Origin of the sequence: Maribacter orientalis (genome assembly GCF_900109345.1) — a bacterium.
Classification (GTDB): Bacteria; Bacteroidota; Bacteroidia; order Flavobacteriales; family Flavobacteriaceae; genus Maribacter; species Maribacter orientalis.
In genome coordinates this window covers 402,642-574,194 of sequence record NZ_FNZN01000003.1, presented here as the reverse complement: position 1 = coordinate 574,194, position 171,553 = coordinate 402,642, and the positions used below count along the sequence as shown (strand labels likewise).

At 34.2% G+C, this 171,553-nt stretch carries 159 protein-coding genes and 3 tRNA genes; 84 read left to right on the top strand and 78 right to left on the bottom strand.

The window, feature by feature from the left end; translation table 11 throughout:
- Positions 1-1,021: 1,021 nt before the first annotated feature.
- The 4 genes from thrS (at position 1,022) to rplT (ending at position 4,297) form a co-directional block, all read left to right on the top strand.
- Positions 1,022-2,968, top strand: a complete 1,947-nt coding sequence (gene thrS / locus BMY56_RS09690) for a threonine--tRNA ligase (RefSeq protein WP_091623193.1) — start codon at positions 1,022-1,024, stop codon at positions 2,966-2,968.
- Between the two features lie 23 nt (positions 2,969-2,991).
- A complete protein-coding gene (gene infC, locus BMY56_RS09685) occupies positions 2,992-3,549 on the top strand; it encodes a translation initiation factor IF-3 (RefSeq protein WP_091623190.1) in 558 nt (185 codons plus the stop codon).
- Between the two features lie 109 nt (positions 3,550-3,658).
- A complete protein-coding gene (gene rpmI / locus BMY56_RS09680) occupies positions 3,659-3,856 on the top strand; it encodes a 50S ribosomal protein L35 (RefSeq protein ID WP_027064530.1) in 198 nt (65 codons plus the stop codon).
- Positions 3,857-3,952: 96 nt separating this feature from the next.
- A complete protein-coding gene (rplT, locus tag BMY56_RS09675) occupies positions 3,953-4,297 on the top strand; it encodes a 50S ribosomal protein L20 (protein WP_091623188.1) in 345 nt (114 codons plus the stop codon).
- A gap of 35 nt (positions 4,298-4,332) precedes the next feature.
- Here rplT and BMY56_RS09670 read toward each other — a convergent pair whose 3' ends face one another.
- Positions 4,333-4,611 carry an EF-hand domain-containing protein gene (locus tag BMY56_RS09670; protein WP_091623185.1) on the bottom strand — a complete coding sequence of 93 codons (279 nt, stop codon included), beginning with the start codon at positions 4,609-4,611 and terminating at the stop codon, positions 4,333-4,335.
- A 33-nt stretch (positions 4,612-4,644) separates the two neighbouring features.
- Positions 4,645-5,067, bottom strand: coding sequence for a secondary thiamine-phosphate synthase enzyme YjbQ (locus BMY56_RS09665; protein ID WP_091623182.1), 423 nt, complete (start codon positions 5,065-5,067; stop codon positions 4,645-4,647).
- A 91-nt stretch (positions 5,068-5,158) separates the two neighbouring features.
- Here BMY56_RS09665 and BMY56_RS09660 point away from each other — a divergent pair, with 91 nt between their 5' ends.
- On the top strand, positions 5,159-5,953 hold the full coding sequence (locus BMY56_RS09660; protein WP_091623180.1) for an HAD family hydrolase: 795 nt from the start codon (positions 5,159-5,161) through the stop codon (positions 5,951-5,953).
- 221 nt (positions 5,954-6,174) lie between these two features.
- Here the strand turns inward: BMY56_RS09660 and BMY56_RS09655 are convergent, their stop codons facing one another.
- From BMY56_RS09655 to tgt, 6 genes are all read right to left on the bottom strand, one after another.
- A complete protein-coding gene (locus BMY56_RS09655; RefSeq protein WP_091623177.1) occupies positions 6,175-7,437 on the bottom strand; it encodes an asparagine synthetase B in 1,263 nt (420 codons plus the stop codon).
- Between the two features lie 173 nt (positions 7,438-7,610).
- Positions 7,611-9,161 carry a replicative DNA helicase gene (gene dnaB / locus BMY56_RS09650; RefSeq protein ID WP_091623174.1) on the bottom strand — a complete coding sequence of 517 codons (1,551 nt, stop codon included), beginning with the start codon at positions 9,159-9,161 and terminating at the stop codon, positions 7,611-7,613.
- 165 nt (positions 9,162-9,326) lie between these two features.
- Complete coding sequence (locus BMY56_RS09645) at positions 9,327-10,280, bottom strand: acetyl-CoA carboxylase carboxyltransferase subunit alpha (protein ID WP_091623172.1); 954 nt, start codon at positions 10,278-10,280, stop codon at positions 9,327-9,329.
- A 50-nt stretch (positions 10,281-10,330) separates the two neighbouring features.
- Entirely contained in the window at positions 10,331-11,230 is a 900-nt protein-coding gene (locus BMY56_RS09640) for a DMT family transporter (protein ID WP_091623169.1), read from the bottom strand.
- The gene (locus BMY56_RS09635; protein WP_091623166.1) at positions 11,217-12,299 is read right to left on the bottom strand and encodes an LptF/LptG family permease; all 1,083 of its coding nucleotides are present in this window, start codon (positions 12,297-12,299) and stop codon (positions 11,217-11,219) included. The genes BMY56_RS09640 and BMY56_RS09635 overlap by 14 nt, the downstream gene beginning before the upstream one ends.
- On the bottom strand, positions 12,299-13,429 hold the full coding sequence (tgt, locus tag BMY56_RS09630; RefSeq protein ID WP_091623292.1) for a tRNA guanosine(34) transglycosylase Tgt: 1,131 nt from the start codon (positions 13,427-13,429) through the stop codon (positions 12,299-12,301). The genes BMY56_RS09635 and tgt overlap by 1 nt, the downstream gene beginning before the upstream one ends.
- Before the next feature lie 239 nt (positions 13,430-13,668).
- On the opposite strand from tgt, the gene BMY56_RS09625 reads away from it, so the two are divergent.
- Positions 13,669-14,256, top strand: coding sequence for a porin family protein (locus BMY56_RS09625; protein ID WP_091623164.1), 588 nt, complete (start codon positions 13,669-13,671; stop codon positions 14,254-14,256).
- A gap of 87 nt (positions 14,257-14,343) precedes the next feature.
- On the opposite strand, the gene BMY56_RS09620 is transcribed toward BMY56_RS09625, so the two are convergent.
- Positions 14,344-15,318 (bottom strand): FKBP-type peptidyl-prolyl cis-trans isomerase, encoded by a 975-nt coding sequence (locus BMY56_RS09620; protein ID WP_091623161.1) that lies wholly within the window; start codon positions 15,316-15,318, stop codon positions 14,344-14,346.
- A 77-nt stretch (positions 15,319-15,395) separates the two neighbouring features.
- On the opposite strand from BMY56_RS09620, the gene BMY56_RS09615 reads away from it, so the two are divergent.
- Both BMY56_RS09615 and BMY56_RS09610 read left to right on the top strand, forming a co-directional pair.
- On the top strand, positions 15,396-15,821 hold the full coding sequence (locus BMY56_RS09615) for an RNA-binding S4 domain-containing protein (RefSeq protein WP_091623159.1): 426 nt from the start codon (positions 15,396-15,398) through the stop codon (positions 15,819-15,821).
- Positions 15,822-15,869: 48 nt separating this feature from the next.
- Positions 15,870-16,367 (top strand): phosphoribosyltransferase family protein, encoded by a 498-nt coding sequence (locus BMY56_RS09610; RefSeq protein ID WP_091623156.1) that lies wholly within the window; start codon positions 15,870-15,872, stop codon positions 16,365-16,367.
- Here the strand turns inward: BMY56_RS09610 and BMY56_RS09605 are convergent.
- Complete coding sequence (locus tag BMY56_RS09605) at positions 16,359-16,883, bottom strand: shikimate kinase (RefSeq protein ID WP_317040612.1); 525 nt, start codon at positions 16,881-16,883, stop codon at positions 16,359-16,361. The genes BMY56_RS09610 and BMY56_RS09605 overlap by 9 nt on opposite strands.
- Before the next feature lie 131 nt (positions 16,884-17,014).
- On the opposite strand from BMY56_RS09605, the gene BMY56_RS09600 reads away from it, so the two are divergent.
- The 8 genes from BMY56_RS09600 (at position 17,015) to BMY56_RS09575 (ending at position 20,425) form a co-directional block, all read left to right on the top strand.
- Positions 17,015-17,087 (top strand) — tRNA-Lys (locus BMY56_RS09600).
- A 103-nt stretch (positions 17,088-17,190) separates the two neighbouring features.
- A tRNA-Lys gene (locus BMY56_RS09595) sits at positions 17,191-17,263 on the top strand.
- A gap of 395 nt (positions 17,264-17,658) precedes the next feature.
- A complete protein-coding gene (locus tag BMY56_RS09590; RefSeq protein ID WP_091623153.1) occupies positions 17,659-18,282 on the top strand; it encodes a histidine kinase dimerization/phospho-acceptor domain-containing protein in 624 nt (207 codons plus the stop codon).
- Between the two features lie 67 nt (positions 18,283-18,349).
- Entirely contained in the window at positions 18,350-18,859 is a 510-nt protein-coding gene (locus tag BMY56_RS09585; RefSeq protein WP_177170947.1) for a GNAT family N-acetyltransferase, read from the top strand.
- A gap of 66 nt (positions 18,860-18,925) precedes the next feature.
- Positions 18,926-19,060 (top strand): hypothetical protein, encoded by a 135-nt coding sequence (locus tag BMY56_RS18985; protein WP_262493781.1) that lies wholly within the window; start codon positions 18,926-18,928, stop codon positions 19,058-19,060.
- Between the two features lie 248 nt (positions 19,061-19,308).
- Positions 19,309-19,431 carry a hypothetical protein gene (locus BMY56_RS19055; RefSeq protein WP_317040611.1) on the top strand — a complete coding sequence of 41 codons (123 nt, stop codon included), beginning with the start codon at positions 19,309-19,311 and terminating at the stop codon, positions 19,429-19,431.
- A gap of 178 nt (positions 19,432-19,609) precedes the next feature.
- Entirely contained in the window at positions 19,610-19,870 is a 261-nt protein-coding gene (locus tag BMY56_RS19050) for a hypothetical protein (RefSeq protein WP_317040610.1), read from the top strand.
- 33 nt (positions 19,871-19,903) lie between these two features.
- Positions 19,904-20,425 carry a GNAT family N-acetyltransferase gene (locus tag BMY56_RS09575; RefSeq protein ID WP_091623147.1) on the top strand — a complete coding sequence of 174 codons (522 nt, stop codon included), beginning with the start codon at positions 19,904-19,906 and terminating at the stop codon, positions 20,423-20,425.
- Between the two features lie 197 nt (positions 20,426-20,622).
- Here BMY56_RS09575 and BMY56_RS09570 read toward each other — a convergent pair whose 3' ends face one another.
- From BMY56_RS09570 to BMY56_RS09555, 3 genes are all read right to left on the bottom strand, one after another.
- The gene (locus BMY56_RS09570) at positions 20,623-21,465 is read right to left on the bottom strand and encodes a universal stress protein (RefSeq protein ID WP_091623145.1); all 843 of its coding nucleotides are present in this window, start codon (positions 21,463-21,465) and stop codon (positions 20,623-20,625) included.
- Positions 21,466-22,282: 817 nt separating this feature from the next.
- Positions 22,283-24,526, bottom strand: a complete 2,244-nt coding sequence (locus BMY56_RS09560; RefSeq protein WP_245737194.1) for an FUSC family protein — start codon at positions 24,524-24,526, stop codon at positions 22,283-22,285.
- Positions 24,527-24,652: 126 nt separating this feature from the next.
- Positions 24,653-25,819 carry a glycosyltransferase gene (locus BMY56_RS09555; protein WP_091623138.1) on the bottom strand — a complete coding sequence of 389 codons (1,167 nt, stop codon included), beginning with the start codon at positions 25,817-25,819 and terminating at the stop codon, positions 24,653-24,655.
- Positions 25,820-26,213: 394 nt separating this feature from the next.
- On the opposite strand from BMY56_RS09555, the gene BMY56_RS09550 reads away from it, so the two are divergent.
- Genes BMY56_RS09550 through BMY56_RS09540 form a run of 3 tightly spaced genes read left to right on the top strand, consistent with a single transcriptional unit; the run spans position 26,214 to position 32,071 of the window.
- Positions 26,214-29,303 (top strand): hypothetical protein, encoded by a 3,090-nt coding sequence (locus BMY56_RS09550; protein ID WP_091623134.1) that lies wholly within the window; start codon positions 26,214-26,216, stop codon positions 29,301-29,303.
- Position 29,304: 1 nt separating this feature from the next.
- On the top strand, positions 29,305-30,552 hold the full coding sequence (locus tag BMY56_RS09545; protein ID WP_091623132.1) for a hypothetical protein: 1,248 nt from the start codon (positions 29,305-29,307) through the stop codon (positions 30,550-30,552).
- Between the two features lie 13 nt (positions 30,553-30,565).
- The gene (locus BMY56_RS09540; RefSeq protein WP_245737193.1) at positions 30,566-32,071 is read left to right on the top strand and encodes a cellulase family glycosylhydrolase; all 1,506 of its coding nucleotides are present in this window, start codon (positions 30,566-30,568) and stop codon (positions 32,069-32,071) included.
- 152 nt (positions 32,072-32,223) lie between these two features.
- Here the strand turns inward: BMY56_RS09540 and BMY56_RS09535 are convergent, their stop codons facing one another.
- From BMY56_RS09535 to BMY56_RS09515, 5 genes are all read right to left on the bottom strand, one after another.
- The gene (locus tag BMY56_RS09535; RefSeq protein ID WP_091623127.1) at positions 32,224-33,453 is read right to left on the bottom strand and encodes a glycosyltransferase; all 1,230 of its coding nucleotides are present in this window, start codon (positions 33,451-33,453) and stop codon (positions 32,224-32,226) included.
- A 34-nt stretch (positions 33,454-33,487) separates the two neighbouring features.
- A complete protein-coding gene (locus BMY56_RS09530; protein WP_091623121.1) occupies positions 33,488-34,771 on the bottom strand; it encodes an MATE family efflux transporter in 1,284 nt (427 codons plus the stop codon).
- A 37-nt stretch (positions 34,772-34,808) separates the two neighbouring features.
- The gene (locus BMY56_RS09525; RefSeq protein WP_091623118.1) at positions 34,809-35,948 is read right to left on the bottom strand and encodes a response regulator; all 1,140 of its coding nucleotides are present in this window, start codon (positions 35,946-35,948) and stop codon (positions 34,809-34,811) included.
- A 228-nt stretch (positions 35,949-36,176) separates the two neighbouring features.
- Positions 36,177-37,406 (bottom strand): glycosyltransferase, encoded by a 1,230-nt coding sequence (locus BMY56_RS09520; protein WP_091623115.1) that lies wholly within the window; start codon positions 37,404-37,406, stop codon positions 36,177-36,179.
- Between the two features lie 261 nt (positions 37,407-37,667).
- A complete protein-coding gene (locus BMY56_RS09515) occupies positions 37,668-38,915 on the bottom strand; it encodes an oligosaccharide flippase family protein (RefSeq protein ID WP_091623112.1) in 1,248 nt (415 codons plus the stop codon).
- Between the two features lie 221 nt (positions 38,916-39,136).
- Here BMY56_RS09515 and BMY56_RS09510 point away from each other — a divergent pair, with 221 nt between their 5' ends.
- On the top strand, positions 39,137-41,197 hold the full coding sequence (locus BMY56_RS09510) for a tetratricopeptide repeat protein (protein WP_091623110.1): 2,061 nt from the start codon (positions 39,137-39,139) through the stop codon (positions 41,195-41,197).
- A gap of 207 nt (positions 41,198-41,404) precedes the next feature.
- On the opposite strand, the gene BMY56_RS09505 is transcribed toward BMY56_RS09510, so the two are convergent.
- From BMY56_RS09505 to BMY56_RS09445, 13 genes are all read right to left on the bottom strand, one after another.
- Complete coding sequence (locus BMY56_RS09505) at positions 41,405-42,115, bottom strand: LytR/AlgR family response regulator transcription factor (protein ID WP_091623108.1); 711 nt, start codon at positions 42,113-42,115, stop codon at positions 41,405-41,407.
- The gene (locus tag BMY56_RS09500) at positions 42,116-42,436 is read right to left on the bottom strand and encodes a histidine kinase (protein ID WP_091623106.1); all 321 of its coding nucleotides are present in this window, start codon (positions 42,434-42,436) and stop codon (positions 42,116-42,118) included.
- The gene (locus tag BMY56_RS09495) at positions 42,436-43,497 is read right to left on the bottom strand and encodes a sensor histidine kinase (protein ID WP_091623103.1); all 1,062 of its coding nucleotides are present in this window, start codon (positions 43,495-43,497) and stop codon (positions 42,436-42,438) included. Before BMY56_RS09495 ends, BMY56_RS09500 begins: the two co-directional genes overlap by 1 nt.
- The gene (locus BMY56_RS09490) at positions 43,497-44,630 is read right to left on the bottom strand and encodes an FIST signal transduction protein (protein ID WP_091623101.1); all 1,134 of its coding nucleotides are present in this window, start codon (positions 44,628-44,630) and stop codon (positions 43,497-43,499) included. The genes BMY56_RS09495 and BMY56_RS09490 overlap by 1 nt, the downstream gene beginning before the upstream one ends.
- Before the next feature lie 10 nt (positions 44,631-44,640).
- Positions 44,641-47,004, bottom strand: a complete 2,364-nt coding sequence (locus tag BMY56_RS09485) for a PAS domain S-box protein (protein ID WP_091623097.1) — start codon at positions 47,002-47,004, stop codon at positions 44,641-44,643.
- Positions 46,997-47,539: a heme NO-binding domain-containing protein gene (locus BMY56_RS09480; protein WP_091623096.1), complete on the bottom strand. Its 543-nt coding sequence runs from the start codon at positions 47,537-47,539 to the stop codon at positions 46,997-46,999. Before BMY56_RS09480 ends, BMY56_RS09485 begins: the two co-directional genes overlap by 8 nt.
- 80 nt (positions 47,540-47,619) lie before the next feature.
- On the bottom strand, positions 47,620-48,021 hold the full coding sequence (locus tag BMY56_RS09475; RefSeq protein WP_091623094.1) for a response regulator: 402 nt from the start codon (positions 48,019-48,021) through the stop codon (positions 47,620-47,622).
- Positions 48,022-48,148: 127 nt separating this feature from the next.
- Entirely contained in the window at positions 48,149-49,399 is a 1,251-nt protein-coding gene (locus BMY56_RS09470) for an NAD(P)/FAD-dependent oxidoreductase (protein WP_091623092.1), read from the bottom strand.
- Between the two features lie 8 nt (positions 49,400-49,407).
- On the bottom strand, positions 49,408-50,598 hold the full coding sequence (locus tag BMY56_RS09465; RefSeq protein WP_091623090.1) for a glycoside hydrolase family 88 protein: 1,191 nt from the start codon (positions 50,596-50,598) through the stop codon (positions 49,408-49,410).
- 19 nt (positions 50,599-50,617) lie between these two features.
- On the bottom strand, positions 50,618-51,625 hold the full coding sequence (locus BMY56_RS09460) for a 4-hydroxyproline epimerase (protein ID WP_091623088.1): 1,008 nt from the start codon (positions 51,623-51,625) through the stop codon (positions 50,618-50,620).
- Between the two features lie 9 nt (positions 51,626-51,634).
- Complete coding sequence (locus BMY56_RS09455) at positions 51,635-53,371, bottom strand: DUF885 domain-containing protein (protein WP_091623087.1); 1,737 nt, start codon at positions 53,369-53,371, stop codon at positions 51,635-51,637.
- Positions 53,372-53,381: 10 nt separating this feature from the next.
- Entirely contained in the window at positions 53,382-54,956 is a 1,575-nt protein-coding gene (locus BMY56_RS09450) for an aldehyde dehydrogenase (NADP(+)) (RefSeq protein WP_091623085.1), read from the bottom strand.
- Positions 54,957-55,073: 117 nt separating this feature from the next.
- A complete protein-coding gene (locus BMY56_RS09445; protein WP_091623084.1) occupies positions 55,074-55,991 on the bottom strand; it encodes a dihydrodipicolinate synthase family protein in 918 nt (305 codons plus the stop codon).
- Between the two features lie 132 nt (positions 55,992-56,123).
- Between BMY56_RS09445 and BMY56_RS09440 the strand changes: the two genes are divergently transcribed.
- From BMY56_RS09440 to BMY56_RS09405, 8 genes are all read left to right on the top strand, one after another.
- The gene (locus tag BMY56_RS09440) at positions 56,124-56,969 is read left to right on the top strand and encodes an AraC family transcriptional regulator (protein ID WP_091623081.1); all 846 of its coding nucleotides are present in this window, start codon (positions 56,124-56,126) and stop codon (positions 56,967-56,969) included.
- A gap of 86 nt (positions 56,970-57,055) precedes the next feature.
- A tRNA-Leu gene (locus BMY56_RS09435) sits at positions 57,056-57,139 on the top strand.
- A 109-nt stretch (positions 57,140-57,248) separates the two neighbouring features.
- Positions 57,249-58,148: a MerR family transcriptional regulator gene (locus BMY56_RS09430; protein ID WP_091623283.1), complete on the top strand. Its 900-nt coding sequence runs from the start codon at positions 57,249-57,251 to the stop codon at positions 58,146-58,148.
- Positions 58,149-58,162: 14 nt separating this feature from the next.
- Positions 58,163-59,620 (top strand): phytoene desaturase family protein, encoded by a 1,458-nt coding sequence (locus BMY56_RS09425; protein ID WP_091623078.1) that lies wholly within the window; start codon positions 58,163-58,165, stop codon positions 59,618-59,620.
- An 8-nt stretch (positions 59,621-59,628) separates the two neighbouring features.
- The gene (locus BMY56_RS09420; RefSeq protein WP_091623074.1) at positions 59,629-60,468 is read left to right on the top strand and encodes a phytoene/squalene synthase family protein; all 840 of its coding nucleotides are present in this window, start codon (positions 59,629-59,631) and stop codon (positions 60,466-60,468) included.
- Positions 60,468-60,914, top strand: a complete 447-nt coding sequence (locus tag BMY56_RS09415; RefSeq protein WP_091623072.1) for a sterol desaturase family protein — start codon at positions 60,468-60,470, stop codon at positions 60,912-60,914. The genes BMY56_RS09420 and BMY56_RS09415 overlap by 1 nt, the downstream gene beginning before the upstream one ends.
- Before the next feature lie 2 nt (positions 60,915-60,916).
- On the top strand, positions 60,917-62,395 hold the full coding sequence (gene crtD / locus BMY56_RS09410) for a 1-hydroxycarotenoid 3,4-desaturase CrtD (RefSeq protein ID WP_177170946.1): 1,479 nt from the start codon (positions 60,917-60,919) through the stop codon (positions 62,393-62,395).
- Positions 62,388-63,029, top strand: coding sequence for a carotenoid biosynthesis protein (locus BMY56_RS09405; protein ID WP_091623067.1), 642 nt, complete (start codon positions 62,388-62,390; stop codon positions 63,027-63,029). The genes crtD and BMY56_RS09405 overlap by 8 nt, the downstream gene beginning before the upstream one ends.
- A gap of 74 nt (positions 63,030-63,103) precedes the next feature.
- On the opposite strand, the gene BMY56_RS09400 is transcribed toward BMY56_RS09405, so the two are convergent.
- The 6 genes from BMY56_RS09400 to BMY56_RS09375 all read right to left on the bottom strand — a co-directional run bounded on the left by BMY56_RS09400 (position 63,104) and on the right by BMY56_RS09375 (position 70,188).
- On the bottom strand, positions 63,104-63,733 hold the full coding sequence (locus BMY56_RS09400) for a DUF3291 domain-containing protein (protein ID WP_317040609.1): 630 nt from the start codon (positions 63,731-63,733) through the stop codon (positions 63,104-63,106).
- 72 nt (positions 63,734-63,805) lie between these two features.
- Positions 63,806-64,360: a TlpA family protein disulfide reductase gene (locus BMY56_RS09395; RefSeq protein ID WP_317040608.1), complete on the bottom strand. Its 555-nt coding sequence runs from the start codon at positions 64,358-64,360 to the stop codon at positions 63,806-63,808.
- Between the two features lie 78 nt (positions 64,361-64,438).
- The gene (locus tag BMY56_RS09390) at positions 64,439-66,712 is read right to left on the bottom strand and encodes an aconitate hydratase (protein ID WP_091623052.1); all 2,274 of its coding nucleotides are present in this window, start codon (positions 66,710-66,712) and stop codon (positions 64,439-64,441) included.
- A 186-nt stretch (positions 66,713-66,898) separates the two neighbouring features.
- A complete protein-coding gene (locus BMY56_RS09385) occupies positions 66,899-67,852 on the bottom strand; it encodes an AAA family ATPase (protein WP_091623051.1) in 954 nt (317 codons plus the stop codon).
- A 4-nt stretch (positions 67,853-67,856) separates the two neighbouring features.
- Positions 67,857-69,338 (bottom strand): peptidylprolyl isomerase, encoded by a 1,482-nt coding sequence (locus tag BMY56_RS09380; protein ID WP_091623049.1) that lies wholly within the window; start codon positions 69,336-69,338, stop codon positions 67,857-67,859.
- Complete coding sequence (locus tag BMY56_RS09375; protein ID WP_245737192.1) at positions 69,289-70,188, bottom strand: peptidyl-prolyl cis-trans isomerase; 900 nt, start codon at positions 70,186-70,188, stop codon at positions 69,289-69,291. The genes BMY56_RS09380 and BMY56_RS09375 overlap by 50 nt, the downstream gene beginning before the upstream one ends.
- 210 nt (positions 70,189-70,398) lie before the next feature.
- Between BMY56_RS09375 and BMY56_RS09370 the strand changes: the two genes are divergently transcribed.
- The 4 genes from BMY56_RS09370 to BMY56_RS09355 all read left to right on the top strand — a co-directional run bounded on the left by BMY56_RS09370 (position 70,399) and on the right by BMY56_RS09355 (position 73,971).
- Positions 70,399-70,638, top strand: a complete 240-nt coding sequence (locus BMY56_RS09370) for a hypothetical protein (RefSeq protein WP_091623048.1) — start codon at positions 70,399-70,401, stop codon at positions 70,636-70,638.
- Between the two features lie 15 nt (positions 70,639-70,653).
- Entirely contained in the window at positions 70,654-71,781 is a 1,128-nt protein-coding gene (locus tag BMY56_RS09365) for a serine hydrolase (RefSeq protein WP_091623046.1), read from the top strand.
- A 23-nt stretch (positions 71,782-71,804) separates the two neighbouring features.
- On the top strand, positions 71,805-72,548 hold the full coding sequence (rluF, locus tag BMY56_RS09360; RefSeq protein WP_091623044.1) for a 23S rRNA pseudouridine(2604) synthase RluF: 744 nt from the start codon (positions 71,805-71,807) through the stop codon (positions 72,546-72,548).
- A gap of 109 nt (positions 72,549-72,657) precedes the next feature.
- Positions 72,658-73,971, top strand: a complete 1,314-nt coding sequence (locus BMY56_RS09355) for a carboxypeptidase-like regulatory domain-containing protein (RefSeq protein WP_091623043.1) — start codon at positions 72,658-72,660, stop codon at positions 73,969-73,971.
- Between the two features lie 68 nt (positions 73,972-74,039).
- Here BMY56_RS09355 and BMY56_RS09350 read toward each other — a convergent pair whose 3' ends face one another.
- Both BMY56_RS09350 and BMY56_RS09345 read right to left on the bottom strand, forming a co-directional pair.
- Entirely contained in the window at positions 74,040-74,552 is a 513-nt protein-coding gene (locus BMY56_RS09350; protein WP_091623040.1) for a fasciclin domain-containing protein, read from the bottom strand.
- 412 nt (positions 74,553-74,964) lie between these two features.
- The gene (locus tag BMY56_RS09345; protein WP_177170945.1) at positions 74,965-77,175 is read right to left on the bottom strand and encodes a RecQ family ATP-dependent DNA helicase; all 2,211 of its coding nucleotides are present in this window, start codon (positions 77,173-77,175) and stop codon (positions 74,965-74,967) included.
- A 172-nt stretch (positions 77,176-77,347) separates the two neighbouring features.
- Here BMY56_RS09345 and BMY56_RS09340 point away from each other — a divergent pair, with 172 nt between their 5' ends.
- From BMY56_RS09340 to lptB, 4 genes are read left to right on the top strand one after another with little or no spacing between them, the layout of a single operon-like run.
- Complete coding sequence (locus tag BMY56_RS09340) at positions 77,348-78,325, top strand: KpsF/GutQ family sugar-phosphate isomerase (RefSeq protein WP_245737191.1); 978 nt, start codon at positions 77,348-77,350, stop codon at positions 78,323-78,325.
- A 32-nt stretch (positions 78,326-78,357) separates the two neighbouring features.
- The gene (tatC, locus tag BMY56_RS09335) at positions 78,358-79,176 is read left to right on the top strand and encodes a twin-arginine translocase subunit TatC (RefSeq protein WP_245737190.1); all 819 of its coding nucleotides are present in this window, start codon (positions 78,358-78,360) and stop codon (positions 79,174-79,176) included.
- A complete protein-coding gene (locus BMY56_RS09330; RefSeq protein WP_091623027.1) occupies positions 79,160-79,510 on the top strand; it encodes a carboxymuconolactone decarboxylase family protein in 351 nt (116 codons plus the stop codon). The genes tatC and BMY56_RS09330 overlap by 17 nt, the downstream gene beginning before the upstream one ends.
- Before the next feature lie 51 nt (positions 79,511-79,561).
- Entirely contained in the window at positions 79,562-80,302 is a 741-nt protein-coding gene (lptB, locus tag BMY56_RS09325) for an LPS export ABC transporter ATP-binding protein (RefSeq protein WP_091623026.1), read from the top strand.
- 15 nt (positions 80,303-80,317) lie between these two features.
- Here lptB and BMY56_RS09320 read toward each other — a convergent pair whose 3' ends face one another.
- The 9 genes from BMY56_RS09320 to BMY56_RS09280 are packed head-to-tail and all read right to left on the bottom strand — an operon-like array spanning position 80,318 to position 88,568.
- A complete protein-coding gene (locus tag BMY56_RS09320) occupies positions 80,318-80,710 on the bottom strand; it encodes a DUF4345 domain-containing protein (RefSeq protein ID WP_177170944.1) in 393 nt (130 codons plus the stop codon).
- Positions 80,688-81,971, bottom strand: a complete 1,284-nt coding sequence (locus BMY56_RS09315) for an MFS transporter (protein WP_091623024.1) — start codon at positions 81,969-81,971, stop codon at positions 80,688-80,690. Before BMY56_RS09315 ends, BMY56_RS09320 begins: the two co-directional genes overlap by 23 nt.
- Positions 81,968-82,447 (bottom strand): GyrI-like domain-containing protein, encoded by a 480-nt coding sequence (locus BMY56_RS09310; RefSeq protein WP_091623023.1) that lies wholly within the window; start codon positions 82,445-82,447, stop codon positions 81,968-81,970. Before BMY56_RS09310 ends, BMY56_RS09315 begins: the two co-directional genes overlap by 4 nt.
- 2 nt (positions 82,448-82,449) lie before the next feature.
- Positions 82,450-82,971, bottom strand: coding sequence for a GNAT family N-acetyltransferase (locus tag BMY56_RS09305; RefSeq protein WP_091623275.1), 522 nt, complete (start codon positions 82,969-82,971; stop codon positions 82,450-82,452).
- Positions 82,972-83,018: 47 nt separating this feature from the next.
- Complete coding sequence (locus BMY56_RS09300; RefSeq protein WP_091623020.1) at positions 83,019-85,199, bottom strand: B12-binding domain-containing radical SAM protein; 2,181 nt, start codon at positions 85,197-85,199, stop codon at positions 83,019-83,021.
- A 40-nt stretch (positions 85,200-85,239) separates the two neighbouring features.
- A complete protein-coding gene (locus BMY56_RS09295; protein WP_091623019.1) occupies positions 85,240-86,184 on the bottom strand; it encodes a tRNA dihydrouridine synthase in 945 nt (314 codons plus the stop codon).
- Between the two features lie 4 nt (positions 86,185-86,188).
- Positions 86,189-87,256, bottom strand: a complete 1,068-nt coding sequence (locus BMY56_RS09290; protein ID WP_091623017.1) for a flavin monoamine oxidase family protein — start codon at positions 87,254-87,256, stop codon at positions 86,189-86,191.
- A 29-nt stretch (positions 87,257-87,285) separates the two neighbouring features.
- On the bottom strand, positions 87,286-87,807 hold the full coding sequence (locus BMY56_RS09285; protein ID WP_091623015.1) for a DinB family protein: 522 nt from the start codon (positions 87,805-87,807) through the stop codon (positions 87,286-87,288).
- 23 nt (positions 87,808-87,830) lie between these two features.
- Complete coding sequence (locus tag BMY56_RS09280; protein WP_091623012.1) at positions 87,831-88,568, bottom strand: CDP-alcohol phosphatidyltransferase family protein; 738 nt, start codon at positions 88,566-88,568, stop codon at positions 87,831-87,833.
- A 246-nt stretch (positions 88,569-88,814) separates the two neighbouring features.
- On the opposite strand from BMY56_RS09280, the gene BMY56_RS09275 reads away from it, so the two are divergent.
- The 11 genes from BMY56_RS09275 to BMY56_RS09230 all read left to right on the top strand — a co-directional run bounded on the left by BMY56_RS09275 (position 88,815) and on the right by BMY56_RS09230 (position 102,304).
- Entirely contained in the window at positions 88,815-89,999 is a 1,185-nt protein-coding gene (locus BMY56_RS09275; protein WP_091623010.1) for a lipoprotein N-acyltransferase Lnb domain-containing protein, read from the top strand.
- Positions 90,000-90,016: 17 nt separating this feature from the next.
- The gene (locus BMY56_RS09270) at positions 90,017-91,888 is read left to right on the top strand and encodes an ABC-F family ATP-binding cassette domain-containing protein (protein WP_091623009.1); all 1,872 of its coding nucleotides are present in this window, start codon (positions 90,017-90,019) and stop codon (positions 91,886-91,888) included.
- A gap of 157 nt (positions 91,889-92,045) precedes the next feature.
- On the top strand, positions 92,046-92,300 hold the full coding sequence (locus BMY56_RS09265; RefSeq protein WP_091623006.1) for a hypothetical protein: 255 nt from the start codon (positions 92,046-92,048) through the stop codon (positions 92,298-92,300).
- 147 nt (positions 92,301-92,447) lie between these two features.
- A complete protein-coding gene (locus BMY56_RS18620; protein ID WP_091623003.1) occupies positions 92,448-92,939 on the top strand; it encodes a hypothetical protein in 492 nt (163 codons plus the stop codon).
- Between the two features lie 30 nt (positions 92,940-92,969).
- On the top strand, positions 92,970-93,119 hold the full coding sequence (locus tag BMY56_RS18750) for a hypothetical protein (RefSeq protein ID WP_218144557.1): 150 nt from the start codon (positions 92,970-92,972) through the stop codon (positions 93,117-93,119).
- 65 nt (positions 93,120-93,184) lie between these two features.
- The gene (locus tag BMY56_RS09255; protein WP_091623000.1) at positions 93,185-93,763 is read left to right on the top strand and encodes a cob(I)yrinic acid a,c-diamide adenosyltransferase; all 579 of its coding nucleotides are present in this window, start codon (positions 93,185-93,187) and stop codon (positions 93,761-93,763) included.
- Positions 93,764-93,897: 134 nt separating this feature from the next.
- Positions 93,898-94,122: a DUF2795 domain-containing protein gene (locus BMY56_RS09250; RefSeq protein WP_027064442.1), complete on the top strand. Its 225-nt coding sequence runs from the start codon at positions 93,898-93,900 to the stop codon at positions 94,120-94,122.
- Positions 94,123-94,337: 215 nt separating this feature from the next.
- Entirely contained in the window at positions 94,338-97,700 is a 3,363-nt protein-coding gene (gene secA / locus BMY56_RS09245) for a preprotein translocase subunit SecA (RefSeq protein WP_091622998.1), read from the top strand.
- Between the two features lie 161 nt (positions 97,701-97,861).
- Positions 97,862-99,256: a Gfo/Idh/MocA family oxidoreductase gene (locus tag BMY56_RS09240; RefSeq protein ID WP_177170942.1), complete on the top strand. Its 1,395-nt coding sequence runs from the start codon at positions 97,862-97,864 to the stop codon at positions 99,254-99,256.
- 117 nt (positions 99,257-99,373) lie between these two features.
- Positions 99,374-100,600, top strand: a complete 1,227-nt coding sequence (locus BMY56_RS09235; RefSeq protein ID WP_091623270.1) for a sensor histidine kinase — start codon at positions 99,374-99,376, stop codon at positions 100,598-100,600.
- Positions 100,601-100,714: 114 nt separating this feature from the next.
- Positions 100,715-102,304, top strand: a complete 1,590-nt coding sequence (locus BMY56_RS09230) for an amidohydrolase family protein (RefSeq protein ID WP_091622995.1) — start codon at positions 100,715-100,717, stop codon at positions 102,302-102,304.
- A 167-nt stretch (positions 102,305-102,471) separates the two neighbouring features.
- Here the strand turns inward: BMY56_RS09230 and BMY56_RS09225 are convergent, their stop codons facing one another.
- The 6 genes from BMY56_RS09225 to BMY56_RS09200 all read right to left on the bottom strand — a co-directional run bounded on the left by BMY56_RS09225 (position 102,472) and on the right by BMY56_RS09200 (position 109,862).
- Positions 102,472-102,729, bottom strand: a complete 258-nt coding sequence (locus BMY56_RS09225; protein WP_091622992.1) for a hypothetical protein — start codon at positions 102,727-102,729, stop codon at positions 102,472-102,474.
- 311 nt (positions 102,730-103,040) lie between these two features.
- Positions 103,041-104,393 carry a DEAD/DEAH box helicase gene (locus BMY56_RS09220; RefSeq protein WP_091622988.1) on the bottom strand — a complete coding sequence of 451 codons (1,353 nt, stop codon included), beginning with the start codon at positions 104,391-104,393 and terminating at the stop codon, positions 103,041-103,043.
- A 130-nt stretch (positions 104,394-104,523) separates the two neighbouring features.
- Positions 104,524-104,745 carry a PLDc N-terminal domain-containing protein gene (locus BMY56_RS19125; RefSeq protein WP_091622985.1) on the bottom strand — a complete coding sequence of 74 codons (222 nt, stop codon included), beginning with the start codon at positions 104,743-104,745 and terminating at the stop codon, positions 104,524-104,526.
- A gap of 163 nt (positions 104,746-104,908) precedes the next feature.
- Positions 104,909-106,564, bottom strand: coding sequence for an amidohydrolase (locus tag BMY56_RS09210; RefSeq protein WP_091622982.1), 1,656 nt, complete (start codon positions 106,562-106,564; stop codon positions 104,909-104,911).
- A 59-nt stretch (positions 106,565-106,623) separates the two neighbouring features.
- Positions 106,624-109,125: an ABC transporter permease gene (locus BMY56_RS09205; RefSeq protein WP_091622975.1), complete on the bottom strand. Its 2,502-nt coding sequence runs from the start codon at positions 109,123-109,125 to the stop codon at positions 106,624-106,626.
- 47 nt (positions 109,126-109,172) lie between these two features.
- Positions 109,173-109,862 (bottom strand): ABC transporter ATP-binding protein, encoded by a 690-nt coding sequence (locus tag BMY56_RS09200; protein ID WP_091622973.1) that lies wholly within the window; start codon positions 109,860-109,862, stop codon positions 109,173-109,175.
- Between the two features lie 62 nt (positions 109,863-109,924).
- Between BMY56_RS09200 and BMY56_RS09195 the strand changes: the two genes are divergently transcribed.
- The gene (locus BMY56_RS09195; RefSeq protein WP_091622971.1) at positions 109,925-110,665 is read left to right on the top strand and encodes an arylesterase; all 741 of its coding nucleotides are present in this window, start codon (positions 109,925-109,927) and stop codon (positions 110,663-110,665) included.
- Here BMY56_RS09195 and BMY56_RS09190 read toward each other — a convergent pair.
- From BMY56_RS09190 to BMY56_RS09180, 3 genes are all read right to left on the bottom strand, one after another.
- On the bottom strand, positions 110,662-110,901 hold the full coding sequence (locus tag BMY56_RS09190) for a hypothetical protein (RefSeq protein WP_143057804.1): 240 nt from the start codon (positions 110,899-110,901) through the stop codon (positions 110,662-110,664). The genes BMY56_RS09195 and BMY56_RS09190 overlap by 4 nt on opposite strands.
- A 324-nt stretch (positions 110,902-111,225) precedes the next feature.
- Positions 111,226-111,462, bottom strand: coding sequence for a hypothetical protein (locus BMY56_RS09185; RefSeq protein WP_091622967.1), 237 nt, complete (start codon positions 111,460-111,462; stop codon positions 111,226-111,228).
- A gap of 181 nt (positions 111,463-111,643) precedes the next feature.
- Positions 111,644-112,327 (bottom strand): peptidoglycan DD-metalloendopeptidase family protein, encoded by a 684-nt coding sequence (locus BMY56_RS09180; RefSeq protein WP_091622964.1) that lies wholly within the window; start codon positions 112,325-112,327, stop codon positions 111,644-111,646.
- Between the two features lie 101 nt (positions 112,328-112,428).
- Here BMY56_RS09180 and msrA point away from each other — a divergent pair, with 101 nt between their 5' ends.
- From msrA to BMY56_RS09165, 3 genes are all read left to right on the top strand, one after another.
- The gene (msrA, locus tag BMY56_RS09175) at positions 112,429-113,136 is read left to right on the top strand and encodes a peptide-methionine (S)-S-oxide reductase MsrA (protein WP_091622961.1); all 708 of its coding nucleotides are present in this window, start codon (positions 112,429-112,431) and stop codon (positions 113,134-113,136) included.
- A gap of 77 nt (positions 113,137-113,213) precedes the next feature.
- Positions 113,214-114,590 (top strand): 3-keto-disaccharide hydrolase, encoded by a 1,377-nt coding sequence (locus BMY56_RS09170; RefSeq protein ID WP_091622959.1) that lies wholly within the window; start codon positions 113,214-113,216, stop codon positions 114,588-114,590.
- Positions 114,591-114,593: 3 nt separating this feature from the next.
- The gene (locus BMY56_RS09165) at positions 114,594-115,922 is read left to right on the top strand and encodes a Gfo/Idh/MocA family oxidoreductase (RefSeq protein ID WP_091622956.1); all 1,329 of its coding nucleotides are present in this window, start codon (positions 114,594-114,596) and stop codon (positions 115,920-115,922) included.
- A gap of 624 nt (positions 115,923-116,546) precedes the next feature.
- Here the strand turns inward: BMY56_RS09165 and BMY56_RS09160 are convergent.
- Genes BMY56_RS09160 through BMY56_RS09150 form a run of 3 tightly spaced genes read right to left on the bottom strand, consistent with a single transcriptional unit; the run spans position 116,547 to position 119,062 of the window.
- Positions 116,547-117,977 carry a hypothetical protein gene (locus tag BMY56_RS09160; protein WP_143057803.1) on the bottom strand — a complete coding sequence of 477 codons (1,431 nt, stop codon included), beginning with the start codon at positions 117,975-117,977 and terminating at the stop codon, positions 116,547-116,549.
- Positions 117,949-118,533, bottom strand: coding sequence for a hypothetical protein (locus BMY56_RS09155; RefSeq protein WP_091622950.1), 585 nt, complete (start codon positions 118,531-118,533; stop codon positions 117,949-117,951). Before BMY56_RS09155 ends, BMY56_RS09160 begins: the two co-directional genes overlap by 29 nt.
- A complete protein-coding gene (locus tag BMY56_RS09150) occupies positions 118,517-119,062 on the bottom strand; it encodes an RNA polymerase sigma factor (protein ID WP_091622947.1) in 546 nt (181 codons plus the stop codon). The genes BMY56_RS09155 and BMY56_RS09150 overlap by 17 nt, the downstream gene beginning before the upstream one ends.
- A gap of 104 nt (positions 119,063-119,166) precedes the next feature.
- Between BMY56_RS09150 and BMY56_RS09145 the strand changes: the two genes are divergently transcribed.
- From BMY56_RS09145 to BMY56_RS09125, 5 genes are all read left to right on the top strand, one after another.
- Positions 119,167-120,075 carry an aldose epimerase family protein gene (locus BMY56_RS09145; protein ID WP_091622946.1) on the top strand — a complete coding sequence of 303 codons (909 nt, stop codon included), beginning with the start codon at positions 119,167-119,169 and terminating at the stop codon, positions 120,073-120,075.
- 29 nt (positions 120,076-120,104) lie between these two features.
- A complete protein-coding gene (locus BMY56_RS09140; RefSeq protein ID WP_091622944.1) occupies positions 120,105-120,677 on the top strand; it encodes a DUF2911 domain-containing protein in 573 nt (190 codons plus the stop codon).
- A gap of 39 nt (positions 120,678-120,716) precedes the next feature.
- Entirely contained in the window at positions 120,717-121,706 is a 990-nt protein-coding gene (meaB, locus tag BMY56_RS09135) for a methylmalonyl Co-A mutase-associated GTPase MeaB (RefSeq protein WP_091622941.1), read from the top strand.
- An 82-nt stretch (positions 121,707-121,788) separates the two neighbouring features.
- Positions 121,789-122,748 (top strand): glycosyltransferase family 2 protein, encoded by a 960-nt coding sequence (locus BMY56_RS09130; RefSeq protein ID WP_091622939.1) that lies wholly within the window; start codon positions 121,789-121,791, stop codon positions 122,746-122,748.
- Positions 122,732-123,613, top strand: coding sequence for a lysylphosphatidylglycerol synthase transmembrane domain-containing protein (locus BMY56_RS09125; protein WP_091622938.1), 882 nt, complete (start codon positions 122,732-122,734; stop codon positions 123,611-123,613). Before BMY56_RS09130 ends, BMY56_RS09125 begins: the two co-directional genes overlap by 17 nt.
- A gap of 8 nt (positions 123,614-123,621) precedes the next feature.
- Here the strand turns inward: BMY56_RS09125 and BMY56_RS09120 are convergent, their stop codons facing one another.
- From BMY56_RS09120 to BMY56_RS09105, 4 genes are read right to left on the bottom strand one after another with little or no spacing between them, the layout of a single operon-like run.
- The gene (locus BMY56_RS09120; RefSeq protein ID WP_091622936.1) at positions 123,622-125,280 is read right to left on the bottom strand and encodes an ArnT family glycosyltransferase; all 1,659 of its coding nucleotides are present in this window, start codon (positions 125,278-125,280) and stop codon (positions 123,622-123,624) included.
- Positions 125,277-125,846: a phosphatase PAP2 family protein gene (locus BMY56_RS09115; protein ID WP_091622935.1), complete on the bottom strand. Its 570-nt coding sequence runs from the start codon at positions 125,844-125,846 to the stop codon at positions 125,277-125,279. Before BMY56_RS09115 ends, BMY56_RS09120 begins: the two co-directional genes overlap by 4 nt.
- Before the next feature lie 5 nt (positions 125,847-125,851).
- Positions 125,852-126,079 (bottom strand): hypothetical protein, encoded by a 228-nt coding sequence (locus BMY56_RS09110; RefSeq protein ID WP_091622933.1) that lies wholly within the window; start codon positions 126,077-126,079, stop codon positions 125,852-125,854.
- A gap of 54 nt (positions 126,080-126,133) precedes the next feature.
- The gene (locus BMY56_RS09105) at positions 126,134-127,501 is read right to left on the bottom strand and encodes an MATE family efflux transporter (RefSeq protein WP_091622930.1); all 1,368 of its coding nucleotides are present in this window, start codon (positions 127,499-127,501) and stop codon (positions 126,134-126,136) included.
- 362 nt (positions 127,502-127,863) lie between these two features.
- On the opposite strand from BMY56_RS09105, the gene BMY56_RS09100 reads away from it, so the two are divergent.
- On the top strand, positions 127,864-128,268 hold the full coding sequence (locus BMY56_RS09100) for a response regulator (protein WP_091622929.1): 405 nt from the start codon (positions 127,864-127,866) through the stop codon (positions 128,266-128,268).
- Between the two features lie 2 nt (positions 128,269-128,270).
- Here the strand turns inward: BMY56_RS09100 and mazG are convergent, their stop codons facing one another.
- The gene (gene mazG, locus BMY56_RS09095; RefSeq protein WP_091622927.1) at positions 128,271-129,047 is read right to left on the bottom strand and encodes a nucleoside triphosphate pyrophosphohydrolase; all 777 of its coding nucleotides are present in this window, start codon (positions 129,045-129,047) and stop codon (positions 128,271-128,273) included.
- Between the two features lie 118 nt (positions 129,048-129,165).
- Between mazG and BMY56_RS09090 the strand changes: the two genes are divergently transcribed.
- Positions 129,166-129,999 (top strand): sugar phosphate isomerase/epimerase family protein, encoded by an 834-nt coding sequence (locus BMY56_RS09090; protein WP_091622925.1) that lies wholly within the window; start codon positions 129,166-129,168, stop codon positions 129,997-129,999.
- Between the two features lie 8 nt (positions 130,000-130,007).
- Entirely contained in the window at positions 130,008-130,916 is a 909-nt protein-coding gene (locus BMY56_RS09085; protein WP_091622923.1) for an SMP-30/gluconolactonase/LRE family protein, read from the top strand.
- Positions 130,917-130,941: 25 nt separating this feature from the next.
- Here BMY56_RS09085 and BMY56_RS09080 read toward each other — a convergent pair whose 3' ends face one another.
- The gene (locus BMY56_RS09080) at positions 130,942-131,406 is read right to left on the bottom strand and encodes a hypothetical protein (RefSeq protein ID WP_143057802.1); all 465 of its coding nucleotides are present in this window, start codon (positions 131,404-131,406) and stop codon (positions 130,942-130,944) included.
- Positions 131,407-131,676: 270 nt separating this feature from the next.
- Here BMY56_RS09080 and BMY56_RS09075 point away from each other — a divergent pair, with 270 nt between their 5' ends.
- The 4 genes from BMY56_RS09075 to BMY56_RS09060 are packed head-to-tail and all read left to right on the top strand — an operon-like array spanning position 131,677 to position 135,618.
- Positions 131,677-132,408, top strand: a complete 732-nt coding sequence (locus BMY56_RS09075; protein ID WP_091622918.1) for an MIP/aquaporin family protein — start codon at positions 131,677-131,679, stop codon at positions 132,406-132,408.
- 11 nt (positions 132,409-132,419) lie between these two features.
- On the top strand, positions 132,420-133,295 hold the full coding sequence (locus BMY56_RS09070) for an alpha/beta hydrolase (RefSeq protein ID WP_091622915.1): 876 nt from the start codon (positions 132,420-132,422) through the stop codon (positions 133,293-133,295).
- A 4-nt stretch (positions 133,296-133,299) separates the two neighbouring features.
- Positions 133,300-133,995 (top strand): SGNH/GDSL hydrolase family protein, encoded by a 696-nt coding sequence (locus BMY56_RS09065; protein WP_091622913.1) that lies wholly within the window; start codon positions 133,300-133,302, stop codon positions 133,993-133,995.
- Between the two features lie 9 nt (positions 133,996-134,004).
- A complete protein-coding gene (locus BMY56_RS09060; protein ID WP_091622910.1) occupies positions 134,005-135,618 on the top strand; it encodes a family 20 glycosylhydrolase in 1,614 nt (537 codons plus the stop codon).
- Positions 135,619-135,686: 68 nt separating this feature from the next.
- Here BMY56_RS09060 and BMY56_RS09055 read toward each other — a convergent pair whose 3' ends face one another.
- From BMY56_RS09055 to ruvX, 3 genes are read right to left on the bottom strand one after another with little or no spacing between them, the layout of a single operon-like run.
- Complete coding sequence (locus tag BMY56_RS09055) at positions 135,687-136,115, bottom strand: DUF5606 family protein (RefSeq protein ID WP_091622907.1); 429 nt, start codon at positions 136,113-136,115, stop codon at positions 135,687-135,689.
- A 60-nt stretch (positions 136,116-136,175) separates the two neighbouring features.
- Complete coding sequence (def, locus tag BMY56_RS09050) at positions 136,176-136,766, bottom strand: peptide deformylase (protein WP_091622905.1); 591 nt, start codon at positions 136,764-136,766, stop codon at positions 136,176-136,178.
- The gene (ruvX, locus tag BMY56_RS09045) at positions 136,767-137,177 is read right to left on the bottom strand and encodes a Holliday junction resolvase RuvX (RefSeq protein ID WP_091622903.1); all 411 of its coding nucleotides are present in this window, start codon (positions 137,175-137,177) and stop codon (positions 136,767-136,769) included.
- Positions 137,178-137,277: 100 nt separating this feature from the next.
- Here ruvX and BMY56_RS09040 point away from each other — a divergent pair, with 100 nt between their 5' ends.
- Complete coding sequence (locus BMY56_RS09040; protein ID WP_091623268.1) at positions 137,278-138,093, top strand: 2,3,4,5-tetrahydropyridine-2,6-dicarboxylate N-succinyltransferase; 816 nt, start codon at positions 137,278-137,280, stop codon at positions 138,091-138,093.
- A gap of 3 nt (positions 138,094-138,096) precedes the next feature.
- Here BMY56_RS09040 and BMY56_RS09035 read toward each other — a convergent pair whose 3' ends face one another.
- Entirely contained in the window at positions 138,097-139,131 is a 1,035-nt protein-coding gene (locus BMY56_RS09035; RefSeq protein WP_091622900.1) for a glycosyltransferase, read from the bottom strand.
- 143 nt (positions 139,132-139,274) lie between these two features.
- On the opposite strand from BMY56_RS09035, the gene glf reads away from it, so the two are divergent.
- Positions 139,275-140,387 (top strand): UDP-galactopyranose mutase, encoded by a 1,113-nt coding sequence (gene glf / locus BMY56_RS09030; RefSeq protein ID WP_091622897.1) that lies wholly within the window; start codon positions 139,275-139,277, stop codon positions 140,385-140,387.
- Between the two features lie 160 nt (positions 140,388-140,547).
- On the top strand, positions 140,548-141,342 hold the full coding sequence (locus tag BMY56_RS09025; protein WP_091622895.1) for a glycosyltransferase family 2 protein: 795 nt from the start codon (positions 140,548-140,550) through the stop codon (positions 141,340-141,342).
- Here BMY56_RS09025 and BMY56_RS09020 read toward each other — a convergent pair.
- Positions 141,324-142,142 (bottom strand): glycosyltransferase family 2 protein, encoded by an 819-nt coding sequence (locus tag BMY56_RS09020; RefSeq protein WP_091622892.1) that lies wholly within the window; start codon positions 142,140-142,142, stop codon positions 141,324-141,326. The two genes, BMY56_RS09025 and BMY56_RS09020, sit on opposite strands and share 19 nt — an antisense overlap.
- Before the next feature lie 99 nt (positions 142,143-142,241).
- Here BMY56_RS09020 and BMY56_RS09015 point away from each other — a divergent pair, with 99 nt between their 5' ends.
- The 6 genes from BMY56_RS09015 to BMY56_RS08990 are packed head-to-tail and all read left to right on the top strand — an operon-like array spanning position 142,242 to position 147,758.
- A complete protein-coding gene (locus BMY56_RS09015) occupies positions 142,242-143,072 on the top strand; it encodes a zinc-binding alcohol dehydrogenase (RefSeq protein WP_091622889.1) in 831 nt (276 codons plus the stop codon).
- 18 nt (positions 143,073-143,090) lie between these two features.
- The gene (locus tag BMY56_RS09010; RefSeq protein ID WP_091622886.1) at positions 143,091-143,651 is read left to right on the top strand and encodes an L-threonylcarbamoyladenylate synthase; all 561 of its coding nucleotides are present in this window, start codon (positions 143,091-143,093) and stop codon (positions 143,649-143,651) included.
- Positions 143,652-143,655: 4 nt separating this feature from the next.
- Positions 143,656-145,080 (top strand): CCA tRNA nucleotidyltransferase, encoded by a 1,425-nt coding sequence (locus BMY56_RS09005; protein WP_091622884.1) that lies wholly within the window; start codon positions 143,656-143,658, stop codon positions 145,078-145,080.
- 1 nt (position 145,081) lies between these two features.
- Positions 145,082-146,116, top strand: coding sequence for a COX15/CtaA family protein (locus BMY56_RS09000; RefSeq protein WP_091622881.1), 1,035 nt, complete (start codon positions 145,082-145,084; stop codon positions 146,114-146,116).
- 26 nt (positions 146,117-146,142) lie between these two features.
- Positions 146,143-146,640 carry an IS1096 element passenger TnpR family protein gene (locus tag BMY56_RS08995; protein ID WP_091622879.1) on the top strand — a complete coding sequence of 166 codons (498 nt, stop codon included), beginning with the start codon at positions 146,143-146,145 and terminating at the stop codon, positions 146,638-146,640.
- Between the two features lie 59 nt (positions 146,641-146,699).
- Positions 146,700-147,758, top strand: a complete 1,059-nt coding sequence (locus BMY56_RS08990; RefSeq protein ID WP_091622876.1) for a nucleoid-associated protein — start codon at positions 146,700-146,702, stop codon at positions 147,756-147,758.
- A gap of 86 nt (positions 147,759-147,844) precedes the next feature.
- On the opposite strand, the gene BMY56_RS08985 is transcribed toward BMY56_RS08990, so the two are convergent.
- A complete protein-coding gene (locus BMY56_RS08985; RefSeq protein WP_091622874.1) occupies positions 147,845-148,942 on the bottom strand; it encodes a hypothetical protein in 1,098 nt (365 codons plus the stop codon).
- 89 nt (positions 148,943-149,031) lie between these two features.
- On the opposite strand from BMY56_RS08985, the gene BMY56_RS08980 reads away from it, so the two are divergent.
- The 7 genes from BMY56_RS08980 (at position 149,032) to BMY56_RS08950 (ending at position 159,382) form a co-directional block, all read left to right on the top strand.
- Positions 149,032-149,934 (top strand): ABC transporter ATP-binding protein, encoded by a 903-nt coding sequence (locus tag BMY56_RS08980; protein WP_091622871.1) that lies wholly within the window; start codon positions 149,032-149,034, stop codon positions 149,932-149,934.
- A 12-nt stretch (positions 149,935-149,946) separates the two neighbouring features.
- The gene (locus tag BMY56_RS08975; protein ID WP_091622868.1) at positions 149,947-150,780 is read left to right on the top strand and encodes an ABC transporter permease; all 834 of its coding nucleotides are present in this window, start codon (positions 149,947-149,949) and stop codon (positions 150,778-150,780) included.
- Between the two features lie 94 nt (positions 150,781-150,874).
- The gene (locus BMY56_RS08970) at positions 150,875-152,644 is read left to right on the top strand and encodes a T9SS type B sorting domain-containing protein (protein WP_091622865.1); all 1,770 of its coding nucleotides are present in this window, start codon (positions 150,875-150,877) and stop codon (positions 152,642-152,644) included.
- A 4-nt stretch (positions 152,645-152,648) separates the two neighbouring features.
- Positions 152,649-154,088 carry a T9SS type B sorting domain-containing protein gene (locus tag BMY56_RS08965; protein WP_091622863.1) on the top strand — a complete coding sequence of 480 codons (1,440 nt, stop codon included), beginning with the start codon at positions 152,649-152,651 and terminating at the stop codon, positions 154,086-154,088.
- A 17-nt stretch (positions 154,089-154,105) separates the two neighbouring features.
- On the top strand, positions 154,106-155,572 hold the full coding sequence (locus BMY56_RS08960; protein WP_091622860.1) for a T9SS type B sorting domain-containing protein: 1,467 nt from the start codon (positions 154,106-154,108) through the stop codon (positions 155,570-155,572).
- A 162-nt stretch (positions 155,573-155,734) separates the two neighbouring features.
- Complete coding sequence (gene uvrB, locus BMY56_RS08955) at positions 155,735-157,723, top strand: excinuclease ABC subunit UvrB (RefSeq protein ID WP_091622857.1); 1,989 nt, start codon at positions 155,735-155,737, stop codon at positions 157,721-157,723.
- 135 nt (positions 157,724-157,858) lie between these two features.
- A complete protein-coding gene (locus BMY56_RS08950) occupies positions 157,859-159,382 on the top strand; it encodes a M20/M25/M40 family metallo-hydrolase (RefSeq protein WP_091622854.1) in 1,524 nt (507 codons plus the stop codon).
- Between the two features lie 67 nt (positions 159,383-159,449).
- Here the strand turns inward: BMY56_RS08950 and BMY56_RS08945 are convergent, their stop codons facing one another.
- Positions 159,450-159,875 carry an Hsp20/alpha crystallin family protein gene (locus BMY56_RS08945; protein WP_091622852.1) on the bottom strand — a complete coding sequence of 142 codons (426 nt, stop codon included), beginning with the start codon at positions 159,873-159,875 and terminating at the stop codon, positions 159,450-159,452.
- A 205-nt stretch (positions 159,876-160,080) separates the two neighbouring features.
- On the opposite strand from BMY56_RS08945, the gene BMY56_RS08940 reads away from it, so the two are divergent.
- A complete protein-coding gene (locus BMY56_RS08940; RefSeq protein ID WP_091622850.1) occupies positions 160,081-161,349 on the top strand; it encodes a DUF2254 domain-containing protein in 1,269 nt (422 codons plus the stop codon).
- On the opposite strand, the gene BMY56_RS08935 is transcribed toward BMY56_RS08940, so the two are convergent.
- Positions 161,346-161,747, bottom strand: coding sequence for a hypothetical protein (locus BMY56_RS08935; protein WP_091622847.1), 402 nt, complete (start codon positions 161,745-161,747; stop codon positions 161,346-161,348). The genes BMY56_RS08940 and BMY56_RS08935 overlap by 4 nt on opposite strands.
- 264 nt (positions 161,748-162,011) lie before the next feature.
- Here BMY56_RS08935 and BMY56_RS08930 point away from each other — a divergent pair, with 264 nt between their 5' ends.
- The gene (locus tag BMY56_RS08930; RefSeq protein ID WP_091622845.1) at positions 162,012-162,389 is read left to right on the top strand and encodes a DUF1456 family protein; all 378 of its coding nucleotides are present in this window, start codon (positions 162,012-162,014) and stop codon (positions 162,387-162,389) included.
- A gap of 46 nt (positions 162,390-162,435) precedes the next feature.
- Here the strand turns inward: BMY56_RS08930 and BMY56_RS08925 are convergent, their stop codons facing one another.
- The 3 genes from BMY56_RS08925 to BMY56_RS08915 form a co-directional block, all read right to left on the bottom strand.
- Positions 162,436-162,771 carry a hypothetical protein gene (locus BMY56_RS08925; protein WP_091622843.1) on the bottom strand — a complete coding sequence of 112 codons (336 nt, stop codon included), beginning with the start codon at positions 162,769-162,771 and terminating at the stop codon, positions 162,436-162,438.
- Between the two features lie 357 nt (positions 162,772-163,128).
- Entirely contained in the window at positions 163,129-164,322 is a 1,194-nt protein-coding gene (gene sucC / locus BMY56_RS08920) for an ADP-forming succinate--CoA ligase subunit beta (RefSeq protein WP_091622840.1), read from the bottom strand.
- Between the two features lie 150 nt (positions 164,323-164,472).
- A complete protein-coding gene (locus BMY56_RS08915; RefSeq protein ID WP_091622838.1) occupies positions 164,473-165,111 on the bottom strand; it encodes an LON peptidase substrate-binding domain-containing protein in 639 nt (212 codons plus the stop codon).
- 151 nt (positions 165,112-165,262) lie between these two features.
- Between BMY56_RS08915 and lysA the strand changes: the two genes are divergently transcribed.
- The 3 genes from lysA (at position 165,263) to BMY56_RS08900 (ending at position 169,855) form a co-directional block, all read left to right on the top strand.
- A complete protein-coding gene (gene lysA / locus BMY56_RS08910; protein WP_091622835.1) occupies positions 165,263-166,501 on the top strand; it encodes a diaminopimelate decarboxylase in 1,239 nt (412 codons plus the stop codon).
- Positions 166,502-166,561: 60 nt separating this feature from the next.
- Positions 166,562-167,098, top strand: a complete 537-nt coding sequence (locus tag BMY56_RS08905; protein WP_091622833.1) for a thioredoxin family protein — start codon at positions 166,562-166,564, stop codon at positions 167,096-167,098.
- A gap of 174 nt (positions 167,099-167,272) precedes the next feature.
- Positions 167,273-169,855 carry a M1 family metallopeptidase gene (locus BMY56_RS08900; protein ID WP_091622830.1) on the top strand — a complete coding sequence of 861 codons (2,583 nt, stop codon included), beginning with the start codon at positions 167,273-167,275 and terminating at the stop codon, positions 169,853-169,855.
- A 62-nt stretch (positions 169,856-169,917) separates the two neighbouring features.
- On the opposite strand, the gene guaB is transcribed toward BMY56_RS08900, so the two are convergent.
- The gene (gene guaB / locus BMY56_RS08895; protein ID WP_091622827.1) at positions 169,918-171,390 is read right to left on the bottom strand and encodes an IMP dehydrogenase; all 1,473 of its coding nucleotides are present in this window, start codon (positions 171,388-171,390) and stop codon (positions 169,918-169,920) included.
- Positions 171,391-171,553: the final 163 nt, after the last annotated feature.

The following is a 171,553-nucleotide window of genomic DNA, read 5'->3' as shown; positions in this document are numbered from 1 at the left end:
CCAACGAAGTCTTGATTTCTCCCGGCCCCGACTCTCGATTCAATTCCTTATATATGTAACCGAAAACTAATCCGGTCACACAGTAAATTCTATGTTTCCTTAATTCTTGTTCCTCTCGAACAGGTCCTCACCCATTCTCGATTCTTATCTCCACAATATTTCAATGAACTTCCAACAAAGGACCTATGTCCTGCGACCTTCGCCCCTTCGTTCCCCCTAGGTCTTTCCCTAAGCGGCTGCAAATATACAACTGTTTTTTAACCCGGCAACTACTTTGAGAAAAAAATAAATTCTTTTTTTATCGCCCGGTAAACCAACATCTATATGAACTTGCCCAAACCCACGATTCCAATAACATCTTCCTCGCTAGCGGGGTGCAAATGTACACCCATTTTCCAAATCCACAAACACTTTCAATAAAAAAAATACGATACTTACCGTACATCAGCATACAACCCTGATTTAACGCCGATTACACGGAAAAAATAATCAATAAAAATACAATGAATACTCATGTTGTTGATAATCAATAACATACATCCGGTAAAAACATTGAAACAACAATAAATAGCATGTTATCAGGTATTTACCAATACCACTAACCGTTTAAGAAAAGAAATTCCAGACTAAACCACAATACATAATTCCAAATACCATATCTCATTTCCACGCAACCATGTTCAACTAAAAAGGATCATAGCTCATATAATCCTTCGCATTCATAAGCATACCTAGAAAATCAATAACAAAAAAAACAACAAATACCATCAAATATTACTACACTATAGTAAAAGTAAATACCGAACAAAATCCACATTCATTTTCACAACTATTATATGTATAAAAACCCTAATTCAAAAATTCACTTACTATGACTATTCTTTTAGAATTCAAAAACCAAAATATATGAACTCAGTTCTGTTTATCAATTCATCAATACTATCACCAAAACATAACACTATACTATTGTGGACATGAATACAACGTAGTATCTTTGGCTCCCGATAAGATGTACAGTATTATGATCAAGATTACATTGCCTGATGGCTCGATTAAAGAATTTGAGAAAGGGACAACACCTATAATGGTTGCAAAAAGCATTAGTGAAGGTTTGGCCCGAAATGTTATATCAGCAAAATTCAACAAAACAACCGTTGAAACGGTCACCCCTTTAGAAACTGATGGAAGTTTAATTCTTTACACATGGAATGACAAGGAAGGAAAAACAGCCTTTTGGCATTCTACTTCGCATATTGTAGCTCAAGCCTTAGAGGAACTTTATCCTGGTGTAAAATTAACCATAGGTCCTGCAATTGATAATGGGTTCTATTATGATATTGAACTACTAGACGGTTCTATTTCTGATAAAGATTTTCCAGCTATAGAAAAGAGGGCTTTAGAAATAGCCAGAGGTAAACATGATTATAAGCTGAGAGATGTTTCTAAAGCAGATGCCCTAAAATTTTATAAAGATCAAGACAATGAATATAAGGTTGAGTTAATAGAAAACCTTGAAGATGGTACGATAACATTTTGCGACCATGATACATTTACAGATCTTTGTCGTGGTGGGCATATACCCAATACTGGTATTGTGAAGGCTATTAAAATTTTAAGTGTTGCCGGCGCCTACTGGCGGGGAAATGAAAACAACGCACAATTAACACGTGTTTACGGTATTTCATTTCCAAAGCAGAAAGAGTTAACTGAATACCTCGAACTTTTGGAAGAGGCAAAAAAACGTGACCATAGAAAGTTGGGAAAAGAATTAGAGCTTTTCACATTTTCTCAAAAGGTAGGCCAAGGCTTACCACTTTGGCTACCTAAAGGGGCAGCGCTAAGAGAACGTTTAGAACAATTTCTTAAAAAAGCACAAAAAAAAGCTGGTTATGAAATGGTGATAACACCTCATATTGGCCAGAAGGAACTATATGTTACCTCGGGACATTACGAAAAATATGGTGCAGACAGCTTTCAACCTATTCATACACCAAAAGAGGGTGAAGAGTTTTTATTGAAGCCCATGAACTGCCCACACCATTGCGAAATATATAACGCAAGACCTTTTAGCTATCGTGAATTACCCAAACGTTTTGCTGAGTTTGGTACTGTATATAGATATGAGCAAAGTGGTGAACTTCATGGACTGACTAGAGTACGAGGTTTTACTCAAGATGACGCACATATTTTTTGTACTCAGGATCAACTTGACGAAGAGTTTAAAAACGTAATTGACCTATCATTATATGTATTAAGTTCATTAGGTTTCGATAATTTCACAGCACAAGTTTCTGTTCGTGATTTAGAGAATCCTGATAAATATATTGGTAGTGTAGAGAATTGGGAAAAAGCTGAGCAAGCTATTATTAATGCTGCCGAGGAAAAAGGCTTAGATTATGTTATAGAAAGTGGCGAAGCGGCATTTTATGGCCCTAAGTTAGATTTCATGGTTAAGGATGCCCTTGGAAGACAGTGGCAACTAGGAACTATACAAGTAGATTATAATCTACCTGAGCGCTTTGACTTAACCTATAAAGGCAGTGATAATGAACTACATAGACCTGTAATGATACACCGTGCTCCTTTCGGAAGCATGGAGCGATTTATAGCCCTATTATTGGAACATACAGGAGGTAATTTCCCATTGTGGTTAACCCCAGAGCAAGCAATAATTCTTCCTGTTAGTGAGAAACATGAAAAATATGCTGAAAAAGTTTTAAAATCCCTAGAAAATAACGAAATTCGCGCCCTTATCGATAGTAGAAGCGAGACTATAGGTAAAAAAATACGTGAAGCAGAAATGAGCAAAATACCGTTCATGCTAATCGTAGGGGAAAGCGATGTAGTTGCTAACACCATTTCTGTGCGTAAACATGGAGGTGAAGATTTAGGAGCTATCAGCGTTACAATGTTTACAGACTTGGTTAACAAAGAAATAAATAGTACCTTAAAGTCGTTCAAAGAATAAAGTTTAACATAAAATATTAAGTCATAGCAATACGTAAAAGATTCAGACCACAACCTAGAAGGGAAAATAAGAATCCCCACAATATCAATGAAAAGATAACGGCCCCAAATGTTAGGTTGGTAGGTGACAATGTAGAAGTAGGTGTATATCCTTTTCCTCAGGCTCTTGAGAAAGCAGAAGAATTAGGTTTGGATTTGGTGGAGATTTCACCAAAGGCAGACCCTCCTGTCTGTAAAATAATGGAGTATAAAAAGTTTTTATACGAGCAGAAGAAAAGGGACAAGGCTATGAAAGCGAAAGCTTCCAAAGTCGTGGTTAAAGAAATTAGGTTCGGTCCACAAACGGATGACCATGATTACGAATTTAAAAAGAAACATGCTGAAAAATTTCTTCAAGAAGGAGCGAAATTAAAGGCATATGTGTTTTTTAAAGGACGATCAATAGTTTACAAAGATCAAGGAGAAATTTTATTATTAAAATTAGCTTCAGAATTGGAAGAACTGGGAAAAGTAGAACAAATGCCTAAGTTAGAAGGAAAACGGATGACAATGTTCATTGCGCCTAAAACTAAAGGAAAATAAAGATTCGGCTTCGCTAAGCGACCGGTTCTTTTTATAAAATACTAAACGCTGTTTACATTTGTAAGCAGCGTTTAGCATGCAAAGTGAGATAATTAAATAAATTAGGAAAATGCCTAAACAGAAAACAAAATCCAGTGCCAAAAAGCGTTTTAAGCTTACAGGTACAGGTAAAATTAAAAGAAAGCACGCTTTTAAGAGTCACATCTTGACTAAAAAGTCAAAAAAGCGTAAGCTTAAGTTAACACATGATGGTTTAGTTCATCAAGCAGATGTTAACAGTATTAAAGAGCAGTTACGTTTAAAGTAACCTACTCTTTAACAAGGTAAAATTATTAACCATGGAGTTAGGCCAAAAAAGTTCCTTAAAATAAATAGGACGCCTACTACAAAAAATTAGAGAAAAATGCCAAGATCAGTAAATGCAGTAGCTTCCAGAGCCAGAAGAAAAAAGGTGATGAAGCAAGCCAAAGGTTACTTTGGAAGACGTAAAAACGTTTGGACAGTAGCCAAGAATGCGGTTGAAAAAGCAATGTTATATGCTTACAGAGACCGTAGAAACAAGAAAAGAACTTTCCGTTCATTATGGATTACCCGTATTAATGCAGGTGCCAGACAACACGGAATGTCCTACTCTCAATTTATGGGAAAAGTAAAAGCTGAAAATATAGAACTTAATAGAAAAGTTCTTGCAGATTTAGCAATGAACCATCCAGATGCCTTTAAGGCGGTTGTAGATCAGGTAAAATAAATTAACAACAATCTCACTTTTTAAAAATCCGATTCTTAAGAATCGGATTTTTTAATTTTAGCAATAGCCAGTTTAAATTCTTCCCAATCAATTAATTCATCGGTGTTTTTATCATAGCCATCTATTAACTTAGAAGATACAATACCCCTTATAAAACCACTTATCTCCGCTTCTTTCAGGAGCTTTACAATTTCTCCTTTGGTTAGTTTCTGATCATTATCTTCGTCAAAGAAATTGAAAGCCAATTCTGGTGTAGCAAAATGATTGGTAATTAATATCAGTATTTTATTCAATATAGTTTCTTCAGTTGTCATTTGTATTTCGCATTTATTGAATTTAAGAAAAATTCAAATTCCCCACAACGTCAACACTAGATTTCTACCTGACGCATAATTTCTATGCTCACATAGATATATTCCCTGCCAGATTCCCATATTCAACTTACCATTAGTAACTGGTATTTGTACAGACGCTCCCATTAAAGAAGCCTTAATGTGCGCTGGCATATCGTCAGCACCTTCATAGTCATGTTTATAATAAGGTTGATTTTCAGGAACCATAATGTTTATGTGAGCCTCAAAATCATCGCGAACTGTAGGGTCAGCATTTTCATTAATGGTTAAACTAGCTGATGTATGCTTAATAAATACCTGAAAAAAGCCCTGTTGTATTTCCTTTAGTTGTGGAAATGCTTCTATTACACAATCCGTGATAATATGATAACCTCTACTATAGGGCTTTAAAGTCAGTTCTTTTTGAAACAATTTCATAACCTAAAATATATTAAATAAAGGTAAAACTTTAACAATCCTTACTTTACTTAATATCATTGAAATATCTTTACAGATAAATAAAAATTCTATGGATTTATCAAAGATAAAAATGGTTGTAACAGATATGGATGGAACACTTCTAAACTCCAACCATCAAGTGAGTGACCATTTCTTTGACCTTTTTAAAAGCTTGAAGACACAAGGTATTATTTTTGTTGCTGCAAGTGGCAGACAATACAATAGCATCATAGATAAATTAGATTCTATAAAAGATGATATTATAGTAATTGCAGAAAATGGTGGTTTTGCTATGAAACAAAATACTGAACTTCTAGCTACACCACTTGAACAACAACACGTAAACGATATTCTAAAAGCGTTAAATCAGATTCCAAATATTCATCCGGTACTTTGCGGAAAACATAAAGCTTATTTAACGGGTAAGTCTAATAAATTTATAAGCAAATTAGCTGAATACTATACAGAATTTGAAATTATAGATGATTTATCCTCTTTTGAATCTGAATTAATCAAAATTGCGATATATCATTTTGAAAGTTCAGAGCAACATATTTATCCATTTGTAAAACACTTTGAAAGTGATTTGAAGGTAAAGGTTTCAGGTGAGAATTGGCTGGATATTTCCAATAGAAATGCACACAAAGGATATGCCTTAGAGAAAGTTATGAAAACCTATAATTTGAAATCTGATGAAGTAATGGTATTTGGCGATTATAACAATGACCTTGAAATGCTTGCCCTATCAGATTATGGTTTTGCTATGGAAAACGCTCATCCTAATGTAAAAAAAGCAGCTAAATATAGTACGCTAAGTAACGATGAAAATGGTGTTGAGCATATTTTAAAATTACTCATCAAATAACTACATATTTAAGCAATAGGTATTTTTTTGATTAAGTCTTATGTTTAATACTTCATTTATACCTAGAACGCATTAATTTGATACTTAACTTTTTAAACTTAATAAATAATTGTTCTTATACTAGCCCTCAACGTTTATTACATTTTCTATATTAATTGAAAGTAACGATTTAAAAAAAAATTATTGGCTTATAAATTGAGCAATCAAACTTTTAATTACTACTAGGTTTTCTGTTTCTTTTTTCTCGCTGCCGGAAACAATACGTTATTTAAAATTAAACGATACCCTGGCGAATTAGGATGCAACTCAAGTTCAGTCTTAGGGTCCCCCACTCTATGTTGATAATCTTCTGGATCATGCCCGCCGTAAAAAGTAAAGAATCCTTTTCCCTTAATACCGTGAATATAACGTGCTTCTTCGTTGATTTTATTTTCACCTAATATCAAGACTGTCGGCTTAATTTCAGAGCGTGTAAACGCTGTTGTCTGCCCCATGAAGCCTTTTACCAATGAAGTATGGTTTTGACACAACATGGTAGGCACAGCGTCCCATTTTGCAGAAAAATCCATAAGGGAAAAATAATCTGATTCTTTGGCAACGTTTCCTCTTTTATTGGTCATATCAATAGAAGAAAACTCATATTTTAACGGACTTCTTTCTAAAACAAAATCAGTGAAAGCAAAAGTTTTTCCAAAATCTAAACTTGCTTGATAATTAGGGTCAGACGCATCACCATCAAACATAGGTTCTACAATATCTACACCATCAGCAGCCAAGGCAATATCAAAACTATCTGTTGCAGAACACATGGCAAACATAAAACCACCGCCAATAACATAGTTCCTGATTTTTAATGCTACTGCTCTCTTTTCTTCGGATACTTTATCAAAACCTAGCTTCTTTGCCAGCTTCTCTGCATTTTTCTTTCCTTCAATATACCAAGGTGTAGCTCTATATGCACCATAAAACTTACCATACTGACCCGTAAAATCTTCATGATGCAAGTGCAACCAATCATATAGCGCTAGTTTATCACCTAAAACTTCCTCATCATAAATAGTGGTATAAGGAATTTCAGCATAGGTTAATGCCATAGTTACGGCGTCGTCCCAAGGCTGTTTGTCTTTTGGAGAATACACAGCAATTCTTGGTGCTTTTTCCAATATTACAGCATCCTGATTTTTTGACGGACTACTTATATCATCTAAAATTGAATTTGCCTGAGCATCCGATAATATTTCAAAACTTACCCCTCTTATCTGGCATTCTTTTCGAATACTTTCTCCATCGGGAAGTAAAAATGAGCCCCCACGATAATTAAGAAGCCACTGTACTTTTTGCTGTTTAGCCAAAACCCAATAGGTCATTCCGTATGCTTTCAAATGATTCTTTTGCGTATCCGCATCCATCGGAATAAGAATAGAAGATGCAAAAATTTGAATTGAGCAAAAGAGAAATAAAAATGAAGTTATAATTTTAGACATATATTATATTCAAGTCATAGACTCAAAGATAAAGTAAAATCTTTGGCGCATAATTTAAGTAATCGTTAAAGCTATTGTAAAGTACAATAACGATAAACAGAAGAAATCGATAGTTTATAAACAAAAAAAGTCTCCCATAAAGGAGACTTTTTTACTTATATCGATTTTATAATTTAAAAAGGAACATCATTGTCCTCTTCAAAATCTGGACTGCTATTCATGCTACTACCAAAGGCGTCATCTGCACTCGGTAGATTTTTCGTTACAAACGGGTTTTCTTCATTTGCGTTCATTTTTGATTGGAATTCGAATGGAGAATCGAAATCGTCCAAGTTATCGAACTTACCTTGGTTACCGATAAACTTCAATCGTATATTCTCTAAACCACCATTTCTATGCTTCGCAACAATAAATTCTGCCTGACCTTGGGTCGGCGTATGTTCCTCATCATCCCACTCGTCGATTTTATAATATTCAGGTCTATATATAAATGAAACAATATCCGCATCTTGTTCAATCGCTCCAGACTCCCTCAAATCCGATAAAATGGGTCGTTTACTACCTCCACGGGTTTCAACGGCACGAGATAACTGTGATAAGGCAATAACTGGCACGCTTAATTCCTTGGCCAAAGCTTTTAAGTTCCTAGAAATAGTTGAGATTTCCTGTTCTCTATTCCCTCCTTTTTGACTACCCCCTGCTGTCATCAACTGCAAATAATCAATCATAATCATTTTAATACCATGTTGTGAGGCAAGTCTTCTTGCTTTTGCACGTAAATCGAAAATAGAAAGTGAAGGCGTATCATCAATAAACAGCGGTGCTTTCTCTAAAGATTTTACTTTAACGTTCAATTGCTCCCATTCATGTTTTTCTAGCTTACCCGTTCTTAATTTCTCAGAAGACAAACCGGTTTCTGATGAAATTAATCTTGTTATCAATTGAACCGATGACATCTCTAATGAGAAGAATGCCACAGGAATATTAGAATTTACAGCCATGTTTCTGGCCATGGATAAGGTTAAAGCTGTTTTACCCATACCAGGACGAGCTGCAACAATTATTAAATCACTAGGTTGCCAACCGGAGGTAAGTTTATCAACCTTGTCAAATCCCGAAGGAATACCACTCATACCCTCTTTACCGGCAATTTCTTCAATTCGTTTTTTGGCCTGAATCACCAAATCTTGAGCTGTCTCTGCAGAACGTTTTAGGTTTCCTTGAGTTACATCATATAATTTAGCTTCAGCGGCATCTAGCAAGTCAAATACATCGGTTGCATCATCATAGGCATCCTCAATAATTTCCCCTGAAATTTTGATTAAACTACGTTGAATATATTTTTGAAGAATAATACGTGCGTGAAACTCAATATGAGCAGATGACGCTACTTTTTGGGTAAGTTTTATTAGATAAAAATCACCCCCACAAACCTCTAATTTACCCGCTTTCTTTAATTGTGACGAAACGGTTAATAAATCTACTGGTTGCGACTCTTCGAAAAGAATAAAAATCGCTTCATATATGAACCTATGAGCATCCTTATAAAAAACATCTGGATGCAAAATATCGATGACTTCATCTACACCTTTCTTATCTATCATCATCGCACCCAATACAACCTCCTCTAAATCAATTGCTTGTGGGGGTATTTTACCTCTCTCAAGGTTTATAATAGTAGATTTATCAATCTTTCGACCGACAAAAGGTTTCGTGTTCTCCATAGTACGAAAGTATACAATTAACCTTTAGTTAACCACAAAAACATTGTTTACGATGTTCACAGTTGACTAAAATTTCTTGTTAATAAATTACAAATTTCTGTTGATAACATAAAAAAACCGAGGAATAAAATCCTCGGTATATTTTGAAATTGCCTAAAATGCAGATTAACCGTTGAATACACCCATTTGGGCATACTTATCCATGCGTTGATTTACTAGTTGTTTTGGTGATAACTTTTGCAAATCCTCAAAATGAGAGGTGATTTTATTTTTAACTATTTCGAAAGTCTTCTCACGGTTGGAATGAGCTCCACCTGCAGGCTCACGAACGATTTCATCGATAAGTTTTAGCTTCTTCATATCCGTAGCTGTTAACTTAAGCGCCTCAGCAGCTTTTTCCTTATACTCCCAACTTCTCCATAAAATAGACGAACAAGATTCAGGAGAAATCACAGAATACCATGTATTTTCTAACATTAGCACCTTATCACCTACACCTATACCCAATGCACCACCTGATGCACCTTCTCCAATGATCACTACAATAATCGGAACTTTAAGACGAGTCATTTCTAAGATATTACGAGCAATAGCTTCACCCTGTCCACGTTCTTCAGCCTCAATACCTGGGTATGCACCTGGTGTATCTATTAAACAAACCACTGGTACTTGGAATTTTTCAGCAGATTTCATTAATCGCAAAGCCTTTCTATACCCTTCTGGATTAGCCATACCAAAATTTCTATACTGTCTTGTCTTGGTGTTGTATCCCTTTTGTTGACCAATGAACATATAACTCTGGTCTCCAATTTTACCCAAACCACCAATCATGGCTTTATCATCCTTGACATTACGGTCTCCGTGTAATTCTAAGAATGTTTCTCCACATATAGCTTTTATATAATCTAAGGTATAAGGTCTATTCGGATGTCTAGAAAGCTGAACTCTTTGCCAAGCGGTAAGGTTTTTATAAATTTCCTTTCTAGTTTCGGTAAGTTTTTTCTCAATCTGCTTACAAGTCTCGGTAACGTCTACATCACTTTCCTCACCAATTACCATACACTTGTCCAATTGCTCTTCCAATTCTTTAATAGGAAGTTCAAAATCCAAATATTCCATATTTCAATAAAGTTTCATTAGTTGTCAAGTCAAAGATAAAACTTTAAAACCTAAATCTTAGGCACCCTATTTTTAATATTCTCTCTTTGTTTTAAAATACCGTTGGCAATGACCGTTGTGAGTATAATTAAGGCTCCTACATAAAACATAGGTTTCATTTTTTCTTCCGAGCCGAATATGAACCACGCTAATAGAATACCATATACCGGCTCTAAATTTGTCGTAAGCATAACGGTATATGGAGTTAAAACACGCATTATTTTTACCGAAGCAATAAATGCGTAGGCCGTACAAACTATTGCCAAAATTAGTAAATAAACCCAATCCATAGTAGGTAATGTAACTAATGACATATTCCAATCCCCTTTTAAGATTAAAATAATAGATAAAAAAATCACTCCTACACCTAATTCGTAAAAAGAAATAATTGATGGCTTATGGTTTTGAACTAATTTTCCATTAATCAAAGAAAATACAGCAGCTAAGAAAGCAGATATTAATGCTATTCCCATACCAAATACGTATTGGGTTTCTACTTTAAAAATTAGATACAGACCTGCAACGACCAATAAACCGAAAACAATTTCATAGCCTATTACTTTACGACCATACCAAAATGGTTCCATCAATGCGGTAAAAAATGCGCCCGTAGACATCATAGCCAAAGCCACAGAAACTGTAGATACCTTAATGGCCAAAAAAAACGTGACCCAATGTAATGCTACTACAATACCACCACCCAAAAGCCAGAAAAAGGTTTTTTTAGAAACCTTTAAACTGAATTTTGCAAAGTAAATATAAAGAGAAATGAATATTGTAGCTAAACCCATTCTTATCCAAACTAAGGGTAAAGAATCTATAGTTATCAACTTTCCTAAAATAGCTGTAAAGCCCCAAATAAATACTATAAAATGTAAGTGTAGTAAATTGAGTATTCTATCTTTTGGCATTTTGAAGTAGATAAAAAGCTAAACATCCAAAAACAACATTAGGGATAACTACAGCAAGCAAGGGAGAAAAGCCTGATTGCTCTGCCAAAACACCGAATACCTTATCAAAAAAGATAAATACAAAAGCAATTAAAATACCAAAAGCTAAGTTTGCTCCCATACCTCCTCTTCTTTTTACCGAAGAAACAGAAACTGCTATTATGGTTAAAATAAAGGCAGTTAATGGCAATGCCCAACGCTTATATTTTACTAAAATATAGTTGTTAATATTAGAAGCACCTTTTCTTTTTTGGTCTTTAATAAAAGTGTCCAATTCAAAAAGATTCTTAGTCTCTGCTACATAAGAAACAGGTGTTAAATCACCTATATCGAAGGCAAAAATAGTATCTAATCTTCTTTTACTTTCAATAATGGCAGTATCGCCAATTATTTTTCGCTTCTTATACGACGTCAATCTATAATTAGAATCCTTTTCAACCCAACGAATATTTGCTGCAGAGATTTTGAAGTCCAATTCATTATTCTCATTAAACCGTTCAAATGTGAAATTATGACCCAATTGTCTTGCCGGGTCAAAACTGCTTACATAAATGAAATCGGTTTCATTTAACTGATTGAAAATATTATTGGTGACCCTATCTTGTTTTCCCTTTTTTAAGTATTTGTACTTGAATTCATTGAAACCCACACTAGCATTGGGCACAATAAACATGGTCATAAAAAACATTAAAATAGCAATCAAAGTAGCCCCTATAACATAGGGTCTCAAAAATCGACCATAAGAAATACCTGAACTCAAAATAGCCACGATCTCGGTGTTATTGGCTAATTTGGAGGTGAAGAATATTACAGATAAAAATAGAAAAATAGGAAATAACAGATTGCCTATGTAAATCGTAAAATTCACGTAGTACATTACTATTTCATTAAACGGCGCCTCGTTGTCAATCATCTTTCCAATCTGCTCTGCCAAATTGACCATAATACCAATGGGAATGAATAGCAAAAGCATTAACGAAAATGTCGCTAGGTACCGTTTTAATATATATTTATCTATTATCGAAAGCATTATAGCCTTTTATCCATTTGTTTAACCATGATATCTTTCCATTGCCTAAAATCTCCTGCTATAATATGCTTTCGTGCTTCACGAACAAGCCACATGTAAAATCCTAAGTTATGAATTGTTGCTATTTGTTTGCCCAAATATTCATTAGCAGCAAACAAATGTCTTAGATAAGCTTTAGAATATTCACGGTCTACAAAAGTAGTTCCCATTTCATCTAACTGAGAAAAATCATCTTCCCACTTCTTGTTCTTAATATTTATAGTGCCATGAGCTGTAAACAACATTCCGTTTCTAGCATTTCTAGTAGGCATTACGCAATCGAACATATCGATTCCCAAAGCAATATTCTCTAAAATATTAATTGGTGTACCAACACCCATTAAATATCTTGGCTTGTCTTCTGGTAAAATTTCACAGACCACTTCGGTCATACCATACATTTCTTCTGCTGGCTCACCAACTGATAGTCCGCCAATGGCATTACCTTCTGCACCTGCATTTGCAATGTATTCTGCCGATTGTCTTCTTAAATCTTTATAGGTTGACCCTTGTACAATTGGAAAGAACGTTTGCTCATAATCGTACTCAAAAGGTGTCTTTTCTAAATGGTTTATACAACGATCCAACCACCTGTGTGTCATGTGCATCGACCTTTTGGCATAATTGTAATCACAAGGGTAAGGTGTACATTCATCAAAAGCCATAATGATATCAGCACCAATAATACGCTGAATCTCCATTACATTCTCTGGTGTAAATAAGTGCGTAGACCCATCGATATGAGATTTAAATTTTACCCCTTCCTCTTTTATCTTTCTATTTGCAGATAATGAATACACCTGGTAACCGCCACTATCGGTAAGAATATTTCTATCCCAACCCATAAATTTATGGAGTCCACCTGCTTTTCTTAATATTTCGGTTTTTGGCCGAAGAAAGAGATGGTAGGTGTTCCCTAGAATAATATCTGGATTAACTTCTTCTTTCAATTCTTTCTGATGCACGCCTTTAACAGATGCTACAGTGCCCACGGGCATAAAAATCGGGGTATCTATAACTCCATGATCGGTAACCACGGTTCCTGCTCTAGCTTTTGATTGTGCGTCGGTAGTGTGTAATGTAAACTTCAAATTTTCTAAATCTAGTTGCAAATATAATGAACTGCTTGTGGTAAAAACTTAATAAAAACCAAAGATGTTACTGAAATTATTAAACCTAATTCCCCCCTTACAATAACTCAATAAAATGAAGTTTAACCCAAAAACAAACCTAAACAATAAAGGTACAACCCCTACGTTTTGATGGTATAACAAGGAATAGAACCTTTGGTATTGTATTTGCTGAATGTTCTACTTTAAATAAAACAGATATGAAAAAAACAATTTTAATTGCGGCTTTAGCTATAATGGGCTGGTCCGCTAATGCTCAGAGTGACGCAGGTTTTGGAATTAAAGGAGGATTAAACTATGCAGGTAACGGTGATTTCTTTAATTCTGCAGAAAATGCATACAGTAGTCCAGATAAAAATGTAGGCTACCATATTGGAGTTTTCGGGAAAATTGGAGATAATATTTATTTACGGCCAGAATTGGTTTACACTGCAATAAAATCAGGATATAATGAAGGAGATTTAAAGGTTAGTAAATTGGACCTTCCTGTTTTGTTAGGGGTGAAAATTATAGGCCCTTTGAATATTTTTGCAGGTCCATCTTTTCAATACATTCTGAATACAAAATTTGACGACGTAACTATTGATAACATTGAAAATGATTTTACCGTTGGTTTAAATATTGGAGCAGGGGTGAATTTGGGTAAACTTGGAATAGATGTGCGGTACGAAAGAGGTTTTTCTGAAAATGAAGTTTCTTTAATTAATTCAAATATTGCTAATTTGAACGGTGACCGAGTTGATACAAGGCCTGATCAAATTATTGTAAGTTTATCCGTAAAGCTTTAGACTATGGAATTTACTTAAATTAAAAAAACCTCCTAAGAAATAATCTTAGGAGGTTTTTCTAATATTTTATGTTCTGGCCAGCAATAATTACTTTAGATCATTATCCAAATGATCAGGTATACCGTCACCATCTGTATCAGGAAATATTATAATTCCGTTTGCATCTTTTTTAATTACTCCATCTATTTTAATTTCATCAATGGTTAAAATTCCATCATTATCATCATCGCTATCATTAAAATTCGCCAAATAAACCCTCACTCCTTCTGATTCACTATCGGTATTATCATCATTTAGATTGCCATTTCCATTTAAATCTTCTTGAATTGATGGAATACCATCGCCATCAAAATCAGAATCTGGCTCATAATCAAAAGCATCAATTTTAAAAATCAATGGGGAATATGCCGAAATAGATGAATTTGATGAACCATCAAAATATCCTAGACCAGAAGGAATAAAAATTGCACCTATACCATAACCATCATAGCTTACGGTACCATCTGCATTATCCAAAGGACCTGAGCCTGTTTGAAAATTTTCTACCCCATTACCAAATCCTCTAACAACCGAAGAAAGATTAAAACGCACAGGTTGATAAGAAGAAGCATCGAATAATGTACCGTCCATTAAAGAACCTTCATACCTCAATATTGAAAAATCACCAATAGTAGGCTTACCTTCCTCAACTCCTTGCCTAACTACCAAAGTATATAATTTATGATCTATTACTTCACCGTCAGTTCTACCAAAGCTTGATGACTCAACAGAAATTGTTTCCGTAATTAAAAATGGGCTATCATAAATAGATTGCTTCGTGCTATTGGCACCAGCGATTGTATCGAATTTTATTTTAAAATCAAATCCTTCGACTGCAGCATCAAACTCTTCCTTATTATAAAAATGTGTTTGTAGAAATTCAACAATTTCTGCATCATCCTCAATGGCAACTTCACTTAATGTTCTTGGTGGTATTACTTCACCTGGAGAATCATCATCCTTTTTACAAGAACTTATGATTATTAGTCCGGCTATTAATAAATAGGCATTTTTCAATTTCATCAAAAATCTATTTTAAGCGCGCAAGATACAATTTTCCCCTATTTTTGCTTGGAAGTTAACAAAGAATTGTACCCGTAATGCGCATAGATAAATTCTTGTGGAGCACACGTTATTTTAAAACTAGAAACATTGCATCTACGGCATGTAAAAAAGGCCATGCCAAAATCAATGGACAAACTGCAAAGCCCAGTAGAGAGGTTTATCCTATGGATGAAGTTATTATTCGCAAAAACCAGATAGATTATACATTTACTGTTCTTGATATACCCGCTAATCGTGTTGGGGCCAAATTGGTAGATATTTATCGAAAGGATACGACCCCAAAAGAAGCATTTGAGCACAATGAGCTTTTGCAATATTCGAAAGACTACTATAGAAAAAAAGGTATCGGCAGACCTACAAAAAAAGATAGGCGCGATATAGATGACTATCTAGAAACTCCTTCTGAAAATAAAGACGCAGAAACAACATCATCAGATAAAAATATTAAAGAAGAGGAATAAGGTAAACTTTTGAAAACATAACTATCTTTATTCGTTTAAGAAAAATTCATGGAACATACCATACTTTCACACTTACAGATTCAGTATAAGATAGAACGCATAGCCTATCAAATCTACGAAGCGAATGTTAATGAAAACGAAATTATCATAGCAGGTATAGATGGTGGCGGATTGCAGTTTGCAAAAAAAATTGTTTCGAAGCTTAAAAAGATAACGGAAGCAAAAATTACACTATGTAAATTATCGATGGATAAAACCAATCCTTTAAAAAGTGGTGTTTCTACATCTATGGCAGAAGAAGAGTTTGTAAATAAATCGGTAGTAATCGTTGATGATGTGCTTAACTCAGGTACAACCTTAATATATGGTGTTCACCATTTTCTTAAAACCCCTTTAAAGCAGCTTAAAACTGCTGTACTGGTTAATCGTAACCATAAAAAGTATCCGGTTAAGGCTGATTATAAAGGTATTTCTTTGTCTACTTCTTTACAAGAACATGTAAACGTTCGTTTTGAAACTAAAAACGATAGAGTCTTTTTAGACTAATGCATTGATGATCATTTCTGCAATTTCAGTGGGTGTATTATTATTCCCTTTTACTATTTTATGTGCTTTATTGTAATAGAAGCTTCTTTCAAACAAATGTTTACCAATAAACTCTTGCATTTCATCACCTTTAACATGAGCAATTATAGGTCTGTGATTCTTTTCGAGCTTTAAACGTTCTGAAAGTTCATTTATACCTATGTTTAAATAAAATGAATTAGCAGTTTTTTCATTTACCAGCTCCATATTATCTCCAAAACAAGGAGTTCCTCCGCCTAACGAAAGGACAAAATTGGTTTCTGTCAAAAAAATTTGCGAAAGATATTCTCGTTCCTTTTTTCGAAAATAGAGCTCTCCCTTTTTCTCAAAAATCAAACCAACAGACATATTTTCTTGTTGTTCTATATAATCGTCTAAGTCTAAAAATTTAATATTTAAATGGTTAGCAATAATTTTACCAATAGTTGTTTTACCACTTCCCATGTAACCCAGTAATACAATTTTCACATCTTTCATTTGTACAAAATTGAACTAAAATTAAAGGAATTCAAAAAAAAAGAAATTTATCTTAAAAAGGGTTTGGATAATAAAGTAATCGACTTATATTTGCACCCGCATTGAGGGATATTACTTCTTAAAATGCTTTTGACCTGGTAGCTCAGTTGGTAGAGCATCTCCCTTTTAAGGAGAGGGTCCTGGGTTCGAGCCCCAGCCCGGTCACTTTTTATTAAAAGCCTCTTCGAAAAAACAAGAGGCTTTTTTATTTTAACTCGTGAGCTGATTTTTTTTTAAAATTACTAACGTAATAGTTCTTTACTTTTTTGACCTGGTAGCTCAGTTGGTAGAGCATCTCCCTTTTAAGGAGAGGGTCCTGGGTTCGAGCCCCAGCCCGGTCACTTTTTATTAAAAGCCTTCCATAACACAGGAAGGCTTTTGTGTTTCTTCTATTCTTCTAAAAACACCTCAACTTTACGAATAAAGAAAGGGCACTAAAGCAATACATTAACAATCATTTAAAAATTAATTCTATTAGAAGGTTTTCTATTCTTAACAATTATTACAGATCTTTATATAATAACTTTCAAATGTCTTTTGGATAACAACAACTGAAGAAATATTAAAAGAGCGTGTAAAAGAGTTTACCTGCCTCTATGAAATTACTTCTATTATAGTTAATTCAGATTATGACCAGTTACAGACCTCATTAGAGGCCATAGTATAATGCCTTAAAAGGGCATGGAAGTTCGAAAATACTGCAGAAGCTTATTTAAATGTAGGTGCATATGAAGTAATGACAGATGAATATGTCTCTGATATGGTTGCCTTAGTTTTAAATATTAAAGTTTTCAACAAAACCGAAGGTAAAATAATAATTGGGTATCCCTCTAAAAAATATTCAGAAAAAGATTTCCTAAATGAAGGGCAAACCCTATTGAATAATGTTGCCTTAGCTGTCGGAAACTTAATAGAGCGTAAGCAAATTCGAGATAGTGAAGCGAACACAAGAAGACAGATGGAACGAACCGACGGTTTACATAGTCTTGGGAAAATTACGGCTGGTATTGCACATGAATTAAATACCCTACTTGCCAATATTCTCGTTTTTGCAGAATTACTTACTGAAAAAATCACAGATAGTGATGTTGTTCGAGATTTAGATAAAATAATGGACAGTGCTATTTTTAGTCGTGAAATTGTAAATAAATTAATGTTCTTCGCTTGTGAAATGCCGCAAGAGATGAAGACCATAAAATTGATTCCAGTAGTTACTAACGTTCTAAAGCTTTTAGGGCCCTCTCTTAGAAGTGAAAAAATAAAATTAAATAAGACGTTCGATAATGAAAAAATTGAGCTTAGGACAGACACGGTCCCGATAGCTTTCTGCATGCAATTCGGTTTGTATTTGTTAAATTAGGTACTTAAACACGCAACGGCAAATACACAAAAAGTTTACCTGCAATCTAAATAAAACGCAAATTAAAGTGTACATAAACATAGAAACAGAAAGATTAATAATAAGACCAATAAATTTGAAGGATACTGAGTTTATTCTTGATTTGGTAAATTCTGAAGGTTGGTTGAAATTTATCGGTAACAGAAATATATCTGATAAAAATGATGCTAAGAAATACATTCAAAAGATACTTGATAATAAGAATTTTTCTTATAATGTTTTTGAATTAAAAGAATCTCGAAAGGCAATTGGTATAGTGACATTTCTTAAACGAGAAGATGAAAAGTACCCTGACATTGGATTTGCGTTACTTCCTGAATTTGAAAAAAAAGGATATACGATTGAGGCATGCAAACCATATCTTGAAAAAATTAAAAATTTAAACAAGTATGAAAACATTATTGCAATTACCATATCTGATAATCAAAAGTCAATTAACCTATTACTCAAACTTGGACTTAAGTATACAGGTAAGTACGAAAAAGGGGAAGATATTTTATCTTACTATAGTTTAAAAAATGAAAAAGCCAACAGTTAAACTTGTGTAAAACTAGGCAAACGAAGAAAAGCTACTGAAAAAGAAATTAACCGATTAAATAGGAGAATGAAAGCGACAAATGGACTTAAAGGAAATTCGAATTTATGGAAAACAATGGAATTTGTTCGTGAAATAAAATTTACAAAAGCCGAGAAAATAAACCTCGGAGAAATGACCAAGAACTTTATAAAAAGCAAGTAATCAATACTACCCATAAACAATACAAGCTTTTGAGTTAAACCTAAGGTTTGTGTATTTTTAAAATGGGGCAACCGCTTTAGCTATCGGTATGGAGATTTACTTTAAAGCATGACAAAAAAAGACCTACCCCAATAACCAAAAGGCGTGTTTGGGCGGGAAAAAATACAACTATGTATGTGGTATTAAGAAATATAAATTTGCTCCTACATTATTCATAGCTCACCCTTCAAAGCCAATTCAAGAAAAATATGAGTAAAAAGAAAATCCATATCATAAACGGACATCCTAATAAAGAAAGTTTTAATCACGGACTTTCAGAAGCATATAAAAAAGGTGTTGAAAAATCAGGTACCGAAATACAAGGAAATTAAAAGTAGAGAATTGAGTTTTAATCCGAACCTAGAATTTAGATATAGAAAACGAACCGAACTTGAACCTGACTTGTAATAAGCTCAAGAAAAACTGAAATGGGCTGACCATATTGTTTGGGTTTATCCTGTTTGTCGGGATAAGTATCTTACTGGCAAAACAGCTCGATTGATTTGTACAATGGATCTACCAACTTGGTTTTACAGATTATTAAATGGAAATCCGACTCATAGTGCAATGAAAAAAATAACAATGAATTTTATTGGAGTAAAATCAGTTAAAATAACATCCATTGGGCCATTACGCCTTTCAAAAGGTGAATTTCGAGAAAAATGGTTGAAAAAAATTCAAAAATTCGGAGAAAAAAATATAAAAACTAACTATCAAAATGGCTTTATATCGGCTAATTCTGTGCAATTAAATGCTAAAGCAACTAATTAAAATACGGACGATAATTACCTTTAAAAATTTTCAATGCAATTAAAAAAAGCTTCAATTACAGACATCATCGCTTTAAAGAAAACCTGTATCGATGCATATTCTCTAAATTTCCATAATCATTGGAATGATGATGGATTAGAATGGTATTTGAATAAAGAATTTAGTACGAAAAGGCTAACGCTAGATTTGGCGGATAAAAACACCGAATACTTTTTCATTGAGCATAATTTAAAAGCGGTCGGATTTATTAAAATCAAAAATTATTCAATAACATCTTTACCTTTTGCAAATAGTGCAGAAGTGGAAAAAATATATGTTCTACCAGATTTTAAAGGTATGGGAATTGGAAAGTTAGCATTAAATGAAATTATTAAAAGTACCATAGCACGGGGTTATAAAAATCTATTCTTATGTGTAATTGACTCTAATGAAAACGCCATTGCATTTTATAAAAAACTTGGTTTTCAACTATACGATACAACAAGTTTAGACATTCCATTTTTTAAAGAAGCATTGAAAGGAATGTTTAGAATGGTAAAAGAATTGAAATCATAAATATGAATGGTACATAGTACTTTTTTCAAAGCGTATTTTGGTACTAAATTCTATAGTTTGCGAATATTCAAAGTGACCACTATCCCCAAAGAAGTCTGGATAGGGAAATGACTTATTCCCCATAAATCATTCAGATAAATATAATCTGATTAATCTAATTTCACTCTTCGCCTTTTTTATACTATTTTCAGATAATTTTAAAGTGCGCTTGCATTAAGGCTTAGCATTGGTATAGTTATTTTAGACTCCATTTTCTTAATCAAATCTTTATGGAACAGTTTTTTTAGAAAGCTATTTTGTTCGCGTTCCAATAAAGCAATCATATCAGCATTTACGGTATCAATATATACCCGTAAACCTTCATACGTGTTATCATTAATGCTTACATCAAAAGTCATGTTTCTGTAACTTGTTTTTTCAAATAACATTTCTTTAAACCATTCCATCTTATCGCTTACCGCATATTCGTCGTTGTTGGTAATATGTACAACCTTAATAATGGCATCAAAAGGCTTGGCTATACTTATCAATTTTTTAATAGCTAAAAAATCGGCTTCTTCAAAGTCAGTAGCGTAAACCAATGTCTTTATTTTTTGAAACGATTTTGTACTAGGTACCATAAAAAGTGGCGCAGCAACTTTTTCAATAAGTGCTTTTGCGATACTACCTGTAAATGACCCACGTGCTGTATGTTCATCTTTCATTCCAATAATTAGCAAATCTGGAGACAAAGCCGCAGTTTCAGACAAAATTCCGTTGGTGACCGAATCATCTTCTCTTACTTCATATTTTATGACTACATCGGTCTTATTATCTTTTAAGTTGCTAGAGCAATAATCTTTTAATACTAGTAATTGTTCATCGTACGCATGCTCACTTAGATATTTCTTAGGGCGTATGGTCTTAACCGAAATGGGGGGAAGACTAAATATATGTAGTACCGTAAGATTTGCTTTTAGAATATCACTCAACATTAATGCATATTGAAGGGTTTGAGTGTCATGCTTTGAACAATCGGTGGCATAGAGAATATTTTTCATCTTAAGTATTTTTTTAACAAAATGAAATTAGGCCTTAATATTTTAGTTAAATATGACATACGTCATAAATTGCTATACATTAATTATGATTTTTATTTAGTTCTATTGTTACTTATTACATATTTAGGCAATAGCTTAAAGTACTTAGCACATTTAATTAAAAATACAAATATGATGTTTTTTATAGGTAACGGAAATACTAAGAAACTAAAAACCTAACCTTCAAAAAAACAGAAAGGGAATTATTCGAAAATATGATTATTTCGATTACTGCAATTAAAAATCAAAACAATAAGCTAAAAGACAGCCCTCGAAATCCTGGTCCACATGGTCCTTAATGAGCTTCAGCTTTCAATAGAGATAGGACAGTTATGAAAGCTGAATAGACAATTTTATAAAACAAGGAGCAGGACGAATAGTCGGTTTAGTTGCTTATTTTAAGCTTTTTAAAAAAGACGAAAATGGAAATATAGCCAAAGAAGAACTTGCTTTAGTTAAAACTCTTTTTGCTTTTGACGGCACAGATGTCAATAAAGATGAAATTTTCTTAAAAACTTAAATGGCAGAATATGAATGCGAAAGGCCATACCGTCTTTTGAAGTTAAATGATTTTTTAACTTAATCGACACCAATAATAATAATAATAATAGGGAAGTAAAAGCTATTGAGATTGTTCATAAAATAATACTGGCATTAGTATAAATGACAATTGATGGTTTTAGCTAAATCTAAGGGCATTATAAGTTTGTTATATGTAGTAAATCATTTCACGGGAATACATAATTTCACTTATACATAAACCTTTAAAACTATACTTTTATTTTAAATTTGAAGTAAGTTTTAGCATATTTGAACTCAACGAGAATAATAACCGTAATTGCTCTCGCACTAATTGTTCTTCTTGATGGTGACGCTTCATTTCAGTATTTTCTTGCTCACTAAAATTCACACCATTTAGTTCGAGTTTCGGTAGCTGATTTTCAAATGAAGAAACATCTTGCACAAAGCGTTTTTCATTATTTGGTTTATCACTATCTAATGTTTGCAAAACTTTAGATAGATTGTTATCTATCTTAGAAATAACAGCATTAAACTTATCTGAAGCATCGGTCGTGTTTTGATGTTGTATATACATACTTAATGATGATAAGGACGATAGAAAATAATGGTTCAATTCTACCAACTCATAAATCTTATTTAAATTTCTCTGTTTAGAATGCGGTTCTTCTGTCATTCGCTGAAATGCCGAACTTAGGTTCGCTGTTTCAACAAAGGCATTTTTACGAGACAGTCTATAACTTGTTGACACTTCGCCTTTTCGATTATAAAAATCTGAAATTTGAAAAAGATACCCTCGGTTGGCGGCTACACTCTTGGCAACAATTTTCTCTATTTCTTCAAAACCCCAACTAGGCCATAAAAATAGAAATCCGATATAGGACAATCCGGCACCAACCAAGGTATCGAGAATTCTATATTGAATAACCAGGAAAACATTTGGCTGTAAAATCCCATAAACAAAAACAATTGTCAAGGTGATAAAGGTTGCAGATGCTTTATAGTTCTTTTGAACCATAGATAAGGCTATTATAAGCGATACTAACGCCAAACCAACATAAACATACATATCTTGAACTAAATACACTATTATACCTGCTATTGCACCTCCTATCAAAGTACCGATAGTTCTATCTTTAGAACGGGTTTTTGTTAGGCCATAATTTGGTCTCATTATCAATATAATGGTCAATAATATCCAATACGGATTTTGAAACGAAAACACATTACCCAAAACAAAACCTATCATTAATGTTATTGCTAGTCGTAATGAATGTCTAAATATGGTTGACTTAATAGTGAAATTTTGCAATAATATATGTGGACTATAATCTTGAGAAATTAAAAACCTTTTTAATATCTTCTTATCGATAAATTCGTCTGATGCTACTTTATTATCACTTAATAACCACTTAATTCTTTTTAGTTTTTGGAACTGTTCTTCTTGATATTCCAATAAATTTTGAAACATAATGAAAGCTTTGTAAGCATTTGCTTTATCACTCTTACGTAAGTTTAAAAGCTTAGTTCGTATTTCATCAAAGCAAGTCGATAAAGAATCGTGTTCTGGAATCTGTTTTGGCTTATTTCCTATTACAGAAATTAACTGTAATTGATTTGCCATTTTAAAAATCAGATTTTGAAACAGCTGTATAAATTCAGGAAAGCCCTCGAATTGCTTATCCATCTTGGGGTAATCTACAGGGTTGGCACCAGCAGTTTCTAACATTTCTATGAGTTGAACTAAAACCAATAATCTTTTACCATTATAAACCGACCTTCCTGAATTTTTACGGGATCGTATTAGTATTTCACGCAACATCTCGTGTTGTTCGGTCAATTCGCTTTGCAACACAAATAAGCTCGCCTGCAGCTTTTTTCGACTATTATTCCGGTCTATTAATTTACCTCGTATTTCAAGTAATTTACCCGTACGCCCAATTGTCTCATATAAAATTTCTTCGGTTTGCCCTTTAGGGTTGATTGAATACCAAAACATGGACAATGCCAAATACCAAAGTCCGCCAAGACCAACCAAAAGAGAATACTCAAATATTTCTAATTCATCTGGAGTGTGCGCAAAACTCAAAACCAATGCCAACAACCCAGAAAAACCAATTAAAGAAGCTCTGAAACCGTACGAAGAAATAAGTGCTATGGCAAAACTTGTAACTCCTAATATAATCATTGAAAGCCAAGGCTGATAATGTAAATAGCCACCAATAAAACTGACGACCATAACTAAAGCAGCCGAAAGAAGAATACCTACTATTTTATGTTTTTGACTACCATGAACATCACTTGGTGAACTCCAAAATGCACCAAAGCCAATTGCCAAACCTATTTCAGTATGTTTTAACCACACGCCAAGTGCTATGGGTAAAACCACCGCAATTACAGTAATCAGTGATTTTGAGAAGTTAGTGCTTCCAAAAAAACGAATCAGTTCTTTAAAGTTAAGTGCAATAAATTGATAAATTTTATTCAAGTGCAAATGTATCATTCACAAAGATACGCTTTGGTTGTAAGCGATTATTTAATTTGACTTAAAGTAAAAAAGTGCCGAAGTTTACAAACCTCAGCACTTTTAAAATACTTATTGAAAGTTGAACCTAATCTCTAAGTACTATTATCTATAAAAGACAGCTATTTGGGCAAGTTGACCCATAATTTTTATTGAATCTTTCATGGACAGTTTAGAACCATCTGCGTGTATCCATCTTTTTAGGGGTTGCTCACAAATCATGCTTTTCACTTCTGTTTTACCAAAATATTTTTTCATTCGCATAAAGAGTTCCACATCGAACAACCATTTGGTAACGAATTTTTTATTAAACATTTTAGAGGCAATTTCACGATCCATCACTTTAGCTCCGCACTGTGTATCTTTAAAAGGCATACCTAAAATAGTCTGGATAATAAGATTTATGGTCAAGCTAATAATCTTACGAGCAGACTCTTTAGTAATATCTGCACCCATTCGTGTAATTCTAGAACCACTTACAATTTTAAAGTCTAAGCTTTCAATCGTTTTTACCAAATCATCAAAATTTCTAAAGTCAGTAGATAAATCTGCATCTAAAAAGCCAATGTAATCGAGTTGTTGATCTTTTACCAAGTGTAAAATACCTTGTCGAACCGCTTCTGCCTTACCGCCATTTTGTTTACAATTATAAATACTGATATTTTGTCGATTCTCTTCTTTTAATTTTTCAAGAACCGCTAATGTATTATCTGTACTGCCATCATTTACAAAACAAAGATGATAGCCCAAATTCTTATGTGCAAATTCTTTGAACTGATCACTTAAAAGTCGCTCCTCTTCATTATAGCATGGTATTACTACCCCAACACAATTTTTCTGGAGCATTCGCGTGTCCGATAGTTTTCTTTTCGTTTCTCCCTTAGTTTCAGGTGCTCCGATAATTCTTTTTATTCTAGCAGCCATTTCATCTAAGCTTACCGGTTTTTTCATGTAATCATCAACCCCTAAATCAAAATTTCTCATTATAAGGGCCTCATCCGTATTACCTGACATTACCAGGATAGGAGTATCATTATTCATAAATACCCGAATATATTTTACGACTTCTGTTCCTGTACATAAAACCAATTCAGTTCCCGACATTTCTGGCATATTCATATCTAATAATACTAAGTCGGGTTTAAATGAATTGAATAATTTAATTCCCGTTTCAATTGAGGTGGCAGTTCTCACTTCATAACCTAATTCTGTTAATCGCTTTTCAACAGAAAGTAAAATGAGTTGTTGGTCATCGATAGCTAAAATTTTCATTTGTTAGATTTTAGTGAGTCAATGGTTATTTATAGTTTACGCTAACAAATTTACTTTTCCAGTTCTATGATTTTGAGTGTATAAAGGTGGCTAACACTATTCTGTAGATGAATGGTTTTTAAAGTTCGATAGCTGATTGTGAAGTGAATGAACAATAAACCTATCTTTGCATTGTTATATTTTCTTACAGAAAATAATAACTATAACAGACGAATATCTTATTAGAAATATTTTTTTAAAAAGATTTGACAACTAAATATTAAACGGATTTCAAAATTACAAAGTAATTAATTGTAGGTATTCTATTATTAAATTATTAGCTGTTCGCTTTTTATTGTAATCTTCATCTCATATATTTAATACCTGTAGGTAGAACTTGATTCTAAAATAAACTTTGGAAAAAAAAACCAATACCCTCTTAATATTAGCTTTAATTGTAGGGCTAGCTTTTCATGGTTCTGCTATTTTCTTCACTTTAGAATCTACATATGATGCATTAATTCATTTATTTTTTGCAGATCATTACGCTAACAGTTGGTTTGATCCTTGGGAATACCGATGGTATACCGGCTTTACGGTACAATCTTACCCACCGTTGGTACATCAACTCATAGCTATACTTTCTTATATAGGTGGTCTAAAATTCGGAATGTATACCGTTGCATTGATTGCTATTGTATTATTTATAACAGGAGCGTATAGGTATACACTGTTAATGACCGGCAGTAGAAGAATAGCTGGCTACGGTGCTGTTATGGCAGTTTTCTCATCAACGTTCGTAGAAACTTTACACATTTTTGGGCAGTTACCAAGTATTATGGCATTATCCATTCTTCTGCATTCCATGACAGAAATTTACTTATGGATAAAAACTGGTAAAACCCGGTACTTTATTACCTCTGTAACTATGTTAGCTGTAACGGTAACTTCTCATCACGTTACGCCTATTTTCGGTATGGTTTTTTTTATAGCGCCATTAATTGGAATGGCAGTTATAGATGCTGCCAGAGAAAAAGTAAACTCCTACAAAGAACTTACTTTCAAAGTATTCTGGAGCACTACTTTGCAGCATTTTTGGCGAATTGCAAAATTTGGAGGTAGCGCTATTTTTTTAATCGTTTTCTGTATTTTTCCTTACTGGTACAACTCCAAAAGAAACCCGATTACCCAAGTTGCTATTCCTCATGGATCACGTGATAATTTCTTGGAAATAACGTCATCTGGTCTGGTATTTTTTATAATTCCATGGGGTGTATTTCTTTTTATCTTACCCTATTTCTTTTATAGATATTTTAGTAAAAGATATATATTCTTCGGATTATCTTTTGCTTTACTTACCATTTTAGGAACGGGTGGCACTACCCCTATTCCACTAATGATGTTGGGTGAAACAGCATTTAATATTCTTACTTTAGATAGGTTCACCTTATGGGCAACAATTATGGCCCTCCCTATTTTTGCTGAATTCGCCTATAGAATGGTAGAAGGAGATTTAAAGACTTTAATACAAGAAAAATTTGGTGGGGTTTACCATAGAATCTTAGGTGGATTAATTGCTGGTGGAATGTTATTTATGGTGGTTTTCACGATGACGCTGGGTTATTTTAGGCCATCGCAACCAGCAAAAATTAATATGCTACCCATTGTAAACTTTTTAGGAGCAGATTCGCATGATGCTTGGCGCTATTTAGCGTTGGGTTTTGGCGACCAAATGGCCTGGCTTTCTGCACAAACCGATGCCATGACGGTCGATGGTAATTACCACTCTGCCCGTAGATTACCGGAATTGACAACAAGGGCTATTGAGCGTATAGAAAACTCAAAATTTAGGGGTGTAGAAGGTATAGGTTCATTACAACAGTTTTTAACCGTACCCGAAAAATATAATTTAAAATACATTTTCTCCAATGATAAATTCTACGACCCCATACTTTATTATTGCGGTTGGCAACGATTACAACAATTAGAAAATGGTATTATGGTTTGGGAGAAACTAAATGTGGCCCCCATACCACAAATAAAACCCAAACAAGATGTACCTACCATAATGAAAATCATGTGGGGTATAATACCTTTATTAACTGTATTAATAGCCATTTTTGTAAATATTCAAATGATTTGGGTAAGGTTATTAAAGTCTAGAAAAGTAAAGGAGCATTCTTTTATGAAACTAGAATTACCCTATAATAAATTTCCATCTAAGCTGTTAACCTTTTCTCATTGGTGGGCATTAGTCATGCTTATTTGTTTCGGGTATGGTATGTATATATTCTATGTAAAAAACGTTACTCAATTATCGCCTAATAATGTAGTGGAGTCCTATTACGATGCTTTGGATTTTAAAGAATTCTCCAGAGCCCACTCATATATTGACCCAGAAGAAAATATTGATATCGCCCAATATATGCTAGAGGTATCGGTAACCGATGGCATATTAAGTTCATACGCTAAATTAGATTCTCTAGGTATTGAGGTTTATGATAAAACCGAAAATAGCGCAAAAGCCAAGGTAGCCACAAGATGGATTACACCCTTAGAAAATGTATTCAACAATGACTTTCATGAACTGGTAAAGAGAAAGAACAAGTGGTATATAAAATCTTCAAAAGTAGATAATGATATACCACCAGACCAACTCTTCACAGCGAATAGTACCACTTATTACAATCACGGTAGAAGAAAGATTACAACCCAAGAAACATATCATGAAGATGTTTTAAAACAACCCGTATTAGAAATTCTATCGGCCAAACTGGTTAAATACAATGGGCAATATAGCATCATAGGAGAGTTGCAAAATGTCGATAATACACCCGCTGATATTGTGATCAAGGCAACTTTGTATAATGACAATAACAAAGAACTAGCAAATTACAATGCTAAACATCAAATTAAGCATAAGCTAATGCCTAAGGAGACCACTACGTTTAAAATAAATTTTGAAGGTATTGCATGGTCTTCTACCAAAGACACCATACCGCCAACCTTTGACCCTGACCAATTTTCGCCTATAAGTTTTGAAGAGCAACCTACTAAATTTAATTTACAATCTGCAGGAAATACGGCAAATACAGACTTATATAAGCATGTAGCTTTGCAAGACTTAGAATATACAGAGCAAGGGTTTAACGGTGTTTTATTTAATTCGGGCGTACAGGAAGTGACGATTCCTCAATTGATAATTTCTTATTATGATACAGATAGCCAACTACTTTGGGTAGATCATAAATTTGTTACCGAAGGTGTTCGAATACAACGAAAACAATTTTTCAATTATAAACCTCTAGAACTCGATAGTATAGAAATTATTAGCAGCAGCTTAGAAAATTGTTTTGTAAACGGTTTGCCTAACAAAGCTATTGCCGATAAAATATTTCCGAATAGAAAACTTGCACATGGCAAACAGCAAACCCAACCTTTTAAGGGTAAGGGCTATGAGTATATAAAATTTGAAATAAACAGTTATATAGGTAATCCTAAATAGTATGCGCATTAAAATTTTATTCGTTTTGAGTCTTATACTACTTGGTTGTTCTAATAAAAAAGAAGAACAACCAAAGGAATTCAGCTACCCTATAATAGAACTGGTATCCCAACCAAATTCTAGTATAGCAGGAAATCCTATTACCCTGTCATTCAAAACAGATGGTACTATAAAAGACCTGAAACTACAGGTGAAGAATGCCTATGGAAATGTGATATTGGAAACGGAGAAAGCATCTAATGAATTAATAACATTTAATATTCCCAAAAATTTCACCAGAATTGCCGGTCCCTGCCGATGGAAGCTACTATTAAATGGTCATACATTACGTAATGGCAAATTTGATATTACAACAAATACCCTCAAGGCCACTTACGTTGAGTCGTATTTTGGACCCCGAAGTGTCACCGCAGGGTATAATGATTATTCAATGCTTACGATATCTCCGACTGATGCCTATGACAATCCTTTAGATAATGGCACTGAAGTCACTGTTAAATATCAATTTTTAGAGAATATCAATGAACTAAAAATCACTACAGAGAGTTTTTTCGCTTTTTACAATGTGAGGTCAACCTTGCAATCTGGTAGAATATTAGTCTCATCAGAATGTAATGGCACTAACTCTAAAGAACTTGCAACTATTATTTACCCTTCCAACGCGACTAATTTTGACATAACCGCCTCTAGCGCTCATAATTTTGCAGACGGGAATCAAATCATAACTTTTAAATCGGATATCATTAAAGATGAATTTGGCAATATGGTAACCAATGGTACCCTGGTAACATTCGTAATCAAAAACGAGAACGATTCTTATTTATATACTATTGGCACTACGGTAAATGGTATTGCAGAAGCGAAAACCTTACACCCAGATAAAGCAACCAATTGGAAAATTCAGGCATTTGTTACCGGTGCAGCCGAAAGTAACACTACGGAATTCACTTTTAATGCTGCAATTAAAGACTACCCTGTTCATTTTTCTAAAGGAAATAGGAATATAGATATTGGGCCGTTCGAGAGTTTTATGAAGCAGCTTATTCCCGATGGTCTTTTTTTACAATTAGATATTTATGATACCGACGGAATATTCATCACATCTAAAAAAACAACCACTAAAAATGGTGCATGTAATATATTTTTAGGCGAACACTTTCTTCCTGAAGGAAATTATCAACTAAAATTGATCGCAGCAGGAATTACAAAAGAATTTACAAAGAACATTCATGGCGATACAATTAAATAAAACATTATACAGAATGGTACTAATAGTCACATTTTTGGCTATTAACGGACTGGTTATATATGGAATTGGAGCTGCATGGTCCTTTATGAATACCGGTGCGGACAAAACCTCTATGCTGCATTTAGAGCTACCCATGGAAGATGTGTACAAGCCAAATGTAGAATGGATAAACTTGGAAAACCCAGGAAGACCAATGGAGGAGCAAGCGTTGGGAGAAATCACCAACGATTATATGAATGCATGGCACGTTCGCAATATCGCATATAAGAAAAATGACCGTTACGGTATAGAAGATTTTTATACCGATAGCGCCAGAGTACGATTGTATGATAACATTGATTTAAACAAAAAGAACAATCACTGGTATAAACGAACAACGCTAAACCACAATTCTTCTTTAGACTTTTATACGGCAGATGGTACAATGGTCGTCTTCAAAGATTATAATGTTGAAGAGTACCAAGAAATTTATGAAGGCGAAACGTTATTATCTAAAGAAAAGGATACCACCAGTTACCAAGTAATGATGCTGTTAGAAGATGGATTTTGGCGTATTAGACACTTAAAGGAAATACCGACACCACTAGATACCACAAAAAGAGCGCAAAGAAAAATACGAGGTAAACTTAAAAAAGTAGAAAACATAAAAGGAATCAACTACTACCCTAAAGATTCCCCTTGGGATACCTTCGGGGAAAAATTTAACGATACTATCATTCATCAAGATTTTAAAATCATTAAAAATATGGGCTTAAATACCATCCGTGTATTTATTCAGTATGATGATTTTGGAAAAAACAGGGTTGATTATAAAAAACTACAAGTCTTAAAAACCCTCTTAGATAGTGCTGAGGAAAATGAGTTAGATGTATTAATTACTTTATTCGATTTTTACGGGGATTATGATATCTCTAATTGGACACTTACCCACAGGCATGCCGAGACTATTATCAATGCGGTAAAAGACCATCCTGCCCTTTTAGGTTGGGATATTAAAAATGAACCCGATCTAGATTTTGAATCCCGTGGTCGCCTACGTGTGCTTGGCTGGTTAGAACAAATGATCGATAACATAAAAAAATGGGATAAAAATCACCCAGTCACCATTGGTTGGTCTACTCCAGAAGCAGGTACAGAACTAGCCGATAAAGTAGATTTTGTATCCTATCATTATTACAGGGATATAGAGGACTTTAAAAGTACATACGACACCCTAAACGCTAAAGTACCCAACAAACCTAAAGTACTGCAAGAGTATGGCATGTCTTCGTATAAAGGAGTATGGAACTTGTATACGGGCGCAGATGAAGAAGGACAAAAAGTATACTATCAAGAAATGCAACGGTTATTAAAGAATAACAACATACCTTACATGTTCTGGACGTTATATGACTTTAAAAATATACCTAGTTCCGTGGCAGGAAATTTACCTTGGAAAACCAAAAAGCAACATTTCTTTGGTTGCCTAGATTCCTTAGGAAATAAAAAACCCGCGTACTTTGAGTTGGTAATTGAATAAACGCCTAAGTCTGTTGACAGTATCTTTTGTTGATTATGGTTTTCTAACTTTCTACTGCGCCACAAACATTCATGCCTAAATTGTACTAGACCTTCAAGAAATAAAAAAAGGCTGGTTAAAAACCAGCCCATAAATATTAACCATATCGATTCTTAATGAACCAATTTCTTCTCTATTGTTGAAATATCAATATTGAACCCCGTCTCTTTCGATTTCTGAATAGCTTTAAAGTAATCTATATACATTTGAGTTATTGCAGACATTGGCAATGAACATGCCGCCTTATAATTTTGCTTCCCAAGTTGTATTCTATACGCATCGTTTATTAGAATTTTCTCAATTGCCGTTGCAAGAGATGACGTATCATGGGCATCAAAAAACTCACCTTTATAACCTTCTTCCTCAACTAAAGTGCTCAAGTCACCAAGGTCTGGCAAAACTACTGCGTTACCATAACTACCTGCTTGATGTAAAACTCCTGAACTACCCGTTGTAGATGTATATGGAAAAACGGTCACCGCACTTTCTCCAAAAAGTTTCGGCACATCTTCCTCGGCAACATAACCTGTAAAACGAATTTGTGGCACATGGCTATATTTCTCCTTCATTTCGTCTAAATAACCCGGTGTGTTTGGGCTATCTGTACCTGCAATAACAATTTCTATATCTTCATTTAATCTAGACCTTATTTCCTCTACCGCCTCTATCAGTATTTCTACTTTTTTATACGTACCAAACTTACCAAAAGCCATAACCTGCTTTGGGCCTGCTGGTAATTTATAATCTGGCTCTGGTGGAGTTTCAAAAGCACCATGAGGAATTAATGCTACATTTTTAACCTTATATTTTTCTTCTAAAATAGAAACGTATTTACTTATGGTAACCGCAAGTATATCAGATGCCAAAACAAAACGTGTAAGCGTAGTACCAATGAAATTATAAATACGCTGCAACACTTTATTATTTGTAAAGCCTGCATTTTCTAAATCGACTTTTTCAAGAATATTATGGAGTAATGAAATCGTTGGTATTCCCTTCACCTTACAGATAAAAGGAAGCATTAAGCCTAAGGCTGCTGGTACTTTCTTATCTCCGAATTTTAAAAACTGAAGGTTAAATAAAACGGCATCTGGCCTAGTTTTAGAAATAGTTTTACTAATATTGAAAATGTTGGTGTAACTATTAAAACTCCAGCATTCTTTAACGGTAATCTTACAGCCGTTTTCCTCAAAATTTAAATCTTTTGGCGCTTCGGTGCGATCGGTAATCAATATCAATTCTGTTACTTCTTCTTTAAGTCTAAAATGTTTCACCAAATAGTAACCGTATTCTGTTAAGGTTACTTTACTCGGTGGGTATGCAGTGACAATTGCTAATTTCATTTTGGTTAAATTTTATTAAAATATTATATAATGGTTAATGCGTGTTACTGCCAACCAAATCTTTTTTTTTATCACCCATATTAGATGATGAATTTTTTATGATGAAAAACAATAGCTGTGCAACCAATAGTATAACCATTGCAATTATTTGCATATGCACTACGGTTTCAAGATTGTCATGGTATAGCATTATGAGTGCCACTTGTGAAAACCCTAATAAGCCAGATAGTATTACAGGTGAATATTGGTTTAACGACAGAAAGTAATAAGCGAAAATATTAGAGACTGCAAATAATGATGTTGCCAAAGCATATTTCCAAAGTAGGTGTGCTATTGATAAATAAGCATCACCAAACATTAAGGTGATTATCAAGTTTGGGTGTAAAAAGCAAACAAATACTATGAAGGTTGATAAGCCACCAATAAAGAATACATATTTAAAAAGTACAGGTGCAGTTGGTTCTCCATCTTTTTGCTTCTGAATTACCGTTGGCATTAATAACATAACAAACATCCAAGCAACAAAATAAACAACCCTCCCAATCAACGCTAATGATGAGTATAGACCAGCATCTTTATCATTAAAATAATGCTTGACCAGTAGAATGTCACTATTATTTATGATAATCTGCGTGAGCTCATAACCCGCAGTAAGCCCAATAAAAATCCAGACTTGTCTTAAATCTACCGCAGCTAGTTTACTTTTAGAAAAAACTTGAACTCCTTTAAAATCCGAAGGAAAAAGTCCGAAGACAAATGATAGCGCTATACCTGCTGCAATTAAAATTCCCGGTTCAAAAGGCACCAATAATAACAAAGCAAAAGTAAGTAGTAGCCTACTCCACATCTCTGTCTGATAAGTAGCCGCTAATTTTCCAAAGTCATGTCTTCCTTGAAACCTTCCTCTATTTACACTCATCACAAAATACAAGGGTATGGCCACAGCGAAAATCATGAACATGTACTTATTCTGTGTATTAAATAACTCTTGCAGGTTCTTTGAAAAAGTAAGCACAAGAATTCCTGTAAACACACCAAAAACCAATGCATACCGATACATGGTATTCTTAAAGGCAACCCACGTTTCATCTGAAAATAACACTGCAAATTTGGTGGTGGCGAGCTGAAATGTCATCCCTACGAAAGACAAAACCAATAATAATGTTACCAACAATGCCGCATCGGCAAACGCTTCAGGCCCTAATAATCTACCTAAGAGTAAATTATATAAATAATTACCGCCATTGACCAGCAAGGCGCTACCCATAAACAAATGCTTAGGGGATACTTTCTTTAAAGTTATTTTTATTGCTGACATGAATTAGTTCTTATCTAGTTGATTTTAAGTTCAGTAATTACCTGTAGACAAACGCGATTTTTGCCAACTGACCAACAATTTTTACTGAATCTTTCATAGATAATTTAGACCCATCGGCATGGATCCAACGTTTAAGAGGTTGCTCACAAATAAATTTTTTAGCTTCGGTTTTACCATAATGTTTTCGCATTCTGATAAACATTTCAACATCGAACAACCATTTGGTAATAAATGGTTTATCGAAAAGCAATGGTACAACAGAACGGTCCATAACTTTTGCGCCACATTGCGTATCATTGAATGGCATTCTTAAGATGGTTCTGATGATAAGATTAATGGTCATACTAATAATCTTGCGTGCAGATTCTTTAGTAATATTAGCCCCCATTCTACTCATTCTAGATCCACTAACTATTTTAAAATTAGATTGGTCCAATGTTTCCACCAAATCATCAAAATCTCTAAAATCTGTAGATAAATCGGCGTCTAAAAAGCCTATATAGTCTAATTGCTCATCTTTAGCCAAATGCAACATACCTTGGCGTACTGCTTCTGCCTTACCACCATTTTGTTCGCAATTATAAATACTGATGTTGCTTTCGCTACCTTTTTTCAATTTCTCTAAAACCTCTAATGTTTTATCGGTACTACCATCATTAACAAAACAAAGGTGATACCCAAGATTCTTATGCGCGAAGTCTTTAAACTCAGTACTTAAAAGACGTTCTTCTTCATTATAACAAGGTATTACAACGCCTACACAATTTTTTTGTAACATTCTAGCATTATTAGAAACTTGCGAATCGTCACTAATAACTGGAGCACCTACAAGTCGTTTTATACGTGCGGCCATTTCATCTAAACTTACAGGCTTTTTCATGTAATCATCAATGCCTAAAGTAAAGCCGTCCATGATGATGTTTTCTTGAGTATTACCAGACATTACTAAGACTGGAACACCTTTTTTTGCACCAGATTTAATATGTTTTACCACCTCTAGACCAGACATGTCTGGCATATTAATATCAACAAGCACTAAATCAGGTTCAAAAGAATCGAACAGTTCTATTCCCATTTGACCAGTATTAGCGGTCTTAACACTGTAACCTAATTCAGAAAGGCGTCTTTCAACCGATAAAAGAATAAGTTGTTGATCATCAATAGTTAGTATTTTCATGATAATATTTAAGTAAGATTTAACTTACATATAACGTATTATTCAAATAATATTGTAAGAAAATCGTAAAATAGTTTCAAAATAGATGCACCACTTTCAACGAAAACCCTATGATTTGTTACCACTTGTACTTTTATATATATACTATAATCAACATGCAATGTTTAAAAATTAAAAGGGAGCAGCTAACCAAACTACTCCCTCTCTCACTTAACCTAACCAAATAGTTTATAACATCAATTCTTTTTCAACAAGAGGTACATCTAAATTGAATCCTTTAGACTTGGCCAATTGTAAAATTTTAAAATATTCTATATACATTTTTGTAATATCTGAAATAGGTAATGAACAGGCTGCATGATAATTGGCTTTCGCTAAATACATCCTGTATGAATCGTGCAGCAAAATATTTTCAATAGCAATTGCTAACGACTCTACACTTTCAGGTTCAAAAAATTCACCTTTATATCCTTCTTCTTTAACCAATATACTTAGGTCTCCTAAATCTGGTAAAGCAACCGCCTTACCATAACTACCCGCTTGGTGCAAAACACCGGAACTACCGGTTGTGGATGTATAAGGAAAAACGACTATAGCACTTTCAGCAAAAATTACAGGAACATCTTCTTCGGCAACATAGCCCGTAAAACGAAGTTGTTCTACATGGGCATATTTCTTTTTCATTGCCTCTAAATAACCAGGGGTATTAGGACTATCTGTTCCTGCAATTACAATTTCTATGTTTTCATTGGTACGCTGTCTAATCAATTCAACAGCTTCAATCATAATCTCGACTTTTTTATACGTACCGAATTTTCCAAAAGCAATTACTTGTTTAGGACCTGTCTTTAAAATATAATCTGGCTCAGGCGGAGTTTCAAATGCGCCATGTGGTATTAGTGCCACATTTCTAGAATTATATTTATTCTCTAAAATAGTCTTGTATTTACTTATGGTCACAGCAACAATATCAGAGGCCAAAACAAATTTTGTTAAGGTACTTCCTATTATATTATATGCTTTCTTCAAAAATATGTTAGAGGTAAATCCTGCATTCTCTAAATCGACCTGTTCTAAAATATTATGTAATAATGAAATGGTAGGTATACCTTTTAATTTGCACATATATGGTAAAAGAAGCCCAAGAGCAGCTGGTATTTTCTTATCTCCGAATTTCAAAAATTGAAGATTAAAAAGAATCGCATCGGGCTTAGTCTCAGTTATAACATTGTTTATTTTAACGAAATTTGAATAATCGTTAAAATTCCAACATTCCTTAACGGTAATCTTACATCCTTCTTCATTGAAAGCAAGATCCTTCTGACCTTCAGTTATATCAGTAATTAAAATTATTTCGGTTACATCTTGTTGTAATCTAAAATGCTTTACTAAATGATATCCATACTCTGTTAAAGTTACTTTACTTGGCGGGTAGGCTGTTACAATGGCTAATCTCATAAGGCTAAGTTTTACTATCTATTTGGTTATTTCTAGTACAAATATCTGATTATGGGCAAGCATCTTGAGGCTATACCTGTTGGATGAAGGTTTGTCGTAGACGAATGGAAGAAATGGACAGATAAACCATAATTCTTATGTTTAAAATTCCATTGGTTAAAAACTTATATCTGCACTTAGTATTGAAATGGAAGTACCCTAAAATAACTAGGCCCGAAGATGGGGGATTTCCTTGGACCAGACTTACCAAATACTTGGGTATTAGGTTGTCTTATTTAAAATACTATCGTGTGCGAAATAAAGAAGTTGTGCAACAAGTAATGCTACCATTGCCACAATTTGTACTTGAACTACAATATATAAGGTACTATGGAAAAAAGTTATCATAACAATTTGAGAAATCCCTAGCAATCCGGAAAGTATTACCGGAAAGTATTGGTCCAAAGACAAAAAGTAATAAGCAAAAATATTAGAGATAGCGAACAATGACGTTGCCATGACATATTGCCACAAAAGAGGCGCCATAGAGATATACGCTTCACCAAACATTAATTGAATAATCAGCTCAGGAAAAACAGCACAACTGAATACGATTGCGATTGCCAATAAACCAATGTAACTAACATATTTAATTAACACAGGTGCTGTTGCTTCGCCATCTTTCTGTTTTTGTACAACCGCAGGTAATAGCAGAATAACAAACATCCAAGCAACGAAATAAACTATGCGACCAATCATTGCCAAAGAAGAATAGAGACCTGCCTCTACTGTATCAAAATAGTGTTTTACTAAAAGTATATCACTATTATTTATTACTATTTGAGTGAATTCGTAGCAAGCTGTCAATATTAAGAAGTTTACTACTTTTTTCTTATTTACTTTCGATAACGAAATGGTTTTTGTGAAATTATTAAGATTAATGTTGGTAGGAATCAACCCGAAGATAAGAGAAAGGGCTATACCCAATGATACAACAAGAGCAGGTTCTTTTGGCACCAACCAAAGAAGACCTAACGTTAATAATAGTCTACTCCACATTTCTGTTTGATAGGTAATGGAAAGACTTTGATAATCATGTCTACCTTGATACTTACCTCGATTTACAGACATAAAAAAATACAATGGTACGGTTACAGCAAATGTTTTGAACATTAAAGCAGATTGTGTATGAAATATTTGCTGAAGACTATCGGCAAATGCAAATAGTAAAATAACGATTACAGTACCAAAAGTAAGCGCATACTTATATAAAAGTTGTTTTAGGGCCACCCAATCGGTATCAGTAAATAAGATGGCGAATTTTGCAGTGCCAAGTTGAAAAGTCATACCTAAAAAGGATAGAACTAACAGCAATGTAATAAGCAAAGCGGCCTCGCTATATGCTGCCGGACCAAGCAACCTACCTAAGACCAAATTATAAAGATAATTACCTCCATTAACCAGAATTATGCTGCTCATAAAGAGTTTTTCTGGCGAAACCTTGTTTAGTACTACTTTAATTGCTGTCATGGTTTTTTTTTATATCTAAACTTCTACCAATTTATACGTCAAATATCCTTAAGCCTACCCTTGTAATTTCGCTACTTTAGGCCGATGACGAGTTGCTGTAGACGAATGACAATTATCTTACTTCCGTAACCATAGATCCAGTTTTATCTTTACAATATTGATAATGACGAATAAATTGCAATAATTACCGTTAGGTATTTGTAGTATTAATCTTACTTTAAATGATTCGTAGAGTACTTTTTATTTTTTTGATTACATCTTCGCTATTGAGAGCACAATCTGACATGACAAAAGGGTTTGGTATGTTAGAAAAGGGAAACTTTCAAGAAGCCGAACTTTTTTTTGGTGAATACCTTAAAACCGACCCTGATAATAAAACTGCCAAACTATGTTATGGGCGAGCTGTTGGGCTTAGTGGTGAACCAGAAAAAGCAACAAATTTATTCTCTGAACTTTTAAAAGAATACCCGGGTGATTTTGAAATAGAAATTAATTATAACGAATCGTATCTATGGGCAAAAGAATACGAAAAAGCTAAACCTTTATATGCTGACTTGGTAGAGAGAAACCCTAAGCAGTTTGCAGCAGTTTTAGGGTATGCAAATACCCTTAGTAACCTAAAAGAGTATAAATCTGCTTTAAGTTGGGTTGAAAAATCTATACAACTTCAACCAGATAATAGCAGTGCTAAAACCTCCAGAAAATTTATGCGATTGGGCTATGCCAATGAATATGTAAATAACCAGGAATATGGTCAAGGTGAGCAATTGTTAAAAGAAATCTTTAATGATTTTCCAAATGACAAAGATGTTCTAATCAACTTGGCAAATCTTTATCTAATTACGAAACAAGTTGATAAGGCTAAGAGTATGTATATAAGGTATGCCACAACACCTAAAGATTCAATTACCTCATTAAATGGAATTGTGTTAGCAGAGCATATAGATGAAAATGACAAAGAAGCACTTACTATTGCACAAACAGCCATTATAAAAGTGCTCAAACTAAATGATATCAAGCTTACCGAACAAACCTATGATCGTTATATACAGGCACTGATTTGGAATAGAAAATTTATTACAGCAAAAAAACAAATTGATAGTCTTGAGAAACATTACCCAAATAGAAATTGGATTCATGCTTTAAAAGCAACACGTGGCCTATACACTGGTGACCCAAAATCTAGTATAGAAAGTTATGATAAGATTTTAGTGAATGACAGCGCTTCTTTCGACGGTAATTTAGGTAAGGCAAACGCATTATTTGCGGCAGACTTAATCATACCCGCCTATAACATGGCCAACCAAACTCTTAAATTTTATAAGAATCAAAAAGATGCTAAAGGTTTTATTGAAAAACTTAACTTAATGCACACCCCTACTATTGAAGAACATGCTGCCTATACTTTCGATAATGGTAATAACGTAGCATTTTTCACTAATACTACAATCGATGTTCCATTTACCACCAAGTTTAGAACTACGGTATCTTACTTTTTTAGAACGACTGAAAATAGTGTTACTGATAATAAAGCAACCTCTCGTGTGTTATTGGCTGGTTTACAATACAAGTTATTTCCTAAAACAGTTTTAAAAACAATCATAGGTTTAAACAATTCTCGATTTTTAGATGAAGCATATACACAACCTGTTTTAGATATTAAATTAGATTTACAACCCTTTAAACTACAAAACTTAACACTTGGATATCAGCGAGAAGTACAAAGTTTTAATGCCGAATTAATAGAGCGTGAAATTATACAAAACCATTACGGACTTAATTACAACTTAGGCACCAATGTAAATTTTGGTTGGTACACCCAACTAATGCACACCCAACAAAGTGATAATAACGTTCGAAATCTATTATTCACTTCTTTATATTATAATGTTCTACGTAAACCGGCACTAAAAATGGGTGTTAACTACCAGTATATTACTTTTAAAGATCAAGTACCCACCATATACTTTAGTCCCGAAAAATATAAGGCCGTTGAATTATTTGCAGATATACGTGGTAAAATCTCAGAAAAAACAACTTATATGACTAGTGCAGCCACCGGTATTCAACAAGTAGAAGACGACCCTAAAACAACTATTTTTAGGGCAGAAACTTCTGTACAACATCAATTTTCTAAACGTTTGAGCATGAGCGTTTATGGCAAGTATAGTAATATTGCTTCTGCTACTGCTGCTGGTTTTGAGTTTACAGAAATTGGATTAAAAGCTAAATGGCTATTTTTGAAGAAACCTTTATTTTTTAATAAACTAAATCTCGATTGATTTTTATAAAACTACACTTTGTAAAAACCCTCCTCTTCAACATATTTTGAAAATCTGTCTTAAGACTAAAGAAATATATTTTAACTAGATTTCAAAATCATAATTCAAATTTCCAATAAATTGAATAGCAATATGTTGATTGAAAAAAATACGAATCAATACATTAATTTCTATATACAAGATACTACTGAAGTGTTTAAAACTATTTTATAAAAGATTTAGTCGCCTCATTAATTCTGGTCTATTAGAGCGACTAATAGGCACCACATTTTTAGCAATTAACACACTATTATCTTCGATATCAATAATCTTTGTAAAATTGATAATGTAAGATCGGTGTATCTGCAAAAATAATTTTTCAGGTAGTTTTTCCTTTATTCTTTTCAATGTGGTATGTACCCTATATTCTTCCTTTTCAGTTTTAACATCTATATAATCTCCTTTAGCTTCAATAACTGAAATTTCATTTAATTTAAGCTTTACGAGTCTTCTATCAATATTAATATATAAATCATCACCTTCAACCGAATCCTGTTTGGATTCAATTATGGATTTTGGTTGTTTGGTTGTTAAGCCCCATATTTTCTTTATACTTTTTTCAAATCTATCTAGTGTAATGGGTTTTACCAAATAATCAACGATACATTCATACTCATAAGCAGCTATTGCAAAATTGGTATCTGAAGTAGTTAAAACAATATTCGGAGGCTCTTTCAATGTCTGTACAAAATCAACACCACTAAAGCCTGGCATATGAATATCTAAAAATATGACATCGATATTCTGTTGGTTTAAAAATTTGATTGCTGAAATGGCATTATCAAATTCTTCAATTACATCGAGTTCTGGAATTTTTGAACACAACTGCCTCACAATTGCTCTTGCCGTAGCTTCATCATCGATTATAATACAGTTCATTTAAATTGTTTTTATATATTTTTCAATGGTTTCTAAAACCTCATTAAATTTAGATTCACTACCATTTTTTCCATCTAATAATTCCATCTCATACGTAACTGCTAGTTTGTATGAATTCTCCATTCCTAAAATATTGAATTTATGTTTAAGCTTATGAACAATCTCTGCGGTAGCTTTTATTCTCTTATTAGATACATGGCCATGATATTCTTCCTTTTCTAAAGGAAACTCATCTTTGATAATCGTGATAAATTGATTTCTAAATTCAATATCTTCACCTGCAAGCTCATCGACATAATTAAGGTTAGGTTGTTCTATCATTAATTCTTTTTTAAGGTAATAAAAAAAGTGGTTCCTTCATTTTCCTTTGATTCTAACCTAACATCACCTTCATAAAGAACTACAATTTTCTTTACAATTGCAAGGCCGATACCAGTAGCATTGTTAGTAGTTTCTAGCTTTTTGAACATTTGAAAAATTCCTTCTTGATGCTTCTCCGGTATACCCCTACCATTATCGGTAATACTAAATTTCCAAAAAATCTCATCTGGTTCATAGCCAATTTTGATGACGCCTTTTTCTACATTTTCGGTAGCAGTAACGGCATTAGTAAACAAGTTCATGAACAATTGCTCTAGCCTTGCTCTTTCAAACCACATTTGCGGTAAATTATCAGCAAATTCAAATGTTATATTCTCGGGCACATAGATAGTTTGCACGATTTCCTTTAAAACATCATCAACATCGAAAGAAACTCTATGCTCCTCAGTTTCACCCATTGTAGCATGGTTTAAAATGCCGGTAATCAATTTATCCATCTTGGTAAGATTCTGAGATACCAATGAGCAGTTTTCCCTACTGGCATCAGAAAATTTTTCCTTTTCATCATCCATGATCCAACTCATCAAAGCATTGATGTTTCGTATCGGAGATTTTAAATCATGAGAAACCATTTGAGCATAGTTATTCAACGATTGGTTCTGATTCTCAAGGCTTATAAGAAGTTTATCCTTTTCTGCGGTCATCTCAGAAACCTTTGTTGCTAAATTACTAATGTAGGTAGCCAGATGCTCGGCATTAAATGCGTCTTTAATATTCTGCCCAAATAGTTCTTCTTCATTTAAATTTTCTGTTAAACTTCGAATGGCATTTTCTAAGGATACTAAAATATTCTTCTGTTGTAGGGCTTCTTTCTGTAATTTTCTATTTGCATCATATAGCTCGTCTGAGCTTATCATTGATGCTCTTTGTAACATAGATAACTTTTCATCATGATTTTCATATGACTTATCTATCGCCTCTAAAAAACCTACCATGCCTCGATGTTTTTCAAGGTCTGAAGGAAGGTGTTTTCTAAGTTGTCTTTTTAATAAGGAATGCATTATTCGCTAAATAAAGTTAAGGTCATTGTTTGGTTGTGCAATTTACATTCCTGTTGACCGCTAAATGGTGCCATTTCGCCATAGGAATAAAAACCACTTATAAAAGTATCATCACCAATTACAGATTTTACTTCCTCAATTTCTTCTTCGGTTCTTTGGTCCATAACCAATTTACGACCTATACAACTTATAAGAAGTGCCAGCTCAGGATTTTTTTCTCGCCCTTTCATTGCTAACTCTGCTGCATGAAAGGCACCATTTGCAATATCGTCTACCGATGACATCATTAATTGAACCCTTGACCCTTTTGGCACATCACCAGCTAAAATCATCGTATTTTTATCGTTATCTATATTTAAAATAGTGCGAACCAAAGGTTCTGAATCTTCTTCTAGTCGAACACTTAATGGAAATAATAACGCAGATTTTGGCAATTCGTTGGCCTTTTCCCCTAAATACTTTTTATACAGGTCTAAGGCAGGTTTATCATCAAGTTCAAACAAAATATTGCCTTCAGATTTTGTGATGATTCTTTCAGGACCAAAAGGCGTCCAGCCTCCGTAATTAGAACTTGTAATTTCTAAGGTTTCACCATAAAAGCCTATAGCGATTATCTCACCTTCCTTTGGGTTTTCATTATATGAGGCCAAGGTTCTTTCAAAACGATCGTCGTCGCCACAAAGACCGCCAGATAGACTTATACTTGCATCCTTAACCTTCTCCAGACCACTAATTAATGCACTACCATTAACCGAGGTACCTTCTGAAATAATAAATAGGTGTTTTAAATTCTCTTTAGGAAATTCAGCCATTAGGCTCTCACCTAACTTATAATCATTATTCTTATAATCATTAGTATTTCTTCGCTTTATCAGCACTGAACTATTTTTAAACTCAATAGCGGTTAAAACAACAGTACCATCTAAAACCCTATCGTCTATGATTTCACCAGAAGTAGTACCAAACACTATATGTGCATTAGGAAATAAATCTTTCACCTCATCATATATATCTTCACTTTCTAACATATAACGATTTCCAAAAACCAAAACTAAAGGTTCTTTTAATGGTATTCTTTTCTCATTAAATACAAAAGGTTCATTCAGTTTTTTAATTGCTTGAACTATTTTCATTGGTTATTTTTCAAATTTCGTTTTTCTTAATGGTAAAATGGAATTGAGTTCCTTCTCCAACAATACTATCTACCCAAACGGTACCACTATAACGATCAACAATTTTTTTAACTATTGAAAGTCCAATACCTGTTGACCTTTCATTATTGCCTATTGATTGAAATATGTCGAAAATCTTTTTATGATACTCTTCAGGTATACCAACGCCATTATCACTAATCGTAAATTGCCATTGATCATCCAAATCTTCAAATAGCACTTCTACTAGCCCTTTTTCTCTTTCTATGTGAACAACGGCATTACCTATTATATTTTGAAAAACTTGGTGCATCTTTATACGATCGGCAACAATTGTAGGTAGTGTTTTAGGCACTACTAGCTTAACATGTTCAGGAATGTAAATTGTTTCTCCAATATCAGAGATAACAGTATTTAAATCTACTTTAGAATCATCCAATTCAGAACTGTTTGCCGTAGAGTATTCTAAGATACCATGGATCAATTTATCCATCGAGGCTACTTTCTCTTGCATAAGCTCTAAATTCTGCTTTCCACCTTCATTTAAAACATCTCTATAATCTTCATATAACCACGTAGCCAATGCACTGATACTTCTTAGAGGTGATTTAAGATCATGAGATACTATATGCGCATATTCTTGCAGACCTTGATTACTATTTTCTAATTCTGAAACTAGTTTTTCTTTCTGTAATTCTAATTCCTTTTGATCAGTGATATCTAAATGAATACCTATAGATCCAATTACCGCACCAGTATCATTATATCTCGGAGCACCACTAACGAGCCAATGCTTTATATTCCTTTGTTTGTTGAATACCTCTACTTCATAAGAATCAGATTCTCCTTTCAATCTTCTGATATTTTTTTCTAAGAAAAATTCATTCTTTTTAAAAATAATAATTTTAGATAATACCTGTCCCAACAACTCATCCTCATCAAAACCGCTCATTTGACAAAAGCTATGGTTAACCATTTGTATAATATCTTGATTGTCTACTTCGACTATACCAAGATTCATATTCGCTATGATACTGCTATATTTTTCTCGTTGTGCCTCTAAATTTTTTCTGTAATTCTTACTTATGGTTACATCATGATATGCCCATAAATGACCCTTATAATCTCCATCATTATTAATAGGTATATAGTCTCTTTCTAAGATTCTACCATCGATCATTTCAAGTTCATCTGATAATACAGTTTCTCTTTTTGTTAGAATTTCTTCTATTCTAGTTACGAACTTCTCAGAATTTTTAAAGAACTTTTTATTATGCTCTTCAGATTCAACACAATCATTACCAATAAGCTGATTTGGAGTTTGCTCAATATTAAAAAGGTTGCAGAACATTTGATTCGTCAAGGCTATTTTACCGTCCTCATCTTCTAAAAGCACACCTGTTTGTAAGTTAGATATCAATACCGCCAATCTATTTTCAGAGGCCTTAAGCTTTCTATCAGCATCAAGTTCTTTTGAAATATCTTCAATCATAGCAACCTGATAATCTGTCTTTACCTCATTATCTAAGATTGCAGTCATTCTGGTTTTAGCCATAAAATTAGAGCCATCTTTTTTTATGAACTTTAATACTGTAGTAAACTTATCTAATTTACCAGCATGCATGAGATTAATTTGGTCATGTTCACAAAAATCATTGTCTGGCTCAGAAATAGCTTTTAAAGAAATATTTTTAAGTTCATCCTCTCTATAGCCAAGCATGTCAACAAAGGTGTTATTGGCTTTGATAATTATACCATCTTTAGCCAAAATAATACCTAAAGGAGAATTCTCTACTATAATATCTAATTGTTTTTTTTGTTCAGAAACCAGCTTTTTTACTTCGTGTTCACTTGTAATATCTCTAATAATACCCTGTGCTGCAATAGGTTTATGATTTTTATCGTAAATAAGACTTGCGTTTATTTGAACAAATTTTTTAATACCATCGTTTAAGATGAGTTTTGCACGGTAATTTGAAAGTGTACCAACTTCCATCATAGAACGCATCGATTCGTTCGTATATGATAAATAATCGGGATGAATAAATTGTGAAAGGTTTACAACTTTAGTAGTGTGATCGAATCCCAAAAATTCTTTGGCCGATCTATTCATATTGATAACATTAAATTGAAGGTCCATAACTACATATGGGTCAATAATGTTAATAAATACCCCATCTAATTCAGAAGATTTCTCACTTAGTAAATTCTCAAGCTTACTGTTTGCCTCCCTTAAATGATGGGAAACATCGTAAAGCTCTTTAGATTTTGCTTCTAAAATTCTTTCTGCTTGTTGACGTGCTTTTTTTTGCCTTTCTAATGCCTTTTTCAGGAGAACAACTTCCTTATTATCCATTCTGTACGATATCAAATTTTACTTCCGTACCGTCCTCTTTTAAAAGCTCGTAGGTTATTTGGGCTTTACCATTAAAGTGTTCAAATGCTTTTTCAATTAAACCTTCTGCTAATCTATATAGCCCTCTAGTTGAGGTATAGATCATTGATATGGACGTGTCTGTCTTTTCAAGAATCTTAAAAGTTGGTAACTCTGCCTCTGGATATAACTTTTTAACGTGTACGTGTATGTGGTCTTCTATAGAATATAACAAAGCAATTGGTGATCTATAACTTTGTATAACTTCTGGATGGGCTTTCTTTAAACTAGAAAATAAATAAAGCCCAAAAGCATAGATTAAATCTCCTGCCGGTAAATTCACCTCTTCACTTAATTGTGTGATTAAGGCAACCATTTCATTAAATTCATAGGTTGCTACCGAGGTGTATATACCCTCTGATGGTAAGTTTGATTTTTCAATAATATTGTCAACGGTTTCTAGACCAAATTCGGACTCAACCATTTCCAAAAACTCAGTAAATACAATTCCCTTCATTTGAAACTTTTAAATTACATCTCAAACGTAGGAAAATTATTACGCAATTAAATAAAAATGTTGTGAAATGAGCTTTTTTGTTAGCCTTTCACCAGTTGATTAACACTCCAGTACTCTAAAACAGCGTTTAACTTGTACTCGTAATCTTCATATTTTAATGGCTTAATCACATAACCAGCAATACCCGCTTGGTAGCATTTAAGTAAATCGGCTCTATTTTCTGATGTAGTTAAAATTATCGTTGGCAAATACTGCAACAATTCATCTTTCTTTAAAATAGATAGAAATTCTATACCATTCATTCTAGGCATATTTAAATCTAATAGAATAATATCTGGTAATTTCTCTCCAGACCTAAGGTAGCTCAATGCTTCTTCACCATTTTTTGCTTCAATGATTGAATGCTTTAAATTCAGTTTAGAAACAGTACGTTTCAACTTCATTACCTCGATTAAATCATCTTCTATTAATAAAATATCCATTGCATATATATATTTTGATACTATAAATGTCAAAGTTAAGGAACCATTAAAATGTCTACTGTAGATGAATGAACAGTTGCTGTCGGTGAATGGTAATTTAGTAACGGTGAATTTTTAAACGATTTCCTTAAAATGTTCTTTCTGGACTAAAAGCAGTTAAATTCATGGAAGTCTTTTTATCATTTATTAACTCAGAAACCAACTTTCCAGTTGCAGGCCCAAGGCTCCACCCCATCATGGCATGACCCGTAGAAATGGTTAAGTTTTTAATACTTGCAGATTTACCTATATAGGGTAAGCCGTCGGGAGAAACTGGTCGTAGTCCTGTTTTGGCACTATCTATCTCAGCGGAATTAATTTTTAAATCGGGATAAAATGAATGTGCACCATTGGCAATTGCCAACACACGTTCCTTTCTAACTATATTATTATTCCCAGAAAATTCCATAGTACCTGCGAAACGTGTAAAACCATTCATGGGTGTCACCGCCATTTTGGCTTCCATCAGTATAGCGGGCATTGATATACCCGTATTACGCGCTACATTAATACGATAACCTTTTCCACCTTGTAAGGATAGTTTTAAATTCAACTTTTTAGAAAGCTCCCCACTCCAAGACCCGGCAGCCAAAACTATTTCATCTGGATGATACGTATTCTTATCGGTAATTACTTCCTTTATTACGCCCTTTTCAGTTTTTATATCAATAACTTCTTCATTGATGTTAATATTAACTCCAACACTTTTAAGATACTTCAACATCTTGGGCATAATTTCGGTTGGGGTAGTATGGCCGTCACATTCATAATGAATGGCTCCTTCTGCATCGATATTCACATTAGGTTCTATCTTTTTTAATTCCGTTTTATTCAAATCGGAAACTTCCAGACCTAAGAAACTAGCCCTATCGGCAACCTCCTTCTCATGCAAATAGCTTGCTTCGGTTTTATATAGCATCAATAAACCTTTACGTTCAAGTTGAAACTCACCTAAATCACCCGAATTTCTAATGTCTGTAAATAATTCTCGACTGATCAGATTGATTTCTTTAATTACCGGAATCGCTTTTTCAACTTTAGCTTTTGTAGAAGACTTATGAAAATACCATGACCATTTCAAGAATTCGGCATCTAGTCGCGGTTTCATGTAAAACGGACTTGCAGAATTGAACATCATTTTTATACCTTTTGCAATCATACCAGGTGATGCCAACGGTATAATATGGCTAGGTGTTATATAGCCTGCATTCACAAATGAAGCTCCAGAAGTAATATCTCCCTTATCGATAACTGTTATCTTATGGCCTTCTTTACTCAAGTAATACGCAGAACACAACCCTACGATACCACCACCAATTATAACTATATTTTTTGCCATACTAAATATTACTTAACCATTTCACGTTGACGCATTAAGGCTTCTAAAAAGTAGTAATCAGCGTAATTTATGGGTACATTTATTTCAGAATCATTAGGTAGATGACCTGTAGAATGCTTTAAGAGATATCCTTCGTTGGTCCCCACCTCAGCCAAATAAGGCTCTTTGCTTAATGTTTCTACAATTGTAGTAGCTTCATCTTTAAAAGCTAATTTTAAATCACCTTCAACATAGGTACTGAGTTCATAAAGTGCCGATGCCGTTATTGCCGCTGCAGATGCATCACGAGGTGTTTGTGCTGTAATAGGTGCGTTGTAGTCCCAGTAAGGAACCCTATCTTCCGGTAGGTTTGGATGGTTCATTATAAACCCTGCTATTTTTTTTGCTTGATTTAAATATTTAGGTTTTTTAGTTTCCCTGTACATTACTATAAAACCATACAGACCCCATGCTTGGCCCCTAGCCCATGCAGATTCATCTTGATACCCTTGAGCTGTATTTCGCTTTAGAACTTCTCCTGTTTCGGTATCATAATCCAATACATGATACGAACTATAATCTTTTCTAAAATGCTTGGCCATAGTCGTATCTGCATGCGTTACGGCTATATCATAGAAAGTAGAATCACCAGAAATCTTCGTTGCTTCGAACAACATTTCTAAGTTCATCATATTATCAATAATTACAGGACACTTCCAACGGTCATTAGTTTCCCAAGATTGTATAATCCCTGCTTTTGGTTTAAAACGCGAAGAAAGTGATTTGGCTGCTTGAACCATTACTTTTTTATAGTCTTCATTATTCACATACTTCAAAGCATTACCATAACTATCTCCTATCATAAAACCCAGGTCATGTGTACCTTCCCAATATTGTATCGTATCTAAAAGTTTTGTGTAGTAGGTAGCCCTATTCTTCCATTCTTCATTTTTTGTTAGTCCGTATAAATTCCACATAGATCCTGGGTGAAATCCGCTGGTCCAATCATATACACCAACCGTATGCAACTTACCATTAACGATAGTTCTAGGCATGGGTTTATCTGTATCGACAAAAGGAATTGCATTTTCATATAGATACTCATACTGTTCAGAAACTTTATCTATAATAGAAATGGGTTTTTCAAATTCTACCTTTTTATCCTTGCAACTTCCGAAAAAAAGTATGATAAGTACTAAATACAGATTAAAATTTTTCATTGGCTGATTATGTATACTTTTAAATTACTTGAAATCCATAGGCATATGGATCATCATCATCAATGGTAATGGTATTTTGACCATAAATTTTGGCCCAACCTTTTATACTTGGTATAATTGCCGGTTTACCAGCTAAAGTAGTTTCTTCTTCAACACGACCTATAAATTGAGACCCGATAAAACTCTCATGAATAAAATCTTCTCTTAATGCTAACTTACCTTTAGCGTGCCATTGCGCCATTCGCGCAGATGTACCAGTACCACAAGGTGATCGGTCAATAGCTTTATCTCCATAAAAAACAGCATTTCTAGCGGTTGCATTTTCAGAAATAGTGGTACCCGTCCATAATAAATGACTTACATTTCTAATGGTTGAATCTATTGGATGTATAAAAGTATCTGGATATTTATCATTGATTTTCTCTCTTATTTCCTGACTAAACTGAATTAATTTACTCGCAGAATAATCTTGAATTCCTGTGAAGTTTTCTTGCGGGTCGACAATAGCATAAAAATTACCACCATAGGAAACATCAAAAGTAAGTTCTCCCAAATCTGATGATACTATCGTTAAATCTGTAGCAGCCAAATACGATTTAACATTCGTCAATTTTACCCAATCGACTTTACCTTTTGTTTGTTGGTATTTAATTTTCACTAAGCCAGCGGGAGTTTCCATACGTACTTCTCCATGAATTTTAGGAATTATCAATCCCTCTTCAATACCTATAGTAATAGCACCTATGGTACCGTGACCACACATAGGTAGGCAGCCACTTGTTTCAATAAACAAAATTCCGAAATCATTGTTTGGATCACTCGGCGGATAGAATATACTACCGCTCATCATATCATGGCCTCGCGGTTCATACATTAACCCCTTTCGAATCCAATCAAATTCTTTTAAAAAATGTTGCCGCTTTTCGCTCATGGTAGCACCGACCAAATCTGGACCGCCATGTTTTATTACCCTAACGGGGTTGCCACACGTATGGGCATCGATACAAGCAAATGTAGAACTGGCCATAAAAAATTTTTATTTCGTGCGATTGATATAAGCGTTTACCCTGCGCTCTAAAATAGGTAATGTTACCGTACCCTGTACCAAAATAATCTCATGAAAATCGCGAATATTAAATTTATCAGCTAAAACTTCTTCAGCTTTCTTTCTTAATTCTCTTATTTTCAGTTCTCCTATTTTATACGATATTGCTTGTCCTGGCCAAGCGATATAACGATCCGTTTCTGTGTTAATCTCATGTACCGATAATGCAGTATTATTAGTCATGTAATCTACCACTTGTTCTCTACTCCATCCTTTTGCATGAATGCCGGTATCAACAACTAACCTACAAGCACGCCACATTTCGTAAGTTAATTTACCGAACTCTTCATATGGCGTTCTATAAATACCTAGCTCATTCCCTAAAAACTCGGTATAAAGCGCCCAACCTTCGCCATAGGCTGACAAGTACATATTTCTTCTAAAATTCGGTATACTATCGCCCAATTCCTTGTTTAAACTTCCTTGTAAATGATGACCAGGTACAGCCTCATGTGCAGTCAATGAGGGTAAAGTATACAATGGTCTACTTTCTAATTTATAGGTGTTCACTAAATAATACCCTGGTTGTGTTTCTGATGAAGGCCCTGAGTACCTGCCTCCAGTATATTTGGGTGCGATGGCATCGGGCACTTTTATAACACCATAAGGTCGGCGTGGCAATGTTGAAAAATATTTTGGTAATTCGGCATCGATACGTTTTGCTATATCTCGTGCATTCATTAAAAGCTCATCGCCTGTTTTTGCATAAAATTGAGAATCAGTTCTAAGAAAGGTTAAAAACTCTGCAAAGCTTCCTTCAAAATTCACCTCTTCGATAATAGCATTCATTTCAGACTTAATACGGGCAACCTCAGAAAGCCCTATAGTGTGAATATCATCTGCTGAATATTCGGTGGTAGTTGTATAATAATCAATTCTATTTTGATAGAATTCTAAACCATTGGGGGTTTCAGATACACCGATAGCATTTCGTGTCGACGGAATATAATCTGTTTCAAAAAAAGTTTTGATTTTTTTGAAAGATGGCACCACCTTGTCCATTATAATATTTTGAGCCGCAATCGAAATAGAATCTTGTTGCCCTTTATTAATTATTTCTGGTAGCTGTTGTAATGGTCCGTAGAAACTACTTTGCGAAAAATCTGTTACAATGTGCGTATCATAGGTTGATTCATAACCATTAAAAATGATTTTAGGTTGCGAAACACCTTCTTTTAAACCTTTCTTCAATAAAACGATATGCTCGTCAACAAAGCTAGGTATGGCATTTAGCATTTTTAAATACTGTTTTGCATCTTCATAGCTTAAAATAGGTTTTATCCTATAATTAAGGTTTAAATGAAAACCTTGATCCGCCTGTATCGGATTTAAATACATTTTATACCGATACTCATCTACCTCATTTTGGAGCTGAAATCTTAACAGTTCGCAAGAAATCAATTCAGTTTCAGTAAGTGCAGTTTTATCTAAACCAGCTAGTATAGCCAATTTCTTTTCAGCAAACTCAGCATATTTTTTCGCTAAAGATTCTTTGTGAACACCTAAGGGGTAATCATTTCTATCAAATAAACTATACCCTTCAATATCTGAAATTATTGTAGATAATAGTGTATCATTATTTTGAGCTTGAGAATAGGTCGTAAATAGTAATAACGACAAACTTAAAATCACAATAATATAGTTGTATCGATAACTCAAGCTTTTCATAAGTTTATTTTTAATTTGTATACCTGCCTTCTTCCAATCGCACTATGCCTAAAGGATTTTCATTTTGCAGTGCTTTTGGAAGAAATGTATTAGGCCAATCTTGAAAAGAAACTGGGCGTACCCATCTTTTGATAGCCGACGTACCCACAGAAGTGAAACGAGAATCGGTTGATGCAGGAAATGGCCCACCATGAACCATTGAAGAACAAACTTCTACACCGGTAGGTACCCCATTAAACAAAATACGCCCTACTCTACTTTGAAGGGCATCAACCACACGAGCATATGTTGCAAGATCCTTTTCGTTTCCTAATACTGTACCCGTTAGTTGACCTTCTAAATTATTTAATATTTCTTCTAACTCTGCTGAATCTTTGCAACTTACAATTACAGAGAAAGGCCCGAAAACCTCCTTATGAAGTTTTGGATTCGCTAAAAACTTAGCTCCACTTACCTTCAATATTGCTGGTCGCGCTACATTTGCGCTAGTTTCTTTTGTATAATCTGCGATAACAGTAACCCCATCTTGCCCAGACAAATCATTTTTTCCCTCGTTATATGTACCATATATATTTGGATGCAACATGTAGGTTGGTTCAAGCTTAAGAATTTCTTGAGATAAGGTTTTCGCAAAAGCATCCATTTGCTCTCCGTTTATACCTAAAACCAAACCAGGATTGGTGCAAAATTGACCCGCACCCATAGTTATCGATGATGCGTATTTGGTTGCCCAGACATCGCCAGCAGCTTCAAGTGCAGAAGGAAAAATAACTACTGGGTTTATACTGCCCATTTCCGCAAAAACAGGAATAGGCTCATCGCGTTCGTTTGCCAATTTATATAAGGCCATACCACCATATAAACTACCTGTAAAACCAACAGCCTTAACTTTAGGGTGTTTTACTAATTGTTGACCTACCTCAATACCTCTACTATTTAAATTTGAAAAAACGCCATTTGGCATTCCTGTTTTCTCAGCAGCTTTTATAATTGCCGAAGAAACTAATTCTCCCGTTCCTGAGTGCATTGGGTGACTTTTTACAATCACAGGGCATCCTGCTGCAAGCGCACTTGCGGTATCACCACCGGCAGTTGAAAATGCCAATGGAAAATTACTGGCTCCAAAGACCACAACAGGTCCTAATGGAAATAGCATTTTTCTAATATCTGCTTTAGGCATTGGCTCTCGGTCTGGTTGTCCTTTTTCAATTACAGCCTCTACCCAAGAACCCTCTTTTAATAGCGCCGCAAACGCTCTCAATTGTCCCATGGTACGACCACGTTCTCCAAGGGCCCTACCTTCTGGCAAACCAGATTCTTTGCAATAAGTTATTATCAATTCATCTCCCAAAGCCTCAATTTCAAGAGCTATCGCTTCTAAAAAATCAGCTTTTTTACTACCAGAAATATCTTTATAGATTTTATAAGCTTCAGAAGCCAATTCAACCGCTTCATTAATTTCGACCGATGTCGCCTCATAAAATGTAAAATCGGTCTCTTTATTGGTTTTAGGATTGAATGTTTTATAGGTTACATCTCCTTGTTTTGACAACTTGTTTCCTATTATATTTTTTCCGCTTATCATTTTCTGTTTTTATGTGGTACTCAAAAATAGAGAAAGAACCTGTAATAACTTATGATTCTCTCTTTACTATTCAATCCGATTAATCTTCTAATTTCATCATCACTAATTAAAAAACAACTAGTTAATCCCTTTATAGTTAGGTAATTTTGGTCTAGAAGCCATTCCTTTTTTAATAACAGCAGCTACGCGTTCTCTTTCAGCACCAATTAAAGGTAATCTTGGCGCACGTACATTTTCAGTTCCGATACCTGTAGCTACTTCTGCCATTTTAATATTTTGTACCAATTGCGGACTAATATCTAGTTCCAATAAAGGTAAAAACCATCTGTAAATTTCCAATGCCTCTTCAATTCTTCCTGCTTTTGCTAACTCGAAAACAGCACAGGTTTCTGCAGGAAATGCACATACCAATCCAGCTACCCATCCATCGGCACCCATTAAAACACTTTCTAATCCTAAGGTATCAACACCTGTTAAAACTTTTAAACGATTACCGAACCTCGATTTAATACGGGTGATATTAGAAATATCTCTTGTCGATTCTTTAACTGCTTGTATATTATCACAGACCATTAGCTCATCGAACATATCTAAAGTAACCATGATACCATAATCGATAGGGTTATTATAGATCATAATTGGTAAGCTTGTGCTTTTGGCTGTTTCTTTAAAGTAAGTTACTGTTTCATAATCATTCGCTTTATAGCGCATTGGTGGCAGCATCATTAAACCTGTAGCGCCACATTCTTCGGCAACCTCTGCAGCATGAATAGCGCCTTTAGTGGTCTGTTCTGCTATATTAATAATTACAGGGACCTCGCCCTTTACAAGCTTTACGGTTTCCTTCATTAATACTTTTTTCTCATCATAGGTAAGTGTGCTCGCTTCCCCTAAAGTACCCCCTAGTATTATTCCGCTTACACCAGCGTCTAATTGCGCTTTAATGTTAACAGAAAACATTTCTAAATCTAATTCGTCTTTATTGGTAAACTTAGTAGTAACCGCAGGCATTACGCCTTTCCATGATATACTCATCTAATCTGTTTTTTGTGATATCCAAAACTACAAGTAGCATTTTAAATTTTATATTAATATATTAACCAGACCTAAGACTATTCTACCCTATTATTATCTTTTATTTGATTTAAAATGATAAATTAGATTCAAATGAAAGTATTTCCTTTTAAAATACCGAAACCTATAGATGAACATTTAATTGTTCAGATTGATAAAGAGCCCATATTTTATAATCGCTTGCATCAACACGAAGAAATACAAATTAGTTATATTATAAATGGAACAGGTAAATTATTGGTTGGCGATAGTATACATCAGTTTTCAAGAGATGATATTTATGTAATAGGCAGTAATCTTCCACATATTTTCAAAAGCATACCAGGGGAGTTAGACGCCCATATGATTACTGTTTTCTTTACCAAAAATACATTCGGAAATGATTTTTTCGAGTTACTTTACTTTAAAGATTTACAATCATTTTTCTTAAATTCAAATGGCGGCTTCAAAGTAATATCAAGCCAAAAACATATATCGGATTCCATAATAAAATTATCTTCTCAAGACAAGTTGAAACGTTTTGTTACTTTTTTACAGCTGTTAGAACTCTTAAGTACGGTAACCATAGAGCCCTTGAGTAAATTTATTTACTCGAAAACCTTAACATCTAATGATGGTGAACGTTTACAAGTGATTTTCGATTTTGTTTTCAAGAACTTCCAAAAACCAATTGCATTAGAAGAGATTTCTAAAATGGCATTTATGACTCCTAATGCATTTTGCCGCTTTTTTAAACAACGTACTAATAAAACCTTTTTCCAATTTTTAATCGAGCTTAGAGTTGAACATGCTTGCCAATTGCTCAGTTCTAAAAAGGAATTGAACATTAATCTTATTTCTGATCTATCTGGTTTTAATTCAATTTCGAACTTCAACAAAAAGTTTAAAAAGATAAAAGGCGTAACCCCTACCCAATACCAACAATCTATTTTTATATAGAAAAGTAGGTTTCCATATTTATTATCCTCAAATATTTTGTAATGAAAGATAGGTTTCTATATTTGCGTTTCTTTAACTAAACAATTGCCCACGTGGTGAAATTGGTAGACATGCTACCTTGAGGGGGTAGTGTTCGTAAGGACGTGCTAGTTCGAATCTAGTCGTGGGCACAAAAAGGCTAGATTTATATTTAGCCTTTATATTTTGATAAATTTAACTTTCCAATAGTATTTGACAAATCAATTAATTGTAAATTTGTTTAATTCTTTTTCAGAAAACATGAACAATGTAAAAAAGCAATTTAGTATTAGAGATTTAGAAAACCTCTCTGGTATTAAAGCACATACTATTCGAATTTGGGAAAAAAGATATAATCTATTATCACCAGAAAGAACAGACACTAACATTAGAACGTATAGCCTGTCAAGCTTACAAAAGTTACTTAATGTTACCCTTTTATATAACAACGGTCATAAGATTTCCAAAATTGCAAAAATTTCTGATCATGATATTCCCTATGTTGTAAGAGAAATTGTAGCAAAGCATAGCCATAAGAGTCAGGCCATAAATGCGTTTAAATTAGCGATGGTGAATTTTGACCAAACCATGTTCTTTAATACGTATAACGCATTGTTAAGTGAAAATTCGTTTAGGGAAATCTTTAAAGAGACTTTCGTTCCATTACTCAATGAACTTGGTCTATTATGGCAAACAGATACAATTAGTCCGGCTCATGAGCATTTCATAAGCAGTTTAATTAAGCAAAAGATTCTTATTAATACTGAAAAGTTGCAGCACTTAGAACCTTCTAAGAAAGATAAAATTTTTGTCGCTTTTTTACCTGAAAACGAAATTCACGATATAGGCCTTTTATATATTAATTATGAAATAATCTTAAAAGGATATAAATGTATTTATCTTGGACCAACAATTCCTATGGAAAATCTAGAGGACGTTTTAAAATATTTTGATGATATCTACTTTGTATCATATTTCACAGTTTTTCCTGAGAAAGACCGAATTAATAAATATTTAGAAGATTTTAGCGAATTGGTTTCAAATTACAACAATCCTAATTTTTGGATATTGGGAAGACAAACCCAATTTATTGACGAAAAAACAAAACCAAACTTTTGTAGAACGTTTCATTCTATAGATAAATTGGTAAGTAACCTATAATTGAAAGTTAATAAATGAAGAAAAATTGCATCGTAATAGGTTCTGGTTTCGCATCTTTATCAGCAGCGTGTTACTTAGCAAAAAATGGGTGGAACGTTTCTGTTTATGAAAAAAACGACTCTGTAGGTGGGCGGGCTTCTCAATTCGTTAAAGACGGTTTTACCTTTGATATGGGGCCAAGCTGGTACTGGATGCCAGATATCTTCGATAAGTTCTTTGCTGATTTCAATAAGAAAACCTCTGATTATTATCAACTGGATAAATTGAGTCCTGCATATAAAATTTACTTTTCTGACGACATCATTACCATTGGTGATTCGATGGATAAAATTTGTCTGGAATTTGAAAGAATTGAACCTGGCAGCTCAAAGGAGTTGAAAAAGTTTATTCAAGAGGCACAAATTAATTATGATATTGCGATTAATAAAATTGTTTTGAGACCAGGTCTTTCTCCCTTAGAGTTGATAACAAAAGAAACTATTTTAAAAGTCGACCAATTTTTTAAGACTATAAGTTCTCAAGTTAGAAAGCGATTTAAAAATCAGAAATTAATATCTACCTTAGAATTTCCGGTATTATTTTTAGGTGCAAAACCTAGCAATACTCCCTCATTTTATAGTTTTATGAACTTTGCCGATTTTGGTTTAGGTACTTGGCACCCTAAAGGTGGAATGTATGAGGTTATAAAAGCCATGCAGAATCTTGCTATTGAATTGGGAGTTACTATACACACATCTAAACCTGTTGATAAAATATTAGTGACGAACGGAAAAGCATCAGGGGTTTCATCTGGTGGAGAAATATATAATGCAGATGTGATTTTGAGCGGTGCTGACTATCACCATTCAGAAAGTTTACTTGAACAAAAATATAGACAATACTCAGAGTCATATTGGGACAAGAAAGTATTTGCACCATCATCATTGCTCTTTTATATTGGTTTTGACACCAAATTGAAGAATGTTGAGCATCATAATCTCTTTTTTGATACCGATTTTGAGTTACACGCAAAAGAAATATATGATAATCCACAATGGCCATCTAATCCATTATTCTATGCTAATTTTCCGTCTATAACGGACGCAAGCATGGCGCCAAAAGACTGTGAAACAGGTTTTTTCTTGGTACCAATTGCTACCAACCTAGAAGATACACAAGAATTGAGAAACCAATATTTCGAATTAATTATGAAAAGATTTGAATTAAGAACTGGTCAAAACATCAGAAATAATATTATATTCAAGGAGGCATTTTGTGTTAAGGATTTTAAAGACCGATACAACTCATATAAAGGAAATGCTTACGGCATGGCAAATACCCTTATGCAAACGGCATTTTTGAGACCCAATTTAAGAAGCAAAAAAGTAACTGATTTATATTTTACAGGACAACTGACTGTACCTGGGCCCGGAGTTCCACCTGCATTGATCTCTGGTAAATTAGTGTCAGAATTAATTATAAAAGATAATTAGTTTAACGCATGAAAGCAACTTTTGACCAAGTCTCATACCAATGTAGTAAAGTCGTTACTGAACGATATAGCACTTCGTTTGCATTAGCAACAAAAATGCTTCATTCTTCTATTCGTGGCCATATATATAATATTTACGGCTTTGTTCGCTTTGCTGATGAAATAGTAGATACATTTCATGATTATGATAAAGTAGTACTTTTTGATAAATTTGAACAAGAATTGGAAGCGGCACTAATTGACAAAATTAGTCTTAATCCTATTTTGAACTCTTTTCAACACACCTATCATACGTACAATATACCTAAGCATCTTGTTGATTCTTTTATGAAAAGCATGCGAATGGATTTAGTAAAGAATGTATATCTAACAGATGCAGAATACAAAGAATACATATATGGTTCAGCAGATGTAGTTGGTTTAATGTGTTTAAAGGTATTTGTAAAAGGTGATATTGAGAAATATGAAGGATTAAAGGAATCAGCAATGGCTTTGGGGTCGGCATTTCAAAAAGTGAATTTCCTAAGAGATGTAAAGGCAGATTTTGAAGAATTAAATAGATCATATTTTCCAAACACCAATTTAAAGGAACTAGATGAAAATTCTAAAAAAAGAATTGTTGAAGAGATTAAAGCAGATTTTAAGTTAGGTTATAAAGGAATTATCGCCTTACCCACAGAAGCTAAATTCGGTGTTTACACAGCATATAAATATTATTATAAACTATTAAAAAAACTACAAAGCACACCATCTTTAGAAATTAAAAATGCAAGAATAAGAGTGCCCAACTATCAGAAATTTGGACTTTTAGCACGCTCTTATGTTAAATATAAAATGAACTTAGTATAATGAATATAGTAGTGTGGATATTAATATTTTTAGGAACTTTTTTGTTCATGGAATTTATGGCGTGGTTTACGCACAAATTCATAATGCATGGTTTTCTATGGAGTTTACATAGGGATCATCACAAAAAAGATCATGATTCATGGTTCGAAAGAAATGATGCTTTTTTTATTTTTTACGCAATTGTTAGTATGTCTTTATTCTATTTTGGCACTACCGGTTTTTGGTATGGCTATCCATTGGGGTTTGGAATATTAGCGTATGGCATAGCTTATTTCTTAGTGCATGACATATTCATTCACCAACGCTTCAAACTCTTTAGAAACGCTAATAATTGGTATAGCAGAGGTGTTAGAAGAGCTCACAAAATGCATCATAAGCATTTAGGAAAAGGTGATGGAGAATGTTTTGGTATGCTCTTCGTTCCTTTTAAGTATTTTAAAAAGTAATTATGGCTAAAGTTCTGGTAATTGGTGCCGGCATTGCTGGTATAGCCAGTGCTTTACGCTTTCGAAAGAAGGGCTATGAAGTCATAGTTTTAGAAGCCAATAGTTATCCTGGCGGTAAATTGCATGCAAAAGAACAAGATGGTTTCCGATTTGACCTAGGGCCATCATTATTTACAATGCCTCATTTAGTAACTGAATTATTTGAGCTGTTTAATAAACAACCAGAAGACCACTTTCAATTCAATCAAAAAACAAATATTTGCAACTACTTTTGGGAAGATGGACATCGGTTTAATGCCATTTCAAACAAACAGGACTTTATAAACACTGCGGCCAAAAGTTTTAATGAACCAGCAGAGCATATTTCAAAATATATTGAGCGAAATAAAAGAAAGTATGATCTGACTGCTTCCTTATTTCTAGAAAAATCACTTCATAAATTAGAAACTTATTTATCTAGACAGACTATACACGCTATATTGCAAATTGGAATTCTAGATGTAAATTCCACATTAAACAAAATAAACGAGCGTAGCTTTAAGAATCCTAAATTGGTGCAATTATTTAATAGGTATGCCACCTACAATGGATCCTCCCCTTATCAATCTCCTGGAATTATGTCCATGATTCCACATTTAGAAATGGATTTTGGCACATTTTTCCCAAAAGGTGGAATGCACCAAATAAGTTTAAGCCTCTATAAATTAGCCTTGGACCAAGGTGTCCGATTTAATTTCAACGAAAAAGTTGAACGAATCATAATAGAAAATAATAGTGCTACAGGAGTAAAAACCATTAAAAAAAATTATCTAGCTGATAAAATAGTTTCCAACATGGACATCTACCCTACGTATAAACAATTATTGCCTAATGAAAAATCACCTAAAAAAACCTTGGCACAAGAACGTTCTAGTTCAGCGTTAATTTTTTATTGGGGAATTGAAAAAGAATTTCCAGAACTGGATTTACACAATATTCTTTTCAGTGCGTCATATGAAAAAGAATTTTCAACTATTTTCAGGGATAAAACATTATTTAATGACCCCACGATTTATATCAACATTACTTCAAAAGAAAATCCAACAGATGCTCCAAAAGGTCATGAAAACTGGTTTGTTATGATTAACGCACCAGGAAATTATGGACAAGATTGGGAAGCATTAAAGAAACGGGCAAGAAAGAATATTATACTGAAACTGAACAGGATATTAAAGATAGATATAGAAAAATTAATTACTACAGAACATGTGTTAGACCCTATGGGTATCGAATCTAATACAAGTTCCTATAGAGGTGCATTGTATGGAGCTGCGAGTAATAACAAATATGCAGCGTTCTTGAGACATCCAAATTTTTCACGTTCAATTAAAAATTTATATTTCTGTGGTGGTTCGGTGCATCCTGGTGGTGGCATTCCATTATGTCTATTATCCGCAAAAATAGTTGATGACTTAGTTCCCGAAACAATTACCCATGCTTGATATATTAAAAAAAAATAAAGTTTGGTTGAGTGTTGGAATCATCTGGTTATTCCATATCTCAGCAGTTATTGGTATCACTTTAGGCAATTTAAATTGGTTTATTGAGAAAACACCAATAAACCTAGGACTCTCATTTTTTCTTTTTTTATTTATTTATCCAATCAACAATTTAAGCAAAGTCACAGCCCTCCTACTCTTTTTTGTTGGAGGTATGTTTGCAGAATGGCTTGGCGTAAACTATCAAATTCTATTTGGCGAATATAAGTACGGACATAATTTTGGACCTAAATTAGACGGAGTGCCTTACTTAATTGGTGCCTATTGGGCGTTATTGACATTTATAACAGCAAGTATATTAGATTTTACCACGCTGCCCTACCGTGTAAAAATAATAGGAGCTGCAGGGTTAATGGTAATTCTTGATTTTTTTATGGAAAAAAGCGCTCCAACATTTCATTTTTGGACGTTTAGTGGTGGTATGCCAACTTTTGAAAATTATTGGACTTGGCTTTTGGTGGGCATTCTTTTTCAAGTTGTACTTAAACTATTTAACATAAAGGGGAACCAAGTATTTTCCTTTAACTTGTATTTAGCACAGCTATGTTTTTTTGTTTATTTTTATTTTTATGATTGACAACTTGCCTTAAAACTAACGAAGTATATTAATAAAAAAAGATTGTTTTTTAAATAGGTTTAGAGAAATCGGGATTAGAAAGGGAGTTCTCCCATTGCCTCCCAAGTACCAATTGACTTATAGGGTTGAAATCTAGAAAAAAGCTCCTCACTATACCAGTTTAATTTTTTTGTTTTTTCAATTGCCTGTGCATGCTCTTTACTACCATAAGCAAATTGCATAAGCGACTCTTTATCCTTCCAAATACTGAACGTAGCCATTTGTAAAAATGGAACTTCGCCTATCCCCTTTGTAAACATAAGACCTTTATTATTTTCTAATGATTTTTGGGAGGTGGGCACATATTTCCAAAATTTATATAGCAAACTTAACTTAATGGTTGCCCTAGTTATAACTGCTATATATGGATTATTCTCAGTTATACTATCACTTTTGACAAAAGGATTTTTACCAGACCATTCACCTTTAGCTTTAATGTTTTTCAAAAATAGCGAACAACGCTCTGTGGACTTTTTTAGATATCTTTTCATTAATACAGATTCTTCAAAAAAGACATTGGCTTCTTCCTCGTTCTCCCAAATTTGAAGTAATACGTAAACTGACCAGTCTGCAAATGGATTGAACCCATCCCTTCCACTACCCATTAATTTATAATCCTGGAGCCCTTTAACCTCGGATAATGCTACATGTGCAAATTGCATCATACCAAAAGCCCAAATTTTATTTCGTAAAGTGTGGTATTTAAAAAAAGTTATCGTCGTAACTTGAGACATATTTTATTCCGAAATAAGCTCATTTAGCAGTGTATCCACTTTTTCATTTTGCCAATCAGCAATAGCATTTTGGTGTATTACGATAAAACCATTTTTATCTATTACGTATGATCCTGGTGGCTTAAGCAATGATAATGGACTCGTTTCTCCTATAATTTGGTACGTTACCGGAAATGTATACCCTTTCTCTTTCATAAAAAGTTCAACAGGCTCTCTTTCCTCGTTTGTTATTATATAGAACTTTATCTTATCTCCAAAAGTATCGTACAAGTACTGAATATCTTTTAACTGTGCCTGTGATGGCATGTGCCAAGATGTCCAAAAAGTTATGAATGCTACTTTTCCTTTAGCCTCATTGAAATTGATAAATTTCCAACTCTCATCTTTAAGCTTCCAATCATAATCAGAAATTTTACCTCTTTTTTCTTGCTTGATAATCGTTGGTGAAGTGGCAAAAATTCTATTAAGGAGTATTTTGCTGTAATCACCCAAAGGCGTAACAAAAAATGAAAGTACAAATGCAATAATCATTAGGGTAAAAACCGTCTGTCTCTTCATTGAAATGTAATAGGGTTCAAAACTAAAAAACTCCTGATAATAATCAGGAGTTTTGCTTACTTATTTTAAGCTATTGATTTATGAAGCGTTTTCTCTCTTAATTACATTAAGAGCAGAACCTTCTCTATACCATCCTATTTGGGCAGCATTGTACGTATGATTTACTTTAATTACATCTTTACTACCATCAGCATGAACAATCTCTATTGTTAATTGTTTGTCTGGTGCAAATTCTGCAATATCAAGAAAGTTAAAGGTGTCATCTTCTTGAATAAGGTCATAATCACTTTCATTTGCAAAAGTCAATCCTAACATACCTTGTTTTTTAAGGTTTGTTTCATGTATACGTGCAAATGACTTAACTATAACAGCAGCGACCCCTAAATGACGAGGCTCCATAGCAGCGTGCTCACGAGAAGAACCTTCACCATAGTTGTGATCCCCTACAACAATACTTCTAACACCAGCAGCTTTGTACGCGCGTGCTGTATCAGGAACACCGCCAAATTCACCTGTTAATTGATTTTTAACCAAGTTGGTCTTGTGACCAAAAGCATTAACAGCACCAATTAAACAATTGTTAGATATATTATCTAAATGACCACGGAAACGTAACCAAGGACCTGCCATTGAGATATGATCCGTAGTACATTTACCAAAAGCTTTAATCAACAATTTAGCACCTTTTAAACTTTCGTCTTTAATAGGTGTAAATGGCTCTAATAATTGCAATCTTTCAGAATCTAAAGCTACTTTAACAACTACACCAGAACCATCTTTGTCTGGAGCAAGATAACCAGCATCTTCCACTTCAAAACCTTTTGGAGGTAATTCCCATCCTGTTGGCTCATCGAACATTACTTCTTCTCCATTTTCATTGATTAATTTATCCGTCATCGGATTAAAATCTAACCTACCAGCTATTGCGATAGCTGCGGTTATTTCTGGAGAGGCTACGAAAGCGTGCGTATTTGGGTTACCGTCTGCACGTTTTGCAAAGTTTCTATTGAAAGAATGAACAATACTGTTTTTCGGTGCATTTTTAGGGTCACTGTAACGAGCCCATTGACCGATACAAGGGCCACATGCATTAGTGAATATTTTAGCGTCCAATTTCTCGAAAATTCCAAGAATGCCATCACGAGCAGCTGTATAACGTACTTGCTCAGAACCAGGATTAATTCCTAATTCAGCTTTCATTTTTAATCCTTTATCAATTGCTTGTTGTGCAATTGATGATGCTCTAGACAAATCTTCATAAGAAGAGTTCGTACAAGAACCTATTAATCCCCACTCAACAACTAATGGCCATTCATGCGCAGTAGCCTTCTCTGTCATATCGTGACCAACTTTAGTCGACAAATCTGGCGTAAAAGGACCATTCAACAATGGAGTTAATTCTGATAAGTTTATTTCAATAACTTCATCAAAATATTGTTCTGGGTTTGCATATACCTCGGCATCAGCAGTTAAATGCTCTCTAACTTTGTTTGCTGCATCAGCAATATCAGCTCTATCGGTAGCTCTTAAATAACGCTCCATTGAGTCATCATAACCAAATGTAGATGTAGTAGCACCAATTTCAGCACCCATGTTACAAATAGTTCCTTTACCAGTACATGATAAAGATTTAGCACCAGAACCAAAATATTCTACGATTGCTCCCGTTCCACCTTTTACAGTAAGAATTTCGGCAACTTTAAGTATTACATCTTTAGGTGCCGTCCAACCAGATATTGTTCCAGTCAACTTAACACCGATTAATTTCGGGAATTTTAATTCCCAAGCCATACCTGCCATTACATCAACAGCATCAGCTCCACCAACACCAATAGCAACCATTCCTAATCCACCTGCATTTACAGTATGTGAATCTGTACCGATCATCATACCTCCTGGAAACGCGTAATTCTCAAGTACAACTTGGTGAATGATACCTGCGCCTGGTTTCCAAAAACCAATTCCGTATTTATTAGAAACAGATTCTAAAAAATCGAACACTTCAGCACTGGTTGTATTTGCAGATTTCAAATCTGCAGTAGCACCGTTTTTTGCCTGAATCAAGTGATCACAGTGAACTGTAGTTGGAACTGCTACTTTAGGCTTACCAGCTTGCATAAACTGCAATAAAGCCATTTGAGCTGTTGCATCTTGACAAGCGATACGATCCGGAGCAAAATCAACATAATCTTTACCTCTCGTAAATGCCTTAGTTGGCGCCCCATCCCAAAGATGTGAATATAAAATTTTCTCCGAAAGGGTAAGTGGTTTTCCGACAATACTCCTAGCCTCATCAACACGTTTAGCCATATTAGCGTAAACCCCTTTTATCATATCAATATCAAATGCCATTCTTTATCTTATTTTAAGTTAGCGCAATTCGGTAAATTTAAGAAAATCTACAACGCAATTAAAATTAAATAAGTATGATTGTTCGGTTTTTCTTTAATAGGCAAACAATTTATAACTAACACATTCTACACAATGTGTTCATTGTAACAATTTGTATATAAAAAGCTAAAAATATTAGAGAGAAGGTTAAAGCAATTTATCGATGATATCCTCTTCGCTGATACCTTCTGCTTCTGCTTTATAGTTTTTGATAATACGATGTCGAAGTATCCCTTTTACAACCACATGCACATCTTCTATATCTGGTGAAAATTTACCATTAATAGCGGCATTTGCCTTGGCGCCTAAAATAAGATTTTGCGATGCCCTAGGGCCAGCACCCCAATCTAAATATTGCTTCACATAGTCTGAAGCTGAATCTAAATTTGGTCTAGTACTGTTCACTAATTTAACAGCATACTCTACAACATTATCGGCAACAGGAATTCTTCGAACTAATTCTTGAATTTCTATAATATCTTGAGCGCTAAAAAGAGGATTTACAGTTTGCTTAATATTTGCTGTTGTATTCTTAACCACTTGAATTTCTTCTGCAACAGAAGGATATTTTAATTCTATTGCAAACATAAAACGATCTAATTGGGCTTCTGGCAAAGGATAAGTACCTTCTTGCTCTATTGGGTTCTGAGTAGCTAAAACAAAATATGGAAGTTCTAATTTATGCTGATGGCCGGCAATTGTAACCGCTCTTTCTTGCATTGCCTCTAAAAGTGCCGCCTGCGTTTTTGGTGGAGTTCTATTAATTTCATCAGCCAAAATGATGTTAGAAAAAATAGGCCCTTTAAGAAATTTAAAATTTCTATTCTGATCTAATATTTCACTACCAAGTATATCACTAGGCATTAAATCAGGAGTAAATTGTATTCTTTTAAAATCTAAACCTAAAGCTTGTGCGATGGTATTCACCATCAACGTTTTTGCTAGACCGGGAACACCTATTAATAATGAGTGGCCCCCTGTGTAAATTGAAAGCAGAATCTGTTCAATTACTTCATCTTGACCTACAATAACCTTTGCTATTTCCTTTTTAAGCTCGGCATGTTTTAAAACTAGGCGTTCTATAGCGGCAACGTCTGACATATATCTATTCCTTTACCCAATTGTTAGCGAACTCACAATTTCTGTTTTCGTCGTTCACACTAATATAGGTCTCTTCAATATGATCGTCCATCCATTTTTTAATGGCATTATATTTCTTCTCAGTAAGTGCTAAATCTTGAATTTTGGTATAATCTTTTGAGAAATTAGCTACATGCTCATCAAACCTATTGGTAATCTTTAAAATTTTATATTTAGGTGGACCACCACGGGGATCTTGCTCTAAAACTGGATACGTAATCTCATTATCCTTTAAATTCTGAACTTGATTGTATAATGTAGGATCCATTTTAGTCAGCTCGAATCGTGAACTAAAATCTTGAGGATTTCTTAGCAGTCCGCCATCAAACTTAGTTTCTTTTTCATCAGAGAAATTCAGTGCGGCTTCGGCAAAAGTAAATTCATTATTGATTATTTTTTTACGGATACTATCTAATTCCGCTTTTGCTTCATCAAGCACATTTTGAGATATTTCTGGCTGAACAAGAATATGTCTTAAATCTAACTCTTGACCTCTAATTTTTTCAATAAATATTATGTGATATCCGAATGTAGTTTCAAAAGGCTCAGAAACTTCACCTTCCTTTAAGCTAAATGCAACATCTTTAAATGTCTTATCAAAACCGGTGTCTTTAGTAATGCTGTAAAAACCACCTTTAGATTTTGAACCTGGATCCTGAGAATATAAAATAGCCTTTACACTAAAGCTTGCATCATTATCTTCAACATCTGCTTTAATCTGATTAAGCTTATCTATTACTTTTTGTTTTTCTTCTTCAGATGGCTCAGGCTCTTTTGTAATTTGAGCTATTTCTAATTCAGCACCAAAAATTGGGCGTTCATCTTCAGGTATTTTATTAAAGAATTGACGAACCTCTTCAGGTGTAATTTCTATTTCTTTTATAATATCCTGCTGCATACGCTCAGATAGCATACGTAATTTATTTATCTTATATAACTCTTCTCTAAAAGTCGCTTCATCTTCTTTCTTGTAATACTTCAAGACCTTATCCATAGAGCCTATTTGTTGTACTAAAGATTGTAATTGACGATCACCTGTTGCATTCACCTCATCATCAGACACCAATATACTATCTTGAACAGCTTGGTTAGCGTATAAACGATCTTCCATCAACTTACCTAAAAGGCCACAGTGAGTAATATCTTCTGTTGAAGCTCCCTGACTTTTTAAATCGATTAATGTTTTTTCGATATCAGAATCTAAGATTACATAATCACCAACAACAGCGGCAATACCATCTAATTTAATTTTCTTGAAATTAATTGATGAGTCCTTTTTAGAAACAGTTGCTTCTGCAACAGCTTCGATTGGTTCAACTTGAGAATCGGTAACTGCTGGTATAGAATCTTGTGCTGAAACAACACCAGAAAACAGTATAACTGAGCCGATATAAATACTATTTGTTACTTTCGAAAACTTCAAATTCTTTATCCTTGATTGCTTCATCTAATAATTCAGTTTCTAATTTACGCAGGTAGTCCATTTTTCTGCGGCTTAATAAAACTTGTTCTATGGTAGGCTTAATAAAAGATAAGGGCGCAATTTCGTTGACATCCTTTATTTCTTCTATTTTCCCCAAATATACCCCGATTGAATCCTCCAATTCAAAAAATTGTGAATTTTTTAAGTACTTATCGGCATTCTCAATGGTAATTGGGGGTATTTCTTCGAAAATTCTAGTGTAACGCACCCAAATAGAATCGTTAAAATTTAACTTATTGAATTGCACACCAATGGAATCTAAATAACGGACATCTTCATCCTTAAACCTCTTCAACCGCTTAGACACCTCATCTTTATCCATAAATTCTCTTGGCAAGGAGACAAAACGTATTCTAGCGATTCTTTCTTTTAATTTAAAATTTTCTTTTCCTTTTTCGTATAAAGCCTCTAGTTGAGTTTCAGTTATAACAGTATCTATAGCCTGAGAAACTAAAGCTTCTTTGTAGACGCGTGTATATAGATCTGTTCTATAGTCATCCACCAATGCATTGTATTTCGCTAATTTATCTTCAGACAAATTAATTTTTGCTTTTGACAACAGTAATTGCTTTGATGCCCAGTTATTAATAAAGTTGATAGCAAAAGATGCACTGTCCCCTTTTGTCATGTTTTCAGTTATCAATGGTGCTAAATCTTCTTGAAACAAATAAGCATCGCCTACCCTGGCAATTGGGTTCTTCTGCTCTTCTTTTTTAAAAAGACCTTCACAAGAAACAATTACAAAACATAGCAATCCTATGAGTAGGATAGAATATGCCCTATGGACTAAAAATTTTGATTTAATAAAAAACATCAAGCAAAAATAGCAATAACCCTATAGTGTGCAAATGCTTATTGATTTACTTAACACAAATTTTGGTGTTACCATTTAAAACAAAAACCTTATTACGGATAAAAAATGAAAGTTTGCATTGTTGTAAACTATAACATAATGGCAAACGAACTAATCATTTTTAGGTAAATTTGCCTCTATATAGTCGTTAATTTTAAAACCTACAATTACTTGAGCAGACAAATAAAATTACTTTGGGATTTCAGAGGTCCAGCTGCACTAAAAACAGCTGAGCACCACGAAAAGCATTTAAAGGAGTTTATTGCCATGGAAAATACAGTTCTTAATATCACAGGTTTTAAAGAAATCAATGATATGCACAGCATTGCGTTTATGGTAGTGGAAGAAAAAGAAATGATTTCGGTTAGAGATATGCTTAAACCCCATCGCGGAGAAGTATACACACCCTAATAAAATTCACTAGTCATGAAACAACTCGTATTTTTTCTATGTTGCGTTTTTTTAGGATCTTGCTCTTCACAAGAGCAAAATTTAAATTTTCTTGAGACTGCTTTATCCTCGCAAAACCCAAAAATAAAAAGGGTGATGGATAGTATTGCAAACTATCAGGTTCAAATACGATACACACAAATTAATAGAAGAAATGATAGTGTAATTTTCACTGACTATGATTTTCAGGTAAACGATAGTAATTATTTTTATCCGGCAAGTACGGCTAAATTCCCAACGGCGGTATTGGCATTAGAAAGATTGAACACTACCGATACCCTATCCATGGACACCAAATACTATGTAGAAGGTGACACTATTGAAAGTACTTTCAAACAAGATGTATCTGAAATTTTTGCAGTAAGTGATAATTTGGCAAACAATAGATTAGTAGAATTATTAGGTTTCGAGGACATTAATAATACCTTAAGAAAAAAAGGCATTACACCCGTTAGAATAGCACATAGGCTTGGAGAGCATTCAGATAATCTAAGTACCAAGCCGTTAATAATTTATTTAAATGATTCTACCACTGGTATAACCAAATCAATATTAAACAAGACGCCTTTAGAACTAAACCTCTTGAACATAACTAAAGGTTCTGGTTTTTACGAAGATGATATTTTAATTAAAGAACCTTTCGATTTTAGGAGTAAAAATTACTTTCCCATTTCATCGCAACATAATCTAATTAAAAGAGTCATATTTCCTCAAAGTTTCGACATTAGCGAACGATTTAATCTAAGCGAAGTACAACGTGAATATTTGTTATCAGCTATGCATACCGTACCTCGAAAAATAGGATATGATCCTAAAACATATTATGACGGCTACTGCAAGTTTTTCATATATGGTGATACTAAAGAAAATATACCTGAACATATTGAAATTTATAATAAAGTAGGATTTGCATACGGAACATTAACCGATTGCGCTTATATAAAAGATACAGAAAAGAATATCGATTTTTTTTTAACCGCGACTATCCTAGTAAACAAAGATGGCATATTCAATGATGACGTATATGAATATGATGAAATTGGCATTCCATTTTTAGCACAATTAGGAAGAGAAATCTATCAACAGGAATTAAAACGAAAATAATACCCGAAACCGCAAGAAAAATCATGCAAGACAATTCCAACAAAACAAGAATTAACAAATATTTAAGCGAAGCAGGTTATTGTTCACGTAGAGCAGCAGATAAACTTATAGAACAAGGTAGGGTTACAATTAATGGTACCGTACCAGAAATGGGAACAAAAATCTCTATAGGTGATGTTGTAAAAGTTGATGGCGAACTAATAAAGGAACCAAAAGGAAAATCTACTTATTTAGCTTTCAACAAACCTATCGGCATAGTTTGCACGACAGATACTGGAGTTGAAAAAGATAATATCATTGACTATATCAATTATCCGAAACGTATTTTCCCAATTGGTAGATTAGATAAACCCAGTGAAGGACTTATTTTTCTTACTGATGATGGTGACATCGTAAATAAAATTTTGAGAGCTCGTAACAATCATGAGAAAGAATATTTAGTAACAGTTGATAAGCCTATAACCATAGATTTTCTAAACCATATGCGTAGAGGTATTCCCATCTTAGATACGGTTACCAGAGAATGCGAAGTCTTTGAAGTTAGTACGTATCAATTTCGAATTATTTTGACACAAGGTCTAAATAGGCAAATACGTAGAATGTGCGAGTATTTGGATTACAGAGTAAAGAAGTTGAAACGAATTAGAATCATGAATGTACATTTAGATGTACCTGTTGGAAAATGGAGAGACCTTACCGAAGATGAACTGAAAGAAATAAATAGACTCGTGAGTTCGTCTTCTAAAACATTCGACAGTAACCAATAAATTGAATAAACCCCTTACTGTTTTGAATTACAATAGGCAGTCAAATTATCGCTGAAAAATACAGCATAATCCACTAAAAATCATTACCTTAATATAAAAAAGAATCGTAATGAAAACAACACAAAATATCATACAGCAAAAGTACGGACCCAAGTTTCTACTATTTATTTTTCTATTTATTTGTACGGGAGCAAATTTAATTTTTGCTCAAAATTCTAATTTTACTGAATATACAGGTGAAGTTCTTGATTCGAACAATAAGAAACCTTTAGTGTTTGCTACGCTTACAATTGAGAACACTAATCACAGTACAATTACCAATTCAGAGGGGCAATTCGCTCTTAAGGTACCCAATGATGTCGTAAATGGAAATTTAATCATTGGATTTTTAGGATACAAAACAAAGTCAATTCCACTAGCTCAATTGGATAAAAATGGTAGCAAGATATTGATGGATGAATTTGTTATGGCGCTATCAGAAGCAAGAATAGATGCTCCTAACAATGCTAAAGCATTGGTGATGGAAACGCTTAATAAGAAAGGTGAAAATTACTTGAACGAGAATACTGTAATGACAGCTTTTTACAGAGAAACGATTAAAAAGAGAAGAACGAATGTTAGTTTATCAGAAGCAGTTGTAAATATCTATAAAGCGCCATATTCATCTAACAAAACTGATGCGTTAGAATTATATAAAGCGAGAAAGAGTACCGATTATACTAAATTAGATACCGTCGCCTTAAAGCTACAAGGAGGGCCTTTCAATACATTATTTGTAGATATGGTTAAATACCCCGATTATATCTTCACTCAAGAAACCCTCCCTTATTATGACTTTTCATTTGACACATCAACAAGGGTAAATGATCAATTAATCTATGTAATCAATTTCAAGCAAAAGCCAGAAATCATAGATCCATTATATAAAGGGAAATTATACATTGATGCAGAAAATAAAATTTTAACTAGCGCAGTCTATTCTTTGAACATTACGGACAGAAGATTAGCATCTCAAATGTTTGTTCTCAAAAAACCTCGGAATGCAGAGGTTTGGCCAACAGAGGTGTCCTATAGAGTGGATTATCGCGAAAAAAATGGAAAATGGTATTATGGGTATAGTAATGTACTCTTAGAATTTAAAATTAATTGGGATAAAAAATTGTTTAATTCTGTCTATAGTATGAGTTGTGAAATGGCCGTTACCGATTGGGAGAAAAACATTGATAACTATATACCAAAATCAAAAAATAGGATTAAGTCATCCATAATTTTAAGTGATGAAACTATTGGTTTTGCAGACCCTAACTTTTGGGGTGAATATAATATTATAGAGCCCGAAAAATCAATTGAATCTGCCATCAAAAAAATTCAAAGACAATTACGAAGAGGTAAGTTTGATACTGACGGTACATCGAAACCTTAGTAGAATAATTGCAACAAAAAGCCCATCTATATATTATAGATGGGCTTTTGTTTTTGGGGAAACTAAAATTACTTCGGCATTACAACTGTATCAATTGCATGTATAACACCGTTACTTGCTGCTACATCTGCAATAACAACAGTAGCCATGTTGCCTTTTTCATCTTTCAACATTACTTTATCACCTTTTAATGATAAGATAATTGTACCTCCTTGTACAGTTTTAACAGGAAAAGAACCCTTATTGTCCTTAATAGCTTTTACGACATCACTAGCCATATATTTCCCGGCAACTACGTGATATGTTAGTAAACCAGCTAAAGCACTTTTACTTTCTGGTTCTAACAAACTTTCTACCGTACCAGCTGGTAATGCTTCAAAAGCACTGTTTACAGGAGCAAAAACTGTAAAAGGTCCTTCACTACTAAGTGTTTCTACCAAATCAGCAGCTTTAACGGCAGTAACCAAAGTTGTGAAATTTTCATTCCCAACAGCAACACCGACAATAGTTTCTGTTTGTGCGAATGATGTTGAAACAAATAACAAAAAGGCACTTAACGTTGTAATTTTTAAAATTTTCATAGTTCTTTTTTTTAATTTGTGTAAATGTAGTTGGTTACATTTCAAAAGAATCTTAAATTTTGTTTAATTTATTTTTAATTATGTTAAACAAATTACAAAATACTGAAAATCAATTTAAAAAAATAAGAAATGGTATCACAACCATCAATGGAAGGCAACAAATAATTTATTAATTAGATTTTCCTATAAATAATACAAACTAGAAATTCTAAGATATAGCTAGGTAACTTATAAGTCTTTAATCAGATATACATTCGCGAAAAATTATAAGGTGAGAGGTATTAATTAATAAAAGGTGATATTATCCGTTTTATTGGGTAACACCACCTCTTACAAATATGCTCTATTAATCCTAGGATCTTGGAACAATTCTTTTTATAACAAATAAATTAGTAAATCATAAATTCAGTTGCTAGTTAGCAACCTCGCTAATGAATTTCAATCGGTATAGGCGTAGTTCCTCTTCTTCATATTCACCGTCAAATTCATTTAAAGCTTCCTCCAAATCATCGGTATCGGCTTCTAAAAAGTACTCATGAATTTCTTCTTGTTGATCTTCATCTAAAATTTCATCAATCCAATAATTCAAATTTAATTTTGTACCACTGTAAACGATTTGTTCCATCTCTTTAATAAGATCCGGAATTTCCAATCCTTTAGAGGAAGCTATATCAGACAAAGGCAATTTTCTATCCACATTCTGAATTACATAAAGTTTTAAAGCAGAATTAGTACCTGTGCTTTTAACAACTAAATCATCAGGTCTAATAATCTCATTCTCGGTTACATAATTATTAATAAAAGCAATGAAAGGTTTACCGTATTTTTTCGCTTTTCCTTCTCCTACTCCATGAACATTTAATAATTCCTCATGAGAAATAGGGTATTTCAATGCCATATCTTCTAATGAAGGATCCTGAAACACAACAAATGGAGGTACTCCTAATTTTTTAGCTTGTGCTTTTCTTAAATCTTTCAATTGTTTTAAAAGTCGCTCATCGGCAATACCGCCTAATTTCGCAGCTCCTACGATAGCATTATCATTTTCAGCATTGTAAACATGATCTTTGGTCATCATGAATGATGCGGGAGTTTTCAAAAACTTCTTTCCATTTTCAGTCAAATGCAATACGCCATACTGTTCAATCTCTTTTCTTAAAAGTCCTGCTACCAGGGTTTGACGTACTAAAGCCATCCAATAGCTTTTATCTTTTTCAGATCCAATAGCAAAAAAATCTTTTTCATTGGTCTTATGAGAAGTTATTATGGCATTCATTTTACCACGCAAGGTATTTACTATCTCTTTTGACTTAAATTTTTCGCTTGTACCTTTTACTACATTAAGTAGTTTTACCACATTATCTTTTGCTTCTTCCTTCTCTTTAGGATTTCGAGTATTATCATCCATTTCGGCACCATCACCATTGACATCATCAAACTCCTCACCGAAATAGTGTAGCATAAATTTACGTCTAGACATAGACGTCTCTGCATAGGCTACAACTTCTTGCAGCAATGCATTACCTATTTCTTGTTCAGCTACCGGTTTGCCCGACATGAACTTCTCTAATTTTTCAATATCCTTATAAGAGTAATAAGCCAAGCAGTGACCTTCACCCCCGTCACGGCCAGCTCTACCCGTTTCTTGATAATAACTTTCAATACTTTTTGGAATATCGTGATGAATAACAAAACGTACATCGGGCTTGTCTATTCCCATACCAAAGGCAATTGTTGCAATCACTACATCTACATCTTCCATCAAGAACATATCTTGATATTTAGATCTTGTCTTTGCATCAAAACCTGCATGATATGGTACTGCACTCACACCGTTCACCTGCAACACCTGAGCCAACTCCTCAACTTTTTTACGGCTTAAACAATAAATAATACCTGATTTTCCTGAATTTTGTTTTACAAATCTGATTATATCAGCTTCTACATTCTCGGTTTTAGTACGTACTTCATAGAAAAGATTAGGGCGATTGAACGATGCCTTAAATAACTTTGCACCACCAATGCCTAAATTCTTGATAATATCTTCTTGTACTTTAGGAGTAGCTGTGGCTGTTAAGCCTATAATTGGAATATTATCTCCTAAACGCTCTACAATAGATTTAAGATTACGATACTCAGGCCTAAAATCATGTCCCCATTCAGAAATACAATGTGCCTCATCGACTGCAACAAAAGAAACAACCACCGATCTCAAAAACTCAACATTTTCCTCTTTAGTCAATGACTCTGGTGCAACATACAAGAGCTTAGTAATACCATCGGTTATATCTTGTTTAACTTGTTTTATTTCACCCTTATTCAATGAGGAATTTAAAACATGGGCAATTCCTATTTCAGATGATACACCACGAATGGCATCTACCTGATTTTTCATTAAAGCAATTAAAGGAGAAACTACAATAGCGGTACCTTCTTGCATAAGTGCCGGTAATTGATAACATAGTGATTTACCTCCACCAGTGGGCATAATCACAAACGTATTATTCCGTTGTAAAACATTTTTGATTACTTCTTCTTGAAGTCCTTTGAACTGAGAAAAACCAAAATATTTTTTTAATGAGGAATGTAAATCTATATTCTCGAAATTTTTACTGTCTGTCACATTTTACATTTAAGGGGAAACTACTTATACTAAAACTCATAAGTGAACAAAAATATTATTTGACTAGCTTGGCTATTCTAAATTATTATGCGATAATCAGCATATAAAATTAAGTTTGTTTAATTTTGTCAACTTAAAGATAACACATTCTTTTAGGAATACAATCCATAATTTGAATAATAGATTGATAGCTACGGACACCATTATTGACTTGGCAAAAAAAACAATTGAAACTGAGCGTGATGCCATAGCACATCTCTCAACACTTCTAACCGACGATTTTGCGAAAGTCGTCAATTGTATTGTTGAATCAAAAGGCCGGGTAATTATTTCTGGTATTGGAAAAAGTGCCATTATTGCCACAAAGATTGTAGCCACTTTAAATTCTACCGGAACTCCTGCAATTTTCATGCACGCCGGAGACGCTATTCATGGTGACTTAGGTACAGTTCAAGACAATGATGTGGTCATTTGTATTTCAAATAGTGGCAATACTCCTGAAATTAAAATGTTGGTTCCACTTTTAAAAAGAGGTACTAATAAATTGATTGCAATGACCGGTAATACCGAATCTTTTTTAGCAAAGGAAGCAAATTATATTCTAAACACTTTTGTTGAAAAAGAAGCCTGCCCTAATGGATTGGCTCCTACTACGAGTACCACAGCCCAATTAGTAATGGGCGATGCCTTAGCTATAGTTCTTTTAGAGATAAAAGGATTTAGCAGTACAGATTTTGCGAAATATCACCCAGGTGGATCATTGGGCAAAAGACTGTATCTAAGAGTTGCGGATTTGGTAAGTAAAAATCAGGTACCTAGTGTTCAGAAAGATGCCGAGGTTAAAAAGGTTATCGTAGAGATTTCTAAAAAAATGCTAGGAGTTACTGCGGTTCTTGATGGTGAAAAAGTTGTTGGTATAGTAACCGATGGCGATATTAGACGCATGCTTAATAAGCATGATAATATCAAAGACCTTAAGGCAGAAGATATCATGACCAGCAACCCGAAAACCATACCAGCAAATACCTTAGCTATTAAGGCATTAGAGCACATGCAAAAAAAAGGAATTTCACAATTACTTGCCATGGATAATGGCACTTATGTTGGTGTTATTCATTTACATAATTTAATTAACGAAGGTATTTTATAATGAGTTCCAAAGCTACTAAACCTCACAACGAGATGTCATTTCTCGACCATTTAGAAGAATTAAGATGGCATTTAATTCGGTCTACTTTGGCAATCGTTATTATTGGCTCTGTAGCCTTTTTAATGAAAAATTTCATTTTTGATACGGTCATATTCGGTCCTAAAAAAATGGATTTCCCAACGTATAAACTCTTCTGCGATATTGCTACCTATTTTGGTTTCGATTCCGCCTTCTGTGCTGAAAAATTACCCTTTACTATTCAAAGTAGATTAATGTCCGGACAGTTTTCTGCCCACATTTGGACCTCTATTTGGGCCGGTTTCATCATCGGATTTCCATATGTTTTGTATGAAATGTGGAAATTCATTAGCCCTGGGCTTTATGAAAAAGAACGTAAAAGTTCAAGAGGGTTTATATTAATTGCTTCCCTTTTATTTTTTATTGGTGTGCTATTCGGTTATTATGTAGTAGCGCCGCTTTCTATAAACTTTCTAGGAACGTATCAAGTGAGTTCAGAGGTTACGAACGAGTTCGATTTAGCTTCTTACATATCAACCGTTAGAGCTTCTGTAATTGCGTGTGGTATTTTATTCGAACTACCGATTATTATCTTCTTTTTAACCAAAGTAGGCTTGGTTACCCCCGAGATTATGAAGAAGTACCGTAAGATAGCCTTGGTCATCGTACTTATCCTATCCGCCGTAATTACTCCGCCAGATGTTGCCAGCCAAATTATTGTGGCAATACCGGTATTAATTTTATATCAAGTAAGTATCTATATTTCTGCTATGGTACTTAGAAAAGAAAGAAAAAAAGCTAAAAAAGAAAATAAGAATGTCAAACCAAATTGAAGAATTTAACGCTTATCGTTCTAAGATGAACGAGAAGCTATTAGCTGATAACAATAAAATAGTTAAACGAATATTTAATTTGGACACCAATGCGTTTGCAGCGGGTGCATTAGATGTCAAAACCAAAGAATTATTAGGGCTTGTAGCCTCGACAGTTCTTCGTTGCGATGACTGTGTAAAATATCACTTAGAAAGTTCTCACAAAGAAGGTGTTTCGAAAGAAGAGATTATGGAAACTTTAGGTATAGCAACATTGGTAGGTGGTACCATTGTTATACCTCATTTGAGAAGAGCTTATGAATATTGGGAAGAGTTAGAAAACCAACAAGGTTAAATAATCCCTAATTACTTTTCTAACAGACCAATAACCAATAGATTTGAAAACATGAAGTTACGTGCCGACAATATTATGAAGTCCTATAGAGGTCGTAGGGTGGTTAAGGGAATTTCTTTGGAAGTTAATCAAGGGGAAATTGTAGGATTACTAGGACCAAACGGTGCAGGTAAAACAACTTCCTTTTATATGATCGTTGGTCTTATCAAACCTAACGGAGGTAGTATTTGGTTAGACGATATGGAAATTACCAAATTCCCCATGTACAAAAGAGCCCAAAACGGTATTGGTTATTTGGCGCAAGAAGCTTCGGTCTTTAGAAAGCTTAGTATTGAAAAGAATATTTTAAGCGTACTTCAACTCACCAAACTGAGTAAAAAAGAGCAACACATGAAAATGGAGTCGCTTATCGAAGAGTTTGGTTTGGGTCATATTCGTAAAAGCCGTGGTGATTTATTATCTGGTGGCGAGCGCAGAAGAACAGAGATTGCTAGAGCTTTGGCAACAGACCCAAAATTTATTTTATTAGATGAACCTTTTGCTGGTGTCGACCCCGTAGCCGTAGAAGACATTCAGCGTATTGTAGCTCAATTAAAAGATAAAAACATTGGTATTCTTATTACTGACCACAACGTGCAGGAAACGCTTGCTATTACAGAACGATCATATTTAATGTTTGAAGGCGGAATTTTAAAGTCAGGTATTCCTGAAGATTTGGCTGCAGATGAAATGGTACGTAAAGTATATTTAGGGCAAAACTTTGAGCTTCGTAAGAAGAAGTTAGATTTCTAAGAGAGAACCTACCTATCAACTTTGTTCTATCTCTTCGTATTTATTCATATTATAAAGCCCCCATCCAAAAAATAAAAGCTCTAAAATTAAGGCAGGGGTAAAAAGTGGCGACACTCCGTCAAATAGGGTACTAACAATTCTACCAAAAGAAATACCTCCCATAAAAAGGACATTACTTAAAGTGGCACCAAACCAAAGTTTAGGTTTAAAAGCACCTATTAACCAATAGGCACCAATACCCAAATAAATACCCATGACCGCACGCAACATATTCTTCAATTCTAAGTCGTTCACTTCAAAACCCAAAAGTTCTGGCATCACAAAGGTTGGATGACCTCCGTAAACGATTCCGGCAAAAATCACTATAATTCCAGATAATAATAAATTAAGATTCTTTGAGATTGTCATAGTATCGTTTACCATAAAGTTTAAAATATCTATATGCTGCTATTCCGCCCATAAATGAAAATACCGCCAGCATCCAAAATACATGTTGGTGCCCTTCTAGCCCGGGTGATGCATCTAATAAATAACCCATTGCGGGTCCGGCAAAAATATCGGGAGTATAACCCACTAAAGAAATAAGCCCCACAGCGGTACCCGTTAATGCCAAAGGTATTTTACCACTTTGCATTACAGCAAAATATAAAGATCTAATAGCATAAACCCCAATAGCAACTACCAATATCGAGAGCAGAAATACAAAATATGCGATATTGGATACCATGCCAGTCGCAAAAATAATTGCGCCGATAAAGGCAATTACAAAACCAATAAATAAGAACAAACTTGGTCGATAACGGTCTGCAAACACACCGATTAAAACACCTACTACCGGTCTTGCAAATAATAAAAAGGTACCCACTTCAGCAGATGCAACTTCATCTAACAACATGACATCTTGTGCGTAAAGCGAAAAAATATCAGTGATTTTATACCCTACATAGGCACAAAGAATAATTACCATCAATAATAATACGGAAGGAAGCCGAACAACATCCTTAATTTGGGAGACGGTAATTCTATCAATTACAATTTCCTTCTCTTTATGCTCTGGTAGTTTCATGAACATCCAAACCAGCACACCTACTAGAGCAACGATAGCGGAAGAAGTTAAAATAACATACCTAAAGGCAAATCGGCTTTCTTCTAACGTTGCCACCTCTAAATCTGCTGACATAAAATGTGAAAATACAACAACACCCAAAGTACCAAAAAGTGCACCTACCAATCCCCTACCACCGTCTAAAAATCCAAATGCTTTGCCTTGAGAATTTTGACCGCCCCAAACCCGAGTGGCCTTTATCATCGGTGACCAAAAAAGAAAAATAGTAGTGAATCCCCAAAAGCCATATAATAGTTGTAATGCAAAATAATCTGGAAATGATGCAAAAACTAATCCCCCTAAAGCTGTCATCCAAAGGGCAATGGCAATTAGTTTTCGAGGCTGGTATTTATCCGCCAAAGGTCCACCTAACAAATAAGAAACCAGTGCTACAAAACCATAAACAGAAAAACAAAGCCCAAGGGAAACATTATCAAGCTCAAACACCTTTAAAACGGTAGGTCTAAATACCCGTTGCAATACAAAGGGTAAAATAAAGACGCTCTCCCCTGCTAAAATCAATAAAAACAAATAATACCAAGGAGCTTTTTCAGGTTCTTTCATTTAGTTTTGATCGGAACCCATACTTCCTCTTCAGAGGTGGGATCGTTATTTTTGTATTTAGCATCCAGCACTTCAAATTGTGGACGGTCGTCTAAAATATATTCTGAATTGGGAATCCATTCCCCATAAATATATTGAAAAAAAGCAGGGGCGTTTTCTGCATTTCCCTTATAATTAAAAACTGCGTAAAGTCCGCCTTCAACAACCAACCTACCCATCCCTAAAGGCATATTTTCAACAGCATCTACCTCAACACATGCCCACTTTACAAACTTTTTGTGTGGATCAAAATTCTCAACATACGATGAAGGGTATTGTTGTAAAGAAATAAAATACTCTGAAGATCTATTCAAAATCTCTTTAGTTCTGCCCCTAAACGATTTCCAAAGTTCACTAGTTTTGTTTTGAACCAAACTCATTTCCGTAGAAATACCCACTATTAACTTTTCTTCAAACTGAACTATTTTTGGTTTCATACTCAACCCTTTTGCAAATCAATTTGAAATAAACATACCGGACCGTCTTTATAATGAGGTGGTAACTCATCTACATTTTCCAATTCAAACATACCGATAAAATCAAATCCAGCACCTGTATAATGCCGAATGAGACCCTTATTGTCGCCCAATGTATCTAACCTGATATATCTTTTTTGTTGAGCCACAGCATAGGTTTTAGACCAGTCTACAATTGCGCCAACAAAATTATGTCCTCTAAAATTAGGGTTAGTTGCAATACGATGAATGTAAATCGCCGCATCAGCATTATTCTCGCCCCATATTTGTGCATCTGAAAAGGTTATCGCCCAAACACAGGCTATTTCTTCATTGATAAGCAACTTGAACTGTCTATCTTGAACTACCTCAATGTTTACCATTGTGCGGTCAAATTCGGGCCAAACTACCACAGTTTTTTTGCCTCTCTGGTAATCTGACGCTAATCTATATAACCTAAATATCTCTTCAATATCCTCTTGATTTGAATTTTCAATTTGCTGCATATTCATGTATCATTTATTGAACACTCTTTATCACATATGTATAATGGCTATAGAACCAAGAGTCCGTGCTTAAATAATCCCCTGATTGGTTTTGAAAACCAAAACAGTTCAAAATCTTCAAAATGGATTTCATATTCAGATTTCACCTGTTTGAAAGACATTGCCTGTTGCTGCGGAGTCAATTTGTCTAAAATACGTAAAAGCCAACAGCCTTTCTCCTTATCCATTGTAAATTTATATACTTCAGTTTTGGTATGAAATGATAATTCTAGCTGCTCCCAAGTTCTGCCTTTTTTTGATTTGACCAACTCTTTGATTGTTGGCATCGTACCCAACCAAACTATTTTTGCTGTAGGTTTTGTGCTCAATGACACTTCCTCTTGAAGACAATTAAAAATATAATCTGATGCAATTTTCGTTTTAGGAATATTCACATCGAACCAATCTTGTAATGGCATTTCAAAACCGATACCGTGCATAAAATTGAAAAGCGATTTTTTTAATCCGAAGCTGAATTTGCTATGGTCTACACCGGTTTTATCTTTAAATTCGATATCGTTGTTGGCAAAGCTGATGGATTTTAAATTGGGCATAACTCCGTATTCTTCAGGATGTAGACCAACCGGACTATGAGCTGTTAATGCGAATTGATGCCAAAAACCAGATTGTATAATTCCTAACTCGAACAGCTGCCGTACCATTTCTAAACTATCTACCGTTTCTTGTACCGTTTGCGTTGGGTAGCCGTACATTAAATACGAATGCACCATAATATTCGCTTCGGTAAAATTTCTGGTTACTTGTGCCACTTGTTCAACCGTAACCCCTTTATCAATTAGTTTCAGTAAACGGTCTGATGCCACTTCCAATCCCCCAGAAACCGCTACACAACCCGAAGCTTTTAACAAATAGCACAAGTCTTGCGTAAAATTCTTTTCAAAACGAATATTCGTCCACCAGGTGATGGTCAGGTTTCTTTTCAAAACTTCCAATGCAAATGCCTTCATTAAAGAAGGCGGTGCTGCTTCATCTACAAAATGGAATCCGGATTCTCCTGTTTGTGCTATTAAAGTTTCTACACGGTCTGCCAATAGGCTTGCCGCAACAGGTTCGTATATTTTAATATAGTCTAAAGAGATATCACAAAACGTACACTTACCCCAATAGCAACCATGTGCCATGGTCAATTTGTTCCAACGACCATCGCTCCACAAACTATGCATGGGGTTAGCAATTTCTATAACCGAAATGTATGTGTCCAATAATAAATCTGAATAGTCAGGAGTACCTACATCTTGCTGTTTATAATCTGACCGTAAACTTGAGTTTTTGTAAACGACTTGATTATCCTCTAAAATGAAAGTCCGCTTTAATTCTCCGTCTCCATTCATGACATATTGATGAACAAGCTCTAGCGGAAGCTCCCCATCATCTAACGAAATAAAATCAAAAAAATCAAAAACACGAACATCGGTAAGGCTACGTAACTCTGTATTGGGAAAGCCGCCACCCATGGCAATTTTGACAGATGGATGATTTGCTTTAATAAATTGTGCACAACGAAAAGCGCTATATAAATTTCCAGGAAAAGGCACAGAAAAACATACCAATTTAGGCTGTATATGCTTTAACTGTTCCGAAAGCAAGTCAAGCGCTAATCCATCAATAAAAGTTGGTTCTTCATTTAGGTGAACATAAAGTTCATCAAACGAATTAGCACTGCGCCCCAAGCGTTCGGCATACCTACTGAAACCAAAATTTGGGTCTATACATTCTACAATAAAATCGGATAAATCTTCAAGGTATAACGTCGCTAGATGCTTCGCTTTATCTTGCATCCCCATATTTCCAAAGGCCCATTCCAAATCATCCAATTGTTGAAAACGAGAAGCTTGCGGTAAGAAATTATCGGTACACAACTGCCTAGCCAATGTTTCGTTATTACCTTGGAGAAATAAAATTACCGCATCTAGCGTTTTCAGATAATCTAGGCGAAGCGCATATATTCTTTGGCAGTTTTCAGAAACAATAGCGTCTGCCTTAAAAGCCATATCAAAAAGTTTCTGAAATGTATTTTTAGTAAAGAGTGATAAAATAACTTCAATCCCTAAATCCGATTGAAAAGATGAAATATCCTTTGTATTCAAAAAGCCCTTTATATATGACGTGGCAGGATAGGGGGTATTCAATTGGGTAAAAGGTGGTGTTATTAAAAGAAGGTCTTTCACAAGATTTTTTTAGAACAATCCTGCAAAGATAACAGATACCTTACTCATTATTCAATATCTCACGTACCGCTTGTTGATATGCCTTGGGATTATTGGCTTTCTTAATTTTCTTGAATGCCTTTTGCGGATTTGAGGTGGCTTGAGAAAAATATTCCCAAAACCCCTGCATTTTCATTTTAATAGGCGTTGGCCCTGATAATGCTTCGTCATATTGCCGATAAATTGTATCATGAAATTCCGAAAAAATCTTCCAACGGTCTTTTGGGTATTCGCTAGTATTATTTTTAATCATGCTAGGTAAAAATGGATCAGCAATGAGACCTCTACCCATCATAAAATGGTCAATAGTAGGAAAACGTTCTTTCATTTCCGTAAACTTAGCCACGGTTGTAATATCTCCATTGTAGTATAGTTTATGCTTGGTACTTTCAACACAACGTTGAAACGCATCTAAATCTACCCCGCCTTTATACAATTGCTTACCTATACGCGCATGAATGGCAATATTCTTTAATGGATAAGAATCTAGAATAGGAAAAACGTCTAAAATCTCTTCTGCATTCTCATAACCCATTCGCATTTTCATAGAAACAACAACATCGGTTTCTTCATGGGCACGTTTAAGAATATGGTCAATTTTCTCAGGATTACAAATGAGTCCGCTGCCCATGCCCTGCTTTGTAACCATTGGGTACGGGCAACCTAAATTCCAGTTGAGTTCTTTGTACCCCAAACTTTGAATGTATTTTACTACAAATAAAAATTCATCGGCATCACCTGTCATTACCTGTGGTATAACTTCCAAAGTGGTATTATTCTCTGGCTGTAAATCTTTTTGATAGGAGTTTTTAATGACCATTTTGCCATTTAAACGAATGTATGGCGCATAGAAGGTATCAATACCTCCAAAATATTTATGGAATGCATTACGAAATCTAAAATCGGTAAAACCCTGTAAGGGAGATGATAATAAGGTAACTGACATGTATTTAGGGCTGCGTTATGTGCATGTTCTTCAACTTTGCGACAACAGATTCAGCTGCAAAAATAGCGCCTTCCATGTAACCAGAGTGATGTTTCGATGTTTCTGATCCAGAAATAAATAATTTGTTATTCAATAAAGGTTCTTGATAAAGCGCATGGCCTCCATTTTGATGAGGAAACAAGCTTTCTACCTGTCTATTAGATTTGGTAAATTCTTCTTGAAACCAAGCCGTTTCAAGATACGATTCATAATGCAACGCTTCTTCACCAAATACCATTTTCAGTTGCGCTTCTATCTTTTCTATGCGTTGTTCTTTAGTAAAACGAGCACAACTACCAGAAGCAAAACCAACAAGTGCATAGGATTTTGTTTCTAAATTCGATTGATCATAGAATTCAGTCAACGGACCAACATTACTAAATATTGTACCCGATTTACCTTGCTCTCGCCAAAATGGCTTTTTATACGTAAGCGCCACTTTTATGGAGTCTTGCATCCAAGTATGGGTTTGCTCAGCCAATGAAACCAATTCATTTGGCAATTCAGGTGAAAATGCTATTTGGTCTATTAATGCCGCAGGTGGTAATGTGGTTATAACTACATCTACTTTAAAAATTTGAGAAGAAGTTTTTACTATTGATGTATTTTCAGAGAATACAATTTCATTCACTGCTTCGTTCAATAGAACTGTATTCGGTTTTAGCTTCGAGTGAATTGCATTCAGTAAATCGATAGTGCCGTTACTAAAGCGATAACTAGGACTATCATTTGGCACAGTAATTTCTTGAGGCGGCACATTCGAAAACGTCTGAAAATATGATATACCGGTAAGGAACTGCTCAAAAAAAGAAACTTTAAACTCGTCGATAATGTCCAACAAATGATAATGACTTTCATTGAACCAAGTTGCTCCCATTTCGACTTTGGCGTTACCCGATTCTAAAGTGTGTATTCTACCTCCTATTCGCTCCCTTGCTTCTACAACTGTAACTCTAAAACCAAGTTCTTGTAGGCGGTATGCTGTTAAAAGCCCGGTTAAACCTGCACCTATAATTACGACCGATTTATTCATTGTAGTATTTTGTTCTGATTAAAAAGGAGCTATGAAATGTTCGATTTCAGTACACTTACCGTCACCAACAACTGACCTATATGCCGTTGGCTATGCTCGGCGGCATGAAATAAAAGACCGATTACCGTAGACGGTAATTTCTTTCTACCCACAGAACGTTTTTCTGTAAGTGTTTGTTCCGGAATTGTTTTAAAATATGCTAAAGCTTCAGTAACCTTTAATGAAAATTGTTCGCGTAAGTCTTCAACTTCAGATTCTAAATTAAATGCCCCTTCCTGTTTTAAAAAGGTAAACTGTTCTTCTGTTAAGGATTCACTTTTTGCATACGTCAACATTCTATCCAAAACACCCGTTAAATGATTCATATGAAAACCAACAGAAGCTCTGCCAGCTACTTTTGCCCATAAAAGTTCTTTAGGGAAATCTGCAGTATACTTTTTCAACTCACGCTCAGATTGCAAAAGTGCATGAGCTGCCGGCTGTAAACCATCAGGTATATTAGGTATTGGTCCTGCTAACCAAAACTCTACTTGTTCCTGTTCATTATCCATAATTCTCCTTAATTATTATTGTATTAAAGTCTCTCCTGTATAACAGAACTTACTACATAAAATAGAATAATCAACGGTATAGCCATGAATTTCATGGTAATAATAAGAACGAGGCCTATGATTAAAAAGATATAGCGCATGGCATTATCCTTAAAGCTGGTGTTTTTAAATTTTAAAGCAAATAATGGCAGATTAGCATTTAGTAGATAAGCACTGACAAATGTTAGAATAATCAGGAACCATTTATTAAGGATGATGCTATTTAAGAAATCGTTGTTCTGATATAATAAGATTAGTGGTAAGGATAGAATTAAAAGGGCATTAGCGGGAGTTGGCAACCCAATAAAAGAGGATGTTTGATTTTCGTCAATATTAAACTTCGCCAATCTGTATGCAGAAGCCATTGTAATTACAAAACCTAAAAATGGTATTAAGTGTATGAATTTTAATTCTCCAGATTCCATAAAAAAATGAGCCCCATCACCCCAGCCGCTAGTCTGTGACATAGCTAGCAATTGAAACATTACGATACCAGGAACTAGTCCGCTTGTAATCATATCCGCTAAAGAATCTAGCTGCAGTCCCAATTCACTTTTCACATCAAGAACACGTGCCGCTAATCCGTCAAAAAAATCAAAGAAAATTCCCAGCGCAACAAAAATAGCAGCAATTTCCAATCGGTTTAACACGGCGAACATTGTAGCTACACAGCCACAAAAAACATTCATTAGTGTAATAAAATTAGGGATATGTTTTTTCATAGGAATCTGGCTTTTGTCTACAACAATTATTTTGTTCTTTACTAGAGAAATAAAAAATTCTCCAGTCCATAATATGCCATAAAAATAAGATAATTCTATTGGTTCTAAGTTTTAAACCGATAAAGTAAAATGAGTTTTAAATTAAAGATTGGTGAAGGAACTCATACAATCCGTAAATTATAAAAGCTTTTAGAATTAAATATCTTATTATTCGCATCTTTGCAACTGCTATGAGTAAGTAAAGGTATGTTCAAAAAAATCAGTTTTTTTTTAATTCTATTTTTTACTTCATTTTGGGGACATTCTCAAAATGTTGAACTCTCACCATTATCAAAAATCAGTTTGTTGACCGTTGGTACGGGAGAAGATTTAGCGGCTAAGTTTGGGCACAGTGCGATAAGAATACAAGATCCTACGTTAGGCATTGATGAGGTTTATGGTTATGGAACTTATGATTTTGAAGACCCTAATTTCTATTTAAATTTCACCAGAGGTAAATTATCATATACTATTTCCCGAATTCCGTTTAAGTATTTCGATTATTCCTATCAGCAAGAAAAACGATGGATAATAGAACAAGCCTTAGATTTGAATTTACAGCAACGTACTGCAATCGTTGCATTTTTAGAACATAACCTACTGCCTGAAAACAAAAAATATAAGTATGATTTTTTGTTCGATAATTGCGCTACCAGAATACCTTTGGTCTTTGAAAAGACCTTAGGTAGTTCTTTTAAATTTGACTATGGTTATTTAGAAAATAAACTGACATTTCGCGAGTTAATACGACTAAAATTAAACCCGAATACCTGGTCGAATTTCGGTATTGACCTAGCTTTAGGCTCTGTCATTGACCGAAAGGCAACACCGTACGAACATTTGTTTTTACCCATTTATGTGTATGAGCAAATGAAGCATACAACCCTTGATGGTAAGCCAATAGTAAAAAAGGAGTCTGTTTTATTGAATATTCCTGAACAAGAAGACCACAGTCTCATCTTTTTAACACCAGTTTTTTGGCTTTCCCTGTTGTTGGTACTGGTGAGTTTTATCACCTATACCGATTACAAAAACTTTCGAAGAAATAAATGGTTAGACTTTTCGCTATTTCTAGTTACAGGATTAGCAGGTGTTCTCATACTCTTTCTTTGGTTTGGCACAGACCATTTAGCAACTAAAGCTAATTTTAATTCGTTGTGGGCATTTGCACCGAATATAATTATAGCATTTATAATGATCAAAAAAGAAATCCCAACATGGTTGATCACTTACATTATATTTCTAACCTTATTATTAGGTATCACTTGTATTCTTTGGATGTTTAAAATTCAAGTGTTTTCTATATTATTAGTCATAGTGTTATTAGCATTAGCTATTCGTTTCTTATTTCTAATATATTATTTTAAAAGCAAACATCCATCCAAAAAATAAAAATCAAGATACCCTACATGAATTTACTTACCGTTGAAAATATTTCTAAATCCTATGGCGAATTGGTACTTTTTGAAAACCTCTCTTTTGGGATCAATAAAGGCCAAAAAATTGCTTTAATCGCTAAAAATGGTACAGGAAAAACTTCCATTTTAAATATCCTTTCAGGAGCGGATACTCCGGATACTGGACAAGTAAACTATCGTAAATCTACACGAGTTTCTTTTTTGGCACAAGAACCGGTCATGGACCCTAACTTAACGGTTGAGGAAACTATTTTTGCGTCAGATAATGAAATATTACAAGTACTTGCCAATTACGAAAAGGCATTGCTAAACACAGAGGACGCAGACGCCTATCAGAAAGCATTTGAAGCGATGGACCGTTTTGAGGCTTGGGATTTCGAAACCCAGTACAAACAAATACTATCAAAGCTTAAACTTGATGATTTGAGTGCCAAAGTCGATAAACTTTCTGGTGGACAAAAGAAACGTTTGGCATTGGCCAATGCACTCATCAACAAACCTGATCTTTTGGTATTAGATGAACCTACCAACCATTTAGATCTTGAAATGATCGAATGGTTAGAGGAGTTTTTCGCTAAGGAAAACATGACGCTATTTATGGTAACGCACGACCGTTACTTTTTAGAACGCGTTTGTAATGAAATTATAGAACTAGAAAATGGAAAGTTATATCCATATAAAGGCAATTACTCTTATTACCTAGAAAAAAAGGAAGCCCGCATAGAACAAGAAGCAACTGAGCATCATAAAACAGAATTACTTTTTAAGAAAGAATTGGATTGGATGAGAAGGCAACCCAAAGCCCGTACTACCAAATCTAAATCTAGAATAGATGATTTTGCTGTCATTAAGGATAAAGCAAGTCAACGTAGAAAGGACCATCAAGTACAGCTAGAATTGAATATGGAGCGTGTGGGGAGCAAAATTCTCGAGCTTCATAAGATATCTAAGTCCTACCCTAACAAACCTATTCTAGATAAATTCGAATATGTTTTTCAAAAAGGGGAACGAATAGGAATAATAGGTAAAAACGGTACAGGTAAATCTACTTTTTTAAATATACTGAGTGGACGCGACCAACCGGATAGTGGAAAAGTAATAGTAGGTGACACTATTAAATTTGGTTACTACACTCAAAAAGGTATTGATATTAAAGAAGGTCAGAAGGTTATAGATGTCATTCGTGAGTTTGGAGATTATATTCCTTTAATGAAAGGAAAACAGATATCTGCTCAACAATTATTAGAACGATTTCTGTTCGATAGAAAAAAGCAGTACGATTTTGTAGATAAATTGAGTGGTGGTGAACGCAAGCGTCTTTACTTGTGTACCATACTTATACAGAATCCGAACTTCTTAATTCTTGATGAGCCTACCAACGATTTGGATATTGTAACACTGAATGTATTAGAAAGTTTTCTGATGGATTTTCAAGGATGTCTTTTAGTAGTTTCGCATGACCGTTATTTCATGGATAAAATTGTAGATCACTTATTTGTATTTAGAGGTGATGCCGTAGTGGAAGATTTCCCCGGCAACTATTCTGATTTTAGAGCCTACGAAGACAGCCAAATTCAAGATAAAAGAGAACAAAAAGAAATACAACCTTCTACCAAGACCAATTGGAAAGAGCCAGATACCACTCCGAAAACCTCGTATGCTGAACAACAAGAGTTTAAAAAAATAGAGAGAGAAATTCAAAAGCTCGAAAAAGAGAAAGTTGCGCTTCAAGAAAAATTCACTGATGGTTCATTAAGTGGCGATGATATCAAAAATTTATCGATTCAATTGAAAGAAGTAACCGATTCCATTGAAAGCAAGACCGAACGATGGTTTGAGCTTTCAGCACTTATGGAGGGTTAAGGACAATTAACACATAGACTTCACAGTATATTTTACTACTTCCAAAAGATAGTAGACGGGTGGCAATTACCATTCGTCTACAGTAAAATGCTGGTCAACTTTATGCGACAAATTATGTTTGTTCATGCCTGTACTTTAGCAGTGTAAAACAAATATTATGAAATCAATTATCGTTTTAACCGCACTTTTCTTCACATGTTTCTTAGCGCAAGCAAACAATGAGAATGTTTCTTTAGAGGTTGAAACTGCACAAGTTGAAATGGCACAAACAATTGGAACTTCTAATAGTACTGTTCCTACTATAGAAATTGAAAATACAAACGAGGTTGCAAGATTATACAAGAACAAAAATAACAGAATAATTAAGGCTTTGGAATTCACCACCAAATTGAACGGCACTAAACTTTCATAATTTAGATACCTACTGCCCTATTCTAACTAAGCTACACCTCCCCCGTTCCATACCTTTACCTATAACTTTAAAACATTAATGTTTACCATTACAATTCTAAGTTGCATCACTAATCATTACTTTTGACAAAAATCGAAAAAGTAATTCGTGTTTAGTTTTATATCCTTTATTAAATTCCTTTTTTCAGCAACCAATCAACATGGGGTTCATTCTCCATTTGTATATGATTATGTAACGAAATGTCTTTACAAGAAAAAGCAATTAAAACTTCCCACAAGCTTAAAAATTCTTATCAAAAGTCTTGATTACTTCAAATATCATTCATTACGTATTTTGGGTACTGATGAAAACATTGAGGAAACCATAAAACACTATTGCCCAAATATTTCCTTTACTAAAAACGATACCGATGTTTTGTTTGGAAGCATATCTGACCTTAACAGTAGCATAGAAGTTAATAATCTAGGCAATGACTCCATGTTATTTTTAGACGGAATTCATAAAAATCCAAATAATAATGAAAGTTGGGAAAAGCTGAAAGTATTAGAGCATGTAAGAGTTACAGTTGATTTATTTTACTGCGGGATCATATTTTTTAGAAAGGAACAGGCAAAGCAACATTTTAAAATACGGATATAATCCTGTAATTTTAAACTAAAGTAATTTTTAATGAACAGCAATACCATATATATAATTCTAGGCGTCGTGTTCGCTATATATTTAGCTATACGTATAACCAGTAGAGGAAAGTCAAATGACCGAAAATCAAGAAAGTTCATGGGAGATTATGAGCGAAAGAACAAAGACGAAAACCGGTAATAATCGCAAAAACTCGTCAGCTTACAACACCCTAATATTTATTTAAACTTTCTACAATCTACAAAATGAAAATATATACCAAAACAGGAGATGACGGCACAACCGGACTTTTTGGTGGCACACGTGTACCAAAGCATCATATCCGCATAGATAGTTATGGTACCGTAGATGAATTGAATTCTTGGATTGGACTCATAAGAGATCAAGATATTGACCCAATCAATCAACAACAATTAATAGCAATACAGGAGCATTTATTTACAGTAGGCGCAGTTTTAGCCACTGACCCAGAAAAAGAAGTTCTAAAAAATGGCAAACAACGCTTAAAAATTACCAAGGTAGGATCTGTAGAAATCGAATTTTTAGAACATGCTATTGACGAAATGGACAGTCAATTGTCACAAATGACTCATTTTATTTTACCTGGCGGCCATACTACAGTGTCATACTGTCACATAGCACGAACCGTTTGTAGAAGAGCAGAACGCATTTCAACATTATTATTTGAAAACGAACCTTTCGACGGTAATGTACTTTCCTTTTTAAATAGACTTTCAGATTACTTATTTGTATTGGCACGGAAATTGTCATGTGATTTAAAGGCGAATGAAATAAAATGGAATCCAAAAAAAATAGACCAATAAATCTATAAATTATTCGTTATCAATTAATAATTGTAAAAAAAAATATTGAGATTATATTGAAATAAATCAATAATTTCTTGGCTGTCTCAATTTAAAAATTACTTTTGCAAAAAAATTAAAATCAAACAATTACTATGTATTGGACATTAGAATTAGCATCTTATTTAAGTGATGCACCTTGGCCGGCAAGTAAAGATGAGTTAATAGATTACTCCATCAGAACTGGAGCCCCTTTAGAAGTCGTAGAAAATTTACAATCTATGGAAGAGGAAGGCGGCGAGATATATGAATCTATCGAAGAGATTTGGCCTGACTATCCTACGGAAGAAGACTACCTCTGGAACGAGGACGAATATTAATATTCGATATCATAATAACTACTTAAAAGTCTCCTCGGAGGCTTTTTTTTTATGTAATTTTGGCAGGTATTTAGGTTATACAGGTTAAAAAACAAGACTGGAATACCTTTTGCTTATTTACTGCGTCGGCCATATTTGTCGTCTCTAAAATATTTTGAAAATCTCCTTACCTATTTTTGGGTTAAGTAAATTTCAATTCTAATAGTTTAAAATATATGAGTTTTATTAATTCCATACTAAAGGCATTCGTTGGTGATAAATCACAAAAAGATGTAAAGGAATTACAGCCTTTAGTAAATCAGATAAAGACATTTGAATCGCAGCTTGAAAGCCTTAGCCATGACGAACTAAGGCAGAAAACCATAGAGTTTAAGAAGATAATTCAGGATTCTTACAAAGAAAAAACTGACCAAATAATTACTTTAGAGGAAGAGGTTAAGAACTCTACAGATATTGATAAGAACGAAGATATCTATACCGAAATTGATAAATTAAAGGAAGAGGCCTATGCTATTTCTGAAGAAACTTTAAACAAGTTACTTCCAGAAGCTTTTGCCGTTGTAAAGGAAACTGCCAAACGTTTTGCTAATAATGAAACTTTGAAAGTGACAGCGTCAGAATATGACAGAACATTGTCAGGTTCTAACGATTATGTCACCTTAGAGGGCTCAGATGCTATTTGGAAAAATTCTTGGAACGCTGCCGGTAAAGAAGTAACCTGGGATATGATACATTACGATGTGCAGCTTATAGGTGGTATTGCAATGCACCAAGGTAAGATTGCTGAAATGCATACTGGTGAAGGTAAAACTCTTGTAGCAACATTACCATTATATTTAAATGCACTAGGCGGAAACGGTGCTCACTTGGTAACCGTTAATGATTACCTAGCAAAAAGAGATAGTGCTTGGATGGCACCTATATTCCAATTTCATGGCCTTTCTGTTGATTGTATAGATCATCACCGACCAAATTCTGATGGTAGACGTGCAGCTTACAACGCAGATATTACATATGGTACTAATAACGAATTTGGTTTCGATTACCTAAGGGATAATATGGCACACACACCAAAAGATTTGGTGCAACGCCCACATAACTATGCCATTGTCGATGAGGTAGATTCTGTATTGATAGATGATGCTCGTACACCTTTAATTATTTCTGGTCCTGTACCAGAAGGTGACCGTCATGAATTTAACGAATTGAAACCTAAAGTTGACGAAATCGTACAAAAGCAACGTCAACATTTAACCAGTGTTTTGGCAGAAGCTAAAAAGCTGATTGCTGAAGGCGATACTAAAGAAGGCGGATTTCTTTTACTGCGTGTATTTAGAGGATTACCTAAGAATAAGGCCTTAATTAAGTTTTTGAGTGAAGAAGGAGTCAAACAATTACTCCAAAAAACCGAGAATTTCTATATGCAGGATAATAATAGGGAAATGCCCAAGGTAGATGAAGACCTATTATTCGTTATTGATGAGAAAAATAACCAAATTGAATTGACAGATAAAGGTGTTGATTATATTTCTGGTGAAGAAAACAGAGACTTCTTTGTAATGCCAGATATTGGTGGTGAAATTGCTAAAATTGAAAACCAAAATCTTGAAATTGAAAAAGAAGCCGAACTCAAAGAAGAGCTTTTTAAAGACTTTACCATTAAGAGCGAGCGTATTCATACCATGAGTCAATTATTAAAAGCATATACCCTCTTCGAAAAGGATACTGAATATGTAGTAATGGACAATAAGGTAATGATCGTTGATGAGCAAACCGGTCGTATTATGGATGGCCGTAGATATTCAGACGGACTTCACCAAGCTATTGAAGCAAAGGAGAATGTAAAAATCGAAGCCTTAACCCAAACTTTTGCAACGGTTACATTACAAAACTATTTTAGAATGTATCGTAAGCTCTCTGGAATGACCGGTACGGCTGTTACAGAAGCCGGTGAATTCTGGGAAATATATAAATTGGATGTAATGGAGATTCCAACCAACAGACCAATTGCTAGAGATGACCGTAACGATTTAATTTACAAAACGAAAAGAGAAAAGTACAATGCAATTATTGATGAAGTAACGAAAATAAGTAAATCTGGAAGACCCGTTCTTATTGGTACCACTTCTGTAGAAATATCAGAATTATTATCAAAACTACTAAGTGTTCGTAAAGTTCCTCATAATGTATTGAACGCAAAGCTTCATAAGAAAGAAGCAGATGTTGTTGCCGAAGCAGGTAATGCGGGTATTGTTACCATCGCAACCAACATGGCAGGTCGTGGTACGGATATTAAATTATCTGAAGAAGTCAAAAAAGCTGGTGGTCTAGCCATAGTAGGTACAGAACGTCATGATTCTAGACGTGTTGACAGACAATTACGCGGACGTTCTGGTAGACAAGGTGATCCAGGAAGCTCTCAATTCTATGTTTCCCTAGAAGATAACCTTATGCGTTTATTCGGCTCTGACAGGGTAGCTAAAATGATGGATAAGATGGGCTTAGAAGATGGTGAAGTTATACAACATAGTATGATGACAAAATCTATCGAACGTGCACAGAAAAAAGTAGAGGAAAACAACTTTGGAGTTCGTAAACGTCTTTTAGAATATGATGATGTTATGAACGCACAGCGTGAAGTAGTCTACAAAAGAAGGCGACATGCATTACAAGGTGAGCGTTTAAAGCTTGATATTGCCAATATGATCTATGACACCTGTGAGGTAATTGTAGAAGGCAATAAAGCTGCCAATGATTATAAGAATTTTGAATTTGAGCTAATTAAATATTTTTCAATGACATCACCAGTTGATGAAGCTGACTTCGGAAAATTGGGTGCTCAAGAAATAACTGGTAAAATTTACAAAGCTGCTTACGACCATTATAATGATAAAATGGAACGTAATGCTGCATCTGCTTTCCCTGTAATTAAAAAGGTGCATGAAGATAACGCAAACAATTTCGAGCGTATTGTAGTTCCATTTACCGACGGAATTAAAAGCTTAAATGTTGTAACCAATCTTCAGGAAGCATACGATACCAATGGTAAACAATTAATTACCGATTTCGAAAAGAATATTTCACTAGCTATTATTGATGACGCGTGGAAAACCCATCTTCGTAAGATGGATGAGTTGAAACAATCTGTGCAATTAGCAGTTCACGAACAAAAAGATCCCTTATTAATTTATAAGTTCGAAGCATTTGAACTATTTAAGTCAATGATAGAGAAAGTGAATAAAGAAGTAATTTCATTCTTATTTAAAGGAGAATTACCATCTGAAAACACAAACGCTATCCAAGAAGAAAGGAATATTCAACGTTCAAAAGAAAATTTAAAAACGACTAAAGAAGAAATTCCTAATAGCGATGAAATGGCAGCTCAGAGTAGAGCTGTAGGTCAAACACAAGGACAGCGACCTGCCGTTACAGAAACTATTACAAGAGAACAACCTAAAATTGGTCGTAACGAACGAGTTACAATTAAAAATGTGTTGAGTGGAGAAAGTAAAACTGTAAAGTTTAAGCAGGCAGAACCTCTTATTCATAGTGGTTCTTGGGTATTGACCCAAGATTAATATAAAACTTTCTATATTTAAAAAAGGCATCCCAAGATTGGGATGCCTTTTTTAGTACCTCCTATTTTCACTTTTCTTCGTCAACTTGTTAAATCAACATACTAAAAATCTTTGGTATTGAAAATTAGCTATATTTAGATAACCGCTTTAAAATCAAACCAATGAATACCACCAGAAGAAAATTCATCAATTCTATAGGAATGCTTGCAGCTAGTTCAGCTTTTCCAATTTCAACATTCGCATTTAGTAAGACTTCAAAACTAAAAGTTGCATTGGTAGGAACCGGTATACGAGGAACCACCTTTTGGGGAAAACGTTTAGTTGATGAATACGGAAAAATTTTAGAATTCGTCGGGCTATCGGATATCAACTCAAGTCGTCTAAAATATGCCAAAAATTTTATTGGTGCTGATTGCCCACTTTTCACAGATTTTGAAGAGATGGTGAAGATGACGAAACCAGATTTGATTATAGTGACTACTAAAGATTCAACCCACCATCAATATATAATTAAAGGATTGGAAATGGGTTGTGACGTATTAACCGAAAAACCGTTGACTACAGATGAAACTAAATGTCAGGCAATTATTGACGCTGAAAAGAAATCAGAAAAAAATCTAATTGTAGGTTTTAATTATAGATGGAGTCCATATGCAACCAAAATAAAAGAATTATTGGCAAATAAAACGATTGGGGATTTGGTGTCCGTGGATTTCCATTGGTATTTGAACACCTATCATGGTGCTTCTTATTTTAGAAGATGGCACGGTGATATGGAGAGTAGCGGATCCCTCTGGGTTCATAAATCTACTCATCATTTTGATTTATTAAACTGGTGGATAAATTCTGAACCCGATCAGGTATTTGCCTATGGTGATTTAGAATATTATGGCAAGAACGGACCACAAAGAGGATCTAATTGCCGTAGTTGTAATCATAACGATACCTGCGAATTTTATTGGGATATTACTAAAGATGAAACATCTAAAAAATTATATGTAGATCACGAACATGAAGATGGCTACATAAGGGATAATTGCTTATTTAGAGAAAATATTGATATTTATGATAAAATGTCTGCACAAGTAAAATATGCCGACAATACGATATTGAACTATAGCTTAACTACCTATTCACCCTTTGAAGGATGGCGAGTTGCGTTTAATGGTACAAAAGGCAGAATTGAAGCTTCACAAGACATTCCTTATCATTCAATATCTACTGTTGATGAGGCAGAAAAACATGCTTTAGAAATGGCTCAAAATAATAAGGAAGAATTGAACCACGAGTCGATTATCGTTCATAAGCTTTGGGAAAAACATGAAATTGTAAAAGTACCTATTGAAAAAAGTGGTCATGGTGGTGGTGATAAAAGACTTCATGATAAAATATTCATTAATCCTAAAACTACTGACCCATATGGTAGAACTGCCGGTGTTAGAGATGGGGCTATGTCCATTTTAATAGGTATTGGGGCTAGAAGAAGTATTGAATCTGGAAAAGCTATTAATATTGGAGATTTAACAGACCTTACACCGAAGAAAGTTCGCAGCTAATGCTAACTTTTTATAATTATGTTATACAATAACAAAAAATACTAGTATAATGTTAAAAACATAATTAGATTTACATTACTTAATTAGTATGTTTTTTTTAGTACATAAACAATGTCTATGCCCGGATTTACCAATGACAATGAGCGTCTTCAGGATAAAACCAAACTTTTTTTAAGGGTAAATTATACCACTAGCATAATATCCATTCTATTTGGAATATTATGCTATTTCCTATTAGGTATAACCGAAGTTGTTCCATTCCCACTTATGGCTTTTGGAATTTTAAACTTAATCAACTTACAATACTTTAAAATTCATAAAAAGATTTTACCCACCTTCAATTTTTCATCTATACTAGGTCTTATATCCTCCTTTATAGTGACTTTGTACAGTGGTGGTATTCATAGTCCTTTTATTTTTATGATTCCAATAGTTGCATTTGGTGGCTTTATCATTATCAACAGTAGCAGGTATGGTAAAATCTACTTAAACGTTATTCCAGTTCTTATTATTCTAATTTTCTCACAAACTATACCTGAGTTAAAAATCACAGAAAATGTTATTCCTGAAAGCTCAAGTGCTGTTTTTGGCCTAGTTTCAGTTTTATTTTCGGTTTTTATTTTAGGAAACACATTTGGCAAAAGTTTATTAAAGACCTACAACGCGCTCTATACTTCGAAAAAAGTCATGGCTATTCAAGTTCATGAAAAAGAAAATTTATTAAAAGAAGTTCATCATAGAGTTAAAAACAACTTACAGACCGTATCAAGTTTATTAAGTCTGCAATCTCGAAATACTGAAAGCGGACCAATGAAAGGACTGTTAAAAGGAACGCAGAATAGGGTCATTGCAATGGCAATGGTTCATGAAATGCTCTATATGCGTAATGATATTAGTCATATTGAATACAACTCTTACGTGCAAGAATTAAGCGAATACCTTATTAGATCAATTAAAGGAATTGACAATAATGTAGATTTAAAGATTGACATTCCAGATATAAAATTGGGTATAGATACCGCTATTCCATTAGGCCTTTTGATTAATGAGGCCTTGACCAATGCTTTAAAATATGGAATTGAAGGAGAGGAAAAAGGACAAATTCATATCAAATTACAAAAGGATTCAGAAAAAGAAAATTGTTACATTCTTGAAATAGGAGATAATGGCATTGGTTTTCCTGAAACAATCAATTACAAAAACACAAAGTCATTAGGTTTAAAACTTATCCATAACCTAACCCGTCAATTACGCGGAACAATTGAACGCGACGCCTCCAAAAAAGGCACCAACTACATTGTCAAATTCCAAGAAATAAAGCAACAATTAGCTCCAATTGAATAAGTTAAAGCCTTATATAATTGCTAGTTCATAATTCCATTAATAAAGATGACTCTAGCTCTGTCTCATTACTATCACTTTGCCTATATTTAAAGAACTAACTTAAACCACCACCTTATGTTCAAACGAATAGTATTAGCTACGGTATTCATTTTGGTAGACTTGCTAACTGTCAATGCCCAATCTCTTGAAGGAGATGGCCCACACTCTCAATTAATAATTAGAGGCGTTATGCTGATTAATGGAAATGGAGCACCACCACAAGGCCCCATTGACATTGTGGTGGAGAACAATATCATAAAAGACATTAAAGTAGTAGGTTATCCTGGTGTCGCTATCGATAACTCTAAACGACCACAACTAAAAGAAGGTGGTAAGGAGCTAGATTGTACTGGTATGTACTTAATGCCTGGCTTTATAGATATGCACACACATATTGGTGGCGATGCACAGGGCGCAGACCCAGATTATGTTTTTAAATTATGGATGGCACACGGTGTTACTACCGTTCGAGAAGTTGCCGGAAGAGGTATTGATATTGCCCTAGATTTAAAACGGAAAAGCGAGAGAAATGAAATTATCGCCCCACGCATAATTACATATACCGCATTTGGGCAAACTAGCAAATCTTTTAATCCGTTGAACGATATTCCTATTTCTACTCCGGAGCAAGCTCGTGAATGGGTACGTGCAAATGCAAAAAAAGGAGCTGACGGTATTAAATTTTTTGGTGCAGAACCGGCTATTATGGCAGCTGCACTTGATGAAAATAAAAAATTAGGACTAGGCTCAGCATGTCATCATGCACAAATGAGCGTTGCAAGATGGAATGTGCTTCATTCCGCTAGGGCAGGATTAACTTCAATGGAACATTGGTACGGATTACCGGAAGCATTATTCGACGATCGTACAGTGCAAGATTTTCCTCTTGATTATAACTATCAGAATGAACAACATCGTTTTGAAAATGCCGGTAAATTATGGGCACAGGCAGCTGAACCCTACTCTGAACATTGGAATAACGTAATGAATGAATTATTGGCATTAGATTTCACTATGGATCCTACTTTTAATATCTATGAGGCTAGTAGAGATTTACAGCGTGCAAGACGTGCCGAATGGCATGAAGACTACACATTGCCTTCCCTATGGGAATTCTATCAACCTAGCAAAGTATCTCATGGTTCTTATTGGCATGATTGGGGTACAGAGCAGGAAGTTCAATGGAAAAAAAATTATAATCTTTGGATGACCTTTATTAATGAATATAAAAATAGAGGTGGCCGTGTAACAACTGGTTCCGATTCCGGATTTATATTTCAATTATATGGTTTTGCTTATATACGTGAACTAGAATTAATGCGTGAAGCAGGATTTCACCCTTTAGAAATAATTCAATCAGCAACATTAAATGGCGCAGAAGCGTTAGGATTGGATGACAAATTAGGTTCCGTTACAATTGGAAAATTAGCTGACTTTGTCGTTGTTGAAGAAAACCCTCTTCAAAATTTCAAAGTACTATACGGCACGGGAGCTGTAAAGCTTACCGATGATAATGAGGTGGTTCGTATTGGTGGTGTAAAATATACTATTAAAGACGGCATCGTTTACGATGCAAAAGCGCTATTAGCAGACGTAAAACGTCAAGTTGATGAAGCCAAGGCTAAGGATAATTATACTATAAAGCAGCCTGGCATTAAAAACTAAAACTTTCTTTTGCTTACTGGCACTTTAATTGCACGAAGTTGCTTTTTATTTTTTGAAGTAAAAGAAACAACTAGAAGAACAATTAAAGCAGGTATTAAAAGTGTAAGTATTATCATAATTGAATTTTCAAAAGGTGCTTCATTGCACCTTTTTTAATAGAGCAAAGATTATGCCAACTTACCATAACTCTTTTGGGTAATGAATGCTAATTCTTTATTGACTCTAGAATTCTTATATCGATACAAACGAGTTATTTCAGTTTCAGTACTGATTGTAAACGTTTTCTTATGGTCAGTATTATTAAGGCTATCAACCATAACAATACCCATTTCAATAGCGTAAACTTTATCATTAGATTGAGGGTTTTGTGCCATCGTTAAAGTTCCGGCGAAAATTATAATTAATAATGTGAATAGTACTTTCATATCTTAATGTTGAACAATATAAAGATACCCGCAGTCCAGCAATCAAAGCTCTTGACCTCGCTGAAGTACTATAATTTTCGGCTAGCGTAAATTTTTAGGATGAATCGAAGAAAAGTATCGACGAATGGTTTTTGAACCAAAAACATCATACCGAGATAGTATGTAATTCGTTGATGTTTTTAAAATAGAACAATTGGTAAAGCCTTAATAAAACAGCCAAATATGGAGTCTAATAAATGCTATTTGTTTAAAAAAGAATGTAGTTACTCTATTATACAAGCAACGTAATCTGAATATTAAAGAAACTATTCTTATTTGTTTCTACCTCTTTTTCCGTAATTCTTATCGCCTCGAGTCTTTGGCTTAGAATATTTCTTTTTAATAATCCATTTATAAGAACCACCTTGATTTTCTTTTTTGTTCTTATCTGATTTATCATGAAAGCTAGCTCCACGTTCGTCTTCATTTATATTCAAAGGATTTTCACGCTCCTTATGTTTGGGTTGTTCGTCGAAAGTAAGCTTAGTGGCTATTTCAACATCACTTGGTAAGTCTAATAAATTTACTTTCTGCAACATCAAATCTTCGATGGCATCTTTTGCTTCCTCTTCATTTGGAGTAAATAATAAAATAGAAGTACCCTCCTTCTCTGCCCTACCCGTTCTACCGATTCGGTGCATATAGTTTTCAGGATAAATAGGTGTATCAAAATTAATGACATGAGATATTTCTTGAAGATCCAATCCACGTGCCATAACATCTGTAGTTACCAAAATACGGTTCTTCCCTTCATCAAATTGGTTGATAGAGCGTAATCTATAATTTTGGGTCTTATTAGAATGTATGATACAGATTTCTTCACTGAAAAATTCTGCCAGCTCTTTGAACAATAAATCTGCACTACGTTTGCTAGAGACAAAAACCAAAACTTTATGGTATTCCTCTTCTTTCTGAAGTAAATTAACCAGCAAATTTACTTTTGTATAAAAGTTAGGAGTAGCATACCCAAATTGAGTAATGTTCTCTAATGGAGTTCCACTTACTGCAATTGCGATTTTCTGTACTCCTGTAAAGAAATCGGTTATAAAGAGTTCTATGTCATCGGTCATAGTAGCAGAGAACATAATATTCTGTCTTCTGACCGGCAATAGTTCAAAAATATTGACCAACTGAAATCTAAAACCAAGATCCAACATCACATCGACCTCATCAATCACAAGTTTCCTAACTGATTTTAATTGAACCGCCTTGGTTAAAATTAAATCATATAAACGAGCAGGTGTAGCCACTAAAATATCGGTACCCAAAGCCAAAGCATCCTTTTGTCGTAGCATGCTTTTACCACCAAATACACCAAGGACACGTACGCCTGAATATTTAGCCAGTTTTTCAGCCTCTTCTACTACTTGTACCACCAACTCACGAGTAGGCACAAGAATCACCACCTTTGGGTGTATCTCTTTAGAAAATGAAAGGGTATTTAAGATGGGAAGTAAATAAGCAAATGTCTTTCCTGTCCCGGTCTGTGCAATACCAACAACATCACTACCACTCATAACAATAGGAAAAGCCTTCTCTTGAATAGGTGTTGTATTTTCAAAACCTAAATCATCCAGAGCTTTTTCTATATTTCTAGAAATCTTTAAATCGGTAAACAAGGACATAGCAATTACTTTTGTATTTCAATTGCAAAGCTATGGGGATTAGTTGACAATACATGCTAAATGCTCTAATTATAGCGTTAATATTGACCAGTGAGGGTTATCAATTTTCATTAATTAATGATATTGTATATCAATTGGTTATTATCTTTCTATTTCTTCCTGTAAAAATATAAAGCAACGTACCTAAAAAAGGAAGGAAGAACACGATTAAAAACCAAGTGGTTTTAGCATCATTTTTAAATTTATTTCTTGCTATGTCTATTAAACAATAGATCCATAGCCCTAATATAACCAGTAGAAAGGTTTGCCATGCCCATATACCTAAAGATAAGTTTGAGATAGTACTTTCCATAATGAAGATTAATATTTAGTAATCAGTTTCAATAAAAACATTAAAATATAACTAAAATGGCATCAAACCTCAAAAATTCCATAACCTATTAAATAATGATACTAACGATTTTTAAAATTTAAATATTCCAGTTTTATTATTGTTTTTGATATTATACTCTAAACTAGTTTAAGTTTGAAACATACACTTTCCTTCCACCAATATACGTTTCCAAAACCTTAACATCTTTTATCTTATTCGGCTGTATTACCATTAAATCTTCACTGAGAATAACAAAGTCAGCCAATTTACCTAGTTCTAAAGTTCCTTTTATATTTTCGTCGAACGAACTGTAGGCTGCATTCTTAGTGTATGCCATTAACGCCTGTGACACATTTATTTTTTGTTCTGGAACCCAACCCTCAGGGTTTCTGTTGTCTATAGTTTGTCGAGTAACCGCTGCATAGATTCCATAAATTGGAGAGGCAGGTGCAACTGGCCAATCACTACTAAAAACTAAAGTTGTATTTACATCCAACAAAGATTTAAAAGCATAGGTAGTTTTAATACGTTCTTTACCAATAAGTTCTTTTGCCCATCTACCATCATCAATTGCATGATAGGGCTGCATACTTGCAATAACATTCAGTTTAGAAAATCGACTAATATCTTCTTTAGCTAAATGTTGCGCATGCTCAATTCTAAATCGTCTGTCCTTATTCCCATTTTCTTCAATAACGCGTTCAAATGTGTTCAATACGGTATTGTTTGCTCTGTCACCAATGGCATGAACTGTTACCTGTAAGTTTTTGTTATCTGCATTTGAAACCCAATGATACAAACTATCAATATTAGCTATAAAAAGACCTTTATCTTCTAATTTATCTGAATAAGGCTCATTGAATGCTGCGGTATGTGAACCTAATGAGCCGTCTACAAAACCTTTCATTAAGCCATTTTTCAACCATTTCGATTCAGTAGTGGTTTTAGATATAGATTTCCAGTTTTTTAAGGGGTCAGCAGAATAAACTCTGATTTTTAATTTCATGGCAGATTTCAAAGTATTTAAAACTTCGTAGCCCCCTAAACTATCGACATCATGAATAGAAGTAACTCCTTGAGAAATTAAATAATCTTGAGCTACATTTATTGCCTCTGCCTTCTCATCATTAGTAAGGTCTGGTATTTTATTTAATACCAAATACATAGCCTCGCTTTTTAAAATACCAGTGGGTGACCCGTCAGGGTTTTTAACAATTTCCCCATTTTCTACATTGGCAGTATTCTTATCTATACCTGCAATTTTCAAAGCTGCTGAATTAGCCAAAATCATATGCCCATCCATGCGATATATTGCTACAGGATTCGCTCCTGTAAATGCATCAATCCATTCTTTTGAAGGGAGTTCTCCTCCCCAAAGTGTATGGTCCCAATTTCCTTCAACTATCCATTGGTTAGGTTTTATATCTTTAGCAAATGCCGCGATTCTATTGATGAACTCATTTTTAGTTTTGGCATCTCTAAGTTGCACACTTAAAAGGCTATTACCACCCATTAGTAAATGTACATGAGTATCGATAAAACCAGGAGTGATGAATTTATTTTGTACATCAATTACTTCTGTAGACTCCCCTTTAAACTTTTGAATATCTATGGCTGAACCAATAGCTAAAATGGTATCCTCTTTAATAGCCATAGCTTCTGCTTTTGGGCTATCAGAATTACCAGTCCAAATATTGGCATTGGTAATAATGAGGTCTGCTTTTATACTTTCGGTCTTACATGAAATTAGAAGAATCGTAAAGAAAAAAGAAAAAATTAGATGTTTTATCAAGTTCATGCTTAAAGATAATCAGTAAAGCATCTTCAGTTTAAAATTTATAAAAAAACAAATACCTTTTATTTTCCTTCTTTTCTTAAAACTTGCAATGGCGGACTATTTAAAACACCCCTGCTATTTAATAATCCTATAGAAAGAACTAAAAGAGTAATTCCTGGTAAGACCACTAAAAATGGCACCCATGAGGGTATAAACGGTGTGTCAAAAATAAAATAAGCCAATAAAAAGCTACTTACTAAAGAAAGAAGTACGCCTACTCCGCTACCTAATATTCCTAAAAACAGATATTCCAAAGCATTAATTTTTAAAATCTGTTTGCTTTGTGCACCAAGTGTACGCAACAATACACTTTCACGTATACGTTGGTATTTGCTATTACGTACAGATCCTATTAAAACAATAATACCTGTTAGAATACTGAAGAAAGCCATAAAGGTAATCACCCATGAAATCTTATCCAGAATATTTTCAATGAGTGTCACCACCTGTCGTAAATCTATAATGGAGACATTAGGAAACTTTTTCACCAGTTCACGTTGCAAATTGGCTGAAGATTTTTTGTCAGGTGCATTTGTTGTCAATACATGAAACTGTGGCGCATTCTCTAACACCCCTTTAGGAAATACAATAGAAAAGTTAAGCTGCATGCGCGCCCAATCGACTTGTCTAATATTACCCACTACGGTGGTCATCAATTTACCTTGTACATTAAATGAAATTGTATCTCCTAGAGTTACAAGAGCATCATTGGCAACATTATCTGCCAAAGAAATCGGTATAACCTCAGCATTGGGAGCCATACTAGGCATCCACTCTCCTTCTAATAACTTTTCAGACCCGATCATAGAGTCTCGATAGGTTGTTCTAAACTCATGGTTTAAAATCCATTTATTCACCCGTGTAGTACTATCTAATCGAATATCATTAACACTGCGGTCTTTTATACGTTCCATTCGCATAGTTACTATAGGAATATTATCAATTACAGTTAACCCATTTGGGGTAATCGTGTTGGCCACGGCATCACGTTGTTCGGTCTGAACGTCAAAAAGTATCAAATTCGGACTTTCAGCGCTTGATTCGAAAGACGTTTTAGCGAGTAGAAAATCTTTAGTAAAATATAAGGTACTTATTAGAAAAGTTCCTATTCCTATTGCCAATATTAATACCACGGTTTGGTTATTGGGGCGATATAGATTCAATAAACTTTGTCGCGCTGCAAAGCTCCACGATTTTGGAAAATATCGTTTTATCATTCGCATAAATAGAATGGAAACTCCTGCTAATATGGAAAACGTTACTAAGATACCTGCCACAAAACTTGCTGCAAATGACCATCTACCTAATAACCAATATGCAAAAAGGAATACAAATAGAACTATAGCTATCATTACCCATATTTGATATGGACGCGATTTTTTGCTTGTATCTTCCTGTACACGTAAAACTTGCAAAGGTGAAACGAACCACGTATTAATCAAAGGAGAAAGTGCAAACAAAACTGACATGCAGACGCCTAATAATAAGCCTACAAAAATCGATTGGTACGAAGTAGATATTTCTACTTGAAACGGCAGAAATTCTTGTAGAATTAACGGAAAAGTTTGTTGTAAAATCAGACCTAAAACAGTCCCGATGAAGCCGCCTAACAACCCCATACCGGCAATTTGAAGCAAATAAATTAAAAAGGTCTGCTTACGGGTCGCTCCTAAACATTTGAGAATGGCAACAGATTTTAATTTCTCTTTAATATAAATATGCACAGAGCTAGCGATACCTACACAACCTAGCAGAAGTGCTATAAATGCCACAAGATTTAAAAATCGACCAACATTTTCATACCGCCGACCTAATCGCTGACTGGTATCTGTATGAGTATCCAAATCAGCATTTTCGGCATCTAACAAGGGATCTACCTTTTTATTAAGTTCCTTTAAATCTATATTGGGGTTTTTAAAATAATAATTATACCCTAAACGGCTTCCCCTTTGTAGTAGTCCGCTTTCTTCCATAAACCGAAATGGCACAATAATAGGTGGTGCCGCCGTAGCGCCAATTCCTGTACTACCAGGTGCGGTTATCAATGAACCGATAATCGGAAAAGTAATAGACCCTAGCTTTACACTATCGCCCGGTTTTAAATTAAATTGTAACATCGCGGTAGCATCAACTAAAGCACCTCCTTTTTCTTGAAATTCAATAGCTGCATTTGCGGGCTCGGTTTCTAATTCCCCGTAAAAAGGAAAACCTCCTTCCATACCACGCACCTGAACTAATTTAGTGGCTCCATTTTTTGTAAAAGCTGCCATCGAAGCGAAATTCACCTCCCTAGCATCGGCTCCACCAAGGGAGTCCATCAACTGAATTACCCGCTCATTTGCTGGTTGATTACTATCGATGAGAAAATCGGCTCCCATAAGGGCTTTTGACTGTAGACCGATATTATCTTTAAGGTTATCACTAAAAGACTGAATTGAAACGACTGCTGCTATACCCAAAATTATGGAAGCCATGAACAAGAGCAAGCGCTTACCACTTGCCTTACCATCGCGCCAAGCCATTTTCAATAACCAATTAAAATCTGCTTTTGAAGTTCGTGTTGGTTTACTCAAGATATTGCAGAGGTTTCATTGATTACTATTTTACCACCTTTAAGTCGTAATACATGTTGGTTCAGTTTAGCCAATTCTAAATCATGGGTTACAATAACCAAAGTAGTTCCCATTTCAGTATTTAAATCGAACAGTAATTTTATCACCTTTTCTCCTGTTTCTTCATCTAAATTACCCGTTGGTTCATCAGCAAAAAGAATTGAAGGTTTGTTTGAAAATGCCCTAGCTAAAGCAACCCGTTGTTGTTCCCCACCAGAAAGCTGTGACGGATAATGATTATGTCGATTGCCAAGACCTACTTTGGTCAGTAGTTCCATAGCATCTTTTGTTGCATGTGGCGCGCCTTGTAATTCTAAAGGAACACTTACATTCTCTAATGCGGTTAAGGTCGGTAACAATTGAAAATCTTGAAAAATAAATCCGACTTTTTTATTTCTTAAAAGAGCACGCTGGTCTTCATTCAACGTACTTAAATCTTCACCACAAAGATCTATACCACCTTCATCAATTTCATCTAAACCAGCACATAGTCCTAACAAAGTAGTTTTCCCACTACCGGAAGGACCTACGATTGCAAAAGTTTCCCCTTCCTCTATTGAAAAAGAAATATCATCTAATACTGTCAAATTTTTAGATCCACTCGTGTACGTTTTCCTTAGATTACGTACGTTTAATATCTTTGCCATAAATCATTTTACTTCAAGCTAACAAAATAAGCAAATGATTTTGAATCTAATAAGCTAAAACTATGTTGAAAGTATTAAAGTTTCGTTATTTTTTATGGGCACTCATGGTTATTGGATGTGGAGAAAGTACAGAACAAAAACAATCGGATGGCGCTGCCAAAGAAATTAGTACTACCCAAAAGGAGGTTATTGATACTAACCAAAAGTTTATCTTGTTTTATGGCAATAGTCTTACAGCCGCATATGGCTTAGATACAAAGGAAGGATTCCCAAATAGAATTCAGCAGCGTTTAGACTCTTTAGGATTGGAATATAAGGTCATTAATTCTGGATTGAGCGGCGAAACCACATCTGGCGGTTTAAATAGACTTGATTGGGTTCTGAACCAACCTGTAGATATTTTTGTTTTAGAGTTGGGTGCTAATGACGGACTAAGAGGAATACCCATTTCTGAATCGATGAACAATCTTCAAGCAATGATCGATATGGTTAAGGCTAAAAACCCTGAAACTATTATTATTTTAGCCGGAATGCAGATACCACCAAATATGGGTTCTGACTATACCTCTCAATTTATGGCTATGTATCCTGCTTTAGCCAAGTCTAATGAAATTCTGTTAATACCTTTTTTATTGGAAGGTGTTGCTGGTATACCTGAATTGAATTTAGAGGATGGTATTCACCCAACAGCAGAGGGGCAAAAAATTGTTACTAATAATGTCTGGAAAATTTTAAAATCGGTTGTACTACCAAAAACCGATACAGAGGTAACTACTACTACCGAAGTTGATAAAATGAATTAAGCAAAAAATGTTTTTACTGTTGTTGGTTTAAATTTTAAAGCTTGTTTAATTCTAGCATTTTTAACTTTAAAAAACCTTGCAGCTGTTTGGTAACCCTGAGTATTAATTTCAGATTGGACAATTATATCTGCCATGGGCATTACAATAGTCTCCACTTTGGTAACGGGTAACATCTCTTGAGCTTGGGACTTGGTTCCCAAACAGACAACAAGGAATAAAAAAATAATTGTACGCATAATAAGTAGGTAAATTTGGTTTATAGATAACCCTCTCATTGTAAGTAAACGTATTTTGAAATCGACAAGATGTATTGTTTTAACGATGAAAGTATAGCTTTTCGATGTATTACCTTTTTTTGTAGTCCGTTTTCCTACAAATATATTTGTCGATAATCGGAATTTATGAACCGTTTATCGATTTAATAATCATATTCCTACAAATTTATTGATTTCCTATCCTGAAATATTAATCGTTTGCTTTTCGGATGCTATTTAAAGTTACTTTCTTGAAGATATAATAAAGAAAATTCTGTTAAGTAGTTACTCAATTAACTAATAAAACTAAGCCATTTTAGGTTTGTTAGCCTTAGTAAGAAAATTCAATTCCTTTTTGATGTTAGAATTTTTAAACTTGTATAAACGAGCTACTTCCGTTTTAGTCTCCAAGTTCATTTCGTAAGATGTTTCAGTAACGATTGTCATTTCAATAGTTTCAACTTTGACATCGGCAGTACCGTTTTGTGCTTGAGCAGTAAATCCTAAGAAGATGATAAAGATGATTGTTAGTATTGTTTTCATGACTTGCGTTTGTTACACTTATAGAACGCAGCAGGCCTTGATTCACTAGGTGGTGAATCGCTCAAAAACACATATTACTCGTTACTTTACACGTACATGGTTAAAGTGTAAAATCTGGTCGATAAACGACACAGTAACCAAAATCACCTTAGCGATTAAAGATGCAGTTAATCGATACAGGTTACTTCAACTTCAATAAAATATTGGGGTCTGGGCAGTTTTCCTGATAAAAGGACAATTGTTCTTTGGCGCATACTCCCGGATAATCACCGTGGTTCCCTTCTAAGTCTTTAATAATCTGAAAATGTAGATGTGGGGCATAATTGACATTAATATCAGGTGTACCTAATCTGCCAATGGTATCGCCCGCTTTAAATTCTTTATTAATAAAAAGTCCGTCCAACGAATCTACCGACAAGTGGCCATATAAAGTGTAAAAGATATGATTACCCAAAACATGCTTTAATATAATAGTTGGTCCGTAATCACCAATAACATTATTATTCTTAAAACTATGCACCACACCTTTTATAGGAACAATTACTTTGGTTAAGGCAGCGCACCAATAATCGATTCCCAAATGAATGTTTCGAATTGGTTTTTTGCTAGAGGTAAAACCTTCCTTATCATTATAGAGGTTACGCTCTTCTAAATAGCCCCCATATGCTATTAATCCTTGCTTATCGAGCAAAACTTTATCAATATAATTTTGACAGATAGAATAGTTAGTTATATCCAAACCTAATAACTCCACATTATCTTTTGAAAGATTTAAGGAGACATATTCTTGAATAGGAATTGTCCTATCTAAAATAGAAATAGGGTTTGTGGTATACGATTTAAGGTCTTCAAGCAATGTATTCATTTCTCAAAAATATAATATCCTTTTATCTAGTTAACATTTTTTAACCATTTTCCTCGTAAGGTCTTTGTAAATTACCTACAAATTGCTAAAAGAAAATTGCCATGAAATTAGTACAAATAACAGTATTGGCCTGTGCTACATTACTAGCTACAAGTTGTCAATCTAAAGTCAAGAAAAATACCTTATCAGAAAATGCTGAAAACACTGAAATTGTAAATGATGAAGTTGATGAGGTTGTAAAACTAAGTCCCCAACAATTAAGTACATATGAAACTGCCTATTTTGCTAGTGGTTGTTTTTGGTGTGTAGAAGCTATTTTCGAGAGTGTTAAAGGAGTTAAAGAGGTTGTTTCTGGCTATGCTGGAGGCGAACAAAAGAATCCTACCTATGAAGACGTCGGTTATGGTAAAACTGACCATGCAGAAGCCGTAGAGGTCTATTATGACCCAAAAGAAATCTCCTTTACCGAATTGGTTCAAGTTTTCTTTGGTTCTCACGACCCTACCCAATTAAACAGACAAGGTCCTGATCGCGGTAGACAATACCGTTCTATTGCCTTTTACAAAAGCGATGAACAAAAAAAAATAATTGAAGGATACATGCAAGCACTTACAGATCAAAATGTCTATGGTGGTGACCCAATTACAACAGAGGTCACCCCTTTCACAGTTTTCTATAAAGCAGAGGCTTACCACCAAGATTACGAAAAAAACAATCCTAATAATTCATATATTAAAAACGTATCTATACCAAGATTAAACAGGTTTAAAGAAAACTTTGGAGATTATCTAAAGAAGAGTGTCCACTAATAGGTCTCCCAAAAATTTGTTATATTCAAGCGCCCTATCGGGTGCTTTTTTTATAAACCATAATTTACCAAGACCAAATGAAATCAAACATCAATATTCTGCTGATTACCTTAATTCTAACAACATTTATAAGTTGTAATCAAAAACCTAAAGACGATACCCCTTGGGTAAGTCTTTTTGACGGAGAAACTTTAAATGGATGGTCACAACTCGGCGGCGAAGCTACTTATGCAGTAAAAGATAATGCTATTGTGGGCACCACGGTGCATAACACCCCCAACTCATTTATGACAACAGATAAATTGTATGGTGATTTTATCTTAGAATTAGATTATAAGGTAGACCCTAGTATGAATTCTGGCATACAAATTAGAAGTAATAGTTTACCACATTATATGGATGGGCGAGTTCATGGATATCAAATAGAAATAGATCCATCTGAACGAGCATGGAGTGCTGGTATTTATGATGAAGCAAGAAGAGGTTGGTTGAACCCGATGACCGATAACCCTGATGCTCAAAAGGCATTCAAGCAAAATGAATGGAACCACTATCGAATAGAAGCTATAGGCGACACCTTAAAAACGTGGATCAATGATGTACCTGCTGCTTACTTAATTGATGATAAAACAGATAAGGGTTTTATAGCGCTTCAAGTACATAGCATCTCTGATGAACAGAAAGATGGTACTGATATTATCTGGAAGGATATTAAAATTTTAACCGACAGTCTTTCTAAGTATTCAAGAAAAAGTCCTTTGACACCAATAATCACAAAAAATGGGTTAGGTGCAGACGAATTGAAAAATGGTTGGAAAATGTTATGGGACGGCGAAACTACAAATGGTTGGCGAGGAGCACGTTTAGATGAATTCCCAACAATAGGATGGGAAATTAATGATGGTATTTTGACAGTACTACCATCCGGTGGTGAAGAGTCGGCAGCTGGTGGAGATATCGTTACTAAAGAGTTATATGGTGATTTTGAATTAATGTTAGATTTTAAAATCACAGAAGGTGCTAATAGTGGTATCAAATACTATGTAGATACCGATATTAATAAAGGGCCAGGTTCTTCAATAGGTTTAGAGTATCAAATTTTAGACGATGCTAGACATCCCGATGCAAAACTAGGGAATCACGATGGTAGTCGCACCGTATCTTCTCTCTATGACCTTATTCAAGCAGACGTTAACAAACCAATGAACGGACCAGGAGAATGGAATACCGCTCATATCATTTCTAAAGACAATCACGTAGAACATTGGTTAAACGGGATGAAAGTTTTAGAATATGAACGTAAAAGCGACGACTACCGAAAATTAGTATCAGAGAGCAAATATGCGCAATGGCCAAATTTTGGAGAAGCTGAAAAAGGACATATTCTTTTGCAAGATCATGGAGACAAAGTTTCCTTTAAAAACATAAAAATAAAATCAATCATTAAAGAATAAGCAATGACCACTAGAAGAAACTTTATTAAAAAAACCTCCGCAGGTACAGCAGCGGTTACTTTGGGCAGTTTAGTCTTTCCAAGTAGTTCGTATGCAAATATTCTTGGCGCTAACGACCATATCAATTGTGCTATAATTGGAGTACGTAGTAGAGCGAAAGCACACGTAATGGCTATTCATACTGATAAAAATGCCAAGATTATATATTCTTGTGATGTCGATGATGTGATTTTGCAAGAACATAATGAGTGGTGTAAAGAAAATATAGGATACATACCCAAAATAGAAAAAGACTTTAGAAAAGTATTGGAAGACAAAGATGTCGATGCCGTATTCATTGCTACGCCAGAACACTGGCATGCACCAATGGCTATTTTAGCTTTACAAGCAGGTAAGCATGTTTATGTTGAAAAACCTTGTAGTCATAATCCGTATGAAAATGACCTTTTGGTCGAAGCACAAAAAAAGTATGGAAAAAAAGTTCAAATGGGTAACCAACAACGATCTGCAAAAACTTCTATTAGTGCCATCAAAGATATAAGAGAAGGTATTATTGGTGATGTCTATAAAGGAGAAGCATATTACTCTAACAATAGAGGTTCTATTGGAAAAGGAAATGTAATTGATGTTCCTTCTACATTAAATTGGGATTTATGGCAAGGGCCAGCACCAAGAGAATCGTATAAGGATAATATTCACCCTTATAACTGGCATTGGTTTCGTGCATGGGGTACAGGTGAGGTACATAATAACGGTACCCATGAAATAGATATCTGCCGTTGGGCCCTAGGTGTAGACCTACCAGAAACAGTTACCTCTTTTGGTGGCAAATATACCTTTCAAGACGATTGGGAATTTGTAGACAACCAACAAGTAACCTACACTTTTGCAAATAATAAATTTTTAACCTGGGCAGGCCATAGTCGAGGAATAATGAAACCAACGCGACCTGGACGAGGAAGTACGATATATGGTTCTAAAGGAAGCATTATGCTTGACCGTAATTTCTATCAACTTTATGATTTAGATGGCAATCTTTTAAAAGAGGAACTTGAAGGTGGCTCAAGCGAAACAACCAACACAAGAGGTGAAGGTCAATTAGATACAAACCATATTTCTAATTTCTTTGCAGGTATTAGAGAAGATAAAAGTCTTAATTCTGATATAAGTGATGCGAGTGTTTCTACCATGCTATGTCATTTAGGAAATATGGCTCAAGACGCAGGAGAAACCTTAAAGATTGATTCCACTACTGGAAAAATCACTAACAATGCTAAAGCAATGGAATCTTGGAAGCGAACTTACGCAGAAGGTTGGGAACCGGTTCTATAATCTAATAGATAAGGTGTTTAAAATTTATAGCAATCTACCAAATTCAAAATATGAATTAGTAGATTGCTTTTTTTATGCAGAGGTATTTAATACATCCAATGTCATAAAATCTAATCCATTTTATGAAATAGCATAAAATGAAGACAGACTTAATGTAATGCTAGAAATAGTAGATAATATTCTGCTGTACTAAACCAAAGATTCTTTAAAACTTTGGTGAAAAGATTACTGTATAGTAGTTTATATTGATGAGAATAATTCTTTAGGTTTCATCAATTCAATCATAATGCTTTTACCAATCAGGTAACCCTAAACAATAATGTCACCAATTTAGCCTATGATAAAAGGCAAAAATTGTTTAATGACCACATAATATCGATACAGAAGACAAAAGGTACAATCACCTTTTAGGAAAAGCCCATTAAAGTTTATACAGATGATACAAAAAATGTAGAATCAGTCATTTTAACTAAAAAAAGAATAGGATTTGCTTTCGCATATGCCGATAATGATAAAAGTGCAAAGCAAGAAAATTTTATTCAATAGGTATTTATGCTTGGTGAAGATAAAAATCAAGGGTGGATAGATGTAACTATTTTTGGCATATTAGAATTGATAGCATCATTAATGAATTACCACTTCACTATAATCAGATGTGATCATTACAGAACGATTACTGTTTTCTTTTAAATAAGAACCTTTGTTAATAATTGAAGTACCATTTTTAATCTGCTCTAACTTTAAAGTAGCAGGTACTTTAACAGTAGAAGAATTACCCTTTATATAAACATCTGTAGCCACTTTTGGCAATGCTATGTTTAATTCACCATTTCGAACACTTACATCCAATTCTTTAAAATCTAGTCCTATTTCAAGTATATGTACTGCACCAAAGTTATTTTTAATAAAAGCATTTTTAAGTAATTTGTTTATGGTAACGCCAGAGGATGTTGCTTGTAATTGCAATTGATCAACCTCTAACAATGATATTTCTTCTGAATACGAAGTGCTTAATTGGCCATAATTCCATTTTTGAACATTGACAGGTGAATATGAAGCCGAAACATTAGTTTCTTGCCCATCTATGGTAGCTGCCCAAAGGCTTGAATGCGAAAGTTTCGCATTCAAGTTTTTGGTATTCGCTGCTAGTTTTACTTCTCCATGGCGTACATCCATTTTTATACGGGTAGACTTAGGTAACTTAATTTGTATAATCTTTTTTATTTTATAATTCTTTTGCCCTTCATTCGTGTTCAAATAGAAAATATTTGGCGCGCTGATTAAACTATCTCGTCGTAAAAAAGCAAAATTCCTTATCGAATCTCTTTCTGCAAGACGATGTTCACGGTCTCTTTCACGCTCTTCAAGCCGCTGTTCCATTTCTTTGGCACGTTCTTCCATATGCTTAATGCGTTTTTCGTTTTGTTTTTCCATACGCTTTTCCATTTCCTCAGCTTGCGCTTCCATTTTTGAAGCCCATTCTTCTAAACGTTCTTGATGCTCCTTATCAAAACTTTTCTCAAAATTCTTTTGCCATTTTTTCATGTACTTATCCCCATCTTTTTGATATGCTTCATAATCAAATGAAAATGCCTGTGTTTGTGGTAATGGCGGCATATTAGGGAATGGAGCAATTTGCGGCATATTCATAACAAAAGATGCTATTTCTGGTATTTCAATATGTAAGTCACTATGATCAAATTCAAAATCTGTTTCGTCAATCGAAAAGAATGTATTGTTTCTTGATTTTGATGCTATAGTAATATTTTTACTATTACCCAATATTTCAATTGGATTTCCCTTAAAATAAGCATCCGCCTCTTCTTGGCTAGCGCCTTCTAAGGTGATGGTGGCCGTAATGGCCACCTCATCTTTGTCCCACGTTTCAAATTCAATATCAGCATAACTGGTATTAATGTCTATTACGGCATCTTCAGCCACAATAAAACGTTCTTGAAATGTTTTACTTTCCTTCTGGGCATATACCCCGATGGTGATTAATAGTTCTAATACAATGATGAGTTGCCTAGATACTGTTTTCATTGATCTGTTCATTTTTTGATAATTTTAATTCGTTTAATTTTCTTTTTAACTTCTGTAATAATTGTAATCGTAATTGCAAATTCTCTATCAATGCTGTTATAGTCTGGTCATTTGGCCCTAATTCTTTCAACTCTGCGTTTAAGGTTTTATACTCTAAATTCAGGTTATTGAGTTGTTCCATAAAACCATCTATTAAATCTTTGGTGTCAGGCGATACTTCTAGCTTCGCTAATTCTAGATTAATATTGGCTACATAATAATTTTCCACTTTTTTAAGGTCTGGAGATAAGTCACCAAAAGTGAATTCAGTTTGGTTTTCATTAATAGGGTCACTATCAACAACTGTATTCTCGATATTGCTATTTCCATTTAATAAAAAATAACCTACACCAACACTTAGTATGACCGCTATCGAAGCAGCAACTTTCATCCATGCCCTATTTGTTTTTTTATGCTCTGGCAATGATTGCTGCAGTTTCTCTAAAAAGCGCTCTTCATGGCCATTATTTATGGTGAATTGCTGCTCTAGCTTTTCCTTATTGAACATTTCCCTAAGATCCTGCTCCATATTTTTTTTCTTTTAGTAATTCTTTTAAATGTCCTTTTCCTCGCAACAATCTTGTTCTACAGGCAGATTCTGAAATATTCAATACCTGTGAGATTTCTTGATGGTCAAACCCTTCTAACAAATACATGAGTACTACATACTTGTATTTACTCTGTAAATCATCAATTGCATTTCTCACCTGTTCTATATTAATTGTCGATGGTACATTCCAATTATCATCATCTTCAACAACCTGCATATACCCTTCATCTAAAGACACAACATTTTCTTTTTTTGACTTTAGAAAATCAATGCTCTTATTAATAACAATTCGCTTCAACCATGCTCCAAATGTCACATCTCCTTTAAACTGATGTAATTTTTGAAAAGCTTTTATAAAAGATTCTTGTAAAACATCTTCCGCATCATCAGTATTCTTTACAAATCGCATAGCAACGATAAACATACCATCACAATATTTTCTATACAGTTGCAACTGTGCAGATCTATCATTTGCTTTACATTTCTCTACGACATTGCTTTGAAACATCGGTTGAATAGGTTGGTTTAAGTTTGTTGTTATAATAAGGACGTTAGAAAAAAAAGAATGTTGCAAAAATCTTTATTTTTACATTGTATAATTAATAGCTCCCTTTGAAACAAGTTACGATTTCCAATAAGTTTATAACCCTGATGGTGCTTGATTATGGCGCTACGATACAAAAATTACTCGTAAAAGGTAAAGACGGAAACTATACCAATGTCGTTGTTGGTTTTAATCATCCAAGTAGATATCGGTTAGATGATAATATGCTTGGTGCAAGTGTAGGTCGTTATGCTGGTCGTATTTCTAACGGAGGATTTGAACTTGATAGAGAAAAATTTCATTTATACCATGAAGATGGAGTTCATTTACATGGTGGCAAAGAAGGTTTTCATCATAAATTTTGGTCTATTGATGAAGTAAACAAAGACGATAACCCCTCAGTTAAACTTTCGTATAAAAGCAAGCATTTAGAAGAAGGTTACCCTGGCAACCTTACTGTAAGTGTTACCTATAAACTAATGAATAATGCATTACAGGTAATTTACGAAGGGACTACAGATAGAAGCACGGTTATTAATCTTACCAATCATTCATATTTTAAACTTGATTCAGACCCGTATATAGACGATTATGAATTGCAGTTAAACTGTCCGTATAGACTTGAAATGAATGAAAAATTACTTCCTACAGGAGACATTATTCCTGTTAGGAAATCTGAATATGATTTTTTATTACCAAGAAAAATCGGAGTACAACGTTTAAATACAGTTTTCATTAAAGATATTGGTAATGAAAAAGTTGCAGAAGTGCATTCAAAAACCTCTGGTATTTCAATGAAGGTATTTACCAATCAACCAGCATTAGTACTATACACACCTTCAGATTTTCCAGGTATTTGTTTTGAAACACAGAATTATCCTGATGCCCCCAACCAACCAGATTTCCCTAAAAGCGTCTTAAGGCCTGGTGATATCTATAACAACATCTCTATATTTAAATTTGATAGTATCACCTAATATGTTATTTAATACTTGGTTTTTAGCACATGAAAATAGTAATAAAAATTCTGATTGGTATTGCTGTGTTTATAGCTCTCATTTATTTTGTAGCAATACCCTATATACACAATGAAGCCAAAAAATTCAGTCCCGAAAAAACAGCTACTTTAGAACTTGGAGGAGGCTCGTTAGAAGTAGATTATTCGAGTCCGTCAAAAAAAGGAAGAACAATTTTTGGTGAGTTAGTACCTTATGGTAAAATATGGCGAACTGGAGCCAATGAGCCTACCACTTTTACCACGACCAAGCAGATTAAAATAATCGACAAAACTTTACCTGCAGGAAAATATTCTTTATGGACGATACCTAACAAAGATTCTTGGAAGGTTATTTTCAATACCGAAATACCCGAATGGGGCGTAACCCGTGTAGATGGTAACCAAACCACTCATGAAGTGAAGTACGACTACTTGACTATTGAAGTACCTACCAAAAAATTAGAAGTACCGGTAGAAGATTTATCTATTAATTTTGAGGACATTGAGATAAATAATACGTCTCAAAATAATTTAAGTTTGGCGTGGGATACTATTAAAATTATGATTCCCATATACAAATAGTACATTTATATCAGGCCAACCAAACCTCAAGCTGTTTTAATGAATATAGCCAACCTTAATAGTACAGAAATAATTGAAGGTATTTTCTCGAACAATATTGCTATTGTCAGTAAGGCTATTACAATTATAGAGAGTACAAAACCAGAACATCATATTATAGCTAATAAAATAATCGAAGGCTGTATTTCTAAGAGAAATGACACCATTCGAATTGGCATAACCGGTGTGCCAGGCGCTGGTAAAAGCACCTTTATAGAACAGTTTGGTCGAATGCTCACTGGTTTAGGAAAAAAAGTAGCTGTGCTTACCGTTGACCCTTCTAGCAGTAGAACAAAAGGTAGTATTTTAGGAGACAAAACACGAATGCAAGAATTGGTAAAAGATCCTAATGCCTACATTAGACCATCTGCCTCTGGTTCTTCACTTGGTGGTGTTACTAGAAAAACTAGAGAAAGTATTGTTATCCTTGAAGCAGCGGGTTTTGACATTATTCTAATTGAAACAATTGGTGTAGGGCAAAGTGAAACAGCCGTTCATGATATGGTAGACTTTTTTTTACTATTAAAATTAGCAGGTGCAGGTGATGAATTACAGGGAATAAAAAGAGGAATTATAGAAATGGCAGATTCTATTGTCATCAATAAATCTGATGGAAACAATGTACAAAATGCTACTCAGGCAAAAATGGAATTCGCCCGAGCTTTACATATGTTTCCGCCAAAAGAGAATGGTTGGTCACCTGAAGTTTTAACATGTTCTGCATTAGAAAATAGAGGGTTAGAGGAGATTTGGAAATTAATTGCCAACTATTGCCAGACCATGAAAGAAACTGGTTATTTCACTAAAAACCGGCAACAACAAAATGAAAAATGGCTTATTCAATATCTAGAACAAGAACTTTTATCGAAATTCTATCAAAATCCGAAAACTAAAAAGTTATTACCCTTACTTAAAGAGGAAGTAATCAATGGTAATACGTCACCTTTTTCAGCTGCAGAAAAACTATTGAACGCACTTTCAACCAACTAGGTTGCGAGAGATGTAGTAATAATCATGTCCTTTATCTTAACGATAAAAAACATAACTTTGCAGCTATTCCAAAAACAACCCAATGCAACCTGTTACCACTTCCCTACTTTCGGTCGTTGTTCCTTTATATAACGAAGAAGATAATGTGGCATTATTGACACAAAAAATCCACGAAAGCTTGGTAGGCTACAATTATCAAATTATTTATGTTGATGATTTTTCTAAAGACGACACTAAAAAAGTAGTAAAAGCACTAAAAGATGATAAGGTTCATCTTATTGAACTTAAGAAAAATTATGGGCAAAGTTTAGCTTTGGCGGCTGGTCTTGATTATGCAGAAGGTGAATATATCATTACCATGGACGGGGATTTGCAAAACGATCCTTCCGATATACCTGAGATGCTTACCTATGCAGTGAGTGAAGAATATGATGTAGTAACGGGAATACGTCAAAAAAGGAAAGATTCTCTAGTTAAAAAAATACCCTCTAAAATCGCCAATTTTCTGGTGCGCCGAATCACCAAATTAGATATAAAGGATAACGGATGTGCCCTTAAAGTTTTCACTAAGGATATAGCCAAAGATTTAAACCTTTATGGCGAAATGCACCGATTTATCACCCTTCTAGCACATTTAGAAGGTGCACAAATAAAACAAATACCTGTAAAACATCATGCACGTCATGCAGGAGTTTCCAAATATGGTTTAGAACGAGTATTTAAAGTAGTAGCAGATATGATGCTACTACTATTTATTCGTAAATACTTTCAACGTCCCATTCACCTTTTCGGAATATTCGGATTTTTATTAATCCTTTTGGGTGTATTAATAAATTTTTATCTCTTAGTCGTAAAAGTAGGTTTTGGGGAAGATATAGGTACAAGACCTTTATTGATGTTCGGAATGATGTTCATTCTTGCAGGAATTCAATTGTTCACCATAGGTATTGTTATGGAATTATTGATACGTACGTATTATGAATCACAGAAGAAGAGACCGTACCGTATTAAAAAAGTAAGTATAGGTGGCGAAGTTAAATAAGAAAGTAGCTACCGGATTAAAAGTACTTATCAGTGCAGTTCTTATTTATTTCATTCTTACAAAAATTAATGTAGAAGAAATAAAGGAGATATTAGTAAAGAGCAATCCTGTTTATTTATTCGGTGGCGCTATTTTCTTTATTATTTCTAAGGTAATAGCGGCTGTGAGGCTTAATCTTTATTTTCATCAACTTAGTATACCTCTTACCCATAAAAGTAATCTTAAACTGTACCTTTTGGGGATGTTCTACAACCTCTTCTTACCTGGTGGTATTGGTGGTGACGCTTATAAAGGCTACATTTTAAAAAAGAATTTCGATGTACCTACCAAAAAAATAGTGAGTGTTTTGGTGCTAGACCGTTTAGGAGGTCTTCTTCTACTCTTTATTTATGCTTGTGCCTTATTATCTTTTCTTGATTTAGAATCCCTAAATGGTTTTCGATGGATGTTCATTTCAGCTATTCCATTGTCGGTTGCAGTATTTTGGTTTTTAAACAAAAGATTTTTCAATTATGTGCTTCCCATTTTTTGGAATACCACCATCTTATCGGCTTTGGTACAGTTGGCCCAATTAATAAGTATATGGTTTATTTTATTTGCTCTGAAAATAGAACTGAATCAAATCGCATATCTTATAATTTTCCTTGTGTCATCAATCGTAGCAGTTGTTCCTTTAACCCTAGGTGGCATCGGTAGCCGTGAAGTCACCTTTTTTTATGGTGCACAGCTATTAGGGCTAGACCAGAATATATCGGTTGGTGTAAGTGTATTATTCTTTTTAATTACTGCGATCGTTTCTTTAGCAGGAGTTTGGTATCACTTCAAAAAAATAACGCTAGAATCTATAGAAACTTCAAAGCAATAAAAGACTATTTAGTAAATATGCAGCAAATGCATTTTACGTGTAACCTTTTTACGGGTATTCGGGTTTAAAAATTTACCTTGAAGACGAGTTATTCGAAACTGGTCAACAGAAATTTGAGAATCCCAATCTAGTCCGATTTTCTGCAACGTTGACATATCTTCATCATTGGCATATACCCAAATATCCTTTTTACCTTTTAGTAAATTAGGGGTCGCTATTTGAACAGGATGTTGATTATAAAAATCTAAAGACCAAGTATAATCTGAAGTAACCTTATACACTCGATCTACAGGAATATTTTTTAATTTTATGATTTTCGCCATTGAAGAGCCACCTTGAAACTCTAATAAATTAGGGTAAAAATGCAAATTCAAAACAGCGTTCAATAATAATGATGCACATACAGAAATAGTAATTAATCTTACATAAACACCCTCTCGTTTTAAGGAATAGAAGATAATAATTACTCCTGCAATTAAAAGAAAGATATAAGCCACTATACCCTTTAATTCAAATACATAAAAACAAATTAAGGCTGAGGCTATGAATACTACGCCTAGTATAAAATATTGACCCTTCATCAGTAATCGTGTTGCTTTCTCTCTATCAAATCGATATAAATCATAGAGATAAGATCCCGTTAAAACAGCAAATAAAGGAATGGTGATATTTAAATAGTGTGGTAGCTTAAATTGTGCAAAACTAATAACTGCAAATATTAAAGTTATTCCCCCTAATGTTAATACTTCAAACTTGGCGTTGTATTTAAATTTAAGCTTAATAAGTCTTTTTGCCTTAGCATAATAGGCAGCAATTCCAAGAATTGTCCAAGGTAGAAATACCCATAAAAAAGTATGAAAAAAGAAGAAAAAGTCACTACTATTTTTTCCTATTCCTTCACCACTTAGTCGTTCAAAACTTTGTTCCCAAAAAATAAAGAATATACCACTACGGTTATCCTTTCCTCGAATTATTTTTTCAGGATGCAAATCGAATTGAAGGTAATAAGCATATAACATAGGGCTAATAGTCACACCAAAAACAAAAAGAGCCACTAATACCTTCCAACTCAAAAATGCTTTCCATTTACCCGTATACAAAAGATGACACAAAATGGGTAAACCAATAACCAATAAAGAAATCTGTCCTTTAGTGGAGAATGCTATACCTGCCGCAAAGGCTCCTATTATAATTCCTTTTAAAGAACCTTTTTCAATATACGTGGTTAGTTGCCAAATCGCCAAAATACTAAAACCTGTCAATACCGCATCGGTACGTACATCTATGGCTCCCAACACAATTGTTTGGGCAGTCATAAAAATTAACGCTGATAATTTACCAACATGTTTTCCGTATAAAAGATTTCCTAAACCGTAACAACTGTATGCCGCAAGTAATGTGGCCAAAATACCCGGTATTCTGTACGCCCAATCATGTATTCCAAAAATTTTATAGGATAAAGCGGCAAGCCAATAATGCATATGTGGCTTGTCTAAATACTCTTCGGGACCTTTAAATAAGCTGAAAAAATCATTTTCTTGAACCATTCTCATGGCCATTACTGAAAACTGTGCAGAATCATTCTCAAACAACGTAACAAACATACCTGCCACGTAAACCATGAATATCAAAGCAATTAAAAACCAGTACCTTAGATTGGATATCATAGGGAGAATTTGCGAAGTGCAAATATAAATAACTTTACAAACAACCAGCCGAACAACGAACCTATTACAGCACCAGTAATAATATCTAGTGGAAAGTGAACGCCAAGGTAAATGCGACTATACGCTACCAAAGCAGCCCACAACACTAAAAAGACTCCAATATATTTTATGGATGACTTCAAAATACTACCAAAAAAAACTGCTATGGCAAAAGCATTAGCGGCGTGTGCTGAGAAATAACCGTACTGCCCACCACAATAACTTTTAACCAAGCGCATTACCGGTATTATTTCGGGATCATGACAAGGTCTTAATCTGGCAACGCCATACTTAAAAAAGTTGCTTAATTGATCCGTAACAGTGATTAAAAAAGCAACGGAAATCAATAAAACCAAAGTTCTTTTAAGTCCGAATTTTTGGTATGAAAGAATAAGAAGAAATATGTACAATGGTACGGCACTCAACTTGTGGGATATAAATTGAAATAAATTATCCCATTGAGGTGTACCCAAACCGTTGAGGTATATAAAAAATTCTTTGTCAAATTGTAATAACTCTTGAAGCATATTACTTAATCTTCATATCTAGAGACTTCTCTATCGTAGAAAGCGGTGGCAGCGACTATTAAGTTTTCTGCTTCCTCTTCTAATTCTTTTTCATCTTCTTTAGAAAATTCTTCAAGCCATTCTACTTCGTCATTTTCAAGATTTATAATAAACCTTGGAAATTCGGTATGTACAACAAATATTGCTGTTGGATAATCGGTATTGTCACCCAGTAAAAATTTTGGAAATTCCATAAAAAATATACTATATAAGTTGAAATTTAATTGCTCATTAAGGTTTTGAAACCATTACCCAGCAATTAGTTTTTTTGTTAAATAATTAAATCGAAGATACAACATAATGGCCGATGCGGTTAAACCCGTTAGCAAACCAATCCAAATACCGGTACTTTTCAAATCTGTGTAAAGGCACAAGTAAAAACTTACAGGAAACCCTATTAACCAATAAGAAATAAAAGTAATAACCGTTGGTATTTTCACATCTTGCAATCCACGTAATGCCCCTAGCACTACTACTTGAATTCCGTCTGAAATTTGAAAAAACGCAGCCACCAATAATAACTCAGCCGCAATAACTATAACCTCTGTATTATCAGTGATGTTGGCTACATCATTAATATCTAAATATAAAGAAGGAAACCAAAACCTACCTAATAAGAAAAGTATAGCAAAGAAAATTTCTAATAAAAAGGTCAGTAAAAATATGGACTGGGCAATGCGCCTTAACTCCGTAAAATTCGTTAAGCCTTTTTGATTTCCAACTCGTATCATAGCAGCTATTCCTAGACCCATACCAAACATAAAGGTCATACTACTTAAATTCAAGGCAATCTGGTTAGCTGCTTGTGCATTTTTACCTAAAACACCGCTTAACCATACTGCAGAGGTAAAAATACCAACTTCAAAAAACATTTGTAATGATGAAGGGAACCCTAATTCTATGATTTTCTTTATCACTGTTTTCTCAATATTAGCAAAATCGAAACCGGTCACATAATATTTAAATTTCTCCTTGGTTTTTAAAATAAACCATATATAAAATACCATGAAAAATCGAGAGACAAGCGTACCTATTGCTGCCCCTACAATTCCCATTTCTGGAAAACCAAAAGTTCCAAATATTAAAAGATAGTTTAATATAATATTAATAATATTTGCCACAATGGTTGCATACATTGGGTATTTCGTTTGCGACAACCCCTCTGAAAATTGTTTAAATGCTTGAAAAATTATCAACGGAACTAATGAAAAAGCAACCAAATCTAAATATGGCAATGCTAACGCAACCACTTCAGCCGGTTGATTCATCATGTTCATGACGGGTTTCGCCAGTAAAATCAATCCGAATAAAGTCAAACCCAGAATAGTGCATAACACCAAACCATGCTTCAATGCTCTTTTAGCATCCTTTTTATTACCCGCGCCATCTGCTTCAGCAACCAAAGGTGTAATTGCGGTAGAAAAACCTATGCCCAAAGACATAGCTATAAACACAAAGCTATTCCCCAATGAAACTGCTGCTAATTCAGCGGTACCTAATTGGCCAACCATAATATTATCTGCCAATTGCACGAAAGTATGGCCCAACATTCCTAAAATAACAGGAACGGAAAGCTTAATATTATATCTAAATTCTTTGGTGAATTTTTGTAACAAACCTTAATCTAAAATTTTGGCAAAGGTACTTCTAATTAGCCTATTTCAGCTTAAAGAGAACTGTATTAAATAGTTGAAAATCTATCTAAACATCCTCTTTTTATTATAATTCAAGTAAAATTATCTCCACAAATAGCCACTAGACTACTGGGTATATGAAAAGATTTTTATCCTATTTATAAATACAAAAAACTATAAATAAGCAGAGCTGCATGATTATTCGTCCGTAATTTCTCCCCAAAAAAGAAAATAGCCATCAGAAAATATAGATGAAATATATTTCGAGCGAGTGTACTATTTGTATATAATAATTCGTTATCTATAGTGTATTAACACTACAAGACCATTAACTTTTAATTCGTATGAGTGAAACACCATTAATTTGGATAATCGACGATGACGATATTTCAAAATATGTAATGAAGAGAAACCTTAGGCAACTTTCGGTAACTAATGTTATTGAATTTCCAGATTCGACTCAACCCTTAAAAATTTTATCTGATAATTTTGATTCTACAGATAAATTACCAGACGTAATTCTTTTAGACCTGAATATGCCTATTCTTAATGGGTTTCAATTTATGGAAGAATTTAAGGTCGCAAATGAAAAAATAAAAAAAGACATACAAATCTATATGCTGACTTCCTCATTGAGTTCAGAGGACTTAGACCGTGCTAAATTATTTCCTGAAATTTCTGAATATTTTGTTAAACCGATTACTCTTAGAAATTTAGCGAGAATTGTTGATAACGTTTTACAAGAATAAGATTATTCTTTAGTTTTAGCTTCATTCCAAAATATATCCATTTCTTTTAAGGTCATATCCTGTAAATCTTTACCCATTTTTTTTGCATTTTTCTCTAAATACTGAAAACGCTTAATAAACTTTTTATTAGTTCTTTCGAGTGCATTTTCAGGATTGACACCTAAGAATCTTGCGTAATTTATCATCGAAAAAAGTACATCTCCAAATTCAGATTCAATTTTATCGACTTCCCCAGATGCAACCTCTACTTGTAATTCACCTAGTTCTTCTTGTACTTTTTCAAATACCTGTTCTGGTTTTTCCCAATCAAAACCTACCCCTGCAACTTTATCTTGTATTCTATTCGCCTTAACAAGTGCGGGCAAACTTCGTGGCACACCTTCCAAAACACTTTTTTTACCTTCTTTTAGCTTTATCTGTTCCCAGTTACGTTTCACTTCTTCAGCATCGGCTACTTTTACATCACCATAAATATGAGGGTGTCTATTAATTAATTTATCGCATATAGCATTTGCAACGTCTGCAATATCGAAGTCCTCAGTTTCTGATCCAATTTTAGCGTAAAACAAAATATGAAGAAGTACATCACCTAATTCCAACTTCACCTCGTTCAGGTCATTATCTAATATCGCATCGCCCAATTCGTAAGTTTCCTCTATAGTCAAATGCCGAAGTGATTGCATTGTCTGCTTTTTATCCCAAGGGCATTGCTCACGCAACTCGTCCATGATAGTTAATAATCTATCAAGAGATTTTAATTGGTCTTTTCTGCTATTCATTGGTGAAGTTTTTACAAAAATACGTATCCCATGTATGACCGGCTAAAATTCCTGTTTAGTTTTTGTACATTTAAAAGCCTAAAGCTTATAATCTTTTATAATCAAAAAGCCAACCCTTATGAAGACGCGTAGAAATTTCCTTAAACAATCAAGTCTATTCGGTGCTGCAACACTGATAATGCCACAATTAAGTTGTGCTGCACCTAAAAATTCAACTTATGGTGTTCAACTATATTCCTTCAGAGATAGCATGTTAAAAAATCCTAAGAAAACATTAGAAGAGATTGCTAGTTTAGGTTTTAAAGAAATAGAAAGTGCAGGTTCAGTAAAAGGATATTACTACGGTCTTACACCTTCAGAAATGGAACAAACTTGTAAAGATTTAGGCATGAAAATTACAAGTGGTCATGTACGCCTTGATGATAAATTTGAAAAAACTATGGAAGATGCTGTTGCCTCTGGCCAAGAGTATCTTATTTGTTCTTCAATGCCATCAGATGGACAAACAGTTGATAATTATAAGAAAGTAGCCGAGCAGTTTAATGTTGCTGGGGAAGCGTGCAAGGAATTAGGCCTAAAATTTGGATATCACAACCATGAATATGAATTTGATTCTGAAAATGGGCAGGTTCTTTACGATGTGTTAATGGACAATACCCAAGATGATTTGGTTCATATGGAATTGGACCTTGGATGGGTTGTCGTTGCTGGCAAAGATCCAATATCTTACTTTAAAAAATACCCAGGTAGATTCCCCCTGTGGCACTTAAAGGATATGGATATGACCAAAAAGGAAAGTACTGAATTTGGCAAAGGAGTTCTCGACATAGCATTAATGCTAAATAATAAAGAACTTTCTGGTGTAGAACATATTTATATAGAACAAGAAGAATATACTAGCACACCTTTTGAAAGTATGAAATACAATATGGATTATCTTAAGAATATTTAGTGCCGACCATGAAAACAACCATTCAATTTATTACCTCAGTTATTTGCTCAATTTCAATAATTTCTTGTAAATCTCAATCAGTAGATTTGGTTGCTGAAGGTGCAGAATTAATTCAAATTTCAAACGAGTATAGTTTCACGGAAGGTCCTGCATCAGATAAAAACGGAAATGTGTTTTTCACAGACCAACCAAATGATAAGATTATTAAATGGAATGAGTCAGATAACTCATTAAGTATTTTCAAGGAACCTGCAGGTAGGGCCAACGGTTTATATTTTGACCAAAATGAGAATTTATTGGCAGCAGCAGATAATGAAAATGAACTATGGCGAATTAATGCGAATGGTAAGGTTGATACACTTATAACCAATTTTGAGGGCAAGAAATTAAATGGCCCAAATGATCTCTGGGTAGATTTGCATGGAGGAATCTATTTTACCGACCCCTATTACCAAAGACCCTATTGGGATAGGACCGCTGCTGAACTTGAAGAAAAAAATGTGTATTACATTTCGCCGGACTTAAAAAATATTACCATTGCTGCAACTGATTTTGTACAGCCAAATGGCATTATTGGCACACCAGATGGTAAAACACTTTATGTGGCGGATATTGGAGACCAAAAAACCTATTCTTATTCCATTCAAAATAATGGAACATTGACAAACCGCACGTTATTTACAGATATGGGTTCTGATGGTATGACCATTGATAATAAAGGAAACATATACCTTACTGGTGAAGGTGTAACTGTTTTTAACTCGAAAGGTCATAAAATACAACACATACCTATTAACGAGGAATGGACTGCAAATGTTACATTTGGCGGAAAAAACCAAGACATTTTATTTATAACTGCCATGGGCTCTGTCTATACTTTAAAAATGAATGTTCATGGTGTTAGATATACCGAGTAACTCGATCAGATAAAGTAAAAAATTACTATTGTTTTAAAAATTTCCTATTTGAAATACCAGGTAAATCATCATTTATACTTTCAGTCAATGTTGACGAATTAAAAATCATAGTAGAAAATTCACTATTATTTAAATTCAAAACATTACTTAGAATTGTCCATTTGCCTGTATAGTTTATAGTTCGGCCACATCGAATACCATAAAGATCACCAGTGATACTAGTTATATTTAATTCAATCAAGTCCATATCCCAAGTTCCATCTTCACTTACTGTAAGTAATCCTGTTAAACAAGAAAGTTCGTCTAACATATTTATTGAAGACACACCATCTTCATTAGGGTCTTGAGCTGTACTTAAATTTACTTCGGTCAAATTATAAGCACCAATAACTAATGAACTTTCCTGAGTCTCATTGCCATCATCATCTGACGAGCAGGCTGCAATGATTAGTATCGAACAAAAAACAAGAACATATTTAAAATTTTTCATAGCATATTTGTAATTTAAAATCAACCAGATGAAAAAGTTAAGATAAATATTTTTTATGCTATTTAATTCCAACACAATTCATAAAATTACAAAATCGGTATTCCTTATAAAATCTTTAAAAACCAAAGGATATAATTAATGTCGTTAAATTAAAAAACATTGAGTTTCTCATATCTAACCAGTCTAAATTATCAATAATGTAACAAACCGTTTTAATTCTTAATTATTCCTTGTTTTTTTTTATCTTAATCCACTTAAACCAACCAAACAATGATTGTATATATTTTTGAATTTATCGGTACTGCAATGCTAATTCTAATAGGAAATGGAATCGTTGCTAACCTAGTATTAAAAGGAACAAAAGGTAGTGACTCTGGTTGGACAGGTATTTCTTTAGCATGGGGTATAGCCGTTTTCATAGGTGTATTTATGTCTGCCGATGTAAGTGGCGCACATCTTAACCCTGCTGTTTCTATTGGCCTTGCAACCGCAGGTAAATTTTCATGGGCATTAGTACCTGGTTACATTGTTGCTCAAGTATTAGGTGCTATGATGGGTAATCTTTTAGTATGGTTAACCTATAAAAAACAATATGAAGCCACAGAAGATACGGGTTCTATATTAGCAACATTCTCAACCTCCCCTGCCATAAAAAGTCCTTTTTGGAATTTGGTAACTGAAATCATAGGTGCTTTCGCACTTGTTTTTGGTGTTTTCTATATTGCTGGCGGTGCAATGGGTGAAAATGCTGTCTCCTTAGGTTCTTTAGATGCCCTACCTGTTGCTTTACTTGTTATGGGTATAGGATTCGGACTAGGTGGACCAACTGGTTATGCCATTAATCCAGCAAGAGATTTTGGCCCTCGTTTATTACATTCGATATTACCAATTAAAAACAAAGGCAAAAGCGATTGGGGTTATGCTTGGGTACCTATAGTTGGCCCTATTATAGGTGGGGTATTGGCTGCACTTTTATATAAATTAATTGAATCATTTATTTAAAATTAAAAAGAATGAAAAATATACTTCTCATACCTTGTTTACTAGTCTCGATGAATATACTCGCCCAAAGTATTATTGAATTGCCGTTCACCCCTATCTCTGAAGTTAAATGGTCAACCGACGAGAAAGAATACTTCTCAGAAATATGGGATACTCAAGTAATAACCAATGTATCTGTACCACGATTAGAAGTATATGAAGCTGACCAACCGAATGGAACTAGTGTAATAATTGCGCCTGGAGGCGGACTTTACGGTTTAAGTATAAATAGTGAAGGACGAGATGTAGCGAAGTGGTTAAATAATAGAGGAATTACGGCTTTTGTGTTAAAATATCGACTAGTACCTACAGGTATTGATGGCGTTAAAGAAATTACAGAAGAAGGAAATACCAATCCTGCTAAAATTGGGGAAAGAGTGTCTCCCGTACTACCACTTTCGATTGCAGATGGTTTAGCAGCGATTACCTATGTAAGAACCAATGCAAAAGAAATGAAGCTAGACCCAAACAAAATTGGGTTTATGGGTTTCTCAGCTGGTGGCGCTGTAACTATGGGTGTTACATTTAACTACACACCAGCAAATAGGCCAAATTTCATTGTCCCTGTTTATCCTTGGATGACCGTGATTGGTGAGTACAAAGTGCCAGAAGATGCCCCAGCAATGTTAGTTATTTGTGCTTCAGACGATCCGTTAGGACTTGCGAAGCCAAGTGCTGACCTGTACTCCGCTTGGTTAAGCAATGGCAAAAATGTTGGAATGCATATGTACTCGAAAGGCGGACATGGTTTTGGTATGAAAAAACAGAATCTTGCTTCTGATAATTGGATTTCACAATTTTATAGTTGGGCACTTACCGAAAGTTTAACAAAACCAACAGTCAATTAAATTCATGCAACATAAAAATCATTATTCTACCGAATTAAAAATAGGCAAACTCTTTCTTCTATATTTTTGTTTAACATTAAGTAGTTTTTACTGTAGTGCACAGTCAGAAATTACCTTTTCTAATGAGGTCAATGCTATCACAGCAAAATACGATACTATTTGGGACACTAATCGCGAAACCATCGTTTTTACAGGAAGCTCTAGCGTACGCTTATGGAAAAAGCTAGAGGAAGAATTTCCTGACCATCAAATTTTAAATAGCGGTTTTGGAGGTTCACAAGCATCAGACCTATTGTATTTTATAGACGAATTAGTTCTTTCCTACAACCCCAAAAAAGTATTTATTTACGAAGGTGATAATGATTTATGGGCAAAAAAAAGACCAAATCAAGTTCTTGATACCACAGAAGATATCATCCGTCGAATAAAAGCAAATAGCCCATCAACTCAAATTATATTAATAGCTGCAAAACCAAGTATTAGCAGATGGGAGATTCGTAGAAAATATAAAAAGCTAAATAGAAAATTCGAACGCCTCGCAAAAAAAGACATTCAATTAGACTTTGTAGATGTTTGGCACCCTATGCTAAATAATAGAAAACTAATTACTGATATTTTTATTGAAGACGGACTGCACATGAACCAAAAAGGCTATGATATTTGGTATGAAGCCATGAAAAATTTTGTAAACAACCCATAATAAAAAACAATGTTTAAGACCCTTTGTATTAGAAGTTTATTTTTTGCCGCTATCACCTTAGCCTTCATCGCATGTAGCGAGGAAAAAAAAGAACGAATTGCCATGCCTACAACTGATTTATCTAAAGTTAGTTTGATTCCAAAACCTTTAAAAACAACACCAACAAATTCAGCGTTTGCATTAGATCAGTTTACCGCTATCTACACTTCAAAAAACGCTACAGGTTTTGAAGAGGTAGGCACCTTTTTGGCTGATAAGTTAAAAAGTAAAACAAATTTAACCATACCTGTAAATTCTGAAGGCGCCAATACAATTGAAAGAATAATATATATCAACCAGAGCGATAGTATAGATATAGAAGCGCCTGAAGCATATCAACTATACATAAATCAAGATTCAATCATTATTAACGCGAATACAGCTGAAGGAGCTTTTAGAGGAATACAGACATTAAGACAATTGGTGCCTATTGAAAGTAACGACACATTGGCACTACAGAAAATTTGGCCAGTACCGTCGGGTAAGATTGTTGACAATCCTAACTTCGGTTATAGAGGCTCTATGTTAGACGTTGCAAGACATTTCTTCAGTGTTGATGATGTTAAAAAATACATTGACTTACTGGCCTATTATAAAATAAATGTGCTGCATTTACACCTAAGTGATGACCAAGGCTGGCGTATAGAAATTAAATCTTGGCCTAAATTAACCGAAGTCGGTGGTAGCACAGAAGTTGGTGGTGAATCTGGTGGATTTTACACCCAAGAAGATTACAAAGAGATTGTACGTTATGCCGCTGAGCGATATATGACCATTATACCTGAAATAGATATGCCAGGCCATACAAACGCAGCTTCTGTTTCTTATCCATTCTTAAATGGTAATGGTAAAACACCTAAACTTTATGAAGGTATGCGTGTTGGCTTTAGCACATTTGACACCCATAAGGATACTGTTTATACTTTTATTGATGATGTTGTAAGAGAAATCTCGGCAATAACACCTGGACCATATTTTCATGTTGGTGGAGATGAAAGTCATGTGACAAAAAAGAGTGATTATATCTATTTCATTAATAAAGTAGAAAAGATTGTTCAAAAACATGGTAAACGAATGATAGGTTGGGATGAAGTAGCCATTGCGGATGTTGATTCTACATCCATTTCACAATGGTGGGCAAGCGAAGAAAATGCCAAAAAAGCTGTAGATAAAGGAATGAAAATCATCATTTCACCTGCCAAGAAAGCGTATTTAGATATGGAATATGACACCTTATCTAAGTTCGGCTTACACTGGGCCGCTTACATACCCGTTGATACTGCGTATGTATGGACACCGGAAGAATATGGTATACCTGTAGAAAATATATTAGGTGTAGAAGCGCCACTTTGGTCTGAAACAATTAGTAATATAGATGAACTAGAGTACTTAGCTTTTCCAAGAATAATTGGCTATTCTGAACTTAGTTGGAGTATTAAAGAAAATAGGAATTGGGAGGATTATAAAATACGTTTGGCAGATCAAGCTCCCTTTTTAGATAGAATGGATGTAAAGTATTATCCCTCTCCTTTAATTGATTGGAAAAAAAGTGATTTTACTTATGAGACCATTAAAAAGGACTAAATAAACTACTGCATAAAAAAAGCCTTGATTTAAAAATCAAGGCTTTTTTTATGTTCAATAATACTTTTTTATTCCTCCTCAGAGGCATCAATTGCTTCTCCTTTTTCACTTGAGAAATCAATTATTTTATTATCTGTCAATATGTTATACCATTGAATAACTTTTTTAATATCACTAACATAAACACGATCTTCATCGTAATTAGGAAGCACTTCGAAAAAGTATTCTTCTAATTTTATTTTTTCATCTTTGTGGCTAATTGAAGTTTTTCCTCCATCTTCTTTAGATTGTATTTTTTCAAAAACCTCTCTTAATGGCACTTCTTCTTCAAGCGTGTAAATTGCTATCTCCGATAATACACTTACGCTGGCACGTAGACTTACGGTTATTCTTTTTCCATCTAACAAAGACTCCGCCACAAATCCAGTTCTTGTTTGGGTAATTAACTTATATAAACCTGGTTTTCCTGCAACAGATAAAATTTTCTCTAAACCCATAAACTATTTTAAAATTTAAGTCGACAAAGATTACACTTTTCTATTAATTAAAAGATGATTTTAACGTCCTTTTTTCATTGCAGGAAATTTCATACGGTAATCTACACTTATCTTCCCTTTTGATATATTCGTTAATCTACCTTTTAACATTCTCTTTTTTAAGGCTGATAATTTGTCAGTGAACAAAATACCTTCTATATGATCGTACTCGTGTTGAATAACCCTTGCCAATAGTCCATCAAAAGTCTTTGAATGTGTATTGAAATTTTCATCTAAATAGGTGATTTTAATAGTATCCTTTCTATTTACATCTTCACGTACATCTGGTATACTTAAGCAACCTTCGTTAAAAGCCCACTCCTCACCCGTTTCCTCTTCAATATAGGCATTGACAAACACTTGCTTAAAGCCATCCAATTGCTTCTGCTCTTCTGCAGTTAAGTCTTCATCGTCAGAAAATGGTGTGGTATCTACTAAAAATATTCGTATAGGCAAACCAATTTGAGGAGCAGCAAGACCAACCCCGCTAGCATTATACATTGTTTCCCACATATGGGAAATCAAATCATTCAGTTTAGGATAATCTTTATCAATTTCGTCCGCAACTTTCCTTAATACGGGGTCTCCGTATGCAATAATGGGTAAAATCATTTATAATGTCTTTAAAAAATCTTGTAAAATAATGGTTGCACTTATCTCATCGATCAGTGCTTTATTTTTTCTCTGTTTCTTTTTTAAGCCGCTATCTAACATGGTTTGAAATGCCATTTTAGAGGTAAAACGCTCATCATGCCTTTTTATAGGAATCGTTGGGAATTTTTCCGCCAGTTTAACTAAAAATGGTTTTATGTGCACCTCAGACTCTGAGGCCGTATTATCCATTTGTTTTGGTTCGCCTACTACAATGGTGTCAACCTTTTCTGTTTTTATATATGTGGTCAAATAGTCAAATATTTCGCTCTCAGGAATGGTAGTTAAACCGAAAGCAATCATTTGCATCTCATCAGTAACCGCCAAGCCAATTCGTTTTACACCATAGTCAATCGCAAGAATCCTTCCCAAACTTAATTTTTGGCAAAAATAAAGGATAATTTGTTATATGTGCTTTTACAAATGGTGAATTCCTCCGCTTCAACTTATATTTGAGAAAATTTTGATGAAAATGACAGAACTGAGAGCACAAATAGAAAAAGCATGGGAAAATAGAGATCTTTTAAAAGAGTCTGCAACCCAAGATTGCATTAGAGAGGTTATCGACCTTTTAGATGTAGGTAAATTAAGATGCGCCGAGCCAACCTCAAACGGATGGCAGATTAATGAATGGGTAAAGAAAGCCGTAGTGATGTATTTCCCTATTCAAAAAATGGAAACCTTAGAAGCAGGTATTTTTGAATATCACGATAAAATTCCGCTAAAAAGAGGATATGCCGAAAAAGGAATAAGAGTAGTACCTAATGCCGTTGCAAGACATGGTGCATATATTTCAGCTGGCACTATATTAATGCCTAGTTATGTAAATATTGGAGCTTACGTTGATGAAGGCACTATGGTAGACACATGGGCCACAGTCGGTAGTTGTGCCCAAATCGGTAAAAATGTTCACTTAAGTGGAGGTGTAGGTATAGGTGGAGTTCTTGAACCATTACAAGCAGCCCCAGTGATTATTGAAGATGGTGCTTTTATTGGTTCACGTTGTATTGTCGTAGAAGGCGTTAGAATAGAGAAAGAAGCTGTACTAGGAGCAAATGTAGTTTTAACAATGAGTACAAAAATTATAGATGTTACAGGTGAAACACCAGTAGAAAGAAAGGGATTAGTACCTGCACGCTCAGTGGTTATTCCTGGTAGTTACACTAAAAAATTCCCAGCCGGTGAATTTCAAGTGCCCTGTGCCTTAATCATTGGTCAAAGAAAGGAAAGTACTAATAAAAAGACATCATTGAACGATGCCCTCAGAGAATATGATGTAGCGGTTTAAACTTTAAACCATTTCAACTACTTTTTTAATAGCTTGAGTTAGGTAATGACCAGAAGCAACTTTTGCCTTTATCTTTTCAACATTAGAAATCATAATGGCATAATCTTCAGTTTTAAGGTTGGCTAATAGAGCATCCAATTCATCTAAGGAATTTAAGGTTATCCCAATAAGTTCCTTTTCTATGAATTTAGCAATAGCTGCTTTTTTCCAAACTATAACTGGTAATCCGCACAAGAGATATAAAGATGTCTTGTGCGGATTATTATATAAAAGATATTTTCCGAAATCACCAGAACACTCATTTAAAGCATTCCCATTCCATATCAATCCGAAAGAACCTTCTATTTTATCAATAACCTCATCCGGAGAGAATACACCTTGGTAATTTAAAATGGAATCTTCTTGCTCTACATCAGCAACATTGAATCCATTACCATATAATTTTAAAGTATAGTTTGATGGATTTAGCTTATCCATACTATATAAAAATTCACTCTTCTCTTTTCCCAATCCACCCGCAAACACCACATCATAAGGTTTGTTTAGTGAAGCATGTTTTTCACTGGCATGTATATAGTCAAACAATTCTAAACGTACCAATTCTGCAGTACAACCGTTTTCTTGAAACCAATTTTTCATAGATTCATTATGCACAATAATAAAATCAGCTTTATTGAATTTAACCATTTCACCTTTCAGGTCTTTTGACTTACCCATTAAATATTTTACATCATGAATGATGATGATTAGCTTACATTTTTTTATTAAAACAATACTTGTGATATAACCAAAGAACTTACTCAGCGGATATTGCATACAGAATACAGAATTTCTTGGCAATAGAAACAATCCTTTTGTAATTCCAAAAAAGCTGATAATGGCACCTAATGCCGAACTGGGATGATTACTCTGTTTGAACCCTAAATTTTTAAAACCATTCTTTTCTAAAATTGTCTCACAATCCATTTTAGGTTTAGAGGCCGCATTCTTTGAAAATTTATAATTCCTAGATATATAGTACTGATTTTTAGAACTCATTCGAAGGTTTTATTTGCCAAAAAGAAATACAAGTTTAATATTCTTTAGTCACAAAAAATGAATTAGATGTAAACTTTTTTAAATTCTTATGAATAAAAATTAAGTTTCACTAGCCGTATCTTTGAGATATTAATTAGGTAAATATGATTTTAACCAAAAAGTATGATTTTCTTATTGTTGGAGCAGGACTTTACGGAGCTGTTTTTGCCCATGAAGCAAAAAAAAGAGGGAAGACAAGCCTAGTAATAGATAAAAGAGAACATATTGGTGGTAACACTTTTTGCGAAAAAATTGAAGACATCAATGTTCATGCCTATGGAGCTCATATATTTCACACAAATGATAAGAGAATTTGGGATTATGTAAATGACTTTGTTCCATTTAATAGATATACCAATTCACCTGTAGCTAATTATAAAGGCTCATTCTACAACCTGCCTTTTAACATGAATACCTTTCATCAACTATGGGGAGTTAAAACGCCAGCAGAGGCAAAAAGCATTATTGAAGAGCAAAGTAAAAAATATCAAAAAAATAGACCCGAAAATCTAGAGGAACAGGCACTATCATTGGTTGGCGAAGACATTTACTATAAACTTATAAAAGGTTACACAGAAAAGCAATGGGGTCGAAAAGCAACAGAACTACCTGCTTTTATCATTAAAAGATTACCCCTTCGCTATACTTTTGATAATAATTATTTCAATGATAACTATCAAGGAATACCAATAGGTGGTTATAATGAATTAAGTGGCGGCCTTTTAGAAGGAATAGATATACAGTTAGGTGTAAATTATTTTAAGAACAAAGAGTCCTTAGAAAAATTAGCCTCAAAAACGGTATTCACCGGTAAAATTGATGAGTATTATAATTACGAGTATGGTAAACTTGAATATCGCGGATTACGTTTCGACCATGAAATATTAGAGATAGATAATTATCAAGGTAATGCCGTCATCAACTATACTGAAGCTGAAATACCCTATACCAGAATTTTAGAGCATAAACATTTTGAATTCGGCCAACAGAAAAATACGGTTATCACAAAAGAATATCCATTGGAAGCATCAACAAGTCAGGAGCCTTATTATCCAATTAATGACGAAAAGAATAACGCTATGTATTTTAAGTACAAAAAAAAGGCCGAAAACGACAACGTAATTTTTGGAGGAAGGTTAGCAGAGTACAAATATTATGACATGCATCAAGTCATAGGTGCTGCACTTGCGAAGACTAAAAATTTATTTGATATTTAAACGCAACCTTTTGACAAATACAACTCTAATAAGCAAGCAATAACTTGATAAATAGAATTTTAAACTTGTAAGAATTTTACCTCGTTATACAATTTTTTAATACATTTTTTGTTATAACTTTGTTCGCTCCAATTAGAGCCAACCTACCAAATTGGATTATATGGTTACCAATAAAGAAAAACTTACCGCATTAATTATCACATACAATGAAATGGGCTACATTGAAAAATGTTTAGATTCCGTTTCTTTTGCTGATGAAATAATTGTAGTCGATTCTTTCAGTACTGATGGAACTTATGAATTTTTAAAGAGTCACCCAAAAGTAAAGGTTATTCAAAATCCGTTCGAAAATTTTACAGCTCAAAAATCATTTGCTTTAAAACAAGCAACTAATGATTGGGTATTGTTTTTAGATGCTGATGAAATTGTTTCTACTTCTTTACAGATGGAAATTTCAGAAACAGTCTCTAGTGATACTGAGATAGCTGCATTTTGGTTTTATCGCCAATTTATGTTCAAGAATGAAAAGTTGAATTATAGCGGTTGGCAAACAGATAAAAACTATAGACTTTTTAGAAAAAGTAAAGCATCTTTTTCTGATTGCAAAATAGTGCATGAAACTTTAGATGTTGAAGGAACTTCTGGAATCTTAAAAGAAAAACTTATTCACTATTGTTACAAAAATCACGAAGATTACAAAGGTAAAATGTTGAAGTATGGCAGATTAAAAGCTATTGAATCATTTTATAGAGAGAAGAAATATAGTTATGCAATGATGATTGCAAAAACGAGTTGGAAATTCTTTAACCATTACATCTTACGTCTAGGTATTCTTGATGGCAAAAAAGGTTTTATCATTTGTCACTTAAATTCACTCGGCGTTTTGGAACGCTACAGAGAACTTAAAAAACTTGAGCAAAAAAACGAACTTGCTTATTACTTAGTAATGCCATAGTAAGTCCACACGCTTTTCTCCTTTTTAGTCGTATTTCTAATTCCCACATTTTTAGCTATCGATTCTGGTGTCTTATATCCCCTTTTGTGGTCTAAGTGTACACATACGGCACTATAACGAAGTTGTTTAGATTTTAAACCGAAGTTAAAAAGTCGTTCGCCTAATTCTCTATCTTGACCACCATACTGCATTCGTTCATCGAATCCGTTTACATTCTCGATATCTTTTTTCCAACCAGATGAATTATGTCCGTTCCAACTTGCATTGGTAGGTGTAATCCAATTCAGAATTTTAGAAATAAATCCATGAGCAGTAAGTTTGTTGTTCTTGAAAGTTTGCGGAATACCTTTATCTTTCAACCATTGAATATTAAAACAACGTTGTTTTTCAATATCCTCTAGTGTGATCAACTTAGATATATTCATGGGCAACATATAATAACCCCCAGAAATAAAATACCCTTGTTCTTTATTTATGTAATGAACCTGAACGAAATCTTCTCTAGGTATACAATCGCCATCGGTCATTATAATATAATCGGCAGAGCAAGCAGTTACTGCCTTATTTAGAATTTTTGACTTTTGAAAACCATCATCCTCTTGCCACACGTGTACAATAGGATAATGAACCTTTTTAGACATTTCTGCAATCAATTCTTTCGTTGGTTCTTTCGAACCATCGTCAGCTATGACAACTTCAAAATCTTTAAAAATTTGTTGCTCAAAACCCCAGAGTACCTTCTTTAACCATTCTTCGGCATTATATGTACTAACTATGATACTTATTTTAGGAATCTCCATACTGCGTTTCAAATTACCACAAAAATATAAAAGTCTTATCTATCTTTGAACTTGAAAAGACTGTCTACATTAATAAACGACAAATAACAGCATTGTAAAATGAAGTTGAAAGAAATACCTGTATCTATTTACACTTCAATTAAACTTTCATCGCTTTCGGTTAAAAGTATTATTTCTGAAACAAAAGAAGAAATACCTGTTATTGTTTCTTTAACTTCTATTCCAGAAAGGTTACAGACACTACATTTAACTATACTAAGTATTTTAAATCAAGATGTGAGACCAAAGAAAATAATACTTTGGCTACATGAATCTTTAAAAAATAAAATACCAAATAAATTAAGCGTGTTGGAATCTGATTTATTCCAAATTATGTATTCCGATTTAACATGTTCTCACAGAAAATTAATTCATAGCCTTGAGCTTTTTCCAAAAGAGATTATTATTACTTGCGATGATGATATGATGTACCGTTCTAATTGGCTTCGTTTGCTTTATGAAGAACATAAAGTACATCCTAAGGATATTATAGGAAATCAAACAAGGTATATTCGATATACTAAAGAGGGTGAAATACAACCATACAGGAATTGGATTTATGACGATGGGATAACCTATAATAAATCTGCAGTAATCCCAATAGGAGCAGAAGGAGTTTTATATCCTCCTAAAAAGCTCTCGGATACTACAACTAATTCTAAATTATTCTTAGCATTGGCTCCTAAAGCCGATGACCTTTGGTTTAAAGCTATGGCATTGTTAAATGGAACGAATTCCATTTTAGCTAAAAATAGAGCCGAAACACCTATTCCAATTCTAGGGTCTCAAAAATACTCCCTTAAAAAATCGAATATCGGTGGCGACAAAAACAGAACTCAATGGTTAGCATTAACCCAGCATTTTAATATTAAACCAGAAACATTTCTTTAAATAATTTTTAGAAGAACTATGACAGAAGAAATCAATACGTGTATAGAGGTTCTTGAAAATGGCGGACTCATACTCTACCCTACCGATACCGTTTGGGGAATTGGTTGTGATGCCACCAATAAAGAAGCAGTTGAAAAAGTTTTTAAACTAAAGCAACGAGATGACAGCAAAGCATTAATATGTCTTGTTTCCAATGATGCTATGCTTGAAAAGCATGTTGAAAAAGTACCTGAACTTGCTTACGACCTTATTGACTTAGCCACAAAACCAACCACAATAATCTACGACAAACCTCGTGGTGTGGCAGAAAATCTCATTGCATCAGATAACACTTTGGCTATTCGAGTAGCGTCAGATAAATTCTGCCAATACTTAATCGGTAAATTCAAAAAACCTATTGTGTCCACTTCCGCGAATATTTCTGGAACGAATACCCCTAAAAGTTTTCAAAATATAGACAAAGCCATTTTATCAGGTGTAGACTATGTGGTAAATTTGCACCGAGAGAAACAGAATAGCTCCGCATCATCTATTATTAGACTGTCTAATGATAATACTGTGAAGATTATTCGAGAATAAGAACATGCAAGAGAGTTACAATAACGCTTTAAACAACCCTATTTTCAAAATTATTTCAGAAGCCGCAGAAGAACTTTCTGTAGATTGTTATGTAATAGGTGGTTTTGTAAGAGATTATTTTTTAGGCAGAACCATACCAAAAGACATCGATGTTGTTGCCATCGGTAGCGGAATTCAACTTGCTGAAAAAGTGGCCTCTAAATTAGATGGTAAACCTCAAGTATCTGTTTTCAAGAATTTTGGTACTGCCATGATAAAAAGTGAAGGTATAGAACTAGAATTCGTTGGCGCCCGAAAAGAAAGTTATCAGCGTGATAGCAGAAAACCTATTGTAGAAGATGGCACTTTAGAAGACGACCAAAGAAGAAGAGATTTTACTATTAATGCTTTAGCATTGTCGTTAAATAAAGCTAATTACGGGAAGCTTTTAGACCCATTTAATGGTATAGCTGATCTTGAGAGCAAAATTATTAAAACTCCCCTAGAACCTGGTATTACATATTCAGATGACCCTTTGAGGATGATGAGAGCAATTAGATTCGCTACACAATTAGATTTTCAAATTGCTTTGCCCTCTCTACAAGCTATTACCGAACATAAAGACCGTTTAAAAATTGTTTCGAACGAACGTATTCTAGATGAGCTTAATAAAATTATGTTGTGTAAAAAACCCTCATTAGGTTTTTCACTTTTACATAAAACCGGACTTCTAGAGTTAATACTTCCTGAACTCACAGCCTTGCAGGGAATAGAAGAAATTGAAGGTCAAAAACATAAAGATAACTTTTGGCACACTTTAGAGGTTGTTGATAATATTTCTAAAGCTACAGATGACCTTTGGTTACGGTGGGCGGCCTTATTACATGATATTGGTAAGGCACCAACTAAAAGATTTCACAAAAAAATTGGTTGGACATTTCATGGTCATGAATTTGTAGGCTCTAAAATGGTGTACAAACTTTTTAAACGGTTACGCATGCCTTTGAACGAGAAGATGAAATTTGTTCAAAAAATGGTTTTAATGAGTTCAAGACCTATCGTACTTTCTGAAGATTTTGTAACAGACTCTGCAGTTCGTAGGCTTATTTTCGATGCCGGTGACAATGTTGAAGATCTTATGACTTTGTGCGAGGCCGATATTACTACCAAAAATCCTAAGAAACAAAAAAAATACCATCAGAACTTTAAACTGGTTCGTCAAAAAATAGAAGAAGTAGAGGCACGCGACCATGTTCGTAATTTTCAACCACCCATTAGCGGAGAAGAAATTATGGCAACTTTTGCTCTAAAACCTTCGAGAGAAATAGGTATTATTAAAGAAGCTATAAAAGAAGCTATTTTAGAAGGAGAAATACCGAATGAGTATAAAGCTGCACAAGAATTTATGTATCTTAAGGGTGAAGAATTAGGCCTTCATATCAACAAATAGAATGGATATTACATTTAGAAAAATCGCCAAAATATCTTTAGTTTTAGTTTATTTAGTAATTATTGCTGGTGCTGTCGTTCGTATGACGGGTAGTGGCATGGGTTGCCCAGATTGGCCTAAGTGCTTTGGTTACTACATACCCCCAACCGATGAAAGTGTGCTAAAATGGCAGCCAGATAGATTGTTCGAAAAAGGTCAAGTAATTATAAAGGATGAGACTTTACAGATATCTAAAAAAACCTTCACAACCAATAAATCTTTCAATTCTATTAATTGGGAATTATATACTAAACATGACTATGCAATTTTCAACCCTTGGCATACCTGGATAGAATATATCAATAGGCTTTTGGGCGCATTAGCAGGTCTTGCTACAGTATTGCTTGCTATTACCTCTATCAAGTTTTGGAAAAAGAAAAAACGAATACCTATACTATCATGGCTAGTCGTATTCGGCATGGTTTTTCAAGCTTGGTTAGGCGCTACAGTCGTTTATTCAGTTTTAGAACCAGCAAAGATCACAGTGCATATGTTTATGGCTCTGGTTATAGTAGCTATGCTGCTGTATATTATTTATCTAGCCAATGCCGAGAAAAAGCTTATTCATTTTGACAAGCTTACGCTCAACCTCAGTATTCTGGCAATAGGCCTAACGCTCGTCCAAATTGTCATGGGTACACAAGTACGGCAATTTGTAGATGAGCAAATAGATATCTACGGGTATGATGCAAAAAGCAGTTGGCTTAAAGACCCATTATTATTATTTTACATACATAGGTCTTTTTCAATTTTAGTTTTGTTGCTCAATGCTATTTTAGCCTTTAGAATAACTAAATTAAATTTAGGGCACATTAAAATCTATTGGGTTCTCTTCATATTGGTTGTAGAAGTATTGACTGGTATAGCAATGAACTATTTGAATTTTCCCTTTGGTAGTCAACCTTTACACCTTGTATTAGCTTCGATTCTTTTCGGGGTACAATTCTATATAGTTTTAGATGCATTAAAGCCTAGAAAAATTAGCAAAACTTCGTAACTTTGCCCTCCCGCAAAAAATAAGGTATGATTTATAAAATTCGTATAATTCTAGACGCTGAGGAAGATATTTTCAGAGATTTAGAAATTGAGGCGCATAATTCATTAGAGGATTTTCACAATGCCATAACACAAGCGTTTGGATTTTTAGGCAATGAAATGGCTTCTTTTTATACGTGTAATGATGAATGGCAACAAGAAGAAGAGATTGCACTTTTTGATATGAGTGAGTCTGGTTCTGATGTTCGTTTAATGAATGAATCTTTTTTAGAAGATATCATGACTCAAGACAATCCTAAACTAATCTATGTTTATGATTTCATGAATATGTGGACATTTTTTGTTGAACTTGCCGATATCGAGGAAAAAGAAGATGGTCGTTCATATCCTAATGTATTATTCTCATTTGGCGAATTACCTGAAACTCCACCAGAAAAAAACTTCGAAGCTGAAAATAGTGCCTTTGATTTTGACGATACCTTTGAAAACTATGACGATTTAGATTTTGATGAAAATTGGAATTAGTTGGTAGTAATTAAAATTTGAATTCCCTTTTACGAACAATACTATAATAAGAACATTCTATGATCAACTTATATGCCACCCAAATTGAAAGTATTTCTATACATAGAGTGGGCAATAAAAATAAAAATGAAGGTGTTTTTCTTTCAGAAGAACCGTTCAGGCTAAATGATGAAACCACTGGTTTATTAAAGGAATATTTTTTCAAACCATTTAGAGAAAAAGAGGAAAACTACTATAAGCTTGCCAATGAAGTTGATGTTGAGTTCAACGAACTATATAAAATAGTAAGTGAAGTTTTTACAGACAATTCAAAAGCACATTTGAATTCTAAAAAAATCGCTTCATTACTTTTCGAGCAATCAAATCACCCACATATTAAAAGTGGTGAAGTTTATGTTGCTTACTTAACAGGTCTATTATTAGATAATCAGAAAGTTGATGCCATAGGTATCTTTAAAAGCGAATTAAAACACGATTTTATTCAGTTTGAAGAAAAAGATAGCAACCTAGATATTGTTATTCAACAAGGTATTAACATCAATAAATTAGATAAGGGTTGTTTAATTTTCAATGTAGATAAAGAAGAAGGATATAAGGTTTTATCGGTTGACAGCAACAAGTACGACACTAAATATTGGATTGAAAATTTTTTAGGAGTTGACCCGCTTTCAGATGACAACTTCAAGACCAAAAACTATTTGAAATTCTGTCAAAATTTCGCAAAAGATGTTGTTTTACCTGCAGAAGATAAACAACAAGAAGTTTTGTTCATGAACCGTGCAGTGAACCATTTTGCAAAAAACGATTCTTTTGAAGAGTCTACGTTCTTGAATGAAGTAATGGAAAACCCTGAATTAATTCCAGAATTCAAACATTACAAAACAGAAAAAGGTCCAAAATATAGTATTCAGGATGTTTCTAATTTTGATATTGCCAACAAGGCCGTATCTGACGCAAGAAAGAAAATTAAAAACGTTATCAACTTAGATACCAATATACAGATAAAGCTAGATTTTATCAATCCGGAATCTGCAGAAAAATTTGTTGAAAAAGGTTGGGATGAAGATAGACAAATGTACTACTACCTAGTATACTTTAATAAAGAACAGAAGAGCTAATAGCAACTATTTTGATAGATAAAAAAAGAGGATGAATATAATATTCATCCTCTTTTTTTATGCAAACAATTGGTTGACAACAAAAATTATTTGGCTTCGTATTGTATTTTTATATTATTCTCGATAATCTGTTTCATACTAATATTCTCATAATTACGACGTACAAAGTTCAAGGCTAAATCGAGTACTTGACCCATAGTAGTGCAACTTTTAAAATCCATATCCATGGTAAGCACTTCTATTTGCTCTCTAAGCATGGCTATATTTTCAGGCGTAGAAATTTCATCGGTCTTACAAATAGCCCTTAATTTTTTAATTCTATTTCCAGAACTTAAAATACGTTTCGCCACCATGGAGCGTTCTTCTAACTTATATTGATCTACTGAGTCACTCTTTAACTTATTACGAACCAACTCGACCATTTTATAGTTTTCCTTAAAAAATTGTGGCCGATATACTTTCAATTTACCTTCAAAACATTGCTGATCAAAATCTATAGCTCTAATCTTATATACTACATGGTCAAAATCATGAGTCGGCACTATTACATAATTATAGGAACGCATATCTCCTAAAAGGCGAATCATACAACGCTCATTGAACTTTACAAATTCCTTGGCTAATTGTGCTTTCTCAGGTTCAGTACATTTTGGCAGCATATTTTTTATAAACTCATCACCAGGTATCCCAGCAATATGCTCCTCAATCAAGGTATCTTTATACACTAAAAAGTTAAGGTTATAAGGAGACAACATATGCTCCAATTCTAATCCATAAATACGAGATGCATCTGTTTTCTTAACATAGAAATATGTAAAATTGTCATTAAGAATATTACGGATTTTAATTCTAAAAGGCTTAGAATTACCAAACGTACAGAAGTCGACGGCATCTACATTTAAATACTGGTTAATATTATTACTTCCATCAGAATGTAAAATAGAATATACCTTTTTTAAACTATCATCAATTTCCTTTCTATCGAACTCGGAATAATAAGCGCGAACCCACAAGGTATCTTCATCATTTTTATCATACACGACCACTGAACCTGAAAAACGAAGTAAATCATCATAAAATATGGGAATTTCTATCTTTCTACTATAATGTTCTAAATAGTCATCTAAAGCCTCATTTACGGGGTAAGCAGGTTTCTTTTTAGACATTAATCGTTCTTCTGACATGACGTTGAAATAAATTTGATGATGTTAGTTGTAACAAAGTTAGGCTTTCTTCGTCAACTAGGTATATCAATCAATAACACCAACATACTTTGGACCATATTTTAACAGTACAAAATCTTACTAAAAAATTCGGGTACCTCACAGCAGTAAAAGATTTATCATTTACTATTGAGAAAGGCAATGTATATGGCATTCTTGGTCCTAACGGTAGCGGCAAATCAACTACCCTTGGCATCGTTTTAAATGTCGTTAATAAAACCAGTGGTCAATTCTCTTGGTTTAATGGACAGGCCTCAACCCATGAAGCATTGAAAAAGGTCGGTGCCATTATTGAGCGCCCCAACTTTTACCCGTACATGACTGCTTTACAGAATTTAAAATTGGTCTGCAAAATTAAAGACGTTGAGGAAGATAAAATAGAAGAAAAACTAGAGTTAGTTGGGCTGCTAGATAGAAAAGACAGCAAGTTTAGAACATTTTCTTTAGGAATGAAACAACGCTTGGCTATCGCCTCTGCCTTATTAAATGATCCAGAAATATTAATTCTTGATGAGCCTACCAATGGCCTTGACCCTCAAGGCATTCATCAAATACGTGAAATCATTAAGACCATTGCCGCAAAAGGAACAACAATTTTATTGGCCTCACATTTATTGGATGAAGTTGAAAAAGTATGTACACACGTTATCATATTAAGAAAAGGAGAAAAATTATATTCCGGCAGAGTAGATAGTTTAAAAGCAAGCTTTGGATTTTTTGAGCTCAAAACTTCTGATATGGATTCTTTATATTCTTTTCTAAAAGGAAATGAACATTTCGGTGAAATAAAAATAGAAAATGGTTTACTTACAGCCTTTCTACATACTGAATTAGATGCCCAAAAGTTGAATAAACTATTGTTTGAAAACGGTATAGTAGTTTCCCATTTGGTCAAAAGAAAAGAAAGTCTAGAAGAGCAGTTTTTAGAACTAACTAAAAATGCAAAAGCCTAAAACAACCCGACAATGATACGACTACTACACATAGAATTCATAAAACTTTGGAATAATAGAGCAAGTAAAATATTAATTATTTCATACTTCACCCTTCTAACTTCTATTGCTTTGTTTGCCGCCATAAAGTTCGATATTGGTCCTATACAATTTCATTTAGCGGACCAGGGAATATTTAATTTTCCTTACATATGGCACTTTAATACCTTTATTACGGCATTCTTTAAACTTTTCTTGGCAATTGTAATCGTTTCGATGATGTCAAATGAATACAGTAATAAGACCATAAAGCAGAACTTAATTGACGGACTCTCTAAAAAGGAGTTTATACTTTCGAAATTCTTGACCGTAATTTCTTTTTCTTTGATTTCTACCCTTTTTGTTTTTGTCGTATCATTGATTTTGGGGCTGGCATATTCAGATTACAATGAAATTTCAATTATACTAACCGACTTAGAGTTTTTAGTTGCATTTTTCGTCAAACTAACAGGTTTCTTTTCCTTCTGTTTGTTCTTAGGTGTTTTGGTTAAAAGATCAGCTTTCGCTCTTGGCTTTTTAATTCTGTGGCAAGTATTTGAAGGCATCATCAGAGGCGTTATGCGCTGGAAATTATTTGATGGTGAAACTACAGATGCTATAATGGGCTTTTTTCCACTACAAGCAATGTTTAACCTAATCAAAGAACCTTTTACAAGATTGGGAGCCGTACAATCTGTCGTAAACCAAATGGGTGAAGAATTGAGCCTAGACTATGCTATTCATTGGTATGAAATTCTAATTGTATTGATTTGGACAGCAATTTTTATTTATGGTTCATACGCTATCCTAAAGAAACGAGACCTATAGTACGACTAATAGATTGGACTTTAGTCCTATTTAACACGATTTCGAAAGGGTAAATTTTCATTTTGTAGTATATTGTATTGTTTACGAACATGCTATGAAAAAGAATTGGAATATATCATTACCAAAGATTTTGGCTATGCCATTAACTTTCATGGTATTTTTCATTTCTTTTTCTCAAATTAATGCGCAAGACTGCCCTGCTCTTTTAAATCCATTAAACGGTTCTGAGTTAGTACCATTGAATTCGACTATTCGATGGCAACCAGTTACTGGTGTGCCCGGTTATATTTTGTCTTTGGGAACAACAGAAGGCGGAACCGATATTCTGAACGAACAGAATTTAGGAGCATCGAACAGCTACACTCCTTCAACAGGTTTACCAGAGAACACAGAAATATTTGTAACAATTACTCTTTTCTTTTTTAATCAACCTAATATTGTTTGCGACAGTCAAAGTTTCACAACAGCTAGACTGAGTGAAGCACCAGAATGTACCACATTCAATATTCCACAAGAAAATGCATTGAATGTAAATACTGCAACCAATATTACATGGAACGCTTCTGTGAGTGCCACAGGCTATTTCCTTACCATTGGCACATCAATGAATGGAGGTGAAATAGTCGATAATCTTGACGTCGGCAATACCTTAAGCTATAATCCGACTGCAGACTTACCTGAGGAAACGACTTTCTATATTTATGTAATACCTTATAATAGAATAGGATTGTCCGTTGGTTGTAGCCCCTCTATATTTACTACGGCACCGAAGGCAGATTTACCTTTCTGTGCTACAATGATTACGCCATTCGATGGGGAAACTAACGTTCCTTTAAGTCCGGTTTTAGAATGGAACGAAGTACCCAATGCAATTGGCTATAGAGTTACTATAGGTACATCTCCTTTTGAGTCCAACATTTTAGAGGATGCTATATTCTTTAAAACATCTACAATAGTAATTGATTTTGAACCAAACCGCACTTTTTTCATTACCATAACTCCGTTTAACAATGCGGGTGATGCTATTGGTTGTTCACAGGAAACCTTTTCTACATTACTTGGCTGTGGTCCATATTTTGACCCCTTAACTGGTGAATTACAAGTTTTAAATCCCGAAATAACTTTTCCCGATACTATTACCGTTTGTCTAGATAATGAATCAAATATAATCTCTGCAACCGACCAAGCGGATGGTTATAGATGGTTTAAGGTCGATGATACAGGAAATGAAACTTTTCTATCGTCATCGGCAGAACTATCTATTTCTGAAGTTGGTAATTATATTTACGAAGTCTATTCGGTATTCGAAGACTCTGGCAGGTCATTTGAGTGTTCTACCTCAAAAAAATTTACAGTCGAAGCCTCCCAAGTACCTGTAATTAAAAATATATTGGTAACCAATCTAGCCAATACAAGTAATTATGAAGTGCTGACCACCGAATCTGGAAGTTTTGAATATGCATTAGACAATGAAAATGGGCCATACCAGGATAGCAATAGATTTAATGAAATAACCCTTGAAAATCATACCGTTTATGTTCGTGATAAAGGAGGATGCGGCATTGTTAATAAACTCATTGAACAAGATTTGATGGTTGAAGGCTTTCCCAAGTTTTTTACACCTAATGGAGATGGTGTCAATGATTATTGGCAATTTATACCACCTTTAGCAACCGGTGAAAACAATGTATTGAATATATGGATTTTTGATAAGTTTGGAGCGCTCTTGGCTCAGTTAGCACCAGATTCAGTTGGCTGGAACGGTAATTTTAATGGAAGAGCGCTGCCCGAATCTAATTATTGGTTTAAGGCAATATCAAATAATAATAAAGTAATTAAAGGTCATTTTAGTTTAAAAAGGTGAACCTATGGGCAAAAAAAGAATCATATTAATTATATCTATATACCTTTGTATTGGGTTCTATTCTTCTTTTTGCTATACACAACAATGTCCGACAATGACATCGCCAATAGATGGCGACATTAATGTGCCCGTAGACAACTTAATTCAGTGGACTGCCGTTGATGGTGTTATTGGTTATTTGATATCCTTAGGCACAACACCTGGTGGAGGAGAAATTATAAATAGACGTTCTTCTGGATTAAATAATTTTTACCAACCCACTGTTGGATTACCGGAAAATACCTTAATTTATGTAACTATAAGCCTATTTTTACCCGACGCACCAATTAAGGTTTGTCCTCTCAAAATTTTCACTACCGTCAACATAACCGACCCACCCGTTTGCACAACACTTGCCTCACCTCTAAACCAAGAAACAGGAATACGTGTAGACACTAATATTAAATGGAATTATGCGCCTGGCGCTACCAATTACCTCATTTCTTTAGGCACATCACCTAATAATTATGACCTTATTGAAAATTTTGAAACCGGTAATATACTTTCATATAAACCAGAAAATAATCTTGAATTAAATCAATCTATTTTTGTTAGAGTAATTCCTTTCAATGAAAATGGTGAAGCTTTGTTATGCACTGAAGAATATTTCACCACTGGGGAACCTACGGTGCAATGTAATCCTAATGATTTTCCAATTATTACGATACCGGACAAAGTTTCTTTGTGCTCAAACTTAGAATTTGGGATCTTAAATAATAATCAAATAGCTCGTGGATATAGGTGGATAAAAATAAATAACGATGGTACTGAAAATCTAATATCTACGAACCCAGACTTAGAGTTTGACGAAGCTGGGTTTTATCGAGTAGAGCTATATAATATTATTTCGGAGTTTGGAGCTATTATAGAATGCCCAGTTACTAAAAATTTTGAAGTCGTTGACTCAGAATTACCCGTTATAGAAAATGTAATAGTTTCAAGAGAACCCAACGGCCTAAGAATAGAAATTGAAGCTACAGGTAATGGTGAATATGAATATTCGATAGAAAGTCGTGATAATGGATTTCAGGATAGTGCTATATTCACAAATCTTGAACCTGGCGAACGTACTGTATATGTTCGCGATAAATTCGGATGTGGTGTTACTCAGCGTCTTGTAGAAAAAGAAGTTTCAGTTAAGGATTTCCCTCCTTTTTTTACGCCGAATGGTGATGGAATAAATGATTTTTGGCAGCTAAGGAATGAATCTGATAGTAGCGAACTTAACATTGAATTTATCTTTATATTCGATAGGTATGGGAATTTACTTGCACAACTAAACCCTAAATCTGAAGGTTGGAATGGCCATTTCAATGGTAGAGAATTACCTGAAACTGAGTATTGGTTTAAAGCAGTGTCATATTCCCAAAAAGTAATTAAAGGTCACTTTAGCCTAAAACGATAAATGAAAAATTGATACAAATGAATTTAAAAGAAATGTTTCTCGTTCTGAAGTACTTGGGCATTTTTTTGATCTGCTCATTATTATCAGCTCAAGACTGCCCAACATTTACCTATCCTATTAATGGGGCGACCGACATACCCTTAGACGCCACGTTAACTTGGCCTGAAGTTTTAGGTTATAATGGGTATTTATTGTCAATTGGCACAACGCCGATGGGAAATGACATACTTGATAGAAAACCTGTCGGCATCGACTTATCTTATACTCCACCTTTAGGATTTCCCGACAATACCAGGCTTTATACGACTTTAAGCTTGGTACCATTTGACGGCCCACCTATTGCATGTCAAGAAATTTCCTTTACTACAATCCAAACAACTTCTGCACCATCTTGCTCTATTTTAATAGCGCCGGACAATAACGCTAGTAGCGTTACTATAATAACCGATTTAGAATGGTCTTATGCTCCCGGTGCTAATGGCTATACCCTATCTATGGGTACCACACCAAACGGAACTGACCTTGTCGATAATTTAGATGTACAGAATGTATTAAGTTATAACCCACCAGAAGACTTACCGCAAAACTCTTCAATTTATGTACGTATTGTTCCGTATAACGATATCGGTTCTGCGACGTCGTGTCCTGAAGAAGTCTTTACCACAAGTTTTGCATTATACGTTTGTGACCCCTATGTTAATGAAAATACAGGCGAACTAGTATACCGTGCTCCACAAATCAACCTACCCAACATTGTAGGTATTTGCAGTGATGAACTGCCATATACGATTACTACAGATGATGATGCAGATGGTTTCAGGTGGTATATAACCAATAGCGGTAGTGAAGAATCTTTAATATCACAATCACGAAGTGTAGACATTTCCATACCTGGTAAATATCGATTTGAAGCCTATAATACTATCACCACCGATAATGGTATTATTGAATGCACCAGTTCTAAACTTATTGATATCGTAGCATCTGAGGCAGCTACTATTACAGCGATAGATGTTGTCAATTTTATCAATGGCAAAACAATTACCATTTCTGCCATAGGCGACGGTCAATATGAATATGCTTTAGACAACCGAGACGGGCCTTATCAAGATATTCCAATTTTTAACAATATTCCAGATGGCCAACATATTGCCTATGTACGCGATAAAAATGGTTGTGGAATTACGGATAGATCGGTAGATAGGGATATCGTGTCCAATGATTTTCCCGCATTTTTCACCCCAAATGGAGATGGTATTAATGATTATTGGCAATTTGTTCCTCCACCAGAAAACTTTGAATCTGTAATTGACATAATTTTTATATTCAACCAGTATGGCGGTCTACTAAAACAAATTAATCCCAAGGATAAAGGTTGGGACGGGACTTTTAACAATAAGGTTTTACCTGAGTCAGATTACTGGTTTAGGGCAAGTTTTCTTAATAGACAAGAAATTATCGGTCATTTTTCTTTAAAAAGGTGACAGAAATCGTAAGGGCTTACGTCTAATATAAAATTCGTCTTTCGTATTTTTATACTAAGTATCAGCATGATGGATATTTAATTAGTTTCCACTTACAAATACCTATGCAAGATGAATTTTTAAGCCATTCAGTTTAGACTTCAAAAAAGAGAATTACCATACATGAAATTCAAAGTAGTATCAGAATTTAAGCCCACAGGAGATCAGCCAAATGCCATTCGACAATTGGTTCTAGGACTGAATGAAAATGAAAAATATCAAACCTTATTAGGGGTAACAGGCTCTGGAAAAACATTTACGGTAGCGAATGTTATTGAAGAAGTTCAAAAACCTACCTTAATATTGGCACATAACAAGACCTTGGCAGCTCAACTTTACTCTGAGTTTAAACAGTTTTTTCCAAATAATGCGGTGGAATATTTTGTTTCATACTACGATTACTATCAACCAGAGGCATTTATACCCACTAGCGGTGTATACATTGAAAAGGATCTTTCGATTAATGAGGATATTGAAAAATTACGCCTAAGCACGACTTCTTCTCTTCTTTCGGGCAGACGAGATGTCATTGTTATTGCCTCGGTCTCTTGCCTTTATGGTATTGGAAACCCCGTGGAATTTCAAAAAAATGTCATCTCCATTAAAAAAGACCAAGTTATTGCCAGAACCAAGCTAATGCATCAATTAGTTCAATCGCTGTATTCGAGAACAATGGCCGAGTTTAAGAATGGAAACTTTCGAGTAAAAGGTGACGTTGTAGATGTCTTCCCTAGTTATGCCGACCATGCCTACAGAATACATTTCTTCGGTGATGAAATAGAAGAAATAGAAGCTTTTGACCCGTTTAACAATAAGATCATCGAAGTTTACGAAACACTTACTATTTACCCAGCTAATATGTTCGTCACCTCTAAAGATGTCTTGCAGAATGCTATTCATAGCATTCAAGACGATTTAGTTAAACAAATCGACTACTTCAAAGATATAGCCAAACCTCTAGAAGCAAAACGTTTAGAGGAGCGTACAAATTTCGATTTAGAAATGATACGTGAGCTTGGTTATTGCTCTGGTATTGAAAATTACTCTAGATACTTAGATGGTCGTGAACCAGGTACAAGACCTTTCTGTCTTTTAGATTATTTTCCCGATGATTATTTAATGGTCATTGATGAAAGTCATGTGACCATACCACAAGTACACGCAATGTATGGTGGTGACCGATCGCGAAAAGTAAATTTAGTTGACTACGGGTTTCGCTTGCCAGCTGCAATGGATAACCGACCCCTTAAATTTGAGGAGTTTGAAGCGTTACAAAATCAGGTTTTATTTGTTAGTGCCACACCTGCAGATTACGAGCTACAATTGAGTCAAGGTGTATATGTTGAACAAGTAATTAGACCAACTGGCTTGTTAGACCCTATAATAGAAATAAGACCAAGTCTAAACCAAATAGATGATTTGGTAGAGGAAATTCATCAGCGGGTTGAAAAAGATGAGCGAACTTTAGTCACCACTTTGACCAAAAGAATGGCCGAAGAATTGGCAAAATACCTCGATAGAATTAACGTGAGATGCAGATATATTCATAGTGATGTAGACACTTTAGAACGTGTTGAAATCATGCAAGATTTACGAAAAGGAATCTTCGATGTACTTATTGGAGTGAATTTATTACGTGAAGGATTAGACCTTCCAGAGGTATCTTTAGTCGCAATTTTAGATGCCGATAAAGAAGGATTTCTACGTAGCAATAGATCACTAACCCAGACCGTTGGTAGAGCTGCAAGACACCTAAATGGCAAGGCAATTATGTATGCAGATAAGATAACAAATAGCATGCAAAAAACAATTGACGAGACAAATTATAGACGTGAAAAACAGATAAAATATAACACCGATAATAATCAAATTCCGAAAGCTTTAAACAAAAGTTTAGACAATGTTTTATCAAAGAATTCAGTCTCAACCTATCACTTCATAAAAGAAGAATTACGTGCCGCTGAACCTGACTTGGAATACATGACCAAAGAACAAGTTGAGAAGATGATTAAGGAAAAAAGAAAGGCTATGGAAAAGGCTGCAAAAGAGCTTGATTTTATGCAAGCTGCGAAGTTAAGAGACGAAATTAAATCGTTACAAGAACAAGAATAAGTTCGATTTTAGCAAAATTTTCATTTTTCCAAAAAATATAAATTAAAATATTAATTAAAATTATATAAATCACTGGATAAAAGTATTTTATATATAATCTTTAGACAAGACTAAATCGATTTATATCTCTACAAAATGGAAAAATGGAAAGTTTTAATAGTATTCTTCGTATGTGTTTTAAGCAGCTACAGCAGCCAATGTCAACACTTAAAAAGGGAAGAATTAAAATCACTTACTGATAAAAAATTCAATGTAGCTTTTACGAATTTACGCCATTTTTTAAAACTACAAAATGATGGTAATTACCCAGAACAAATCGATCAGAACAAAGAGTGGTGCGATAGCGTTTTTAGAAAATTAAACTTCAAAACCCAGACTATAAAAACCGAGGGTGCTCCCCTCCTCTTTGCAGAAAAAATTTATAAAAAAAACTACAAGAACATTCTCTTTTATTTACAGATTGATGGGCAACCTGTTGACAGTTCCGCTTGGTCACAACCCAATCCTTTTGAACCTACAATTAAAGAATTCAAAAATGGAATTTGGAGTCCAATAGAAATTGATTCAAACCAAAATATTTATGATGACTGGAGAATTTTTGCACGCTCTGCATCCGATTCAAAAGGTCCGGCGATGTCATTAATTTCCGCTTTACAAATTCTTCAAGAACAAAACATAAATCCGCAATACAACGTAAAAGTGATTATGGATTTCCAAGAAGAATTAGGTTCTCCAGATTTACCAAAAGCAGTTTTAGAAAACAAAGATTTGTTGAGTGCCGAAATGCTTTTTATTATGGACGGCACAAGACACCTTTCTAATTTACCAACATTGACTTATGGAGCTAGAGGAATTGCAACTGCAACCATAAAAGTATTCGGACCAAAATATGCACTTCATAGTGGTCAATATGGAAATTATGCACCTAATCCGGTTTTTGAAGCTGCACGATTAATAAGCAGTTTAAAGGATGACCGAGGAATTGTACAAATACCAGGGTTTTATGATGGCGTCATTTTAACCGACCGTGACAAACATTTACTAGCTATGATTCCTGAAAACAATGATAGTCTAAATAATAGACTAGGTATATTCAGCTCTGAACAAGTGGCACCTACCTACCAAGAAGCCTTACAATTTCCTAGTTTAAACATAAGAGGAATCAAAGCAGCCTACACAGGCAAGGAAGTACGAACCCTAATACCAGAAGATGTCATTATTGAAATAGACATGAGACTAGTACCTGAAACGCCTGCAGAAAGACAATTAGGGTTATTACGTAATCATATCTTAAAGCAAGGCTATCATTTGGTTGATTCTGTACCTAATGATCAAGATAGGGCCACTTTTAAGAAACTTGCTTCATTAGAGTACCGAATTGGTTCAAAACCCTTTAGAACGGATATGGATACCGATATCGGAAAATTTTTAAACTCGGCATTTCAAAAAGTATTTGGAGGCAAGATTGTTAATATGAGAACCACAGGCGGCTCGCAACCAATGGCACCCTTTATTCAAACCTTGAACATACCCGCAGTATCTATCAGAATCCCAAATCCGGATAACAGTATACATGGGCCTGACGAGAATTTACGGTTAGGGAATTATAGAGAAGGAATTTTATCGTGTTTGGCAATATTAACCGAGCCATTACCATAAAAAAAGTGCCTTGATTACTCAAAGCACTTTAAACAAACAACTCAAACCAACCTAAAAAATTTTACATTTAAGACAACTCGATTTTTCTTTTTGGCTTTGGCAAAGCTTCTTCCTTCTTAGGAAGATTGAATTTTAGAACCCCATTAATATACGTAGCTTCAATTTTATCTGTAGCTACAGTTTCAGGAAGGGTAAAAGCTCTTTTGAAAGATGAAAGCGTAAACTCTCTTCTTGTAAAATTTTCTTTTGATTCCTCTTCCTCCTTCTTAGTTTCAGAAGAAACAGTCAAGACAGAATTATCTATTTCGATAATCAATTCATCTTTATTTCTACCTGGCACAAATAGTTCCAGTTCAAAATTTTCCTCATTCTCTTTAATATTAACCGCTGGTATAGCAGTTGTTTCATTACGCGTGCCACCGAACCAATCTGGTCTAAAGATTTCGTTCATTAAAACTGGGAACAATACTTCATTTCTCTTAGTTAAACTCATAATAGTATATTTTAAAAAGATTATTTTATTAATTAATTTGAATAGAACAAACTATATACCAATGCATTTTTAGCGACATTATGTCTTGTTTTATTTTTAATTACATGTCATTTTGTCAAAAAAATCTGAATTTGAGTCTGTTATTTGATTGAATCAGCCATTATTCAAGCTCTTTTTTAACTAGTTTTATATCGAAACTCAACTCATGGATAGACTGACCAACTTCGTACAGCAAATACGCAATAAAATTGCCTTCCTACCAACCATAATTTCAATAGCCGGGTTAGTGTTAGCATTCTTTATGATTTACTTGGAGCAAGTAAATATATCTAGCTATTTAATAGATGTAGCACCTGGCTTGGTAATAGATAATACGGATACAGCCAAAACCATATTAAGCACTTTAATTGGAGGCTTGTTTTCTTTGACGGTTTTTAGCTTTTCGATGGTCATGGTTTTATTAAACCAAGCCTCGAGTAATTTCTCACCAAGAGTTTTACCAGGAATTATATCAGATGAAAAACATCAATTTGTATTAGGCCAATACATTGCAACCATACTTTACAACATCTTTATTCTTATCTCAATAGAGCCTACGGAGAATTCTTATCAAACCCCAGGTTTTTCAGTATTGATAGGCATCATTTTAACTGTATTGTGCCTAGCGTCGTTCATTTATTTCATACACCATATTTCACAGGCCATACAAGTGGGTAATATCTTAATAGATATTCACGAAAGAACAAGGGCTGAAATTGAAAATATAATTGAACAAGAAAAAGAAAAGTCATTAGATTTTCCAAATACGGAGAATTGGGAGGCATACGAAATTACCTCATCGGGATATTTTTATGGAATACTCCACGATAATCTTTTAAAGCTATGCAAGGAAAATAACACTAAGATTGTGATTAATCTATTTAAAGGTCAATTTATCTTAGATGGCACAATCGGACTTTTAACCGAAAAACCAATTGATGAAAAATTAAAGGAAAATATAATGAACACCTTACTTTTTAATAATGAAGAACTAATGGGTGAAAATTATATTTATGGGTTTAGACAAATATCAGAGATAGGCGTTAAGGCAATGTCACCCGGAATAAACGATCCAGGCACCGCATTAAATACCATTGATTATCTTACTTCATTGTTTCTTGTTTTAATGAAAAAATGGGAATATGAATATGTAAGCGATTCAGATAATGTTAATTGGTCTAGGACCAAATGTCCTAACTTTTCAGAAGTACTTTATAATGTTATGGCAACTTATCGCCAATATTGCAAACATGATATAACGGTAATGAGAAAATTGATGCACATGCTTAAAACACTAACATATCATGTTATAAACTCTAATCAGTTAGAAGATATTGAAATAGAAATCAATGAATTGCGCGAAGACGCAAAATTGAATATCGAGAATAAAAGAGATTTATCAAAAATTGATACCGAATTTATCTCGTGGTCTTAATTATAATGCGCTTTAAAAATAGCAATTAACAAATCTGGTGGAACAATTTTATCGGGGTATTTATGCATAATAGCTAATACCTGTTGAATTGCACTAGGTGGTAAACCCATTTTCAACCCTATATCATGTATTCGTTTTATTTCAATCATTTCTTGTTTGTCATCAACATTCATTAACAACAACAATCTATGAAACTGCACAATTCGTTCTGACTGTGATTTAGGTATTATATGCTCAACATTCTCAGTAAACAAACTATCGAATATTTTTTTACTGACTTCTAATTGTTGCGCAACAGAAAAAAGAAAGTCATATTCCGATTGCTTTATTTCGTTGTTGACTTTGGCAAAAGCAATCATTTCTGATAAAATACTAAGTTTTTCTTTTTCCGTTGGCATAAATCAGTGTAAAATATTGACATTCTTAATATTAACTCAAAATTTTAAGCAATCGTATATTTCATGACATGTTTCCTTCGCATATTAAAACTCAAACCACCGATGAAAACTTTTCTTCCCTAAAATCAAATATCTTTATTTTTATTTCAGGGCATTGAAACTTGCTTGAATAGTATTTAAAGAATGACTTCCAAGTAAAAAATATAATACACAAACCAATGGGTACATAATTTTATAATAACTTGCAGTGCTTAAATTAGTAGTATGACCAATAACGATATATTTAAAAAATTAAGAGTAGCCTTAAAATTCAGGGATGATGAAATCGTTGAAATACTTCAATTAGTAGATTTTAAAATTTCTAAGAGTGAGTTAGGTGCTTTTTTTAGAAATGAAGAGCATCCTAATTATATGGAATGTGGTGACCAAGTGTTACGTAATTTCTTGAATGGATTGGTAATTCACCTTAGAGGAACTAAGGAGAATCCGAAAAACCCAGGTGACGTTCTTTCAGGAAAAACTAAAGTTGCTGAAAAGCCAGCTAAAAAATTTAATGTTAGGGAAGATTTTAAAAGCAAACAGCTGAAAAAAGTAGACAAAGCAATTACTCCAGTTAAATATAAAAACAAGAAAAAATCCTGATACATTTTAGTGCAGCAGGATTTTTACTCATAACCTTTAAACTAGGTTAAGCTTTTACACGAACCGGAATAGTATAAATTTTACCTTCTTCCACTTCATTCAAATTTACTTTTTGATAGTTTAGTTTATTCTTAACGAAGCTTTCCATTTTCTCAAAATCTGTACTTACAGATAACACAACAATTTCGCCTTCATTATTTAATGTAAAACGAACCTGAGCTGTCAAATCAGATTGTTCCTCAGAAAAATTATTTTCTGATAACATTGCTGATATCTGTGCTGAAAGACTTTTTGTAGGGTTTTCACCTGTTGTATCGTTTGCCAATACATTACCTGTTGCAAGTAGCATTGCAGCTACCACTACTAAACTTAATTTTCTCATGACTTTTTGTTTTTCCTCCAGAAATTCTGAAGATTGATTAATAATTGATTGATGATGAATTATTAAAAAGACGCTTGAAAATTGATAATGTTACCAATTATTTCAATTTTAACATCTTTTTAATGAAAATTTCTCAATTTCTTCCATTAAAATAAATATCGAAAGAATAGATATTTCAAGTTTTAAAAGTCTTAACCATTATTTCATTCGGTTAACATTACCTACAGATTAGGGGTACTTTCAATTACCCTAAGTTTAAATTCATGAGCACAAATTAACATATTGATAAAAGTTAAATGCAAAAAAAAAGACCATTCTTATGAATGGTCTTTAATGTAATATGTTAAGAAAACTTGTTTAAGCCAATACAGCTTTAACTTTATCGGCAGCTTCTTGAAACTGAACAGCTGATTGAACCGCTAATCCAGAATTATCAATTATCTCTTTTGCCAATTCAGCATTTGTACCTTGTAATCTTACAATAATCGGCACTTTCATTGAATCGCCCATATTCTTATATGCATCAACAACACCTTGTGCTACACGGTCACAACGAACTATACCGCCAAATATATTGATTAGTATCGCCTTTACGTTTGGATCTTTTAATATGATTCTAAATGCTTCTTCAACTCTTTTAGCATCAGCAGTACCACCAACATCTAAGAAGTTAGCTGGCTCACCACCTGCCATTTTAATTAAATCCATCGTAGCCATGGCAAGACCTGCTCCGTTAACCATACATCCAACGTTACCGTCTAAATCTACATAGTTAAGACCAACCTCTCTCGCTTCAACTTCTATTGGATTTTCTTCTCTTAAATCACGCATTTCTGCATATTGTCTTCTACGATAAAGTGCGTTATCGTCTATAGATACTTTTGCATCTACCGCCAAAATCATATCATCAGAAGTTTTCAATACAGGGTTGATTTCAAACATACTTGAATCACTTTCAACATATGCTTTATATAAAGAAGTCACAAATTTTGTCATCTCTTTAAATGCTTTACCAGAAAGACCAAGGTTGAAAGCTATTTTTCTAGCTTGAAACCCTAAAATACCAGTTGCAGGATCAATTTCTTCAGTAAAAATCAAATGAGGCGTATGTTCAGCAACTTCTTCAATATCCATACCGCCTTCAGTAGAATACATGATCATATTCTTACCGGTAGCCCTGTTTAAAAGGACAGACATATAAAACTCTTTTGTTTCACTGTCTCCTGGGTAGTACACATCTTCAGCTACCAATATTTGATGAACTCTTTTACCTTCTGCAGAAGTTTGCGGGGTAATTAGGTTCATTCCAATAATCTGGTTTGCTATTTCTTCTACCTCTTTAAGGTTTTTGGCCAATTTAACACCACCACCTTTACCACGACCACCTGCGTGCACTTGAGCTTTTATAACATGCCATCCAGTTCCGGTTTCAGCAGTTAATTGCTTTGCAGCCTCAACAGCCTCTTTCGCATTATGGGCAACTATTCCTCTTTGGATGCGCACCCCAAAACTTGCTAATATCTCTTTTCCTTGATATTCGTGAAGGTTCATATATATGGTGATTTTAATTGTTAAGCAAAAATAGGAAACACTAAGTAATAATCTAAAAATACAAGTGATTAATTAGAATAACTCTAAGAATAAACTGTATAAAACCACAAAACCTCTTTAAAGTGATACAATTTTACAACCTATTAAATATCACATTTCCCAATCTTGGAAATCTAAAGGGTCAAAATTTTTGAAATGACCATTAAGTTCTATTATTTTTCTTGTTCGTTCTACCTCTGATAAAACGGTAATTGTAGCTGTTAGATGTAGGCTTATAAAATTAAGCCTATCGTTTTCTTTAGGTATTTGAAGAAGTTGATATTCTTGATCGAAAGACAACCCAATTTTATGGGCCAATGTAAAACTATTGAATGTTTCTACATTCAACTCTTTATAGGGGACCTCCATTATTGTATATAATTGATGTATACCCTTTATAATAGTTTGTTTTTTATCTATGGATGCTTCATAATCGTAATCCAAAAGTTTTACAATTCCACCAGCATATAATTTACCTGGCATACTTTTCTCAAAAGCCAAAAGTCTAAAAACCTGCCGTGCAACGCAAACAACATCCATTTCGCCACTATCGTAAGTACTTACTACCTCTACCAGCTGAACCTCAACACCATACTCCATCTTATTATTTATAAAGACGGGAATACCAAAAGTGATCGCTTCCTTCCTACAATCGGTTATCAGTTGCTTATAACGCTCTTCAAAAATATGAAGCGGTACTGTTTCTCCTGGAAAAAATATGGACTGTAGCGGAAATAAAGGTATTTTCATTGTATAAAATTACAAAGGACTTTACAGTACGCCAAAATAAATATAATTCATAAATGTTACAAATATCACATTTTGTTATTTTTATTGTTTATATGTGATTATTTTTGTTGCTGTCCAATTAGAGAAGTAACTTTGTATAAAATTGTATAGTATGAAAAATGAGGATTTGTTGCAAATAGCAAAAACCTTTGGTGATCCGGTTTATGTCTATGACTCAGAAAAAATAGTTTCACAGTTTAATAGATTGACTAAGGCATTTGGGTCGGTTAAGAAATTACAGCTCAATTATGCAGCCAAAGCCTTATCTAATATTACTGTCTTAAGATTAATGAATAGTCTTGGTAGCGGATTAGATACGGTTTCTATACAAGAAGTACAATTAGGATTGTTAGCCGGTTTTAAACCTGAATCCATCATTTTTACTCCTAATGGCGTTTCGCTTGAAGAAATTGAAGCAGCATCTAAACTTGGCGTTCGTATTAATATAGACAACCTATCAATATTAGAACAATTTGGTAGCAAACACCCGAATATTCCAGTTTGTATAAGAATTAATCCGCATGTTATGGCCGGTGGAAATTCTAATATTTCCGTAGGGCATATAGATTCTAAATTCGGAATCAGCATTCATCAAATTCCACATTTGCTTCGCATTGTAGAGTTGACTAAAATGAATATTAATGGTATTCATATGCATACTGGAAGTGATATTTTAGATATCGATGTTTTCCTTTATGCTTCTGAAATATTATTCGATACAGCCCGTAATTTTAAAAATCTTGATTTTATCGATTTCGGTAGTGGCTTCAAAGTTCCTTACAAAGAAGGCGATATTGAAACCAACATAGAAGAGTTGGGTAAAAAATTGAGTACTCGTTTCAATGAATTCTGCAAAGAATATGGCAAAGATTTGACTTTGGCATTTGAACCTGGTAAATTTTTAGTAAGTGAAGCTGGAGTTTTTCTAGCTAAAGTAAATGTAGTTAAACAGACTACTTCAACCGTTTTCGCAAGTGTAGATTCTGGCTTCAACCATTTAATACGCCCAATGCTTTACGGTGCTACACATACCATAAAAAATATATCTAATCCTGAGGGAAGAGAACGATATTACTCTGTTGTTGGTTATATATGTGAGACCGATACATTTGCAAGCAACAAGAGAATTAATGAAATAACAGAAGGTGATATTCTCTGCTTTAAAAATGCTGGTGCTTATTGCTTTACAATGGCAAGCAACTACAATTCTAGATTTAGACCACCAGAGGTTCTTTGGCACAAAGGCAAATCAATTCTTATTCGCGAAAGAGAAACTTTTGATGATTTAATTCGTAATCAGGTAGACATTAAAGATTTGTTCGCTGTTAAAGAAATTGCTAAAGTGAAATAAAGAACGTAAAAATGCGTTAGTTTTGGTATTGTTATTGGACTAATATCTCAAAAATAACTCATGAAGACGTATTCTTTATTTTTTTCTAAATCATTTTTATTCTTATCCGTTCTATTTGTTTCTGCCGCTACTTATGCACAAGAGGTAAATTGGCTTTCTTGGAAGGAAGCTGCAGAATTAGCTGCAACCGATAAAAATCCTAAAAAAATATTTATAGATGTCTATACCGATTGGTGTGGGTGGTGTAAGAAAATGGATAAAGACACCTTTCAAAACCCTGAAGTTGCCGCTTATATGGCAGAAAACTATTATATGGTTAAGCTAGATGGAGAAGGCAAAGAACCTATTGAATACAAAGGGAAAACTTATAATTTCGTACCCTCAGGAAGAAAAGGATATCATGAATTTGCAGCTGCCTTAATGCAAGGTCGTTTAAGTTACCCCACAACGATTTTTCTAGATGAAGAATTAAACATGCTTTCACCAGTACCTGGTTATCAAAAACCAAAGCCATTTTTAGAAATAGCGCGTTATTTTGGTGATAACATTTATAAAGAGAAAAAATGGGACGCCTATGTTAGCAAGGCCGGTAAATAAATTAGAAGTTTATCTTTAATTTCATATTTCATTTTTAAATAAAATTAATGTACTACTTAATAGTTACTGTTTAGGATAACCAAAAAAAACTCTTATTTAGAGTTAATTCAATATTTAAAATTGGAAAGGAATTTCCATTAAAGTATTTTCACTTCAACATATTATTACCAATATATGAAGAAAGTACTTTACTTGTTTTTCTGGGTATTCATAATCATCTCCTGCAAAAATAACCCACAAGCCACCAAAGCTATAGAGTCTGGTGTATCTTTAGAAATGGCAACCTATAGGGCATCACAAATTTCTAATGTTCATTACAACCTTAATTTTCAAATTCCAGAAGAACAGAAAAACCCCATACATTCTAAATTAATTTTAGATTTTAATCTAGAACAGCTTCAAGAATCCGTTTATTTAGATTTTAAGGAGGAAACTTCTAAAATAAAATCGGTAGCGATCAATGACAATTCTGTCGGTATTAAACATATTAACGAGCACATTTTTTTATCCAAAGACCATTTAAAAAATGGAAGGAATTCTGTTACCATAGAGTTTATTGCCGGGGAACTATCCTTGAATAGAAATAAAAATTACCTCTACACTTTGCTAGTACCGGACCGTGCTAGAACTTTATTCCCCTGTTTTGACCAACCTAACATTAAAGGAACTTATACGCTAAGTATTACTGCCCCAAAGGACTGGAAAGTTTTGTGCGGTTCTAAAGAAGCAAATAAAATTGAGCAAGGAGCATATACAAAACACGAATTCGGCGAATCTGACCGAATGAGTACCTATCTATTTTCATTTGTTGCAGGCAAATTTGAATCGGTCACCAAAAAACCTTCAAACTTGGAAATGACGATGTTGTATCGCGAAACCGATTCTACAAAAATTAAATACAGTACCGATTCCATTTTTGATCTACATCAACAATCATTATCCTTTTTAGAAGACTACACGGCCTATGGTTTTCCTTTTCAAAAAATGGATTTTGCTGCCATACCAGGTTTTCAATATGGCGGTATGGAACATGTTGGTGCCATTCAATATAGAGAAAGTTCTCTTTTCTTAGATGAGAGTGCAACTGCCAATAAAAAATTAAGCCGTGCAAAACTGATAGCCCATGAAACATCTCATATGTGGTTTGGTGATTTAGTAACCATGAATTGGTTTAATGATGTTTGGATGAAAGAAGTCTTTGCTAATTTCATGGCAGATAAAATTATGAATCCTGCCTTTCCAAATATTGACCACCAATTGGCTTTCATGATTACCCACTACCCCAATGCCTACGGTGAAGACAGGACTTTGGGCACAAACCCAATAAGACAAGACTTAGAAAACCTCAACAACGCAGGTTCATTGTACGGTAGTATCATTTATAATAAAGCCCCCATAATGATGCGCCAGCTTGAGACAGTATTAGGTAAGGAAACATTTAAAAATGGCATTCAGGAGTATATAGCAACTTTTGCCTATAAAAATGCCGTTTGGGGTGAACTCATAGATATTCTTGATAAAAAATCAAAAACTGATATTGCAGCTTGGAGCAATGTTTGGGTCAATAGTTCTAGTAGACCTATTTTTAAAGATTCCATAACATATGATGCACATAATCAGATAAGTTCTTTTGAACTATTTCAAAAAGCCGAAGATAATAGCGAAAAAATTTGGCCACAAACTTTCGAAATTATATTCGTTTATGCCAATAACACCAAGACGTTCACCGTAAATATGGTTGATAATATGTTTCACTTAAAAGAAACTCTAGGTCTGCCTAAACCTAAGGCCATTATCTATAATTCTAATGCAGAAGGTTATGGGGTATTTCCTTTTCAATCAGAACAATTAGACGTAATAAATTCCCTTAGCGACCAAGTTGCCCGTGGATATGCGTATATCAATGTATTTGAAAATATGCTTAACGGAGATATTGTGCCTTCCACAGCTTTAAAACTATTTCTAAAAGGACTAAACGATGAAGAAAATGAATTATTGATTGGTCTTATTTCTAGATATACAACTACCGTATTTTGGAAATACCTTACTGATGAACAACGTATTTTTTATCAAAAAGAAATTACGGATCAAGTCTGGACCAAATTACAAGAAAAACTTCCTGCCAATATTAAAAAGACATTATTCTCTACTTTTTCATCTATTGGTTATACCGATAAATCACTTCAACGATTATACAACATATGGAAGAAAAACATAAAGATCGAAGATTTAAAACTTAATGATGATGATTATAACGAATTGGCAATGAATCTAGCGTTATATGGACACCCAGATAGCGAGAACATTTTAGTTTCTGCAGAAGAATCAATATCAAACCCTGATAAACTAAATCGATTTAAATTTTTACTTCCGTCACTTTCAAATGACCTACAAACCAAAAACACCTTTTTTAAATCCCTTAAAAAGGAAGAAAACAGGGCTAAAGAATCATGGGTAGCAAATGCTATGAATAATTTAAATCACCCATTGCATCAAAAAGAATCAATTCAATATTTAAGAGCAAGTCTTGATTTACTGGATGAAATACAAAAAACAGGTGATATCTTTTTTCCAAAACGTTGGCTAAGTAGCACTATAGGAAACTATACTTCACCAAAAGCGGATGAGATACTGCAGACATTTTTTCACGAAAATCCCGATTTAAATCCTTCTTTAAAGTCAAAAGTTCTTCAAGCTTCAGACGATTTAAGAAGAGTGCAAAATTTACAAAAACAGGTAGACACATCGGTAAACTAATATTTTAAGACAAAAAAAAGAGGCTATAATAGCCTCTTTTTTTATATCATATATTTATATCCCTATCTACTATAATTAGGACTCTCCTTAGTGATAGTAACATCATGCGGATGGCTTTCATTAATACCACTAGCAGTAATTTTAACAAACCGACCCGTATCTTGTAATGTAGCTATATCCTTAGCTCCACAGTATCCCATTCCTGCTCTAAGACCTCCAATAAACTGATGTATACTTTCAAATAAATCGCCTTTGTAAGGAACACGACCTACGATACCTTCTGGAACCAACTTTTTAATATCATCTTCAACATCTTGAAAATAACGGTCCTTACTACCTTGTTTCATAGCTTCAACAGAACCCATACCTCTATATGATTTAAACTTTCGCCCTTCATATATAATGGTTTCTCCTGGAGATTCTTTTGTACCAGCTAAAAGAGACCCCAACATAACCGTATCTGCACCAGCAGCTATAGCTTTAGGAATATCACCTGTATATCTTATTCCGCCATCAGCAATAACAGGTACACCAGAGCCTTTAATGGCCGCAGCAACTTCTAATACTGCAGAAAATTGAGGAAAACCAACACCGGCAACTACCCTTGTCGTGCAAATAGAACCTGGACCGATACCAACTTTAACCGCATCTGCACCAGCTTCCACCAAATATTTGGCAGCTTCACCGGTAGCGATATTACCTACGATAACATCTAAATCTGGAAACTTATTTTTTACCGCTTTTAAAACCGCTACTACGCCTTTTGTATGACCATGTGCCGTATCTATAACAACTGCATCTACTCCAGCATTAACTAAAGCCTCAGCTCTTTCTACAGCATCAGCAGTAACACCTAAAGCCGCTGCAACACGTAATCTTCCGTATTGGTCCTTATTTGCTATAGGCTTTTGGGTTAATTTGGTAATATCTCTAAAGGTTATTAATCCCACCAAGGTATTATCCTTTGTTACCACTGGTAACTTTTCGATTTTATGTTGTTGAAGTATATCTTCGGCCTCTGATAATGAAGTACCCTCTTCTGCAGTAACTAAATTTTCTGAAGTCATTACTTCAGAAATTGGGCGTTCATTATTTTTTTCGAACCTTAAATCCCTATTAGTGACAATACCTAATAATTTTCCCGCATCATCTACAATCGGTATACCACCAATACTGAACTCCTTCATATTGGCTTTGGCATCTTTCACCTTTGAATGTAAAGGCAAAGTCACAGGATCTAAAATCATACCACTTTCAGCTCTTTTCACCTTTCTAACTTTCATGGCTTGTTGCTCAATGGTCATATTCTTATGCAAAACACCGATACCACCTTCTTGAGCCATTGCTATTGCCATTCTAGACTCCGTAACCGTATCCATAGCAGCGGAAATAATCGGTACGTTAATAGTAATGTTTCTTGTGAATTTTGCCTGAATATTAACTTCTCTTGGAAGTACATCAGAAAATGCAGGAACTAATAATACGTCGTCGTATGTTAGACCTTCTCCTAGAATCTTATTTTGGTGGGCTTGCATAGCAATTAAGGATTTAATTGCGTGCAAATATAGTGAATATAGTTGGTTTATTTATTTTTCTCGAAACCTTAGCAAAAGCTTCACACTAATTAAAGATTAGTAATTTAAAACAACATTAAACGAGACACTGTGAGTATCCACGAAACAACGCAATAGTGAAATT

Coding starts and splice junctions, on each gene's coding strand:
- BMY56_RS09005 (WP_091622884.1), top strand. CDS start 143,656: ATGCAAGAGAGTTACAATAACGCTTTAAACAACCCTATTTTCAAAATT.
- BMY56_RS09330 (WP_091623027.1), top strand. CDS start 79,160: ATGTCAAACCAAATTGAAGAATTTAACGCTTATCGTTCTAAGATGAAC.
- BMY56_RS08965 (WP_091622863.1), top strand. CDS start 152,649: ATGGGCAAAAAAAGAATCATATTAATTATATCTATATACCTTTGTATT.
- BMY56_RS09015 (WP_091622889.1), top strand. CDS start 142,242: ATGAAGTTGAAAGAAATACCTGTATCTATTTACACTTCAATTAAACTT.
- BMY56_RS09395 (WP_317040608.1), bottom strand. CDS start 64,360: ATGAAGAGACAGACGGTTTTTACCCTAATGATTATTGCATTTGTACTT.
- BMY56_RS09060 (WP_091622910.1), top strand. CDS start 134,005: ATGTTTAAGACCCTTTGTATTAGAAGTTTATTTTTTGCCGCTATCACC.
- BMY56_RS09110 (WP_091622933.1), bottom strand. CDS start 126,079: ATGGAATTTCCAAAATTTTTACTGGGTGACAATACCGATTATCCAACA.
- sucC (WP_091622840.1), bottom strand. CDS start 164,322: ATGAACCTTCACGAATATCAAGGAAAAGAGATATTAGCAAGTTTTGGG.
- BMY56_RS08945 (WP_091622852.1), bottom strand. CDS start 159,875: ATGAGTTTAACTAAGAGAAATGAAGTATTGTTCCCAGTTTTAATGAAC.
- BMY56_RS09420 (WP_091623074.1), top strand. CDS start 59,629: ATGAAAGCAACTTTTGACCAAGTCTCATACCAATGTAGTAAAGTCGTT.
- BMY56_RS08905 (WP_091622833.1), top strand. CDS start 166,562: ATGAAGACGTATTCTTTATTTTTTTCTAAATCATTTTTATTCTTATCC.
- BMY56_RS09465 (WP_091623090.1), bottom strand. CDS start 50,598: ATGAAAAATTTTAATCTGTATTTAGTACTTATCATACTTTTTTTCGGA.
- BMY56_RS19055 (WP_317040611.1), top strand. CDS start 19,309: ATGAGTAAAAAGAAAATCCATATCATAAACGGACATCCTAATAAAGAA.
- BMY56_RS09000 (WP_091622881.1), top strand. CDS start 145,082: ATGGATATTACATTTAGAAAAATCGCCAAAATATCTTTAGTTTTAGTT.
- BMY56_RS08935 (WP_091622847.1), bottom strand. CDS start 161,747: ATGCCAACGGAAAAAGAAAAACTTAGTATTTTATCAGAAATGATTGCT.
- lptB (WP_091623026.1), top strand. CDS start 79,562: ATGAAGTTACGTGCCGACAATATTATGAAGTCCTATAGAGGTCGTAGG.
- BMY56_RS09010 (WP_091622886.1), top strand. CDS start 143,091: ATGACAGAAGAAATCAATACGTGTATAGAGGTTCTTGAAAATGGCGGA.
- BMY56_RS09220 (WP_091622988.1), bottom strand. CDS start 104,393: ATGTCCTTGTTTACCGATTTAAAGATTTCTAGAAATATAGAAAAAGCT.
- BMY56_RS09385 (WP_091623051.1), bottom strand. CDS start 67,852: ATGTCAGACGTTGCCGCTATAGAACGCCTAGTTTTAAAACATGCCGAG.
- BMY56_RS09070 (WP_091622915.1), top strand. CDS start 132,420: ATGAAAAATATACTTCTCATACCTTGTTTACTAGTCTCGATGAATATA.
- BMY56_RS09660 (WP_091623180.1), top strand. CDS start 5,159: ATGGATTTATCAAAGATAAAAATGGTTGTAACAGATATGGATGGAACA.
- BMY56_RS09525 (WP_091623118.1), bottom strand. CDS start 35,948: ATGAAAATACTAACTATTGATGATCAACAACTTATTCTTTTATCGGTT.
- BMY56_RS09075 (WP_091622918.1), top strand. CDS start 131,677: ATGATTGTATATATTTTTGAATTTATCGGTACTGCAATGCTAATTCTA.
- BMY56_RS09295 (WP_091623019.1), bottom strand. CDS start 86,184: ATGTCAGTTACCTTATTATCATCTCCCTTACAGGGTTTTACCGATTTT.
- BMY56_RS09540 (WP_245737193.1), top strand. CDS start 30,566: ATGGTACTAATAGTCACATTTTTGGCTATTAACGGACTGGTTATATAT.
- BMY56_RS09150 (WP_091622947.1), bottom strand. CDS start 119,062: ATGTTTCAAAGCAATGTCGTAGAGAAATGTAAAGCAAATGATAGATCT.
- BMY56_RS09275 (WP_091623010.1), top strand. CDS start 88,815: ATGTTCAAAAAAATCAGTTTTTTTTTAATTCTATTTTTTACTTCATTT.
- BMY56_RS09200 (WP_091622973.1), bottom strand. CDS start 109,862: ATGGCAAAGATATTAAACGTACGTAATCTAAGGAAAACGTACACGAGT.
- meaB (WP_091622941.1), top strand. CDS start 120,717: ATGAATATAGCCAACCTTAATAGTACAGAAATAATTGAAGGTATTTTC.
- BMY56_RS09285 (WP_091623015.1), bottom strand. CDS start 87,807: ATGGATAATGAACAGGAACAAGTAGAGTTTTGGTTAGCAGGACCAATA.
- BMY56_RS09415 (WP_091623072.1), top strand. CDS start 60,468: ATGAATATAGTAGTGTGGATATTAATATTTTTAGGAACTTTTTTGTTC.
- BMY56_RS09615 (WP_091623159.1), top strand. CDS start 15,396: ATGCGCATAGATAAATTCTTGTGGAGCACACGTTATTTTAAAACTAGA.
- BMY56_RS09025 (WP_091622895.1), top strand. CDS start 140,548: ATGGTTACCAATAAAGAAAAACTTACCGCATTAATTATCACATACAAT.
- BMY56_RS09230 (WP_091622995.1), top strand. CDS start 100,715: ATGTTCAAACGAATAGTATTAGCTACGGTATTCATTTTGGTAGACTTG.
- BMY56_RS08900 (WP_091622830.1), top strand. CDS start 167,273: ATGAAGAAAGTACTTTACTTGTTTTTCTGGGTATTCATAATCATCTCC.
- BMY56_RS09455 (WP_091623087.1), bottom strand. CDS start 53,371: ATGAAAAGCTTGAGTTATCGATACAACTATATTATTGTGATTTTAAGT.
- BMY56_RS19050 (WP_317040610.1), top strand. CDS start 19,610: ATGGATCTACCAACTTGGTTTTACAGATTATTAAATGGAAATCCGACT.
- BMY56_RS09160 (WP_143057803.1), bottom strand. CDS start 117,977: ATGAACAGATCAATGAAAACAGTATCTAGGCAACTCATCATTGTATTA.
- rplT (WP_091623188.1), top strand. CDS start 3,953: ATGCCAAGATCAGTAAATGCAGTAGCTTCCAGAGCCAGAAGAAAAAAG.
- BMY56_RS09670 (WP_091623185.1), bottom strand. CDS start 4,611: ATGACAACTGAAGAAACTATATTGAATAAAATACTGATATTAATTACC.
- BMY56_RS09140 (WP_091622944.1), top strand. CDS start 120,105: ATGAAAATAGTAATAAAAATTCTGATTGGTATTGCTGTGTTTATAGCT.
- BMY56_RS08960 (WP_091622860.1), top strand. CDS start 154,106: ATGAATTTAAAAGAAATGTTTCTCGTTCTGAAGTACTTGGGCATTTTT.
- rluF (WP_091623044.1), top strand. CDS start 71,805: ATGCAAGACAATTCCAACAAAACAAGAATTAACAAATATTTAAGCGAA.
- BMY56_RS09240 (WP_177170942.1), top strand. CDS start 97,862: ATGAATACCACCAGAAGAAAATTCATCAATTCTATAGGAATGCTTGCA.
- BMY56_RS09355 (WP_091623043.1), top strand. CDS start 72,658: ATGAAAACAACACAAAATATCATACAGCAAAAGTACGGACCCAAGTTT.
- BMY56_RS09210 (WP_091622982.1), bottom strand. CDS start 106,564: ATGAACTTGATAAAACATCTAATTTTTTCTTTTTTCTTTACGATTCTT.
- BMY56_RS09570 (WP_091623145.1), bottom strand. CDS start 21,465: ATGAAAAATATTCTCTATGCCACCGATTGTTCAAAGCATGACACTCAA.
- lysA (WP_091622835.1), top strand. CDS start 165,263: ATGAAAAATGAGGATTTGTTGCAAATAGCAAAAACCTTTGGTGATCCG.
- BMY56_RS09170 (WP_091622959.1), top strand. CDS start 113,214: ATGAAATCAAACATCAATATTCTGCTGATTACCTTAATTCTAACAACA.
- BMY56_RS09205 (WP_091622975.1), bottom strand. CDS start 109,125: ATGGCTTGGCGCGATGGTAAGGCAAGTGGTAAGCGCTTGCTCTTGTTC.
- def (WP_091622905.1), bottom strand. CDS start 136,766: ATGATTTTACCCATTATTGCATACGGAGACCCCGTATTAAGGAAAGTT.
- BMY56_RS09430 (WP_091623283.1), top strand. CDS start 57,249: ATGAACAATGTAAAAAAGCAATTTAGTATTAGAGATTTAGAAAACCTC.
- BMY56_RS09065 (WP_091622913.1), top strand. CDS start 133,300: ATGCAACATAAAAATCATTATTCTACCGAATTAAAAATAGGCAAACTC.
- BMY56_RS09315 (WP_091623024.1), bottom strand. CDS start 81,971: ATGAAAGAACCTGAAAAAGCTCCTTGGTATTATTTGTTTTTATTGATT.
- BMY56_RS09380 (WP_091623049.1), bottom strand. CDS start 69,338: ATGAAGCAATCAAGGATAAAGAATTTGAAGTTTTCGAAAGTAACAAAT.
- BMY56_RS09560 (WP_245737194.1), bottom strand. CDS start 24,526: ATGATACATTTGCACTTGAATAAAATTTATCAATTTATTGCACTTAAC.
- BMY56_RS09495 (WP_091623103.1), bottom strand. CDS start 43,497: ATGCATTCCTTATTAAAAAGACAACTTAGAAAACACCTTCCTTCAGAC.
- BMY56_RS09130 (WP_091622939.1), top strand. CDS start 121,789: ATGCAACCTGTTACCACTTCCCTACTTTCGGTCGTTGTTCCTTTATAT.
- BMY56_RS09640 (WP_091623169.1), bottom strand. CDS start 11,230: ATGCCAAAAGATAGAATACTCAATTTACTACACTTACATTTTATAGTA.
- BMY56_RS08990 (WP_091622876.1), top strand. CDS start 146,700: ATGATCAACTTATATGCCACCCAAATTGAAAGTATTTCTATACATAGA.
- BMY56_RS09310 (WP_091623023.1), bottom strand. CDS start 82,447: ATGAAACCAAAAATAGTTCAGTTTGAAGAAAAGTTAATAGTGGGTATT.
- BMY56_RS09255 (WP_091623000.1), top strand. CDS start 93,185: ATGAAAATATATACCAAAACAGGAGATGACGGCACAACCGGACTTTTT.
- BMY56_RS09180 (WP_091622964.1), bottom strand. CDS start 112,327: ATGAATACATTGCTTGAAGACCTTAAATCGTATACCACAAACCCTATT.
- BMY56_RS09225 (WP_091622992.1), bottom strand. CDS start 102,729: ATGAAAGTACTATTCACATTATTAATTATAATTTTCGCCGGAACTTTA.
- glf (WP_091622897.1), top strand. CDS start 139,275: ATGATTTTAACCAAAAAGTATGATTTTCTTATTGTTGGAGCAGGACTT.
- BMY56_RS09185 (WP_091622967.1), bottom strand. CDS start 111,462: ATGAAAACAATACTAACAATCATCTTTATCATCTTCTTAGGATTTACT.
- BMY56_RS09500 (WP_091623106.1), bottom strand. CDS start 42,436: ATGATAGAACAACCTAACCTTAATTATGTCGATGAGCTTGCAGGTGAA.
- BMY56_RS19125 (WP_091622985.1), bottom strand. CDS start 104,745: ATGGAAAGTACTATCTCAAACTTATCTTTAGGTATATGGGCATGGCAA.
- rpmI (WP_027064530.1), top strand. CDS start 3,659: ATGCCTAAACAGAAAACAAAATCCAGTGCCAAAAAGCGTTTTAAGCTT.
- BMY56_RS09390 (WP_091623052.1), bottom strand. CDS start 66,712: ATGGCATTTGATATTGATATGATAAAAGGGGTTTACGCTAATATGGCT.
- BMY56_RS09020 (WP_091622892.1), bottom strand. CDS start 142,142: ATGGAGATTCCTAAAATAAGTATCATAGTTAGTACATATAATGCCGAA.
- BMY56_RS09605 (WP_317040612.1), bottom strand. CDS start 16,883: ATGAAAGATGTGAAAATTGTATTACTGGGTTACATGGGAAGTGGTAAA.
- BMY56_RS09085 (WP_091622923.1), top strand. CDS start 130,008: ATGAAAACAACCATTCAATTTATTACCTCAGTTATTTGCTCAATTTCA.
- BMY56_RS09450 (WP_091623085.1), bottom strand. CDS start 54,956: ATGATAAGCGGAAAAAATATAATAGGAAACAAGTTGTCAAAACAAGGA.
- BMY56_RS08925 (WP_091622843.1), bottom strand. CDS start 162,771: ATGAGAAAATTAAGTTTAGTAGTGGTAGCTGCAATGCTACTTGCAACA.
- crtD (WP_177170946.1), top strand. CDS start 60,917: ATGGCTAAAGTTCTGGTAATTGGTGCCGGCATTGCTGGTATAGCCAGT.
- BMY56_RS09035 (WP_091622900.1), bottom strand. CDS start 139,131: ATGAGTTCTAAAAATCAGTACTATATATCTAGGAATTATAAATTTTCA.
- BMY56_RS09535 (WP_091623127.1), bottom strand. CDS start 33,453: ATGAAATTAGCAATTGTCACTGCATACCCACCGAGTAAAGTAACCTTA.
- BMY56_RS09080 (WP_143057802.1), bottom strand. CDS start 131,406: ATGAAAAATTTTAAATATGTTCTTGTTTTTTGTTCGATACTAATCATT.
- BMY56_RS09625 (WP_091623164.1), top strand. CDS start 13,669: ATGAAAAAAACAATTTTAATTGCGGCTTTAGCTATAATGGGCTGGTCC.
- BMY56_RS09400 (WP_317040609.1), bottom strand. CDS start 63,733: ATGATGCAATTTGCACATGTAGCATTATCCGAGGTTAAAGGGCTCCAG.
- BMY56_RS09575 (WP_091623147.1), top strand. CDS start 19,904: ATGCAATTAAAAAAAGCTTCAATTACAGACATCATCGCTTTAAAGAAA.
- BMY56_RS09120 (WP_091622936.1), bottom strand. CDS start 125,280: ATGATATCCAATCTAAGGTACTGGTTTTTAATTGCTTTGATATTCATG.
- BMY56_RS09280 (WP_091623012.1), bottom strand. CDS start 88,568: ATGAAAAAACATATCCCTAATTTTATTACACTAATGAATGTTTTTTGT.
- thrS (WP_091623193.1), top strand. CDS start 1,022: ATGATCAAGATTACATTGCCTGATGGCTCGATTAAAGAATTTGAGAAA.
- BMY56_RS09530 (WP_091623121.1), bottom strand. CDS start 34,771: ATGTCAGCAATAAAAATAACTTTAAAGAAAGTATCCCCTAAGCATTTG.
- BMY56_RS09100 (WP_091622929.1), top strand. CDS start 127,864: ATGAGTGAAACACCATTAATTTGGATAATCGACGATGACGATATTTCA.
- BMY56_RS08975 (WP_091622868.1), top strand. CDS start 149,947: ATGATACGACTACTACACATAGAATTCATAAAACTTTGGAATAATAGA.
- guaB (WP_091622827.1), bottom strand. CDS start 171,390: ATGCAAGCCCACCAAAATAAGATTCTAGGAGAAGGTCTAACATACGAC.
- BMY56_RS09405 (WP_091623067.1), top strand. CDS start 62,388: ATGCTTGATATATTAAAAAAAAATAAAGTTTGGTTGAGTGTTGGAATC.
- BMY56_RS09190 (WP_143057804.1), bottom strand. CDS start 110,901: ATGCGTACAATTATTTTTTTATTCCTTGTTGTCTGTTTGGGAACCAAG.
- mazG (WP_091622927.1), bottom strand. CDS start 129,047: ATGAATAGCAGAAAAGACCAATTAAAATCTCTTGATAGATTATTAACT.
- BMY56_RS09610 (WP_091623156.1), top strand. CDS start 15,870: ATGGAACATACCATACTTTCACACTTACAGATTCAGTATAAGATAGAA.
- BMY56_RS09425 (WP_091623078.1), top strand. CDS start 58,163: ATGAAGAAAAATTGCATCGTAATAGGTTCTGGTTTCGCATCTTTATCA.
- BMY56_RS09590 (WP_091623153.1), top strand. CDS start 17,659: ATGACAGATGAATATGTCTCTGATATGGTTGCCTTAGTTTTAAATATT.
- BMY56_RS09635 (WP_091623166.1), bottom strand. CDS start 12,299: ATGCTTTCGATAATAGATAAATATATATTAAAACGGTACCTAGCGACA.
- BMY56_RS09510 (WP_091623110.1), top strand. CDS start 39,137: ATGATTCGTAGAGTACTTTTTATTTTTTTGATTACATCTTCGCTATTG.
- BMY56_RS08985 (WP_091622874.1), bottom strand. CDS start 148,942: ATGTCAGAAGAACGATTAATGTCTAAAAAGAAACCTGCTTACCCCGTA.
- BMY56_RS09665 (WP_091623182.1), bottom strand. CDS start 5,067: ATGAAATTGTTTCAAAAAGAACTGACTTTAAAGCCCTATAGTAGAGGT.
- BMY56_RS09270 (WP_091623009.1), top strand. CDS start 90,017: ATGAATTTACTTACCGTTGAAAATATTTCTAAATCCTATGGCGAATTG.
- BMY56_RS09520 (WP_091623115.1), bottom strand. CDS start 37,406: ATGAGATTAGCCATTGTAACAGCCTACCCGCCAAGTAAAGTAACTTTA.
- BMY56_RS09350 (WP_091623040.1), bottom strand. CDS start 74,552: ATGAAAATTTTAAAAATTACAACGTTAAGTGCCTTTTTGTTATTTGTT.
- BMY56_RS09480 (WP_091623096.1), bottom strand. CDS start 47,539: ATGAAGGGAATTGTATTTACTGAGTTTTTGGAAATGGTTGAGTCCGAA.
- dnaB (WP_091623174.1), bottom strand. CDS start 9,161: ATGGAGAACACGAAACCTTTTGTCGGTCGAAAGATTGATAAATCTACT.
- BMY56_RS09155 (WP_091622950.1), bottom strand. CDS start 118,533: ATGGAGCAGGATCTTAGGGAAATGTTCAATAAGGAAAAGCTAGAGCAG.
- BMY56_RS09555 (WP_091623138.1), bottom strand. CDS start 25,819: ATGAAAATTTTAGCTATCGATGACCAACAACTCATTTTACTTTCTGTT.
- BMY56_RS09440 (WP_091623081.1), top strand. CDS start 56,124: ATGAAAGTATTTCCTTTTAAAATACCGAAACCTATAGATGAACATTTA.
- BMY56_RS09545 (WP_091623132.1), top strand. CDS start 29,305: ATGCGCATTAAAATTTTATTCGTTTTGAGTCTTATACTACTTGGTTGT.
- BMY56_RS09655 (WP_091623177.1), bottom strand. CDS start 7,437: ATGTCTAAAATTATAACTTCATTTTTATTTCTCTTTTGCTCAATTCAA.
- BMY56_RS08915 (WP_091622838.1), bottom strand. CDS start 165,111: ATGAAAATACCTTTATTTCCGCTACAGTCCATATTTTTTCCAGGAGAA.
- BMY56_RS09645 (WP_091623172.1), bottom strand. CDS start 10,280: ATGGAATATTTGGATTTTGAACTTCCTATTAAAGAATTGGAAGAGCAA.
- BMY56_RS09040 (WP_091623268.1), top strand. CDS start 137,278: ATGACAGAACTGAGAGCACAAATAGAAAAAGCATGGGAAAATAGAGAT.
- BMY56_RS09320 (WP_177170944.1), bottom strand. CDS start 80,710: ATGACAATCTCAAAGAATCTTAATTTATTATTATCTGGAATTATAGTG.
- BMY56_RS18750 (WP_218144557.1), top strand. CDS start 92,970: ATGAACAGCAATACCATATATATAATTCTAGGCGTCGTGTTCGCTATA.
- BMY56_RS08995 (WP_091622879.1), top strand. CDS start 146,143: ATGATTTATAAAATTCGTATAATTCTAGACGCTGAGGAAGATATTTTC.
- BMY56_RS09485 (WP_091623097.1), bottom strand. CDS start 47,004: ATGGATAATAAGGAAGTTGTTCTCCTGAAAAAGGCATTAGAAAGGCAA.
- BMY56_RS09515 (WP_091623112.1), bottom strand. CDS start 38,915: ATGACAGCAATTAAAGTAGTACTAAACAAGGTTTCGCCAGAAAAACTC.
- BMY56_RS09195 (WP_091622971.1), top strand. CDS start 109,925: ATGTTGAAAGTATTAAAGTTTCGTTATTTTTTATGGGCACTCATGGTT.
- secA (WP_091622998.1), top strand. CDS start 94,338: ATGAGTTTTATTAATTCCATACTAAAGGCATTCGTTGGTGATAAATCA.
- BMY56_RS09235 (WP_091623270.1), top strand. CDS start 99,374: ATGCCCGGATTTACCAATGACAATGAGCGTCTTCAGGATAAAACCAAA.
- BMY56_RS09375 (WP_245737192.1), bottom strand. CDS start 70,188: ATGTTTTTTATTAAATCAAAATTTTTAGTCCATAGGGCATATTCTATC.
- BMY56_RS09165 (WP_091622956.1), top strand. CDS start 114,594: ATGACCACTAGAAGAAACTTTATTAAAAAAACCTCCGCAGGTACAGCA.
- BMY56_RS09365 (WP_091623046.1), top strand. CDS start 70,654: ATGAAACAACTCGTATTTTTTCTATGTTGCGTTTTTTTAGGATCTTGC.
- tatC (WP_245737190.1), top strand. CDS start 78,358: ATGTCATTTCTCGACCATTTAGAAGAATTAAGATGGCATTTAATTCGG.
- msrA (WP_091622961.1), top strand. CDS start 112,429: ATGAAATTAGTACAAATAACAGTATTGGCCTGTGCTACATTACTAGCT.
- BMY56_RS09460 (WP_091623088.1), bottom strand. CDS start 51,625: ATGGCCAGTTCTACATTTGCTTGTATCGATGCCCATACGTGTGGCAAC.
- BMY56_RS09445 (WP_091623084.1), bottom strand. CDS start 55,991: ATGAGTATATCATGGAAAGGCGTAATGCCTGCGGTTACTACTAAGTTT.
- BMY56_RS09475 (WP_091623094.1), bottom strand. CDS start 48,021: ATGGATATTTTATTAATAGAAGATGATTTAATCGAGGTAATGAAGTTG.
- BMY56_RS09305 (WP_091623275.1), bottom strand. CDS start 82,971: ATGCAGCAAATTGAAAATTCAAATCAAGAGGATATTGAAGAGATATTT.
- BMY56_RS09470 (WP_091623092.1), bottom strand. CDS start 49,399: ATGGCAAAAAATATAGTTATAATTGGTGGTGGTATCGTAGGGTTGTGT.
- uvrB (WP_091622857.1), top strand. CDS start 155,735: ATGAAATTCAAAGTAGTATCAGAATTTAAGCCCACAGGAGATCAGCCA.
- BMY56_RS08940 (WP_091622850.1), top strand. CDS start 160,081: ATGGATAGACTGACCAACTTCGTACAGCAAATACGCAATAAAATTGCC.
- BMY56_RS08950 (WP_091622854.1), top strand. CDS start 157,859: ATGGAAAAATGGAAAGTTTTAATAGTATTCTTCGTATGTGTTTTAAGC.
- BMY56_RS09505 (WP_091623108.1), bottom strand. CDS start 42,115: ATGAACTGTATTATAATCGATGATGAAGCTACGGCAAGAGCAATTGTG.
- BMY56_RS09090 (WP_091622925.1), top strand. CDS start 129,166: ATGAAGACGCGTAGAAATTTCCTTAAACAATCAAGTCTATTCGGTGCT.
- BMY56_RS09055 (WP_091622907.1), bottom strand. CDS start 136,115: ATGGGTTTAGAGAAAATTTTATCTGTTGCAGGAAAACCAGGTTTATAT.
- BMY56_RS09620 (WP_091623161.1), bottom strand. CDS start 15,318: ATGAAATTGAAAAATGCCTATTTATTAATAGCCGGACTAATAATCATA.
- BMY56_RS09290 (WP_091623017.1), bottom strand. CDS start 87,256: ATGAATAAATCGGTCGTAATTATAGGTGCAGGTTTAACCGGGCTTTTA.
- BMY56_RS18985 (WP_262493781.1), top strand. CDS start 18,926: ATGAAAGCGACAAATGGACTTAAAGGAAATTCGAATTTATGGAAAACA.
- BMY56_RS08930 (WP_091622845.1), top strand. CDS start 162,012: ATGACCAATAACGATATATTTAAAAAATTAAGAGTAGCCTTAAAATTC.
- BMY56_RS09250 (WP_027064442.1), top strand. CDS start 93,898: ATGTATTGGACATTAGAATTAGCATCTTATTTAAGTGATGCACCTTGG.
- BMY56_RS09490 (WP_091623101.1), bottom strand. CDS start 44,630: ATGAAAATAGTTCAAGCAATTAAAAAACTGAATGAACCTTTTGTATTT.
- BMY56_RS08970 (WP_091622865.1), top strand. CDS start 150,875: ATGAAAAAGAATTGGAATATATCATTACCAAAGATTTTGGCTATGCCA.
- BMY56_RS09115 (WP_091622935.1), bottom strand. CDS start 125,846: ATGCTTCAAGAGTTATTACAATTTGACAAAGAATTTTTTATATACCTC.
- BMY56_RS09265 (WP_091623006.1), top strand. CDS start 92,046: ATGAAATCAATTATCGTTTTAACCGCACTTTTCTTCACATGTTTCTTA.